The organism is Lentibacillus salicampi (genome assembly GCF_004565465.1).
GTDB classification, from domain to species: Bacteria; Bacillota; Bacilli; order Bacillales; family Amphibacillaceae; genus Lentibacillus; species Lentibacillus salicampi.
Window position 1 is genome coordinate 57,672 of the sequence record NZ_SRHY01000002.1, and the last position, 203,474, is coordinate 261,145.

185 protein-coding genes, 1 tRNA gene and 3 riboswitches (1 of these 189 only partly in view) are annotated in these 203,474 nt (G+C 45.2%); of the genes, 137 read left to right on the top strand and 49 right to left on the bottom strand.

Annotated elements, in window-relative coordinates:
- Positions 1–265, top strand: partial view of a transposase gene (locus E4U82_RS02580; protein ID WP_135108477.1) — the end only. 497 nt of this gene lie to the left of the window's left edge; 265 of the gene's 762 nt are visible here — the last part of the coding sequence; its start codon lies off the left edge, out of view; its stop codon occupies positions 263–265.
- 56 nt (positions 266–321) lie between these two features.
- On the opposite strand, the gene E4U82_RS02585 is transcribed toward E4U82_RS02580, so the two are convergent.
- From E4U82_RS02585 to nhaC, 3 genes are all read right to left on the bottom strand, one after another.
- The gene (locus E4U82_RS02585; RefSeq protein ID WP_135108478.1) at positions 322–2,244 is read right to left on the bottom strand and encodes a vWA domain-containing protein; all 1,923 of its coding nucleotides are present in this window, start codon (positions 2,242–2,244) and stop codon (positions 322–324) included.
- A 37-nt stretch (positions 2,245–2,281) separates the two neighbouring features.
- Complete coding sequence (locus E4U82_RS02590; RefSeq protein WP_135108479.1) at positions 2,282–3,163, bottom strand: ATP-binding protein; 882 nt, start codon at positions 3,161–3,163, stop codon at positions 2,282–2,284.
- Between the two features lie 281 nt (positions 3,164–3,444).
- Positions 3,445–4,863 carry a Na+/H+ antiporter NhaC gene (gene nhaC / locus E4U82_RS02595; protein WP_135108480.1) on the bottom strand — a complete coding sequence of 473 codons (1,419 nt, stop codon included), beginning with the start codon at positions 4,861–4,863 and terminating at the stop codon, positions 3,445–3,447.
- A 249-nt stretch (positions 4,864–5,112) separates the two neighbouring features.
- On the opposite strand from nhaC, the gene E4U82_RS19745 reads away from it, so the two are divergent.
- Both E4U82_RS19745 and E4U82_RS02600 read left to right on the top strand, forming a co-directional pair.
- A complete protein-coding gene (locus E4U82_RS19745) occupies positions 5,113–5,271 on the top strand; it encodes a hypothetical protein (RefSeq protein WP_167751301.1) in 159 nt (52 codons plus the stop codon).
- A gap of 294 nt (positions 5,272–5,565) precedes the next feature.
- A complete protein-coding gene (locus E4U82_RS02600) occupies positions 5,566–5,829 on the top strand; it encodes a hypothetical protein (protein WP_135108481.1) in 264 nt (87 codons plus the stop codon).
- A gap of 97 nt (positions 5,830–5,926) precedes the next feature.
- Here the strand turns inward: E4U82_RS02600 and E4U82_RS02605 are convergent, their stop codons facing one another.
- Complete coding sequence (locus E4U82_RS02605) at positions 5,927–6,442, bottom strand: GNAT family N-acetyltransferase (protein WP_135108482.1); 516 nt, start codon at positions 6,440–6,442, stop codon at positions 5,927–5,929.
- A gap of 228 nt (positions 6,443–6,670) precedes the next feature.
- Between E4U82_RS02605 and E4U82_RS02610 the strand changes: the two genes are divergently transcribed.
- Complete coding sequence (locus E4U82_RS02610; protein ID WP_135108483.1) at positions 6,671–7,684, top strand: proline dehydrogenase family protein; 1,014 nt, start codon at positions 6,671–6,673, stop codon at positions 7,682–7,684.
- Between the two features lie 141 nt (positions 7,685–7,825).
- On the opposite strand, the gene E4U82_RS02615 is transcribed toward E4U82_RS02610, so the two are convergent.
- Positions 7,826–8,935, bottom strand: a complete 1,110-nt coding sequence (locus E4U82_RS02615; protein WP_135108484.1) for an aminotransferase class I/II-fold pyridoxal phosphate-dependent enzyme — start codon at positions 8,933–8,935, stop codon at positions 7,826–7,828.
- A 90-nt stretch (positions 8,936–9,025) separates the two neighbouring features.
- Positions 9,026–9,128: riboswitch (SAM riboswitch) on the bottom strand.
- Between the two features lie 217 nt (positions 9,129–9,345).
- On the opposite strand from E4U82_RS02615, the gene E4U82_RS02620 reads away from it, so the two are divergent.
- The 5 genes from E4U82_RS02620 (at position 9,346) to E4U82_RS02640 (ending at position 13,488) form a co-directional block, all read left to right on the top strand.
- Positions 9,346–9,801 carry a hypothetical protein gene (locus tag E4U82_RS02620; RefSeq protein WP_135108485.1) on the top strand — a complete coding sequence of 152 codons (456 nt, stop codon included), beginning with the start codon at positions 9,346–9,348 and terminating at the stop codon, positions 9,799–9,801.
- A gap of 190 nt (positions 9,802–9,991) precedes the next feature.
- Entirely contained in the window at positions 9,992–10,309 is a 318-nt protein-coding gene (locus E4U82_RS02625; protein WP_135108486.1) for a DUF3870 domain-containing protein, read from the top strand.
- A gap of 162 nt (positions 10,310–10,471) precedes the next feature.
- Entirely contained in the window at positions 10,472–11,635 is a 1,164-nt protein-coding gene (locus tag E4U82_RS02630) for a DUF819 family protein (RefSeq protein ID WP_135108646.1), read from the top strand.
- 57 nt (positions 11,636–11,692) lie between these two features.
- Entirely contained in the window at positions 11,693–12,754 is a 1,062-nt protein-coding gene (locus E4U82_RS02635) for a dipeptide epimerase (protein WP_135108487.1), read from the top strand.
- Between the two features lie 80 nt (positions 12,755–12,834).
- Positions 12,835–13,488: a reverse transcriptase-like protein gene (locus tag E4U82_RS02640; RefSeq protein ID WP_135108488.1), complete on the top strand. Its 654-nt coding sequence runs from the start codon at positions 12,835–12,837 to the stop codon at positions 13,486–13,488.
- Positions 13,489–14,307: 819 nt separating this feature from the next.
- Here E4U82_RS02640 and E4U82_RS02645 read toward each other — a convergent pair.
- Positions 14,308–15,414 (bottom strand): branched-chain amino acid aminotransferase, encoded by a 1,107-nt coding sequence (locus tag E4U82_RS02645; RefSeq protein WP_135108489.1) that lies wholly within the window; start codon positions 15,412–15,414, stop codon positions 14,308–14,310.
- A 180-nt stretch (positions 15,415–15,594) separates the two neighbouring features.
- Here E4U82_RS02645 and E4U82_RS02650 point away from each other — a divergent pair, with 180 nt between their 5' ends.
- From E4U82_RS02650 to E4U82_RS02710, 13 genes are all read left to right on the top strand, one after another.
- The gene (locus tag E4U82_RS02650) at positions 15,595–16,557 is read left to right on the top strand and encodes a bile acid:sodium symporter family protein (RefSeq protein WP_135108490.1); all 963 of its coding nucleotides are present in this window, start codon (positions 15,595–15,597) and stop codon (positions 16,555–16,557) included.
- 18 nt (positions 16,558–16,575) lie between these two features.
- Positions 16,576–17,436: a hypothetical protein gene (locus tag E4U82_RS02655; protein ID WP_135108491.1), complete on the top strand. Its 861-nt coding sequence runs from the start codon at positions 16,576–16,578 to the stop codon at positions 17,434–17,436.
- A 63-nt stretch (positions 17,437–17,499) separates the two neighbouring features.
- On the top strand, positions 17,500–19,185 hold the full coding sequence (ilvD, locus tag E4U82_RS02660) for a dihydroxy-acid dehydratase (RefSeq protein WP_135108492.1): 1,686 nt from the start codon (positions 17,500–17,502) through the stop codon (positions 19,183–19,185).
- A gap of 715 nt (positions 19,186–19,900) precedes the next feature.
- Positions 19,901–21,628, top strand: a complete 1,728-nt coding sequence (gene ilvB, locus E4U82_RS02665; protein WP_135108493.1) for an acetolactate synthase large subunit — start codon at positions 19,901–19,903, stop codon at positions 21,626–21,628.
- Positions 21,625–22,143: an acetolactate synthase small subunit gene (ilvN, locus tag E4U82_RS02670; RefSeq protein WP_135108494.1), complete on the top strand. Its 519-nt coding sequence runs from the start codon at positions 21,625–21,627 to the stop codon at positions 22,141–22,143. Before ilvB ends, ilvN begins: the two co-directional genes overlap by 4 nt.
- A 62-nt stretch (positions 22,144–22,205) precedes the next feature.
- Positions 22,206–23,252, top strand: a complete 1,047-nt coding sequence (gene ilvC, locus E4U82_RS02675; protein WP_135108495.1) for a ketol-acid reductoisomerase — start codon at positions 22,206–22,208, stop codon at positions 23,250–23,252.
- Positions 23,239–24,786 (top strand): 2-isopropylmalate synthase, encoded by a 1,548-nt coding sequence (locus tag E4U82_RS02680; RefSeq protein ID WP_135108496.1) that lies wholly within the window; start codon positions 23,239–23,241, stop codon positions 24,784–24,786. Before ilvC ends, E4U82_RS02680 begins: the two co-directional genes overlap by 14 nt.
- Before the next feature lie 209 nt (positions 24,787–24,995).
- On the top strand, positions 24,996–26,102 hold the full coding sequence (leuB, locus tag E4U82_RS02685) for a 3-isopropylmalate dehydrogenase (RefSeq protein WP_135108497.1): 1,107 nt from the start codon (positions 24,996–24,998) through the stop codon (positions 26,100–26,102).
- A gap of 66 nt (positions 26,103–26,168) precedes the next feature.
- Complete coding sequence (leuC, locus tag E4U82_RS02690; RefSeq protein ID WP_135108498.1) at positions 26,169–27,569, top strand: 3-isopropylmalate dehydratase large subunit; 1,401 nt, start codon at positions 26,169–26,171, stop codon at positions 27,567–27,569.
- Between the two features lie 12 nt (positions 27,570–27,581).
- Entirely contained in the window at positions 27,582–28,166 is a 585-nt protein-coding gene (leuD, locus tag E4U82_RS02695) for a 3-isopropylmalate dehydratase small subunit (RefSeq protein WP_135108499.1), read from the top strand.
- Positions 28,167–28,254: 88 nt separating this feature from the next.
- A complete protein-coding gene (ilvA, locus tag E4U82_RS02700; protein WP_245183504.1) occupies positions 28,255–29,187 on the top strand; it encodes a threonine ammonia-lyase in 933 nt (310 codons plus the stop codon).
- Between the two features lie 220 nt (positions 29,188–29,407).
- A complete protein-coding gene (locus E4U82_RS02705) occupies positions 29,408–29,743 on the top strand; it encodes a nucleotidyltransferase substrate binding protein (protein ID WP_245183505.1) in 336 nt (111 codons plus the stop codon).
- A gap of 65 nt (positions 29,744–29,808) precedes the next feature.
- Positions 29,809–30,126: a nucleotidyltransferase family protein gene (locus tag E4U82_RS02710; RefSeq protein ID WP_135108501.1), complete on the top strand. Its 318-nt coding sequence runs from the start codon at positions 29,809–29,811 to the stop codon at positions 30,124–30,126.
- Between the two features lie 298 nt (positions 30,127–30,424).
- Here the strand turns inward: E4U82_RS02710 and E4U82_RS02715 are convergent.
- Positions 30,425–30,497 (bottom strand) — tRNA-Ala (locus tag E4U82_RS02715).
- Positions 30,498–30,776: 279 nt separating this feature from the next.
- Here E4U82_RS02715 and E4U82_RS02720 point away from each other — a divergent pair.
- Positions 30,777–31,532, top strand: a complete 756-nt coding sequence (locus tag E4U82_RS02720; RefSeq protein ID WP_135108502.1) for an alpha/beta hydrolase — start codon at positions 30,777–30,779, stop codon at positions 31,530–31,532.
- A 92-nt stretch (positions 31,533–31,624) separates the two neighbouring features.
- Complete coding sequence (locus E4U82_RS02725) at positions 31,625–32,563, top strand: MBL fold metallo-hydrolase (protein ID WP_135108503.1); 939 nt, start codon at positions 31,625–31,627, stop codon at positions 32,561–32,563.
- Positions 32,564–32,709: 146 nt separating this feature from the next.
- Here the strand turns inward: E4U82_RS02725 and E4U82_RS02730 are convergent, their stop codons facing one another.
- Positions 32,710–33,768 carry a DctP family TRAP transporter solute-binding subunit gene (locus tag E4U82_RS02730; protein WP_245183506.1) on the bottom strand — a complete coding sequence of 353 codons (1,059 nt, stop codon included), beginning with the start codon at positions 33,766–33,768 and terminating at the stop codon, positions 32,710–32,712.
- A 92-nt stretch (positions 33,769–33,860) separates the two neighbouring features.
- Between E4U82_RS02730 and E4U82_RS02735 the strand changes: the two genes are divergently transcribed.
- The 7 genes from E4U82_RS02735 (at position 33,861) to rbsK (ending at position 41,864) form a co-directional block, all read left to right on the top strand.
- Positions 33,861–35,477 (top strand): ATP-binding protein, encoded by a 1,617-nt coding sequence (locus E4U82_RS02735; RefSeq protein WP_135108504.1) that lies wholly within the window; start codon positions 33,861–33,863, stop codon positions 35,475–35,477.
- Positions 35,461–36,147 carry a response regulator gene (locus tag E4U82_RS02740; protein ID WP_135108505.1) on the top strand — a complete coding sequence of 229 codons (687 nt, stop codon included), beginning with the start codon at positions 35,461–35,463 and terminating at the stop codon, positions 36,145–36,147. Before E4U82_RS02735 ends, E4U82_RS02740 begins: the two co-directional genes overlap by 17 nt.
- Before the next feature lie 100 nt (positions 36,148–36,247).
- A complete protein-coding gene (locus tag E4U82_RS02745; protein ID WP_245183507.1) occupies positions 36,248–37,255 on the top strand; it encodes a TAXI family TRAP transporter solute-binding subunit in 1,008 nt (335 codons plus the stop codon).
- Between the two features lie 3 nt (positions 37,256–37,258).
- Complete coding sequence (locus E4U82_RS02750; RefSeq protein ID WP_135108507.1) at positions 37,259–37,750, top strand: DUF1850 domain-containing protein; 492 nt, start codon at positions 37,259–37,261, stop codon at positions 37,748–37,750.
- 4 nt (positions 37,751–37,754) lie between these two features.
- Entirely contained in the window at positions 37,755–39,908 is a 2,154-nt protein-coding gene (locus tag E4U82_RS02755; RefSeq protein WP_135108508.1) for a TRAP transporter permease, read from the top strand.
- 43 nt (positions 39,909–39,951) lie between these two features.
- On the top strand, positions 39,952–40,743 hold the full coding sequence (locus tag E4U82_RS02760; protein WP_135108509.1) for an SDR family oxidoreductase: 792 nt from the start codon (positions 39,952–39,954) through the stop codon (positions 40,741–40,743).
- Between the two features lie 224 nt (positions 40,744–40,967).
- Positions 40,968–41,864 carry a ribokinase gene (rbsK, locus tag E4U82_RS02765; protein ID WP_135108510.1) on the top strand — a complete coding sequence of 299 codons (897 nt, stop codon included), beginning with the start codon at positions 40,968–40,970 and terminating at the stop codon, positions 41,862–41,864.
- Between the two features lie 92 nt (positions 41,865–41,956).
- Here rbsK and E4U82_RS02770 read toward each other — a convergent pair whose 3' ends face one another.
- The 4 genes from E4U82_RS02770 to E4U82_RS02785 form a co-directional block, all read right to left on the bottom strand.
- A complete protein-coding gene (locus E4U82_RS02770; RefSeq protein WP_135108511.1) occupies positions 41,957–43,357 on the bottom strand; it encodes a GntP family permease in 1,401 nt (466 codons plus the stop codon).
- An 86-nt stretch (positions 43,358–43,443) separates the two neighbouring features.
- Entirely contained in the window at positions 43,444–44,460 is a 1,017-nt protein-coding gene (gene pdxA / locus E4U82_RS02775; protein ID WP_135108512.1) for a 4-hydroxythreonine-4-phosphate dehydrogenase PdxA, read from the bottom strand.
- Positions 44,457–45,764, bottom strand: coding sequence for a four-carbon acid sugar kinase family protein (locus tag E4U82_RS02780; RefSeq protein ID WP_135108513.1), 1,308 nt, complete (start codon positions 45,762–45,764; stop codon positions 44,457–44,459). Before E4U82_RS02780 ends, pdxA begins: the two co-directional genes overlap by 4 nt.
- A gap of 19 nt (positions 45,765–45,783) precedes the next feature.
- Positions 45,784–46,533, bottom strand: coding sequence for a DeoR/GlpR family DNA-binding transcription regulator (locus E4U82_RS02785; protein WP_135108514.1), 750 nt, complete (start codon positions 46,531–46,533; stop codon positions 45,784–45,786).
- Positions 46,534–46,843: 310 nt separating this feature from the next.
- Here E4U82_RS02785 and E4U82_RS19750 point away from each other — a divergent pair, with 310 nt between their 5' ends.
- A complete protein-coding gene (locus tag E4U82_RS19750; RefSeq protein ID WP_167751302.1) occupies positions 46,844–46,990 on the top strand; it encodes a hypothetical protein in 147 nt (48 codons plus the stop codon).
- Between the two features lie 53 nt (positions 46,991–47,043).
- On the top strand, positions 47,044–47,763 hold the full coding sequence (locus E4U82_RS02790; RefSeq protein WP_135108515.1) for an RpnC/YadD family protein: 720 nt from the start codon (positions 47,044–47,046) through the stop codon (positions 47,761–47,763).
- 542 nt (positions 47,764–48,305) lie between these two features.
- Here the strand turns inward: E4U82_RS02790 and E4U82_RS19755 are convergent.
- Positions 48,306–48,470, bottom strand: a complete 165-nt coding sequence (locus E4U82_RS19755) for a hypothetical protein (protein ID WP_167751303.1) — start codon at positions 48,468–48,470, stop codon at positions 48,306–48,308.
- A gap of 269 nt (positions 48,471–48,739) precedes the next feature.
- On the opposite strand from E4U82_RS19755, the gene E4U82_RS02795 reads away from it, so the two are divergent.
- From E4U82_RS02795 to E4U82_RS02805, 3 genes are all read left to right on the top strand, one after another.
- Positions 48,740–48,982 carry a hypothetical protein gene (locus E4U82_RS02795; protein WP_135108516.1) on the top strand — a complete coding sequence of 81 codons (243 nt, stop codon included), beginning with the start codon at positions 48,740–48,742 and terminating at the stop codon, positions 48,980–48,982.
- Positions 48,983–49,164: 182 nt separating this feature from the next.
- A complete protein-coding gene (gene pruA / locus E4U82_RS02800; protein WP_135108517.1) occupies positions 49,165–50,712 on the top strand; it encodes an L-glutamate gamma-semialdehyde dehydrogenase in 1,548 nt (515 codons plus the stop codon).
- 110 nt (positions 50,713–50,822) lie between these two features.
- Complete coding sequence (locus tag E4U82_RS02805; protein WP_135108518.1) at positions 50,823–51,131, top strand: DUF2442 domain-containing protein; 309 nt, start codon at positions 50,823–50,825, stop codon at positions 51,129–51,131.
- A 116-nt stretch (positions 51,132–51,247) separates the two neighbouring features.
- Here E4U82_RS02805 and E4U82_RS02810 read toward each other — a convergent pair whose 3' ends face one another.
- From E4U82_RS02810 to E4U82_RS02825, 4 genes are all read right to left on the bottom strand, one after another.
- A complete protein-coding gene (locus E4U82_RS02810) occupies positions 51,248–52,240 on the bottom strand; it encodes an aliphatic sulfonate ABC transporter substrate-binding protein (protein ID WP_245183508.1) in 993 nt (330 codons plus the stop codon).
- Between the two features lie 143 nt (positions 52,241–52,383).
- Complete coding sequence (locus E4U82_RS02815; RefSeq protein WP_135108519.1) at positions 52,384–53,145, bottom strand: ABC transporter permease; 762 nt, start codon at positions 53,143–53,145, stop codon at positions 52,384–52,386.
- Positions 53,129–53,911 carry an ABC transporter ATP-binding protein gene (locus tag E4U82_RS02820; RefSeq protein ID WP_135108520.1) on the bottom strand — a complete coding sequence of 261 codons (783 nt, stop codon included), beginning with the start codon at positions 53,909–53,911 and terminating at the stop codon, positions 53,129–53,131. Before E4U82_RS02820 ends, E4U82_RS02815 begins: the two co-directional genes overlap by 17 nt.
- 251 nt (positions 53,912–54,162) lie before the next feature.
- Positions 54,163–55,212 carry a dipeptidase gene (locus tag E4U82_RS02825; RefSeq protein ID WP_135108521.1) on the bottom strand — a complete coding sequence of 350 codons (1,050 nt, stop codon included), beginning with the start codon at positions 55,210–55,212 and terminating at the stop codon, positions 54,163–54,165.
- 304 nt (positions 55,213–55,516) lie between these two features.
- Between E4U82_RS02825 and E4U82_RS02830 the strand changes: the two genes are divergently transcribed.
- Together E4U82_RS02830 and E4U82_RS02835 are read left to right on the top strand one after the other, a co-directional pair.
- Complete coding sequence (locus E4U82_RS02830; RefSeq protein WP_135108522.1) at positions 55,517–56,500, top strand: sodium:calcium antiporter; 984 nt, start codon at positions 55,517–55,519, stop codon at positions 56,498–56,500.
- A 115-nt stretch (positions 56,501–56,615) separates the two neighbouring features.
- Positions 56,616–57,329, top strand: a complete 714-nt coding sequence (locus E4U82_RS02835; protein WP_135108523.1) for an FAD-dependent oxidoreductase — start codon at positions 56,616–56,618, stop codon at positions 57,327–57,329.
- Between the two features lie 167 nt (positions 57,330–57,496).
- Here the strand turns inward: E4U82_RS02835 and E4U82_RS02840 are convergent, their stop codons facing one another.
- Positions 57,497–57,946, bottom strand: a complete 450-nt coding sequence (locus E4U82_RS02840) for a flavodoxin domain-containing protein (protein ID WP_135108524.1) — start codon at positions 57,944–57,946, stop codon at positions 57,497–57,499.
- A gap of 107 nt (positions 57,947–58,053) precedes the next feature.
- Entirely contained in the window at positions 58,054–58,467 is a 414-nt protein-coding gene (locus tag E4U82_RS02845; protein WP_135108525.1) for a hypothetical protein, read from the bottom strand.
- Between the two features lie 243 nt (positions 58,468–58,710).
- Here E4U82_RS02845 and E4U82_RS02850 point away from each other — a divergent pair, with 243 nt between their 5' ends.
- The 3 genes from E4U82_RS02850 to E4U82_RS02855 all read left to right on the top strand — a co-directional run bounded on the left by E4U82_RS02850 (position 58,711) and on the right by E4U82_RS02855 (position 61,683).
- Entirely contained in the window at positions 58,711–60,117 is a 1,407-nt protein-coding gene (locus E4U82_RS02850) for an APC family permease (RefSeq protein WP_135108526.1), read from the top strand.
- Complete coding sequence (locus E4U82_RS19760; RefSeq protein ID WP_167751305.1) at positions 60,105–60,245, top strand: hypothetical protein; 141 nt, start codon at positions 60,105–60,107, stop codon at positions 60,243–60,245. Before E4U82_RS02850 ends, E4U82_RS19760 begins: the two co-directional genes overlap by 13 nt.
- A 250-nt stretch (positions 60,246–60,495) precedes the next feature.
- Positions 60,496–61,683 carry a M24 family metallopeptidase gene (locus tag E4U82_RS02855; RefSeq protein ID WP_135108527.1) on the top strand — a complete coding sequence of 396 codons (1,188 nt, stop codon included), beginning with the start codon at positions 60,496–60,498 and terminating at the stop codon, positions 61,681–61,683.
- Between the two features lie 59 nt (positions 61,684–61,742).
- On the opposite strand, the gene E4U82_RS02860 is transcribed toward E4U82_RS02855, so the two are convergent.
- On the bottom strand, positions 61,743–62,723 hold the full coding sequence (locus E4U82_RS02860; RefSeq protein WP_135108528.1) for a 2-hydroxyacid dehydrogenase: 981 nt from the start codon (positions 62,721–62,723) through the stop codon (positions 61,743–61,745).
- 534 nt (positions 62,724–63,257) lie between these two features.
- Between E4U82_RS02860 and E4U82_RS02865 the strand changes: the two genes are divergently transcribed.
- The 10 genes from E4U82_RS02865 to E4U82_RS02910 all read left to right on the top strand — a co-directional run bounded on the left by E4U82_RS02865 (position 63,258) and on the right by E4U82_RS02910 (position 74,832).
- Positions 63,258–63,947, top strand: a complete 690-nt coding sequence (locus E4U82_RS02865; protein ID WP_135108529.1) for a GntR family transcriptional regulator — start codon at positions 63,258–63,260, stop codon at positions 63,945–63,947.
- Positions 63,940–65,292, top strand: coding sequence for a 4-aminobutyrate--2-oxoglutarate transaminase (gene gabT, locus E4U82_RS02870; protein WP_135108530.1), 1,353 nt, complete (start codon positions 63,940–63,942; stop codon positions 65,290–65,292). Before E4U82_RS02865 ends, gabT begins: the two co-directional genes overlap by 8 nt.
- A gap of 114 nt (positions 65,293–65,406) precedes the next feature.
- A complete protein-coding gene (locus E4U82_RS02875) occupies positions 65,407–66,849 on the top strand; it encodes an NAD-dependent succinate-semialdehyde dehydrogenase (RefSeq protein WP_135108531.1) in 1,443 nt (480 codons plus the stop codon).
- 150 nt (positions 66,850–66,999) lie between these two features.
- Positions 67,000–68,172: a M20 metallopeptidase family protein gene (locus E4U82_RS02880; protein ID WP_135108649.1), complete on the top strand. Its 1,173-nt coding sequence runs from the start codon at positions 67,000–67,002 to the stop codon at positions 68,170–68,172.
- A gap of 298 nt (positions 68,173–68,470) precedes the next feature.
- Positions 68,471–69,460, top strand: a complete 990-nt coding sequence (locus E4U82_RS02885) for a pyridoxal-phosphate dependent enzyme (RefSeq protein WP_135108532.1) — start codon at positions 68,471–68,473, stop codon at positions 69,458–69,460.
- A gap of 20 nt (positions 69,461–69,480) precedes the next feature.
- The gene (gene dat, locus E4U82_RS02890) at positions 69,481–70,335 is read left to right on the top strand and encodes a D-amino-acid transaminase (protein WP_135108533.1); all 855 of its coding nucleotides are present in this window, start codon (positions 69,481–69,483) and stop codon (positions 70,333–70,335) included.
- 58 nt (positions 70,336–70,393) lie between these two features.
- Complete coding sequence (alr, locus tag E4U82_RS02895; protein ID WP_135108534.1) at positions 70,394–71,527, top strand: alanine racemase; 1,134 nt, start codon at positions 70,394–70,396, stop codon at positions 71,525–71,527.
- Positions 71,528–71,583: 56 nt separating this feature from the next.
- On the top strand, positions 71,584–73,131 hold the full coding sequence (locus E4U82_RS02900; protein ID WP_135108535.1) for a Na+/H+ antiporter NhaC family protein: 1,548 nt from the start codon (positions 71,584–71,586) through the stop codon (positions 73,129–73,131).
- A 38-nt stretch (positions 73,132–73,169) separates the two neighbouring features.
- Positions 73,170–74,243 (top strand): tartrate dehydrogenase, encoded by a 1,074-nt coding sequence (locus E4U82_RS02905; protein ID WP_135108536.1) that lies wholly within the window; start codon positions 73,170–73,172, stop codon positions 74,241–74,243.
- 175 nt (positions 74,244–74,418) lie between these two features.
- Positions 74,419–74,832 (top strand): hypothetical protein, encoded by a 414-nt coding sequence (locus tag E4U82_RS02910; protein ID WP_135108537.1) that lies wholly within the window; start codon positions 74,419–74,421, stop codon positions 74,830–74,832.
- 55 nt (positions 74,833–74,887) lie between these two features.
- On the opposite strand, the gene E4U82_RS02915 is transcribed toward E4U82_RS02910, so the two are convergent.
- Complete coding sequence (locus tag E4U82_RS02915; RefSeq protein ID WP_135108538.1) at positions 74,888–76,258, bottom strand: plasmid pRiA4b ORF-3 family protein; 1,371 nt, start codon at positions 76,256–76,258, stop codon at positions 74,888–74,890.
- A 159-nt stretch (positions 76,259–76,417) separates the two neighbouring features.
- Here E4U82_RS02915 and E4U82_RS02920 point away from each other — a divergent pair, with 159 nt between their 5' ends.
- Positions 76,418–77,251: an aldo/keto reductase gene (locus E4U82_RS02920; protein ID WP_135108539.1), complete on the top strand. Its 834-nt coding sequence runs from the start codon at positions 76,418–76,420 to the stop codon at positions 77,249–77,251.
- Between the two features lie 155 nt (positions 77,252–77,406).
- Here the strand turns inward: E4U82_RS02920 and E4U82_RS02925 are convergent, their stop codons facing one another.
- The 3 genes from E4U82_RS02925 to E4U82_RS02935 form a co-directional block, all read right to left on the bottom strand.
- Positions 77,407–78,240, bottom strand: coding sequence for a YitT family protein (locus E4U82_RS02925; RefSeq protein ID WP_135108540.1), 834 nt, complete (start codon positions 78,238–78,240; stop codon positions 77,407–77,409).
- A gap of 327 nt (positions 78,241–78,567) precedes the next feature.
- Entirely contained in the window at positions 78,568–79,392 is an 825-nt protein-coding gene (locus tag E4U82_RS02930) for a phosphosulfolactate synthase (RefSeq protein ID WP_135108541.1), read from the bottom strand.
- Positions 79,385–80,779, bottom strand: a complete 1,395-nt coding sequence (locus E4U82_RS02935; protein ID WP_135108542.1) for an MmgE/PrpD family protein — start codon at positions 80,777–80,779, stop codon at positions 79,385–79,387. Before E4U82_RS02935 ends, E4U82_RS02930 begins: the two co-directional genes overlap by 8 nt.
- 410 nt (positions 80,780–81,189) lie before the next feature.
- Here E4U82_RS02935 and E4U82_RS02940 point away from each other — a divergent pair, with 410 nt between their 5' ends.
- Positions 81,190–81,630, top strand: a complete 441-nt coding sequence (locus E4U82_RS02940) for a hypothetical protein (RefSeq protein ID WP_135108543.1) — start codon at positions 81,190–81,192, stop codon at positions 81,628–81,630.
- 126 nt (positions 81,631–81,756) lie between these two features.
- Here the strand turns inward: E4U82_RS02940 and E4U82_RS02945 are convergent, their stop codons facing one another.
- The 7 genes from E4U82_RS02945 to rfbA are packed head-to-tail and all read right to left on the bottom strand — an operon-like array spanning position 81,757 to position 88,435.
- Positions 81,757–83,436, bottom strand: coding sequence for a DUF6044 family protein (locus E4U82_RS02945; protein WP_135108544.1), 1,680 nt, complete (start codon positions 83,434–83,436; stop codon positions 81,757–81,759).
- On the bottom strand, positions 83,399–84,511 hold the full coding sequence (gene rffA / locus E4U82_RS02950) for a dTDP-4-amino-4,6-dideoxygalactose transaminase (RefSeq protein ID WP_135108545.1): 1,113 nt from the start codon (positions 84,509–84,511) through the stop codon (positions 83,399–83,401). The genes E4U82_RS02945 and rffA overlap by 38 nt, the downstream gene beginning before the upstream one ends.
- Positions 84,512–84,522: 11 nt before the next feature.
- Positions 84,523–84,888: an EamA family transporter gene (locus E4U82_RS02955; RefSeq protein WP_135108546.1), complete on the bottom strand. Its 366-nt coding sequence runs from the start codon at positions 84,886–84,888 to the stop codon at positions 84,523–84,525.
- Positions 84,888–85,562 (bottom strand): GNAT family N-acetyltransferase, encoded by a 675-nt coding sequence (locus tag E4U82_RS02960; protein ID WP_135108547.1) that lies wholly within the window; start codon positions 85,560–85,562, stop codon positions 84,888–84,890. The genes E4U82_RS02955 and E4U82_RS02960 overlap by 1 nt, the downstream gene beginning before the upstream one ends.
- 5 nt (positions 85,563–85,567) lie before the next feature.
- A complete protein-coding gene (locus E4U82_RS02965; protein ID WP_135108548.1) occupies positions 85,568–86,518 on the bottom strand; it encodes a glycosyltransferase family 2 protein in 951 nt (316 codons plus the stop codon).
- Positions 86,497–87,510 (bottom strand): dTDP-glucose 4,6-dehydratase, encoded by a 1,014-nt coding sequence (rfbB, locus tag E4U82_RS02970; RefSeq protein ID WP_135108549.1) that lies wholly within the window; start codon positions 87,508–87,510, stop codon positions 86,497–86,499. Before rfbB ends, E4U82_RS02965 begins: the two co-directional genes overlap by 22 nt.
- Positions 87,503–88,435 (bottom strand): glucose-1-phosphate thymidylyltransferase RfbA, encoded by a 933-nt coding sequence (gene rfbA / locus E4U82_RS02975; protein WP_135108550.1) that lies wholly within the window; start codon positions 88,433–88,435, stop codon positions 87,503–87,505. Before rfbA ends, rfbB begins: the two co-directional genes overlap by 8 nt.
- 553 nt (positions 88,436–88,988) lie before the next feature.
- On the opposite strand from rfbA, the gene rpiA reads away from it, so the two are divergent.
- From rpiA to E4U82_RS02990, 3 genes are all read left to right on the top strand, one after another.
- Complete coding sequence (rpiA, locus tag E4U82_RS02980; protein ID WP_135108551.1) at positions 88,989–89,669, top strand: ribose-5-phosphate isomerase RpiA; 681 nt, start codon at positions 88,989–88,991, stop codon at positions 89,667–89,669.
- A 486-nt stretch (positions 89,670–90,155) separates the two neighbouring features.
- Entirely contained in the window at positions 90,156–91,142 is a 987-nt protein-coding gene (locus tag E4U82_RS02985; protein ID WP_135108552.1) for a Gfo/Idh/MocA family protein, read from the top strand.
- A gap of 178 nt (positions 91,143–91,320) precedes the next feature.
- Positions 91,321–92,442 (top strand): glycerate kinase, encoded by a 1,122-nt coding sequence (locus E4U82_RS02990; protein WP_135108553.1) that lies wholly within the window; start codon positions 91,321–91,323, stop codon positions 92,440–92,442.
- A gap of 168 nt (positions 92,443–92,610) precedes the next feature.
- Here the strand turns inward: E4U82_RS02990 and E4U82_RS02995 are convergent, their stop codons facing one another.
- Positions 92,611–93,393 (bottom strand): HAD family hydrolase, encoded by a 783-nt coding sequence (locus E4U82_RS02995; RefSeq protein ID WP_135108554.1) that lies wholly within the window; start codon positions 93,391–93,393, stop codon positions 92,611–92,613.
- A gap of 156 nt (positions 93,394–93,549) precedes the next feature.
- Here E4U82_RS02995 and E4U82_RS03000 point away from each other — a divergent pair, with 156 nt between their 5' ends.
- From E4U82_RS03000 to E4U82_RS03010, 3 genes are all read left to right on the top strand, one after another.
- On the top strand, positions 93,550–94,314 hold the full coding sequence (locus E4U82_RS03000; RefSeq protein WP_135108555.1) for an SDR family NAD(P)-dependent oxidoreductase: 765 nt from the start codon (positions 93,550–93,552) through the stop codon (positions 94,312–94,314).
- A gap of 225 nt (positions 94,315–94,539) precedes the next feature.
- Complete coding sequence (locus E4U82_RS03005) at positions 94,540–94,737, top strand: alpha/beta-type small acid-soluble spore protein (protein ID WP_135108556.1); 198 nt, start codon at positions 94,540–94,542, stop codon at positions 94,735–94,737.
- 199 nt (positions 94,738–94,936) lie between these two features.
- Positions 94,937–96,493: a Na+/H+ antiporter NhaC family protein gene (locus E4U82_RS03010; RefSeq protein ID WP_135108557.1), complete on the top strand. Its 1,557-nt coding sequence runs from the start codon at positions 94,937–94,939 to the stop codon at positions 96,491–96,493.
- Between the two features lie 44 nt (positions 96,494–96,537).
- Here the strand turns inward: E4U82_RS03010 and E4U82_RS03015 are convergent, their stop codons facing one another.
- Positions 96,538–98,223, bottom strand: coding sequence for a M3 family oligoendopeptidase (locus E4U82_RS03015; RefSeq protein WP_135108558.1), 1,686 nt, complete (start codon positions 98,221–98,223; stop codon positions 96,538–96,540).
- A gap of 135 nt (positions 98,224–98,358) precedes the next feature.
- On the opposite strand from E4U82_RS03015, the gene E4U82_RS03020 reads away from it, so the two are divergent.
- The 3 genes from E4U82_RS03020 (at position 98,359) to E4U82_RS03030 (ending at position 100,247) form a co-directional block, all read left to right on the top strand.
- On the top strand, positions 98,359–98,637 hold the full coding sequence (locus E4U82_RS03020) for a hypothetical protein (RefSeq protein ID WP_135108559.1): 279 nt from the start codon (positions 98,359–98,361) through the stop codon (positions 98,635–98,637).
- A 5-nt stretch (positions 98,638–98,642) separates the two neighbouring features.
- Entirely contained in the window at positions 98,643–98,921 is a 279-nt protein-coding gene (locus E4U82_RS03025; protein ID WP_135108560.1) for a hypothetical protein, read from the top strand.
- A gap of 429 nt (positions 98,922–99,350) precedes the next feature.
- On the top strand, positions 99,351–100,247 hold the full coding sequence (locus E4U82_RS03030; protein WP_135108561.1) for an AEC family transporter: 897 nt from the start codon (positions 99,351–99,353) through the stop codon (positions 100,245–100,247).
- A 248-nt stretch (positions 100,248–100,495) separates the two neighbouring features.
- Here the strand turns inward: E4U82_RS03030 and ytaF are convergent, their stop codons facing one another.
- Positions 100,496–101,125, bottom strand: a complete 630-nt coding sequence (ytaF, locus tag E4U82_RS03035; RefSeq protein ID WP_245183510.1) for a sporulation membrane protein YtaF — start codon at positions 101,123–101,125, stop codon at positions 100,496–100,498.
- 355 nt (positions 101,126–101,480) lie between these two features.
- Between ytaF and E4U82_RS03040 the strand changes: the two genes are divergently transcribed.
- The 12 genes from E4U82_RS03040 (at position 101,481) to E4U82_RS03095 (ending at position 116,540) form a co-directional block, all read left to right on the top strand.
- Positions 101,481–103,640 (top strand): DNA topoisomerase III, encoded by a 2,160-nt coding sequence (locus E4U82_RS03040; RefSeq protein ID WP_135108562.1) that lies wholly within the window; start codon positions 101,481–101,483, stop codon positions 103,638–103,640.
- Positions 103,641–104,177: 537 nt separating this feature from the next.
- Entirely contained in the window at positions 104,178–105,701 is a 1,524-nt protein-coding gene (locus tag E4U82_RS03045) for an AbgT family transporter (RefSeq protein WP_135108651.1), read from the top strand.
- Between the two features lie 110 nt (positions 105,702–105,811).
- A complete protein-coding gene (locus E4U82_RS03050) occupies positions 105,812–107,281 on the top strand; it encodes a Na+/H+ antiporter NhaC family protein (RefSeq protein ID WP_135108563.1) in 1,470 nt (489 codons plus the stop codon).
- Positions 107,282–107,514: 233 nt separating this feature from the next.
- Complete coding sequence (locus E4U82_RS03055) at positions 107,515–108,303, top strand: MBL fold metallo-hydrolase (protein WP_135108564.1); 789 nt, start codon at positions 107,515–107,517, stop codon at positions 108,301–108,303.
- 136 nt (positions 108,304–108,439) lie between these two features.
- Complete coding sequence (locus E4U82_RS03060; RefSeq protein ID WP_135108565.1) at positions 108,440–108,775, top strand: SCP2 sterol-binding domain-containing protein; 336 nt, start codon at positions 108,440–108,442, stop codon at positions 108,773–108,775.
- Between the two features lie 39 nt (positions 108,776–108,814).
- On the top strand, positions 108,815–109,957 hold the full coding sequence (locus tag E4U82_RS03065; RefSeq protein ID WP_135108566.1) for an acyl-CoA dehydrogenase family protein: 1,143 nt from the start codon (positions 108,815–108,817) through the stop codon (positions 109,955–109,957).
- Entirely contained in the window at positions 109,954–111,165 is a 1,212-nt protein-coding gene (locus E4U82_RS03070; protein WP_135108567.1) for an acyl-CoA dehydrogenase family protein, read from the top strand. The genes E4U82_RS03065 and E4U82_RS03070 overlap by 4 nt, the downstream gene beginning before the upstream one ends.
- 48 nt (positions 111,166–111,213) lie before the next feature.
- On the top strand, positions 111,214–112,005 hold the full coding sequence (locus tag E4U82_RS03075) for an enoyl-CoA hydratase/isomerase family protein (RefSeq protein WP_135108568.1): 792 nt from the start codon (positions 111,214–111,216) through the stop codon (positions 112,003–112,005).
- 35 nt (positions 112,006–112,040) lie between these two features.
- Positions 112,041–112,883, top strand: a complete 843-nt coding sequence (locus tag E4U82_RS03080) for an SDR family NAD(P)-dependent oxidoreductase (RefSeq protein ID WP_135108569.1) — start codon at positions 112,041–112,043, stop codon at positions 112,881–112,883.
- Positions 112,884–112,902: 19 nt separating this feature from the next.
- A complete protein-coding gene (locus tag E4U82_RS03085) occupies positions 112,903–114,045 on the top strand; it encodes a thiolase family protein (RefSeq protein ID WP_135108570.1) in 1,143 nt (380 codons plus the stop codon).
- Between the two features lie 15 nt (positions 114,046–114,060).
- Positions 114,061–114,411 carry an SCP2 sterol-binding domain-containing protein gene (locus E4U82_RS03090; protein ID WP_135108571.1) on the top strand — a complete coding sequence of 117 codons (351 nt, stop codon included), beginning with the start codon at positions 114,061–114,063 and terminating at the stop codon, positions 114,409–114,411.
- A 281-nt stretch (positions 114,412–114,692) separates the two neighbouring features.
- Positions 114,693–116,540: an AMP-dependent synthetase/ligase gene (locus E4U82_RS03095; RefSeq protein ID WP_135108572.1), complete on the top strand. Its 1,848-nt coding sequence runs from the start codon at positions 114,693–114,695 to the stop codon at positions 116,538–116,540.
- Between the two features lie 85 nt (positions 116,541–116,625).
- Here the strand turns inward: E4U82_RS03095 and E4U82_RS03100 are convergent, their stop codons facing one another.
- Positions 116,626–118,128 (bottom strand): response regulator transcription factor, encoded by a 1,503-nt coding sequence (locus E4U82_RS03100; RefSeq protein WP_167751306.1) that lies wholly within the window; start codon positions 118,126–118,128, stop codon positions 116,626–116,628.
- 323 nt (positions 118,129–118,451) lie between these two features.
- Between E4U82_RS03100 and yhfZ the strand changes: the two genes are divergently transcribed.
- Entirely contained in the window at positions 118,452–119,366 is a 915-nt protein-coding gene (gene yhfZ, locus E4U82_RS03105; RefSeq protein ID WP_135108574.1) for a GntR family transcriptional regulator YhfZ, read from the top strand.
- A 26-nt stretch (positions 119,367–119,392) separates the two neighbouring features.
- Here the strand turns inward: yhfZ and E4U82_RS03110 are convergent, their stop codons facing one another.
- From E4U82_RS03110 to E4U82_RS03120, 3 genes are read right to left on the bottom strand one after another with little or no spacing between them, the layout of a single operon-like run.
- Positions 119,393–121,036 (bottom strand): glycerol-3-phosphate dehydrogenase/oxidase, encoded by a 1,644-nt coding sequence (locus E4U82_RS03110; protein WP_135108575.1) that lies wholly within the window; start codon positions 121,034–121,036, stop codon positions 119,393–119,395.
- A gap of 4 nt (positions 121,037–121,040) precedes the next feature.
- Positions 121,041–122,522: an FGGY family carbohydrate kinase gene (locus tag E4U82_RS03115; RefSeq protein ID WP_167751307.1), complete on the bottom strand. Its 1,482-nt coding sequence runs from the start codon at positions 122,520–122,522 to the stop codon at positions 121,041–121,043.
- Positions 122,494–123,945, bottom strand: coding sequence for an FAD-binding oxidoreductase (locus E4U82_RS03120; RefSeq protein WP_135108577.1), 1,452 nt, complete (start codon positions 123,943–123,945; stop codon positions 122,494–122,496). The genes E4U82_RS03115 and E4U82_RS03120 overlap by 29 nt, the downstream gene beginning before the upstream one ends.
- A gap of 132 nt (positions 123,946–124,077) precedes the next feature.
- On the opposite strand from E4U82_RS03120, the gene E4U82_RS03125 reads away from it, so the two are divergent.
- The 12 genes from E4U82_RS03125 (at position 124,078) to E4U82_RS03175 (ending at position 136,110) form a co-directional block, all read left to right on the top strand.
- Complete coding sequence (locus E4U82_RS03125; RefSeq protein ID WP_135108578.1) at positions 124,078–125,175, top strand: SDR family oxidoreductase; 1,098 nt, start codon at positions 124,078–124,080, stop codon at positions 125,173–125,175.
- Positions 125,176–125,620: 445 nt separating this feature from the next.
- The gene (locus E4U82_RS03130) at positions 125,621–127,573 is read left to right on the top strand and encodes an immunoglobulin-like domain-containing protein (RefSeq protein ID WP_135108579.1); all 1,953 of its coding nucleotides are present in this window, start codon (positions 125,621–125,623) and stop codon (positions 127,571–127,573) included.
- 1 nt (position 127,574) lies between these two features.
- On the top strand, positions 127,575–128,219 hold the full coding sequence (locus E4U82_RS03135) for a class D sortase (RefSeq protein WP_135108580.1): 645 nt from the start codon (positions 127,575–127,577) through the stop codon (positions 128,217–128,219).
- A 97-nt stretch (positions 128,220–128,316) separates the two neighbouring features.
- A complete protein-coding gene (locus E4U82_RS03140; RefSeq protein WP_135108581.1) occupies positions 128,317–130,005 on the top strand; it encodes a GDSL-type esterase/lipase family protein in 1,689 nt (562 codons plus the stop codon).
- Between the two features lie 144 nt (positions 130,006–130,149).
- On the top strand, positions 130,150–130,977 hold the full coding sequence (locus E4U82_RS03145) for a DUF6230 family protein (RefSeq protein ID WP_135108582.1): 828 nt from the start codon (positions 130,150–130,152) through the stop codon (positions 130,975–130,977).
- A gap of 4 nt (positions 130,978–130,981) precedes the next feature.
- On the top strand, positions 130,982–131,587 hold the full coding sequence (locus tag E4U82_RS03150; protein WP_245183511.1) for a DUF6230 family protein: 606 nt from the start codon (positions 130,982–130,984) through the stop codon (positions 131,585–131,587).
- 29 nt (positions 131,588–131,616) lie between these two features.
- Entirely contained in the window at positions 131,617–132,150 is a 534-nt protein-coding gene (locus tag E4U82_RS03155) for a DUF6114 domain-containing protein (protein WP_209300531.1), read from the top strand.
- A 38-nt stretch (positions 132,151–132,188) separates the two neighbouring features.
- On the top strand, positions 132,189–133,850 hold the full coding sequence (locus E4U82_RS03160; RefSeq protein ID WP_135108584.1) for a midas domain-containing protein: 1,662 nt from the start codon (positions 132,189–132,191) through the stop codon (positions 133,848–133,850).
- A gap of 78 nt (positions 133,851–133,928) precedes the next feature.
- Positions 133,929–135,059: an MBL fold metallo-hydrolase gene (locus E4U82_RS03165; RefSeq protein WP_135108585.1), complete on the top strand. Its 1,131-nt coding sequence runs from the start codon at positions 133,929–133,931 to the stop codon at positions 135,057–135,059.
- Complete coding sequence (locus E4U82_RS19765) at positions 135,056–135,202, top strand: hypothetical protein (protein ID WP_167751309.1); 147 nt, start codon at positions 135,056–135,058, stop codon at positions 135,200–135,202. Before E4U82_RS03165 ends, E4U82_RS19765 begins: the two co-directional genes overlap by 4 nt.
- Before the next feature lie 281 nt (positions 135,203–135,483).
- Positions 135,484–135,795 carry a CHY zinc finger protein gene (locus tag E4U82_RS03170; RefSeq protein WP_135108586.1) on the top strand — a complete coding sequence of 104 codons (312 nt, stop codon included), beginning with the start codon at positions 135,484–135,486 and terminating at the stop codon, positions 135,793–135,795.
- Positions 135,796–135,870: 75 nt separating this feature from the next.
- Positions 135,871–136,110 carry a ferredoxin family protein gene (locus E4U82_RS03175; protein WP_135108587.1) on the top strand — a complete coding sequence of 80 codons (240 nt, stop codon included), beginning with the start codon at positions 135,871–135,873 and terminating at the stop codon, positions 136,108–136,110.
- Positions 136,111–136,219: 109 nt separating this feature from the next.
- On the opposite strand, the gene E4U82_RS03180 is transcribed toward E4U82_RS03175, so the two are convergent.
- The 3 genes from E4U82_RS03180 to E4U82_RS03185 form a co-directional block, all read right to left on the bottom strand.
- Positions 136,220–136,573 carry a hypothetical protein gene (locus tag E4U82_RS03180; protein WP_135108588.1) on the bottom strand — a complete coding sequence of 118 codons (354 nt, stop codon included), beginning with the start codon at positions 136,571–136,573 and terminating at the stop codon, positions 136,220–136,222.
- A 59-nt stretch (positions 136,574–136,632) separates the two neighbouring features.
- Positions 136,633–136,770: a hypothetical protein gene (locus E4U82_RS19770; RefSeq protein WP_167751310.1), complete on the bottom strand. Its 138-nt coding sequence runs from the start codon at positions 136,768–136,770 to the stop codon at positions 136,633–136,635.
- Between the two features lie 144 nt (positions 136,771–136,914).
- The gene (locus E4U82_RS03185; RefSeq protein WP_135108589.1) at positions 136,915–138,960 is read right to left on the bottom strand and encodes a thioredoxin domain-containing protein; all 2,046 of its coding nucleotides are present in this window, start codon (positions 138,958–138,960) and stop codon (positions 136,915–136,917) included.
- A 255-nt stretch (positions 138,961–139,215) separates the two neighbouring features.
- Between E4U82_RS03185 and E4U82_RS03190 the strand changes: the two genes are divergently transcribed.
- On the top strand, positions 139,216–140,112 hold the full coding sequence (locus E4U82_RS03190; RefSeq protein ID WP_135108590.1) for a LysR family transcriptional regulator: 897 nt from the start codon (positions 139,216–139,218) through the stop codon (positions 140,110–140,112).
- 47 nt (positions 140,113–140,159) lie between these two features.
- Here E4U82_RS03190 and E4U82_RS03195 read toward each other — a convergent pair whose 3' ends face one another.
- Complete coding sequence (locus tag E4U82_RS03195; RefSeq protein WP_135108591.1) at positions 140,160–140,396, bottom strand: thioredoxin family protein; 237 nt, start codon at positions 140,394–140,396, stop codon at positions 140,160–140,162.
- Between the two features lie 152 nt (positions 140,397–140,548).
- Positions 140,549–141,127, bottom strand: a complete 579-nt coding sequence (locus E4U82_RS03200; protein ID WP_245183512.1) for a Uma2 family endonuclease — start codon at positions 141,125–141,127, stop codon at positions 140,549–140,551.
- A gap of 187 nt (positions 141,128–141,314) precedes the next feature.
- Between E4U82_RS03200 and E4U82_RS03205 the strand changes: the two genes are divergently transcribed.
- The 9 genes from E4U82_RS03205 to E4U82_RS19775 all read left to right on the top strand — a co-directional run bounded on the left by E4U82_RS03205 (position 141,315) and on the right by E4U82_RS19775 (position 151,446).
- The gene (locus E4U82_RS03205) at positions 141,315–142,886 is read left to right on the top strand and encodes a plasmid pRiA4b ORF-3 family protein (protein ID WP_167751311.1); all 1,572 of its coding nucleotides are present in this window, start codon (positions 141,315–141,317) and stop codon (positions 142,884–142,886) included.
- Between the two features lie 278 nt (positions 142,887–143,164).
- On the top strand, positions 143,165–144,130 hold the full coding sequence (locus E4U82_RS03210; protein WP_135108594.1) for a BadF/BadG/BcrA/BcrD ATPase family protein: 966 nt from the start codon (positions 143,165–143,167) through the stop codon (positions 144,128–144,130).
- Between the two features lie 17 nt (positions 144,131–144,147).
- Positions 144,148–145,002 (top strand): MurR/RpiR family transcriptional regulator, encoded by an 855-nt coding sequence (locus E4U82_RS03215; protein WP_209300532.1) that lies wholly within the window; start codon positions 144,148–144,150, stop codon positions 145,000–145,002.
- A 487-nt stretch (positions 145,003–145,489) separates the two neighbouring features.
- Entirely contained in the window at positions 145,490–146,401 is a 912-nt protein-coding gene (murQ, locus tag E4U82_RS03220; RefSeq protein ID WP_135108596.1) for an N-acetylmuramic acid 6-phosphate etherase, read from the top strand.
- A gap of 71 nt (positions 146,402–146,472) precedes the next feature.
- A complete protein-coding gene (locus E4U82_RS03225; RefSeq protein ID WP_245183513.1) occupies positions 146,473–147,831 on the top strand; it encodes an extracellular solute-binding protein in 1,359 nt (452 codons plus the stop codon).
- 173 nt (positions 147,832–148,004) lie between these two features.
- A complete protein-coding gene (locus tag E4U82_RS03230; RefSeq protein WP_135108597.1) occupies positions 148,005–148,898 on the top strand; it encodes a carbohydrate ABC transporter permease in 894 nt (297 codons plus the stop codon).
- A gap of 18 nt (positions 148,899–148,916) precedes the next feature.
- Positions 148,917–149,759: a carbohydrate ABC transporter permease gene (locus E4U82_RS03235; RefSeq protein WP_135108598.1), complete on the top strand. Its 843-nt coding sequence runs from the start codon at positions 148,917–148,919 to the stop codon at positions 149,757–149,759.
- 545 nt (positions 149,760–150,304) lie between these two features.
- Positions 150,305–151,222 (top strand): DMT family transporter, encoded by a 918-nt coding sequence (locus tag E4U82_RS03240; protein ID WP_135108599.1) that lies wholly within the window; start codon positions 150,305–150,307, stop codon positions 151,220–151,222.
- Between the two features lie 86 nt (positions 151,223–151,308).
- The gene (locus tag E4U82_RS19775) at positions 151,309–151,446 is read left to right on the top strand and encodes a hypothetical protein (protein WP_167751312.1); all 138 of its coding nucleotides are present in this window, start codon (positions 151,309–151,311) and stop codon (positions 151,444–151,446) included.
- Positions 151,447–151,450: 4 nt separating this feature from the next.
- Here E4U82_RS19775 and E4U82_RS03245 read toward each other — a convergent pair whose 3' ends face one another.
- The gene (locus tag E4U82_RS03245; RefSeq protein ID WP_135108600.1) at positions 151,451–152,785 is read right to left on the bottom strand and encodes a short-chain fatty acid transporter; all 1,335 of its coding nucleotides are present in this window, start codon (positions 152,783–152,785) and stop codon (positions 151,451–151,453) included.
- A gap of 313 nt (positions 152,786–153,098) precedes the next feature.
- Here E4U82_RS03245 and E4U82_RS03250 point away from each other — a divergent pair, with 313 nt between their 5' ends.
- From E4U82_RS03250 to E4U82_RS03320, 15 genes are all read left to right on the top strand, one after another.
- Positions 153,099–154,595: a TIGR02677 family protein gene (locus E4U82_RS03250; RefSeq protein WP_135108601.1), complete on the top strand. Its 1,497-nt coding sequence runs from the start codon at positions 153,099–153,101 to the stop codon at positions 154,593–154,595.
- Entirely contained in the window at positions 154,595–155,767 is a 1,173-nt protein-coding gene (locus tag E4U82_RS03255; RefSeq protein ID WP_135108602.1) for a TIGR02678 family protein, read from the top strand. The genes E4U82_RS03250 and E4U82_RS03255 overlap by 1 nt, the downstream gene beginning before the upstream one ends.
- Positions 155,751–159,890, top strand: coding sequence for a TIGR02680 family protein (locus E4U82_RS03260; protein WP_135108603.1), 4,140 nt, complete (start codon positions 155,751–155,753; stop codon positions 159,888–159,890). Before E4U82_RS03255 ends, E4U82_RS03260 begins: the two co-directional genes overlap by 17 nt.
- A gap of 12 nt (positions 159,891–159,902) precedes the next feature.
- Positions 159,903–161,168, top strand: coding sequence for a TIGR02679 family protein (locus E4U82_RS03265; RefSeq protein WP_135108604.1), 1,266 nt, complete (start codon positions 159,903–159,905; stop codon positions 161,166–161,168).
- 170 nt (positions 161,169–161,338) lie between these two features.
- Complete coding sequence (locus E4U82_RS03270; RefSeq protein ID WP_135108605.1) at positions 161,339–161,623, top strand: DUF2730 family protein; 285 nt, start codon at positions 161,339–161,341, stop codon at positions 161,621–161,623.
- Between the two features lie 244 nt (positions 161,624–161,867).
- Positions 161,868–162,989 carry a flagellin N-terminal helical domain-containing protein gene (locus E4U82_RS03275; RefSeq protein WP_135108606.1) on the top strand — a complete coding sequence of 374 codons (1,122 nt, stop codon included), beginning with the start codon at positions 161,868–161,870 and terminating at the stop codon, positions 162,987–162,989.
- 356 nt (positions 162,990–163,345) lie between these two features.
- Entirely contained in the window at positions 163,346–163,447 is a 102-nt protein-coding gene (locus tag E4U82_RS03280) for a flagellin (protein WP_280687475.1), read from the top strand.
- A gap of 424 nt (positions 163,448–163,871) precedes the next feature.
- A complete protein-coding gene (fliD, locus tag E4U82_RS03285; protein ID WP_135108607.1) occupies positions 163,872–165,896 on the top strand; it encodes a flagellar filament capping protein FliD in 2,025 nt (674 codons plus the stop codon).
- Between the two features lie 81 nt (positions 165,897–165,977).
- The gene (locus tag E4U82_RS03290) at positions 165,978–166,346 is read left to right on the top strand and encodes a DUF8042 domain-containing protein (RefSeq protein ID WP_135108608.1); all 369 of its coding nucleotides are present in this window, start codon (positions 165,978–165,980) and stop codon (positions 166,344–166,346) included.
- A 146-nt stretch (positions 166,347–166,492) separates the two neighbouring features.
- The gene (fabI, locus tag E4U82_RS03295; protein WP_135108609.1) at positions 166,493–167,272 is read left to right on the top strand and encodes an enoyl-ACP reductase FabI; all 780 of its coding nucleotides are present in this window, start codon (positions 166,493–166,495) and stop codon (positions 167,270–167,272) included.
- A gap of 425 nt (positions 167,273–167,697) precedes the next feature.
- Positions 167,698–168,093, top strand: coding sequence for a sigma factor (locus E4U82_RS03300; RefSeq protein ID WP_167751313.1), 396 nt, complete (start codon positions 167,698–167,700; stop codon positions 168,091–168,093).
- Positions 168,094–168,366: 273 nt separating this feature from the next.
- Positions 168,367–168,450: riboswitch (cyclic di-GMP riboswitch) on the top strand.
- A gap of 103 nt (positions 168,451–168,553) precedes the next feature.
- The gene (locus E4U82_RS03305) at positions 168,554–170,185 is read left to right on the top strand and encodes a chemotaxis protein CheA (RefSeq protein WP_135108611.1); all 1,632 of its coding nucleotides are present in this window, start codon (positions 168,554–168,556) and stop codon (positions 170,183–170,185) included.
- Positions 170,186–170,773: 588 nt separating this feature from the next.
- A complete protein-coding gene (locus E4U82_RS03310; protein ID WP_167751314.1) occupies positions 170,774–170,869 on the top strand; it encodes a putative holin-like toxin in 96 nt (31 codons plus the stop codon).
- A gap of 457 nt (positions 170,870–171,326) precedes the next feature.
- Positions 171,327–172,559, top strand: a complete 1,233-nt coding sequence (locus tag E4U82_RS03315; RefSeq protein WP_425339504.1) for a CynX/NimT family MFS transporter — start codon at positions 171,327–171,329, stop codon at positions 172,557–172,559.
- Between the two features lie 16 nt (positions 172,560–172,575).
- Positions 172,576–173,775 carry an MFS transporter gene (locus tag E4U82_RS03320; protein ID WP_135108613.1) on the top strand — a complete coding sequence of 400 codons (1,200 nt, stop codon included), beginning with the start codon at positions 172,576–172,578 and terminating at the stop codon, positions 173,773–173,775.
- A 588-nt stretch (positions 173,776–174,363) separates the two neighbouring features.
- On the opposite strand, the gene E4U82_RS03325 is transcribed toward E4U82_RS03320, so the two are convergent.
- Positions 174,364–176,019: an SLC13 family permease gene (locus E4U82_RS03325; RefSeq protein WP_135108614.1), complete on the bottom strand. Its 1,656-nt coding sequence runs from the start codon at positions 176,017–176,019 to the stop codon at positions 174,364–174,366.
- Positions 176,020–176,354: 335 nt separating this feature from the next.
- On the opposite strand from E4U82_RS03325, the gene pxpB reads away from it, so the two are divergent.
- Together pxpB and E4U82_RS03335 are read left to right on the top strand one after the other, a co-directional pair.
- Positions 176,355–177,089, top strand: coding sequence for a 5-oxoprolinase subunit PxpB (pxpB, locus tag E4U82_RS03330; RefSeq protein ID WP_167751315.1), 735 nt, complete (start codon positions 176,355–176,357; stop codon positions 177,087–177,089).
- The gene (locus E4U82_RS03335) at positions 177,073–177,843 is read left to right on the top strand and encodes a LamB/YcsF family protein (RefSeq protein WP_135108616.1); all 771 of its coding nucleotides are present in this window, start codon (positions 177,073–177,075) and stop codon (positions 177,841–177,843) included. Before pxpB ends, E4U82_RS03335 begins: the two co-directional genes overlap by 17 nt.
- Here the strand turns inward: E4U82_RS03335 and E4U82_RS19780 are convergent.
- Entirely contained in the window at positions 177,813–178,046 is a 234-nt protein-coding gene (locus E4U82_RS19780; RefSeq protein WP_167751316.1) for a hypothetical protein, read from the bottom strand. The genes E4U82_RS03335 and E4U82_RS19780 overlap by 31 nt on opposite strands.
- A gap of 101 nt (positions 178,047–178,147) precedes the next feature.
- Here E4U82_RS19780 and E4U82_RS03345 point away from each other — a divergent pair, with 101 nt between their 5' ends.
- The 12 genes from E4U82_RS03345 to E4U82_RS03400 all read left to right on the top strand — a co-directional run bounded on the left by E4U82_RS03345 (position 178,148) and on the right by E4U82_RS03400 (position 190,679).
- Positions 178,148–179,095 carry a 5-oxoprolinase subunit C family protein gene (locus E4U82_RS03345; protein WP_135108618.1) on the top strand — a complete coding sequence of 316 codons (948 nt, stop codon included), beginning with the start codon at positions 178,148–178,150 and terminating at the stop codon, positions 179,093–179,095.
- 50 nt (positions 179,096–179,145) lie between these two features.
- A complete protein-coding gene (locus E4U82_RS03350; RefSeq protein WP_135108619.1) occupies positions 179,146–179,646 on the top strand; it encodes a DUF1648 domain-containing protein in 501 nt (166 codons plus the stop codon).
- 80 nt (positions 179,647–179,726) lie between these two features.
- Positions 179,727–180,902, top strand: coding sequence for an MDR family MFS transporter (locus tag E4U82_RS03355; protein ID WP_135108620.1), 1,176 nt, complete (start codon positions 179,727–179,729; stop codon positions 180,900–180,902).
- Complete coding sequence (locus E4U82_RS03360; RefSeq protein ID WP_135108621.1) at positions 180,903–181,631, top strand: Cof-type HAD-IIB family hydrolase; 729 nt, start codon at positions 180,903–180,905, stop codon at positions 181,629–181,631.
- Between the two features lie 133 nt (positions 181,632–181,764).
- On the top strand, positions 181,765–181,950 hold the full coding sequence (locus tag E4U82_RS03365; RefSeq protein ID WP_135108622.1) for a cold-shock protein: 186 nt from the start codon (positions 181,765–181,767) through the stop codon (positions 181,948–181,950).
- A gap of 280 nt (positions 181,951–182,230) precedes the next feature.
- Positions 182,231–183,751 carry an acetaldehyde dehydrogenase ExaC gene (gene exaC / locus E4U82_RS03370; RefSeq protein WP_135108623.1) on the top strand — a complete coding sequence of 507 codons (1,521 nt, stop codon included), beginning with the start codon at positions 182,231–182,233 and terminating at the stop codon, positions 183,749–183,751.
- 65 nt (positions 183,752–183,816) lie between these two features.
- Entirely contained in the window at positions 183,817–184,170 is a 354-nt protein-coding gene (locus tag E4U82_RS03375; protein ID WP_135108624.1) for a DUF779 domain-containing protein, read from the top strand.
- Between the two features lie 302 nt (positions 184,171–184,472).
- Positions 184,473–185,426: an ABC transporter ATP-binding protein gene (locus tag E4U82_RS03380; protein WP_135108625.1), complete on the top strand. Its 954-nt coding sequence runs from the start codon at positions 184,473–184,475 to the stop codon at positions 185,424–185,426.
- Complete coding sequence (locus E4U82_RS03385) at positions 185,423–186,199, top strand: ABC transporter permease (protein WP_135108626.1); 777 nt, start codon at positions 185,423–185,425, stop codon at positions 186,197–186,199. Before E4U82_RS03380 ends, E4U82_RS03385 begins: the two co-directional genes overlap by 4 nt.
- Before the next feature lie 230 nt (positions 186,200–186,429).
- Entirely contained in the window at positions 186,430–187,212 is a 783-nt protein-coding gene (locus tag E4U82_RS03390) for a carbon-nitrogen family hydrolase (protein ID WP_135108627.1), read from the top strand.
- Between the two features lie 260 nt (positions 187,213–187,472).
- The gene (locus E4U82_RS03395) at positions 187,473–188,486 is read left to right on the top strand and encodes a hypothetical protein (RefSeq protein WP_135108628.1); all 1,014 of its coding nucleotides are present in this window, start codon (positions 187,473–187,475) and stop codon (positions 188,484–188,486) included.
- Between the two features lie 321 nt (positions 188,487–188,807).
- Positions 188,808–190,679, top strand: a complete 1,872-nt coding sequence (locus E4U82_RS03400; RefSeq protein WP_135108629.1) for an OPT family oligopeptide transporter — start codon at positions 188,808–188,810, stop codon at positions 190,677–190,679.
- A 414-nt stretch (positions 190,680–191,093) separates the two neighbouring features.
- On the opposite strand, the gene E4U82_RS03405 is transcribed toward E4U82_RS03400, so the two are convergent.
- Together E4U82_RS03405 and E4U82_RS03410 are read right to left on the bottom strand one after the other, a co-directional pair.
- Positions 191,094–193,136, bottom strand: a complete 2,043-nt coding sequence (locus tag E4U82_RS03405) for a penicillin-binding transpeptidase domain-containing protein (protein ID WP_135108630.1) — start codon at positions 193,134–193,136, stop codon at positions 191,094–191,096.
- A 626-nt stretch (positions 193,137–193,762) separates the two neighbouring features.
- The gene (locus E4U82_RS03410) at positions 193,763–194,368 is read right to left on the bottom strand and encodes a class D sortase (protein ID WP_135108631.1); all 606 of its coding nucleotides are present in this window, start codon (positions 194,366–194,368) and stop codon (positions 193,763–193,765) included.
- A gap of 199 nt (positions 194,369–194,567) precedes the next feature.
- Positions 194,568–194,652: riboswitch (cyclic di-GMP riboswitch) on the top strand.
- A 22-nt stretch (positions 194,653–194,674) separates the two neighbouring features.
- Here E4U82_RS03410 and sinI point away from each other — a divergent pair.
- From sinI to E4U82_RS03450, 9 genes are all read left to right on the top strand, one after another.
- Positions 194,675–194,809, top strand: coding sequence for a DNA-binding anti-repressor SinI (sinI, locus tag E4U82_RS19785; protein ID WP_245183514.1), 135 nt, complete (start codon positions 194,675–194,677; stop codon positions 194,807–194,809).
- 71 nt (positions 194,810–194,880) lie between these two features.
- Positions 194,881–195,213 (top strand): helix-turn-helix domain-containing protein, encoded by a 333-nt coding sequence (locus E4U82_RS03420; protein ID WP_135108655.1) that lies wholly within the window; start codon positions 194,881–194,883, stop codon positions 195,211–195,213.
- Between the two features lie 303 nt (positions 195,214–195,516).
- Entirely contained in the window at positions 195,517–196,047 is a 531-nt protein-coding gene (locus E4U82_RS03425) for an RNA polymerase sigma factor (RefSeq protein ID WP_135108632.1), read from the top strand.
- Positions 196,031–197,080 (top strand): anti sigma factor C-terminal domain-containing protein, encoded by a 1,050-nt coding sequence (locus tag E4U82_RS03430; RefSeq protein WP_135108633.1) that lies wholly within the window; start codon positions 196,031–196,033, stop codon positions 197,078–197,080. The genes E4U82_RS03425 and E4U82_RS03430 overlap by 17 nt, the downstream gene beginning before the upstream one ends.
- Before the next feature lie 3 nt (positions 197,081–197,083).
- Positions 197,084–197,578, top strand: a complete 495-nt coding sequence (locus tag E4U82_RS03435; protein ID WP_135108634.1) for a VanZ family protein — start codon at positions 197,084–197,086, stop codon at positions 197,576–197,578.
- A 155-nt stretch (positions 197,579–197,733) separates the two neighbouring features.
- On the top strand, positions 197,734–197,880 hold the full coding sequence (locus tag E4U82_RS19790) for a hypothetical protein (protein WP_167751317.1): 147 nt from the start codon (positions 197,734–197,736) through the stop codon (positions 197,878–197,880).
- Positions 197,881–198,004: 124 nt separating this feature from the next.
- Complete coding sequence (gene nagA / locus E4U82_RS03440) at positions 198,005–199,174, top strand: N-acetylglucosamine-6-phosphate deacetylase (RefSeq protein ID WP_135108635.1); 1,170 nt, start codon at positions 198,005–198,007, stop codon at positions 199,172–199,174.
- On the top strand, positions 199,175–199,900 hold the full coding sequence (gene nagB / locus E4U82_RS03445) for a glucosamine-6-phosphate deaminase (RefSeq protein ID WP_135108636.1): 726 nt from the start codon (positions 199,175–199,177) through the stop codon (positions 199,898–199,900).
- Positions 199,901–200,018: 118 nt separating this feature from the next.
- Positions 200,019–200,537 carry a hypothetical protein gene (locus E4U82_RS03450; protein ID WP_209300533.1) on the top strand — a complete coding sequence of 173 codons (519 nt, stop codon included), beginning with the start codon at positions 200,019–200,021 and terminating at the stop codon, positions 200,535–200,537.
- On the opposite strand, the gene E4U82_RS03455 is transcribed toward E4U82_RS03450, so the two are convergent.
- Complete coding sequence (locus tag E4U82_RS03455) at positions 200,516–201,148, bottom strand: YigZ family protein (RefSeq protein WP_135108638.1); 633 nt, start codon at positions 201,146–201,148, stop codon at positions 200,516–200,518. The two genes, E4U82_RS03450 and E4U82_RS03455, sit on opposite strands and share 22 nt — an antisense overlap.
- A gap of 149 nt (positions 201,149–201,297) precedes the next feature.
- On the opposite strand from E4U82_RS03455, the gene E4U82_RS03460 reads away from it, so the two are divergent.
- Positions 201,298–202,434 carry a sensor histidine kinase gene (locus E4U82_RS03460; protein ID WP_135108639.1) on the top strand — a complete coding sequence of 379 codons (1,137 nt, stop codon included), beginning with the start codon at positions 201,298–201,300 and terminating at the stop codon, positions 202,432–202,434.
- A gap of 128 nt (positions 202,435–202,562) precedes the next feature.
- The gene (locus E4U82_RS03465) at positions 202,563–203,258 is read left to right on the top strand and encodes a response regulator (RefSeq protein ID WP_135108640.1); all 696 of its coding nucleotides are present in this window, start codon (positions 202,563–202,565) and stop codon (positions 203,256–203,258) included.
- Positions 203,259–203,474 lie beyond the last annotated feature (216 nt).

A 203,474-nucleotide genomic window follows, 5' to 3' on the forward strand; every position in this document is an offset into this window, starting at 1 on the left:
AGCCCTCGAATTGTTTTTAGAATATATGCGGGCAGCAAACAATGATGAATTCCTGGAAGATACCCCTAAATTAAAAATACCAGACCAAAATGTCCTGAACCGTCTTGAAAAGCTGGGGATACCATCCAGAAGCAAGATACAGCAGATGGAGAAAGGGGAAAGGGATGCGCTTATACTTGAATTGAAGAAATTAAACGGCGTTACAATCAGACAACTTGCCAGAGTGACGGGAATTTCCAAAAGTGTTATAGGAAGGATACACTAGACTGGTGGGACAGAGGGTCTGACCCTCTGTCCCACCCCATGTGAGTCGGGAGTGCGTCACATTGCCTTCAACAGCAACCTTTTTAACAGCGGTGCAAAATGTTCGGGAAGGTCTGCCACGGTTGGAATCATGATGCGTTCACGGCCGTAAATGTTGCGCATCAGTTCATTGTCTTGTTCGCTGACATCGCCTTCTGCCAGAAACATGCCGACCACGTCAATGCCCCTTTTGCGGGTTTCAGAGACAGCGAGATTCGTGTCGATGATGCCATTCTCAGTGTAGTTGGATGCGGCCGGTTCGCCGTCCGAGAAGACAAGCAGGAAGCGGTTCTTTTCACTGCGGGCTTCCAGTTCTTCAGCGGCGACACGGATGCTATAGCCGTCGCGATTATCCTCTTGTGCTTCCAGCTGCATAATGTTGGCGCCGTGATTGTGATAAAGTGAATCACTGAACGAATGGATTTTATGAAAATAATTGGGCTGGTACTGATCTTTTACTGCTGTTGCTTCTTCCCAGAAACCGATAATGGCATGTGGGATGTTCAGGTCTTTCAGCACTTCATGGAACAGAACAATCCCTTTTTTAGTCTCTTTCATTTTGTTCAGCATCGAAGCAGAGCAATCAACCAAAAGTGTGAAAGCGGCATCCACTTCTTTTGATTCCTCATCTTTTTTGTGAAAAAGACGTGGGAATTCCTCGGTTGCAACAGCGGTCAATTTTTTCGACAAACGCCCGGTGGTCAAATCATGCCGGGGCGATTGCCGCTTGTGTTCCAGCATTTTTTCAATGGTTTTCGAAAGCCTGCGCTGGTATGGCGCGATTTCCTCAGTGTATTCCCGATACAATGCTTCATCCGCATCGGTTGGTGGTTCGGCATGTTTGACCTCTTTAACGGCATTCTGGTTTTCCCGGCCATAAGCACTACCGACAGATTTATTGTTCTGGCTGTCTTGCTGTTTGTCCATGGCTTTCATATCGGAATAATCATTTTGCTCGCTTTGCCCTGATGAACCCTGCATAGCGGCCATGGCCTGATCGCCTTCCTCGGTTTCGCGTGCCCCTTCACCCATCAGGCTTGAGCGCGTCCCTTGTTCTAATTCGAACTGCATAAAATTTTGCTTTCTGTCGGCATTTTCGTTTTCACCGTGCCAAGTGGAGAACTGCTCCTCGAATGCTTCGCTGTCTTCCTCACTGACATCTTCCTCAAGGCTTTCGTTGGCCAGCGGGTCAGTGCGTGTCAGTTCATCAAAGGCATTTTTCGCCGTATAGCTGGAAAGATTGGCGATCGGAAAAATAAAATAATCATGCATCATATCGGTATAGTCATTTTCCAGCCCCAGCCGAAAGACCGTTTGTTCAACAACTCGGGCTATATCTTTTGTTTGATCGGCCTCAAATAATTGGAAAAGAATCGGCTTCAGCGCGTTCAGTTGCTCCACTTGTCTGTCATGGGCTGCTGAAAAGGAAGGGTCGGGTGTATCGGCCTGGATTAGTAAATAAATCAGACAGTACAATTCATCGAGGTAGAGGCTCCGCGTCACGTTTGCTTCCAGCTGTTGCGTAAAATACTTTCTTAAATAATCCCGGCGAATAGAAAATAATCCCGTCGTTCCAGGTCGTTCCTGTTTAACGATTTCCTCCAGACGAATATTTTCAAACAATGTAAATAATTGCCCGGCAAACTTCGGGAGGCCTGATGCTGGCTGATCTTCCATAAATCGCTGCATTGTCTGGATATCGGAATAATGCAGTGTACCAATCGTCCGAAGCAGGATATCCGTCTTAAGCCCTGCTTCTCTTGCGTGGGCATTCCCAATTCCCCAATTAGCACTTGCGGTTATTTTAAAATGTTCGTTATCAATCGCTGATCCAAAAGTATAGTCAAATTTCAAGTCAGGGATACCTGACAGGACAGATGCCATGTCTTGCAGCTGTAGGTATAGACCAGTATCGATATTAGATTCACGAAATCGAAACATGGTAATTCTCCTATCCAAGTGATGTTAGCTATCGCGCTTAGGCAAACAGCGTCTCAGCCATGGTCATCACGAATTTCTTTTCACGATCCTCATCCATCTTATCCGCAATCGCCCGGCGAATAGCCCGCTTTGGCGGGATCATGGCGCTCAAGTCACAAGCGTCAATCAACGCACGGATTGAGGCGGCGTCTTCAGCTAGCTTCCCTTGGCTGACCGCCTGAATAAGATCAGCGGAAAGCTGTACGAATAGATCAATGGTGCGTTCATCATCCAGATGGCTGGTCTCCTGAATCAGCTGCTTCAATTGATCTCCCTGTAGATAAGGGATGTCAATTACGACAAAGCGGTTTTTCAGTGCTTCGTTCAGCGGAACCGTTCCGACATAGCCTTCATTGATCGCAGCAACCACACCAAAGCCATCTTTGGCGGTGATGATTTCTTCGGTGAACGGATTGGTGATGGTGCGCCGATAGTCCAGTACGCCATTAATGAGCGGCAGTGTTTCCGGTTTGGCCATATTAATTTCATCGATATATAGAAATGTTCCGTGCTTCATCGAATTGGTGACAGGGCCGGGCACAAAGTCGATAATCTGTTTATCACCCTCATAGTCGAGTGTTTTAAACCCCATCAGGCTTTCCGCGTCCAGATCGACTGAGCAGTTCACATTAAACATCGGTTGGTTAAACATATTGGACAGTGTTTCGGCAAACCGTGTTTTACCCGAACCGGTTGGGCCTTTCAGTAGTACATTTTTCCCCATACTTAAAGCTGTGACGGCATCAATCAGCAGATCTTCTTCAGGCGGGACATAACCGCCCTCCCGGATGAGATCGCTGAATTCATTATTGTGATGGTTATTTCGATTCTCATTGATTAAACGCCTGATTGACTCAGGCAGCAGGCTTAATTGTGTCATATTGTGCTCCTTTCACTAGCTATTGTAACCCCTGTAGTGTTGGGAAGAAAGCTGTAGGCATGGATGATAAAAGATGAATCCGGCAGTGTCTGTCCGCATAACAGAAGAAATTTTTTGCGACAGCGACACATGATTGCGCGTCTATGCCGATTTCATGGGACGCTACCCTGAAAACGCACGACACCCAACACTTGAATATATTTCACTAAAATGGATTGTCCAATCGCTAAAACAAAGGAAGGCGCCCTGCTTTACAATCGAATGAGGCACCTTCCTTTCGTCTATCTTATTTGTTCATTTTCTGGATTCCGTTCAGTATACCAAATAAATTTATTGGTGTATCCATAAATAATCACAAGAATGATCGCGGCGAAATTTAACCACATGTAAGGCAAATATTGCAATACAGGGACCCCGAACATAGCGGCCATGAATATGCCGTTGTCAGACCATGGCACCATCCCTGACGTTAACGTACCACCCACTTCGGTATTTCGTGAAAGAATCCGCCTGTCAACGTTTAATCGATCATAGCTTTTTTCCATGATCTTCGGTGTTAAGATTAACGAAACGTACATGGCACAACCAAAAACGTTGGACAGAAATCCTGTCAAAAGTGTCGAAACAGATAAACGGCCGGTATTTTTAATAAATTTTTTAAAGGAATCAACAAGGACCTGCAATGCGCCGATATAATTCAGCAAGCCGCCAAATCCAAGCCCGAGAATAATGACCATGACAGATCCAACCATGCTGGTAATGCCGCCGCGGTTTAGAAGTTCATCCATAAACTCATTACCGGATTGAAGGCTAAACCCTTCATAAGCGGTACCTAATGCTGAGATGAAGTCCATATTTTGAAAGATGAAAGCCCAAACGGCGCCAAGCAAAGCCCCAAAGGCAATCGTTGGTATGGCGGGTTTTTTCATGGCCAATAAAACGATGACCACAAGAGCAGGGATTAACATGATCCAGCTGATATGAAAGGTATTGCCGATGGCTGTCATGATGGATTCCACTCTGCTTAAGTCTGTATTATCTGCTGTGTAGGAAAAACCGACAATTGTAAAAGCGATTCCGCTGATGATTAAGGCAGGGATACTGACAAAAAGCAGCGACTTGATATGCTCAACAATGTTAACTTTAGTCATCGAAGCTGTCAGAACAGTGCTGTCAGATAACGGTGACAGCTTATCGCCAAAGTAGGCACCTGATAAAACGGCACCGACCACCATCGGCAACGGAATACCCAATCCTTCCCCGACACCGACCATTGCGATTCCAGCTGTCCCGGCTGTTCCCCAGGACGTACCTGTTGCGAGCGAGGTAATGGCACAGAGAATGACCGTCGCTAATAAAAATATGCTGGGATGAATAAACTCCAACCCGTAATAGATGATGCTTGGCACTATACCGCCTGCAATCCAGGTGCCGATCAGCGCACCGACAGCAATTAAAATTAAAACGGCTTCAAGGCCATTAAATATGCCATTTTTCAGCGCTTCCTGTAAATCATTGTATGTATATCCCAACCTCAGCCCCAGCATAATGACCAAAAATAATGCGATAAATAAAGCCAATTGAATGGATAAATCAAAAATACCGGTAAATGAAAAAGCAATCGCCAGGAATAACGCAAGTAATAGAAGAACCTCTAAAATAGTCGGATTTCGCCCATGACTTTCATGATTGTGATTCATTTCCACTCTCCTCTCCGGAATTTAAAATGGACAGACGGATCTCGTGGAGTCTTGTTTTAGTGTATGACAAAAGTGATATCAGCATGACGGTTTACAGCGTTTTGTTGGCGAAAGTTATGAAGCAGGTATTTTAAAAACGTCAATAAATCGGACAAATAAGGCCACTGACTTTTAACAAATTTTTTCATAATTTGAAGGACCACGGGGAAAATAAGCGCGAGAACCGACGAACATAAGGAGGAAAGCTATATGTCAGAGCAAAATAAGAACCGTAATAAGGATAAAAACACCCAAAACAATAAAAACAGATTCAACAAGCAAAAACCGGATCCCGATGTGGAATTTGCTGAAGACCGGGAATTTCTCAATTTGGATAATAAGCGGAACAAGCGGCATCGTCCGAAGTAGTTCGTTTGATGCCGAATGCTGCTGGTCCGGGCAACCGGCAGCTCTTTTCAATTTCCCGAAATCGTATTTGGCTTCGTTGGGGTCTGGTATTTCCTTGTTTTGTGTAGCGAAAAATGATCTTTTGCCAGATTGAAAGCCTCATAAAATGCCATTTCTTGCTTTTTACTTTCATATAAAAGTGGTTTATCATAATCGTGACCTGACTAGCTACTGGCAGTATTTGACTGGTGAAGAGCAGGTTGATCATTTATAATAGGAATAATAGAGTAGAAGAAACAGGAGGTGAAACAGATAATGGAAAAATCGGAACTGCAGCAAATTCTGGGTGCTCTGCAGGACTTTTCGGGAAAAATCAATGAACAATTGCAGCAGATGGAAGAGCGTATGAATGAGCGTTTTGAACAGGTTGATAAACGTTTCGACCAAATGGATGAGCGTTTCGAGCGCCTTGAAGCAAAGGTCGGCGGCATAAGGGCCGAAGTCAATGAAACGCAGGAAACGGTTGACTTTTTATCCACTAAAAGTGTACAGCATGAAAAGAAGCTTCGGCATGCTTGAAGTTCGCTACCGGATTATCGTAAAAAGAGGGTTCGGAAAATGCTGACTCCCTGAACCCCCGGACCTTTTATAGGCTCTGGTTTGCTTTTATCACCCGCTATTTCATTTTCCAATAATCCCGCTGAAAAAGATGCATCATAACACCATCATGATACTCTCCATTGATAAAGAAATGTTCCACCATATCACCTTCAGCCCGAAAGCCGACTTTTTCATAAACATGTCTGCCTTTTTTATTGGCTTTGGCGACAATTAAGTATAGTTTATGCAGATTCAGCACAGAAAACGCATAATCCGCCGCCAATTTAGTTGCCGTACCCGCATACCCGTTACCTTGATGCGCGGGATCAATTATGATGGCAAATTCCGCATTCCGATGCCGCTGTTCGATTTCATAAAGCGCCACAAAACCCAGAGGCTCATCATCATTGGTTAAAATGAATTCACGGTTTCTTGGATTATCCTTGTCTTTATCATAGCTTTCTTTCAATTGCTCCATGGACATGTAAGATTCACTGAACCAGTAATTCATAACATCCGGATTGTTGAATAATTTGTGCAAAAATATTAAATCATCCTTCTCCAGTGCGCGGAGCCGCAGTTCGTTTGCCATGTTGTCAGTTCTCCTTTAATTGTTCTTCAGCATCTGTCTATCCTACCAGAAATCATGCGGCCAGTCACCCGTGTTGATTCGGAAGCAAATTTGAATCGCTGTAATCTCCCATTTTATTTTTTAGTGTAGGTTGTAGTATAATAGAATTATCAACATGAAGTCTATTTGGGTAATTGTGTATGCACTTACAATACATTTAATGTAAATTAAGCCAAGGGAGTTTTCAGCATGGCAAAGGTGACACGGGATTTTTTCATTGGACTTTCCAATAATCGATTTTTAAATACCCAGGCGAAAAAATGGGGCTTTTCGCTTGGTGCCGATAAATTTGTGGCTGGAACAACTGTTGAAAGTGTTATGAAAGCGGTTAAACAATTGAACCGGCAAGGCATTAGCTGTACGCTTGACAATCTTGGTGAATTTGTTTCAGACAAAACGGAAGCGGGTCAGGCTAAGGATAAAATTATAACTCTGCTTGATACGATTCATAGGGAAAATGTGGATTGTCACATAACGGTGAAGTTAACCCAGCTTGGACTGGATATTGATCAGGATTATTGCATCGGAAATATGAAAGCGATTCTCAACACCGCACAACAATACGGCACGTTCGTCAACATTGATATGGAAGACTACTCACATTATGAACAGACACTCGAGGTGCTGCATGCTCTTCGTGACCATTATAATAACGTCGGAACCGTCATTCAGTCGTATCTTTATCGGGCGGAAGACGATTTGGCTGACTTGAAAGATGTGCGAATCAGACTTGTTAAAGGTGCGTATAAAGAAAGTGAAGATGTGGCCTATCCCGATAAGCAGGATATCGATCAAAACTTTCTGAAGCTTGCCAAACAAAGACTGCTTGGTGATACGTTCACGTCGATCGGAACGCATGATCATCATATTATTAATGAATTGAAAGCGTTTGTTCAAGAACATCATATTGATAACGATACATTCGAATTCCAGATGCTTTACGGCTTCCGGAACGATTTGCAGCACAAGTTGGCGGATGAAGGCTACCATTTCTGTACGTATATTCCGTTCGGGGATGACTGGTTCGGTTATTTCATGCGTCGTTTGGCTGAACGTCCGCAAAATATCAATCTGGTTGTGAAAGATATGTTTTACACTGAAGACAATAAACTAAAAAAAGGTCCGATTGTTGCCGGGGCAGCAGTGGCTTCCGCAATCGCTTTATGGCAAATTAGAGCAAACCGGGATAAGAAAGGTGATTGAATAACATGCAAAGTCATTCAAACGCCTAGCGAGCGAATAATTTAACTGGGCAGAACACTGGGTTTAGAACCGCTGTAAATTGAAAAAACACCCCGAATGCTATACACAATTGCCTTATGGGGTGTCTATCATGAAATTCAATTATTCCACTGCTGCAAACCCTTGCTTAAGATCTTCAATTAAATCATCGGCATGCTCAATCCCTACTGACAGTCGCAGCAGTTCGTTGGTTAGACCGTATGACTTGCGGACGTCTTCTGGAATTTCGGCGTGCGTCTGTGTTGCAGGATAGGTAATTAAGCTTTCCACGCCCCCAAGACTTTCAGCAAAAGTGAACAGACTTAATGCCTGAAGGAACGGGACGACCCGTGTTTCATCTTTTAGCAAAAAGCTTAGCATGCCACCTTTGCCCGGGTATAGAACGTTTTTCACGAGCGGCTGGGATTCCAGATATGTCTTAACCTGGCTGGCATTATCTTCGTGCTGGCGCATGCGTAGCGGCAGTGTTTTCATGCCTCGCATCAAGAGCCAGCAGTCGAATGGTGACAGTGTTGAACCGATTGAATTGTGGATATAGTCCAGTTCTTTACTTAACTTTTCCCCTTTAGAAACAACCACACCGGCCAGCACGTCATTATGTCCGGCAAGGTACTTGGTGGCGCTGTGGATCACGATGTCGGCCCCGTCAGCAATCGGTTTCTGAAGATAAGGCGTATAGACCGTGTTGTCGACGATGAAAAGCAGGTTATGCGCTTTGGCAACACGTGATACAGCGGTCATATCAATATTTGTCATGAGCGGATTCGTCGGTGTTTCGATAAAAATCGCTTTCGTTTCAGGCTTGATTTGCTCGGCCAGTTCGCGCTCATCGCTGCCGCTCCAATAAGTGAATTGAAAGCCCTGCTTTTGCTCGAGCATTTCAAAATAGCGATAGGACCCACCGTAGACATCACGGCATGTAATGATATGATCACCGCTTGCAAATAGGGAAAAGACAAGCTGAATGGCACTCATTCCAGAGGTGGTGGCAAAAGCCTTGTCGCCGCTTTCGAGTTTGGCCATCGCCTCTTCAAGCACATCCCGTGTCGGATTGCCGGTGCGGGTATAATCGTAGCCGTGACCATGCCCGATCTCGTTGTGTCTATAGGATGTTGATAAATAAATGGGTGTGCTGATCGCCTTTAATGATTCTTGTTTTTGGTTGCCGATTTGGGCAAAAACCGTTTCATTGTGATGTTGTTGACAGGACATGATATCTCTCCTCCGAATTAGATGTTTAATGGCGCACAACTAAAAACCCTCTTCCGGATAAGAAGAGGGTAACAAAAAATTACCATCATCTTCTTATCTTCTAAGCTTGGCGCTTACTGGAATTGGCACAGTACTATGACAGTCTGTTGCCGAGGTTTCACAGGGCCAGTCCCTCCACCTCTCTGGATAAGAAAAACAGTCGCTATGTAATTGAATAATAATTATTAATTTACAGGTGATTTTAACGGATGTCAACATGTTTTTCAGTTTTGTTTAATAAACTGTCATAGCGGGCAGTTACTGAAATTGAGACCTTAGACCCACAAATTGCCGTCTTAATTATGCTAAACTATTGAATTAGGTCTTTCGCCATGATTATGACAAAATAGAGTGAATAAAGGGGGATATACGTGGAAGAAGAAAGTATTTTAATTGGTTTATTGATTGGGCTGGGTGTCTTTTTGTTGATATTTGGTGTCATTGCAGTTATTTTCTATGTGCTACAAGCGATTGGCTTATTTAAAATAGCCAAACAAGAAGGATACGAAGATAAAGCCTGGATGGCCTGGGTACCCATTGTTAACTATTTTCTCTTAACATTATTGGTGGAGAATGATGTTCACGCATCCATGAGAGGAAAATTCACATTGATATATGGCATTACGATAGCGGCAACCATACTGCTTAACTGGTTCATTCCGCCAATAGGCATTTTACCGTTGATCGTCATCGTTTACGGATTTTATTTCCTGGCGGAGCGATACTCCACAAATGCGGTTGCACATGTTGTGATAGCGGCAATAACCTTAAGCGCAACCATACCGATACAAGTATTTCTGTTCCGCAATAGAGAACCGGTGAACTAGATTCATCGTGATGGGATCGGGATAAATACAGATCTCATTGCAGTGATGGCTCATTGGTTATTGAAAACGCTAACGTAATGTGCTAAGATAACATTACAATCTATGAAAGTAGTCCATTCTGCAATGGTCCTTATCTGACCGGATAACATCCCATGCAGAGTCTGACAGTCTTTCAAGGAGTTGCCGAAGTTTGTACCATGAGGATACCGTTTATGTTGTAGGCGAAGCAAAATCTCCGGAAAATAATCCGATCACGAAACAGTATGAGACGTTTTTTGTTGGCTTTGTCATTGATAAAACGAATGGAAGAATTGTCGATGCTGAGTGCACGGCTGTTATTGATATCACCAAGAAGTTTGTACAATCATTGTTTGTTGGTCAGACGATTTCAGATGACGACCAAGTAACGGCAGTGATTACAAACCGCTATTTAGGGTCTTCACAGAAAGCACTGCTTGTCGCTTACCGGCATGCACGGAAAAAGTTTGAAGAAGCTTTTAATTATTGATCATCATCTAAACTGCTTTATCTATCCAAAACGTGGATAAAACCCAGTTGATATGGATTTACATTCTGTCAGCTGGGTTTTTTCTGTATGATTTTCATGGGTCAAACGGAAAAGGCAAACGATCAGTTTCATCAGGAAGAACAGAAGAGAGGGGAATTTTTCATGATACAAGACGGTTTTTTATACTTAGGGCTCATGATTGGTGTGGCCGGGCTGATAGCTTATATTGAAAAAAGCTCTGATAGCAAGTTGTTTAAGTTTGTACCGGGTATTGTTCTTATATATATCGTTGGGGCTATTTTAAAAACAACGGGGGTGATCGGCGATACGGAATCGATTGACAATACGTATGGAACAGTTCGTGATGCCCTTTTGCCGGCACTCATTTTGCTCATGCTATTAAACTGTGACTTGAGAAAGCTTGTAAAACTTGGGCCAAAGATGCTGATTGGGTATTTTACGGCGGTGCTTAGTATTATTGTTGGTTTTACAGTGGTTTATTTATTATTCGAGTCCCTTTATGCCTCGGAAACATGGCAGGCGTTCGGTGCACTGGCGGGAAGCTGGACAGGTGGATCGGCCAATATGGTGATTGTTCAGGGGATTCTCGAGGTTCCGGAAAATATTTTCGGTTATGCGCTTGTGATGGATACGATCAATTATTCAACATGGGTCATGATCATGTTCTGGCTTGTGCCGTTTGCAGCGGTGTTTAATCGCTGGACGAAGGCGAACACCACACATCTTGATGAAGTTAGTAAGGAATTAATGGAAGAACAGACGGACAAAACAGAGAATACCTCTTTTGTTCACTTGATGGGTCTATTCGCAATCGGCATATTCGGTTCCGCAGTAGCAACGAAACTCGGCAGCCTGTTGCCCTCCTATGGTGATATTGTCAGCGGCCTAACGTGGACTATCTTTATTGTGTCCGTCGTTGGTGTGCTGCTCGCGATGACGCGTGTTTCCAAAGTTCCCGGCTCATTGGATGTGGCCAATGTTCTGTTGTATGTCGTGATTGCTTTGATTGCATCCCGTGCAGACTTCACGCAACTGTTCCAAGCACCGATTTACATTGTGTCCGGTTTTATCATTCTGCTCATCCATGCATTGTTCATGGGTCTGGCAGCTAAACTCTTCAAGCTTGATTTGTTCACGCTTGGTGTATCCAGTCTGGCCAATATCGGTGGCATGGCCTCAGCACCGCTGCTTGCTGGCGCTTATAACCGAGCGCTCATACCGATTGGTGTTGTGATGGCATTGGCTGGGTCATTTCTCGGGACCTATTTCGGGTTACTGACTGCGCAAATTTTATCCATGCTCTAACGGGCGGGGGACACAGGGTCTGACCCCGTGTCCCATTACGACAAGGGGGAAATCACGTTGAAAATTACTGAAATTCGGACCAATAAGACATCCAAACCGTTGGAAAAAGCTTTTAAAACGGCACTCCGGGAAGTTACGGAAATTGAAGTGATCGATGTCGTAATTAAATTGGAAAATGGAGCGGCCGGTATTGGATCAGCCGCCTCCACCTGGAAAATTACGGGCGAGTCACTTGCGAGTATTCAGGCTGCCATTGACGGGCCCATCAAACAAGCTGTTCTCAATCGTAATATTGAGGAATTGGAGGATATTTTAATAAAAGCCGAGGCAAGCTGTGTAGGCAATACGAGCGCTAAGGCAGCGGTCGACATTGCCCTGCATGATGCCTATTGCCAAATCTTCCACCTTCCGCTTCATCAGTATCTCGGTGGAGGTGCAGAGTTCCCGGTAACCGATATGACAATTGGCATTGACGCTCCAGAGATCATGCAGCAGGATGCCAGGGATCGCGTCGGGCAGGGGTATCATACGCTGAAAATAAAAGTTGGCAATGATGAGCAAATCGACATCAGCCGCATACAAAAAATTCGCGAGTCTGTTGGCGATGAAGTAGCATTGCGACTTGATGCCAATCAGGGGTGGAATCGGAAACAGGCTGTCAATGTAATTTGTTATTTAGAAGCGAATGCAAGCATTGAACTGGTTGAACAGCCGGTGCCGGCAAATGATTTCGAGGGGCTGAAATATGTGCGCGATCGTGTTGATACACCGATCATGGCGGACGAAAGTCTTTTTTCACCATTTGATGCATTTCGATTGATCAAAATGGAAGCTGTCGATTTATTGAATATTAAACTGATGAAAAGCGGCGGGATTCGCCGGGCAAAACAAATTGCCGATACGGCGCAAAGTGCAGGTATTGAATGTATGATTGGCAGTATGATGGAATCAAGCGTGTCAGTAACCGCCGCTGCCCATCTTGCTTATGCACACAGCAACATTACCCGCTTCGATCTTGATGCGGCATTATGGTTGAAAGACCAGTCTTCAGAAGGGGGCATCACGTGGCACGGCGCAACAGCTGAACTATCGCATAAACCGGGTCTTGGGTTTGGATGAATTTGGCCTGAAATATTTAAGGGAAACATAGGGTACACTGAAGGAAAAGAGAAAAAGCCATTCGTAAAGGTGATGCCGTCATGTATGTCAGGATTGAATTAGCATACACAACACCCAAAGGGACAGAAACATTCTTCAGTTCCGATGAGATGCCAGCAGCCAAAGCACTTCTGCTTGCTGAAGATCTGAAAAAAACCGGTCGTGCAACAGAGATTATGTTTGTGGATAAACACGATAGCAAATGGACGATGAAGAATCTAAAGAAACAAATGGAGGCCATTCAAACCGAACCCTACGAGGTGATAGTCTATTTTGACGGTGGCTTTGACCGGGTAACCAAAACATCCGGCCTGGGTTGTGTTATTTATTATGAACAAAATGGTAAGTCCTGGCGCCAGCGTAAAAATGCGTTGATCGAGGAGCTTGATACCAATAACGAGGCTGAATATGCAGCATTTCATTTAGCTGTAAGAGAACTGGAACTATTAGGTGTGCATCGTTTATTGGTTAATTTTGCCGGAGATTCACAGGTGGTGATCAATCAGCTAAAAGGTGAGTGGCCGTGTTATGAGGCAGCATTAAATCGGTGGGCTGACCGGATTGAACATGATCTGGACAGACTGGGAATTGATCCGGAATATCAGGTTGTTTCACGAAAATATAATCAGGAAGCGGACCGGTTGGCATCACAGGCTTTAAAGGGTGTTGAGGTAACGAGCGTGATCGAGCTATAGCGCTTGATTGATGACGGTTGGTAAATTACACGAGATGAAGTATAAGAGAATCGTCTGTGAAAAGTCTTCTCACGGTTAAAAAACCACGTAAAGACCCCTGAAACCATCGAGAGAAGGTGCCTCACGATGAAAAGAGGTCGTAAAAGCGCCTGAAACCATCAAGAGAAGTTGTCTCACGATGAAAAGAGGCCTTGAAAGCGCCTGAAACCATCGAGAGAAGTTGCCTCACGATGAAAAGAGGCCGAGAAAGCGCCTGAAAGCATCAAGAGAAGTTGTCTCACGATGAAAAGAGGCCGTGAAAGCGCCTGAAACCATCGAGAGAAGTTGCCTCACGATGAAAAGAGGCCGAGAAAGCGCCTGAAACCAACGATAACCCCCCACTTCAAGATTTTGAGGTGAGCCCGAAAAAGATAAGTAGGGGATCAACTGCCCGCAAAGGTCCGATTCTGTTCAGGCCTGCACGATGCAGGTCATAAAGGCGTTGCCATAGGATATGGCGGTTTTAGCCTTTGTTCAAAGATAAGAAAGTATAAAATTTTTGTCTATATTAAGCTCTTTGGCAGCAATAGTCATGTCCAGCGCCCACCCCCTCGAGGTCTTAAGCAATCATTTTACGTGGCAAAATCCGCCACTACAAATTCTTGCTTAAGCTTTTCGGGGGTGGACAAGGCACCCCGCGCTTTTCTTACTTCTCTTCAGTGGGGGTGGAAAGGAAACCCTCACTAAATGAAGTTTCACTTTATGTCACGCAAAAACCCCGGCACACATCACGTGCCAGGGTTTCATTGAGGAGAAGAGTCTTCCGATTTTTTGATTTCATTAACTCGAAGCTTTAAGTGTCTCCTGCTGAACATCTTCCACTTTTTCTATCCAGTCAAATGGATCCTGGATTTTTCCGTATTGGATACCAGTCAACGTGTCATACAGACGCTTGGCAATGGTTCCGGTTTTTCCCTGATTGATTTCAAGGTGTTTATCCCCGCGAACCAGCTGGCTGATTGGTGAGATAACGGCAGCTGTGCCGGCACCGAATGCTTCTTCCAGTTTGCCATCCTTATGTGCCGTAACCACTTCTTCAAGTGAAAGTCTTCGCTCTTCAACCGGAACATTCCAGTATTTCAACAGCTGAATAACGGAATTTCGGGTGACACCTTCCAGAATACTGCCATTCAAAGCAGGCGTGACAACTTTTCCGTCAATCTTGAAAAAGACATTCATGCTGCCGACTTCCTCGATATACTTCCGATCAACGCCATCAAGCCATAGTACCTGGGCTATCCCGTCTTCAGCAAGTTCCTGTGCTTTCAGACTTGCTGCATAGTTTCCGCCGGTTTTCGCTTCGCCGGTCCCGCCTTTTACAGTGCGGACATACTCGTGTTCCACTGCTATTTTGACCGGGTTGATGCCTTCTTTGTAGTACGCACCAACCGGTGATAAGATAATAATAAATTTATAATGACTCGATGGTGACACACCGAGATAAGGTTCGGTTGAAATGATAAACGGCCGGATATACAGAGATGTTCCTTCAGCTTCAGGAATCCAGTCTTTTTCCAGTCCGATGAGCTGCTTGAGTGCTTTCAGTGCAAACGCCTCATCAATCGGCGGGATACAAAGCCTGCTGTTGGAATGATTCATACGCTTGAAGTTGCGCTGCGGCCGGAATAATTGGGCATCCTCATCCGGTGTACGATAGGCCTTCATCCCTTCAAAAACGGATTGGCCGTAGTGAAAAACCATTGCCGATGGGTCGATCGACAGCGGCTCGTATGGCACAATGCGCGGATCATGCCATCCTTTATCATCTGTGAAGTCCATCAAAAACATATGGTCTGTAAAAATTCTTCCAAACTCCAGCTGGTCTGCTTGGGGTTTTTCTTTACCTGAAGAACAGAGATCCGTTCGAATTACTTGTTCCTCCTCCATGTCGCCATCCCCTTGTGTAAAAAGTTGTATTCAATCATAGAATATTTTCGGGGTAAAAGCAAGCCCAAAATTTGATTTCTTTCGTTTTGTTAAAATGTTATAAAAAATTAGCCTTTTTTCGCTTAGAAGTTTGTGCTACAATACTTGAATATTTAATCTAACAGCTTCTGGAGGGATAACATGAAAACATTAGAGAAGATCAGTAGCTTTGCGGGTAATACGTTTGCTGTCTGGGTCATTTTATTTGCTGGTCTAAGTTTAATTTTTCCGGGAGGCTTCGCGTGGATCGCGCCTCACGTGTCGCTGCTGCTGGGAATTATTATGTTCGGGATGGGGTTGACGCTGACGCTGGACGATTTTAAAGGCGTGCTCAAAGCGCCGGTAAGTGTTCTCATCGCTGTTGCGGCACAATATATCATCATGCCGCTGGTGGCATTTGGTCTGGCAGTGGTCTTTCAACTTCCACCGGAGATTGCCGCCGGGGTTATTTTGGTCGGCTGCTGCCCAGGCGGTACAGCCTCAAATGTGATGACATTTCTTGCCAAGGGGAACACAGCATTGTCTGTGTCGGTCACAGCTGTATCAACCATCCTGGCGCCGATTTTAACGCCAGCGCTAACATTGCTATTTGCCAGTCAGTGGTTGCCGGTCTCTGCTGCGGATATGTTTATGTCGATTGTGCAAATTGTGCTTATTCCGATCGTGTTAGGCATTGTTGTCCGCTTATTGTTCAGTAAACAAGTTGATAAAAGCATCAAAGCATTGCCGCTGATCTCCGTTATCGGGATTGTAGCTGTGGCGGCGGCCGTCGTTGCGGTTAACCGTGAAGATATTCTCACGACCGGTTTGCTGATCTTTACTGTTGTCATTTTGCATAACGTATTGGGTTTATTGATTGGCTACGTGCTTGGAAAATTACTTAAGTTCGACTTTGCGGACCAAAAGGCTGTCTCGATTGAGGTCGGCATGCAGAATTCAGGGCTTGGGTCGGCATTAGCGCTTGCACACTTTTCGCCAATAGCCGCGGTTCCGAGCGCCTTGTTTAGCGTCTGGCACAACATATCCGGTCCGATTTTGGCAACATGGTGGGGGAAACGGAGTGACGAATCTCCAACTGATGACGCCCATAACAAAGCAGGCTGATTAAACAACGGAAAAGACGTGAACATCGAAGGTAGGGGGGTGAATATCAACGGTGAAAGAGCGAGCATCAACGGTGGAGGAGCGAACATCGAGGGTAGAGGAGTGAACATCAACGGTGGATGCTCGAACATCGAGGCTGGAGGAGTGAACATCAACGGTGGATGCTCGAACATCGAGGGTAGAGGAGTGAATATCGACGGTGGATGCTCGACCATCGAGGGAGGAGGGGTGAATATCGACGGTGGATGCTCGGACATCGAGGCTGGAGGAGTGAACATCAACGGTGGATGCTCGACCATCGAGGCTGGAGGAGTGAACATCGACGGTGGATGCTCGGACATCGAGGGAGGAGGAGTGAACATCAACGGTGGATGCTCGACCATCGAGGGTAGAGGGGTGAATATCAACGGTGTATGCTCGGACATCGAGGGTAGAGGAGTGAATATCGACGGTGGATGCTCGACCATCGAGGGTGGAGGGGTGAATATCAACGGTGTATGCTCGGACATCGAGGGTAGAGGAGTGAATATCGACGGTGGATGCTCGACCATCGAGGGTGGAGGGGTGAATATCAACGGTGTATGCTCGAACATCGAGGGTGAAGGAGTGAATATCAACGGTGTATGCTCGGACCTCGAGGGTGAAAGAGCGAGCATCAACGGTGTATGCTCGGACATCGAGGGTGAAAGAGCGACCATCAACGGCAAAGCCCCGACCATCAACGGCAAAGACTCGACCATCAACGGCAAAGCCCCGACCATCAACGGCAAAGACTCGACCATCAACGGCAAAGCCCCAACCATCGATGTTATTGTGCACAACGCCAACCCCTCCGGGATACATGCGCATCTTAAGCACCCGCCGGCATACAAGCAATAAAAAAAGATTGAACGATTTGAAAATTAAGCCTATAATAATTTGAAAAGAAAGGTGGACTGCTTGATGGAAAAAGATTTACGGATCAAAAGCCAGGTATTCAGTGATGATACGATGCGAGCGCCGAACCGTGCCATGCTGCGGGCGGTTGGTGTAACCGATGAAGATTTTAAAAAGCCGATGGTCGGTATCGCTAGTACGTGGAGTGAGGTCACGCCATGTAATATTCATATCGATGATTTGGCTGTCAGCGCTAAGAAAGGGGCACGGGAAGCGGGGGCGACACCGCTTATTTTCAATACGATTACAGTGTCGGATGGCATTTCAATGGGGACGCAGGGAATGCGCTATTCGCTGCCGAGCCGCGATTTAATTGCTGACTCGATTGAGACGGTAGTTGGCGCAGAAAGCCTGGACGGATTTGTCGCCATCGGAGCTTGTGATAAAAATATTCCGGGCTGCATGATTGCGATTGCCAATGCTGACGTTCCTGCCATTTTCGTTTACGGTGGAACGATTGCACCGGGGTCGCACAATGGCAAGGACATCGATCTTGTTTCCGTATTCGAAGGTGTCGGCAAACATAACAACGGGGACATTGACGACCAGGAGCTCAAAAACATTGAGTGCAGAGCATGTCCTGGCGCCGGTGCGTGCGGCGGCATGTACACCGCCAATACGATGGCATCAGCGGTTGAAGCGATGGGGATGAGTCTGCCAGGCAGTGCGTCGAATCCCGCTGAATCTGAGGAAAAAGCAGCGGATTGTGCCGCTGCAGGAGAAGCGTTGTACAAGCTATTGGAAAAAGGTATTTATCCTAAAGATATTATGACGAAAAAAGCGTTTGAGAATGCGATGACTGTTGTCATGGCACTTGGCGGCTCAACCAATGCCATCCTGCACTTACTGGGAATGGCGCATGCTGTCGGGGTCGATCTCGAGATTGACGATTTTAACCGGATTCAGGAAAAAGTGCCACACTTAGCCGATTTGAAACCAAGTGGGCAGTATGTCATGCAAGATTTGCACCGTGCAGGCGGCGTACAAGCTGTCATGAAGCTGCTTTATGAAGCAGGTTACTTGCATGGCGACTGTTTGACGGTAACCGGCAGAACAGTTGCGGAAAACCTGGCGGAAGCACCATCTCTGGCAGAGGAGCAAAAAGTGATTGCACCGCTCGATAATCCAAAACGTACGGATGGTCCGCTGATTGTTTTGAAAGGCAACCTAGCGCCACGAGGGGCGGTTGCGAAAGTGTCCGGTGTCAAAGTAAAGCGCCATACCGGGCCTGCACGTGTCTTTAATACTGAACAGGAAGCGACCGATGCGGTTAGAAAAAATGAAATCAAAGAAGGAGATGTGCTGGTAATCCGCTATGTCGGACCAAAAGGTGGGCCAGGTATGCCTGAGATGTTATCCGTTTCCAGTTTGCTTGTCGGGAAGGGCATGGGTGAAAAAGTGGCCTTACTGACAGATGGCCGTTTTTCCGGTGGCACCCATGGACTTGTCGTCGGTCATATTGCACCGGAAGCACAAGTCGGCGGTCCAATCGCATTTTTGCAAGAAGGTGACAATGTGACGATCGACTCTGACAAAAAAGAAATTACAGCTGATGTATCTGAAGACGAATTTGAACGCCGCAAGCAGGGATGGACGGCACCGCCACTGTACAAAAAAGGTGTCTTGGGCAAATATGCGCACAATGTCTCCTGCTCTTCAAAAGGAGCTGTAACAGATTTTCAGGACGCATAAATCGGGACAGGGGGTCAGACCCCTTGTCCCGATTTTTCTTTGTGAAAATGGGACAAAGGGTCTGACCCCGCGTCCCATCAATGAAATTTAAGCCCTTTTTCCTTTGTAACAAAATTGAAATAGTTCAGTTCACTTAGCGGAGTGGCGTCATTGTAAGCGTATACAATTATTTGGACTTATCAAAAGCGTCAAAAAAATTTTAAAAAAGCTGTTGACCGTTTCGGAAAATCAGTATATGATTAACGGCAATATTAATTTTTGATTTTTCGAAGTTAGCGAAAAAGTGGTTCGCGTAACGAATCAATTTTAAACACAAAAACACGATGACGGGAAAAAAGGAACATGCCACATGCATTTGCAGAGATTCGGGGTTGCTGGAAGCCCGGAAGTGCATATTGTTCCGACATCTTCCCTGAGTGCCTTGTTGAACGGGGATCCGGGCCCCTATTAGGCTTGGCCGGGTGCAGGCTCATGCACCTGTTATCAAATCAGCTGACCAACTTCTCAGCTGGCAAGATAGTATTTGCGAAGATACTATGAAATCGGGTGGTACCGTGGAAAGATGACTCTTTTCTCCCCAATAATTCTGTAATTTGCAGTTTTGTGTGGGAGAAAAGGGTCTTTTTTTAATTCGCTGGATAAAAACTCTGAAGAACCCTTACAGCAGGGAAAAGGCCTTACGTTTTTACAAAAATACCAAAGGAGGCGAGCAGCAGTGAATGTTAAGGCTGAGCAGGAATTGAGAGAAGTACAAGAAAAGGTGACCGGTGCAGATTTACTGATTCAGACTTTGACAGCTGCCAATGTGGATACCATGTTCGGTTATCCGGGAGGAGCGGTACTGCCGATTTATGATGCGCTATACCGCAATGATGCACCGTTTAGGCATGTGCTGACCCGTCACGAACAGGGGGCAGTCCACGCAGCAGAAGGTTATGCACGGGTTACTGGAAAGCCAGGGGTAGTCCTGGCAACCTCGGGGCCCGGCGCGACGAATCTGATTACAGGCGTTACCGATGCGATGATGGATTCATTGCCGCTGGTTATATTTACCGGTCAAGTTGCGAGCAATGTCATCGGGACGGATGCCTTTCAGGAGTCAGACGTGATGGGGATTACGACACCTGTTACGAAATACAACTATCAGGTTCGGGATCTGAGAGAGCTGCCACGGGTCGTCAAAGAGGCTTTTCATATCGCATCAACTGGACGGCCGGGGCCGGTGGTTGTGGATATTCCAAAAGATATTTCATCAGGGGTATCAGAGGTCAGTATCGAGCAGGAGGGTGACTGCCATCTGCCTGGCTACCAGCCGAACAAAAAGCCGAATCCGTTGCAGATCATTAAACTGGCGGACGCGATCAGCCGGGCGAAAAAGCCGCTGATTCTTGCCGGTGCGGGCGTAGTTTCTGCTGAAGCATCGGAGGAACTAAAGGCATTTGCGGAAATGCATGAACTTCCGGTCGCCAATACGCTTCTTGGTCTGGGAGGCTTTCCAGGAACACACGAATTGTCGCTGGGCATGGGAGGCATGCATGGCTGTTATGCCGCTAACATGGGGATTTATGAGTGTGATTTGCTTATCAATATCGGGGCACGGTTTGATGACCGGCTGACAGGCAATTTGAAGCATTTTGCTCCCAATGCCAAGGTAGCCCATATCGATATTGACCCGGCGGAAATCGGTAAAAATATTGAAACGGAAATACCGGTTGTCGCTGATGCCAAAAAAGCGCTGGAAGCATTACTGGAAACCGACCTAACGGCTTGCGATCACGAGGAATGGATGGACGTATTACGCCAGAATCAAACGGATTATCCGTATTGGTACGACCGGTCGGAAGGATTTATCTCACCCCAATGGCTGACCAGCCAGATTTACCGGGTGTCGGAAGGTGAGGCGATTGTGACAACCGATGTCGGGCAGCATCAAATGTGGGCGGCGCAATATTATTCGTTTGCCAAACCCAACCGGTGGATCACATCAGGTGGGCTCGGAACAATGGGATTCGGCTTCCCCGCTGCAGTCGGCGCCCAACTGGCAGCACCGGATGAACTGGTTGTCGCACTAGTCGGTGATGGTGGCTTCCAGATGACATCACAGGAACTCTCCGTGATTAAAGAACGGCAGCTACCGGTCAAAGTGGTGATCATCAATAATCAGTCGCTCGGCATGGTTCGCCAATGGCAGGAAAGTTTTTACGACAAACGGTATTCCGAATCAATATTTTCGGAAAATCCCGACTTTGTCAAACTGGCTGAATGTTACGGGATTCGCGGTATGAAGGCGGAAAAAGAATCGGACGTAACAGAAGTGCTGGAAGAGGCGTTTGCCTATGACGGTCCGGTGGTGATTGATTGTCATGTCGTCCAGGAAGAATGCGTCTACCCGATGATCGCCCCTGGAAAAGGACTCCACGAAATGATAGGGGTGAGGCGATGAGACGGATTATCACAGCCGATGTGCAGGATCAGAGCGGTGTCCTGAACCGGATCACCGGGATGCTCCATAAACGGCAATTTAATATCGAAAGCATTTCAGTCGGAAAATCCGAACGCAATGGGATATCGAAAATGACATTCGTTGTAGAAGTCGGCGATGATCAGAAGCTGGAACAATTGACGAAGCAGTTAAACAAACAAATTGATGTCTTGAAAGTGAAAGATATAACGGATAAGGCGATTGTGGCACGGGAACTGGCGTTGATTAAAGTTGGCGGCAGCGGCCAGCAGCGTGCTGAAATCCAAGGGGCGATCAACCCATTCCGGGCATCTGTAATTGATGTGAGTAAGGATAGCCTGACAATCCAGGTGACGGGCAAACCGGATAAAGTTGAAGCGCTGATCGCGTTGTTAAGACCATATGGCATTAAAGAACTGGCACGCACAGGTATGACGGCATTTCTGAGAGGATATCAGCCTCAGGAAGTGACAGAAATCAATTCCCATTTGGTTTAAGAGATTGTTCACAAAGCCCGGTGAAAATGACACAATTATAAACTTTGAGGAGGACGAAAATCATGTCAAAAGTACTTTACGAAAAGGATATTCAAAAAGAGGTATTGCAGTCGAAAAAAATCGCGGTTGTTGGTTATGGCTCACAGGGTCATGCCCACGCTCTCAATCTCCGGGAAAGCGGCTATGACGTTGTGATTGGCCTGAGACCGGGTAAATCGCAGCAAAAGGCAGAAGATGACGGCTTTGCTGTGAAACCGGTCGCCGAAGCTGTCAGCGAATCAGACGTTGTGATGGTTTTGCTTCCTGATGAACGTCAGACAACAGTTTATGAAGAAAGTATTAAGCCAAACCTTAAGGCGGGCAATGCGATAGCATTCGCGCACGGGTTCAATATTCATTTTTCCCAAATTGTTCCACCGAGCGACGTCGATGTCTTTATGGTTGCCCCAAAAGCACCCGGCCATCTGGTACGGCGCACATATGAAGAAGGCGGTGGTGTTCCGTCACTATACGCTGTATTCCAGGATGTCACCGGGAATGCGAAAGAAATCGCACTCGCTTATTCCCAGGGCATCGGTTCAGCCAGGGCTGGCGTTCTGGAAACGAGCTTCCAGGAAGAAACGGAAACCGACTTGTTCGGTGAGCAGGCCGTATTATGCGGCGGGCTGACCAGTCTTGTGAAAGCGGGATTCGAAACATTGACTGATGCCGGATATCAGCCGGAAGTTGCTTACTTTGAATGCCTCCATGAAATGAAACTGATCGTTGATTTGATGTATGAAGGCGGCATCGAAAATGTACGCTATTCGATTTCCGATACGGCCCAATGGGGTGACTTTGTTTCCGGCAAGCGTGTCATCAATGACGAAACGAAGGAACGGATGAAAGAAATTCTGTCTGAGGTTCAATCAGGTGAATTTGCCAAAGGATGGATTCTGGAAAATCAGGCAAACCGGCCGCAATTCAATGCGATCAATACAAGGGAAAATAATCATCAGATCGAACACGTTGGAAGGGAGCTCCGTGAGTTAATGCCTTTTGTCAAACAGCCACTGCAGGCAAAACAAAAAAATGAACAAAAGGATGTGACGGCACATGCCACCAATTAAAATTTTTGATACGACACTAAGGGATGGTGAACAGTCACCAGGCGTCAATTTGAATAAACAGGAAAAACTGGAAATTGCCAAGCAACTGGAGCGCTGGGGTGTGGACCGGATGGAGGCAGGATTCCCTGCTTCCTCCAAAGGCGATTTCGAAGCAGTCAAGGAAATTGCCAAAACGATTAAAAGCACATCTGTCACCGGGTTAGCAAGGACCGTCAAATCAGATATCGATACGGCATGGGAAGCCCTTAAATATGCCGAAGAGCCGCGTCTGCACCTGTTTCTGGCAACATCGCCGATTCATATGACCTATAAATTGAAGCAGACACCGGAGCAGGTCATGGATAATGCCGTTAGCATGGTTAGCTATGCACGGGAGAAGTTTCCGCAAGTCGAATGGTCGGCAGAAGATGCATCCCGATCAGATTTGACCTTTCTGACTCAAATCATTGAAAAAGTGATTGATGCTGGTGCAACCGTCATCAATCTGCCGGATACAGTCGGCTACACAACACCTGCTGAGTATGGGGAGATGTTCCGTTACATCCGTGAAAATGTTTCAAATATTGATCAGGTTGAACTTTCCTGTCATTGCCATAATGATTTGGGATTGGCTGTTGCCAACTCCATCGCAGCAGTTGAAAATGGTGTCACACAGGTGGAAGGTACGATCAATGGCATTGGAGAGCGGGCAGGCAACGCATCACTTGAGGAGGTAGCAGTCGCATTGCGCGTCCGGTCCGATTATTACGAGTATAGTACTGGATTGAAGCTCGATGAGACGAAACGCACGAGCGATCTGATTGCCAAACTAACCGGTATGTATGTGCAGGCGAACAAAGCTATTGTCGGACGCAACGCCTTCCAGCATGAGGCAGGGATTCACCAGGATGGTGTCTTAAAAAATAAAGAAACCTATGAAATTATGACACCTGAAATGGTAGGTGTGAAAGTCAATACCTTGTTCCTTGGCAAACACTCTGGACGCCATGCTTTCAAAGACCGGGTGACTGAACTAGGCATTGAACTTTCCGAGGAAAAACTAAAAGAAGCCTTTGAAATGTTCAAACAGTTGACCGATCGCAAAAAAGAAGTAACCGATGATGATCTGTACACGATTTTAATGGAAATTCAAACCGATACCGCTGCAGTTAATAAATATAATCTTGAGATGTTCCAAGTGCAGTATGGGACAGCAAATATTCCGACTGCAACCGTTTCCCTGACAACACCGGATGGCAAGACCGTCCAGACCGCACAAACAGGCCAGGGAAGTGTCGAAGCCTTATATAAGACGCTGGACGCATTGATTGAGGAAGATCTGCAATTGACCGATTATCAACTCAATTCTGTCGGACGCGGCAAAGATGCGCTAGCTGAATCGCACGTCCAGCTGATCGTGGGCGGCGAAACGATGAATGGGAGAGGCACCGCACAGGATGTTCTGCAGGCTTCAGTCAATGCTTTTTTAAATGCCGTCAACCGCTATATGATTCAACAGTATACGTCGAAAGAGGAACAAGCGGTTAATAAATAGAATCGATTGCTTTATAAGGTCACCTTTTAATGCTTTTAAATGACTATGGTCAATTTAGCAGTTGTCATATACGAAGACTCCTGAGGGACAGTGTTCACTGAATGAAATGCGAGTGCCGTTCGTTGAAGCTTGTGGTGAGTCCACGGAAATATCGTGTATGTCAACTGCGCCAGCAAGTAAAGAGCCATTAAACAAAGGAGGGGAAGTCAATGAATAAACAGATCGTTCTGCTTCCGGGGGATGGGATTGGCAGTGAGATTATGGAATCGGCCGAAAAAGTCCTGGATGCAGTTGCCGGCGAATTCGGCCATAGTTTCACACTACAAGAGCACGCAATTGGCGGTGCGGCGATCGATCAATACGACACGCCTCTACCGGAAACGACCATTGAAGCGTGTCAAAAGGCCGATGCTATTTTACTCGGTGCTGTCGGCGGTCCAAAATGGGATGCCTTGCCCGCTGACAAACGGCCGGAAAAAGGCTTGTTAGGGATCCGCAAAGAACTGGGGCTGTTTGCGAATCTGCGCCCGGTCAAAGGATTTCCGTCATTGCTGCATGCTTCCCCGCTGAAAGAGCATATCATTGATGGCAGTGATATTTTAATCATCCGTGAATTGACGGGTGGGCTCTACTTTGGCAAACCAAGTGAACGGCAGAATAACGGGAATGCTGTTGTCGATACACTGCACTATCACCGGGATGAAATGGAGCGGATCATTGATAAGGCATTTCAAAGCGCCCGCCTAAGACATCACCATCTGACATCTGTTGACAAAGCCAATGTTTTGGAATCCAGCCGGATGTGGCGTGAAATTGTCGAGGAAAAAAGCAAGGCGTATCCTGATGTGGTTGTTGAACATTTATTGGTTGATGCCGCCGCAATGAAGCTGATCACACAGCCTGATCAATTTGATGTCATGGTGACGGAGAATATGTTCGGTGATATTTTAAGTGATGAGGCTTCAGTTCTGACAGGTTCCCTTGGGATGCTGCCATCCGCGAGCGTCCGTTCTGACGGTGTCGGCCTGTACGAACCAGTCCATGGATCGGCTCCTGACATTGCCGGGGAGGGAATCGCCAACCCATTGGGTACCATTCTTTCGGTAGCATTAATGTTGCGTCACTCGTTCCAGATGGAAGCAGAGGCTGCAGCTGTTGAACGGGCGGTCCGTGAATGTCTTGAACAAGGTTATTATACCTCGGATCTTCATATAACCGATGGCCAGCTCGTCAGTACGGCGCAAATGACGGAAGCTGTTTTGGAAAATATGACGGTTAAAAGTGTTTCAGACAGTATTTGCAGTATGTATGTCTAATAGAGGGCGTTCAAAAAGTTCGGTGTTATTGTTCTTTTTGAACATGCATAATATGGAGGTGACAGAATGGGGAAACCGGAAACGCTTGTTGAAAAGATTTGGAAACAGCATGTCGTGCATCATGAGCCTGAAAAGCCGGATTTAATGTATATCGATTTGCATTTGGTGCATGAAGTGACGTCCCCGCAAGCGTTTGAGGGACTCCGCTTGAATAATCGAAAGGTAAGAAGGCCGGATTTGACGTTTGCGACAATGGACCATAATGTTCCGACGAAAAACCGGGATGTCATTCAGGACCAAATTTCCAAAAAGCAAATGGATGCACTACGGAAAAACTGTAAAGACTTTGGCGTGACACTGGCCGATATGTATCATCCAGATCAGGGCATTGTTCATGTGATCGGCCCACAGCTCGGGCTGACACAACCAGGCAAAACAATTGTCTGCGGTGACAGTCACACATCTACCCACGGGGCATTTGGTGCTTTGGCATTCGGCATCGGCACAAGTGAAGTTGAGCACGTGCTGGCCACACAGACACTGTGGCAAAAACCGCCGAAAACGTTGAATGTCCATGTGGAAGGTGACCTCGGAACCGGGGTGACGGCAAAGGACTTAATTCTGGCGATCATTTCGAAATTTGGCGTGCGGTTCGGCACTGGCTATGTGATGGAATATACCGGCGAAGCGATCCGAAACTTATCAATGGAAGGCCGGATGACCGTTTGTAACATGTCGATTGAAGCCGGTGCCAGAGCCGGATTGATCAGTCCAGATGAAACAACAGTGGAATTTTTGCGCGGCAAACCGAACGTTCCACAGGGTGAAGCGTTTGATGAAAAAGCTCGCGAATGGCTGGCGCTGGCAACGGATGAAGGTGCCGAATACGATGAGACGGTTATGATCAAAGCTGAGGAAATCGAACCGCAAGTGTCATGGGGCACAAACCCCGGCATGTGTGTACCGGTCAGCGGCAGCACACCTGATGTTCATGAATCGGATGATGTGGCGCGTGCGCTGGAGTATATGGGACTTGATGAAAACCAGCCGATCCAGTCAATTAACATTGATCATGTGTTCATCGGTTCCTGCACAAACTCGCGCATTACCGATTTGCGCAAAGCGGCTAAGATTGTGGAAGGGCATCAGGTCAGTGATCACGTCAGGGCGATTGTGGTACCCGGATCATTCGGCACAAAGGAACAGGCGGAAAAAGAAGGATTAGATGCGATTTTTAAATCAGCTGGCTTTGAATGGCGTGAAGCCGGATGCAGCATGTGTCTGGCGATGAATGATGATGTGGTCCCGCCGGGCGGCCGTTGTGCATCGACATCGAACCGCAATTTTGAAGGCAGACAGGGAAATGGCGCCCGCACACATTTAGTCAGTCCGGAAATGGCAGCCGCCGCAGCTATTGAAGGCCATTTTGTCGATGTCCGGCAGTTTGCAGCAAACGTGTATAGTTAGGAGGTGCTGAACATGGAAGCGATTCGTGAGCATCAAGGAGTGGCTGTTCCGTTAGACCGAACAAATGTCGATACGGATCAGATTATCCCGAAGCAATTTTTGAAGCGGATTGAACGGACCGGATTTGGTCAGTTCCTGTTCTATCACTGGCGATTTGATGATGATGGGAATAAGCGTGAAGATTTTATTCTGAATCAGCCGGCCTATGAGGAGGGGTCGGTCCTCCTGGCAGGTGAAAATTTCGGCTGTGGTTCGTCAAGGGAGCATGCGCCATGGTCACTTCTGGACTATGGATTCCGTGTGATTATTGCGCCAAGTTTTGCGGATATTTTTTATAACAATGCATTAAAAAATGGTATTATCCCTGTTCAAATGGATGAGGAGCAGGTTCATCAATGGATGAAACAGGCAGAAAACGAAGAACTCGTTTTAACGGTCGACCTGGAAAATCAGATCGTGTGCGATGATAATCAGGATGTTCATTTTGATATTCCGGCATACCACCGGGAAAACCTACTAAATGGGCTGGATGATATCGGCCTCACTTTACAGCACGAAGATAAAATTACTGCGTTTGAGCATGCGGTTCGGGCATAGTAAATATCGATCATCATTTCATTAGAAGGAGCGTGAAGATGTTGGGAATTCGCTAACAGGTGACCTCATTGCTGAAGCACGGGATCGTTTGGCGACAGTGGTTCACCGGACACCCATTGTAAGATCAGCGACAACGGACGCACTGGTCGGAAAACATGTTTATTTTAAAATGGAAAATCAGCAGAAAACCGGTTCATTCAAGTTTCGAGGTGCCAGTTTTAAACTGATGCAGCTTTCAGATGAACAGTTGCAAAAAGGTGTAATTGCCGCATCTGCCGGCAACCATGCACAGGGGGTAGCAAATGCCGCAGCGAAATTGAACGCACGAGCAACGATTTTCATGCCGGAAAAAACGCCAGCGGCCAAAGTAGACGCTACACGTGCATATGGTGCGGAAGTAGTACTGACCGGAGAGTCGTTTCAGGAAGCTTATGATGCGTCGATGAAACGGCAAATGCAGACAGGAGCAGAGTATATCCACCCGTTTGACGATTATGATGTTATGGCCGGACAGGGCACGATAGCGCTCGAAATGCTGCAGCAGGAAGACCGGATTGATACGATTCTGGTCCCTGTTGGCGGCGGCGGGCTGATCAGTGGTATCGCCGCTGCTGTCAAACATATGAGCCGGCATATCAAGGTGATCGGGGTTCAGTCAGCCGGTGCGTCTGCCATGTATCAAAGCTACTATCATAATCGCATGAAACGGCTTGATCGGGTCTCGACCATTGCTGAAGGGATTGCCGTTAAGCAGCCGGGAGAACGGACATTGCCGCTTATCAACCAATATGTTGATGAGATGGTCACGGTCACCGATGAAGAGATTGCGTCGGCCATCGTTTATATGCTCGAACGCAACAAGACATTGCTGGAAGGTGCTGGAGCTGCCGCCCTGGCTGCACTGTTTGGACATCACATAGACTCAGAGCACTGTGGTACAATCGTCAGTGGTGGTAACATGGACATCAGCACATTGCCGACAATCCAGCGGCTGGCGAAAAAACTACATCAATCGGCGTGATCCTTGTGAGTTGTATCAATAGCCTGCACATTTGGTTGTGCGGGCTATTGTTTTTTTATAGAAATCACAGCAATATGTGCAGCGTGATATGATTATAGCATAAGTGTGTAGTATTTATGTGGTAAACGTCACACAAATCATTCCATTATTAGAAAATGAATTTGTCGTCATGTCAAACTTCACTTATAATGAAAGAAATATGATGAGAGGGGATATTGGGATGACATCCTCAAAAGATATTCGCTGGAGACAACGATTTGAAAACTTTGAGCGATCGTACAAACTTTTGGAAAAATATTCAAATGAATCGATTGAAAATGAACTGGAGCGGGCAGGGATTATTCAGTTTTTCGAAATGACGTTCGAGCTTTCATGGAAAGTTCTTAAAGACTATCTCGAAAATGAAGGGTTTATCGTAAAAAGCCCTCGTCAAACCATAAAACAGGCCTTTCAAAGTGGCCTGATAGACGATGGTCATACGTGGATGCAAGCTTTAGAAAAGCGAAATCAAATGGCTCATAATTATGATGAGGAAGCAGCTAAAATTTGTCGATGATATTACGGATGACTATCTGCCGGTAATACGCACATTGTATAATAAACTATCGGAGGAATACTAATATGTTTGGTTTACGGGAACAGGACATAGAAATGATAACCGAGGCCAGTAAAAGCTTTGAGGAGATCGATCAGGCTGTTGTTTTTGGGAGCCGGGCACTGGGCAATTATAAGAAAGGTTCGGACATAGATATTGCTATCAAAGGTTCGAACGTAACCAATCATACCGCTGGACAATTAAGTGAGCTATTGAATGAGGAATACCCTCTCCCCTATTTTTTTGATATCGTTCATTATGAAGGGATTAAAAATGAAGCACTGATTCGGCATATTAATGAGCATGGAATCAATATCTATGGGGAAAAGCACAATCGTGCATGAAGCTCCTGAATTATATGGGGGTGGTTCCGATAGACCGTTTTCAAAAAAAACTAGAACAATCGCTTTTAAAGTGTCAGGACGATTACGAGGGTATTGGGTAATTCATGGCTCTTTTATTTAACGACTGTCTAAAGGAAGCCCCCGGCAATCGCATCTGGAAGTATTTTTGCTTCCTCTTCAAACACAAGTTTCCAAACCTTATCACATTGATAGCGGACAACAAAACAAGCCATAGTATCATTATTTAAGACAAGTAAAAAAACGCTCTATCCATTGCAGGACAGGCGTTTAAAGAGTATGGAGCATATCGGGCTCGAACCGATGACCTCATCGCTGCCAGCGATGCGCTCTCCCAACTGAGCTAATGCCCCGTCTAAGTCCACAAATTATTATAGCACTTTTTATATGATTTTCAAGGGGTGTAGAACAAACGATTTTATTTTTTTACGAAACCAGCATTTGGGATGAGTATTCCCCGGGCAATATTTTGTCAAAAAAAGTTGAATGGTTCATTAATGCCGCGCATTATTCACTGGAACGAGCCACTCGACTACATTCCGTGCTTCCAAAAGCCTCTCAATTATAATTTTCAAACAAATATTTAAATGTGTGTTAAAATGACCTTATTATAAAGTTTGGAGGGTTCAACAATGACAAACGCTTATCCTGTTATGAAAGAAGCGGAGGAGTTTTATTATCCCGGGAATGAGACGGGTGTGCTTGTAATTCATGGGTTTACTGGAACAACCCAGAGTATGCATGATCTGGGCAAACAATTTGCGGAAGCGGGATTTACTGTATTCGGACCGCGACTGGCCGGACATGGAACGGCCCCGGAAGATATGGAAAACAGGTCATATGAGGAATGGATCGAAACTGTTGAAAATGGGCTGGAAAAGTTACAGGCAACATGTGATGATGTATTTGTGGCCGGATTGTCGATGGGTGGGACATTGACGCTTTATTTGGCAGAAGAACATCCTGAGATAAAAGGCATCATGCCAATTAATGCAGCAACGCACATGCCTGAAATGATGGGGAACTATGAATCGTTGAAAGGTACGGAAACTCGCTTTGTTGAAGGCATTGGGTCTGATATCAAGCAGGAAGGTGTCGAGGAACTGGCCTACAAACAGACACCGGTCAAATCGATGAAAGAGCTGATGGACTTATCAATAATGGTAAGAGAAAAACTTTCTGAGATAACGGCACCTGCAATGATTCTGTCATCTGCGGAAGATCATGTTGTTCCTCCTGAGAATTCACGGGAGATTTATGAATCCATTTCATCAGATGTCCGGGAATTTGTCATGCTGGAGAACAGCTATCATGTTGCAACACTGGACAATGATAAAGAACGGATTGCAGAAAAGTGTGTAAAATTCGTTAAAGACAGGTTAACATAATTTTTTTGGAATCATTCATATGAAAGCGTTCGATTTCAAGATGGAAATGGATGAAATGAGCTGAATTTAAGAAGTTAAGGGGTGATGGATAGATGCTGGAAGAATACGGTTTAAAACGTGTGACCCTTGACTTGCCATTCCGGCTTGATCACGTGAACTGTTTTTTGGCAGAAGGCCAACACGGCTGGACTGTCGTCGATACAGGTCTGCATAACGAACAGACCGTCAAACGATGGGAAGCGGAATTAAGCGGGAAAAATGTGACCGATATCATTATAACGCATTATCATCCGGATCATTTCGGGTATGCCGGCGGGCTTCAGGCGAAACACGAGGCACGCGTTTCCATGTCGGAAATTGATTTTGATGCTGCTTTAAATGCATGGAGCCCGGATTTTTTGGACGAGCTTTCACATAACTATTTGCTGGCAGGGATTCCTAGAGATCAAGCGAATAAAATGCTGGCGAATACAAAGGATTTTGTTCCGATTGTGACACCATACCCGAATGCGGATCATTTTTTGCGGGAGGGGGACATCATCCCAATCGGCAGGTATGACTATGAAGTGATTGCCACACCGGGTCATTCGGATGGTCTGGTCACATTTTATAATCAAGAGAAAAGCATGCTTCTCTCAACGGACCATGTTTTGCCGAAAATCACCCCGAATATTTCGTATTGGTTTCACGGCGATCCCAATCCGTTAGCACGGTATCTGGAATCATTGGACAAAATCAAAACTTATGATGCGGATTTTGTCGTCCCTTCCCATGGCGATCCGTTTTACGGGGCCAATGACCGTATTGAGGCGATTAAGTCACATCATGACGCCCGGCTGGAGCAGACGTTGGCGTCGATTGATCGCGGGGGCACTGTCTACCAGGTTTGTCAAAAATTATTTAAGAAGAAGCTCACCGTTCATGAGATGCGCTTTGCGGTTGGCGAAACGCTGGCACATCTTGAATATTTGCGGTACAGGGGAGAGTGTAAGAGAGAGCTCAATGACGGCAAATATTGGTATTATCTGTAAGTTCCCCTGGCATAACTGAATGATCCGCATAATGTTAATATCTGGCATAATCGAACGGGGGGCGTTCAACTCACGTACGATTACATCATTATAGGCGGCGGAATTGTCGTTTCATTGGTGATTGGCGAAACGCTAGCCGATTATGTTCAGTAGGCATGTTGGTATTTGATTTGGTTGAGTTCTTTCATTAAATCACTGCCGACAGTCTGCCTTGTTTTGTCATATAGGGGCTGAAGTGTCCGGAACCATTGCGCACGTTCTTCAGCTGACAGTGTATAGATATCCAGAGACTTGTTGGATCTAAGGGCACGGGCATGCTGGTCGTTAATTTCGATAGCATGTCTCCTTCCCCAATCGGTTGCCTCGCTAATAGAATCATTGATAGCTTTCTGAATGGATGGCGATAAACTATTCCAAAAGTCCCTGTTGATTAAAACGCCATAGCCGAGGTAACCGTGATTGCTGATGGTGAGATACTGCTGGTAGTCGTAAAATTTTTTTGTATTAATGTTTGATAGAGTATTCTCCTGTGCATCCACAAAATTCACTTCAAGATTCTGATAGGTTTTACTGAAGGGTAAGGTACTGCTGCTGGCGTTTAATTGGTTGAATTGCTCTTGGATTACCTCGCCAGGCATGGTACGGAAATGAAGTCGGCTGAAATCATCGGGTGTTTTAATCGAATAGTCCCGATTCGTGATTTGTTTGAATCCGTTGTACCACAAATCCAGCCCCTTCACGTTAGAGCGATCGAGCTCTTCAAGCAGTGTTTCACCAATCTCACCTTCATAAGCCGCTTCGACAGCCCTGTAATTGGGAAAAGCAAATGGTAAGTCAAGTATTTGCCATTCGGGGTAATGTTCGCTGATCTTTGCTGTTGCTGGTGCAATCATTTCGACATTGCCGTTTTGAACGGCCTTCCATTCATTTTTATCATTATATAATGTGGCATTCGGGAATAGATGTACGATTACTTGACCGTTTGTTTTATCTTCAACAAGTGTCGCAAATCTTGAAGCGGTTCTTCCTTTTGGCGTATTTTCTGCCGTAACGTAGCTTAAACGGATAATGATTTGCTCATCCAAGCCCTCCTGTTCGTCGTCATAGTAGGTATCGGAAGCCATTTCTTTTATATCAAATCCGATTATTACAGCAGCGATAATTCCTGCTACAATAAGTAATAGGATTATTAAAAAGTTACGCAAATCACTCACCACCTGTATAATGGTTAATACCGCTATACCATTCTATCACATGATTTCGATTGTTGTTGATTCTATCATAGGAGACGGTTTGGATGGGACTAAAGAAGCTGCCGATACGCCTGAAAATTATGATTCTATCGTTTGGAATTGTTTTATTTTCATTACTGATTGTCGGAATAACAGTTATCGGGAATATATATCAGGGTGAAGAAGAGCAGCTGGGAGAACGTGGTCTGATGACAGGTAGAATTGTCGCAAATTTGCCTGAAGTAGAGGAAGGCCTGGCGAAACCCGACGGATGGGAAGTTATTAATCCGGTTGTGGAGCGGATGGAAACCGTTAATCAAGTGGATTATATTGTTGTGCTGAATATGAATCGGATTCGGTATTCCCACCCGCTTGACGAGCAGCTTGGGACCGTTTCATCGGGGAAAGATGAAGGGGCAGCTTTTGCCGAGCACAGCTATGTCACGAAGGCAAAAGGTGACCAGGGGACGTTTGTACGTTCCTTCGTTCCGGTGATGGATGATCATCATGAACAAATCGGTGTGGTCATTGCAGGGAGTAAGCTACCCTCTTTTTTAGCCATTTTGTCGACCATACGTTTTGAGATCATCGCCATTGCTTTACTGACACTTGCCTTTGGGATTGTGGGTTCCTTTCTTTTGGCAAACCATGTCAAACAACAGACATTTTTTATGGAACCGCATGAAATGGCACGGGTACTCGAAGAACGGACGGCTGTTTTCCAGGCAATGCATGAAGGTGTGATTGCCGTTGACCGGGATGAAAGGCTGGTTGTTTTTAACGATAAAGCAAAGGAAATATTAGATATGAATGAGGAAGTGAACGGAAAATCTTTGGAAGCAATGCTTTCCGATAGCGAGATCGCCATGCATCTCAGAAAAAAATCAGGAAAATTAAATGAAACGGTCCGTATCGCAGACCGACTGATCATGTTGAACCGAATACCTATTAGAGTGGAAAAGCAGTTTGCCGGTACGATGGTCATATTTCAGGATAAAACGGACGTTACGAAAATGGCTGAAGAATTGACAGGTTTTAAAGCATTTGTTGATGCATTGCGGGTACAGAATCATGAGTATATGAACAAATTACACACGGTAGCCGGGCTTATTCAGCTGGATCAGAGCGAACAAGCACTGGAATATGTCTTTCAAATGACCGATCAACAAGCAAAACGCTCAAAATATATTTTGGATCGGATAAGACATTACAGCATTGCTGGTCTGCTTATCAGTAAAATTCGCAGGGGTGAGGAAATCGGAATTGAAGTAACGCTTAATGAAAATAGTAACCTGGAATTTTATCCACCTATGATAAATGACCATGACTTTGTCAAAATGCTGGGTAACCTGATTGAAAATGCATTTGAAGCGTTGGAAGGATGCATGAACCAGGATAAATATGTTGATGTGGCCATTAGGCAGGATGATGATACATGTATGATAGAAGTAGCTGATAATGGTAGTGGCATCACCGAAACAGATCAGCAGCACATATTTAAAAAGGGTTATACCACCAAAGGTAAAGATGGCTCTGGCCTGGGATTACATTTAATTCAACAGACAGTAACCAGAGCAGAAGGTACGGTGAATGTTCATTCGACGTTACATAAAGGGACGGAAATGGTCATAGAGATGCCAATGAAATTGGGAGGTCGAACTGTCAATGACACGATCAGATAACATCACGGTTTTGTTAATAGAAGATGATCCGATGGTCCAGGAAGTCAACCGGCAGATGATTGAGAAAGTGGGAGGTTTTCAGGTAATTGCTGCTGCGGGCGATGGAAAGAAGGGGATGGAAGTTGCACTTGAGCAAAAACCGAATCTCGTTGTCCTTGATATTTTTATGCCTGAACTTGATGGTATTCGAACATTACATAAACTCCGTAGTGAAGAGTTGGATATTGATGTCCTCGTTGTTTCAGCTGCTGATGACACTGAAACGATCAGAAAGGCGCTTCAATATGGTGCAATCGACTATATCATTAAACCATTTTCATTTGATCGATTGGTACAGGCATTAAATAAGTACAGGATTTTTTTGCGTCAGTTTTCCGGTACAACGAAAACAGAGCAGCAAAAAATTGATGCCTGGATATCCCGAAACACTGAAAAACAACAGGATACGGTGCTTCCGAAGGGGCTTAATCAGCAAACGTTAACCCAAGTCAGGAATTATTTGACCAATCGGACCTCACCGGTATCCGCTGATGAAACAGCCTCCTATATAGGAATTGCCCGTGTTACCGCAAGACGGTATCTGGATTATATGGTGAAAGCTGCACAAGCAGAGATTCATTTGCGGTATGGGGAAGTGGGACGCCCGATTAATCGCTACAAGCTGAAGTGATGGAACAAAAGATCAAAAAGACCAATATGTCCATTATGTTCTAAATATTCAAAAGTTACTTTGTAAGCGTTAACATGATAGAAATATGAAATTTGGGGGTATGATTGTGAAGAAAAAACTTGTATTTATAAGTCTATTTCTAATGCTTGTGTTGTTAGCAGCATGCGGTGACAGTGATTCTGCTGAAGGAACGGATGAATCTGGCGACGGAGACGGGGGTGGCGAATCGCTCGTTTTCGGAACCGGTGGGACTTCAGGGACATACTATCCCATCGGTGGTGCTTTGAAGCCAATTTTTGAAGAAAGTGATCAAGTTGGTAATGTGACGGTAGAGTCGACGGGCGCCTCTGTAGCCAATATTCAAAATATGCAGGATGGGTTGAACCAGATGACAATCATCATGAGTGATGTAGCTTATGATGCCCTTGAAGGGACAGGCCAATTTGAAGGCAGCCAGGCAGATGTTCAGGCATTGGCTGGTATGTACCAAAATGTCGTGCAGGTTGTGGCAATGGCAGACAGCGGCATCGAAACGATTAAGGATCTGGAAGGAAAACGGGTTGGTGTCGGAAAAGTGGGTTCCGGCGTCGAACAAAGCGCACAAAAGGTCTTGGAAGCTATTGATCTAACATATGATGATCTTTCCAAAGTCACACATACCGGGTATGCCGACAGTGTACAGGAGATGAAAAATGGAACACTGGATGCCGCATTTTTTACGTCAGGTGTTCCAAACAGCAGTATCACTGATCTGAAACAGCAAAATGAAATGGTGTTTGTTGAAATCAAAGATGACGTTGCGGCGACATTGATGGATACTTACCCATTCTATAAAGAATTCACCATTCCTGCCGGAGACGAGGCGATGTATAACTTGGATCAGGAAGTCAACACAGTTGGTATTCAAAATATGATTACTGTTTCCCCGGACTTAAGTGAAGATTTAGTTTATGATCTGACCAAACGCTATTATGACTATCTTGACAGTGATGAGGTATCAATCAGTGCACTGAATCAATTGCCTCGTGAAGATATTGCTAAGGATTTAGTCGCGCCATTGCATCCAGGCGCTAAGAAATTTTATGAAGAAAATGACATGCTGGAATAGTCAATGTTCCGCAAATGTCATGCAGTCCTTTCGCTGGGGCTGGTTCTTCTAATTATTATCAGTCTAATATGTTTTCCGGTTAAGGCTTTGACTGTCCTGAATGGTGACCAGCTGATCTATAGTTTTTATTTGAAAGATTATTCCTTTTCAATCCAATGGAAGCATTCGGTGGAGAAGGAAGCATGGGTAGAGCAATTTAAGGTTCATAACAACGGGTTATCTCTAGAAGCAACCAAATTCAAAACGTTCGGTGCGGGTGTTCCATCCAAATCGGAACACCCTGCCGTTTTAAAAGATGGCTGGGTTCATATGGATATTGAACGGCATATTGGTGATGAACTTGTTGTGCGTTCCAATCAAATGAATGACTATCAATTACAATTTGGTCATAATGCTTATGATTTAAAACCGAGTGATGAAGCGTATGTGATAACGGTGAATGAGAAGCCTTTGTATGACATTATATACACACATTTAAAGCGTATTGTGAGGTGAGACAATGGGAAATAAAGCAAATGCTGAAGACTATGATCGCGAAAGTAATCTCAGAACAAGTTACCCGAAAATCGTCGGAATTTTTATAACTGTTATCGGGGCAGGCCTTGGTTTGTTTCACTTATATACATCTTACGCAGGGGCGTTAGTGGATATAAAACAGCGAAGTATTCATTTATATGTGCTGATGCTTTTAGGGTTTCTATTATATCCGGTCTTTAAAAAAGGGAAAAAGAACCAGATACCATTTTACGATTATATAATCGCCGGATTGGCAGCAGGATTGGGTCTGTATATGTTGTTTACTGCTAACCGGATTATTGAATCGGGCGGTCAAATTAATCAGATAGATTTGTATGTTGGGGTGGCCGTTCTGATTTTATTGCTGGAGGTTACCCGCCGTGTCACCGGTTGGGGACTGACCCTGCTGGCGCTGGGATTCCTTATTTACGGCTTTTACGTTAAACTATCAGTATATCCCGAATTGACGGCACCGGTTATTCAAAGTGTAACGGAAGGGATCATTTCACATCTGGTTTTTATTACGGAAGGTATTTTAGGGACGGCGATTGGCGTGTCAGCCAGTTACATTATTCTATTTATTTTATTTGGTGCGTTTCTGAGCAAGTCCGGTATGGGGCAGATGTTTAATGACCTGGCGATGGCTGTAGCCGGACATACGAAAGGTGGCCCCGCCAAGGTTGCTGTCCTTTCCAGCGGCTTTTTGGGCTCGATAAACGGGTCTGCAATTGCCAATGTCGTAACGACGGGTGCCTTTACCATCCCGCTAATGAAAAAGATTGGTTATCATAAAAATTTTGCTGGTGCAGTTGAATCAGCCGCCAGTGTCGGTGGACAGATATTGCCGCCAATTATGGGAGCTGCGGCCTTCATTATGGCTGAAAATCTCGGGGTGCCATATACGACCATTATACTTGCCGGCATTATTCCGGCATTACTTTTTTATATTGGTATTTTGCTGCAGGTACACATCAGAGCCTCTAAACTTGGTCTGAAAGGACTTAAACGGAATGAATTGCCGTCTATTACAAACGTGTTAAAAAAACGTGGTCATTTATTAATCCCGATGGTCATTCTGTTATATCTATTATTCTCAGGCAAAACGCCCTTTTACGCAGCCTTCTGGTCCATTCTTTCGACCGTGGTTATAACAGGTACAGCCAGGATGCTTGCCCTCGGTACAGCCGTTTCCATGTTTTTGATTTTTGAGCCGCAAGTCCGGGCCATTTTATCTGGTACAAATATTCCGGGGTTGCGGGATAATTGGCTTGAGCTTGGATTAGTTGTGGTTGTCCCTTTAATTGTTAATCTGTTTCGCAAAAAGGCTGGAGTAAAGGCAGAAGAAATCAGTATCGGTTCGTTTGTCGGGGCATTGGAGGATGGTGTCCGAACGACAATTCCTGTTGCGATTGCCTGTGGTGCTGTCGGTATCATCGTAGGGATCGCTTCACTGACGGGGGTAGCACTGGAGATTGCCAGCACGATTGTGAGCCTGGGTGAGGTTATTAACAGCCCCCTTGTCCAATTGCTGATCACCCTTGTCCTGACAATGGTTGCGTCCATTATTTTGGGAATGGGGCTGCCAAGTATTCCGACCTATATTATCACCAGTACCATGGCGGCACCAATACTGCTGCAGCTTCCATATTTCAGGGAGCTGGCAGGGTCCGGTGAAACGGCGGTATTTGTGGCGCATATGTTTGTATTCTATTTTGGTATATTTGCCAATATCACACCACCCGTAGCACTCGCGGCATTTGCCGGTTCCGGAATCAGCGGCGGCGATCCGATGCGGACAGGATTCCAGGCTATGAAACTGGCCATTGCCGGATTTATTGTACCATTCATGTTTGTGTTTTCTCATGAAATGCTGATGATTGATGCAACAGTAGGGAATGTTCTATTAATTGCAACAACCTCACTGATGGGCGTCTTCCTCTTATCCGTTTCAGCAGAGGGGTACTTTAAGGTGCCGATGCGCTGGTATTTGAGAATAATAGCCATTGTAGGCGCGCTACTTTTAATATATCCGGGAATATGGACAGATATCATAGGTTTGATTGCATTTGTTATGATAATAGGAACCCGTTTTATACGAAAAAATATTAAACAAGAGCCGGCTTCAGTTGCAAAATAGTGGACGCATTTTATAACCTTGGCTCTTATTGGGAGGTATTCGAATGAACCTTGGTCTAAAAGGTAAATCTGTCCTCGTCCTCGCTTCCAGCAAAGGACTGGGGAAAGCAACAGCTCTTGAATTTGCTGCAGAGGGCGCAAATGTGTTTTTGGCCAGCCGGAATGAAGAAGCGCTGGGGCAAACGGTAAAAGAAATACAAGAGAAAACAGGCAATCCAAACGTCGCATACAGTGTGTGTGATATTACCCGCGCCGGCGCAATTAAGCAGCTTGTTGCAGATGCATCCGCCGAGCATGGGACCGTCGATGTTCTCATCAATAATGCTGGCGGTCCACCTGCCGGGACGTTTGATGATGTCAATGACGATGCCTGGCAGCATGCATTTGAGTTGAACCTGCTGAGTTTTGTCCGCGCAATCCGGGAAGTTTTACCCGGTATGCGGGAAAACGGAGGCGGACATATTCTTAATTTCGCCTCGTCATCCATCAAACAGCCGATCGATGGGCTGATTTTGTCCAATACATTCAGGGCAGGGATTACCGGCCTTTCGAAAAGTTTGTCGCAGGAACTGGCGGAGGATAATATTCTGATTAACACGATCGGCCCGGGGAGGATTGGCACTGATCGCGTTGATCATCTTGACTCGGTCCAGGCTGAAAAACGCGGCATACCGATTGACGAGGTCAAGGAAGAAGCAGAGAAGAAAATCCCGATCGGGCGGTATGGTGAGCCTGAGGAATTTGCCAGAATCGCAGTATTTCTATGCTCGGGAGCGAATACGTATGTGACCGGCCAGTCATTGCTGGTTGATGGTGGAATGGTGAAGGCGTTGTAGGGGTTAATCGAATATAAGTCATGCGGAAAAAGGTTTGGTGACAGTGTCAAGCCTTTTTCAATTGATTCATGTTGTTCTCGTCTTCACTTGACTGAATGGACGCAATAGCATTGACGATGTGGATTGAGCCCATATATTATATAGAAAAGGACACAGAGCCAGGTTAACTAAATCAGGGTAGATGACAAGCTTTTAGGTAATCGAAGCAGGAAAGAGGGAGACGAATGAACACTAAACCGAATGTGTGCATTGTGGGCAGTATAAATATGGACTTAACGGTGATCACGGATAAAATGCCGATGCAAGGGGAGACAGTTCTTGGCGACAAGTTTTTCACCAGTCCGGGAGGTAAAGGGGCGAACCAGGCTGTAGCCGCAGCACGTATGGGGGCTAATGTAAATTTCATCGGTGCTGTCGGAGACGATTCATTTGGACCGACTCTCCGCCAAAACCTGGCAAATGAAGGAGTTGAGACAAAAGGCATTGAAACCATGTCAGATGAAGCCACCGGTACGGCGACCATTATTTTATCGGAAAGTGATAACCGCATCATTGTTGCTCCGGGTGCCAATAATAGGGTAACACCTGAACTGGTTATGCAACATAGCGATTTAATCAAAAACAGTGATGTAGTACTGCTTCAGCTGGAAATACCGATGGAGACAATTATGGCCGTAACGGAATTGGCCGAGGCAAACAAAGTTCCGGTCATTTTGAATCCTGCTCCGTTCCAGCCGCTTCCTGAAGAAGTCCTAAAGAATACGGCCTACTTGACGCCAAATGAAATTGAGCTTGCATCCATGAAGGAAGATCCGTTATTTGAGTCCATTCAGGAAAAATTGATTGTGACCCGTGGTGATAAAGGCATATCGTTTGCTGAAAATGGCGCTGAACGGGAAATCAGCGGGCACAGTGTCCAAGTGACCGATACAACTGGTGCCGGTGATACATTTAACGGTGCACTGGCGGCAGAGCTTGCCGGCGGAGCGGAACTGTCAGATGCACTTGTCATGGCAAATGCTGCCGCTGCCCTGTCCGTGTCAAAAACAGGAGCACAGGGCGGTATGCCAACTAAACAAGACATCCAGGAATTTTTACGGAAAAGGAAGATGTCCGAATGATGAAGGAATAAATGATACTCAAAGTACCAATAAAAAATCACCCCTCAAGGGTATTTGGAGGGGTGATTCACATTTGGATTTACAGACTCCTCTTAAAATAACCTGACGATAGAATCGGCAATGAGCAGCATGACTAATGCTACGCCCCAACCTATCGTTGTTGGTACAGACCAGACCATAATTTGTTCTTTCACATTCTTGATTCCTAGCATTCGATTGACGACCCAGAATAAGCTGTCGTTGAAATAAGAGAATACCATTGCACCTAATGCGGAAGCTTGTGCAGCTAGTACAAGACTTACATCCAAGTTGCCAACAATTGGTGCTGAAATGGAAGCGGCCGTAATCATTGCAACCGTACCACTTCCCTGGATAAGCCGAACAATGGTTGCTATGAAAAATGGTACCAGAATTGCTGGCAGTGGCCATTCCGCAATCTGTCCGGCGATATAATCACCTGCACCGCTTGCACGAAGAACATTACCCAATGCGCCACCTGCACCGGTTACAAGCAAAATAATTCCTGCCGTTTTAATTCCTTCTTCCATACGATTCAGTGTTTCCACGCGGCCTACGTTGCTTGTAAGTGTGTAAATGGCTGCAATTAACCCAATTCCAACAGCAATAATAGGGTTACCGGAAAATTCGATATACGATAATAATGTATCATTCACAGCAAGTGCTCCAGATTCATCAAGTGCACCAACTGTTGTATTGAGGAAAATAAGAATAATTGGCAACAGGATTGGCATAATTGATTTTGTAAGAGAAGGCAGATCTTTTTCCCGTTCTTCAGAGGTTTCTAAAAACTCCTGATAAACTTTTTTATTATTCGGTCTTACGAAATCATCGCCATCTTCTTCGGGAAGTTGGTAGATTTTATTGCCAATCCATCTGGCATACCATACACCGGCAATAATAATCGGTAGCGAAAAAATAAGTCCGGTTAAAATCATCAGTCCGATGTCGGCCCCGAATATACCTGCTACCCCTAATGGGCCGGGAGTAGGTGGTACGGCGTGGTGGGTGGCAGCAAGGCCAATACCAAGAGCAACACCTAAAGCGATGACCGATTTACCTGTTTTTCTGGAAAGAGCTTTTACCAATGGATTTAAAATGACAAATGCTGAGTCTACAAAAATTGGAATAGAAACAATATAACCAGCTGCAGCCATCGCCCATTCCTCTTTCTTTTGGCCCAACTTCTTTATTAATGTATAAGCAAGTTTTTCAGCTGCACCTGACACTTCCAGCAATCTTCCCATCATGACACCGAATCCGATAACAATACCAATTGAACCGAGTGTACTGCCAAACCCGTTTGTTATTTCAGTCACAACGTTGGAAGGATTCATTCCGCCAATGATACCTGTAACTGAAGCTGCGATAATAAGTGCAATAAATGCGTGAATCTTTGTTTTTAGTACAAGTAAAATTAATAATGCTACTCCGACAACTAAACCTAAAATCATTTGTGAACCGGAAACGTCCATCGATTTTTCCCCCTTAAAAAGATGAAATGGCTTTCATTTACTTGAATTAGATACTGGAGAGATGGAATCCCCAGTATAAGTTTGATTTAATCTATTGTTTCTTGCGTGAATTTAGGTGCATATTGGGCAGCCAATTTAATGCATTCTTCCATACTGACGCTTGACGCAATATTTTGGCCTGCAATATCAAACGCTGTGCCATGATCGACCGATGTTCTTAAAAATGGAAGACCATTTGTAATGGAAATAGTTCTATGAAAGTCAGTCATTTTCGCCGCAATGTGTCCCTGGTCGTGGTAAAGTGACAACACAGCATCATACTTACCATTTAATGCTTGATGAAAGACGGAATCCGCGGGTACTGGTCCGACAGCGTCAATGCCGTCTGCTTGCGCTGCTTCAATACCAGGGGTGATTTCATCGACTTCCTCACGGCCAAACAATCCGCCTTCACCGCTGTGCGGATTTAATCCTGCAACTGCCAGTTTGCGATTTTCAATTCCGAGACGTTGTAATGCTTTGTCGCAACGGATCAGGTAGTCATGAACCCTTTCTTTTGTCATTTGGGCAATAGCATCCTTTAATGAAAGGTGGCGTGTCAGGAAAAAGATTCGCATGTCTCTGACTTCAAACATCGTCAGTGGATCTTGGGTGTTTGTCAGTTCCTCCAGCATCTCCGTATGTCCAATATATGGAACATTTGCAGTTTTTAAGGATTCTTTATTGATCGGTGTAGTTGCTAATGCCTTTACAGATCCGTTCTTTGCGAGGTCCGCGGATGTTTTAATATAATCAAAGGCAGCTTTTCCGCACTGTTCTTGCACTTCGCCATAACGCAGTTCATCCATATTAATATTGTCTAAATCGATTAAGTCAACCGTGCCAAACTTGTATTTCCCTTCTTCAGGTGACTGGATGACATTCACTGTTAGGTTTTTTTCTACAATTTGAATGGCTTTTTTAAATACCTCTGCATCGCCAACGACAATCGGTTTACACATAGTATATATTTCGTCATTTGCCAGTGATTTGGCAGTGATTTCCGGCCCAATACCGGCAGGGTCTCCCATTGGAATTGCAATAATCGATTTCTTGTTTGTCATAGCTTAGCGCTCCTTTTGGTGTGAGTTGATTTTAAGTGTTTGACACTGGAATAAATTGCTTTTTTATCGCCGACCAAGCCCCCCTTTGTTACAATAGGCTGATCTGGAAAGTGGCCTCCGATCATTTTTCCGTATGCAGCCAGAGGCAATACCTCGTTCTCCAGTTTGATACCAGTTGCCATGCATACGGCGCATAATGATGCTGTCACATCACCTCCACTGGTAAAACACCCCTGTATTGGATGTTCCGTTTTTTCCATTACCAATCTTGTGATTTTCGCCAGTCCATCTGTTATTCGTTTAGCCAAGGCATCCTGGGAAGTATTTTCTCGTTCAGCTTTCAAATTAAAGTCTATTAGTCTTGCATCCTTTTCATAGGTTGTGATGATTAATACATCATTTTTATAGATTCGTTCCAATGCCTCTGCAGTGGCTCGTTGGATCTCTTTTTCCCATGATGCTGATAATGTTGCAAGCTTTTCAGCAGAAACATAGACCGGATTGGAGTCGGTTTTATCGATAAGGTATCTTAGCTGCCGTCCTGTTAAGGTTGTAACACTGCCTACGGTGACAATAATCTTGCTAGATTCAGTGAACTGATGCAGAAATGCTCTGGAATAAGCAGCTGTTAATGGTCCAGGATCAACTGGGACGATTCGTACTGATTGAATTTCAGTAATTGTTTCAGCAATTGTATCGATCTCTTCATCTGTTACAGCATCCACGACAACAATTCTGGTGTTTTTCTTTATTTGATTTTCAATTGCTTCCTTTAGTTGGCTATTTCCGGCAAGCACTTTATCTAATCCGATGTGTCCTACGGTGTATTTGCTCTGTTTCTGAATAATTTCCGGGATAAATGATTTTGTTATCGGCATTACCGGATCTTTTGCAACATCGGTCTCCTGAACAGGTACACTATCTACTAGCAGATACCCTCCTGAAGAAATGCGTCCTGAGTCAGGGAATGAAGCGACGACAACAGCTAAACTATTTTCTCCAATTTCTTCAAGAATCGTATCGATTTCAAGACCGATATTTCCTCGGATAGTGCTGTCGATTCTTTTACAAATGACTTTCGCGTCCCATTCTTGAAAACTTTGCATGGCTTTTTTCATTCTGTTCACGACTGCTTGCTCGTTAGCATATCGGGTATCTGTATCTATACATACTGCATCTAATTCCTGGGAATCGGGAATTTTGTCACGGTACACAACAGTTGCTGAGGAGAACCCTTGTTTGCTCAGTTGTACACCAGTTGCATTTGCCCCGGTTAGATCGTCAGCAATAACTCCTATCTTCATCGTGAAGTTCACCTGCTTTCTATATTATTTTTATACGACTGGACAGCTGTTCTTTTTTATCATCTGAAATGTTTTCATCTGAAATAAAACCCGATAATAGGTTAAAATCACAGACTTTGGAAAAGGCTTTTTGCTCAAATTTGCTCGAGTCAGCAACAAGCCAGGTTGTTTCAGCTGCCTCTATCATTAGTTGCTTAATCAATGATTTCTCAAAAGTTGGTGATGTAATTCCAGCTTCCATATCAATTGCATGGGCACCGAGAAAAAACGTGTCAACATGAATGTTTTTTAAAAACTGGTGTGTTTGCGGTCCGTATAATGCACCGATATTATTCTGCAATTCGCCACCAGCAACCAATACTTTTAACTGGCTATCAATCAATTCAGCAGCGATTTTGATATCGTTCGTTATGACTGTGATGTCGTCACGTGTTGCTAACAATCTAGCCAATTCCAGGGTAGTTGTTCCGGAATCCAATATGATTGTTTGCCCTGCTTTTATCAAAGGCAGTGTTTTTTTGGCAATCAGCTTTTTTTGTTCTGTTTGCCTGCTTTGTTTTGTGGAAAACGGTGTTTCCGTTATAAGGGGTTTAGGTAAGACAGCACCCCCATGTGTACGAATCAGCTTACCGTCCTCCTCGAGCTGCACAAGGTCCCTTCGTATAGTCATCGGTGAAACATTTAATTCATCCGAAAGTTTATTGATTTCCACTTTTCCTTCTACTTGTACCGTTTTCATAACGAGGTCTCTGCGTTTGGTTGGATGCATGTTATCACCATCTGTTTGTCAGTTTATATCATAATTATGTTGATTTTTAACAAATTTGTCAAGAGGTTTTGTTAATTTTTATCAATGTTGAATCATTACTTATTTGAACGTCGGATAGGGAAGAATGTTTTTCAAAAATATCTTGCATAAAGGGACACTTGTTCTATAACTGGTTTAGAGGGAGAAGCTAAGCAATATAAACTGAATAGTGATGAAAAAATAACGAAGGATGTGGTAAAATGGTGTCAACCGGGATTGTTCTTGAAAAACCAACTGACTATGACGTGAAAACACCGGATTATGATGCGCTATGGAAAAACTAATCGAGAAATTATTTGAAGAGTTTGTTCTTTTCTTCGCCCCTGACTTGTATAAAGAGATTGACTTTTCCAGGCCGCATGACTTTCTCAAGCAGGAGTTATACAAGGAAGTCATCAAAGAAAAAAGGGAAAACTGATCGCTGATGAAATTGTAAAGGTATTCCTGAAGAGCGGTGAGGAAAAGTGGATTTTGATTCACATTGAGGTGCAGGGTGAAGCCGGTGAAGATTTCGGTAAACAGATGTTCCAGTATTTTTACCGGATATACGACAAATTCGACCGTGAAGTGTATGCACTCGCTCTCATAACAGATCATGAAGCGGAAAACGCGAATGGCTTCCATTATTCGTTTTATGACACCAAAGTCGATTACACATATCATGTATATCGGTTTCAGGATAAGAACATAACTAAATTGGAACAGTCAGCCAATCCCTTTGCACATGCTGTTATCGCAGGCATTTACGCCAGTAAGACCAAAAATGACTCTGACGCACGCTATGCTTTCAAGCGAAAACTCATGATTCAGGTTTTGCAAAAGTTCTCCACACAGCAGGAAGATACCCGCACCTATTTATCAACTTTATTTTACTTCATTGATTATTTACTTCAGGTTCCGAAAGACTTGTCCAAAAAATTGGCAGACGATGTTATCCCGTATATGGGAGAGGAGGTTATCCAAAAAATGGAGGCGGAAAAAACAAATCCATCGCAAACATTGGAAGAAATTTTTGCTGAGTTGAGGGAAGAAGGTAAGGTAGAAGGTAAAACAGAAGGCAGGAAAGATGCGTTGAAACATGTCGTTCAGGAGTTAGTACGCGAAGGCTATTCAAACGAGCGTATTGTGAAAATAACAAAATTAAATCTTGAAGAGGTTAAGGAATTGCGAAGAACCTTTGAAAGAAATTAGTACTATCTGTGAAACTGATCTGTTCTACTGATACGGGTCTTAAGTGCTGGTAAGATCAGTTTCGTTTTTATGATGCATCCGGATCTTGACTGTAAAATTTCATGGCCGGAAGAATAACCGAAAAAAAGAAAACCAGACCACTGATTGTCGCACAGTGGCCTGGTTTTCGCGTGCCCCATTACTCACATCATCTTCTTCAATCCGTTCTTCATTTCACGGTTGAAACCTTTCGTTAAATCCCTGTATATCTCATCCCAATCCGATTTAAAATAGTTCTATAATGCAGGGTAAGTTTCCCGTAACTTCAAAATACCGGTTGCGAAATATTCCTTCTCCTCTTCAAATTCGCTCACCGCATCACTCGTAAAATGCTCATCCATCTCCTGAATTAACGGGTGACTCTTATTGTCAAAAACCATTGAAACAATCAGCGGGAACATTGACTAATCATTAAGCAGCCGTTGAAACTCTTTGTCCATTCGTGCCAGCTTTTTAATTTCCTTTAGTTCATCATTGTATAATTTTGTTTGAATTCCCGGGTTTCATGCTTCTTGACGTATGGTCCAGTACAGAGATTCACATGGAAAATGACACCACATCCGTGACGATAAGATGATTGCTTCTGCTGCTGTTTGTTGTTTGATCTGATCGACATCTTGAGCAAGCGGATCAGGTTCTTTTTGTTTTTTCCAAAAAAGCCAGCCCAAGAATGTCATTTTCTCCTTTCATCATAATGTAGCATTCATATAAAATGTATGATGTTCTTATTCTATTAGATTTACCGTTTCTTTGTTAGAACTCCCCGGAAATTGCCGGATTTCGTCAAAAAATGTATAGGCTTTGTGAGTCGGGGGAACCTACGTGTGGCACTTGTTTAACCAAATAATTTTTCAGCGTGGTGATATAAATGAAAACTTCACTTTTAAGCGTTATTATCATATTCATGATGCTACCCTCAACAGGCGTAACTGAAATAATGGCTAAGCCGGTAGAGAATGAAACAGAGGAACAGCATAATTGGGTCGAATACAGCATCCACTACAAAACAGTCGAAGCCGGATCACATGAATATACATACTGGAAAAACTTTATCGAGCGGACCAGCACATGCCATATCTCCCATAGGCTTAAATCAGTGGTGTATTATTGTGACGTGCATGACCATACCGATTCCAAAATCTATTTAGAGGAAACCATTCACAGTAATGAACATGGTTGACGGGGGACAAGGGGTTTGACCTTTTGTCCATCTCACTTATGATCAGCGCCATGCTGATGGAGCGACTTGAGCGGCACTATCTGTCATGCTGTGATACCAGAATTCACCTGATTGCGTTTTCATCTGGTTTTATAGTAAACTAGAATATGGAATTAATCAGTTATCATTAGGAGGTTATCATTTTGGTATTACCGTATAAACATGAACCATTTACTGATTTTAGCGATAAACAAAATCGTGCTGATTATGAAGCCGCTCTCAAAAAAGTGGAAAGTGAATTGGGCCAGGATTATCCATTGGTCATTAGTGGTGAAAAAGTTTATACCGATGAAAAACTCACATCGGTAAACCCGGCGAATACAAAGCAAGTTATCGGAAACGCTTCAATGGCAACAAAGGAACATGTTGAGAAGGCCATGGAAGCAGCCAAAAAAGCGTTTAAAGAATGGAAAAAATGGACGGCAGAAGAGCGTGCTGAGGTACTGTTCAAAGCAGCGGCCATTGCGCGCCGCCGCAAGCATGAAATTTCCGCCTTGATGTCCTATGAAGCAAATAAGCCTTGGGGACAATCTGATGCCGACACAGCAGAGGGCATTGACTTCATGGAATATTATGGCCGTCAGATGATCCGTCTTGGACAAGGCCGTGAAATCAACGACCGTCCGGGCGAAAACAATACGTACTTCTATCAGCCGCTTGGACCTGGTGTTGTTATCCCACCATGGAACTTCGCATTTGCGATTGTGACCGGAACAACCGTTGGCCCTGTTGTAGCCGGCAACCCGGTATTAATGAAACCGTCGGAAAATACACCGGTGATCGCTTATAAATTAGTAGAAATTTTGGAAGAAGCCGGCCTGCCAAAAGGCGTTGTCAACTTCCTGCCAGGCGATCCAGCAGAAATTGGTGACTACCTGGTCGACCATAAAGACACACACTTTATAAACTTTACCGGTTCACGTGCGACAGGTACACGCATTTATAACCGGGCATCTGTCGTTCAGGAAGGGCAGACGCATTTGAAACGTGTTGTTGCTGAAATGGGTGGTAAAGACACAATCATCGTTGACAATGAAGCTGATCTGGATCTAGCTGCTAAATCGATTGTTGACTCGGCGTTTGGCTTCCAAGGACAGAAGTGTTCAGCATGTTCGCGAGCGATTGTCCATCAGGATGTTTACGATGAAGTATTGGAAAAAGCCCTTGGAAAAGCAAAACCCTATACAGTCGGCAACCCTGGTGAAGAAGATGTGCCCATGGGTGCTGTCGCTAACCGGAAGCAGTTTGATAAAATCAAAGACTATATTGAAATCGGCAAAAAAGAAGGCGAACTCGTTTATGGCGGGACAACCGATGATTCCAAAGGCTATCATGTTCATGCAACCATCTTTAAGGACATGGACCCAGAAGGGCGTATTATGCAGGAAGAAATCTTTGGCCCGGTTGTCGGATTTGCCAAAGCAAAAGACTTTGATGAGCTGCTGGATATCGCCAACAACACTGACTATGCACTGACTGGCGCGGTCATTTCCAAAAACCGTGCACACCTGAACCGTGCCCGTCATGAATTTGAAGTCGGCAACCTGTACTTCAATCGCGGCTGCACAGGCTCCATTGTTGGTTATCAGCCATTTGGCGGATTCAAGATGTCCGGTACAGACGCCAAAGCGGGTGGTCCGGATTATCTGTTGAATTTTCTGGCGCCGAAGACTGTGACGGAAGCTTGGTAGAGCTTAGCAATTAATTTAATAATGAGCGGTGGTTTTTATAGAACTACCGCTTATTTTTTGTGTTTCTGAAAACCTTTTAAAATGGATGACAGGATGGAAGAAGGATAATCATGCGTGAAATCGTTCAAGCAAAACCTGTTCCAACATTATCAGGGTGGTTATTATGTAAGTTTGATAAGGGTGAAAAGCGATTTGTTGATATGAGACTCTCAATGGAAGGCGTACTTAAGAAATTATCGGATCCTGAAGTCTTTGAACAGGTTTATGTTGATGAGGAGGCCGGTACAGTTGCCGCGCCCGATGAGTTACATGTTGATCCAGATACCCTCTACACACGAGGGATTAACATTAAGGAAATACAGAATCTTGCTGACGCAGCAAATTCGGATCAAAATGGCGATTGGCTGGAAAGAGCTTAGTTCAAGCTCAGCTTCAAGGTGATTTGTCCTAAACATATACGAATAAAATAACACGGTGCCCAATTTTCAGGAACACCGTGTTTTGGTATAACTTCTTCACAAAACTTCTCGCTAGCCTACTCCACAAACGACGTATTCACAAACCCTTCAAAATCCGGTTTTTCTTTCAGGAATTGCAGGTCATATGAAGAGTTGCCGAATTCCTGGATGACGTCTGCATCGACTTCATAGGTGAAATCTGTACGTTCCCATGCGTTTTCCATCACGCTTTTTTTCAGCTGCTGATCGGTAATGTCAGCGATGCCTTCGATCGTAATATCGATGGCTTCATCAGGATTTTCGTTAATATAAGCGACAGCTTCCTTATGCGCATCAACCAGTTTTTGGACTTGTTCGCTGTTGTTTTCAATCATGTCGTCTGATGTGACCATGACGGCTGCCGGCAATGTTTCACCGAACGAAATCTCACTTGTCGGTATGACCACATTGGCATCCACTTCTTCTTCCATGACGGATGCCCATGGTTCAGGTGCTGTGGCGACATCGACATCACCGTTTTCAAACATGGACTGATACCTCGCCGGTTCGCCGGTGACATGTACCATGGAGCCGCCGGTACGTTCGGATGTGACGCCATTTTCTTTCATGTACGTTTCGAACTGAACATCGTGTGTGCAGCCGACACGTGGTGAGATGAAGGTTGATCCTTCAACATCTTCCCAGGATTTAATACCGCTGCCGTCACGGGAGACGATCACCGTACCACCGGTTGATGATGCGCCGATGATTTGTACGTCGACACCGGAGATGAAGTTGTTCATGGCGGGACCTGGTCCGACGAGTCCGCCTTGAATTTCGCCTGTTGCTAATGCTTTCATAAACGTGGAACCATCCGGAAATGTTTGATATTCAACCTTGACATTTTCCCCCAAGTGGTCTTCATACATTTCTTTCTGTTTCGCGACCATGGCCGGTGCATGGTTCAGGTTCGGAAAATAGCCGATGGTCACTGTTTCGCTTTCTTTATCGCCTGAAGCTTCACCACTTCCCCCGCAGGCTGCGAGAACCAGGAGTGTGCTGATCATGAAAAACCCAAAAAACTTTCTCAACTTAAAAATCCCCTTTCTGATAGTCGTCGTGTTTCCTTTATTTGAAGATCGGCTAAACCCGCCGTGATGCGCGGCAACGCCGACCCACCTGTGATGCACAGGCGAATTCGTACGTCGCTATCCGGGCGCTTCCGCTTTTGCTGTTACGCCGCTTCTTCCATCCCCCAGCGTTTGAGCACTTTATGTTCAATCCGCTGGAATATCAGCTGGTCGACAATTGAACCAATGACGCCAATAATGATAATAATCCCGATAACAAGACTCATGTTGTTAAAATCAGATGCATAGCTAAGTGTGTAGCCAAGTCCTGGTCCTGTGCTCAGCATTTCACCGGCCATCAGTGCGCGCCAACTGAATGCCCATGCCAGACGGACGCCTGTGACAGCATGCGGAATGGATGCCGGGACAACAACCTTCATAAACAAATCCATTCCCTTTGAACCCATCGTCCGGGCGGCTTGCAAATAAATCGGTGCGACATTCTTGATGCCGATGCGCATATTCATTGTCATCACAAATGTCCCGCCGATAATGACGACGAAAATAATCGATGCTTCGGTAAATCCGAACCAAATAATGGCGAGCGGAACCCAGACAATACTTGGAACACTTTGCAGGGCTAAAATCATGGTGCCGAGTGTTTCATCAGCCGTCTTCACTTTGGCGAGCAGGACGCCAAGGAGTGTACCGATCACGAGTGAAACCGCAAGCCCTATGAGAAGATGCCTGAAGCTGGCTACAATATCGTAAACAAGTGTCATGTCTACAAAACCGGCGATAATGGTTTCGGCAACCGTCAATGGACCAGGAATCATTGACTCCGGCCAAATTCCAAGCAGAAAAATTCCTTGCCAGATTAATATAAGAGCAACGAAAAATAGAATGCGTTTAACGACTACCGGCATATTGCAGCTCCTCTTTCATGACATTTTCAATCTCGGTTTTCAGGATAGCCATGACATCCTCTTCCAGTGCGGCCATATCTTTTTGCTGACGCGGGCGGTTGAGATTTACCCTGAAGTCTGAGATGACAGTACCCGGACGTGCACTCATGATGATGACACGGTCCGATAGTTTAATAGCTTCCCGGATGCTGTGGGTGACAAATACGATCGTTTTTTTCGTATCCAGCCAGATCTTTTCCACTTCGTCCTGGAGCACTTGGCGTGTTTGTTCATCCAGTGCCCCGAATGGTTCATCCATGAGGAGCAGTCCGGAATCCATGGCCAGCGCCCGTGCGATAGCGACACGCTGCTGCATCCCGCCGGAAAGTTCATGCGGATAGTTTTCCGCAAATTGACTGAGATGCACCATTTTCAAGTATTCTGCTGCTTTCGCTTCCTGTTCTTTTTTGGAGAAGTTTTTGCGCAGCGGAAAAGTGACATTTTCTTTGACCGACATCCATGGAAATAAAGCTGGTTCCTGGAAGACCATGCTTTTATCGGGTCCAGGTTCAGTGATGATGTTATTTTCAAGACGGACCGAACCGGAAGTTGGCTTTGACAAGCCGGCCATAATAGACAGCAACGTTGATTTGCCGCAGCCGGATGGGCCAAGCAATGATATGAACTCGCCTTCGTTGATTTCGAGATTAATATTTTCTAACGCTTTCAGTTGCTGTTCATCCTGACGCTGGAATGATTTGGAGATGTTATCGATATTCAGGTACATAGGCTTTCACTCCTATTCACTTTAATACCAACTAAAATTATCGGAAATATGTGTTTTGAGCATTTTACCATGGATTGGCCTATTTTCCAATAGAAAATCCGGATAAAAATGAAAATGGGCGGGGAACAAGCTTCGGAGGGTTTGCCTGGATTGAGTGGGACGCAGGGACGGAGGCGTTGTCCCAATTTGAAGACGATCCAAGTAAAAAGCTGACACTAGTTTAAACGTGTCAGCTTCATTTAGTCTTAAATTCATTTCCACGTATCCCGCAAAACGCGTGCCCAGTTTCCGTGGGTGATTTTCTGTAATTCGTCATCAAGGAACCCGTGTATTTTCAGTCGATCGATCAATTTTGGGAGTCCTGTGACATCTTTCAATGAATCGGGTACGGTCGTGCCATCAAAGTCGGACCCCAGCGCCACATGTTCAACCCCGAATCTTTCGGCAATGTACGCTACATGACGGACAACTTCATCAAGCGAAATATCTGTCCCGAGTCCGCCGTCTTCCCGCAGCATGTTAACCGCATAGTTGATGCCGACAACACCGTTTGACTCAGCGATAGCCGCCAGCTGTTTATCGGTCAGATTGCGGGCGATTGGGCTGAGGGCATGCGCATTGGAATGGGTCGCCACAAGTGGTGCGTCAGTAATAGCCGCAACATCCCAGAAGCCTTTTTCGTTCAAATGAGTGTTGTCGACCATAATGCCCAGCTGGTTGCATTCTCGGACAAGCGCTTTTCCAGCACATGTAAGCCCGGCCCCTGTATCAGGGGATGATGGGTAGCGGAACGGCACTCCTTCTCCGTAAACATTCGGGCGGCTCCAGACAATCCCAAGCGACCTTAGACCGGCCTGGCGGAGAACATGGAGCGCATCAAAGTCGGTATCTATCGCTTCGGCCCCTTCAATATGAAAAATGGCTGCCATGATGTCCTGTTCCAGACAATAGTCAAGTTCATCAGCCGTCCGGACAACTTTTAACTGGTCGTTCGCTTCAGCTTCAAGTTTGAATAACTTAGCTGCGAGTGCGTTCGTAAACGTTAAGGCACGTTCCTGACTGATCGGTGGAGGCAGCGGAACATCATAGCCATTGTCACTCAGGTGGTCTTCCGGCTCGACTTCATAGTTTTCATTTGGCGTGTATACAGCAAAAAATCCGCCACCCAATCCGCCTTTCCTGGCACGGGGCAAGTCAATGTGCCCGGCCGAACTTTCTGTGAAAAATGATGGCGGATTATCGGACATATGTAGTCTGAGAAGTGTATCATTGTGTCCATCGAATACGGGAAACTTGGTCATGTTTGGTCGCTCCTTTTTCGCTTATTTGTTGTTTATCTTATCATAGAGGGACTGGCTTGGATATTCACACAGCTGAAAATATCTCTTTTCCCTATAATCGAAACCAACTTCGAAAAAGGGGCATGAGAAATAAAAAAAGATTTTCACCTGGCATGCCCCTTTTTCAGTAAAACAATCGATTATAATAGAGAGAAAGAACTGTTTTCTGTGACCATTTTCTGACTTCTTATCACGATTGATCTTTAAAATCCCTGTTTTGGGGTATATTATGACGTGGACATGTTTTTTGTAAGGAGTTGTTACGTTGGTATTTATATGGTTTTTATTAGCAGCTGCGGTCACTGTCTACACGGCCATGAAATTATCGGAATATGCGGATGTGATCAGTGAAAAGACAGCAATGGGCGGGATGGTTGTCGGGACGATTCTGTTGGCAGGTGCCACGTCATTGCCGGAACTGACAACGAGTTTCTCCGCCGTTTTGATTAATAATGTTGATATAGCCGTCGGGAACATGCTGGGATCCAATGTGTTCAATGTATTTATTCTTGCGGTGTTTGATTTGTATTATCGCAGGCACAGATTATTTCATCTGGCTAGCAGTCATCATCAATATACGGCATTTTTGGGCTTACTTCTGATGATTCTTGTGTCCACGGCGCTCCTTTTCCGTATTGATTATACAATAGTTGGGATCGGTGCGGATGCATTGGTGATCATGCTCGTCTATATAGCTGGGATAGCAGTGATCAGCAAGGTGCCGTCGCCAGCTGTCGGTGAAGAAGAAGCAAAACAGACTCCTGTTGAGAAGAAATCCGTCTCTGTTAAACATGCGGTTATTGGTTTTATCGTTGCGGCCATCGTTATTTTGGGAGCAGGGACGCTCCTCTCGGTTACCGGTGACAAAATTGCCCTTGTGACCGGGATGGGATCCAGTTTTATCGGCAGTTTTCTGATCGCCGCAACGACCTCACTGCCGGAAGGGGTGTCGGTTTTCTCGGCATTGCGGTTGAAAAATGTCAATCTGGCAGTCGGGACGATTCTTGGCAGCAATATGTTAAATATGTTCATATTGGCGGCGACGGACATTGTTTATCAGAAAGGGTCACTTTTGGCGGATGCGTCTGTATCGCATCTGATGTCAGCTATTGGCGGATCTTTGCTTGTTGCAGTGGTCATTTGGGCGTTTATGCAAAAACGGTCGGAATCCGTCGCGGGATACAGTATTCCTTCCATCATTACGGTCATTGGTTATTTTGTCGTACAATATTTAATTTTTAATAGCTGATGTGTGAAACCTGGCTGTGCAGATAACGGCAGCAGGTTTAAGCCGGTGTAATAAGGGAAAAAACAAATACAGGGTGATCAGTGCATCATTATTTTGTGAAAAGGAGCTGATATGAATGTCTGAAACAATTAAGCTGCTTCGAAAGGAAAAAGTAGCAAAGGATACAATGGCGTTTCATTGGGAGATGCCGGACGGATTCGAATTTAAAGCAGGGCAGTTCGGGGATTTCACATTAATTAATCCGGACGAGACAGATGAAGAAGGAAATACCCGCGCGTTTTCCTTTGTTTATGCGCCGTCGGAAAATGAACTGGTGACCGCAACACGTCTGCGGGATTCAGCGTTCAAGCGTGAACTGGAAAAATTGCCGGAGGGTTCTGAGGTGGAATTTGATGGTCCGAACGGCAATTTTAAACTGCAAAAGAATGAATCGACACCAGCCGTTTTCATTATTGGCGGTATTGGCATTACCCCCATCAGAAGCATGATTGCTAAAGCGACGAAACAGCAGACATCCCATGATATAACGCTGCTTTTTTCCAACAGCACACCAGAGGATGCGCCATTCCAGTCGGATTTTAAACAATTTGAGGAAGAAAACCCAAATTTTACGTTTGTGCCTGTCATGACACGGACAGACTCCGATGAATGGAGTGGGGAGAGCGGTCATATTGATGAAGACATGCTGAAACGGTATGTGTCTGATGTAAGTGAGCCCATTTATTATCTATCCGGCCCAGCCGGGATGGTGCAGGCGATGTATGATATGCTTGTCAAGGCCGGTGCAGATGAAGACAATATCCGTGCTGAGGAATTCTCCGGCTATTAATAGCGGTTTTCTATATGGAAGTAAAACGATCATGGCGGGTCGAGCTGTGATCGTTTTCCTGTTTTTAATGTCTATTTTGAGTCATCATCGCCGATGGGTCTATCTAATTTAAAAACACAACGCGAATTCCAGGCTGTTTCAGTGGAATTCGCGTTGTGATATGCATGTCAATCAACTTTTAGATTCAACACAGCGTCTGCAAATGCTTCGCCATGTTCAATATCTTTGTCGTCCGGCTCAAGTTCGAATTTAAACTTCTCCTCGTAAACGGTGGCCCCCCGTTCCTTTGCTTTGGTTGCAAGCGTGTCAATCGCCGGCCCATATATATCGTAATAGGCGTCACATGATCCGAAAACGCCGACCGTTTTGCCGGTAAGGTCAACCTCATCCAGGTCGAAATAGAAATCTTCCACTTCAAACGGGATATCGTCGTCCCATGAATAAGAGCCGAACAGAATGCTGTCAAACTCTTCCAGACGGTTCACCTCAATTGGGTCGAGGTCAAATGAATTATGTGACACTTCATGTCCATTTTTTTTCAAGTGTTCGGTCATTTCTTCTGCCATTATTTCTGTACTGCCTGTCAGGCTCGCGTACAGGACCAGAACTTTAGCCATTCGAAATCATCTCCTTCAACATACTGACCTGTTACCATTATACCGTCAACTGAAAATCGTTTTCAATAAAAACGTTACAATATGAAGAAACTTCCTGGATGCCGGTCCTATTCGATCGACTGAGAAAACTTTTTGAGAAATGTCATGTCAAACCTATCATCTCTCACTTCATAATAGTCATAGCTGATCAACACTTTATCTCCGAAGACAACCAGAAAATCTGTGTGCTCATTCCCGTGCAGATAAATCATGCTTGCGCTTGTTGGCAGCTCGGTTGGTTCATTACCTCTAATTCGAATATAGTCTTTACTGTTAAAATACTTCATAAACGTCTGTATTTTCCCGGGGCCAGTGGTTGTTCTATAGCTGTTCTCGCCTGGCATGGAGAGTTCCATCTTTGTTATGTTATCTGGGTTAGCTTCCAGTGCATCCGTGAATTTCTGCGCTCCCCAGTCAGCCTGCATGAGAAAAGAGAGCAATGCGGTCACGATGATAATCGTTAAAAAGGCGATTTTTTTCACTGTGCTCACATCCCGGATAAAATTTTACCACACTTTTAGTATAAGGCCCTTGAAGTTTATTTGCTGTGATATCGATCAATTATCGGGACTAACGTGATGCTTTCATCAATGATCATATAAATTTTTTGATAGACTATAAAGCTGAAATCAGTTATATAAGCAGGTGTGTTACGCATATACCTGTTTAATATAGCTGGGGTAAGCGGATACTTAAGTTTTAAAAAATAGACAGGAGGGAGACAAATGAGTGAACGGAAGCTGTTAAAGATTTTGGGGAATAAAGATGTCATTGCGCTTGCGTTTGGTGCCATGATTGGCTGGGGCTGGGTGGTCACAACCAGCTTATGGGTCACGGAAGCGGGAGCGCTAGGGGCTATTCTGGCGTTTTTAATCGGCGGTTTGCTTGTTGTCCTTGTTGGGCTGACATATGCGGAATTAGCTTCAGCCATGCCGCTTGCGGGTGGTGAGCATGTTTATACATTTAAAGCAATGGGGAGGAAGGCCTCGTTTATTGCAACGTGGTCGATTATTCTGGGGTATGTATCAGTTGTTGCCTTTGAAGCGGTGGCTCTTCCAACTGTGTTTGAATACTTGGTGCCGAATTACAGTCAGGGCTATTTATATACGATCGCGGGATGGGATGTTACAGTGACTTGGGCGGGGATTGGCATCCTCGGTTCTATCGTTATTGCCTGGGTCAATTACCGCGGGATTAAGCTGACATCTGCCATCACGGTTCTTCTGACAGTCATGATTCTTGCGGCGGGTGTCTTGTTGATTACCGGTGGGACGGCCAGTGGCAGTATTGAAAATATGGAGCCCTTGTTTACGCAAGGGATGGCAGGGATTATGTCCGTGGTGATTATGACACCTTTTATGTTTGTTGGCTTTGATGTGATTCCACAGGCGTCAGAGGAAATCGATCTGCCGAGGAAAAAAATTGGCCAGCTGCTGATCGCGGCAGTCGTGCTTGCTGTTCTCTGGTATGTGGCGGTTATTTTCGGTGTTTCCCGGGTGCTTGGACCTGCTGAACTGAATCAATCAAACCTGGTAACGGCGGATGCGATGGCCAAAGCGTTTGGCGGCAGTCAAGCGATGGGCAATTTGCTCGTTTTGGGTGGCATCGGCGGAATTTTAACAAGCTGGCTCGGATTTTATGTGGGTGGCAGCCGGGCGATTTATGCCCTTGCGCGAGCGGGGATGCTGCCGAAATCATTGGGTGAACTGCATCCAAAGTATAACACACCGCATAAAGCGATTCTCTTGATTGCGGTTTTGTCTACAGCTGCTCCATTGTTGGGTCGTCCGGCACTCGAATGGCTGGTGAATGCAGGGGGACTTGGACTTGTCGTGGCTTGGCTGATGGTAGCTATTTCATTCATCATTTTGCGGCAAAAGAATCCGGAAATGAACCGTCCATTCAAACTCGCTGGTGGTACGGCGATTGGCTGGATTGCCGTCGTCATGTCAGTCGGGATTGCGATCCTGTATATGCCGGGCATGCCGTCAGCACTTGTCTGGCCATATGAGTGGGCGATTATCGGCCTCTGGGGTATCCTGGGCGTTATCCTTTATAAAATATCCTTATCAAAATACGGCAAAGATTATGCAGATAAACATATGAAAGAGGAAATTAATTGGGTTGTTTAACCATTCAACATCATTATCATACATCGGAAACAGTGATCTTTGAGCAGGAGTTGGTGTTTCCGATTTTGTTTTTACGGGAAACAGATGTAAAAGGTGATCGTTTACGCTTCTATTCGACTGTACAATAAATATTTCAAATTGTTGAAATAATAATTGACACTAAAAATATTCGTGATTATAATATAGATAAGAAAACAAATTGTCGACAATCGACAAAGTTGTCCCATTCCTATGAACGATCAATCTGTGCATACGCAGTTTTTAAAAACCGATTGTGGTCAATTATTTTCATAAAAGCAAGCACAGCACTATTTTACGCTATAATTCGTAAGCGTTTTCATAAAAGTGATAAGGAAGTACGATGGGGAGGGATCATCTATGTTAACATTTCCGATTTCAGAGTTTCAGGAGCGGCTTAACAAAACAAAGCAGCGGATGGCTGATTCCGGGGTTGATCTGCTGATGGTAACAGACCCAGCTAACATGAATTATTTAACGGGATATGATGCGTGGTCATTTTATGTTCATCAAATGCTCATTGTTATAATTGATGAGGAACAGCCGGTTTGGATTGGCCGTGACCAGGATGCCAACGCAGCATTGCACACTACATGGTTGGATGAAGACTATATCATTTCGTATGGTGATCATTATGTTCAGTCGACGGAAAGACATCCCATGGACTTTATAGCAGATTTGCTGCGGGGAAAGAACTGTGATCATAAAACAATCGCCGTGGAAATGGATGCTTATTATTTTACGGCGAAAAGTTATATGCAATTAACGAAAGGGCTGCCGAATGCGACGTTTAAAGATGGTACGAATATGGTTAATTGGGTGCGCATTATTAAATCACCCAGGGAGATTTCCTATCTTAAACAAGCTGCCAGGATTTCCGAAAAAGCGATGCAAGTTGCGTTCGATACGATTAATGAAGGGGTCCGGGAATGTGATGTTGTTGCTGAAATTTCCCATGCACAAATAGCGGGAACAGAGGATTTCGGCGGTGACTATCCGTCGATCGTTCCATTGCTCCCGACGGGCGACAAGACGTCTGCATCACATCTGACATGGACTGATGAGCGATTTCAACAGGGTGATCCGGTAGTTATCGAATTGGCTGGCTGTTACCGGCGTTATCATTCTCCACTGGCACGGACAGCTGTCATCGGCCGGCCTTCAGAAAAAATGCAGTATGTGTCGGATGTTGTTCTGGAAGGAATCAATACGACATTGGATGCAGTCAAACCGGGCATCACCTGTGAAGAATTGGAGGGTGTCTGGCGGAGTGTAATTGAAAAAAGCGGCATCAAAAAAGAATCACGGATGGGATATTCAGTTGGACTTAACTATCCGCCCGACTGGGGTGAGCATACGGCGAGCCTGAGACCACAGGACCGGACCGTTTTGGAACCGAATATGACATTTCACTTGATACCCGGTATTTGGATGGAAGATATGGGCGTGGAAATTAGCGAATCGTTCCGCGTGACCGAAGCCGGCTGTGAAATCCTCGCCGAATTCCCACGCGAGCTGATGGTGAAGCCAAATATCCGGCTGGCCTAAATGAAAGGTGTATATAAAATGCCGTACCCGCAATGTGTCGTACGGCATTTTACTGTTTATCAAGTCTTATCGAAGGATTCCGGGTTAACTAAATTTGGCGGTCTTTCCCCGTTCAGACCGGCTTCCAGATTTTCCGCAGCAAGTTCTGACATGGCGAGTTCGGTCTCATGAGTAGACGAGCCAATATGTGGTGTGGTGACGACATTTTTCATGTTTAACAGCGGATTATCTGGATTGACCGGTTCGTTTTCGAACACATCCAGTCCGGCAGCAGCGATGTCGCCATTTTTGAGTGCTTGAATCAGCTCTTGTTCCACGATGGTTTTGCCGCGCGAGCCGTTGATGAAGATAGCTGATTGTTTCATCTTCTGAAATTCGCTTTTTCCGATCATGCCCTCGGTTTTCGGTGTCAGCGGGGTGATCATACAGACGAAATCGGATTCTGCCAATAATTGGTCAAGAGTCCGGTACTCAGCAGCAAATGTTTTTTCTGCGTCAGGTTTGCGGCTGCGGCTGTGATATAAGATGTCCATGTCAAAACCGAAATGGCCGCGTTGTGCGATGGCTTTTCCAATCCGGCCCATGCCAATGATGCCAAGAGTTTTATGATGGATGTTGATGCCGTAATGTTCTTTTTCAACTGCTTCTGTCTGCCATTCACCGTTTTTGACAAATTGATTCAATTCCGGGATGCGTCTCGCGGTAGCGGTCAGGATGCTAAAGACGGCATCTGCCACAGTGTCGGTCAGGATGCCGGGGGTGTTGGTTGCCATAATATTTCGCTCGGTCATTTCGTCTATATCGAGGTTATTGTAGCCGACAGAAACGTTGCTGACAACTTTCAGATTAGGTGCATGGGCGAGCAACTCGGCATCGACAGGTGTTTCAAGTCCGACGATGCCTTCAGATTCGCTTAAATGCTTCAGAAACGCTGTGTCATTTTTGGTGTCGATGTTTTCAAAAAAACGGACATCATATTTTTTTCGCAAATTGTCCAAAACCGGCTGCTCAACCCTGTTGTACGCAATAATTTTTTTCATTGATTAAATACCTCCATTTCACATCATTTTTTATTCAAAAACGATAAACTGCCTCTGCTCCCGCAGGAGTCTCCGTGTATTTCCTCCGCTGGTGTTATTGACTGGACTAAGAGTCGTGATAGAAATAACACCACTTCGTTAGTCTGGGTGAGCGGAGGGCGGTGACTCCTGCGGGACAGCACGTGTCCGAAGACCCCGCAGCGGCGGTTTTCCGCGAGGAGGCTGAGGCCGTTCCCTAAGGTGCGCATCAGCCCGTAGCGATCCCGGACGGTGGGCTAAAAAGACAATACTTATAGAAAACAAGCCAGCGCTTACGTCGCAGTTTATTTCAAGTGCGGGGCTTCTGGAATGTTAAATTTAATAAAAAGGGCCTTTCTTTTAAGATAGATACAAATCAGCATTAAGTCAATTAATTTAAAATTATCCAAATTTGGGTTGACAAGTGACTCTTGACTACCTTATGATAATGGCAAGATGTTTATTGTCGACAATCGACATACAGTGAAGGAAATTTTACAGAAAGGAGCTATTGGTTTGCAGCCCTCTGAAAGTAACGTTATTATACAAAAACCATTAAGTGAGCTGATTGCAGACCAGCTGAAACAGAAAATCTGGAAAGAGGACATTCAGCTTGGCGAGCGCCTGCTGGAGACTGAACTGGCAGAACATTATGATGTTAGCCGCAGTACCATTAGGGAAGCACTTCGAATTTTGGAAAGTGAGGAACTTGTCGTCAGTCAAGCCAGAAAAGGGACGTATGTGGCGGATTTCACGGACAGGGACGCCAACGAGATGATCGAATTGCGCACATTGCTTGAATCGCATGCTTTTGAACAGGCCATGCCGCGGCTTGAATCCGAGCACATAGCGAAATTGGAGGAAATTGTGGGGCAGATGAAAGCCAGAGCAGATGAGCAAGACTGGAATGGCTTGTTTGAACTTGATATGCGATTCCACAGTTACGTTGTCGGTCTATGTGGCAACTCAAGAATTATCAAAATTTACGATTCCCTACAGGTGCAAATCCGGACATTTCTCATGCATCTTGACAGGTACTACTCAAGCCCTCAGGCATTTTATGATGAACATGTGCAATTGCTTGAAGCATTAGTCTCAGGAGATGTGCATACAGTGAATAGGAGGGTCAGGGAGCACATTGAATATGTTGAGACAAAGCTGCTTGGGCAACAAGATAAATTGGAGGAGGTCTATTCAAATGAGTAAACAATTTGCGAATGTCAACACCGCGCTGCCGGGTCCAAAGGCGAAGGAACTGCTTGATCGCCGGCATAATGCTGTACCGGATGGTGTCAGTTACGGCACACCGACATTTGTGGAATCGGCTAAAGGGGCACTCCTTAAGGATATTGACGGGAACCAATTTATTGACTTTGCCGGTGCCATCGGGGTCAATAATGTGGGCCACAGCCATGACACGGTTGTAGGCGCTTTACAGGAGCAAGCCCCAAAATACATCCACACTGGGTTCAATGTCATGATGTATGATTCGTATATAGAACTCGCGGAAAAACTGGCCGACCTGTCGCCGGGACGTTTTGATAAAAAAGTGATGTTTTTGAACAGTGGTGCAGAGGCCAATGAAAATGCCGTCAAAATTGCCCGCAAATATACGGGACGCCAGGCCGTTGTATCTGTCTCTGGCGGTTTTCACGGGCGGACGTTGCTTGCGATGTCGATGACCGGGAAAGTCAAACCGTATAAATACGAGTATGGGCCGTTCGCTCCGGAAGTGTACCATGCACCATTTCCGTATAATTACCGCCGTCCTGAGGGGATGACGGAAGAAGCTTACACAGATGAGCTTCTCAGGCGCGTGAAGGATTTTTTCATCACAGAAGTTGATCCGAGTCAGGTGGCAGCCTTTATTATGGAACCGATTCAGGGTGAAAGCGGCTTTATTGTCCCGGATAAGAAATTCGTTCAAGGCGTATATGAGCTGTGCAAGCAGCATGGCATTTTGTTTATCGCTGACGAAATTCAGACCGGATTTGGCCGGACCGGTAAGTATTTCGCGATGGATCACTTCGGTGTGGAGCCGGACCTGGTCACCGTTTCCAAATCAATGGCTGCTGGTTTGCCGATTAGCGGCATCATCGGCCGCCAGGAAATCATGGATTTTGCTAATGCTGGCGAATTGGGCGGGACCTATTGCGGCACACCACTTGGTTGTCGTGCCGGATTGGCAGTTCTTGACGTCATGGAAAAAGAAAACCTGAACGCGCGGGCAGTTAAGATTGGTGAAAAGGTCATGGATAAATTCAGCACAATGTATGAAAAGTTTGATGTGATTGGAGATTACCGCGGAATCGGCGCCATGTGTGCACTTGAATTTGTCAAAGACCGTGACACGAAAGAACCGGATAAAGACATGACCGGCCGAGTGTTAAAAGAAGCACGCGAACGCGGTGTCATTGCCCTGAATGCCGGCATCTTTGATAATGTCGTCCGTTTGCTGATGCCGCTTGTGATTACCGATGAGCAGCTTGACGAAGGGCTCGATATTCTGGGGGAAGCGATCGAAGCGGCGACAGCGAGTGTCAACGTTTAAGAATTCCGGTTTCGGGTTAAAGGTTAGAAACGGCTGGTACGATTGAAAACAAAGACTATGAATCTATTGAACAATGTGCCAGCCTGCTGATTTTCAAGAAGGAGTGACGTTATCATGGCAGTCAAAACAGATAGCTACTTGATGAGCATTAACGGTGAGTGGGTTGGCAGCGAACTCGATACATTGGATGTTGTCAATCCGGCTAACGATGAAGTCGTCGGAACGGTCCCACACGGCGGTGAAAAGGAAGCTGAACAAGCAGTTGAAGCAGCTTACGAAGCGTTCCAGTCGTGGTCTAATCTGACAGCACACGACCGGGCCGGGTATTTGAAAAAACTGAATCAGCTAATGTTGGATAATCAGGAAGAACTCGCTCAGCTGATGACGATTGAGATGGGTAAACCGATTAACGAATCAAGAGGGGAAGTTAAATACGCCGCTTCCTTTATCGAATGGTTTGCAGAAGAAGGCAAGCGTGTTGATGGAGACGTTATCCCGACGCATGCTGCTGGGAAGCGTCTGCACGTGTGGAAAAAACCTGTTGGTGTTGTGGCGGCCATAACGCCATGGAATTTTCCGGCGGCCATGCTGACACGTAAAATGGGTCCGGCACTGGCATCAGGCTGCACCATCATTATGAAGCCATCCAGTGAAAGCCCGCTGACCGCAGTGAAACTGATGGAACTTTGTGAACAGGCTGGTTTTCCAAAAGGGGTTGTCAACCTTCTGACAGGGTCCTCCTCCAAAATCGCCAAAGTGGTGATGGAAAACAGTAAGGTCCGCAAAGTGACATTTACCGGGTCAACTGAAGTCGGTAAAACTCTGATCCGTCAGAGTGCCGACCAAGTGAAGAAGTTATCACTTGAACTTGGCGGTCATGCACCGCTCGTTGTGCTCGATGATGCCGACATAGATTTGGCGGTCAAAGGCACGGTCGCATCTAAGTTCCGGAATGCTGGCCAGACATGTATTTGTGCCAACCGTATTTATGTTCAGGAAGGCGTTTATGATGAATTTGTTGAGAAACTTACAAAAGCCGTTAAAGAATTAAAAGTCGGCAATGGCACCGATGAATCGGTCGACATTGGCCCGCTGATCAATCAGGACGGCTTGGATAAGGTCAAACGGCATGTGGACGATGCCAGTTCCAAAGGTGCAACGGTCATGACCGGTGGGGAGCCGATTACAGATAATGGCGGTGTATTTTATCAGCCAACGGTCGTTAAAGATGTCAATCAGTCCATGATCGTCATGCAGGAGGAAACATTCGGCCCTGTAACACCTGTTGAAAAAGTATCCTCAGACGATGAAGCGGTCCAAATGGCGAATGATACCCCGTATGGACTGGCTGCTTATGTGTTTACGGAAAATGTTAGCCGCGGCACGCAATTAATTGAAAAACTCGACTTTGGCATTGTCGGTTGGAATGATGGCGGACCATCCGCAGCACAGGTACCGTTCGGCGGCATGAAAGAAAGCGGACTTGGCAGAGAAGGCGGCCATGAAGGTATTGAGGAATTCGTGGAATCACAGTACGTATCTATCGGCTTGCATTAATGTTGGTGAAAGGAATTCAGGCTTGAACAATTCAGGTAAAAACATGGAATCGGCTGTTCCGCCGATTCCATCTGGTTTTTGATAGGTAAGGTGTCGGGAGGGATTCATTTGCCGGGAATATATAATGATATACAAACCAAAGCACAGGCAATGTTTGAACAGTTATCGGACTGGCGGCAGCATTTTCACCGGTTTCCGGAATTAAGTTTTCATGAGGAAGAAACATCGCGATTTATTGCTGAAACTCTGAAACAAATTCCCGGTATGCAGGTGGAGACGGGAAAAGGCTATTCAACCGCTGTTATGGGAACGTTTTCAACAGGAGCCGGTCCGACGATTGCGATTCGAGCGGATATGGATGCCCTGCCGATTCAAGAAGCAAATGAATGTGAATACAAATCGGTTCATGATGGGGTTATGCATGCATGCGGCCATGATGCTCATTCGTCGATCGGGTTAGGTGCTGCCAGTTTAATAGGTGATCTGTTTCAAAACGGAGAAGTGGAAGGAACGGTTAAATTTCTGTTTCAGCCCGCCGAGGAAATGGCAGATGCTTATGGGTCGACAGGAGCTCCTTATATGATTAACGCAGGTGCGTTAGACGGTGCTGACCGTGCTATTGCCCTTCACATGAGTCCCGAAGATCCTGTGGGCAGGGTTAAGGTTCATGACGGATACAGTATGGCAAATGTCGATGTGTTTGAAGCGAAAGTTTATGGAAGTGGCGGACATGGTGCATACTCGCATCTGGGAAAAGACCCGGTCTGGATGCTCGGCCCGGTATTGCAGGCTTTGCATGGGATTGTTGCGCGCCGGGTGTCACCGCTCGATTCAGCAGTTATCAGTGTTGGCAGCATTCAAAGCGGCTCAGTCAGCAATGTAATTCCTTCAGAAGTGCAGGTGAAAGGGACCATACGGAGCTATCATCCGGAAGTACGGAAATTGCTGCATCATGAATTGGATAAAGCTTTTTCCATCGTCAGACCGCTGGATGGTGATTATCAATTGTCAATTAAGCCTGAAGATCCTGCCCTGTATAATGATCCGGGTGTGAATCGACTGTTTAGAAGTACAATTAAAGAGCTTTATCCTGATTTTGAACTGCTCGATAAGCCTTTTGGATTGGGAGGCGAGGACTTTGCCCATATGACAGGGATGATACCCGGAGCCATGATTTTTCTGGGGTGTGCAGTAGGTGATGACAAGGTACGTGATCTGCATACACCGCATTTTGATATTGATGAAAAGGTTTTACCGATCGGCGTTTCCATTTTGGCCGAGAGCGCAAGGCAATTTTTGACTGGAAATAATTCCGCTGAATAAGCTTGTCGAGCGGATGACCCGCTAACTCGAGCGAGAAAGAGCGGAACTCGAACGGTAAGCGCGCCAACTCGAGCGAGAAAGAGCGGAACTCGAGCGGTAAGCACGCCAACTCGAGCGAGAAAGAGCGGAACTCGAGCGAGCAGCGCACCAACTCGAGCGAGGAAGAGCGGAACTCGAGCGAGCAGCGCACCAACTCGAGCGAAAAAGAGCGGAACTCGAGCAGGAAGACCACTAACGCACACGGCAAGTAAATCCATTCGATTTAAAACCATCGTCGCCAGAAGCAAGGGGGGATAGCGTGACAATACAACCCATTACCCAGCACGATGTTTGGAAGGCAAAACGGCGGATTTCAACAGTTGTATCAAAATCTCCGTTGATCTATTCTGAACATCTATCAGAATACACAGGGGCATCGATTCACTTAAAGCTCGAAAATTTTAATGTGAGCAACTCATTCAAAATCAGGGGAGCGGCCAATAAAATTCTTAGTTTATCACCAGAAGAGCGTGAACGCGGTGTGACAACTTTTTCGACAGGCAATTTCGGGATGAGTGTTGCCTGCATCGCCAAACAACTCGGTATGAAAGCTATTATTTGTATTTCGAAACGGGTTCCCAAAGCAAAAGTAGACGCATTAAAACGTTCCGGTGCGCAGATTGAAATTTATGGTGATTCTCAGGATGATGCCGAACAGCGTAGTTATCAACTGGAAAAAGAAAACGGTCTCACGGTCGTTCATCCATTTGATGATCTGCATATTATCGCTGGTCAAGGGACAATCGGTCTTGAATTACTGGACGATTTGCCGTCAGTTGAGACAGTCATCGGCGGTTTATCCGGCGGTGGTCTGCATTCAGGCTTGGGGATCGCATTGAAATCGGCTGATCCGGCCGTACAGATAATCGGCGTCTCAACAGCACGGGGCCCTGCGATGTATGAAAGCATTCAAAAAGGTGAGCCAGTTACGGTGGAAGAACAGGACACACTAGCTGACAGTCTGCTGGGCGGGATTGGCCTGAACAATCGCTACACATTTGATATGGTTCAGCAATATGTTGATAATATCCTGCTACTTGATGAAGATGAAATCGCACAAGGTATGGCCTTTATGCTGGATAAACACCGGATGATGGTGGAAGGCGCAGCTGCTTCCGGTATCGGGGCTATTTTAAATAACCGTATCAAGTTGGGGCGCCAGGTGATTGTTGTCATGACCGGATGCAGTGTCGACACGGCAACGGTATTGGATGTTATGAAAAAATATTCTGATGCAATCCCGAACTAGTTACGCAGAGGAGGTTTAATATGAGTAAGATGCTATATAATGACCGGATCATGGAGCGCGATAACCTGATTGATATTGAAGACCGCGGTTATCAATTCGGTGATGGTGTTTATGAAGTGATTGGTGTATATGACGGCCGGCCGATGATGATGGGTGAACACATGGAGCGATTGGAAAGAAGCGCCCGGGAACTGCGGCTGATGTTACCTGTATCAACCGCTGAAATAAAAAATAACCTGGAAAAACTGGTAGAAACGAATGGCCTTGAAGAAGGTATCATTTATTTGCAGGTATCGCGTGGTGTGGGGTCCCGTGAACACGCGTTTCCAAGTCCTGAGACACCAGCTGTAACCGTTGCTTATACACGCGAGGAAAAGCGGGAGTCTGACGTTGAGGATCAGGGAAGCACAGCCGTGTTAGCAGAAGATATCCGCTGGCTCCGCTGTGATATTAAAACGCTGAACCTGCTCCCCAACGTGATGGCGAAACAAAAAGCGGTCGAAAAAAATGCCGTTGAAGCGATTTTGCATCGCGGTGATATCATCACGGAAGCGAGTGCGTCGAATGTGTTTATGGTTAAAGGCGGTGAGCTCTACACACATCCGGCTAATAATTATATTTTAAATGGCATTACGAGACGAAAGATTATTCAATTATGTGATGAGTTGGACTTAGAGGTAAATGAACAAACATATACTGTCAAAGACCTGCTGAATGCGGATGAGGTGTTCGTATCAGCCACAAAACTGGACATCATTCCGATTTTACAGGTTGATGATCATGTGATTGGCGACGGGAAGCCAGGGGTGATTACCAAGCAGGTTTTACAGGCATTCCGGTCGCTTTATCAACATAATGTTAAATACAAGGCCTGATGGAGAGTGATTTTTACTCTCCATCACTTGACACATGGGATATGAAGGGGGTCTTTTTTTGCCACATCCAGCAACATTAACGTCTAATGGTCCGACCATTGCAGAGGTGGACCTCAATGCATTTCAAGAGAACGTCAGGACTTTAAAGGGCTTCATAGAAAATAGCAGATTCATGGCTGTTATCAAAACAAATGCCTATGGACACGGTGTGGTACCTGTCGGTCGTGCTGCCGTCCGGGCGGGGGCGGACTGTCTTGGTGTGACGATGGTTGAGGAAGGCGCACAGCTTAGGGCGAGCGGTATTGATGTCCCCATTCACATCTTAAGTTCCATTATGAGCTGGCAGGCTGCAGATGCTGTGGCATATGATCTGACTTCCTCAGTTTCATCGCTGGATTTGACAAACGCTCTGAGCAGAGAAGCGGTAAGGCAGGAAAAGAACCATCCGGTCCATTTGAAAATCGATACGGGCCTTCATCGGTTTGGCATTCAGCCGGAGGAGGCTATTGAATTTTGCCGGGACGTCTATGACTTGCCGGGCTTAGATTGGGAAGGAATTTACACCCATTTTTCAAGTGCTGATGAAGGGAAATGGGTAAGGACTGAAGAACAATTTGCCTTATTTATGGAAACAATTGCAAAGTTGAACGCACATGGTTATGATTTTCCGATTCGTCATGCCGGGGCCTCCACCATTACCATTGAACGAAAAGATATGCATTTGGATATGGTCAGACCCGGGGTTGCTTTATTCGGCTATCCGCCCGAACATCGCCAGGAAAACATGATTTCTTTGAAACCCGTTATGTCATTGAAATCCCGTCTGTTACATGTACATGAGCTACCTCCGAATACACCTGTCGGGTACGGCGGCAGCTATGTCACATCAGATAATGAAAAAATTGCCGTTGTGCCGATTGGTCATGGTGATGGCTACCATCGGGCCCTGTCCAACAATGGCGAGATGCTTGTCGGCGGCAGGCGTGCGCCAATTATCGGTGAGGTGTCACTGGACCAGACCCTGATTGATGTCACAGCGGTTCCTGATGTTAGGGCGGGGGATGAAGTTGTCTTAATGGGCAATCAGGAGGCAGATTCCATTTCAGCACGCGATGTGTCCGACTGGATGGGCAGCATTGTCGATGAAGTCTTGGCGGGACTGAAGGAGAGGGTTGAAAGAATATACAAATAGGGATATAATTATATAAAATATCTGAAAATTGGATTAAATAAAAGGGGGGGAAGACAATGGATCTTTTATCCGTTATACCGCCGATTGTTGCCGTCGTGCTGGCGATTGTTACCAAACGGGTATTGCTGTCACTGTTTATCAGCATTTGGGTCGGCGGGCTAATTGCAGCAGGTGGGGACCCGTTTTCGGCAATTAGTGTAACGTTTACATGGATGAAGGATGTGATGGTCGATCCATGGAATGCCCGGTTCCTGGTGATGACGTCATTGCTTGGTTGTGGTGCTGCATTTATGTTCAAAACAGGCGGATCACAAGGTTTGATCAATGTTTTGGAGAAAAAATTAACGACAAGAAAAAGAGTTCAGTTCTTATCGTATTTTTTAGGGATTATCGTCTTCTTCAATGATTACGTAAATTCGGTCATTGTTGGTAATGCTTCTAAAGACATTGCTGCTAAACATAGAATCTCGAGGGAAAAATTATCATATGTGCTCGATTCCACCGCTGCACCAATGGCGACAATCGGGCCTGTGTCTGACTGGATTGGATTCCAGGTTTCATTGATTGCCGGTGCGTTTGCCAGTCTCAGCGTTGTTGGTTTACAGCCATATGGTGCCTTCTTAGAATCGATTCCGTGGAATTTTTATGCGATCCTTTGTCTGCTGGCAGTTCCGATGATTATCGCAGGCAAGGACTTCGGACCAATGGCGAAAGCTGAAGAACGTGCACAGAAAACAGGCAAGCTGATACCGGATGGCTCGACACCGTTGTCATCTGTTGATCAGGACCTGGGCGAGCCCCACAAAAAAGATGGCAGTGTCTGGAACTTTATTCTGCCGCTCGTGGCACTGATTTCAGTAAGTATGTGGGGACTGTGGTATTCCGGCGGCGGACTTGAAGGAAAGTCTATTATGGCCGCACTGGAAGACACGGACGTTTCGGTTGCCCTGACATGGGGTGCTTTTGCCATGACACTCGCAGGAATCATGCAGGCACTTATTCAGCGCATGAGCCTGAAAGATGTGGAGGATACGCTGCTTGGCGGTATTAGAACCATGTTGCCTGCTTTGATCATCATCATTCTGGCCTGGTCGATCGGAACCGTCACATCAGAACTTGGTACAGCCGAATTTGTAGTATCTGCGACAGAAAGCTGGATGACGGCAGCTCTATTGCCATTCCTGATTTTTATCATTTCTATGTTTATCTCGTTTGCCACTGGAACGTCTTGGGGGACGATGTCGATTTTGACACCGATTGCGCTGCCACTCGCGTTTACCTTTGGCGGGGAGGAGCTTATTCCGATTGCTATCGGGGCTATTTTTGCCGGATCTATCTTTGGTGACCATGTCTCGCCAATATCGGATACAACGGTTATGGCCTCCATATTTGCGGAATCCGATCACATCGCCCACGTCAATACACAGGCACCATATGCACTCGTGCCAGCCGGGATTGCAGGTGTGTTATACTTAACCTATTCCATTGTCGGCAGCAGTATCATCCTATTAATAGCCGGCATTGTTGTTCAATTTTTCTTATTGCGTTATTTGGGCAACAGGTACGCAAAACGATATGCGGATCAAGAAAGCAGGATTGCATAACAGGTATACAGGCTTAGCCGGACTAGGAGGAAAAGACGATGAGACATTTCAATATTGCATTAATTCCAGGGGATGGCATCGGTCCGGAAGTAGTGGCTGAAGGCGTCAATGTACTTAAGGCAATTGAAGAATTGGATTCCGGTCTCACATTTTCGTTCACAGCTTTCCCGTGGGGATGTGAGTATTATCTGGAACATGGCAGGATGATGGAGGAAGACGGGATTGACAAGTTACGGAAATTTGATGCGATTTACCTGGGCGCTGTCGGCTATCCGGGAGTCCCGGATCATATATCACTGCGGGAACTTTTACTAAGGATCCGCAAAACATTTGATCAGTATGTCAATCTGCGTCCGATTTCACTGCTGGATCCGTCACTGACACCACTGAAGGACAAAACGGAAAAAGATATTGACATGCTGGTCATCCGGGAAAATAGTGAAGGTGAGTATGCCGGAGCGGGTGACCGACTGTTTAAAGGAAATCCCGAAGAAGTCGTGCTGCAGACGGGTGTTTTTTCCCGAAAAGGGACGGATCGGATTATTCGTTATGCCTATGAGGAAGCACGCCGGTCGAACAGAACCCTGACAAGCATCAGTAAAGGCAACGCCCTGAATTATTCGATGGTTTTCTGGGATGAGGTATTTGAGGAAATTGGAAAAGAATATCCGGATGTTACGACGTATTCCTATCTGGTTGATGCTGCCAGTTTATATTTCGTGACTGATCCGGAGCGATTTGAAGTTGTTGTCACCTCGAATCTGTTCGGTGATATCGTCACAGACATCGGTGCCGGTATTACCGGAGGACTTGGTCTGGCGACGGGCGCGAACATTCATCCGGAAAAGAAATACCCTTCCATGTTTGAGCCTGTGCATGGCTCAGCCCCGGATATTGCCGGAAAAGGCATGGCAAATCCGATTGCGGCCATCTGGTCGGTCAGCCAGATGCTGGACTTTTTTGGCGAGGAAAAGTGGGGCCAAGCTGTTTTGGATACGATTAAAGAAATGATCGGGGAAACGGAATATTTGACGCCTGACCTTGAGGGGAATGCCGCAACGAGTGAGGTTGGCGATCAGTTTGTCAAAAAATTAAGTAAAAAGCAAAAATGATTCGTTGCGGGTGATCATTTTTAGGAATGTTGATCAGATAATCGTTTTTTGGAAAATATTATACTGTAAAATTGAAGTTTTAACTGCACTTCAATCAATTTTACACTTTTGCGCCCATTCGTGAAATAGGGTAAAATATGATTAGGCTAAATAATTGAAAGGGAGGGGATTGCTTATGGAGGAGATGATTAAGAACCTTGACGAACGGATGGGGAACCTGGAAAAAATGATGGGTCGTCAGGAGCGCATGATGGAGCAGCTGATCGACATGGTCGGCAAAAATAATGAACAAATTCACGTGATGTCGGACAGGCTGGATAGAGTAGAACAACGACTCGATGGCGTTGACCAGAGGCTTGATGGCGTAGAACAACGACTCGATGGCGTTGACCGGAGGCTTGATGGCGTAGAGCAGCGGCTCGATGGTGTTGATCAGAGACTTGGTGGAATGGATCACCGGTTTGATGGAATGGATAAGAGATTCGACGGACTTGACGGTAAAGTGGATGAGTTGAGCTTTGGTCTAAAGGCTCTCAACAATCGGATATTCCAGATGGAAGGCGAAGTAGAGCGGTTTGCCAGTCAATAACACAATATGATTAAAAACCTGCACGCTTCGATAACGGGAGGTTTTTTACATATCATCAATAGTAAGGGTACTGGTCCGGGCCACTGCCGACAACATCCTGAATATACGGATTAACCGGCTCATCCGCTCCTTCGTGGATGTCATCCACTATAACGGTGAATTGCCACTCATCACCATAATCATACAGGTACAAAAAGCGCTGTTCCTTGTTCAGCCCGACGGATCCAATTGTTGTCACAGCGGCGTTGGCACCTCCCGAAATATCATCAGGTGAAGCAATACATACAGGGGACCATTTGATACCATCCATGAAAAAGGAATAGAGATGGTCGTCATCAAAAGCATAAGCCCTAATAATGATGTTGTGCAGATCATCCATTGTATGATTGGCGGACAGCACGACTTTACGCCATGTCCGGCCATTAAGAGCGACCGTGAACGTATAGGTGCCTTCCTTAAACTGTCCTTCCATTCGTGGCAGTGACTTGTACAAATCGCTTTTTGAAAATAACGGTACAAAAGCTTGATGAAAGGCTTTCGGCAGCTGTTTGGCCTGTTTTTTATCACTGTCATCCATTTCGGGCAGTGCAGATCCTGGAATAGGGTTAACCTCACCATATTCCTGCCTTAATGGGAGATTCCAGTAAAGCAGATTTCTGTCATTCATTAAAACAGGAAACATTTTTTTGCCGAAATCGGTTAATGTGATTGTTTTGGCGAAATAACTGTCCTTCTTTTGGTCATGGTCGATAGCTTCCTGATCTTTTTCGGTTATCCATAGACCGAACCATTCAACATACAAAAACAAGTCATTCCAATTATACATCAAGTTGGCAAGCAGCGTTTCATGACGTAAATCAAGGCATGATCCTGATGTTTTATCCAGTAATTTTTCCGCAACAACCGGAAAAATATCATATGTTCTATTATGCTTCATGTTTAGAAGTCTGGCCCAATTAATATCAACCCAGAACGTTTCCAGTAAAAAGAAATATTTTTCCGTATCTGTTAAATTCATAAATGCCTGCCATCTTTCCGTAACGGTTAAATGCAGCTTTTCAAATTTTCCAGTCGCCAGGATTAGCTTCCCGTTTAAGGCAATATGAAAGAAAAAATGTATATACGGATAGGATTGCTGCTGTGAATAATAGCTTGTCGCATTTGCTGCTTTTACCGACATCCGGTCATTAATGAGGGGCAGGTGTTTTCGGGAAATATACCCGTTTTTATTCGTCAGTTCAATTTTGTGTTGTGCGATATAATCCATAAACCGCTCGAAATCCGTTATAAAATGGATTGGAAACGTTTTTCGATTTGTTTTAGTGCTTATTTCATCAGTAATAGCCGTGTCCTGATTGCCGGATTCTTCCAATAAACTGTCAAATGACAATTGTTCCATCCGATTTGTATTGCCTGGGGTTTGCAAGTGAACACCTCCTTGGATCATCGCTTTGATTATATAATAGATATGGTATGAATGCTATTGATTGTGGATGACACATTGATTCTGTTGTCATGCAGCTGGTGAATATTATATAATAAAAATAATGGATTTTCAGCATGCAGATACAAAGGAGGGAGCTTTGTGATTACAAATCTCCAGGATACGGTAACGTTAAACAATGGAGTCAAAATGCCGGGTTTCGGTCTTGGTGTTTACAAAGTTGAAGATGGTGATGTCACCGTTGCGTCCGTGAAAGCAGCTCTGAAAAACGGTTACCGGAGCATTGATACCGCCTCTTTTTATGATAATGAAAGAGGTGTCGGACAGGGCATTAAAGAATCAGGCGTCCCAAGGGAAGAGATTTTTGTCACGTCCAAGGTTTGGAATGATCAGCAAGGCTATGACAATACACTTGAGGCGTTTGAAGTGAGTCTTGAAAAACTCGGGACGGATTACCTTGATTTGTACCTGATTCACTGGCCTGTCAAAGGCAAGTACAAAGACACATGGAAGGCGATGGAAAAGCTATATGAAGAAGGCAAAGTCCGGGCGATTGGCGTCAGTAATTTTCATGTGCATCACCTGGAGGATCTGATGGCAGACAGCAGCGTGAAACCTGTCGTTGATCAGGTAGAATATCATCCACACCTGACACAGGAAGAACTGAGAGCGTTTTGTGAAGCGCAGCATATCCAGCTTGAAGCCTGGTCACCGCTGAAAAAAGGCAGATTGATGGATGACCCGATCATTTCAGGACTTGCTGATAAATATCGTAAAACGCCCGCACAGGTGATATTGCGCTGGGATGTACAGAATAATGTCGTGACGATACCGAAGTCGACACATGAACATCGAATCAGGGAAAACGCTGATATTTTTGATTTTGAACTGACAGATGACGAAATGAAACAAATCAGCAATTTAAACCAGGATGACCGGACAGGCAAGAATCCGGACAGTCTGGATGAACAGTAAGGAAAGGGGGCATTCGTGCTTCCTTTTTTCGTTATGGCGGAAAAACAGCCCTGTCCCAGCAACTGGTAACCCTGGGGAAGGAAACTTCAACCGCAGGGTATAGACTTTAGTTGGAGCGCGGTATCTCCATTACATCTGGATTGCGCTTTCGTCCACTACCTCCCTTTATACCCTTTCCGGAAAATTTCCTGAACTGGGTGAACAGTAACATACGCATCAGGGTCTATGTCCGTGATAATTTTACGAAATGGAACAATTTCATACCGGCTGATGACCAGATAGAGGACCTCCCGCTGTGACCGGGTATAGCCACCTTGTCCTTCAAGCACCGTAATACCGCGTGCCATTTTATTTGTAACAGCGTCCAAGACCTCATCAGGGGAGCTGGAAATAATCATGACCGCTGTTCGTTCATTCGCACCTTCGACCACAACATCAATGATTTTTGCCCCAACATAAACGGAAATAAGCGTGTACATGGCCCGCTCCTGTCCGATAATAAATGTTGAACCAGCGATGACAGCTATATCAATGATGAGCATCCCCTTGCCGATTGTCCATCCAAACGCCTGATTGGCGAGCCTGGCTAGGATAGCGGAACCGCCTGATGTCCCGCCGGCACGGAAGATAAGACCCAGCCCCAATCCGACGCAAAGTCCCGCGAATAACGCTGCCAGCAGCATATCATCGTTGATTTCACGGCCCCAGTTAACGGTGAGATGCAGGAAAAGAGATGAAAATATGATGGCGATTATTGTATAGGTCGTGACGCGTTTTTCGAAAAACTTGTAACCGAACGCAACAAGTGACGTGTTCAATACAAAGTTGACGATGCCCGGAGACCAGTCGAACAGATAATAGGTAACAATGGTTATCCCGATCACGCCGCCTTCCGATAAACGGTTCGGGATCGCAAAATAATTGACGCCGATGGAAAATATGAACGAGCCGATGATAAGCAGAGCGACATCTCGTATGGTTTGATTCATGTACAGCCCTCCTCCGCGGATGAATAGTATCCGCAATCGAAATAATCTGCTGTCTATTATAACGAAACCTTCAGTGTTTGAAAAATGGAGAAGGTCTCGAACTCGTGCGGGAACAGTCTCAACTCATGCAGGAATGTCCCGAACTCGTGCGGGAACGTCCCGAACGCGTGCGAGAACAGTCTCAACTTGTGCAGTAACATCCCAAACTTGTGCGAGAATGTCACCAACTCGTGCAGGACGGGCACGCAATTGCACGTCACGCCGCCAACGTCACTATAAAAAAACAACCGGGCACGTTGCGTCCCGGTTGTATCAAAATTTTGTTCCTTACTCATGAAACGTGACGACACGTCCCCATAGATCTTTCGTTCCCCAGATGCCACGGCGCAGCACTTCCAGTTGGACGATTTGGCTATGGTCGACAAAGACGTTGACTTCAGGGCCATAGTTTTTAATATACCATTCGAAAACGTCCGGATCGGCTGCTTCGAACATGACGTTTTCCGTGCCGAGTTCACGGGCAAATTGGGTGGCGATACCGGTGCGCCATTCGTTGACGCTTTCAGTGATGCCTTCTGATTCAATCATCAGCATATAGGCGCCGGCGTCAAGGCAGCGTTTGCCGACTTCGATAGCCTGTGATGGGTCGGTAATGCCTTCTGCTTCATTCTGTTCAACCGTATTGGTTCCGCCGGCTCCGAATTGGACGCCGATTTCCGGTTTGGCGAGGAGGCCTTTTTTCTGCACCTTTTCAACCAGCCGGACAATGTCATTGGTTGGCATGGTGATAAACCCAGTTGAAATTTCGATAATGTCAAAGCCAAGGCGCTTGCATTCATCGAGATAATGGTCGACCGCTTCAGGTCCTTGCGTCAGAACGGTCTCCATAAAGCCGCCGGTTGATACGTGCACGTCATAATCATGAGCGAGATCAAGCAGTTCACGCAGTTTGTCTTCTGGATACAATGTGAACGATCCGCCGGAAAATTTCAGGATGTCCACGTAGTCACCCATTGTCTCCAGGATATCGCGCAAATAACGGGTACCCATGACGGCGTAGTAAGGGCCGCGAATTTCAGTGAGACCACGCGAACGCGGTTTTTCCTGACGATTGTTCATGCGTATTTTTTGAAAAGCTCTTTGATTACTCATACGATTCATCCTCCCCAAGTTTAATTTGGCCAAGCAATTCGGTTAATTCACGAATCTTCACATTCTCCAAATTCCTGATTGTACTCGCGATTTCACGGGCGAGCTGACTGTCAATACCTCTTGTCAGTCCATAATATTTTTCCATCAGGACGTCCCAACTGGCTGGCTGTGTTTTGAAGCCCTGATAATCGCGCTTTTCGACATCAAAAATCTGTCCGTCATTTGTTTCCAGTTCAATTCGGCAAGCCATTTCATCCGGGAAGCGGCTGCTGTAGCTGGCATCAGGTTTGACATCAACTTTCTGTAGTAGCTCCTGAATGTCGTCGCGGTTAATACGATTAGGTTGATATTGTTCCGGCATGACCTGGCCGTCCAGATAGGCTGCAGCCAGCATATATGGCAAAGAGTGGTCAGCTTCTTCTTTGTAGCGGATCCATTTCTTGCCGCCTTCTTCACCGCCGCCGATAATGTTGTAGGCAACATCAAACGTGGTGAGCCGGATCTGCTTAATGTTTTCTGGTTTAATATTTTCACGGTCCCGTATCTCAAGCAATCCTTCAATCGAGGATTGCGAATGAATTTCGGCATTAAAGCGCTTGATGATCGTATCGGTGACGCGTTCAAGATCTTCGTTTTTCCACTCGATGGAAAATTCGCCTGCAATTGCGTCCATCAATCCTTTATTGCCTTCAAACACCTCACGGGGTCCGCTGATGCCGTATTTGGCAAGTAGAGATGCGTGAACGGCTCCCATAGCGGTGTTCGGATAGGCAAGACCTTTCCAATTGGACAGTTCACCCGTCCGCGTTACTCTGAGTGAATGATACCCGGTTCCGGCAATTGCGACGGCATTGGCAATCTCATGGCTGTTAGCGCCCATGGCACGTGCTGCTCCGGCTGCTGCACCATATGCACCCTGAACGGTATGGTCAAACCCGTGTTTCCGGACAGGTGCGACATCTGACAAGCGGCACTGCACCTGATAGGCAATCGCTAAGGACAGTAAAAAGTCTTTTCCGTCAGCACCGGCATACTCGGCAGCTGCGAGTACCGGTGCGATGTTATCAGACGGGTGTCCCGTTTCCTCCTTGGCAAGGTAGGAGTCGTTGAAGTCAAGATAGCGAATAGCTGCTCCATTATAAAATGCTGCATTGTCAGGTGATGTTTTGCCGCCTCCGATGAGCGTCACAAGCTCTTGACCGCCAAGATCCTCTGTCATCCGGCGAATGTTTTTGACCGGCTCTCCGTTAAGAGCACCGATTGCCACACCGATTGAATCAAGCACACGTCCTTTTAATGCATCTTTTGCTTTATCGGACAGCTGAGCCCAATCGGCGTTGTGCGCCCAATCGGCAAGCTGTTCGACCATGGTTATTTCTTTTGACATGTGAGTCACCTCCAAAACGTGTTGGAAATCTCGCTTTAACGAGCAGTGTGAACACCCGTATTAAGCGGATTAAAAGGTTTAGAATGGCAAGGGTCCAACTGCTCGTAAAGATCCGGATCTGCTCAGGAACATTCGGTGGAAAAAAAGCGTTCCACTGAATGAAGTTTCACTTTTTGAAACCTCAGTGGCCACAAAGAGGAATCAGGGAGAACGTTGCTGACCTCCCTTCACTTATTATGATAGAGTATTATATGATAAAAATAAATTATTTAAAACTATAAAAGTGATATCAAATAATTATATATAGTGATAAGATGATGTTTTGGGAAGAAGAAGCAGATTGGGGATGCCAGTACTTATTTGATGTTGGCATTAATAAAATATTATTAGCGGTGTGCGGGAGGGATCCGATGCGACAAATAGTGTTGATTCTTGTTGTGGTGTTTGCTGGAGCGGCATTATTTTTACTTTTTCATAAATCAGCTGAAGATGAAGCGGCTGACGCGGTCGCGGCGTTTTATGCGTATGAGCAGGAGAGTGACTTTTCAGATTCGTGGGAGATGTTTCATCCGTTAATGAAGGAAAAGTTTGATAAAATTGACTATATCCAGGATCGTTCACACGTGTTTATGGATCATTTTGGTGTCACCACATTCACATATACCATCGGGGAAACAACAGAAATGAAGGAGTGGAGCATTGAAAACAATGCGGAGCCGATTGAGGTCGTTTATCAGGTGCCTGTCACACAGACGTTCAAAGGTGAATACGGGAATTTTAGTCTGATGCAAAATGTGTATGTGACAGAAATTGATGATGAGTGGAAGATTCTTTGGGACTATAAGAAATAAACAGCTATTTAAAAAATCCGGCATTGACCCTGTCTTTTTCGTCGTAGCTTTTTTTTAAGATCAACCTTCCTGACGTTAAAAAAGATGGCATCCATTAAAATGGATGCCACCTTTTCACTGGTTTTTTCAATTCACCTCAACACGATACAAATAAATTTTCCATGGCGACGTATTATTTTCAAAACTGCGTTCATACACCAACTCATTTTCCCGGAAATTCTCAATCGGGACAGCAGAAAAGATGTAATCGCCGCCCAATTTGGCCAGTGCTTCTGTGTTAATATTCAAATGATCGAGCACAACATCACTGTTTTTCGTCACGTCATCGTCTTTTCCCAGCTTGTCCGTATACATATACAAACGCCCGCCCCACGTGTCGAAATAATTTTGGATGGAATCATTTTTCGCCAGTTCTGGTGCAATTATTTCTCGGAATTTGTATTTATATTTAAGCGGATAGCTGTTGTTATATGTGTCGAGTGTGTAAAACCCGTTGTATTGGGCAATGGTCGGGTGGAGCCCGATGCTGACAACGCGGTAATCGGACTGGTCCTCTCCAATATAGGCTTCAATCGAATCAAACAGCTCTTCTGAATAAAACTCCGCAAAAGTCGGGGTGCCGATCCGCCCGTATTTTATTTCTTCATTAACGGAAAAAACATTCAGGAATTGCGCCATGATTAGGGCGGTGACAATGATTTTCCCGAAGTGCATATGTTTCCACAGCAGCCACAGCGCAAGGGCAAAGGCAATATACCAGATTACCGGGTCAAAAAAGTGAATCCGGCTGAAGTTGAACGTATTGGCAACCATGATATTGTCCTTTACAATACGCCAGCCTTCCCAGTACCAGAAAGCATACCATAACGACAGGGCTGCGTTGAACAGGACAAGGCCAACCAGCAATTTAGGCATCATGCGCCGGTAAGCTGCAACAATAAAGGCTAATCCGATAACCGGCAAAATGATAGATGTATGGACGGCCATGTCATGTGTGTGCCCAGTCAGAAAGTTCTCAAAGAACAGGTCAATAGTACTTGACAGGTTGTTATGCCCGAGGTCAAGGTCTTCACGGTGAGACGTAAACCCTTCATTGATAAACATCGAATAAATGATCATGTAATTTTTGACCAGATAGACACTTGTCATGCCAGCAATGGCCGTAAAAAACGCCCAGTTGCTTTGCTTGTTTCGAATCCAGTCAATAAGCCAGACAACCCCCATCAATCCAAGAAAAAACACGAATGTTAATATAAAATTTGAGAAAAAAGGGATCACCATGAGTGCCAGCCAATGATACCATCGCGCCTGCCAGCCGCGCTCGCGGATGGACAGGAATAAATGAAGCGCCAGCGGCAATCCCGCAATGGAAAGCCATCCAGATGGCCAAAAGGGCAGGAAGGCAAACGTCAGCGCGACACCGGTCACAATCCACTTTGAGTCAATAAATCGCCTTAGGAGCCAATACATCCCAAAAAATCCAGCAAGCCTTATGACAGTCTGCCCGATGGCATAAGCGGTCATCGGTTCGAACAGGACATAGAGCCACACCATGAAGTCAAACGGTGTAGCCAGTGTGCTGCGGGGAAGGCCATTGATGACGTTTGGCAGTTCGGACATGGAAAAAAACTGTCCGCTTTCAACCAGCAGTTTGTACCAGACAATATTGGAGTCCAGGTTATCGTGCAAACGGATATGTGCATTCTCACCCAAAATATAATAGGGGGACAGATAAACGGCCATCACGACACATGCGATCAGTATATGCTTATAGTTTGAAAAAACGTTTGATATGGCTGATGACATGATTCACATCCTTTTCTTCCATGCCAAAATAAAGCGGCAGACGAACAAGTTTTTCACTTTCGGCTGTTGTGTGCACGTCACTTCCGGCGAAGCGGCCAAATTTTTGACCCGCTTCAGATGAATGGAGCGGGACATAATGCGTGACAGCCATGATGCCTTGTTCTTTCAAATAATCAATTAACTCATCACGCCGGTCTGTTTTTAAATAAAACATATGGGCGTTATGGGTGCCATTTTCGGGAATATGCGGGATCGTAATGGCATCGATGTCCCGAAGCCCGTCGCGATATGTTTTCCATGTCTGCATTCTGTCTGCCATAATCTCTCCGGCATGCTTCAGTTGCACAGAAAGATATGCTGCGTTCAATTCGCTTAACAGATACGATGACCCGATATCACGCCACGAATATTTGTCAACCATCCCTCTCACAAACTGTTTCCGGTTCGTTCCTTTTTCTTGCATGATCTCGGCCCGTTCAACGGCATCCGGATGGTTGACGATTAACGCGCCCCCTTCACCGCATGTAATATTTTTGGTTTCATGAAAACTAAATGTGCTGAAATGGCCAAAAGTGCCGAGCTGCTGGCCATCATAGGTACTCGTCAGCGCCTGAGCGGCATCCTCAATCACCCACAGACCGTGACGTTCTGCGATATCCATGACCGCATCCATACGGCAGCCGACACCGGCATAGTGGACGACGACAATGGCCTTTGTATGGTCGGTAATGGCCGCTTCAATAGCTTCAGGCGATATGTTCATCGTTTCCGGCTCTACATCAACAAACCGGATGGCTGCTCCGCACAAGACGAATGCATTGGCCGTTGACACAAATGTATAGGAAGGCATAATAATTTCATCATCCGGTCCTGTCTCGGTCAAAAGAGCTGCCATTTCTAGTGCGGCAGTACAGGATGGAGTCAGAATCGCCCGCCGGCAGCCAAGATAATCTTCCAGCCAGTCGGTGCATTTTTTGCCAAAGGGGCCGTTTCCGGAAAGTTTTTGATTGGCAATCGCCTCCTGGATGGCAGCTTCTTCTTTTCCAATATGACATGGCTGATTAAAGGGTATCATTTCAAAACACCTCACAATGATTGACTTGTTACAAGGATGCCGGCGATGATCAGACCGAGTCCCACAACTTTATGTACGGTCACCGGATCGCCAAACAGGAAGATAGACAGCACGAACACGAGAACAAATGACAGGCTCATGAACGGATAGGCATAGCTGATATTAAATTTGGTCATCGCTGCCATCCAGCACAAAGCGGCCAGAAAAGCAGACAAGAACCCGGAGATAATCCACGGGTTCAGCAAGAGCTGCAGCAGGAAAAGGAATTTATCCCATAATCCTTCCGGGAGCGAGCCCGACTGATCGACTTGCCATTTTAAGACGATCTGACCATAGACAGTGAATAAAATCGTTCCGAAAATGTAAAAATAACCCATTACACGACCTCACCATTGAGCTTATGATAGACGTCAACTGTGCTGCGCAGCCGGAAGCCAAGGGCATAAAACAGGTTCAGTGACGCGACATTGGCGGCTGATATGGATGTACGTAATTCGCTATACCCGGACTGGAACTGTTCCTTGCACGCGAGGCTTGTAAATCCTTTAGCAAGCCCTTTGCTACGGTATTCCTCGCGTATTCCAAGGAGCAGTACTTTTTCGTCATCAAACCCATAAAACCCGGCTGTGCCCTGGCCATATTTAAGCGCAATAATTTTCCCGTCATTCATCAGGTCGCCCACCCAGTTCATATACCGTTTATCAGCCTGCCAATCCGGGATATTGAAGTCACGATGGAAACGCCCATTTGTAAAGACTTCCTGGGCGATTTCCAAAATCATATCACGGTCATAATCCTTAGAAAGGCTGATTCCCTCCTGTTCAAAGACAGTCAGGTTTTCTTTTTTGCAGACGGGTTCAATCAATGTATCAACGTAGTAAAAGCCATGCTCCAGAAATGGTCTGGGATTTTCAAATGGCTGTGTCTTTAAGGTGAAGTGCCCTTTGCTCCGATCCGTTTCCCTTAGTGTCGCTTCATCAGCACGCGTTAGTTCATATGTATTCATATTAAAATTTCGTTTATCCCATGGGGTTTCACGTAAATGGCTCATGTTCATCACTCCTCACTGTTATCATCTTCTGTCGTCTCACGGATCAGGTAAAGCGGTCTGCCTTTTGTTTCATTGAAAACCTTTCCGATATAAAGGCCGAGGATGCCGAAATTAAAAAAGATCAGGCCGCCGATAAAATAGATGGAAACCATAACACTTGTCCACCCTTCAACAGGCTGAGCCAGGAAGAAGTAGCGCACAAATAAGTAAAGGCCATACAAAAAGGAGCCAAGGGCTAATAAAAAACCAAATTGTATGGACAGCCTAAGCGGTTTATTGGACTGTGAAATGATCGTGTCGGTTGCCAATGTAATCAATTTTTTCAGATTATAGGATGTTTTCCCTTCTTTCCTCGCATTATGTTCAACTGGTACAGTAGCTGATTTGTAACCCATCCACTGTATGAAAAGTGGAAAGAAACGGTTCTGTTCACGCATTTGCCGGAATGCCCTGATGACCTTCTTTTGGCTAATGCTGAAATTGGCTACCGTGTGATCCGATGTTCTGCCGCTAAAATAGTCGTATACACGGTAAAACAACTGTGACGTTTTGCGTTTAAACCAATGATCCTGACGTGCCACGCGATTACCAAAAACAACTTCAAAGCCAACATGCGCTTTTTTATACAATGTCAAGATTTCCTCAGGGCGGTCTTGCAGATCACAGTCCATGACAACGACCCAGTCGCCTTCAGCATAATCGAGTCCGGCCGAGATGGCGTGGTGCTGTCCGAAATTGCGGGCAAAATCAATACCTTTAATTCGGTGGTCTACTTCATGCAATGCTTTAATCGTCTCCCATGCATCGTCAGGGCTTGCATCATTGACTAAAATGATTTCCAAATCGGCTGGAATCGATTCGATCGTGGTTATGATGCGGCTGCACAGTTCTTTCAGACACGTTTTGCAGCCATACACGGGAATAACGACAGAGATTAAGAGGTTACCTTTTCCCATTGATCCACATACCATTCGACTGTTTGGTTCAGCCCTGTTTTAAAAGATGTAAGAGGTTTCCAGCCCAGCGTATCTCTTATTTTACTGTCATCAACGGCATAACGCCGATCATGACCTTTTCGGTCTCCGATAAAGGTGATCAGCTCTTTATGACTGTGCTGTCCAGGTTTTAAGTGATCAAGAATATCACAAATCATCATCGCCAGTTCAATATTTGATTTCTCGTTGCCACCGCCGATATTGTACTTTTCCAGTGTTTGACCTTGATGAAAAATGAGATCGATGGCCCGGCAATGGTCCTCGACATACAGCCAGTCACGGACATTTTTTCCGTCTCCGTACAATGGGATCGGATTGCCTTGCAGTGCATTTGAAATGACCGTCGGGATCAGTTTCTCCTGATGCTGTCGCGGTCCATAATTGTTGGAACTGCTGGAGGTGACCACATTCATCCCGTACGTCCGCCCGAAACTTTTGACAAGCATGTCGGCCCCAGCCTTTGACGCACTGTAAGGGTTGCGCGGATCATAAGGTGTTTCCTCATTAAATTTTTCATCGCTTTCAAGCCCCAGTGCTCCGTACACTTCATCGGTGGATATTTGATGGAAACGCCCTGTTGCCAGCTCCCCCTTTTTATCCCACGAATCACGTGCAGTCTGCAGAAGAACGCTGGTCCCAAGCACATTTGATTCAATAAAGGCTTTGACGTCCTCGATAGAACGGTCAACGTGTGATTCGGCGGCAAAATGGATGACGCCGTCAATATCGTATTCGGAAAAAATGTGCTGGATCAGGGCTTCGTCAGCGATATCACCCTTGATAAAATGATAGTTTTCCAAAGCCGCAGCCTGCTGCACGTTGGCGCCTTTTCCGGCATAAGTCAATTGGTCAATGTTAATGATTTGATATTCAGGGTATCGCTTCATCATATAATGAATGAAATTCGAGGCGATGAACCCCGCACCGCCTGTCACGAGAAGGGATTTACTCATTTTGCACCAGCTCCAGTAATGGATTTTTGTCGATTGATTCCCAATATTGCTCGGTATGTTTCCGATTGGCAATTTCCATTAAGTATTGCCCATAATCGGTCTTTTTCATCCCTTCGCCTTTTTCATAAAGCGTATGTCTCGATATATAGCCCATATAATAAGCGATCTCTTCCAGACAGGCAATCTTGAATCCCTGGCGCTGCTGGGTTATTTTGACGAATTCGGCTGCTTCAAACAGGGATTCGTGCGTCCCGGCATCCATCCAGGCAAAACCCCGTCCCAGTAATTGCACGTCCAGCTGGTTGCCTTTTAAATATTCCTTGTTCAGGTCCGTGATCTCCGTTTCGCCGCGTTCGGAGTATGGCAGCTGTTTAGCAATTCGGGCGGCACGGTAATCATAAATGTACAAGCCGGCTGCAGCAAAATCAGATTTCGGGTCTTCTGGTTTTTCTTCAAGGGAGATAACTTTTTGGTTGTCATCAAACTCCACTACTCCAAACCGTTCCGGATCTTTCACCCGGCTTCCGAAAATCGTAGCGTTTTTATGGTTGCGGAGCGCATTTCTGAACAGCGTTGTGAACCCCTGACCATAAAAGATATTGTCGCCCAGAATTAACGTGACGTCATCATAGCCGATAAAGTCCTCAGCCATGATAAAGGCTTCAGGTATGCCATCGGGATGTTTCTGCTCCATATATTGAAGCCGGATGCCAAACGCGGAACCATCACCCAGCATTTCCTTGAAGCGTGGCATATCTTCCGGCGTACTGATAATCAGAATATCTTTGATACCACCAAGCATCAGGACTGATAACGGGTAATAAATCATCGGTTTATCATAGACATTAAGCAAATGTTTATTGACCCCGTTCGTGCTTGGTGCAAGTCTTGTGCCGCTTCCGCCTGCCAATACAATCCCTTTCATGCGAATCACTCCCAAAAAGGTTTAATCCAGGACATGGATTGCCGTCCATAGATGAAGATACTCCTTTAAATGTTGTTCAAAAAGTTCGGTGAAAATGACACATCGATAATCGATAGGGGATCTTCTGCAAAACCGCCCACGTCAATCGCCAACTGCAGAAGTCACCACATCCTGTGGAAGCCCGCTGCTCAAAACTGCGCCGCCTCGAACTTTGATGCGAATGACGTGCTAGTGCAGGCGTTGGCGATTGTCGTCGCGAACTTAGCCTGCCGGTCCTTTTCATCCTTCTTTTTGAACATTCACTTATAAATGCTTATTACCGTTTTGACAGAAAATAATCTTACAATTTGTTTGCATCTTGATTACAATTGTGTTTGGAATCGCCTGAATCTATGATAAATTCAATTTCCTTATAATGTAAAGAGTCCTTATACCCGATTTCCATTTAAATCGCGAAATAAAGAAAAAAGGAGCATATCACGTGACGTGGACAGATGAACGTGATGGAATGGAATTAATACTGACACCAAATCAATGAAGGAGTGGTTGCAGCATGAGTGAGCAGGATGATGCTAAAAAATTGGCAGGCGAAGCGTCAGTTGAACATATTGAAGATGGCATGACGATTGGATTGGGTTCGGGGTCGACCGTTTATTGGATGATCCGAAAAATCGGTGAATGTGTGCAGGATGGTCTTGAAGTGAAAGGTATCCCGTCGTCACGTCAGACCAAGGAATGGGCGAACAAGTTCGGGGTCCCGCTTACGGACTTTGCTCACGTGCAGAAGCTGGATATTGCAATTGATGGTGCTGATGAGGTTGATCCGCAGTGGAATCTGATTAAAGGCGGTGGCGGGGCACTAGTCCGGGAAAAGATTATTGCAGCGGCTGCCCGGAAGTTTGTCGTGATTGTCGATGAATCGAAGCTGGTTACCCGGCTGGGGGCTTTTAAGCTGCCGGTTGAGATTTTGCCGTTCGGGTGGGAAACGACTGCAGGAAGGATTGCCGAATTGGGTGGCGAGACAGTTTTGCGCCTTGTCGGTGATGATGTTTTCGTGTCAGACAATGGCAACTATATTGTAGATTGCCGATTCGGTGGCATAGACGATCCCGAAACACTCCACCAACAACTGAAACAGCTGACCGGTGTTGTGGAAACCGGTTTGTTCACGGAAATGGTCGATGAAGTGATTGCCGGTTATAAGGATCAGGCAAAACCGGTATCGAAGGACTGACATGGCGTTTTTAGTATAAACCTATGTGCCCGAACGGCGATCGAGAACGGTGGAAAGGTCAGAGAGAAGTCATCTCAGTGCCCGAACGGCAAGCGGAAACGAGCAAGAGGTCAGATAGAAGGTTTCTCAGTTCCCAAACGGTAAGCGAAAACGGGAGAATGGTCAGATAGAAGGGTTCTCAGTGCCCAAACGGTAAGCGAAAACGGGGGAAAAGTAAGAGAGAGGCTCCCAGTGCCCGAATGGATCCCGAATCCTATCGAAACGACATACGGGAGCAAGGCCCGGGTCCGGACGGTGCTGGCATTATTTTTACCGAATTCTGGCGATATTTCTGCTGGAATAAGAATTGACATTATGGTTCTATAAAAATGAAGTAACAGAAACGTCATGCTAATATGGCACTAATCGGGACACCTGTGAGCGTAACTTCTTTATACGAACGAATTGCCGTGTTAAGTAGCTTTTAATCAATAGGGGTGGATGACAATGAATTTCGGAACAATTGGTACGGGCTGGATTACAGATGCGTTCATTCAAGCAGCAAAGGAATCATCAGATTTGACCCATACAGCCGTTTACTCAAGAACATCGGATAAAGCTGAGGACTTTGCCGGGAAATATGAGATTGAAAATATTTATACCGACGTAGAAGAAATGGCGGCAAGTGATGCACTGGATGCGGTTTATATTGCTTCACCCAATTCGCTGCACCATGAACATGTGATGACTTTCCTGCGCCACGGGAAGCATGTTATTTGTGAAAAGCCCATTTTCTCAAACTTTAATGAATGGGAAGAAGCTTACCGGACAGCAGCCGATCAAGGCGTTTTCCTGTTTGAAGCGATGCGAAACTTGCATTCGCCCAATTTTATAAGCCTGCAGAAAGGCCTCGAAGAGATTGGAAAAGTCCGCAGTATGATTCTGCCGTTTGTCCAGTATTCATCAAGGTACGATAAATACCTGAAAGGTGAGGCGCCGAATATATTTACGACGCAATTTTCAGGAGGCGCACTGGTGGAGTTGGGTGTCTATCCTTTGTCGCTTGTAGTCGGACTGTTTGGCAAACCAGTGGACGCTTCATATTTTCCGGTAAAGCTCGATAGCGGTGTGGACGGCAGTGGCACGCTCGTTCTGACGTATCCGGGTTTTACCGGCACTGTTCTTTGTTCGAAAATAACCCAGTCTGCCAACACCTGTGAGATTCATGGCGAGAAAGGGTCGCTGGTGTTTGAGAATGCGGGGGATATGTACTGGCCGCGGGTAGTGATGAACGATACCGGGGAAGTGACGCCCCTTGAGGCGGACGATCACCCGAACAATATGGTTTATGAAGCCAGAGAATTTGCCCGTATTATCAAGTCCGGTGACAAGGATGAATATGAACGATTGAAAAAACTCAGTCATGATGTATTAGCTGTGACGGAAAAGGTCCGGCATGAAAGCGGGATCGTTTTTGACAGTGAGAATGGTTGAATAAGGGCTCCACGAGGGGGCCTTTTTTTATGCATATATGGGGAGCGACCCTCCCGTTCAGTTTAGAGTGTAGACTTAAACTGCCCACGGCGGCAACTTCTACTTTAACGCCTGCTCGAGTTGTAACAAGTCAACGACTGCATTATATTAGAGTTAAAGATATTGAAGGGAGAACATTATGAACATCGTGGTTGCACCGGATTCATTTAAAGGAAGCCTGACATCGAAACAAGCTTCGGGAATTATGGAACAAGCTATCATGTTGGTAGATGAAAAGGCTCAGGTTACCTTGAAGCCTATGGCGGATGGCGGGGAAGGTACATTGGAATCATTGCTTGCTGCAACGGAAGGAGAGCATGTGCCAATAACGTGTATAGGACCGCTGGGCAATACAGTTGACACATCGTATGCCATAGTTAATGGCGATACAGCAATTATTGAATGTGCCAGCATTGCCGGGCTGGTTCAGGTTCCTGAAAATAAACGGCATCCCGATGTTACGACAACGTATGGAATTGGAGAAGTCATGCTGGATGCAATGGATAACGGCTGCAATTCATTTGTGATCGGCCTTGGAGGAAGTGCCACGAACGATGGTGGACTGGGAATGCTTAAGGCACTGGGAATGAAAGCATGGGACCAGCATGGCAAAGAAATTGGTCCGTTTGGCAGAGATGTGCAGCATGTAACCGATGTCAGTTTTGCAGGCATTGATCCGCGACTTGCGGGAGCAACGATCAAAGTGGCCTGTGATGTGGATAATCCATTATGCGGGGAAAAGGGGGCAACGTATGTTTACGGACCGCAAAAAGGGCTGGCTGTGGGTGAAATCGAACTATATGATGCCGCCTTAAACCAGTTTGGGGATGCAGTCGAGTCAGTATTGAACAAACCGTTAAAAAATATTGCCGGTGCCGGAGCTGCTGGTGGGCTCGGTTTTGCCTTATTGGCTCTTGACGGTGATCTTGTTTCGGGAGCAGAACTGTTGGCAGATACCATAGATGCTGAAGAAGCAATCCGTCATGCTGACCTTGTTCTGACAGGGGAAGGACAAAGTGATGAACAGACGCTTTATGGAAAAGCGCCGGGTTACATCGCCTCGCTTGCCGAAAAACATCAGGTTCCGGCCATTTTGATTTCAGGCAGTCTGGATGACGATTTGGATGTTTTAAGAGAAAGATTTGCAGGCTGTTTCTCGATCGTTAATAAGCCGATGTCACTTAAAGAGTGTATGGAAAAGGCTGATGCGCTACTTTGTGAGCAGACAAAGCAAGTGATTCAACTGGCCAGTCAGTTCTAAAAAGGAATGTCCCTTTTTCATCTTTCATTTCAATTGTAGATATAGAAAATTGGATTTGAAGGAGATAAGGAGATGCTAAATGAAAATCACAGGGGATGAAGAAAACCCCTGATCGACGTTTCACTTTATGAATAAGGTCCGGAAAATTCACCCGGACCTTGACGAATGCTAAAGCAATCCAAGCTGTTTAAGGCCAGTGGAAATGCCATCATCCGCAACACTCGCTGTCTTATGTTTGGCATACTGAAATAGATCCTCATGGGAATTACCCATGGCAAAGCTTTCACCGACAGTACCCAGCATTTCTTTGTCGTTCATCCCGTCGCCAAATGCAATAGCCTGTTCCCGTTGAATATCAAGAAGTTCGAGAATTTGTTCAACCGAATAGCCTTTGTTGACATTTTTCCGCAGAATGTCATAGCTGTTTTCGGCTCCATTGACATGGACAGGGGAAAGGCGCAAGTTGGATTCAATTTCATACAAATGGACTTGCTCCGGCGGCACGTTGAGGACGGTCGCGCCCAAAGTCTTATCCGTAATCTCAGGTGTGAATACCGCATTGGCTTTAAGGTCGAAAGTATCAATAAACTGGCTGATGAATGGCCGGTCAAGATTTGTGAAATAGTTCTTTTCGCGTGTGTACATGATCAGCTCGTGGTCATTTTTGGACGCAATATCAATAAATTGCTTCATATTCTGCTCCGGGATTGGCTCGTTGACAATTGTCTTCCCCTGATGGATGGCAAAAGCGCCGTTGTACGCGATAAATGAATGAATATCCAGGTCTTCCGCCAATTCGCTGATTTCATGAAGCGGGCGGCCTGTTGCCAGAAAAATCTCAAGACCCTGCTTTTTGACAGTGGATATTGCTTGCTTGGTTTTGTCAGAGTACGTGTGATCCGGTTTTAAGATGGTTCCGTCGATGTCGAGAAATAGAAGCTTGTATGTCATGTTAATCTCCTTGGGCTTGTGTTAATATCTAAAAGTATTTTAGCATAGGGCGTTATTTTTTGCGAAGAAATGTTTTAAATCGTTAGTTTAGAGGAAGATATCTAAATGCATAGTTAATTTGAACTAAATACAACGACTTATTAGGATCGGATGACAATGGCGAAGTTTTCAGGAAAAGTTGTCGTTATTACTGGCAGTGCCGGTGTAATAGGAAAGACAACTGCCGAAATGTTTTTAAAAGAAGGTGCCAGTATCTCATTGGTTGATATGAATCAGGAGTCTCTTGATGAGGCCAAAAACAGCCTTGGACAATATGGCAATGTGATGACAGTCAAAGCAGATGTTACAAATGAAGATGAAGTAAAAAATTACGTCAAACAAACCGTTGATCAATTCGTTACTATCGATATCTTTTTCAATAATGCCGGAATTGAAGGGGAAGTTGCCCCAATCGTTGAGCAGACAGTGGAAAATTTCAGTAAGGTTCTGACTGTTAATGCTAAAGGAATCTTTTTAGGATTGAAGCATGTTCTACCCGCCATGAAAGAACATGGAAGTGTGATTAATACTTCTTCAGTAGCTGGATTAGATGGCTCACCCGGCGTTTCACCCTATATTGCTTCGAAACACGCCGTAGCAGGCATCACGAAAACAGCAGCACTTGAGGTAGCACAGGATAATATACGCGTCAACTCCATTCACCCTTCACCGGTTGATTCACGGATGATGCGCTCACTCGAAAAGGGAATGAATCCCGAAAATGCCGAAGAAGCAAAAACAGCACAGGAAAATGCCATTCCATTGGGACGGTATGCCGAATCCACGGATATTGCCAAATTGGTCCAGTTCCTTGCCTCGGAGGACAGCAGTTTTATGACAGGCGGACAGTACCGGATCGATGGTGGTATGGGAGCGATGTAATTTGTTAAAAGGGTATTTGCCGAAGTTACAGGTAAAATGCTGAGTTTTATAACATATTCGCTAAAGTTCACAATTTCCGACACAATGATCAGGGGGCGTCCAATATTGGACGCCCCCTGATATGCAATTTTTAACAGGGTTAAATAATGGGCCATGCCAAACACTAATGTTGAACAGATGAAAACAAATAATGTCTGTTCGAGTTCCCACGAGGAGTGATCAGTTGTGGCAGATAACAAAAATGATTTGTTGGTGCCTGGAGCAGAGGATGCAATGGAAAACATGAAAGAAGAAATTGCAAATGAATTTGGTGTCCAGCCCGGAGCGGATACAACTGCACGTGAAAACGGCTCTGTGGGGGGCGAAATGGTCAAACGCATGATCAAAATCGCCGAATCAGGCATGTCCAATAACCAAAAATAAGGTAAATGGACCTGCGCTGGCGAAAAAGCCGTTCCAGTTATCTGGAGCGGCTTTTTCATGGTTCGGGAGTTTTGACAAGCGGTTCATTGTAAGGTAGACTTTTTACCTTACATGATAACTTTTATAGTGGCAAATAATAAGAAAAGATAGAACTTGTATTTTTGATAAGCAGTCACTATGGAAGAAGGGAGAAATAGATATGGAATTTGGAGTACTAACATTACTTCCCCCTGTGGTGGCGATTATACTGGCTCTTATTAGCCGAAATGTTATCCCTGCTTTATTTGCCGGAGTCTGGTTGGGCGCGACGATGATGAATAACTGGAATCCGTTTATGGGACTTTATGCCAGTTTCAGTGACTTTATCATTCCGAGTGTAGGGGATCCATGGAGTGCTACAGTGCTGATTTATTGTGGTTTATTTGGTGTCCTGATTGTATTTTTGCAAAAAACAGGCGGCGCCCAAGCTATTGCGACTGCGATTTCCGGCAAAGTTAAAACCGTACGTGGCACACTGGGTTCAACAATGTTATTCGGTCTCATTGTTTTCTTTGATGATTATTTTAACGCGCTCACGGTTGGTAGCGTGATGCGCTCAGTGACGGATAAGATGCGTGTCGCCCGGGAAAAATTGGCATATGTTGTGGACTCAACATCTGCCCCGATTAGCCTTTTGGCTCCCGTATCCACCTGGGTTGTGTTTGTGATGGGGCTGATCGGAGCACAGTATGCAGAGTTGGGCATCTCGGAGTCGGAATATATGACTTATATTTTTACGATCCCCTTTAATTTTTATTCTATCCTAACACTTGTGCTTGTTGCGATCATGATTTTTTTAAAATGGGATTTTGGACCAATGGCACAGGCGGAATACCGTGCCCGGACGACTGGCAAACTGATGCGTGATGATGCAGAGCCACCATCTGATGACGAAATGACGGGTGTGGAAATGGCAGAGGGCTACACACCCAAAATGCGGAATATGATCATTCCGCTTGTTGTGCTTATCGGGATGATTCCGCCACTGTTCCTGTGGACGGGCGGTTATCCGGAAAAAGATTTTGTAACAGCATTTGGTGAAGCTGATGGTGCCACATCAATTTTAATCGCCGCTTTTGTGGCGGGGCTTGTCGCCATGGTGATGGGTATGCAGCAGAAGCTTTATTCTTTTAAAGAAGCGATGTCCCTTATTGTTAGCGGCTTTCGGAGTATGGTGCTCGTTTACATTATCCTGGCACTTGCCTGGTCAATTGGCAGTGTGACGACAGAACTTGGAACAGCTGATTATATTGTTGACCTTGCTGTTCAAAACACGTTGCCGGCATTCGTTCCGGTTCTCTTGTTCTTTATCGGTGCAATTGTTGCGTTCACGACGGGCACAGCGTATGGTACATTTGCCATATTGATCCCAATTGCAATGCCGCTTAGCGCTACGATGGATATTTCGATGTATCTGGCCATTGCTGCTGTCTTCAGCGGTGGTATTTTCGGTGATCATTGTTCGCCGATTTCTGATACAACTATATTATCTTCGGCAGGAGCATCCAGTGATCATATCGATCACGTGAATACCCAAATTCCCTATGCTATCACAGCGGGTGTCAGCGGGATTGTCGCCTTTTTTACAGCTGGCTTGACCAATTCAGCCGTTCTGTCACTTATCGTTGGCCTTGTGTCTCTGATCGTCCTGGTATTTATTTTGAACAAAATGTGGGGAAAACCGATCCCGAAAGAGTATGAGGCGAAAGTACAATAATTTTTAATAGAAAACGGACTGCACCGGCAGCCCGTTTTCTTAAATCATTTGTTATTTTCCAGCCACTCCTTGATGGGTGCAATGACTGAATCTACACAGCCTTCCGCAAATGGTGACGTCAGATTCGCTGCGTCCACCAATCCGAGGAATGATTGGGAACCGCCCAGTTTGCACAGGTTTAAATAGTCTTTCCAGGCAGCATCCGGTTCTTTTCGTGACCGTTTCCAGAACTGGAAGGCACAAACCTGCGCAAGTGTGTAGTCAATATAATAAAATGGGTCCTCATAAATATGGCCTTGCCGCTGCCAGAATCCACCAGCCTCCAGATACGAGTTGCCATCGTAATCCCGGTGCGGCAAGTATTTTTCCTCAAGTTGCTTCCAGGCATCCTTCCGTTGTTTTGGTGTCCACTCCGGATTTTCGTACACAAGGTGCTGGAATTCATCAACCGCAACACCATATGGCAGGAATTGCAGACCATCTTTCAAATGAGCATATTTATATTTGCTCGTCTCTTCTTTGAAAAACAGCTCCATCCATGGCCATGTAAAAAATTCCATACTCATCGAGTGAATTTCCGCCGCTTCACTTGTGGGAACAATGTATTCCGGAATGCCGATTTTGCGGCTGGAATAAAACTGGAAGGCATGTCCCGCTTCGTGTGTCAGCACGTCAATATCACCTGATGTTCCATTAAAGTTGGAAAAAATGAATGGTGACTCGTAATCCTCGATAAACGTACAATACCCGCCGGCTTCTTTGCCTTTCTTTGCTTCCAGGTCCATCAAGTTACGGTCAAGCATAAACTGGAAAAAATCCTTCGTTTCAGGTGACAGCTCCGCATACATCGTTTTACCGTTTTCGATGATCCATTCCGGCGATCCTTTTGGTGTGGCGTTGCCATCCGGGAATTCGAAATTTTCATCGTGGTATTTGAGCTTGTCCACGCTGATTTGTTCTGCCTGCTTTTCATAAAGCTTTGTAACAAGTGGTACAATGGATTCACGCACCTGTTTTCGGAAGCGTGCCACCATATCGGCATCATAGTCAATGCGCTGCATGCGGATATACCCAAGCGCTACAAAGTTTTCGTATCCCAGCGTGGTTGCGATTTCATGCCGTGTTTGAACAAGCTGATCGTAAATATCATCAAATTTTTCCGCGTTATCCGCGAAAAAACCAGCACTGGCGTCAACGGCTTGTTTGCGGATGTCACGGTCCTCATGTTCGGTAAAAGGTCTTAATTGTGCCAACGTGTATGTACCGCCGTTAAATGCCACTTGTGCAGAGGCAACAAGCTTGGAATATTCGGTTGATAATCTGTTTTCTTTTTGCAGGAGCGGCATGATTTCCGGTGAGAAAGCTTTTATTTCCGATTCTGCAATTTTAAACAGTTGCGTGCCCCATTTATCTTCCAAGTCCCGTCGGAAAGGAGACGTGAGCAGTTCTTTGTAAAATGTAGTAGTCATCTCCTGTATTTCCGGTGCGATCTCATCGAAAAAGTCACGCTCCCCCTGATAAAACGCATCATTCATATCAATTGAGGCACGGATATAGACCAGATTCTCAAGCGTTGCGAGCCGGTTGCGGAAATCATTGATGGCTGAAACTGCTTCGTGCTGCTGTTCAGCTGTGGAAGCATTGCTGAATTGCTGTAAAAGCGTACGAAATGTTTCCTTTTCCTGTTTCATGTCAGGCCGTTCATATTGGTAGTCTTCAAAAGTCTGCATCTGTTCATTCCTCCCTAACGCCAACAATTCGACATTTTTTTAAAAAATCCTGCTCAAGTCATGATTAAATTGACTTTGTTTAAGTGTATAGATAAACTGGTAGTTAGTAAAATAAAGTTTGATGAGGTGAGTGTTATGTTTAATTTGGCTCTGGTCATCGGCATTTCGATACTTGTTGTCATTATGCTGATCAATATCGTTATCACACTGGCAACTTCTGACGGAGGTTATGGCATTTATGTTCCTGCAGCCATCGTATTTGCTGCCGGTATTGTCATGGCGGTGATTGCTACATTTGGAAAAATTGAAATGTTTGGTTTAGGCTTTGGGGGATGGGGAGGAGCCAGCCTGTTTGCCGCTGCAATCGGTACTATTGTCACATCCATCGTTGAAACGTATCGCCATTCGGCATAAAATCATTGGAACAGATATCTGCCCGGCTGCAAGGGGCAGATATTTTTTTGATTTTTGAGCAGAAGCGCGCGGGAATCGGCAGAAGAACGGGAGAATCGGCAGAAGAGGGAAAGAATCAGCAGAAGAACGGGAAAATCGGCAGAAGAACGAAAGAATCGGCAGAAGAACGAAAGAATCAGCAGAAGAACGAAAGAATCGGCAGAAGAACGGGAGAATCGGGGTGTTCCCATCTTCATAGCGATGTATTGTTTCCATATGTATTGGAAAAGGGATACTCTACCTGAAAGAGTATCCCTTTGAATTATAAAGTTACACATAAGCTTTCATTTTTTAATATTATCCGAATATATCGGAGGGAAAATTGTAATCTTCCATTTACCGCGGTCTATGTTCCACTGGTGTTTTCTCAACTTAAGCAACGTCAGCCCAACCTGCTCTGACGTCCTTGCGACCCCGAAGCCGCGCCAGTGTGAATAAGCATCGCCAAAAACAAATAAGCAGAATGCCAGAAATGACAACTTACTTGCACTTTATGTATCAACTTACATTTATACTATAAAATTCGTTGCTTGTCAAGCACCGGATGTTGAAAATGTTGAAAAATGAATAAACGCAAAAGAGCAAGTCCCATCTGTCCAGGAAACTTAATGACTGGTAAGCACGCCAATCGAGTGCTAAACTGGTAAAAGATTTGCTGCATTGGGGATGTTTGGATGGCGTTATTTTTTCAAGTGGTATTACCGATTGTGGCGGTGTTTGCGGCTGGCTTCCTGCTGCAACGGATTCGCATTCTTGACGTGAAATCACTTGCAGCGGCATCGATTTTTATTTTTATGCCTGCTTTGGTTTTTACAACATTATATGAGGCCAGTTTTAATCAAGGCTACACGATGATCGCTATCTTCGCGTTCCTGCTCTTAGTTGCTATGATTCTATTTGTAAAAGTGTTTGCACGGGTTTTCAAGTGGCCAGAATCGGTGGAAAGCGGGGCCATTTTGTCGACTGCGTTCATGAATGGCGGTAATTATGGGGTACCGGTGATCCTGTTCAGCATAGGCGAAGCAGCGATGCCTTATGCAATTTTTTTGATGGTTTTGCAAACGATGATCATGAACGTGTTCGGGGTATATTACGCGTCACGCAGCACGAGCGGTTTTTGGCGGGCTTGCAAAACGGTCTTGAAAATGCCAGCCACATATGCAGCCATCATCGGAGTCGGGCTCCAGGCATTATCCATCAACATACCTGGATCGATTTATTCAACCTTGACAATGCTGAGTGATGCGGCAATCCCGCTGATGATGGTGATACTAGGGATGCAGCTGGCGTCCATCACATCATTATCCTTTAACTGGCAGGTTATTTTATCGGCAGCGGGGGCCCGGATGATTCTGTCGCCTCTACTCGCATTTTTATTTATTTGGCTGGTGCCGGTTGACCCGATGATCGGTGTGGTGCTTGTCGTTGTGGCGGCCATGCCGAGTGCTGCTACAACAACCATTTATGCGATCGAATTTGATTCCGAACCTGACCTGGTTTCCAGTATTACACTTGTGACGACATTGATCAGTATCGTAACGGTTACCATCCTGTTAAACGTCATCACGTAATCGTCATAGAAACGAAAACAACAGTATCTATCACGGTAACATGTTTTCCCGCTTTCAGATCAGGGTACGTTACATTTAAACAACAGTGTCTGAAAGGATGGTACAGATGGTTCGAACGATTTTAATGGTGATTGGTGCGATTGTCGTGATTGGCTGGATCATTTCAATGTTGTAGAGGTTTCGATGCCAAAAGCTGACGTTGTCGGAAAAACAGATCGCCGTCTGAAATTATGGCAGCGCAAAAGGCACTATATCATATTGAAAATACCAAGGATCATGAGTAAAAATGGAGGTAGTAATGTGAGTTGCTGCATCCATTTTTTTGCGGATAAAAAGATACCCATTCGCACACCGCCTAATACAAATAAGCCGCTCATCAACGCAATGGATACGGCTGTTATCGCAGGCGAATAGCCCAACATAGCGGCACCGAGCCCAGCACCGAATGCGTCGATTGCCAGAGCGAACCCTAGAAAAACCGCTTCTGTCAGTGAAATACTCCCGGATTGATCCAAATCAGCCTGCTGCGGTTTCCTCATGACGGTTTTGAAATTGCCCCAGGCTTCTTCGTCGGAAGGTGTTTTAGACGGCGCTTCTTGCTTGGAACGGACAACATTATATAAACAATACAAACCAATGACCAAGAGGATAATCCCGCCAATGTTATCTGTCAGACCAGGTGTGATAAATGACTTCAGCACATTGCCGAGTGTCATCGATAGATAGACGATCAAACCGGAACAGAACATGATGATTCCTAAAGCTGTAAACGGCACGTGAACACGCCGCAGTCCATACGACATACCGACGCCAAACCCATCAAGACTGACACCGATGATTAAAAAGACTAATCCGGTATAATAGAGCATCGATATCATTTTCCTTTCCTAGCAGAGGTTGTTCAAAAAGTCCGATAAAGACGACATATCGACAAGAGGTCTTGTGCTAAAACTGCCCACGTCAATCGCCAACTGCAGAAGTCACCACCTCTTGTGGAAGTCCGCCCTCCACAACTTCGCTGCCTGGAACTTCGACGCGATTGACATGCAATATCGGCGTTGCGACAGGACATCGCGAGCTTAGCCGATGACGATTCTTTTCATCCTCTTTCTTGAACACTTGCTGACTGTCTAAAATAGTGTATGGTAATCACCTGGTGGTGTGAAAGGCGCAAATATCGAAGCAAATGTGTTACAGTAAAAGAAGAAAATCTTTAAGAGAGGATTCCTGTTTATGAGCAAAACGGTTGTATTAGCAGAAAAACCCTCCGTCGGCCGGGATATTGCCCGTGTGCTGAACTGCACGAAAAAAGGCAACGGCTATATGGAAGGATCAAAATATATTGTCACGTGGGCGCTTGGACACCTGGTGACCCTGGCTGACCCCGAAATGTACGAGGATAGATGGAAAACATGGCGCTTGGATGATTTGCCGATGTTGCCCGACTGGTTAAAACTGGTGGTCATCAAAAAATCCAGCAAACAGTTTAGCGCTGTTAAGACACAGCTGAATCGGAAAGACGCCGGCGACATTGTTATAGCGACGGATGCCGGGAGAGAAGGGGAACTCGTTGCCCGCTGGATTATTGAAAAGGCTCGCGTCAACAAGCCTGTAAAGCGGCTCTGGATATCCTCGGTTACCGATAAAGCGATCCGTGAAGGCTTTAAACACTTAAAACCGGGAAAACAATACGAAAATCTGTACGCGTCAGCCGTGGCTCGCTCGGAAGCCGACTGGTATGTCGGACTGAATGCGACACGCGCCCTCACGACGAAATTCAATGCCCGGTTGTCGACAGGCCGCGTGCAGACACCGACACTTGCGATGGTTGCGGCAAGGGAAAAGGAGATCAACGAATTCAAGCCGCAGTCATTTTACGGGATTGAGGCCAAAACGAATACCGGCCTGACACTTACCTGGCAGGATAATAAAAATAACAGTCGGATTTTTTCCAAAGAAAAGGCGGAAAAGCTGCTTCATCAATTAAAAGGGAATCCAGCAAAAATCGTCAGCATTGACAAAGCCTATAAGAAAAAACATGCACCACAATTGTATGATCTGACGGAATTGCAGCGTGATGCCAACCGGATTTTCGGATATTCCGGAAAAGAGACACTATCCCTGATGCAGAAATTGTATGAACAGCACAAAGTTCTCACATACCCACGGACTGATTCACGTGTGCTGTCAACAGATATTGTCCCGACGCTGAAAGACCGTGTGAAAGCAGTTAATGTGGATCACTATGCACGTACGGCAGGCAAACTGATGAAAAAAGAGTGGAAACTTCCGAAATCGGTCGTTGATAATGCCAAAGTCTCCGATCACCACGCGATTATCCCAACGGAAGAATCGCCTGTGCTGGCCGACTTGAATGACAAAGAGCGGAAAATTTATGACCTTGTCGTAAAACGGTTTTTGGCTGTCTTGTCAGATCCGCATGAGTACGAGCAAGTGACAATTGAAGCCCAAATTGGCGGTGAGCATTTTACTGCTAAGGGGAAAAACATCAAAAAGCAAGGCTGGAAGGAAATTTATAACGACAATGACGCGAAGGATGAGGCGAAGCTGCCGGATGTGCAGGAGGGAGCCCAACTTTCTGGTATCAAAATTAAGCTGACGGACGGTGAAACCAAGCCGCCTGAACGTTTTACGGAAGGCGCATTACTGCAGGCGATGGAAAACCCGGTGCGTTATATGCGGCAGGATGAAAAGCATCTGGCTAAAACCATCAGCAAAACCGGGGGAATCGGAACGGTTGCCACACGGGCTGATATCATCGAAAAGCTGTTCAACAGCCAGCTTATGGAACTGCGCGGCAAACATATTTTCACCACATCAAAAGGCCGGCAGCTGCTCGGGCTCGTTCCTGAAGATTTAAGGTCACCAGCGCTGACTGCTGAATGGGAAAATAAACTCGGGCAGATCGCGGAAGGCAAACTGAATAAAAAGCACTTCATCAATGATATTAAAGGATATACCAAAGAGATCGTTCACCAGATTAAAACGAGCGACGAAAAGTTTAAACATGATAACCTGACCGGAAGCAAATGCCCGAACTGTGGCAAACTCATGATGGAAGTTGATAATAAGAATGGCAAGATGCTTGTCTGTCAGGATCGTTCCTGCGGTTACAAAAAGAATATTTTCAAACGTACCAATGCCAGATGTCCGAACTGCCACAAGCGGATGGTGATGCGTGGTGAGGGTGAAGGCAAAACATTCACCTGTCAGTGCGGATTTTCCGAAAAACTGTCAGCATTCAATAAGCGTAAAGAGCAGGAGAAAAACCAGAAAGTATCCAAAAAAGACGTCAACAAATACTTGAAAAAACAGGATGACGGGTTCAAAAACAACGCCTTGGCAGATGCGCTGTCCAAGTTAAAAGAATAATCCCTCCAGAGAAGGATCCTTGCCTCGGCAGGGACCCTTTTTTTCACTGTTATGATTGTCATTTGAGGCCTGCATGCGGTATCTGTTTAACCTTCTGAGTTCAAAAAAGTCGTCATCCCAGTAGAGGTTGTTCAAAAAGTCCAGTGAAAATGACGCATCGAATTTCTTCGTTAGCTTGCTTTTCCGCTACTCATGTATCTAAAGGCATAGAGGAAGTTCTGCTAAAACCGTCCACGTCAATCGCCAACTGCAGAACTCACCACAACACGTGAGAAGCCCGCGCTCAAAGCTGCGCTGCCTCGAACGTTGACGCGATTGACGTGCTAGTGCAGGCGTTGGCGATTGTCGTCGCGAACTTAGCCTGCCGGTCCTTTTCATCCTCCTTTTTGAACACGCACTAGTATGAAAAATGGAGCGGACGAAAGAAAATCCGATTTAAAATAGTATTCTTATCCGTCTACTTGTGTTATTTTAATGAAATAGTACTTTTCTATTGGTTATGCTATAAATAATTGATCATCTAAGGAGGTGACGATTATCGCAAATAAAGAAAAAGGTGAAAAGAATAGCCGTTTTTCCCGATTTTTAAATAGAATCGAACGTATCGGAAACAAACTGCCTGATCCATTCATGCTGTTTGTTACGCTTAGTATACTGGTCATATTACTATCCGGATTTATAGCATTATTTGATGTGACATTCACACAGCCCGGGAGCGCTGAACAGATAACGATAAAAAACCTGTTGTCTGCAGAAGGACTCCAATTCATGGTCACATCCGTCATCGAGAATTTCGTCGGGTTCACACCGCTTGGCATTGTGCTAACCATGATGCTTGGTGTCGGGCTTGCTGATAAAGTCGGTTTGTTGGAGACATTCATTAAAAATACGATTCTTCGTGCACCTAAAGCACTGATTACCTATGCAGTCATATTTACCGGTATCCTTGGCAACCTTGCTGCAGATGCTGCGTTTGTCATTGTTCCGCCACTTGCTGCGATGGTATTTTATAACGTCGGCAGACATCCACTGGCAGGTCTTGCCGCGGGCTTTGCCGGTGTCGGGGCCGGTTTTACTGCCAATATTATTGTCGCTAATACAGATGCAGTCTTGTCGGGAATATCAACCGAAGTCATGCAAACGATTGAAGGCGCGGCAACGGTCACTCCAGTTGATAATTGGTTCTTCATGATTGTATCGACCCTTGTGCTTACCGCTGCGGGCGGATTGGTCACGGAAAAAATTGTTGAACCAAGACTTGGTCAGTATAATGGCGGTTTGACGAAGACGTTTGAAGAGACGACAGCTTTGGAAAAGAAAGGGCTTCGTAATGCTGCTGTAGCGGCTGTCATCTACATTGCTTTACTGGTTCTGGCTTTAGCCTGGCCGGATTCATCACTTCGAAATGACGGGGGTGGCATGATCCCTTCACCATTCATTTCGGGGATTGTGCCGATCATCATGCTGTTTTTCATTATAATCGGTACAGCATATGGTATAACGGTGAAAAAGATTAAGAACTCCCGATCGATCGCCCAATATATGGGTGAAGCAATGAAAGATATGTCGAGCTTTATTGTGCTTATTTTTGCCGTGTCACAGTTTATTGCTTATTTTGAATGGACGAACATCGGGACATGGCTGGCAGTCACGGGTGCATCATTTCTGGAATCAGCTGACATGACAGGGATAATAGTCGTTATCCTGTTTATACTGCTGACTGCTTTACTGAATCTAGTCGTTTACAGCGGTGCGGCCCAGTGGGGGCTCGAAGCACCCGTGTTTCTGAAAATGTTTTACTTTTTGGATTACCATCCCGCGTTTATTCAGGCCGCTTATCGTGTTGCTGATTCCTCGACAAATATAGTTACACCGATGAACCCGTATTTTGTGATTGTCTTGGCCTTTATGAAAGAATACGATAAAAAGGCTGGGCTTGGAACCCTGATGGCCCTGATGCTTCCGTATAGCATGACATTTTTGATTGTCTGGACACTGCTGTTTTTGATGTTTGTATTGCTGGGCATTCCGTTTGGTCCAGGAATTGGTGTCCACGTATAAGTTGGAAATGGCTCCCGAATAGGGGGGTCATTTTTTTATTCTAAATTTTAAAAGCGTATGATAAACTGTATAAAAGATTAAATATTCTATAGATTGAAGGGGGAGTAGAAATGTCGAATAATGAAGAATTAGAACGGGCAACCGGTGATAAGACGATTCAAAAGCTTGATTTCCATCTCGGTCCATTCGGGGCAGCGGTTCCTTTACTGTTTTTTGTGGTATGGGCGATTACGATCAGTGTGATGGATCTGTCCTCGGAAGTTGCCCTTGTTCTGGGAGCCATCATTGGTCTGACACTTGGCTTGCTGTTATGTAAAAGTAAGTGGGAGGATTATGCTCAAGGTTTGTTTGACGGCCTCGCTCAGCCGGTTGGTGTCATTGCCATGGTGGCATGGTTTTATGCCGGCATGTTCGCACAGGTCCTGCAGGTCGGTGGACTTGTCGAAGGACTGGTATGGATTGGGTCTGTGACCGGTGTTGAAGGTGGCATGTTCGTAGCCTTAACCTTCGTGCTGGCGGCCATATTTTCAACAGCTGTCGGTACCGGCTATGGAACGACGGTTGCATTTTGTACGCTGATGTACCCTGCCGGTGTTGCGGTTGGGGCGGACCCGACCTTTATGTTTGCGGCTATTCTGGCGGGTGCGGTGTTTGGTGATAATCTGGCACCGGTCTCCGATACGACGATCGTGTCTGCAACGACTCAGGATGCTGACGTACCGGGGGTTGTACGTAGCCGTTTCAAATATTCGATTGTTGCTGCTGTACCGGCTGTAATTTTATTTGCTATCTTTGGCGGTGGCGGTTCACAGGCAGAACAGATTTCTCTTGGCTCTGTAATGGAGTCGGTTAATGCGAGCGGACTGATAATGCTGGTGCCTTTTGCCCTTGTCCTCATCCTTGCTTTATCCGGTCAGCATCTGCTTACATCGTTAACGTGGGGGCTCATCGCTGCGATCCCGATCATTTTGGTTCTGAACTTAGGGGCCTTTCGTGATATTTTGAGTTTCAATCCCGAGTCGGATACGGTTGTTGAAGGGGCCCTTGTTGAAGGTCTGACAGGCTACTTCAATATGGCGATTCTTATCCTGCTTATTGTAGGAGCTGCACATCTGCTCAAGTTGGGCGGTACGATGGCGGCCATCACGACGGTACTTGTCAAATGGATTAAGCATTCAGTACGAAAAGCGGAAGTTTCCATTTGGGCAATCGTTTCATTACTGAACAGTTCCATTACCATTAACACGGCAGCCGAAATTGCGGCAGCACCATTTGTTAAAGAAATTGGAACAAAATACAACATTCACCGCTACCGGATGGCGAATATGCTGGATGCTGTAACCTCAGCACTGGGTTATATTTTTCCGTGGGGTGCGCCGGTATTATTGGGCTGGTCAACTATCCAGACGATGCAGGGGCAGTATGACTGGCTGCCAATCGTGGAGCCGACTGCTGTTTTCCCATTTGTTTTCCAGGGCTGGTTCCTGTTCATCATCATGCTGATTGCAGCTTTAACCGGCTGGGGATTGCGTTATGAAGGGAAAAACGGTGAGGAACTGAAAGAAAAACCGCGTGATTAAATTTTTCGGGAGAAAAGGATGGAGTGGTCAGGTCAAATAACCGCTTCATCCTTTTTGTATGAATGTTTATTGATATTGTAAAAGGAAGGACGCTGAAACGTACCGGATTATCCTATGATATTTCCCCCTCTAACGTTTCCTTAGCTGACGACTATAATCGGGGTGGCGGTTTTCGTGGCATATATGGTTAAATAAGAAAAGAACCAATTCGTCATTGTTTGGGAGAGAACAAAATGAAGCAGTTACATTATGAAGATATTGACGTGATCAAAACGGCTGTCAATCCATTTTACCGCGTTATGAAGATCCATTTATATTTAATTGATGGCCTGCTCATTGATACAGGTCCGCGGATACGAAAGTTTCATCTCATTCCCGCTTTCAAGTCCGGGCATATTTTTCAGATTGCACTGACTCACAGTCATGACGATCATGCCGGAATGGTCCGGTGGGTCAGTGAACGCTTTTCGGTTGATATATTTTGCCATGAAAAGGCTTTAAGAGTCTTGAGCAAGCATGCACAGCCTTCCTGGTATCGTCGATTATTTTCAAGCCCACGGATCGATTTTCAGGCAAAAGTATATCCCAGTGTTATAAGAACGCCCGATCATGAGTTTATCCCGATTGCAGCACCTGGACACACGGCAGATCATGTCTGTCTTTTGGAACCGGATAGGGGATGGCTGTTTTCAGGCGATTTATATATCACACCATATCCGAAAGTATTTTTAAAACAGGAATCGATTCATGCTTATATCGCTTCACTGCAAAAACTAATGTCCTATAATATTGATACCATTTTTTGCGCCCATACAGGTATCATCCATGATGGAAAAGACATGCTGAAGCGAAAACTGGATTATTTGCTGACGCTCCGGCAGCACGTGACTGAACTGCATCAGGCAGGGCTTAAGGACAGAGAAATCAGGAAACAGCTGCTTCCCGATAAGGTTCGCCTTGAACTGATGTCGTTTGGCTTGTTTTCCCGCCTCAACCTGATCCGGTCGTGTTATCGGGAGTAGGTGCGCTCGAAATTTGTTTATACAAATGACGTATTTATATATGTGTTAATCGGATAAACCCGACATAATAGGGGATATATTTTTGCTTCCGGTGCAGATAAAATTGAAATATACCAATGATTGAAGGAGGATCAACATGGCAGATGTAAACCAGATATTTTCAGAGATTGAATCAGCAATTAAGGAAGATCCGAGCCGTACAAAAGGGGTAGAAGCAGTCTATCAGTTTAACCTGGACGATGGGGCGTACCAGATTATCTTTAACGGTGGTCAAAGTTACACGGCTGAAGGTGAACAGGAGACGCCGGATTGCACATTAACCATGAACTCGGATAATTTTAAAAAAATGGCCGATGGCGAGTTGAACGGCACACAGGCGTTTATGACAGGCAAACTTAAGGTGAAAGGCAATATGGGCCTTGCTCTGAAACTGCAGGATGTTTTGGCATCATATAACCAGACAGCCAAGTGATATACATTTAATTCAATCAGGCAGTAAAGGAGGAGGCACGTGATTTCTTTCCAGCCGACAGAGGAAGAAACGTCATTTATTAAAGTAGCCAAAGATTTTGCCAAAAATAGAATCCGCCCTGCAGCCCGCACATGTGAAAAACAGCGGGCTGTTGATCAGAAATTAGGTGATGAAGCTGCTGAACTGGGATTTTTATCACTTGAATTGCCTGAAGATTGGGAAGGACTGGAATTGCCATTGCTTACACAAGTCCAGCTGATGCAGGCGCTCAGTTATGGCGATCTTGATATCATTCAAGGTCTTCAGGGGGCCGGTGATGCAGCTTCTTTTTTCCGTCTTCTCCGGGACAACCCGGTTTTCAAGGACAAAATGGTAGATTTGACCAGTGGTGCTACCACGGTTTTGATTGACCTGGAAAACAACGACGAACTGTCTGAAAATCAGCTCAGCTTACGTCATGATCACGACGGTTATATCCTTCAGGGACTGTCACAGCCGGTGCGTATGGCGTCTTTTGCCGATTATGCATTGGTTGCCGGTAAAGATTCGCAAGGGAAAAATGTGATTATCTGGCTTGATGATTCCGCTGACTGGATGGTTCACCAGGGTGATTATCGTTTGGGTCTGGTCGCATCCGGCCTCGGCCGGTTTTCATTTGAAAATGTAAAAGTACCCCTCACTCATGTGCTTGTGGAAGGGACGGCAGCAGACGATATACTTCGTGAAGCGCGAAATCGAATTCGTCTATTACAGGCTGCAAAAGAAACCGGCCTGATGGAAGCAGCACTTGATTCTGCAACCGAATATACAGCAGAACGAAAAGCATTTGGCCGTGAGATTGCAGCATTTCAGGGTGTGTCGTTCCGTGTCGCATCGATGGCAATCGAAACGCGCATTGCAAACCACCTTGTACTGGAAGCCGCTGTTAAAGCGGATAACCGGGAGCCTTCAGCAGAACGTCTGTCACTCAGGGCATTGCATCGTGCTCATCGCTCACTGCGTTATGTGACGGATTCAGCTGTACAGCTGCTCGGAGGTCATGGTTTTGTCCGGGATTTTCCTGTTGAAAAGTGGATGCGGGATGCCCAGGCGCAAGTGATGCTTTATGGCAGGGAGAACGATTTATTGGTTCGCAGTGGTGAACAGCTGATTACCGGGGAAGAAGAGGTGAGTGTCACATGATCAGTTTTGAATTATCGGATCAGCAGCAGCAAATCAAAGAAATGACGCATTGGTTTGCTGAAAACGAAATCCGTCCGATTGCCATGGAAGCAGATAAGCAGGAAAAGGTCCCCGATGATTGGCTTGATAAGGTCAACAAAATGGGCATCCATTTGAATACGTCATCGTTCAGCGGAGGCGGGGACAAAGATTCATCCGGCAAAAAAGCCAAAAAGGAACGTGAAGGCAATCGTATGGGCGTTTTGGCGACTGAAGAAATGGCATGGGGCGACCCAGCCGTCACATTATCACTTCCAGGAGCGGGACTGGGCGGCCCACCCGTTGAGAGCAGCGGGACCCCCGAGCAAAAGGAACGGTTTTTGTCGATTTTCAAAAACGATGAGCCAAGGTGGGGCGCTTACGCGTTAACAGAGCCTGATGCCGGATCAGATGCTTCAGCTATTCGTACGACTGCCACAAAAGTTGATGGCGGCTACATATTGAACGGCCAAAAAATTTTCATCACGAATGGCGCCTGTGCCTCATGGGTTGTCGTCTTTGCAACGGTTGATGCCTCACTCGGCCGTTCTGGACAGCGCGCGTTTGTTGTGGAAAAAGGGGCAACCGGATTCAGTTGCAGCCGTCTTGCCGAAAAAATGGGGCTCCGGGCAAATGAAACAGCTGAGCTGGTATTTGAAGATTGTTTTGTACCACAGGAAAATTTGCTCGGCGGTGAAGCACTGTATGAAACGAGCGGATCGAAACCATCCGGCTTTCAGGTAGCCATGAAAACATTTGATAGCACACGGCCGATAGTGGCTGCCATGGCGATTGGCATCGCACGTGCTGCCTACGAATATACCCTTGATATCGTCAAGCACGACTATCCGAAACAGGGCGATTTTTTTCGAATGGCCTCCGAATTATTGGGAGAGTGCGAACAGGACATTGCGGCTGCCCGTTTATTGACGTGGGAGGCTGCATGGAAGGCTGACCTTGGTCTGGCAAACGCGAAAGAGGCTGCGATGTGCAAGGCCCATGCCGGGAAGACAGGGCTTGATATATGTGCCAAATGTCTTGAACTGCTTGGGCCAACTGGTTTGGATGGTCATCTTGTGGAAAAGCTTTACCGGGATGTCAAAGTGTTCGATATTTTTGAAGGAACGAATGAAATACAGCATCTGGTGATTGCACGCCGTCAGTATGCACCACATGGCATAAGAGTTTAAGAGGGGTTGTTCAAATTTGAACACATTTTAAAAGAGAGGATGAATTCCATGGCCTATCAAACCATTACAATCGATAAACGACATAAAGGTGTTGCCTGGATTACGGTTGATAATCCGCCGACCAACGCAATCGGGGAAGAACTGATGCAGGAATTGGAGGCTGCTGCGGATGAGCTGACAATGGATAATGCCGTCCGTGTGGTTGTCATTGCTTCCAATCATGAGAAAATATTCCTGGCTGGCGCTGACCTGAAAGGCATGATACAGAATACCGGCGAAGAGCAGGATGAAGATAATATCATTGCAGGAAAAAGCGCTCGCATGCAAGCATGCTTTCACCGGTTTGCCACCATGCCGAAGCCGGTGATTGCGGCGATCAATGGCCACGCACTGGGCGGCGGCTGTGAACTGGCAATGGCCTGTGATTTCCGTATTATGGGAAAAGGCCGGATCGGACTCTCTGAGCTGTCGTTGGGGCTTATCCCGGGGGCGGGTGGCACACAGCGGATGACACATCTTTTGGGCCAGGCCAAGGCGACTGAACTTATTATGACCGCTAAACAAATCGAAGCAGCGGAAGCGGAAAGGATCGGACTGGTTAATATGGCAGTTGATCCCGTGAATCTGGAAGCGGAAACAACGGCATTTGCCGAACAGCTGGCGGAAGGTGCTGTTCATGCGATGGGACTTGCCAAACGCGCTATAAATGCAGCGGATGGTCCGATTGAAGAAGGTCTCGAGGTTGAGGCAAACGCGTTCAGTGAAACGTTTATGACCGATGAGCCAAGTATTGGCCTTGCTGCATTTTTCCAAAAAGAAAAGCCGCAGTTCATCAAGTAAAGAAGGTTGAAATAACAGTGAAAGGTGGAATCCGTATGTCGTCATGGGAGAACATGCTTGAAGGGAAGGTGGCAGTCGTCACCGGTGCATCAAGGGGGCTTGGGCGTGCAGATGCGCTGGCCTTGGCTGAGGCAGGTGCCGATGTCGTGATAACCGATATATTGATAGAGTCGGATAAAAATAATGAAGCGGAAGCGGAGCGGTTTGGCCCGATTGCCCAGGTGATGCAGAGCACAAACGTCATGTACGCCGACAAAACATCCCAGGAAATTAAGAAGATGGGACGCCGTTCAGCGGCCATTAAAATGGATGTCACCAACCGGGAGAAAATTCAGGATGCTTTTGAAAAAATCAAGGATGAGTTCGGGAAAATTGACATTCTCGTCAATAATGCCGGCACGCTCGATCATGTCTCACAAATCGAGGATCAGAGTGACGAATTCTGGGAGCGTGATCTGAATGTCAATTTGACCGGAGCATATAATTGTACAAAAGCTGTCTGGCCATACATGAAAGAACAGGGATACGGCAAGATCATCAACATGTCCTCTGTTGCCGGCACACTAGGCGGGTTCGGTCAGGCAAGCTACTCAGCCACAAAAGGCGGGCTTCTCAGTTTTACCAAAAGCATGGCGCTGGAGGGAGCAAGACACGGGATTAATGTCAATGCGATTGTACCGGGCATTGTCGAAACAGAAGCATTTAAAATGGGCAATGCGAAAATGAATGATCGGATGATCAGTCGGACAGCGTTCAAGGAACCCGGAAAACCGGAAGACATCGCAAATGCGATCACGTTCCTTGTTTCCGACAAAGCGAACTATATTACCGGTGTCGGTTTAAACGTCTCCGGAGGCATTGAACTGTTCACATTTTGATTCGGAAGGAGGCTGCAACATGACAGAAGCCGTGATTGTTGATGCAGTAAGAACAGCCGTTGGACGGCGAAAGGGAAAAATGTCCAAGACACATCCGGTCGATATGCTGGTGCCCATCTTGAAAGCATTGACCAGCCGGAATGCAGTTGACTCGGCAGAAGTGGAGGATGTCGTAACCGGATGTGTAACCATGACTGATGAACAGGGTGGCAATATCGGGCGGATGGCAGTGCTTGCTGCCGGTTTTCCCGTTGAAGTACCGGCATTTTCACTGAACCGGATGTGCGGGTCAAGTCAGCAGGCGATCCATAATGCCGCCCAGACAATATTGGCGGGCGATGCGGACATTGCCATTGCCTGTGGGACCGAGAACATGACCCGTGTTCCAATGGGAAGTGATATGGGCAGCTCCAGCAATGATCTGGTCGACCGTTACAACATTGTTCCGCAAGGCTTTTCAGCTGAAATGATTGCCAGTCAATGGGGATTATCCCGTGAGGAGCTTGATGAATTGTCACTGGAAAGTCATCACCGGGCTGTGGCTGCGACTGATCAGGGACTTTTTGACCGCGAAATTTTGCCAATTGAAGTCGAAACCGAAAACGGGAACGAAACATTCCGGTATGATGAAGGGATTAGACGGAACACATCAATGGAAAAATTGGCGGGTCTGACACCATCTTTCCAGCCTGACGATGGCGTCGTGACAGCCGGTAATTCCAGCCAGGTAAGTGATGGTGCAGCTGGCTTGTTGCTTATGTCCAGTGAAAAAGCAGAGGCATTGGGCGTCAAGCCGCGTGCCAGAATCATCGCACGTGTGGTTGTCGGCGAGGACCCGGTCATGATGCTGACAGGTGTTATCCCGGCGACACGCAAAGTCCTTAAAAGAGCCGGATTGACACTTGATCAGATGGATGCCATTGAAATCAATGAAGCATTTGCCTCCGTTGTGAAGGCATGGGAAAAGGAACTCGAACCGGATATGTCTAAAGTGAACATCCGGGGCGGGGCGATTGCTCTCGGCCACCCGCTTGGTGCAAGTGGGGCAAAACTGGCAACAACCTTGCTGCATACATTGGAAGATCAGGATGGCAAATATGGTCTTCAAGTCATGTGCATTGGTTTTGGTATGGCGACAGCGACGATTATCGAACGACTGTAAAGGGAGGCATGTCTTATGGCAGAATGCGTAAAGCCAAGTACTGATGAGGTTTTTGCCATGATTGATGCAGCGATCAAATACGATCCGGCTGCAACAGACGGAAAAGAAGGGGTTTACCAGTTTATTATAACAGGTGACGATGATGGCTTGTATCAAATGATTATTGATGATGATGGTCCTCGTACTGTAGAAGGTGAAGAAAAAGATGCACAGGTAACACTGACAATTGATCAAGATGATTTTCGGGATATGGTGGGAGGGACGTTGAATCCCACCGCAGCGTTTATGGGCGGAAAACTGAAAATCAAGGGGAATATGGGGCTTGCCCTTAAACTGCAGACTGTTTTGAATTCGTTTTCATTTTAAGTGCGTGTTCAAAAAGGAGGATAAAAAGAGCTGGCCGGCTAAGTTCGCGACATCAATCGCCAACGCGCACTAGCACGTCAATCGCGTCAAAGTTCGCGGCGGAGTAGTTTTGAGCAACGGAATGTATGCATTTAGATACATGAGTAGCGGAAAAACAAGCTAACGAAGAAATTCGATGTGTCATTTTTGCCGGACTTTTTGAACAACCTCTTTAAGAGGCATGTAAAATGGTGTAAATGGAACCGGGAGATTGAACGGATTAAGATACTGGGGGTTTTCTCATGAAACCGAACAATTTGGTGGAGATGCTTGATCGTACAGTCAAGAAATTTCCGCAAAAATATGTGCTGATGTGGAAGGAAGATGGCGTCTACCAAAGCATCACGTATGAGACGTTTTGGAACAGGATTTACAATGCTGCATCAGGTCTGGCTCATTTGGGGATGGCGGAAAATGATAAGATCGCTATTCTATCAAACAGCAACCCCATGTGGGGGATTACCGATTTTGCGGCGGCGAGCATTGGGGCAGTCACTGTTCCGGTCTATCCGACATTACCGGCTGAACAAGTTGACTATATCCTTAAAAATGCCGACGTGCGTGCAGCTGTTGTTGAAAATGAGGAGCAGCGTCAAAAGATCCTGGCCGGGGATGCAGCGGTTGAATGTATCATTACAATGTATCCTGACAATGACTTCTCCCCGGGAAATAGTGAATTAACGTTTTCACAATTAGAAGCACAGGGTTCAAAAAACGAAATCCCGAATTGGGAAGAAAGGTGGCGGAAGATCGGCCGGGACCAAATTTCAACCATCATTCATACATCAGGCACAACCGGCAAACCGAATGGTGTCATGCTGTCCCACGGGAATTTCCTGTCAAATGTCGAGGCGGTTCAATTTTGGCTGATTGAACTTGTACCGGATGATCTTGCTCTTTCCTATTTGCCACTATCCCATGTCTTTGAACGCATGGCAGGTCACTATACACCACTCTCAGTCGGTGTGACAATTGCTTACGCGGAAAGTATCAATACCATTCAGGACAATTTAAAGGAAATACGGCCGACTGTCCTGACAAGTGTTCCACGATTATTTGAAAAAGTTTATGCCAAAGTGCAGGAACAAATTGATAATGGAACGAAAGTGAAGCAAAAAGTCTTTAACTGGGCTGTCGAGATCGGACTGGAACGTTATGAACGGTATCTTCAAAGTCCGATTAATGAGCTGATCCTTGGTGAAATCATGCCAAAGGAATTAAGGCGGAAGTGGAAAATAGCTGACCGTCTTGTTTATCAAAAAGTAAAATCAGAATTGGGCGGACGAATCCGCGGGATGGTCTCCGGCGGCGGCACACTGAATCCTGATATCGCAAAATTCTTCTGGGCGATTGACTTGCCAATACTGGAAGGTTATGGATTGACGGAGACGTCCCCGGTGATCACGACAAACCCAATGGTGCGTGCTAAAGCCGGAACAGTCGGAAAAGTTATGCCGAATCTGGATGTGCGTATAGCGGATGATGGTGAAGTACTTGTCAGGGGACCAAGTGTGATGCAAGGGTATTACAACAATGAAGAAGCAACAAACAATATTTTTGACGGAGACTGGCTGCATACCGGCGATATCGGTGAACTGGATGAGGACGACTATTTAAAAATCGTTGACCGCAAAAAGCGTATTCTCGTACTATCCACCGGCAAAAATGTCGCGCCGCAATTAATCGAGAATGCCATCAATGAAAGCAGTTATATCGAACAAACCCTCATCGTCGGTGATCACCGCAAATATATCATTTGTCTCGTCAACCCGGATTTTGAAAACTTATTACCATGGGCAAAACGGAATGGGATCGAATCGGGATCGCCGGAAGAAATCTGCCGTCATAAAATCGTAAAGGATTTAATTGAAGAAGAAGTTAAAAGCCATACGCAATCATTCGCCAATTTTGAAAAACCGAAGAAAGCAGTCATTATTGGCGAGGAATGGACAGTGGAAGGCGGGGAATTAACACCGAAATTATCGATGCGGGTTAAGGTGATTGAAAAGAAGTATAAAGAATTGATTGAGAACATTTATGCTGAGGATTCGTCTGCTGTGGAGGCGGTGGCATCAGTCGATAATGGATAATTGTGTTCAGCACCCGGTGTTAAACACGAAAGAATTCAGTCGGATAAAAAAGGAGCATCCTGGCTGAATGCTCCTTTCCCGATCTCTAAATCAGCCCTTGGCGAATCGCTCTTGCAACGGCTTCAGTACGATTACGCGCATCCATTTTTTGCATAATGGCTGATACATAGTCACGGACAGTGTATTCACTTAAGTTAAGGTCGCTCGCGGCTTCACTTGTTGATGCACCTTCAGCCATCAGTTTCATCACTTCAATTTCCCTTGGAGATAAATGCAATGTACCTGATTGATGATCATCTCTTGTGTGTTTATGATAATACTTTGCCAGGATTTCGCCCGCACTCTGACCGAATTTCAGCAATGCGGTAAAGGTATCCTGAGAGACTTTGAAATGTTTGCCCGCGCCCTGATCCAAAATGGCGGCCCCGAACAGTCTGTTATTTGACGAAACAAAAATGGGTGCAATCACGACAGATTTTAAGTCAAATTGTTTAACATAATGATCGGGAAATCCGATTGAGGCATCTTTAATATAAATCGGCTGTAAATAATTCATCGTTTTGCCGAATAATCGCACCAATTGCAGGTTATCCCGGATCAGCGGCAGCTGACTGATATCCTCTGAAATGTTCTGGATGGCTTTATTATCAAGACGATGCCCAAACAGGCCAACTCCCGTCTGTTCATTAGCGGAATAGGAAAAAAGAGCGCAACGTTCAAAAGGCAAATAATTGACAAAGCCCGCTGTTATATTTTCAATCGCTTCATTATAGTTATTGGATCGCATAATCGTTTCATTGAACATAATGACCGAATTTTTCCATTGCTGTTCCTGTTTCGTAATTTCAAATGAATCTTTTCCGTTTTGGAACATTTGCAGTGCGTAAGTGATAAAAGGCATGACATGGGACGTATCATCATGGTCAACGCAAATTAAAAGTGTTACATCATCATGCGGTATTGGCAGGACATTATATTTTTTTCTGTTTTGCCACGGCATTTGACTGAGCAGCAGTTCGGATAAAGCAAAGACTGTGTCCGCTTTCAACGTATCGTTTCCCAATAACAAGTCCTGGCTCAGGTTATTGAACCATTTTTCCAATACATAGGACTGATCCTTTTGGATGATGATCGCTGTCCATTCAATCGGCAGCTGATTGGAGGAAACGAGATTTTTCAAAAAGAAATCGATCGAGAAGTATTGCTGGTATGGCTGTGTAAATATATCCTGGCTGATTGTTGAAAAGAGATAACGTATTGCCTGGTGGTCCTGGTAAGAATGATTTTTTTGTAACTGTGTCACTTTGTGTACCGCGTTTTCCAGCAATGTCAATGTGGACTGACTGGGCTGAAATGCTTCTGGGCACCGGGGTTTCAAGTTCTCCGGCTGTTCATTATCCTGTGAAAAAAAGTATTCGGTAAAAAAGCTGATGGCTGTTTCCATATTGGATGCAGATTTTTTTCCGGTTCGCTGGAGGTGTGACAGAATGCTTTCCCATTCATTCATAATCGGATACGGATGTGATCGGACAATATCCAATCCATTTTGAAATAATGAATCCATCTGATGGTTGATTGTCAGGGACATATTCATTTTCCCCCTTCATTTATTGAAACATCTCACAATACCTTTATGCCATATGACCAAGTGCTACCTCTTGCTATACTTATCTTTATTGAATTATACCATTATTACAATAATTATTTAAATAAATAAGAACATTTAAAATAAATAGCGTCATTGTTAATTTAATGATTATTCTAAGAAAGCGGTTATTATGAAAAAGGACAAGCGACGCAGATTCCACATGACAACTGTTTAATCCCTTGCAATACCTGCTCCCTTTTGCTAAAGTAACGATAGAATCAAGGCATTCGTTCTACATACATTATGGAGGGGGAGAACTTAACTTGCACCACCGTTATGGTACTGTTGCCATTGATCTGGCAAGGCGCCTTCTTACATTAAGTGAAGGTGATCGAATGGATCCAATCGGCAAACTCGCTACCGAATTTGGCACAGGCCGGGGAACCATACAATCTGCATTCAAATTACTGGCTGATGACGGCGCTCTGCAACTGGAAAGTTTAGGGAAACGCGGATCATTCATCAAAAAGTTGGACAGATCCATACTGCTTGAGAAAGCAGAATTAACAGCCATCATTGGCGCCATGCCGGTAGCCTATTCCACTCATTTTCAAGGGCTTGCAACAGGCTTGAACCAAACCTTCCTGGAGTCTGATATTCCGCTTATTCTAGCGATGTTACGCGGATCAAAGAACCGAATACATTTTTTGAAATCCGGCCGTTGTGATTTTATTATCACTTCAAGGCTTACCTGGGAAGGGATCCAGCAAGACAAGGCCTTACGTCTACTTTTTACATTTGGGCCAGGTTCTAACATTGAGAATCAGGTTTTGATCATGGCTGAAAACAATGATGAAAAAGAAATTACCGACGGGATGAGGGTCGGTATCGATTCCTCTTCCAACGACCATATGCGATTGACACTTCAGGAATGTGAGGGGAAATCCGTACAACTCGTGGAAATGTCATACGGACAATCACTGCAAAAGCTTTTGGCGGGAGAAATTGATGCAACCGTCTGGGATGCCGGAGCCGGATTTCATCGCCCGCCGCCATCGTTAAAAGTGCTTCCGCTGACTCGCAGAAACGTGGAGTCGGATGCAAATACGGAAGCTGTTTTAATCGTTCGGTCGGATAGCGGTGCATTGCAGGATCTTATTTCCCAGCTTATCGATCCACAAGAAGTGATCGCTATGCAACGGAAGGTTATCGCACATGAAGTCCCTCCCATTTTTTAGTAAACCAGCATAAGAAACCGGCTTGTTTAAGAGATAGGTATGCGATGCCGTTCAACATGGTCTATATAGGCGTTTATTTGACGCTCCATTTCGGCTTCACCCCATTCCAGAAATTGACCCATTATTTCTGCTGCATTTTTTGCGGCATCGAGACTATGGTTATTGCCGAAAAGAAGAAGCGCTGCCCGCCGATCGATAAAATCAATCAAGGTTTGTGCCATTTCTTTTTCGACGGCAAGCCTGACTTCCCCTTTAATGGCGGGAACGTTTTCGCTCAAGCTTTCCAGCCAGACGGGATCTTCCTGCCCGTAACGCATTAGATCATGTATGGCTGAACCGTATAGCCATGTCAGTCTTTCTGCCGTTTCCTGCCTTATATGACAGGCAGCGAGGATGCGTTTCATTTCCCGTTTGAATGCGGAAAAGTCTCCGCCAATGTCACTGCCTGGGAGCACCACTTCCGCTGTTCGGTTGTCATCATCGAAAATCAGATTAAGGTTTTTCGCCACCTCTTGCATAACCCGTTTTCCCATGTTCCGATACGTCGTCAGCTTTCCTCCGGCGACTGTGAGCAATCCTTCCTTCGTTTTCCATACTTCATCATGTCTGGATGTATCTCTGGCTGTTTTGCCTTCTTCCAAAATTAAAGGACGTACGCCAGCCCAGGTTCCGATAATATCTGCTTTCACTAATTCAGAATCAGGAAAACAATTCTGGGTCATATCAAGTAAAAAATCGATTGCTTTCTTGTCAGCTGTCGGGGAATCGATTTCACCGTCATGCGGGACATCTGTTGTTCCCACATAGACATAATCCCAGCGTCTGATTGCATACCCTTCCTTGCCATCCGATGATTTCAGGGCAACGGCGCCAGTAACTGGTAGTTTCGCAGCTGGAAAGATAAGGTGGATCCCTTTGCTTAATAATAAGTTTTTCGTGGCTTTGAGATTATTTTTTTCCAGGGTTTGCTGTGCCCATGGGCCGGTGGCGTTGACCGTTATTTTTGCTTTTATATTGAATGTTTTACCCGTTAACGTATCCCGAATGGCTGCACCAATAACGCGATCATGTCCATCGAATTGGATGTCAATAGCTTCTGCATGATTGGCTATGCGTGCACCATGTTCGGCTGCCGACAAGGCGTTCATTAACGTAAAGCGGGCATCTTCGGTAATGTATTCACCGTAAACCAGTCCGCCTTTCAATGGATCTCTAAGATTCGGAACATATTCACGAACCTCATCAGACGTTAAAACTTTGTGGCTCTCCTTTTTTGAAGCACCTGCCAATTTGTCAAAAAGCACGAAGCCGGTCCTGAATTTTGTTTTACTGTCCCCTTTATATAACGGAAACACAAACGGCAGCGGATGGATCAAATGTGGTGCGATGGATTTTAATATCTTCCGTTCCCGTGCAGATTCCCTGACCATACGAACGTCGCCATTTGCCAAATATCGAACACCGCCATGTACTAGCTTGGCTGAGCGGCTTGAAGTTCCAAAGCCAAAGTCTTCTTTCTCGACAAGCGCCACTTTCAGCCCCCTTAGTGCAGCATCTCTGGCCAACCCGGCTCCTGTTATCCCGCCACCGATAATCAGCATGTCAAATTCCTGGGATGCCATATCTTTAAGTGCTTGTGAGCGGTATTGTGGGCTGAAGTTTTGTGTCATGTTGTCAGCTCCTTTTGTATTCGGTTGCAGTCAAAGCCCTTACAGTATCGACTGACTTTTCCCAATGCTTGTAACGTTCCTGCATGTCAGCGGCATTATCGCCTGGTGTAAAGATTTTACCCCTTACTTTTGATTGCTTGATTTCTTCTTCACTTGCCCAAAAACCGACTGCTAATCCCGCAAGATAGGCAATTCCAAGTGATGTGACCTGATTGGTGTTTGGCCGTTCAATGTTGATGTCAAGGATATCCGCCTGCATTTGCAGGAAAGCATCGTTCGCCGCCATGCCGCCATCGACCCGCAATGTTTCAAGTGCCGGGAATGGGGCGACCTCACGCAATGTTTCAACGACCTGACGGGTACGGAAGGCGATTCCTTCCAATACAGCTCTCGTTATATGCGCGCGGGTTGTTGATCGTGTCAGCCCAAACAAGGCTCCCCTGGCCTCCGGATCCATATAAGGCGTCCCAAGCCCTTGCAAAGCAGGGATAAAAAAGACACCGCCACTGTCGGGAACGCTTTCAGATAATGCCAGGCTTTCGTTCACCGTTTCAAGGATACGAAGGTCTTTTACAAGGCTGATCGATGCGCCTCCAGTGATGACCGTCCCTTCCAGGCAAAATTCATCCTGACCACCAAGGCGCCATAAGGCAAGGGAATTCAGTTTTTCCGAATAAATCCATTCCTCACCCGTATTGACATTGACCATGACAGAGGTACCATATGTTGCTTTTCCTGAGCCGGGTTCCCGGCATAAATGACCGAACATGGCCGCCTGCTGATCACCTGCTATAGCAGCAACGGGAATTTCCGCACCGAACGCTTCCGGATAGGTGGAACCATATACGTGACTGGACGGTACAATGGTTGCAAGTTTCTCGGCGGGCATTCCAATAATCTGCGCAACTTCCGGACTCCATTCTCCTAACGGTGGAAGCCACATCATTGTTGTGACAGCATTTGAAGGGTCTGTTACAAAAGCTTCTCCTCCTGTTAAATTCCAGACCAGCCAGCTATCCAATGTCCCAATCAGTACCTCACCTTTTTCAACATCCTCCCGGCAATTTGGAACATGATCAAGCAGCCATTCAAACTTTGTAAAGGCAGAAATGGTGCTGACTTCCATGCCGATCAGATCACTAAGCTCTTTACATCGCTTCCGTGTGCGCAAATCCTGCCAGACAAGCGCGTTATGCACTGGTTCGCCAGTTGTTTTATGCCATGCAACAACAGTAGAACGCTGGCCGGTGACACCGATGGCTGCTATGTTTTCAGGTGATGTACCGGCCTTTTTTAACGTTTGGGATATGAGATCCTTCGTTACATTCCAAATTTCCAGCGCATCATGCTCCAATAACCCCGGTTCCGGCGTTATTTGTGTAAATTCGCTGTAAGTGGCTGCAATTTCACTGCTGTGATAGTCATAAAGAATTGTCCGGATACCGGAAGTCCCCGCATCAATTGCCAGAATAAATTGATTCCGCATTTTCTTTCTCCCCTTCATTCACAGGTAAAAGTGTTCCAATGTTCATAATGCCTTGCGGGTCCATAATTCTTTTCAATTTTTTCAGCATAGGATAAGCACTGCCCAGTTCCTGAGGCATCCATGAGGCACGCAGTTTCCCAATACCATGATGGTGACAAATGGTTCCATTGTTTTCTAATGTGACTTCCATGACTTTTTGCCAAATAGATTGATAGACGCGTTCCACACCTTCTGGATCTTTTGGTGGATGGGCTGCAAGAATAAAATACATATTGGTTCCTTGTGGATAGCTGTGGGAAGAGTGTCCGGTCACAAGCAGCAGTTCTGGCACCTCTTTTCTCAGCCGTTCGGTTACCTTTTCATAAATCGTTGCAATATCGCTCCAGTTAGCAGCAATCTCAATTGTATCAATGATAATTCCCTGGCTCGTATATTCCTGTAATTCACCGGTATTGTTGCGATGCTCCAGCCATGACTCGACAGGATCTGGTCCAAGCGAACGCCCCCCTTGTTCAAGGATGATTTTATCGAGTGCCTTTCCTTCTGTTTGTGCGTATCCTTCAGGACCCTCTGACAGAATAAGTAAAATCGATTCTTCACCATTCACAATATCAGAATAACTTTTGGCAGCTTCCATTTGATCGTGAAGCCGTACAACAGCAGGATTCCACCCCTCCCTCATAAACGTCCGAATGATGTGTAATCCTTCACGCATGTTCTTGATTCCATAAGCGCACATCCAGCGGTCTGCCGGTTTGGGAAAAATTTTAAGGGTGATTTCCGTGATGATTCCCATCGTTCCTTCCGATCCAATAAGCAATTGACTCAGATCAGGCCCTGTCGAGCGGCGGGGGACATTTTTGATTCGGACAATTTCTCCCGTCGGCAACACTGCTTCAAGCCCGACAAGCAAATTTTCGATATTCCCGTATTTCGTGCTGAATTGTCCGGCACTCCTCGTTGCGACAAGCCCGCCGATTTGTGCCAAGTCTATAGATTGCGGGTAATGTCCGCTTATGTACCCGTGTTGATTGAGATAATCTTCCAGGTTGCGGTGAACAATGCCGGGTTGTGTTGTAACAGTTAAGTTTTCTTCATCAAGTTCCACGATATCGCACATATTGCCCATATCAATCATAACGCTTTCATTATTCGGCTGGGCACCTCCGTGGACCCCTGAACCACCCCCGTATGGAACAACGGCAATGTCTCTTTTATTCAAATGTTGAAGCAATGCCGCAGTCTCGTTTGTATTTTTTGGCTGAACGACACATAAAGGCCGATCCATTGCTGCGCCAACGGCTTTTTGCACCAGTTTTAACGGCCAGGTGTCTGTTGTGTAATCAGTCAGCAGCTCAGGGTCGTGGTGCACACGGTTATCATCGAGTAAATCCTTGAGTTCGCTTATAACATTATCTGTCATAACATTGTCTCCCTTTAGAAATGTATTAATATTCTTTAATACAGATTACTGTACATAATGTTGTTTGTCAATACACGTTTGTGATAGTATATTGTAAGATTAACACTTTTCTAAATGATTGGAGATGTAAAAATGGGGAGCACGTATTTTTTGACAGGGTATCCAGGTTTTCTTGCCGGCAACTTGGTAAAACAGCTTATCCATGATCACCATGAGACAATTGATCATATCTATTTGCTCGCTTTACCTGACCTGCTGGATCAAGCAACAGATGAAATTACAAATTACGCAAGAAAAGAAGGAGTGGAGACAAGTCTTTTCACAATTGTAAGCGGTAACATTACAAAGCCCGACTTGGCTATCAGTGCGGAAGTGAATCAGGTTTTGCGTGATACCGTTACACATGTATTTCACTTGGCTGCTATTTATGATCTGGCGGTTCCACAGGATATTGCCCGCAATGTCAATGTAAATGGTACACAACAAGTCAATCACTGGGTACAAACGTTAGGCAAACTTGAGCGCTATATATACTTTAGCACTGCCTATGTATCCGGAAAACGTGAAGGGCGCATTTATGAACATGAGCTTGCAGAAGGGCAGGATTTCCGAAATCACTATGAACAAACAAAATATGAGGCTGAGCTGCTTGTGGAAGATCAGAAAAAATCCGTCCCGACGACGATTATCCGTCCTGGTGTTGTAAAAGGTGATTCAAAAACCGGTGAAACAGTCAAGTTTGATGGTCTTTATTTCATGTTGAATTTTCTTGATAAGGCAGGTGGCCTGGGTGTCCCATATATTGGTGATGGTGAACCGGAAGGCAATTTCGTACCAAGTGATTATATTTTACAGGCTGCCAGTTTTCTGGCAATCGATCCGGTTGGTGTGGGGAAAACCTATCATTTGACCGACCCGAAACCATATACAATGAGGGAGTTACAGGAAATGCTGACGGAGCATTATTTAGGGAAAACGCCTAAAGGAAAAATTCCAGTGACCCTAATTAAAGCAATCATGGGACTGAAACCAATCCGCAAATGGTGGCATGTGGAAAAGGAGGCAATGGACTATTTTATCACATGCTCATCTTATGATTGCAGTCAAGCAGTTACAGATCTGCAAGGATCAGGCATCAGCTGCCCCGATTTAAAAGACACGCTTCCATCAATGATCAGCTTTTACAGAAAATATAAAGATGATCATAGAAAACAAATTGAAATAAGATGAACAAGATGCTGGAACTGGATACTTAAGAAATCCTTAAGGCTACAAATTATATACGTACTAAGATAAAAAGCGGTTTCCTGTTTATACAGGGCCGTTTTTTGGTTTGCTCAGTCGACGCTAAGTTGCTTGCAAATTATGCGATGCAAAGAAAAAATTCTCAATTAATTACTTTTGGGTTTTGCAAGAGCGTACGAATAAGCAGTTATCATACAAACGTCGGGATATTATGTAATAATATTGAAGATTCCTATTTTTTTAGGGATTGGTACAGGCTGGTAAGGACTTTATACTAAAGAAGAATCACATAAAGACTTTAGTCCTATCAATCTAACTATGAATGCGTTTTCAATTTACATAATACACCAGTCATCTGAACGAATTCACGGGCTATTGTTTGAGTGATTCAGAAGGTGTGATTAATTTTCGATGATCTGTTAAGGAGGTGATGGGAAAGTTTTGCATCATGATCAAAATAAAGGAGGCGTTTGCAATTAGAAAGATGTTTAGAAAAGTCGCGGCCGGGCTGCTGGCAGTTCCGATGTTGTTTATGTATGCAGGTGGGTTGAATACGGTTAATGCAGCCGAAACAACCTTAACATACAGCTGTACCAGTGTAACGAATTTTGATATGCCTGTGACAATCAGTGCAGAAGTACCGGATTCTGTTTCTCCGGGGGAAGAATTCACGATTACTGAATCCTCAACCCAGGTCACATTACCGGAAGATGTCGTTGGCACTATAGGTGGACTGTTAGGGGGTGAAGCTATTTCCGGTGAAGCAACAGTATTTAATCTTCATTCTGAAAATCAGGATGCCACCATTAATGTGGCTGATACTCCGATAGAAATCCCATATACTGAAGTACCTGACTCTGGACCACTCACTTTTAGTGTACCTGGTGAGGGTGGGGTTGATGCTGGGCCATTTGTAGCTGGTGAAGAGGGTGAAGTGGTTATAAAGGCCGGGAATATTGACACGAATTTAGTAGTTCATGGACCATTGGGAGAATCGCCAATACCGGCTTCATGTTCACCGGTTGGTGAGGATACCACTTTAAATGTCATCCCGATTGAAGAAGCAGAACAGGATACGGAAGCCCCGGTCATCGCTTTGAATGGCCCGGAAGAAATGGAGCTTGAAATAGGCGACACTTATGAAGAGCCAGGAGCAACAGCAGAAGATAATGTAGATGGTGACCTGACAGACGCTGTCGAAGTAAGCGGAAACGTGAATACGGACGAGCCGGGAACATATACAATCACTTACACCGTGGTGGATGAAGCCGGCAATGAAGCGACAGCAACACGGACTGTAACTGTTGTGGAACCGGAAAAACAGGATACGGAAGCTCCGGTCATTACTCTGAATGGCCCGGAAGAAATGGAGCTTGAAATAGGAGAAGCTTACGAAGAGCAAGGTGCAACAGCAGAAGATAATGTAGATGGTGACCTGACAGATGCTGTCAAAGTAAGCGGAAACGTGAATACGGACGAGCCGGGAACATATACAATCACTTACACCGTGGTGGATGAAGCCGGCAATGAAGCGACAGCAACGCGGACTGTAACTGTTGTGGAACCTGATGATGGCGGTGAAGATCCAGGTGATGGCAATGATGAAAGCGGCATGTGGTATGCCGATGAAGGTGATCCATCTGCAGATTTAGGTGCTGAAGGTGATCTTTATCTGGATACTGCTACTTTTGATGTGTACCAGAAAGAAGCTGATGGTTGGACACTAGTGGGTAACCTTAAAGGTGAAGACGGAGAAGACGGCCAAGATGGTGAAGATGGCCAGGACGGAGAAGACGGCCAAGATGGTGAAGACGGCCAGGACGGAGAAGATGGCCAAGACGGAGAAGACGGCCAGGACGGAGAAGATGGCCAAGACGGTGAAGATGGTCAGGACGGAGAAGATGGCCAGGATGGAGCCATGTGGCTTGTGGGCGAAGGCAAGCCAAACATGGAACAAGGCATTTTCGGCGACCTGTATCTTGATAAAGTTTCCGGCGACGTCTACATTAAGTCTGAAGAATCGGAAGGCTGGGAACTTGTAGCCAATATCAAGGGTCCTGAAGGCCCTCAAGGACCAAAAGGCGAACAGGGTGAACAAGGTCCTGAAGGCGACTGTGATTGTGATGATCAGAGTGCAGCCAGCGGAAACGATGACAGCAATGATGGCAGTGAAGGAAAAGCTGCGGGAAATGATGACAATGACAATGACAATGGCAGTAATGGGGAAGAAAATGGAGACGGAAACGGTACGGATAATTCAGGTGATAAAGGCGGAGATCTTCCTGATACCGCGACAAACAACCCTCTGTTTATGCTGATAGGTTCATTAATGGCAGTTGCGGGGGGCGCACTTGTATTTTTCCGTAAAAAGGTTTTAGGATAATATGAAAAAAACAGGGGTCGTATTGATTATTACAGGGATTATAATGGTTGGCTGGTTTGGCTGGCAATATTGGAGTGGCATGCAGTCGGTGGAGCGTATTGATGATAATGTTGTCAAAGCATCAGAAAATGAAGATCATAAAGAGACCTTATCTGTCGGTACAGAGCCTGATAACATTGAGAGGACAGGGAATAGCGGGGAATTGGTCAATACGGATTATGACGATGGTAAGGACATAGCAAAACTCATCATTCCGGAAATTGATCTAGCGTTTGATGTCTTTTGGGGCACCGGCGACGAGGCACTTGCTAAAGGAGTCGGGATGTACGACAGCAAATGGACTGCTCCGCCGGATCAAGGCCGGCATACGGTATTGTCCGGTCACAGGGATAGTGTATTCCGTCCGGTCGGCGATTTGGAAGATGGTGACGCGCTCTACGTGAACTACAATGGTGTAGACTATGAATACCAGATTAATAAAACTTGGATTACCGACGCAAATGATCGCAGTGTTATCGTCGGAAAGGATGAACCGACTTTAACATTATCAACTTGCTATCCATTTCATTTCGTTGGAAGCGCACCTGACCGTTATATCGTCGAGGCCGAATTGGTCAAAAAAGGCGATCTCCTAAACTTGGATTAACTGAATGGTGAGGTATAACGATATCTTGTTCAATTAAAATATGGAGGCATAACACCCCTATGGTTGTTGTGCCTCCATATTTATAGAGGGTGAAACGATGAAGCTTGTTAAGAATTCTTTTTTATTATCTCTGCTTATGATCTTTTTGCTATTTCCAGTTCATACTTTGGCTGATTCCGAACAGTATGATCAGGATTTTGACTATGTAGCATTGGGTGATTCACTAGCTGCCGGCTATTTAAATGAACCAGATGAAGACGGAAATAGGAGAATCGGCAATGGCTATCCTGTATATATTCAAGATGGAATTGAAAATCAATATGGTTATGACGTTAATTTAATAAATGCAGGTGTTGGGGGATTTACTACAGAAGATGTTTATATCCAGCTGTCAAACAATACGAATGGGATTATGGGAGCTATAGCGGATGCAGATCTCATCACAATAGGTGCTGGTGCCAATGATGTATTGCAAAAAGTTGATATCGAAAATGTGGGCCCGGAAGCTATTGAAGAAGCAACCTCAGCCATCAATCAAATTAATTCAAATATGGAAAAAATATTTGATGAAATAGCCAACATTAACCCGGATGCACCAATATTTGTGCTGGGTTATTATAACGCATTGCCTTATTTGGAAGAAAAGCAAAGTTTGATAGTTCCTATGATAGACGCAATGAACCAAACATTAAAAGAAGTCGCTCAAAGTAATGATGCCATTTTTATCCCAACATTTGAAGCATTTGAGGGGAAACATGAAACATACTTGCCTAATCCAAACGATATCCATCCGAATGAAGCGGGCTACGAGGTAATTGCTGACAAATTTCTTGAGGAAATCGTTCCAGCAATTGATGCGGTCAAACCTATTATCTCAATTAATGGCGATGAATCAATGAAACTGGCAGCAGGCGTAAAATATGAAGAGCTAGGTGCTTCAGCTGAAGATAACATTGATGGTGACTTATCAAAACAGATTAAAGTATCCGGTGAAGTCAACACAAATGAACCCGGCGAGTATCCTGTTACATATACAGTAACTGATACAGCAGGCAACACTGCAACAGTAACACGCCTTGTAACCGTCGTGAAGCCGGAACAGATAACGGTAACGCCCAGTGAGAAAACAGAAGTAAGTCCCGGTGTGACGGTTATGATTAAAGGGACCGAAACTACTCTGACAGTGCCTTCAGATATACCGTGGGGTACCACCCTGGAAGTATATGATGCAAGTGACAGTGAAAAGGTTACCGGTGCAGAAGGGTTGGCGCTTGCAGGAGACGTGTACAATTTTAAATTGACCTTCCCGTCTGAGGGAAAAGGCACTTCTGGATCATATGCACTCCAAATGGGATATGATGCAGATAAATTTGATGCTGATCAAGTGGCTATTTATCATTTTCAACCAGATTCCGGCGAATGGAAGAAACAGAATGGTACAGTGGATGAAAAATCAGAAACCATAACGCTTAAGTCTTCCCGCTTGTTAACATATGGTGTATTTGTCAAAGCAAGTGAAGACAACAATCAAAATGACAGTGTGGAGAATACCGGTCAGAAAGATGATGAAAGCGGTCAAAACAGGGATTGCAAGTGTGATGAAGAGGATACAGCCGTGACATATAATGATCGGGGTGAGACCAAAGAAAGCACTTATGACCCTCTTGTTAAAGGCGGCGAGCTGCCGGAAACCGTTACGAACAACCCTTTAATGATTTTGATAGGTTCGTTGACGGCTCTTATCGGTGGGATCCTTATCGCTTTCCGTGGCAAGCATGCCAGTTAGCGAGTATAGTCAGGTGTTATTCAAATTAAATTACCTATAATCGTCGGGTATTAATCATCATGTTTATATTTTACAATGGGATCAACATAAAGAGAATTTTCATTCAATTCAGTCCAATATCATGAAGGAAGGAGGGATTTAGGAATGAACGGAGAAGCTGCTGTTGGATCGACGGTTAAGAAAAAGTTCTTCACAGCGCTTTTGGCAGGCTTGTTTTTATTTGGCATGCTGATTGCAACTTTTGGGTTCACGGGTACGATTTTTGCCGTTCCGCTTGGAGGAATGGGTGATTTTTATGTAGCGTTTGATAAATTGGAAGGAGAGGGATTTACACTCAATCCCAATATTGGTGAGACAGGAAATCAGGATACGGCACCATTGGTGAGAAACAAAATGGATACGGCAACGATTGAAAACTTACACATCTATAAAGATCTCAAGCTACCCGGCGGGGGGTGGATCAGGGTAAATATAGCGGCAAGTCAGCCAGCTGCGATTGAGGGGCTCATACAGGATGCACGTTTCATAGATGCGAATCTTTCATTTAATGATATGGCAATTGAACAATCAAACACCTCTGAAATGTCAGCTGAAGATGCTTTTAAACAGAATTGGACGCAAAATGCCAATACCGTTACGATCACGGATGCGGTGATTGTGACAGACTATTTATTCCAAAACATGGTAACGCTGAATGGCGCCGAAATCTCTCTTGAAAATATCTCAGAGCCTGAACAGATTGATTATGAAATCGGTAACAAAAAATCGGATAGCGGTGTGGCAGCTGTGTCATCTAATGGCGGCAATGGCGATGGCGGCGGGAGTGTGCTGCCAGATACAGCCAGCAATATATTCCTGCCTGTCATAATCGGGGCCGTGCTTGTGATCAGCGGCGGAATTCTTCTTTTAATAAGGAAGATAAGAAGTAATGGTGGAACAGCGGAAAAGGAAAGCATGACCGAAAACATGTAAAGGGGTGTGTCGATTGAAAAACGAAGGTAAGATAACAGTAGGTAAAACACTGAAAAAGAAATTTTTAATAGCTTTGTTGAGTGGCTCTCTGGCACTTGGCGGCCTTTTGTCAGCCTTTGGTTTTAGTGGTACTGCATTTGCGATGCCGCTTGGTGGAATTGGGGACTTTTATGTAGAGTTCGATAAATTGGAAGGTAAGGGTTTTCAACTATTACCACATATAGGGGAAACTGGAAATTCAGATGCTGAGCCTATGGTACGGAATAAAATAGAAGACGTGACCATAACAAATTTGCACATTTATAAAGACTTACCATTACCAGGGGACGGCAACTGGGTCAGGGTTCATATTAGGGCGTCAGGTCCGACAACAATTACAGGGCTGAAACAGGATGCGCGTCTCATTGATGCTGATTTAAGTTTTGATCAATTGGAAATTAAAGAACAGAACACAGATGATTTCGCGAAAAATTGGTCGCAGAATGCTTCTACAATTACGATACAAGACGCTACCTTAGTGACTGATTATCTTTTTCAGGAAATGGTCAGCTTAGAAGGGGCCAAGATTTCTGTTGAGAAAATTGATGCGCCTAAAATGATAGAAGAATAATCCTCATGAGCGGAAAGGGGATACATGATATGGATAAGAAAGAAGCCAGGGCACTCAAAAAAGAAGAGAAAAGGGAAGCCAAAGCATTAAAACTAGAAAAAAAACTGCAAGAAAGATACACGAAAATTGCTGAAGCGGGTAAGTTCAAAAAATGGCGAAATCGCCGACCGTTTTGGGGTGCAACTTTAACGCTGTTTGCAGCACTGCTGATTTTATATATCCCGTTGCATTTATACGCGATTGCCTTTATTCCCGGGAGCCTTGTGTTTGTCGGCTTCATTTTCGGTGGGCTGATGTTGATCATCGGTATTTTCTCGTATATTTATCCGCAGTTTTCGACCGTGTTTGGTGTAGTTGCGATCTTCTTATCTGTTCTATCAGTTATGGGAGCGCTGGGCGGATTTGTCATAGGCACCTTATTCGGTATTATCGGTGGTTCACTGCTGATTGCCTGGGAGAAAAATGAGGTAACCGTTGATAATAAGCGGAACAAAAAACGCGGTAAACATGATAAAAAATCGGAGAAGCGGGTTGAAGAAGACGTCGAAACAGCTCAAGTGTAAAGCTACGAAGGTGAACCTGTTAACAAGGAGAGTTGCATATGAAAAACAATCCAAAATGTTATAAACCTGTTTTTCTTCACGCGGTGTTCATACTTGTGTGTATGCTGATTTTTTCGCTTATTGGTGCTTCTTCTGTTTTAGCGGAAGATGATGATGGGAGTGAAGAAGACGGTGGGGACAGTGGTGGATTTACCATTGAATCCGACAGAGTTGAAGGTGCTATGGATGTCGCCGGTGCCCTTGGAGGTAAGATTGACATAAAAGAGGGAATCATTGAGGGATTGACGATAACCAAAACGCTTGACCGGGGTGAAGAAGAGGGGCTGGTAATTAAAATAACATCTCCAGGTCCGATAGATGTCAAGAACCTGAAGGCACATACGATTGATGGCGGCCCGCCTCACTTCGATGGGCTTTGTGTGTCAGAGAAGTTGGGATGGGCCTGTTTAGAGGGTGTGGAAATGACAGTTCCCCAGCAGTCAGCAGATAATATTTCACTCCCTGATGCCAAAGTCGAAACGTGTTTTGAAAGTGAATGCGGGGGTGCTTCTCCGGAAACATCAATGAGTGAACAGGAAATGGCAAACACCCTGAAAAAGATGGATGAACAGGACATGACTCTAAAGGAAATGACAGAAGGACTGGAAGATGATAAAGAAAAACTGCAAACAATCGAAGAACTGATTAAACAAGCGGAGAAGCATTTTGAGAAAATACAGGATAATGAATACACGAACCATTTGCAGCAGTTGACTGATGTTAGTAATAAGCATCTGACAGCTGACATGACTGAAGAAGAATTGATTCAGTTTATGGAAGAAAATTTGGATTTAAACAGTAACACGTCTGAAGGTGAAGAGGCTAATACGGATAGTGATTCTGATGATTCCGTAAGTCCTTTAGTTCCACTTACACACGAAATTGAGAAAACGTATAAGTCATATGATGATGTAACCGCTGAGTTTTTTAGTGCAGCACAGGAGGCAGCCGGATTAGTCAAAGAATTGGAAGAAAGTATCCAAATGAAAGAAAAGTCTCTGGCAGCACTTGAGGCCGAAAAAGATAAACTGGATCCGGAAAAACAAAAACAGGCAGAAAACTATAATGAACTGAAGGACAAAGCTGAGACTGGTGAGGCCGGAAACGATAAAGAAACCAATCATGATGAACAGGCTGACTCCGATTCTAAAAAGAATTCAGATGAAAAGAATGAAGACCTGACAATCGATGCATTCAAAAAAGAATTTAAAACATTTAAAGAAAACATGGATAGTGTCATGAAGCGGCATGATGAATTGCAAGAAAATGTAAAGTCAATCACTGAGAAAAAAGAAGCCATCACCGATAACATAAAGGATTTAAAAGCTGTCATTATGGAATTTGAAGATGATTATTCTGATGACATCTATCAAAATTTAATGGAAACCCTGTCATTTGTTGAGGTTGAAAAGGGGCAAAAGCCTGAGGGAAAAGGCGAAAATGATGACACAGGGAACAAAAAATCATCCGAAGAAAAAAAGCGTAATGAGGATCAAAACACCGACGAGGATTCCGATTCTTCTGATGAACAAAATGGTGACGCAGCGTCTGCCAGCCAGGACGGAAAACAGGAGAGCAAGAAAAATAATGATGGCAGTGAACAGACAAATGGTAATAACGGTAATGATGGATCAAAGCAGGAAAGTGAAGCTGATCCCTGACAAATCTTAATATAAGCATACATGATTGAAGCAATTGTAATTTGAACGACTTTCATACCCACATGAGTACGGATAATTGTGAGGTGTATTATAATTAACGCGGTGGAAAATTTAGAATCACAGGATCTTTTTCAGCAAATACCGCATTTTGAGGAAGCCCATCAGGATTATAACCCGGGAAGACAATTGCAACAAATAAGAGATGCTGTTCCCGGATTCAAGAAATGGTTTAAAGAAACCGGTAAGGCATCAGCATTTCATTCGTTTGATTTGATTAAAATTCCTTACCCTAAAAAATATGGGTTGTGGCGCGCGGGAAGAAGTCCGGTACCATTTATTTGGTTTACCAACAGGATGTTTATTGTCCAATGGGAGGCACAGGGCCGTACTTGGACATTATTGAACGAACCATCCGAAACGGAATTAGATGAAGGGACGCCTTTCTATTCTGCATTGATTGAAAAATATGGTAAATTTAGTCAAAAATTATTACCCAAAACGTACGGAACAGTAGAAGATTATTTGGAAGATGCAGGTTTGAAGCCGGAAGATGTGGATTACATCACGTATGATCATTTGCACACCCAGGATGTCCGTCGTTGGTTGGGCACTATCAAACCGCAAGCAGACTTAAGCCCAAATGAACCTTTAGAGCCCTATTTCCCAAATGCGAAGCTTATTGTCCAGCAAAAGGAATGGGATATTTTGCCGCGCCTGCATCCATTGCAGGAAATATGGCAGCCGGAAACATATGAGGATATCCCTTTGGATAGCCTATTATTTACAAACGGGGATTTGTTGTTAGGGCCTGGTGTGGCACTCATGTATACCCCGGGACATACACAAGGCAATCATTCACTTGTTGTCAACACAGACACAGGCATATGGGTGAGCAGCGAAAATGCCATTGCAGCCGAATGTCTTGTACCTGAAGAAAGTGGTATCCCCGGTTTGAAACAATATGCGAAACATACCCGTTTTGATGTCGTTATTAATGGGAACACGCTTGAGAATACATCAAGGCAATATAATTCCGTCGTACAGGAAAAGCTGATGGCTGATCTAAGCCGGAAAAACCCGAAGTTTCCGCAGTTCTTTCCGAGCTCTGAACTGACTCCAAGTATCTTTGCGATTGGAACCAAGCCTTCTTTTATGCACAAAAAGGTAGCATTCGGTACGATTCAAAGACCCAAAAGTGATCAAACATGAAAGCGGTTGTTTATGATTTTTCCATATCAAAATATGTGGCAGCAAAGTCACTCGGCAAACAATTTCCCGTGTTTTATTATGGGAAACCGTCTGCCCTATCGTTGAGTGATGTGGAAGAGCCCAATCTCCCAAATGAAAAATGAAAAGTGAAACCGTGAGCGTTATAAGTCAGTCAAAACACTTTTTCGGATTTAGATTACCCAGATCTCTTTTCCTGAAATAAAATATTACTTCATATCGTATACCAGGGTTACATACCTGACAGTTAGAAATAAGAATAGTAACAAGAACGCTTAAGAACTTCTTAGCGTTCTTTTTATTTTTATAAATGATCAAACTCACTAAAGAAAAGGCTTAAATATCTGCGGTATGCTGAAATAGCATCGTTATGCTAAAGTGAAATGTAAAGGAGTGTATGATTTCCATGCAAATAAAAGGGGCTATCGACCGCGAAACGCGCTGTGAACACTATCATAACGAAAACGATAGAATCGCTGTCAAATTTCACTGCTGTAACGAGTATTTTCCGTGCTATCTTTGCCATAAACAATATGGATGCGGGGGTTCCGACGTATGGCCAAAAGAAAAATTTGATCATAAAGCTATTCTTTGCGGGAATTGCAAAACGGAGCTGACAATAACGGAATACCTTGCAAGTAGTTACCACTGCCCTTCCTGTGATGCAGCTTTTAATCCAGGCTGTGCACTGCATGGCCATCTTTATTTCGAAAAGTGAGGTGGACAAGCAGTTTACTTGCAACTGCGCTATCATCTGTCATTAAAAGATAGGTGTGGAAGGAGGGTACGTTAGATGGCATTCGCGATATTGGATCCATGCCGCGGTGAGAAGTCAGGCGAATGTGTGACGGTTTGCCCGGTTGATTGTATAGAAGAAGGACCGGAACAATTTTACATAGATCCGGATGTATGTATTGATTGTGGTACTTGCGTATCCGTGTGTCCGGTCGATGCAATCGTTGAGGAGTATGACATGACGCCCGATCAGGAAAAATACCTGGATGAGGCAGAAGCATTTTTTGCAGAAAGGTGACCGTTCATGATAGATGAAAAAACCCTTGTAGATGTTGAAGTGGACATGGTACGAGGGTTTTCAGTTTCAGGGAATTCAAGTTGTTATTCGTGAGGCATAAACTGGGGTATTAACTTGTTAACTGATGCTTCACTTGGTTGATGTCTCTTTCATTTTGCACCGTTTTCTTCCAGATATGATCCTGATCCGCTCTGAGGATTTTGAATTCATCCATAATTTCCCGGTGACGTTTGTCGCTTTCTGTCTTCATTGCCGTTTGTTCTTCCCTCATAGCAGCTTGCTCCTCTTTCATGGTTGTCTGTTCTTTCTTCAATTCCGACAGATCTTCCTTCATCGTGTTTTGTTCCTGTTTCATAGCAGTCTGCTCTTTCTTCATTTCAGTCTGCTCCGTCCGCATGCCGCCAACCATTGTGATTAACTGTGAAAGCATATTTTCCATCCGTTCCAGACGCTGTTCACTCATTTGTTTCACCTCCTTTAATTCCAGTATACCTTTTCTTTTATTAGAATGCTATAGAGTATTCATTTTTCTTCAGCTTTTTCTGCTAGTTTGCTTGCAATCCAGCGATCGGCGGTTGTTTCTTCCACTTCATAAACTTTGCCTGCACGGAGCAGTTCACCATGATACATTGTCTGGACATTCATTTTGACTTTCTTCATAAGGATGCTCCTCTATAAATATGATTGTTCTAACAGTTTAACATAGTATGGTTTCACAGAAGTGTCGGAGTTTACATTTATTCTCCCTGAACTTCACACATAGAGTGCTCAAAGTTCACAATTGGGCCGCTGACATTTAATTTGTCAGCGGTCTTTCTGAATGTATTCCCAGGCCTTTTCTGTGTCGGTCGTCGGCTGGTGGCATGCAAAGTTTTCGCAGACGTAAATCGTGACCTGGTCATCCAACTGTTTATATCCGGATGTAAACGGAGCGGCTTCAGCCAGTTGTGCCGCATGATGACTGGCCAGGAGGGTGACATCGGGCAAAAATGCTTGTTGAAGCTCCGTTTTAAATGGATTTGCGTCTCCAAGCATAACAACTTCTTTTGTCGGATTTTCCGTGAGAAGCAGGCTTTGAATAAAATGGATGCCAGCTGCAGGAACATGGCTGATATCGTCGTAAAAGGTATGGAACATGTCCTCAAGTTTGTCCAGATAGGCCGTGTCGCCGGTTAAATACCCCATTTTAGCAAGCATAACGGCTGCAACGCTATTTCCGGACGGAAGCGCACCGTCATAGATTTCTTTTTCTCGTGACAGCAGTTTTTCGCTGTCATCACCAATGAAGAAAAATCCGCCCTGTTTATTATCCCAGAACAAGTCAATCATGTCGTTGGTCAGGGCGCGTGCCTGTTTCAGATAGGCTAATGAAAAAGTTGCCTCATACAGTTCAGCATAAGCCCACAGCAAAAAGGCATAATCGTCCAGGTAGCCGTTATAGTTGACTTCCCCGTCACGATAGCGCGCCATCACGCGGTTATTCATGATAAGGTTCGTTTCGAGAAATGTCATGCTGTTTTCAGCGACCCTGGTATATTCGGGCTGATTAAAAACTTTCCCCGCTTTAGCCAGTGCGGCAATCATCATGGCATTCCATGATGTCAGGATTTTATCATCAACATGCGGGTAAGCGCGTTTCTCACGTGCCGACAGCAATTGTTTCCGGGCATCGTCCAGTTGCTGATGGAGCTCATTTACGGTCATGTCATTGTCCTCAGCGATTGATTCCAGGTCACTATCCAGCAGATTTGGAATGTTTTTTCCTTCAAAATTGCCCTCGGGAGTGATGCCGTATACAGAAGTATATAAGTCACCGCCCTCTTTGCCGAGAATGTTAAAAATCTCGTCATAATCCCACACATAATATTTCCCTTCAACACCTTCTGAGTCGGCATCAATCGCCGAATAGAATCCGCCTTCCGAGTTGTGCATTTCTCTTAGAACAAATGTGATCAACTGTTCGCTGATCGTTTTGTACAATGGATTTCCGGTAATTTGGTAACATTCGGTATACGCCATCAGCAGCAATGCATTGTCATAGAGCATTTTTTCAAAGTGTGGGACAAGCCATTGTTCATCAGTCGAATAGCGGGCAAATCCGAATCCGACATGGTCATAAATCCCCCCGCGATTCATGGCCTGTAACGTGCTTTCCACCATTTTCAGTGCAGCGGTTTTGCCGGTGAAATGATAATATCTCAAAAGATACAGTAAATTTTGCGGCGCGGGGAACTTTGGCGCTGATCCAAACCCGCCATACTTCGAATCAAACCGCTTCCCAAGCTGCTTAAAACCTTTATCGGTGATCGCTTTACTCAGCCGATGCTCACTTTTAGTGGTGACCGTTTTGTCGAGCGCATCGGTCACACTTTTCGTTACCTCGGCAATATGACCCGGCTTCTGATGGTATTTCTGATGAAGCTGTGTGATGACATCGATGAAGCCGGGCATGCCGTATTTACTGTTACGGGGAAAATAGGTCCCGGCATAAAATGGCACTTTATCCGGTGTCATAAAAATGGATAACGGCCAGCCGCCTTGCCCGGTCATCATCTGGCAGACTTTCATATAAACCGAATCAATGTCCGGCCGCTCTTCCCGGTCAACTTTGATGGCAACGTAATAGTCATTTAAGTAAGAGGCAATTTCCGCATCTTCAAATGACTCATGCGCGAATACATGACACCAATGGCACGTGGAATAGCCGATGGAAAGGAAGATCGGCTTGTCCTCCTGCTTTGCTTTTTCAAATGCCTCATCACCCCACGGATACCAGTTAACCGGGTTATAGGCATGCTGCTGGAGGTACGGGGATTTTTCGTGAATTAAATGATTCGCTTTATCTGTCATACGTTGAACCCCTTTCTTTTGTAAATGCTTATAAACATATGATTCCCGTGTAAAAGAAAAAGACACTCTAATGAGTACCTTTTATTATAGTGATTTATTACTTGTGCTTGGCCTCTATTCAATTAATTCCAGTCTCTTACTATTTTCTATATTATAACACTCTCTAGCGATATCAGGTAATTCTCAAAGCTAAATGATTGTACAATCGAATACTTCTAGTCATAATAATAGTCAGAAACTATCATTTGAAAGGATATCGATGACATGGAGCTGCGCCAGCTTGAATACTTTATAGCAGTCAGCAAAGAACTGCATTTTTCAAGGGCTGCTGAGAGATTGAATATCGCCCAGCCAACATTGAGCCAGCAAATTAAAATTTTAGAAGATGAGGTTGGTATTCCGTTATTTGATCGCATCGGCAAAAAAACAGCATTGACAGAAGCGGGAAAAATACTGCTGCGACATAGCGAGCGTGTGTTTTATGAAATTGAACAAGCCGAAGCTGCCTTAAGGGATTTGAATGGTCTACAGCTAGGAAAACTTACGATCGGCTCCTTGCTGACGTGTGTCAGTTATCTGTTGCCGCCTGCCATAGCCAGGTTTAAGCATCTGTATCCAAACGTTGATTTATCGGTACAGGGACTTCGGAATGGCGATATTAAAAAGGGCGTGCTTGAAAATGGCTTGGACATGGGGATTTCATTCCTTCCGATAGAAAATGCAGACATCGCGTCAATTCCATTATTTAGGGAAGAACTGTCCCTGGCCGTTCCAGCGAATCATCCCCTAGCCAACGAAGAAGTGGTTGAAATGGCAGCACTTGAGCATGTTCCGACCGTTTTGTTACCTGGCAATTATTTCTTGAGACAGTTGATTGATTCGTACTGTGCCGAGCTTGGTATTACGCTGCAGCCAACATTGGAAATGACAACCCTGGAATCATTAACCCAAATGGTTTCGGAGGGGATTGGTATGACTATCCTGCCGGCACCGTATCTTAGCTTTTTAAATAATCCCCGGATCGTAAACGTCAGGCTCGTGAACCCGACCATAGAAAGAACAATTGGATTCATTTACCGAAAAGATAAATATATGTGTACGACGACAAAAACATTCATGGATCAGGTGATGGAAACAAGTAAAGTATTTTAATGAGTGAAAATGAGAGGCTATCATTACGATGCCTCTCATTTTATAAATCAGCCGTTCTTAACTTCTTCCATGCTTGCGCCATAATTGATGTGATAGGGTTGGCCATTCAAAACGAGTGCGGGGACTGATTTCACCCCGGCAGATTCCGCTTCACTGATACGTGATGAATCATCGTTAAAGTCAACAACCTCCACATCTACTTTCGGATCCAAAAATCCCAGCATATTTTTCTCCGCATCCTGACATACCGGGCATCCGGCATGATAAAAAGTTGCTTTACTCAACTGTATGCCCTCCTTAATTAATGACTTAATGATAGTGTAGACCGTCAGAAATAGATTATCAATTAGGGATTTTCTATGATTATGATAGGCTGTGGCTATTGGACTTGGATATGGATGTTTGGAATAGGCTCGTGGTGGAAAGGTATAAAGGGTCAGAGTTTCAGCCCGTCTTTTACTGTAAATGATACACATGGAAGGCGGTCTGAGGTAACGGTATCGTCTGCTTCAAAAACATCAGCCAGGTCATACTGCCGGCCGTCATTTTCCAGCACGTACTGTTCGATCGCTTCGTTTTTGAAGTCCACGATCCAATACTCAGGTACCCCAAACCAGGCATAGCTTTCTTTTTTCATGATCCGGTCCCGATTGGCGCTGTTGGGTGACAGGATTTCTACCATTAAATCAGGCAGACCAACAATGGCATGTTCCGCAATAATATGTTCCCGGCTGCGGTGAATCATCAGAATATCCGGCTGACGTGTTTCAATGTCGGACAGAATGACATCAATTGGTGAATGGATGGTGATATAATCGTTGTCACATGAATCGGTCAGTATTCGTTCCAGACGATGGCTGATACGCTGGTGTGTTGTGGTTGGCGATGGTTTCAATTCAAGTATACTATTAACAATTTCATATTGGTTGCCATCTTCCGGCAGCTGGTAGTAATCATCGACAGACCAGCCTGGCTCGTTAATGACAGGCTTTTTACGACGTTTTTTTTCATACACAAGAATTCACTCCTCTCTCGATTATTATCGCATTTTTTGAAAAAGTATGCTATCAAGAAGTGGTGTGTCCCTTGCCCGCTCAGATTTCTAAGGATCATGTGGCGCTGGTAAGATTTTGGAAAAATAACCGTCGCGATGCGGTATTCGACCAAGTATGCTACACTGTACAAAAAAGCGGGGTGACATGATGATTTATGAATTTAAAATAACGCTAAAGCATGTTGGTGTTCCCGTCTGGCGGAAGATTCAGATTGACGGCAACACAACGTTCTATGACTTCCACCGGGTATTGCAGGTTGCATTTGATTGGGATAATTATCATTTACATAGTTTTTTTGCCCAAAAGACAAATGGTGAACGTGCTGGCGGACAGGAAATCACAGGTGAATACCATGATGATTTCGGTGATGTTTTGGGCGGGAACCCTTCATACAATGAAAAACATGAAGTGATATCGGATTGGTTCAGCATACCCAAAGATATGGTAACGTACGTGTATGACTTCGGTGATGACTGGAATCACGAAATTGTTTTTGCCAGAAAACTGCAGCCGGAAAAAGATGTAGTTTACCCGCGCTGTACAGGTGCGAAAAATATTGCCCCAGAAGAAGATACCAGAGGGGAAGTTTTGATGGGGGAGGTTGATCTTGCGCTTCCCGATGGAAAACAATTGGCTAAAGATGTGAACGAGGAGTTGCGTTTTCAATTAAACGAACTGTTGATGTCATACGACCAGACTTCTGCCGGGGATGATAAGTGGTATGATGTACTGTCAAAAGCAAAGGAATTTCAGAAACTGAAACCCTGGGACACCTTGTTTGATGAACATATTTTTGCCGTTATGGACCCCGTGACACAGGAGCGGCTGTATTGTTCAGTCCTTGGCGGTGCCGGTGAAGTGTTCGGCCTGGCTGTATACATTGGAGATACGGGATACCGTTCGCTGATGAATACATTGACGACGGAAGAACCCGATTTTCAATCCGTTATCAATCAGCGCAGTATACTGCTGAGTTATGAGGACAGAGAGGATTTGGAAAAGGAAGATTATGCGCTTATTAAATCCTATGATATTCCATTTCGCGGGCGGAAGAGCTGGCCGTCGTTCAGAAGTAATAAACCTGGCCTTTATCCATGGTTTATGGATGACGATGAAGCAAGGCTGATGCTTCTCGGGCTGGAGCGTTCGATTGAGGTATATCATGAGGTCATGAATGGACTGGAATTGCCGGATATGCTGTTTGATGAAGAGATGCTCGTAAAAGTTCCCCGTGAGCAAAATAGCGGCGTTGTGTTCGATAATCAAATCGTTGAATTGGAAGACAGGGAACAAGAACTGCCGAATGTGACGCTTGCTGTTTCGGAGCTTGATTTGAAACGTATGCAGAAGCCAAAAGAGACATTGCCGGCAACGATCGAATTTTCATTGGAATATATGGAAATGCCGGTTCAAAATGAAGAAAATGAACGTCCATTTTTTCCTTTATTGGTGCTGGCTGTTGAACAAACCCAGGGATTGGCCATTTACCATAACATGTTGACAGCCGCTTCAAATCCGGCATCGCTCATTCAGAGTGAATTGTTGAAAGTGTTTGAGTCGATGAACGGCATCCCGGGAAATATCATGGTCAATCATAAAACAGCACATTTTCTGGCACCGCTTATTGATAAACTGAATTTGAATGTGGAAGTGGAAGAAGACTTACCCGTAATCCGTCAAGTGATGGACATGATGCATGATGACATGCTGCCTTTTTAGCAGAAAGGTCAGCTGGGGAAGATTCGGTATTTTAGAAGAGCCTTTAAAAATAAAAGCCTGCCGCCAAATCATGACGGTAGGCTTTCATTTATTCTTATATTCTTATAGAGGGGGGTATTGAAAAGTGTTACATTACAGTATATTCCCTTGTCTATGATTCTTAAACCTGTTTTATTTAAAAATGAAATTTAATTTTAAAATAATACTTGTTTATTAACATAAAATTCTATATTGTAAATAATAGAGAGGGAACTTGTTGGCTTGGAGGTGAACGAAATATGGATTATGTTATGGGGATCGACGGGGGCGGAACGAAGACGAAAGCTGTCATTGCGGATATGAGCGGGAGTATAATCGCGACATCTGCAGCAGGGCCGACGAATCCGAATACCGTTTCAAAAGACCAGCTTAAACAGACCTTGGAATCGTTATTTCTGTCTCTGGAAGTAACTTCTGACGTATCTTTAAAACATGTGAAGAGCCTGTTTGCAGGAATATCAGGTGCCGGGAATGAAACGAATAGAAACGATCTAAAAGAATTAATGGAGCCCTTCATGCCTGGAAATACATCAATTCAAATCGAAGCCGACCCGGTTAATGCATTATATTCCGGTACATACGGCTCCCCCGGCGTTGTGCAAATTTCCGGTACAGGCTCAATCACATATGGCATTAACCGCCATTTAAAACATGACCGTATTGGTGGGTGGGGTTATTTATTCGGTGATGAAGGAAGCGGATATGATATTGGCAGACAGGCCATAATCAGTGCCCTTAAGTCAGTGGACGGGCGCGGTCCTGAAACCATGATGCTTTCAATGATCTATACCCATTTTGCCGTTTCCGATGCCCAGTCCCTGATACGAAAGATTTATGCAGCCTCAATTCCAAAGAATGCTATTTCGCCAATTGCTGAAATTGTATTTGAAGCGTATCAACAGCAGGACAACCAAGCAAATGCTATTTTACAACAGGCAGCCAAAGAGATGGCAGTAAGCATTGAATCATTGTATGAAAAGCTTTTTGAACCAGGAGAACAGATTAATGTCGTTTTGTGTGGCGGTGTTTTTAGTGAAAAAGACGTTTTACCGGCATTCATCAGACAGGAATTGACTCATTATCCTGCCCTGAACGTTACGGTACCCGAGCTCTCTCCTGTGGGCGGTTCAATTATTGGAGCTTATTTAATAGAAAATAAAGCTGTTGATAACAGTGTAATCAACAATATCATCAAAACAATTTGATGGGAGAGGTGACGCATGTGGCACACACAAAAGGCGGACTCGTTATTTTGAAAGAAATGGTGAATCGATTGCCACCTTCAGAGCGAAAAATTGCTGAATACATCTTGAACAATCCGGAAGAGTCAATTCTTTTAACCGCTTTGAGTCTTGGAGAAAAGAGTCAAACAAGCAGTGCTGCGGTGATCCGTTTATGCAAATCGTTGGGATTGAGTGGCTTTCAGGAATTAAAAATCAGAGTTGCCGGCGATCTTCAGGAAGAATCCCGCAATGAATACCGTGATATTGAACCGAATGAACCTTACCGAAACATTATTAATAAAGTGACATCAAACACGATTCAAACGCTAAAAGAAACAATCGATATTATGAGTGAACAGCAGCTGGAGGAGGCGGTATCCGCTTTATCAAATGCCAAATCGATTATCTTTATCGGAGTTGGGGCGTCATATATTGCTGCCAGTGATGCCGAGCAAAAATTCACCAGGATCAATAAACATGCTTTCTCATTTTCAGATGCCCATATGGCTGCCACGTCAATTGCGAATAAGGGGCCAGGTGATGTTGTCGTTGGCATATCGTTTTCAGGTAACACGAAAGAAACAAGCAAGTTACTGGAGATTGCCAAGCAAAAGGAAGTGACGACAATCAGTATTACAAAGTATGGAAATTCCCAGCTGAGTCAGTATTCCGACATTCAATTGCATACATCAGCGGCAAAGGAGGCAACTTTTCGAAGCGGTGCCACCTCGTCACGGATTGCACAGCTGCATGTCATTGATGTTTTGTTCATGAGCCTGGCATCAGTAGAATATGACGAGACGATTCAATACCTGGATGAGACCAGGAAAGCTATTTCACTTTTAAATGATTAGAGGATAATATTTGCTGTGAGTGAAATTATATTACATAATTAAAAAAATATATTGACAAATTAGTTCAAAAAGCCTATACTGAATCTTGAATATAGTCGAATATTAAAGAAAATTTTTTGTATACTCGATGGTTAAGTTGAGTGAAGTTTATAAATACAGGTGACGGGTTCCCGTGTACTATAATAAATCAGGGGTAGTAACATATACGGTCATCGAAGCTGAGGTAGCTTAAAAAATACGGAAGAGACTATTTCGTGGAAAAGATGATGATTCAGTCGGTCTGAAAATTATAATGTGTGCCATAGAACTATTATTCTAATTAGATTCCATTTTAATGAATAAATTAAAATTCTATTACATAAATTCATATAAAACATTGACAAAATAATTCAGTCTATCTATACTTAAAACAAACAATTAATTTGGTAATATTCCGTTTATTGAAAGCGTTTTATAATAACCTTTTGGCAGGGAGATTCATAGACATATGAAATTGGATAAATTAACGACAGAACAGCGTAATGAAGCAAGCATGGAATTGGATCAAATGTCTTCGATGGAACTTTTAAATGTCATCAACCAGGAAGACAAGAAAGTTGCAGGAGCTGTTGAAACCATATTGCCTAAGGTTCGTGACGCCGTTGAACATATTTATAGTGCATTGAAAAACGGCGGCCGGCTGTTTTACGTCGGCGCAGGAACAAGCGGCAGACTTGGCGTGGTGGATGCATCTGAATGCCCGCCGACATTTATGACGTCAAACGATATGATTCAGACGGTTATGGCAGGGGGAACAGGAGCTTTTTTTAATGCGGTTGAGGGGTCGGAAGATGAGGAAGCACAGGGCGTGCGGGATATCAAAGCGAAAAAACTGACGAATCGGGATGTTGTAGTCGGAATCACAGCAAGCGGTAGAACACCATATCCCATCGGAGCATTAAAATATGCACGCGAATCAGATGCTTACACTGTTTCGCTGTCCTGTAATGAAAGCGCATTGATCAGCGGGCTTGCTGATACTGCAATCGAAGTAGTGGTCGGACCAGAAGTTCTGACGGGATCAACCCGGATGAAAGCTGCCACAGCCCATAAGATGATTTTGAATATGATCAGCACAGCGACAATGGTAAAACTTGGAAAAGTATATGAAAATCTTATGGTGGATGTACATGCTAGTAATTATAAGTTAAAACAGCGAGCCAGAAGAATTATTATGGAAATCACTGGTGTTGACTACCACGAAGCTGATCGAACTCTTGTTTTAACGAATAATCAGGTAAAACCTGCCATTGTCATGATTAAAGGAGGTGTTACATACCAGAAAGCAGAAGAAGCGATCAGGCTTAGTGACGGTTATGTCCGTGACGCGATAGCAGAGGTAACTAACTCGAGTGTCTGAGACATCATTAATAGTAAACATGAACTATTAATGAGTTTCATATATTTTAATTAAAAAGGGGGAAGATCATTTTGAAGCGATTATTAAAAAATCCGTTTGTACTTTTTCTGATGATTGCTTTACTGATGATTGCGGTCGCCTGTTCAGACGACAGCTCATCAGAAGGGTCATCTGACGATAGCGGGGACGCTTCAGGTGAAGATGGATCAAGTGACAGCGAGGGGTTAAGCGGAACACTTGAAATTCAGTACTTTGTCGGGGGGTATGGTGACTCATGGTGGAAAGAAGTGATTGGTGATTTCCAGGAGGAGCATCCTGACCTGGAAATTAAAGAACATGCCGGACCGAATATTAATGAAGAAATGCGGTCGCGCTGGGTTTCCGGGGATCCGCCCGATGTTGTTTATATCGATGGTGCCGGATCGAGTGAGACGCAAATGGTTGAAGATGGTCAGCTGATGGATCTGACTGACTGGGCTCAGGATCTCGAAGTTGATGGAACACCGCTCATGGATAGTTTCATTGTGCAGCCGTCAGATTTTGATGGCAGCGTTTACAGCTTACCACTTGTATTTGATACGTGGGGCACATGGTATGACATCCCTTGGTTTGAGGAAAACGGCTGGGAAGTTCCAAGTGATTTTGACAGTTTCATGGATTCAATGGGTCAAATTCAGGAAGATGCCGATATTGCACCATTTGTCACCACAGGCCAGCATCCATATTACTTCCTGCGTGGCATGCTATATCCAGCATTCGGAGCAGCTGGTGGTGATGAATTATTGAATGATGTTATTACAGGTGCTGAAGGAGCATGGACAAGTGACACGGTGCTCGAGGTTATGAAAAAAGTAGAGAAAATGCAGCAGGAAGGCTATATTGATGAAGGATTTGCCGCGATTAACCATACACAGTCACAAATGAATTTCCTGCTTCATGATAATGCCTATATTCCGGTTGGATTCTGGCTGCCAAATGAAATGGAAAGCGACAAACCGGAAGATCTTGAATATGGTTTTGTCCCATCACCAATGAACGATGCAGGTGAACCAATGGCGGTTGTACCGGATATGCGTCCGCTGGCTATTGCCGAGGAAGCAGAAAATCCTGAGGCAGCCAAAGCATTCGTCGAGTTTGTATTTACAAAAGAGTACGCAAGCCTTTTCTCAGAGCATACGGGAGCGATTATGAATCTGCAGGGGGTTGATCTGGAATCAAATGAAAACGTGCCGCAATACTTGATTGATGCCAACAAAATGATCAATGATCCTGAGCAGGCACAAATCTATCAAAAGCCACATCCGATGAGTGCCGATTTGGAAACACCGATCAGTGATTCACTCGTTTCGCTTATGCTTGGTAACATTACGGCGGAAGAGTTTGTTGAGGAAGCTGAACAAGCGGCCAAAGAATACCGCAATAGTCAGTAAGTATTCAAGCGATCGGGTCGTGTTTCAATTCGATCGGGCCAGGCACAAAAAGCGATTGAGCGCGTCATGAATTCGATCGAACACCAGATAAACAAGTCAATATGTATGGGATGTGAAGGCTGTTTATGCGTTTTCACATTCCATACCCTTATTTCACCGGAAAGAGTGATTGGATGGTACAGTCTAAGAAACAAAAATATTTATTTTTGGCCTTTTGCCTCATTCCGACATTCATTATGTTCAGCATTTTTACGCTTTATCCCTTATTCAGCGGGTTGTATTATTCCTTTTTCGATATGTCGGGATCGTCACAGGCAAAGGAGTTTGTCGGGTTTGATAACTACATAAAGTTGTTTTCGGATGAAATTATTCCGGCAACGATTTGGCACGATTATTTTCTTGTTATTACAAAAGTGATCGGTATTATGATTATGGCGGTGTTTATCGCAGTTGCCCTAACACAGCTCAAAATTAAGGAAGCGCCATTTTACCGGATTATCTTTTTCTTTCCAAATATCATGTCGGTCGTCGTTATTGGCATTCTGTGGGCATTCATTTACAATCCGGATTTAGGTCTGATTAATTCCGGTCTTGAATTTCTTGGGCTTGAGAATTGGACAAGAGCATGGTTGGGGAATGAGAATTGGGCGCTGACAAGTCTTGTTTTGCCGTCCATCTGGGCTGGGATCGGCCTGTTCATGCTACTGTTAATGGGTGGGATCGCGAACATTTCCAAAAGCTACTATGAAGCGGCGCGTATTGACGGGGCAAATGAATGGCAGCAATTTTGGAAGGTAACGTTGCCGCTTGTCTGGCCTCAGATTAAAATCTCCATCTTGTACATCGTGATTACAACATTAAACGGTTCATTCATTATTGTACAGGTTATGACCGGGGGCGGACCGAATAACACAACACACGTGATGGGATCGTATCTTTATCAGCAGGCATTTCAGCAGTATAATTTTGGGTACGGTGCCACAATTGGTGTTATGATCCTGGTGATTTCATTGCTGACAGTATTGATTCTGCAATTTATTTTACGCAGAGACAAGGTGGAGTACTGATGGAGAGGGTGAATAAGCATGAAACGCAGCGTAGGTAACATGATATCGAGAACTGGCATAAGAATTCCGTTAATACTATGGTCGATTGCTGTGCTGTATCCGATTATTTGGATGTTTATCGGTTCATTTAAATCGAATGCGGAGATCTATGCGAATCCGTGGGGTTTTCCGGAAACATGGAATATCCAAAATTTCGCGACAGCGTGGACGGAATATAGTATCGATACAAGTGTGTTTAATAGTTTGATTGTCACAGCAGTGGGAGCTATTTTAACACTGGTGTTGGCAATACCGACCGCTTATGCACTTGAGCGGATCCGTTTTAAAGGAAGCCATTTTTTATTTACATTATATATTTCAGCGATGATGATCCCGATGGTACTGGGCTGGATTCCGCTATTTTTCCTGCTGGGGCAGTTTAATTTGCTGGATAATATCTTTGGACTCGCGATTGTGTATGCGATCAGTCAGCTACCGTTTTCGATTTTTGTCCTGACAAGTTTTATGAGTACAATTCCGAAATCGTTGGAAGAATCAGCTGCGATGGATGGCATGTCACCATATGGGGTGCTGTGGAAAATTATTACACCGCTGTCCATGTCGGGAATCATTACGGTGACGATCATGAACGCGATTCAGTTTTGGAATGAGTATTTTATGGCGCTAATCTTTTTGCAGTCGGAAGAAAATTACACACTGGCGCTGGCGATTGATTTTATCAGCAGTGAAGCACAGTATACCAATGCATGGGGAACATTATTTGCAAGTCTCGTCATTGCGATTGTTCCGGTCATTATTTTGTATTCGATTTTCCAGCAGCGGATTGCAAAAGGGATGACAGAAGGTGCGATTAAAGGTTAATTTTAAAAAAAGGATGTCCCGGTGGTGAAACGGTGCATCCTTTTTTTATGCATTTGGCTAAAATAAAAGGAGGGTGCCCCGGCTAACCGGAGCACCCAAAGTTATAAATAAAGGGGGAATCTTTCAACTTATATTCATCATAACCCCATAATGTGTGAGCGTCCATCCAACTTCATGATTAAAAAAATTGGGCAAGTGTGTCTGACAATGTCGAAGGGCCCAGTCGAAAAGTATGATCTATCACATAAGTTGCTATGGTGAACGGAAATTACTATACTAATAGTACGTGTTTAAAAAGGGAGGACAAAAAGGATCGGCAAGCTAAGTGCGCGACGTCAATCGCCAATGAGCACTAGCACGTCCTGTGCGTGGAAAGTTCACAGCGGAGAAACAAATCAACGAGCTTCCACAGGATGCGGCAACTTCTGCAGTTGGGGATTGACGTGTGTGGTTTTAGCAGAAGGTCCTCTATCGACGTGTCTTTTTTACCGGACTTTTTGAACAACTTTTCATAGTATTATGTCAGAAAAAGAGGTTTTTCGATAATGGGAAATGGGATATTAAAACATAGAGGGGTCGTTTGGGGACTGATTCTGCTCATTACAATCATTTGGGGCTATGCATGGGTGTTCATGAAAGCCTCGTTAAATTTCATGGGGCCGTTTACGTTTTCGGCATTTCGGTTTGGAACAGGGGCCGCAACACTGCTGCTTGCTCTGTGGATTCTGAAATCCGGTAGGCCACCAAGACGCATGTGGAAACATTTAGTAATCGTCGGGATTTTGCAGACGACCATCGTGTTTACATTTGTCATGTACGGGATGCAGTTTGTCGATGCTGGAAAATCGTCTGTGCTGTTGTACTCGATGCCGCTTTGGAGCAGTATTTTTGCCGTGAAAATTTTAGGTGAAAAAATCACGAATGGTAAGGTACTCGGTCTTATCCTTGGCATGATTGGGCTGGTGACAATACTTGGCTGGGATATCTTTTTTGTACAGGATTCGTCGGTTATTTTTGGCGAAGTGCTGATTATTGTCGCGGCGGTTTCGTGGGCCGCATCAAACGTGTATTACAGGGTGAAACTGGAGGGGATGACCCAGCTCCAGGTTTCCGCCTATCAGATGCTGTTCGGAACGATTGGGATCCTTATCGCCACATTGTTTGCTGAATGGGGCGAACCTGTCGTATTGACGGGTGAAAGTATTTTTTACATATTATTCACTGGTGTGCTGGCCTCTGCGCTGTGTTTTACCGTCTGGTTTGTGCTTCTGAGTCTTATTGATATGGTGACGGCAACCCTGTCGACACTACTCGTTCCAGTATTTGGCCTGTTTTTTGGCTGGTGGGTTTTAGGAGAGGAACTAACGAATAGCATTCTGCTCGGATCAGGCATGATTATTGTCGGAATCGCAGTTGCGCAGGTTTTTGGAAAAGAGAAAACAAGGCGTGCTGCTGAGGAGTGAAGGGGAGGCTGGAAGGCGAAAACGCCAGATTTCAGTTCAAAAATGCCAGATTAAGATAATAGTCGGGAGTCAGACAGTCTACCATAATGGCCAGACGCCAATCTGGCCGAAAAACGCCAAAATTCCTGTTGAAAACGCCAAACGAGTGGTTCAAAACCGACGTTATTATTGTCAGAGATCAGACAAACGACCCGGCATCTGACGTGACACCGGGACATTTTTAGAAGATTAAAAGAATAATAGTCCGATTGCAATCGGGAAAAAGCTGTACAAAAGAATCATGACACAAAAGCCCATGATGTCACGGACTTTTAAACCTGCAATCGCAAGGAGCGGCAAGGCCCAGAACGGCTGGATCATGTTCGTCCATGCATCACCCCATGCAACGCCCATCGCGGTTTTCGCCGTATCTGCGCCAATCTCAAGCGCTGCCGGAACCATGATGGGGCCCTGCACCGCCCACTGACCACCACCAGAAGGGACAAAGAAATTCACGATTCCGGCGCTGATAAAGGAGAACAGCGGCAAGGTTACATCATTTGAGATGCTCACAAACCACATGGACATTTCCTGTGACAGTCCAGATTCCACCATCATGCCCATGATCCCGGCATAAAAGGGGAACTGGATGATGATTCCACCGACGTTTTTGACCGCATTTGAGATGCTATTTAGAAAGCGTCGTGGCGTCCGATGAAAGATAACCCCCAGAAATAGCATCATAAAGTTGACGATGTTAATATTCAAATCAAAGCCATTTTGTGCAAAATGATAGATGATGAATCCAATCCCCATGACACCTATAACAAGCGAGACAATAGGGCTGTTCTCAAGCCGCTCGGCCGGTGTGCTATTTTCAGTATTGACAGCCTCTTCTCCCTCGGCATCATCATATTCATTCGTACTCCAGGATGATGCATCCGTATTGTTCAGCGGATCGCGAGTTTTCATCAGATACCAGTTTAATAGCGGCAATGTGACGAGCAGAAACACCACAATGAACAGATTATAGCTGCTGAAAAGCGTTTCTGTAACGGGAATAGAGCCAATCGCGTCTGTCAGGAAGTGGTCATCGGTTGCGATCAATAACGGAATCGAACCGGAAAAACCGCCATGCCACAGTAAAAAACCGCTGTACGCACTTGCCACCAGTAAGCGGTAATCAACCGATGTGACGCGCTTTGCCACGTGAATAGCCAGAAGCGCTCCCACAACAAGCCCGAAACCATAGTTGATCAGACAAGCGAGCGAGGCAACAAACGTCACCAGTAAAATCGCCTGACCCGGCGTTTTGGCCAGAGTGCTGATTTTCTCCAAAATTTTTCGGACAAACGGTGTGCTGGCCAGAATGTATCCTGTCACAACGATCAGGGACATCTGCATGGCAAACGCCAGAAGATCCCAGAAGCCGGTACCCCAGTACGAAACCATATCAACAGGTGAACTGCCCGTAATGCCCATGCCGAGAAGGAACACAATGATTGTCAGGATGATGGCAAAGAGAAAAGCGTCCGGTAAATACCGCTGCACCATCCGGTCAAAAAATGACGTCAAAATTTTCAAGCTGAATCTCCCCTTTGTTTTGTAAGCGGTTTAAACACTCTATAAAACTAGCAGAAAAATCGACATACCGTCAAGCGAGCTTTTTTATCCATATGATTCGATAGGTAAAATGATGCACAGGCTGACTGGGATCTGCGCTCAAGCAGCCTGATTTGAGAGGATGTAGGTCCAACTCGAGCGAGCAGAGGTCCAACTCGAGCGAGACCCCCCCTACCCATTCAAAAGTTCACATGAATTTCCACACTTTCTTCGATAGACATATCCCCGCCGCAGACGTACAATAGAAGAAAGTCGAAAATTGCGAGTGATCAATATGCAGGGACAAGCTTTCAAAAAAGTGCAGGAAGCCTCCTATTTGACAGCGGATAAAGCGTGGAGCTACCGCGCGATTCTCCGTTATTTTTACGTGCAGCATGAGCGAATGCGGGAATTTCTTTTTCCGGAAGAAATCTTTACGCATTTGAAGGATCTTGACGGGTTCCAGGACTTTACGGAAGATCAGCTGCATCAGGATCTTGACCAGCTTGTGAAGTGGAACAATCTAGTTGCGCGGCAGGAAATGAGCCGTGCCAGCACCATCGAGGAGTTTAAGAAAAAACGATACCGCTATCAGTCCACACCATATACAATCGAATTTGAACGGATGCTTCAGCAGATGGAACAAGGTGGGGAGGCATTCGGTGGGTCACTTGAGCGGAAAGAGTTTGAACGGCTTTACCAGGAATTGATAAAAGTAGAGACAATAGTCAACGGCCAGGATCTGCCACCTGCTGATGAATGCGCTCAGCTGTGGAATGATATTTTCGCATACTTCCGGTCGATTAATCAAAATACGTCCGACTATATGGCACATATCAACAGTGAAGCGGCTGAGGAGCGGATGCAGACCGAAGCATTTCTCGCCTATAAGGATCAATTCACCACGTATTTGCGCGATTTCATTATCGGCCTTCAGCAAACAGCCCTGAAAATCCAGCAGCTTCTCGGGACCATCAGCATCAAACAATTGGAGCCGTTGATCAATCAGGTCATCATCCATCAGCAACAGGTCCCCCGTTTTGAGGATGTTGGATTGGATGAACAAGCACTAATCACGGATCAGGCGGAAAAATGGCGCAGTTTATGTGACTGGTTCCTCGGCAGTAAACATGGGGAAAGCAATCTGGATATGCTGCAGACAAGGACGAATGAACAGATCCGCCGCATCACACGAATTGTGCAGCGTCTGGGTGAGCGCCATCATTATTTCCGAAGTCGTAAAAAGGATTATCTGCATTTGGCTGAGTGGTTTGATTCGATGGACGATGTAAAAGAAGCTCATGAATTGTCCTCGGTTGCTTTCGGGGTTTTCCACACAAGACACTTGTTCAGTGATCACGTCCCGACCGATGATATTTACACGGATATTTGGGACGAGGACCCGATGGAACACGAAACAAAGCCTCGCATCCGGAATTACCGGGAAAAAACACGGCCCGGTGCCATCCTCAGCCAGCAGCAGCAAAAAGAACAAGCCCGTCTTGAGCATTTGCGGAACAAGCAGCTTGAACAGGAAACGCTGGAAAAATATATGACGGGCAACGAAATTCGGCTGGAAGAACTGCCAACGGTTGAGCCGTATGTACGGAAAATGCTGCTCGGTTGGGTTGGCAAAGCAATGGCCCGGAAAGACCGGTCGTTTAAAACCGAATTTGGCCGCCAAGTAAAAGTCATAATGAAGCAGGGCGAGCGGGTTATTTTGCATGCGGAAGATGGTAGTATTGAGATGCCAAACGTGACATTTCAATTTTTTGATGAGGTGAACGCCTGATGGAAGTTAATCAATTTGATGACAAAGCAGAGCGGGCACTGGCACTGCTTCTGGAAAAATTCTGGATCTTGCGCCTTGAAGAGCCTGAAACGTACCAGCTGATCCGCGAGCGGGAAAAAGTCCTGAAACGTTACGTTGATGATAAATTAGGATTTGACCTGATTGTCCACCAGCATTTCATCAAGCTGGAAAAAATACCGGTTGAACCGAAGAGCTGGATGGGCATTCAGGACTTTCAGGAACCGCGGGATTATGCGATGTTCTGCTGTGCGCTGGCATTCACAGAAAATCGCTCGGTCGATGAGCAATTTTTATTATCCGATATTTGTGAGGAAATCAAAGACCTGTATCCGGGGGAATTTCCGCTTGACTGGACGAACTACAACCACCGCCGTTCGCTTGTCCGGGTGATCAAGATGCTGGAGAAGGTAACGATCCTTAAGTCAGTTGAAGGTGAAATCGACCGGTTTGCCATGGATGCAGAACAGGAAGTGCTGTATGAAACGACCGTTTACGCGCGGTATTTCATGCGCTCGTATCCGAGGGACTTATTCGAATACGAAACAACAGAGGAGATTCTGGCAAGTGAATGGGAGCGACATGAAGCGGATGAACGACGGAAACGCGTCTACCGTAAATTATTCATTTCACCGGTCGTACATCGGGAAGGTGAGGATGACCCTGATTTTGCCTACATTCGTAATTTCCGTAATCGGCTGCGCGAAGATATAGAGGAACACACCCAGTTCAGGCTGGAGGTGTTCAAAAATGCTGCCTTGCTTGTAGCAGACGAACGAAAACAGGAATTGTCTCTGTTCCCGGATCAAAAAGCAATTATGGATGTTGCGCTGCATATGGCAAGCTATTTGCGGAGCCAGGATACCTATCAGCCGGATGAACTTGGAACGATACGCATTTCCCGCATCGCCCTAGAGGAGGTCGTCACCGAGGTCCGGGGAATTTATGGAACAGGCTGGAGCAAACACTATCGGGAATCAACCATCGCCAGCATGACCAACGAATTGGTCGATTGGCTGTGGGATTGGGAGATGCTAGACGTGGAGCCTGTGACCGAAGCATATATCATCAAACCACTGTTCGGACGGGCGACAGGGCATTATCCGAAAGACTTTTTAGCACGGGAGGGTGAGACACATGAGCAAGAATCATAAATGGAAAATGAATCGGGCCGGACTGTTGAACTTCTGGTATTATGACGATGAAATATTTGATTTTGCGGACGGAAAGCTCTTACTCCGGGGCTCGAATGGATCCGGTAAATCTGTGACGATGCAAAGTATATTGCCGGTTTTGCTTGACGGGAAAAAGTCACCCGACCGGCTCGATCCATTTGGGTCACGGGCACGCAAAATGGAAGACTATCTGCTTGGAGAAAAAGACGTGGTTGACCGTGATGAGCGGACAGGCTATTTGTTCCTCGAGTACAAACGTGAGGACACGAATCAATTTATCACAACCGGTATCGGATTGCAGGCGCGCCGCCATAAAAATATGAATTTCTGGGGGTTTGTCATCACCGATAACCGTCGTATAGGACAAGATTTCACCCTGTACGAATTGGAAAATAACGGCGGTGAAAAGCAACGAATCCCGTTGTCACGCGTCCAGCTGGAAAACCGGATTGGAAGCGGTGGCCAAGTTGTACGGACACAGGGCGAATACATGAAACTGGTGAATAAGCATATTTTCGGCTTTGCCGATATGGATGCATATGATGATCTGATCAAATTGCTGATTCAACTGCGCAGTCCGAAACTGTCAAAGGAATTTCGCCCGACTGCCATTTATGAAATCCTGGAGGCATCCCTGCCGCCACTGACGGATGACGATTTGCGCCATTTGTCCGATACGATTGAGCATATGGACCAGACGAAACAGCAGATCGAGCAGCTGGAAAGGGAAGCGACAGCGCTGGAAAAATTGTTGAAACGGTATGATACCTATAATCAATATAAATTGGCGGACAAGGCCAATCAGTATGTTGAAGCTAAGAAGCGCTACAATAAGGAAGAAAAAACGTTTTCCGAAAAACAGAACCAGAAACAGAAACTGGAAGCATCAATTGCTGAATTTGAGGAACGGAAACGTGAACTGGACCAGACGTCAGCTGTCCTGGAGCAGAAACGTAACCGTCTGCAAAGCCATAAAGTGTGGAATTTGGAAACGGAAAAACAGAACGAAGAGAAAGGATTAAGGGAACTCAAGGCTGATCACGACAAAAGAGACAAGGCCCTCACAGAGAAAAAACAACAGGAACTTCGCACGAAAGAAAGACAGGAGCAGCTGGAAGCGGACCTGGATGATATGGGCCGTGAGCTGGGTGACATGATTGATGACCTGGACCAGGATGCAGAAGATGCTTCGTTTTTACAGCACAGTCTTAACAAGGATGACTTCGAGCGCCACCAGGATACGGATCACGATTTTTCGGTGTGGAAAAAAGAAGCCGAACAGCATTATCAGGCGCTGGAGTCGATTACAGACCAGCTTCGGGAGTATGAGCAAAAGAAAACGGCCATTGCCGATCTTGACGGGGACATGGCTTCAGCCAAAATGGACCAGGATAAACTGAAGCAGGAAGAGCAGGACTGGCTCGGTATTTTTGAAAAAGATAAGCAGGATAAATTATCGGAAATTCACACATGGGCTGAGCGCTATGACTTTTTGCCGATCAGTGACGAGGTGCTGCAGCAGACATCGCGGGACATGTATCGTTTGTATGAGCCGGTGAAGTATGAAAATATCAGGACGGCGTTTGTCCAGGCTGGAACCGATTATGAGCTGGAAATCAACAAGCAGATTGCCCGGAAAGATAGTCGGATCACCCGGATTGAAGAGGATATCCGCAGTAAGCAACTTGACCTGGATGAATTAAAAAAGAAACGTGATCCCGAACCGCCGAATCAGCAGGAGCAGACACGCGATGCCCGCCGCAAATTAGCTGAATCGGGGTACCATTTTGTGCCGTTCTATGAAGCGGTCGAATTTCAGGAAGACACGCCGGAAGATGTACGACAAAACATTGAAGCGGCATTGATCGATGCGGGGCTTTTGGATGCCCTGATTACCGATGAGGCATTTCCGATCGAGCATGACCGGATTTTGGAAGCAACTCCGAATATGATGGCGCACACGCTTGCTGATTATTTGCAGCCGGATTTGGATGATAAGGCTACTGTGAGCGAAGTAAGGGTTGATGAAGTTCTGCGCAGTATTTTGGTCGACGACGACACTGCTGACAGTGTGGTGATTAACGGTGATGGCACATATCAGATCGGCCTGATGCGCGGCCACGCCGTACGGGTTGAGCAAGTACGGTTCATCGGCCGGAATGCTCGAAAACGCTACAGACAGCAGCAAATTGAACAACTGACGGCCGAAATCGAAGCGTTGGAAACGGAAAAACAAACGGTTGAGCAGGATATCGACGCATTACGGGTCAATATCCAGGAAGCGAAAGATGCGATCGCTGCTTTCCCGGTGGATGAGGATTTGGCGGAGAGCTTTTCCCATATTAAAGAGAAACGTTTTGACATCAGCCAATACGAGAAAAAATTGCATGAGATGGACGAGCAAATGAGCCAGTTGAATCAGGCCTATCGGGAAATCAAAAGCAAACTGGACGTAGAAACCCGTGATTTCAATCTTGAATTTTCGTATGAAGCCTATCAGCAAGCACAACGAATCATGCGGCAGTATGAAAAAGATTTGCATAGTCTGATCAATAAGCATACGACATACCGCTATACGGCACAGCAATTGCAGCAGACTCAAGAACGGCTGGACGAACTCGTTTCAGAAGTTGATGAACTGCAGGGCGAGTTAAATGTACTTGCTGATCGGCAGTCGCAGAAGGAACAAAACATCGCCGAAATTGAAAAGCAGCTGGAATCGGCAGGCGTTGCCGATATCCGCCGGCAAATCCAGGAAGTTCAGGAAGACATCAGTGCGACGACTCATGAGCTTGATCAGATCAAAACGGATTTGCCGAAAAAAGTAGCGGACAGGGATGTGCTCGTGGGTGAAATGCAGACCGCCGAGCAGAAACTCGGGTTTTGGAAAAACATGATCGGAGCCTGGCAGGAAGCCTTTAACGATGAGGTCACTCTGGGATTTGTTGACGTACCTGATCAGGAGATGGACGCATTAGCAGCGGCGATTGCCAAACAATATAAGGACTTTTTGAAAGAAAAAGACCCATCAACGATTGAAAGCCAGCTGACGAGTGCTTATTTCGAACAGCAATCCAATCTGATGGAATACCGCATGACGGATACGGAAATGCCGGCAACGGAGCTTGATTGGATGCGCGATGATTGGAACGAAGAACAGCGCATCCAAATGGATAACTGGCGGCAGAAAACGAGCCGTCGTCTGATTGAGCTAGATTTTCAAGGGAAGCGGGTCAGCCCGTACTACATTAAGGAAAAAGTCGAAACAGACCGCGCACAGCAACAGTCTATGCTTGATGATCAGGACCGCCAGCTGTATGAAGAAATCCTGTTTGATTCGGTCGGTAAAAAGCTCCGGAGCCGGATCAACCGGGCACAGGACTGGACGGAAAAGATGAACAAACTGATGACGAACAGTGATTCATCATCTGGCTTGTCATTCTCAATCAAGTGGAAACCACGCACCGCCGAAACCGAAGCTGAAATGGACACGAAAGAACTCGTTGATCTGCTGCGGCGTGATGCCCGCTTGCTGAAAGAAGAAGACATTAACCAGGTGATTGAGCATTTCCGCTCCAAAATCGAACGCGCCAAAGAACTCGTTGAAGTGAAAGGTGAGGGCAACACGTTGCTGCAGGTGCTCAAGGATGTGCTGGATTACCGGAACTGGTTCTCGTTTGTTTTATCATATCAGCGCGAAGGCGAACCAAAACGTGAACTAACCAACCATGCCTTTTACAAATTCTCAGGCGGCGAAAAGGCAATGGCCATGTATATTCCTCTGTTCACGGCATGCTATTCACGATACTTGGAAGCAGATAAAACCGCGCCGTATATTATTTCGCTGGATGAAGCATTTGCCGGCGTCGACGAAAACAACATTCGGGAAATGTTCGAAATCGTTGAGGAGCTTGAGTTTGATTATATTATGAACTCCCAGGTGCTCTGGGGTGACTATGACACGATTTCATCATTGGCCATCGCGGAACTCGTACGGCCCAAAAATGAAAGCTTTGTGAGCGTCATCCGCTATCACTGGGACGGCAACACCCGGCATCTGGTCGTAAGCGGGGAAGATGAAGTTGCGGCAACCGATTCGTAAAGGACGTTTGTTATGGATAAAGCAATGCAGGCAGCTGTGAGATTTTTCAAAAGCGAACAAGCCTATCAAAAATTATTCGCTCAGTTTAAAAAGAAATACGAGTCACTCGGTAGAATCGGTGGGACTGTACCAGTTCGGTTGTTTACGGAGAAGGAACTGGAGGTAATCGGCGGCTTTTTCGGCATGCCGGGGTCAAGGTTGGCGGAAAAAGGCTCGATTTCGGTTGTAGCGTTTGAGCGACAGTTAGCTGACACCCGATTTGGTGACGTTGAATTGAAGGCATTGCTGGATGCGTATTTTGGTGAAGTGATCATTTCCAAAAAGCAATGGAAACAGGAGAAGACAGACAGTTTGCGCCGTTTTATTGAAGAATTGCGGGCAGAACATGCTGCTTTGGGATTCTGGTTTGACCACTTGCTGGAAAATAGCGCCGATGTTCGCTGGATATGGACGCTGATTGATAAGGAACCGGATTGTTTTGCGGTGATGGCTGCCCGGGTTGATGGCGCTTATCGTCATTTGCCGGTTTCACCGGAGCGGCTGCCGATGTTCAGTCAGCGCATTACCGGTGACCCGCATGCGTTTGATTTGCAGACGGACTTAGGAAAATTATGGCTGCATCTGTTGGCTGTGGCGGCTGATATTGCTCATCCCTTCAGCACTGAAGCAATCAATGAATTGCTGCAGGACTTTAACATTTACCGCGATGATTTGCTGAACTATGTTACGTGTGCCGGGCTGTATGCGGAAACGGCTGATGGCATGCACCCTGTTTGGAAAGCTGCTGTCGGGCAAAACACGGTGCAGATTGTCCCGATTCGCGAGCTGGTTCCGCTGACAAAGATTTATCCATCTTACGGTTCAGATGTCTGGATCGTGGAAAATTCCGGTGTCTGTGCAACACTGCTGGATTACAAACCGGATGCATCGATTGTCTGTACGAACGGTCAGTTTACGCTCGCTGCATTAATGCTGCTGGATCGACTGACCGAATCGGAGTGCACCCTGCATTATGCCGGCGACTTTGACCCGGAAGGCTTGGGAATGGCACAACGGCTGTTGGATAGGTATCCGGGAGGCCGCGTTCAGTTGTGGCATATGGATGGTATGGCCTATGCTGAGAGCAACCCGGTAAAGGAATTGTCGGAGGAACGGTTGGAGAAGTTGAATCGGATTGAACATCCACGGTTGGTGGAGGTAGCCGATCTGATGAAGGCGAAAGGTAAAGCGGGGTATCAGGAAGCACTGGTGGAGCGGATGGTGAAAGATATTCTATAAAAAGTCTGGTTTTGAAAAATGGCTGTTACAGCAGAAACAAAAATTCATATTTCCTATGCTGAAAAATTAAATTTTCAGGCTGTTATCCTGTCGAATTTCACATTATGTTCGCTTGTTGGACAGGTGCTGGAATGCTATGATAAGTCTATCAATTATTGGGGGCAAACCGGATGAGCAAAATAACCATGGATGATCTGTTTGTGGCGATTCAGGAACTGTCCAAAGATGTTGGGGAGGTACAGGAAAGTGTCAACAGGTTAGACGGCCGTGTCGAAAATTTGGAAAATCGAGTAGGAAATCTAGAAACCAGAGCAGAGAACATAGAGACAGAAATGAAAAAGATGCGTGGTGATGTACGCAAAATCGATCATAAACTAAATAAATTCAACAATGATCTTGCCGAGTCCAATGCTCGTATTTCAATCCTCGAACAAGAAGTGGGCATTGACTACTGAAAGCTTGCAGCACGCAGGCTTATTTTTTTGCCCTTTTAATATCCTTCAAAAGTCCTGTAAATTTTTCCGAAAAAGATTTAAACATTCTCGAAACCTGCCGATATAAGACATACATCATCATGATGCATGAATGTTATGGCCATAACATTAGAAAGGAGATAACAACTTTGAATAAGGGTTGTTATCACGAGGGACACAAGGATGTGACCCGCAAAAAAACTACATTTACATGGAGGTATGGAAAATGAGAATTAATCACAACATTGCAGCGCTTAACACGTATCGTCAGTTAGGCCAAGCAAACAACGCACAACAAAGTTCTATGGAAAAGCTATCATCGGGGCTTCGTATTAACAATGCTTCTGATGATGCTGCAGGTTTAGCAATTTCCGAAAAAATGCGTGGTCAGATTCGTGGTTTGGAGCAAGCACAGACCAACGCGCAGGATGGGATATCGATGATACAGACTGCAGAAGGAGCTTTAAATGAAACACACAGCATCCTGCAACGTATGCGTGAGCTTGCAACTCAGGCCTCAAACGATACGAACACAGATACGGACCGTGGAGAAATTCAAAAGGAGATTAACCAATTAACGTCTGAGATTAACCGTGTTGGGAATACGACGGAATTTAATACGCAAGAGTTGTTAAATGGTGGTTCTACAGGTGAACTGGGGAATTTTTCAGTGGAAACCAATAGTAACGATAGTACCTCAACTCCTGGTGTTTATAATATTGAACTTACCAGTAATGTTTCTGCTGGACAAAAAGTAACTTTTGGAGATGTTTCATTGACAGAGGGAACGGACTTTGATGCTGGAAATGATGCAGCAGCAACGGCAACAGCGATTGCAACAGCAATAAGTAGTGAGGGAACATACTCGGCAAATGCGTCTTCTGGCGTGTTAACCCTTACAGAAGATACAGCTTCAGGAACAGATCTATCAGCTAGTGATTTTTCTGTAACTGGAGGAACTGGAGGGGACGGCTTCCAAGCCAGTTTCCAAGTTGGTGCGAATGAAGGTCAGAGCATGTCAATTGAAATTAGTGATATGAGAGCTAATGCCCTTGGACTAACTGGTACAGCTGGAACGGAAGGCTTTACAGGTGAAGACTCTGTTACAGATGGCACAAACAATGAAACCGTTGAAGCAGCCCTTGATGTTTCAACACATGAGGCTGCTGCTGAAGCTATTACTGTAATTAACGATGCGATTGAAGAAGTATCTTCACAACGTTCTAACCTTGGTGCTTATCAAAACCGTTTAGACCATACTATTAATAACTTGGGCACATCAACTGAAAACTTAACTGCTGCGGAATCTCGTATCCGCGACGTAGATTATGCTTTAACTGCTGCATAAGCAGTAATAAGCACGGTCGTCCTAGCTGGTAACGGTTAGCGAGTATTATCGGGTGAATTGCTGGAAATCCCTTAGAGCTTTTCTTACCACAACGTAATTGGAAACGATAGGCGTGATGGTTAAAAAAAGAAAAGATTGGGCAATCAGCAGCCAAGCTCCTGTGCGGAAACACTGGAGAAGGTTCAACGACTAGGATAAACCATCTAAGGCAAATGCTATGATGATGAAATCCATAGGTGAAGCAATGGCGGTTCAACATTGTGAATCCGAAGTGCCCGACCCCTATCAGAACATTGGAGGGTGAAGATATAGTCTAGTCATTTATGAAAGTAAATGTTCGCACGATGGCGAAAGAAATGATGAACCAAACGAAGAGTTCAATCCTCGCACAAGCATCACAGAGCATGTTGGCTCAAGCAAACCAAATGCCTCAAGGGGTATTGCAGTTGCTTCGTTAATTTAAGATTATTTGTAAGGGACTCTAGAATTTTTCTAGAGTCTTTTTCATTTTTTTGAGAAAGTATATGTAATCTTAAGTATTTTGATAACTATTCAGGTCCAAGTATATAACATACACACCATTTTGGACTGGGAAGAAACTTGATTTAAAAAACCCTCCATTGCAAGTTTACATCCAAGGATTTATTAGAATTAAAACCAAATGACTTAGAAGTTGTGGTTGGTCCACTTTCAGATCGGGATAAAGTTGGTTTACTTTAAAAATACATCTCGGTTTTGAAGCATTTTCAATAAGAATGAATCTCATCAATATATTAAGTCTTCCCCCTAAACATTCCCGACCCATCACCCGATATAATATAAAAGAACCCTAAACCAAATGACTTAAATAATAGATAACCACAAACTCCAGAGGTGAACATTATGCGAATTGGCGGTCTGGCATCAGGCATGGATATTGATAAGATGGTTAATGACCTGATGAAGGCGGAACGTATGCCGCTTCAGAATATGGAACAGGATCGCACGTGGTTGACGTGGCAGCGTGATGCGTACCGCGATGTGAATAAGAATTTTATGGAATTTCGCTCCCAGCTGACAGATATGAAGATGTCGACTGCATTCCGGGAAAGGACGACCTCCTCTACAAACAGCGATCTGGTTACGGCAAGTGCCTCAAGTGCAGCGAGTCAGTCATCCTATAATATTTCCGAGGTCTCGCAGCTGGCGAGCGCTGCGACGAAGGTGAATGCCAGCAGTATTTTCGATGATCCGGAATCCGTTGATACGAGAAAGAGTCTTAAAGAAATGGAAGCAGCATTCTCTAACCCGATTACCTGGAAGCAGGGCAGTGTCAAATCAGAATCGATCTCTGTCAAATCGGATAATAATGAGTTTTCCCTTAACCTTCAGGCAGGCACGACGCTAACAAATTTAGAGGATATGTCGATCCAGGTGGGCAATGACTATTATACCGCAGTTACCGGTAAACCAGCAGAGGAATTGGCTGATCATGAGGTTAATGTGGATACTGATACAGGCGATTTAACGTTTAAAAATGACCTTGGCAAAGGTTCGAAAATAGATGCCAAATACGTTACTGATTTTCAAGTGGATACGATGACAACGGCTGCTGAAGGGACGACAATTAAGCTTTCCAATCAGCAGGTGAGTGCAGATGGTTTAACATTAACGATTGGTGAATCAGAATATACGGCCGCTGGGACAGATATCGTGGACAGTGGAAATAATGTTGTGGGCTCGATTGACAGTCAAGAAGGAATTATTACCATGGATGATGGTCATATTGAAGCCGACTCGGACGTTCAAGTTAAATACAATTATGACTATATGAATTTCGGGGTTGGTTCCCACACTGAAGAAGGCTTCAAAAATGAAATGTTTAATATCAAGGGAAGCCAGTCATTTGATTCAATGGTCAATGAGGTTAACGGGGCTGATAATGGTGTCAGTATGTTTTATGACGACATGACGGGGCAAATGTCGCTGACGAGAACAGAGACCGGTCATTTTAACGAGGGTGGCGACGGGGACGAAATTATAACTTCCGGTTCCTTTACAACAGACCAATTGCATTTCACCGATAACACACAGGAAAACGGGGGCCAAAACGCCAAATTCACCTTGAACGGCTTAACAACGGAAAGAACGTCCAACTCATTTGAAGTATCCGGCGTGACTTTTAATCTGAAGCACGAGTTTTCCGGTGAGAACGTACGAGTCAATATCGCCAACGATACGGATGCTGTTTTTGAGAATATCAAGGGGTTTGTGGAAAAATATAATGAACTGATCGGAAATGTTCAAGATAAGCTCCAGGAAGAGCGCCACCGGGATTATCGTCCGTTGACAGAGAAACAGCGCGAGGATATGTCAGAACATCAGCAGGAATTGTGGGAAGAAAAATCGAAAAGCGGTATGTTGAGAAGAGATCCAATGCTGTCCGGTGCGCTGAATGATATGCGGCGTGACTTTTATACACAGGTAGAAAATAGTGGCATTCCGTCCGGGTACGACCAATTGGCGAGCATTGGCATCAACACAACACCTAATTACCTTGAAGGCGGTAAACTGGAAATTAACGAGGCTGAATTAAAATCGGCTATCCAGAACAATCCCGAAGCTGTTGAAGAGTTATTTACAAGCCAAGGGTCTTCTTATAATGAAAATGGTATTCTGCAGCGGATGACGGATTCGGTTAATCAGGCGATGGATCAGATAACTGAAAAAGCGGGTAATTCATTTACAACCGAAAGCCAGTATACCATGGGCGAACGATTGGATGATATGAACGACCGCATCACCGCGTTTGAAGACCGTTTAGTCCAGGTGGAGGATCGTTACTGGCGTCAATTCACCCAAATGGAAAAAGCGATTCAACAAATGAATTCACAGTCCAATTACCTCATGCAGCAATTTGGCGGCTGATTTTAGCTCAGCATCAGCGCATCGTTCATTTTAGTGAATGGGGCCTGATGGCTTTCAATACATACAAAGCGAGGATTCTATATGGAAAAATATAGTGATGTCATGAAACAGTCTTCAGCATTACTGGAGACAGTCGATGAAGGGCTGCAGCATATGCAAACGTTACTGAAACATGGAAAATATGAAGCGACCATTTCCTTATTCGAGGATATTGTCCAGGCATTTTCTACGATTGAAAAATCTGTGCTTAATTTGCCGGAAGAACTGCTGACCGATGATATCCAATCATTGACAGGGAAAGTCAGAAACGCGTTGGATAGCGTGGTGGATGCATATGAAGCAAACCGTTATGGCAGCGTTCGAGAATTATTACAGTTTACATTATTGCCGGTGTATCGGAAATGGGCGAAGGAACTGAACCGAACGTTTACGCTGTATGTTGTTTCATGAGAGATATCACTTTTTCGTGCATACGTAATAATTGTACAGAATGATATTTTGCCCGCTACGTAACTACTCAAACTTCAAGTATTTAACACCTGGTCCTAAGTATGCTACATTATAACTATGAAACGTTCAATCGGAGGTACATATATATGAATGCACTATTAAAAGATAAAAATATCGTTGTGATGGGGGTTGCGAATAACCGCAGCATTGCTTGGGGGATCACCAAATCGCTCCACGATGCCGGGGCTAATCTTATTTTCACGTATCGTCAGGAGCGGTCAAAGCAAAAATTGGAAAAGCTGCTGGATAAAAATCAAATCGATGCCAAATTGGTTGTGGCATGTGACGTTGAGGATGATGACAGTATTAAGCAAGCCTTTCAGGAAATAGGCGATGATGCCGGAACCATTCACGGGCTTGTCCATTCTGTTGCGTTTGCCAACACGGATGAACTGAAAGGTGATTATGCAGATACATCCCGTGACGGCTACCTGCTGGCCCAGAACATTAGCTCTTATTCGCTTGTTGCCGTGACACGGGAAGCCAGAAAATATATGAGTGAGGGAGGCGGCATCGTAACTCAGACATACCTTGGCTCGGAACGTGTTGTCCCGAATTATAATGTGATGGGTGTGGCCAAAGCTGCGCTGGAAGCAAGCGTGCGTTACCTTGCAGAAGATGTTGGTAAAGACGGAATTCGGGTAAACGCTGTGTCGGCAGGTCCAATTCGCACGTTATCAGCCAAAGGTGTTTCCGGCTTCAACGAAAAGATGTCCGTTATTGAAGAAAAAGCACCGCTCCGCCGGCAGGTTGATCAGGATCAGGTCGGGGATGCGACATTGTTTTTACTGAGTGATTTGGCACGCGGTGTTACCGGAGAAGTACTGCACGTTGATTCCGGCTTCCATATTGTTGCCGGATCCTAGCAAGGCAAGTCATTCCTCATCATTCATACAGTTTTTCAGACGAGCATTCGAACTCAGTGTGCTCGTTTTTTGAAAGATAAAATCGAAATCATTTTAGCCCCTGCCACGGTGCGATCCACTGTGGTATTTTTATTTTCTGTACCATACTTTCTATATAGATACAATATTTTTCGTGTATATCACAATTCATTTCTTAAAAATATTCACAAAAAGTTCATAAATTTAAAATGGTATAAACTCCTTTGAAAAATGGGATGTTTTACCTGAAAATACGACAACAATATACAGCAATCGACATTTTTTCCATCAAAACCCGATTGAAATATTCCCATTCGACAAAACCTGGCAAAAGCTTACGATGTTTGACGGATGTGTATAATAGAAGTGTGAAAAAATTGTAAATATAAAGAGAGAAGGTGAAACGCTTGAAACAATCTTTTTTGGATCACGTCAAACAGTATGATGGATGTATTTATTTTTTTGCTCGCAGACTAGGTCTTTATGACTACTGCGGAACCTATTTTCAGGAGGGACTGTTCGGGTTGTGGGAAGCTTACAGAACGTTTGATGCAGCTAACGGGGAGTTTTCTGCCCACGCAGGTGCAAAGATTAAATCCAGGTTGTTAGACTATTGGCGTCAAAATCATAACCGATATTGGATAGGGCAGCAAATAAACAGCACATTAAAATGGGAGTTGCACGAAAATTTACGGCAAGTGCATCGGGAAGATGATCCCTATCTATTGAACGGTATTCGGTCAAAATTAACCATTAATCAATGGAAGTGGCTTTATGTGAATGTTATTTTGCCGTCTCGGTGATGATTCCCCAAAAGACGTATGCAGTAGAAGTAGAAAGTTGCGGAGCGATAAGAAGCGAAGCCGATTGGCACAGGTTGAGGACTGAAAAAGATTTCAAGGAAATAGGCATGTGATTATAAGCTGACCAAGGGACAATCAGTGATAACTTTCAGGTCAGCTTTTATGATGCTGCTGAAGCTAATTCGTTTAAGTTATGAAAATAAGTTGCTTTTTGTGAAAGGACCGTTTTATAATAAATATAGGAAAATATTACTAGTACTTTGTAACCTTGTCGGTTGAAAAAGGCAAACTATTCGAAAGGGTAGGACGCAAAGCTTAGGGTCTAACGTGATGCACTATGATCGCCTGGCTGCCAATGTAGACGGTTTAATTCTTTGGCTATTCAACTTTCCCTTGAGTAGCTCTTTATTATGTGAAAGGGTGACTGTTTTATTCGATCGTAAATGTTAGGAGGGTTTGGGTGGATACAAATGATTATATCAGCTTATTCCTTGATGATAGTAACGAACATATACAGGCCATGAATGATCATCTGTTGAAACTGGAAAAACAGCCTGGCAATATTGATATTGTCCATGCTATTTTTCGCTCGGCTCACACTCTAAAAGGGATGGCCGGATCAATGGCATTTGATGACATTGCTTCGTTAACCCATAAAATGGAAAATATTTTTGATAAAATCAGGAATAATGAGCTGGCCGTTAATGAAGAGGTTATGGAGATTCTTTTCGAAGCACTTGAGGATTTAGAGGAAATGACCCATGAGATTGGTGAAGGAGACGGTGGCAAACGAGATGTGAGAGGCCTTGTTTACCGCCTGGAACAGCTTGAAAAGGGCACTTCAGATCTGGTACATGGACAGATTGCTGCGGCAATAAATCCAGCTGCCCATGTGGAATTGGATCAATATCAGAGGACGGTACTGAAGCAAGCAAAAGAACAAGACTTCAGCACGTTGCAGATCACGATCAAATTATCCGAGGACTGTTTGTTAAAAGCAGCACGTGTCTACATGGTATTTGAAGTATTGGAGAAGCTTGGGGATATGATCAAATCGACACCTGCTGTTGAGGAATTGGAAGCGGAGAATTTCAATCAGGAATTCACGGTAATTTTATTATCAACCGCATGCTCCGGCGAAATTAAAGAACGCATACATAACATTTCCGAGGTTCAAGATGTAGTGATAGCGAATTATGACATTCGTGAAAGTGAACGTTCAGCAGATAATAGAGAAGATAGGATCGTGAATGAAATTCCAGTCGAACGATATACCAGACAGGATAAATTTAAACATACGGAAAACAAACGTGCTTCAACTAAAACGATTCGGGTAAGCAGTGAACGAATTGAACACTTAATGAATCTGTTTGAAGAGTTAGCTTTGGAGCACGGACGTCTGGAGGATATTGCAACCCAGCTGAACAATCAAGAGCTGATCGATACAACCGAACAGATATCCAAAATTTCCCGGGATATGGAGAGCTTCATGTTAACGATAAGGATGGCACCTGTCGGACAAATTTTTAATCGATTCCCGCTTATCGTCAGAGGCCTCGCAAAAGATTTAAACAAGAAAATTGATCTTAACATCATTGGAGCGGAAACAGAGCTGGATCGGGCAGTCATCGATGAGATTAGGGACCCATTGATCCATTTAATTCGCAATTCCGCTGACCATGGCATTGAACCTCCTGACAAACGAAAGGAAAAGGGCAAGCCGGAAGCAGGGAATCTGTTATTACGAGCATTTCCGTGTGGCAATCATGTTTTCATTGAGGTAGAAGATGATGGGGGCGGTATCAACCGTGAAAAAGTCATGAAGAAAGCAATTGAAAATGGACTGCTGACCGCTGAGGGTTCCGAAAACATAAAAGATGAAGCCATCCATCAATTTATTTTTGCTACCGGGTTCAGTACCGCGAAGAATGTGTCCAGCATTTCAGGCCGGGGTGTCGGGCTGGATGCAGTCCGGATGAAGATTGAATCGCTCGGCGGCGACATTTCAGTGGAATCCGAACCTGGTCTGGGGACTAAGTTTTCCATTCAATTGCCATGGAGAATGTCCAATGCTGGTAACATGACTGGTTAAAGTTCAAAGCGGAGTTTATGTCAGCTTGGGTGCCACGTCACACGGATTATTGCCCCGAATGCATTGAACAAGTAAACGGAGCTCCGGCACAGGGCACCTTTTGATTGTAATGAATGTTCAGATTAGGAAACATAAGATTGGATGCAATATGAAATGGATAGCGAAAAGCCCCGCATTTGATTGAAAGAAGTTGCGGGGCTTTTCGTCAACGGTTAAGCTCGTTTCACCTGCACACGCAATTTCGCTCAATGCTTAACCCCCCGACATGTTGCTCACCTTGTCATACGGGCATTTGCGCCTTTGAATGCTTTATCCCCTAAATGAATTACAAGCCACTAAGCCACCCCGCATATATTATACTATACAAGCATCCATCCCTCTTCTTTGTTTATCCTCATTAGACGAAGCTGTGAAAGCATTATAAATTGAAAATGATTCTAGAGGCTCAACAAGAATATGTACTAAAAAGCAATACACAAACATTTGTTCGCATATCTAGTATAATTTGTGCTATACTACTAACCAAGAGCTGTTCTTTCACGTGGGTAAACGGTTGACACGTCTTTGCCGTCAAAGGGGGTGAGGCTGTTGAGTGTTTTTGAAGTATTCATGGTACTGATTGGCTTCGGTACCCTGTTGATCGGATTGCTGGCGTTAATCATGGATATCACGAACAAAAAATAGACCTCTCATAACATGCCTAACGGAAGAAAAGAGAGGTCTATTCATGAAAAGCCGAACCACTGAAGGAACAGCTTACCCGACCACAGTGCCAGCTGTGGTCTTATTAATATATGCATATCTCTTACTACATTATACCCAGAAGTGTTGATTATGAAAAGAGAAATGATTCAAGCTTGCAGCAAGTGACATTTTTAAAAAGAAATGCCTTGAAAATGTTCACAAATCACAATGAAGTGGGTAACCCGATGAGCACCATAAATCCGGGATTCGCAAGGGTTAACCTATTTCCCGGGAAATAGGACATGCACAAGTTGCCACGCTTCATTGTTAAAACAGAAGGCCGTTGCGCTTTTAGTGCTTTTGTCATGAATGCGAGTTTTTGATGCAGACAGACGCTCCTTTTTTCTTCTATTGACCTGATGTGCTATATTAGACTATAGACTTTCAGGAAGTGGCTATGATATTCACGGTTTTAGAAGGGATCTTCAGCATGGAAAATGGTTATTCGGAAAAACTGTATCGTATTTTACTTGTAGCAGGAATTGTCATTGTCGCGTTTAATTTACGTCCTGCTATTACCTCAGTGGGACCGCTGATTGGTATCATCCGTGATGATGTCGGCTTATCCAATTGGAGTGCGGGCCTGCTCACAAGTCTGCCGTTGATTGCTTTTGCCGTCATGTCGCCGGCTGCACCGAAACTGGGGAACCGGTATTCCAATGAGCGCACATTATTACTAGGGCTTATTTTGCTCTTTGTCGGTATTTCTGCGCGCTCTATTTCGGTAATCGTCCTGCTGTTTATCGGAACATTATTTGTCGGGATGGGAATCGCAATTTGTAATGTGCTTCTACCGAGCGTTATTAAAGAAAAATTCCCGGAAAAAGTGGGGCTGATGACCAGTGTCTACACGACGGCAATGGGGGTTTTTGCTGCGTCAGCTTCAGGTTTAAGCATCCCGTTTGCGCAAGATTTACAGCTGGGCTGGCAACTGGCATTACTTGTTTGGGCGACTCCGGCAGTACTGGGAATCGTCGTTTGGAGTTATCTCTCCAGAAAAGAAAAAGCGCGTGATGATGCTGATAGGCACTATGTCGGCAGCGTGGGCGATAGCCAGATGTGGAAATCACCGCTTGCCTGGCAGGTTGCCTGTTTTATGGGCTTGCAGTCATTTTTATTTTATGTAACGATATCATGGCTCCCGGAGATTCTACATGATAACGGGTTATCTGTAACGGCTTCAGGGTGGATGCTGTCGTTCGCCCAGTTTGTCGGATTACCTGCCAGCTTTATTGTTCCGGTTGTTGCCGGCCGTCTAAGATCGCAACGGAGCATTGTGTTTGTGATGGGATTGTGTGCACTCGGCGGGTATGGTGGACTGTTGCTTGGTGAGTCGTTTACCACCATGGTGATCAGTACGATTTTGGTTGGGATTACATTAAGCGGTATGTTTGCACTTGCCCTGGCCTTTTTGGGAATGCGTGCACGCAACGCTCGGCAAGCTGCGGTATTATCCGGGATGGCGCAGTCGCTTGGTTACACGCTGGCGGCAGTAGGACCGATGTTTATAGGATACTTGTATGACGTCACGCATGCATGGTCGATACCACTTATCACGTTGATTGGAGTGGCCATTTTAGTTGTGACGTTTGGAATGGCCGCGGGACGCAACCGGTATGTGTTGGAATAATATTGGGGTGACCTGAATGGAACAGCGTGCTTATACGATTAAAGATTCATATTTTTGGCGGATTACACTCAGCCTGGCATTGGCATCATTCTTTGTTTTCGCCGGAATGTATGCCGTCCAGCCGCTCTTCCCTGTTTTTGTAAAAGAATTCGGGGTACCGGTATCGGCTTCGGGTCTGGCGTTGTCCATGACGATTGTTGGGCTGATCGTTGGCTTGATTGTACTTGGATTCTGGTCTGATCGCAGCGGACGCACGGTTTTTATCAAACTGTCACTGGCTGGAGCATCGATTCCGTTTCTGCTCATTCCGCTTTCAGATTCGTTTTTGCTGCTGATTGTTCTCAGGCTTCTGCAGGGATTTGCGCTGGCGGGACTTCCAGCGGCTGCACTGGCTTACTTGAGTGAGGAGATAGATAGACGCAGTGTCCATGTAGCGACAGCGCTGTACATATCCAGTAATGCACTTGGCGGTATGGTTGGACGTGTCATGACCGGGTATTTAACCGATCACTTTTCATGGGAAATGGCCTTTTATGTACTTGCAGTGTTGGGGTTAGTTATTTTGGTTGCGGTGATGTTCATGCTGCCAACATCACGCTTTTTTGCTCCGAGTCAATTGCCGTTTTCCAATGACTTGAAGGCGTTTATCTTTCATTTGAAAAATCCGTCTTTGCTGCTCGTCTTTGGCCTTGGGATTGTGTTGCAGTTTTCCTTCACCGGCATTTGGACGTATTTGCCGTTTTATCTGGAAGCACCACCGTTTTCGTTACCCCTTGAAGCGATTTCGTATATGTTCTTTGCATATGGACTGGGTGTCATCGGTTCACCTGCTGCCGGCTGGGTTGCAGGGCGTTTCAGTTTGCGGACTGTCCGATTTGTTGGCGTTATTGTTATGGCGGTGGGCTTTTTGATTACCCTAGGGTCTGCTTTATGGATGATTGTCGTGGGGCTTTGTGTAGCATGTCTGGGGTTTTTCACGGCCCATTCGTTAACGGCTTCATCCGTTGCAGAGGAAGTAACTCACCATAAGGGGAGTGCCTCCAGCTTGTATCTGGTATCTTATTATATCGGCGTTGCCCTCGGAAGTTCCGTGCTTGGACCATTATGGAGCAGCTGGGGTTGGTCGGGACTCATCATTCTGCTTGCCTGTATTCCAGCTGTTTATGTCGTAATGATCCGATTGTTTCAAAGCAAACACCAAAAACCCGCTTCTTAGCATAAAACTGTTCGCTGTTTTTGACGCAAAATCCATAAACTGCGACATATTTACTGGAATGTCGACTTCTCGCGCACCGTCCGGGATCGCTACGGGCGGATGCTTTCCGCGGGCAACGCTTCAGCTTCCTCGGAAGCAAAAACCGCTTCCTGCGGGATCTTCAGCTGTTGCTTTTCCCGCAGGAGTCACCGCCCTCCGCTCACCCGGACTAATGAAGTGGTTTTAAACGTATTTCTATCACGACTCCTAGACCAGTCAATAAAACCAGCGGAGGAAATACACGGAGACTCCTGTGGGAGCAGAGGCCTGGATGAGACCCCTTAGTGCTTAGCTCGAGGAGGCTCATCAGCCGCCCACGGAAAGCGACGAGCAAAACATCCGCCGAGTTAGCTGCGAGTTGCGAGGAGTGCTGCTTCCCGCAATCACTTGCAACACGACGAGCACCAAGTGTATTTCCGCAGCGGCAGTTTAACACTCATGCAACGTTACGTCGCCGTTTATCTTAACAACGTAAAACAAAATTTATAAAAAAACCTAATATAAAAAAGCAGGTAATTGCTATGACGGCAATTACCTGCTTTTTAACAGTTATTTTTTCATCATTTCCGGTATCTCGGTCAGATCGATGTCCCATGCGATAGGGAGCCAGAAATAAATGGCAACTGTGGCGAGCAGGACCCCGAATAGGTTCAGGGCAATCCCTGCTTTGGCCATGTCCGGGATCCGCAAATAGCCCGAACCGAACACAACCGCGTTTGGCGGTGTTGCAACAGGCAGCATGAAAGCACTGGAAGCAGCGACACCTGCAGCCACCATCACCGTGAACGGATGAACACCGAGGGCAACGGCAAGTGATGCCATAATCGGATACATCATGTTGGCTGTTGCCGTATTCGATGTGATTTCGGTCAGGAAAATAACCATCGCGGTAACAACGAGCAATACGATGAATAAATGAACACCTTCAAGCACAGTGAGCTGGTTACCGATCCATTCGGACAGTCCTGATTCTGTGAATCCGCTGGCGATTGCCAGACCACCACCAAACAGAAGGAGAATTCCCCACGGGAGTTTGACAGCTGAATCCCAGTCAAGCAAGTGATCGCCTTTCCTGTTTTTGGCTGGAATGATAAACAGAATAATCGCCGCTATCATGGCAATAATCGCATCACTAATATTTTCATTGACAAATTCAGTCAGCACAAATGAACGTGTGATCCATGCCAGGGCAGCAAACGTGAATACGGTCAACACTGCTTTTTCTTCAAAGGATGCCTGGCCAAGCTCATCCTTTTGTTCCTGGATAATTTCTCGCCCCCCAGGAAGCTGATTCATTTTTTGCGGGTAGGCGATTTTTACCAGATAAAACCAAACAACAAAAATAAACAGCCAAGCAACAGGCACACCAAACAGCATCCATCCAGCAAAGGAAATTTCAATGCCGTACATGTTGCTGACAACACCTGCAAGCGCGGTGTTCGGCGGTGTACCAATCAAGGTTGAGATTCCCCCGACGGACGCGGAGTAGGCAATGGCCAGCATCAGGGCTTTTCCGAATCCGAAATTCTCTTTGGACGTATCAACCGAATCGTTGTCCTTTAGCTGCTCGGATACCTGATAGATAATCGCCAGTCCGATGGGTACCATCATCATCGCAGTTGCCGTATTGGAAATCCACATCGACAGAAACCCAGTCGCGACCATAAAGCCGAGTATGATGCGTTCTGTATTAGTTCCGATAATCGAAATGATGGTCAAAGCGATCCGCCTGTGCAAATTCCATTTTTCCATGGCTAACGCGATCATAAAGCCGCCCATGAACAAAAAAATGGTATCGTCCCCATACGATGATGTGGTTGGGCCGATATCAAGGCCTCCTGTCAGTGGGAAAAGGATGATCGGCAAGAGCGATGCAGCCGGAATTGGAATCGCCTCGGTCATCCACCAGATGGCAACCCACAGCGTGCTGGCAAGTACGGCCTGTCCGGCATCTGACAGTCCCTCAGGCTGGAAAAATAATAATGTTAATATAAACAAAATAGGACCTGAAAATAATCCGATCAATTGTGCGGGTGTGTACGAACGTTTCGTATTCCCGCCATCTCCACCACTGGATTCTTTAGTGCTGTTTGGATTCGTGCTGTCAGACCCCACTCTCGATTCATTCGGTCGTACGAAAAAACGAAGCAGATCTTTTGCCTGATCATGTTTGTCCCAGAGCCAGTCCCATGCAGCAGTCATCATAGAATTCCTCCTTTTTTAAAGCATCAGAAAGTATAAGGTGTGGGCGGCCTTATATGAAAAACGACTCATTCACGAAAGTACGCGTGAATGTGAGCTTTTCTAAAAGTTAAATAATCGAATGAGAAAAGAAACCGTTAACAACGGTCGGAATTATTAATAGTATACTTGATAGATTCTGCTGCAGGCAAACAATTTTGACTCTATTTCAATCAGAGCGTCTACAACGCTATTCGTAAGTATGCTATGATGATGCTAAGAATATTTGTCAGACAATATAGAGTTGTTCAAACATGGCCCATCGAACAATTCATTTTTTACGTAATGGAGCGGTATATATGTCATTTTCTATACAGGCTGTTGGTGATTCAGCTGTTAAAATTCAGTTTTTAGGCAATGTGACGCCTGACTTAAACAAAGAGATTCAGTTTTTTTCAAGGAAGTTGCACCGTACTCAAATACCGGGCGTAGTGGAGTGGGTGCCGGCGTATGATTCGGTAACTGTCTATTATCAGCCACATCAGATCAGCTATCGGGAACTTTGCACGCAAATCGATCACGTATGGCAACTGGAAATAGAGCCGGATGGAATCGAGCCGCGGTGTCTAACCATTCCGGTTATCTATGGCGGAGGATATGGTCCTGATTTGGAACGAGTTGCTGCTGTTAATGGCTTTTCAACTAAGGAGGTTGTGTCACAGCATATTCAGGGAGAATACCTCGTCTATATGCTCGGATTTTTACCCGGGTTTCCGTACCTTGGCGGTTTGGACGAACGAATTGCCACACCCAGACTGGAAGTACCTCGCAGGGAAACGCCAGCCGGTGCAGTCGGCATCGCTTCTAAGCAGACCGGTATTTATCCAATTACATCACCGGGCGGGTGGAATATTATTGGGAAAACCCCGGTTCAATTGTTTGATATCGGCGCAGAGGAGGCATTTTTGTTTCGGCCTGGTGACAAGGTGCAATTTTATGAAATTGAGGAAAAGGAATATAAGGATATCAGAGAGTGTATTTCTGAAGGCAGTTTTGAGATCGGGAGGCTGATCCAAGATGACAAAGCGGATTGATTTAAATTGCGATATGGGTGAAAGTTTCGGCATGTATACGATAGGCGCAGATGAGCGGCTGCTACCTTATATCACCTCGGCGAATATTGCATGCGGTGCACATGCCGGTGATCCGGCCGTCATGGAACGGACGGTCCAATTGGCAAAACAACATGGCGTGGCTGTTGGTGCACATCCTGGTTTTCCGGATATTGCCGGTTTCGGGAGGCGAATGATTGACTATTTACCGGATGAAGTCTACCAAATGGTTGTACAGCAAATCGGCAGTCTGCAGGCATTTTGCACGGTCCATAATGTCAAGATGCAGCATGTAAAGCCACATGGAGCACTTTATAATGCAGCTGCGAAAAGTCGTTCTACGGCAGATGCTATTGCCCGCGCAGTGCGGGATGTTAATGGTGAGTTACTGTTGTTTGGCTTAGCCGGAAGTGAGCTGCTGACTGCCGGGCGTGAAGCGGGATTGCATGTCGCCTCAGAAGTTTTCGCTGACCGGACATATCAGGCAGATGGCAGTTTGACTCCGCGCTATGAAGCTGACGCGTTGGTAACGGATGTGGATGAAGCGGTATTGCAGGTTGAAGGGATGCTACAAACCGGGACTGTTCGTGCGGTTGGCGGTGAGCAGGTGGTAATTGAATCAGATACGATTTGTGTGCATGGGGATGGATCACATGCCGTTACGTTTGCGGAAAAATTGCGTACAGCTTTGGAACGAGACGGTGTTCATGTGAAAGCAATCGGCTGTAATGATTGAAAGACACGTGCCGCCAACTCGAGCGAGAGCGGCTGAAACTCGAGCAGGAAGACCGTCAACTCGAGCGAGAGCGGCTGAAACTCGAGCAGGAGGGCCGCCAACTCGAGCGAGAACGGCTGAAACTCGAGCAGGAGGGACGTCAACTCGAGCGGAAACGCCGCCGACTCGTGCGACGGCGCAAACATTTCGCGCAATAACGACACCGTTTGAGCCTTTCCAAACCGGTACAATCTCTCACAAGGCTGATTTTTGGCACGTGCCAAAAGTCTTCCGATTCCGAATCGAAAATTAAAGTGGTGATCATATGCAACAGCAAACAATCTTCCATGTTCATAAGCCAGGCGTCATGACAACCTTCCAGGACCTTGGCCGAACTGGTTACCAGCAATATGGTGTGCCGGTCTCCGGGGCAATGGATCAATTTTCCCTGCAAATGGCAAATATCCTTGTGGGCAATCCCCGCAATACCGTGGGTCTTGAAGTAACTTTAATAGGTCCTGAGCTTGAGGCAGTTTCCACCATCCCCATTACCGCTGCGATCACAGGTGCAGCGCTGGAACCAAAGGTGAACGGTACACCCGCTCCGATGTGGCAATCATTCCAGCTGAAGCAGGGTGACCGGCTGACTTTCGGCAAACATGAGGCGGGTGTTCGTGCGTATATAGCTGTGGCGGGCGGCTTTGACGCCCCAACATTTTTCGGGAGTCAGTCGACCGACATCAAAAGCGGATTTGGGGGTCCGTTGGAAAAACACCAGACCATTCAGGGCGTTCCGCTGCAAACAAAACCTGGGAGGGGGTTGTTACAGACTGAAAGACCCGTTTATCCAAGTGTCCTTAACGTATCCATTGTAGAGGGTCCACATATGGATTATTTCAACAGACAAGAACTAGACCGATTTTATAGCCAAAGCCACGTGGTTGATACCAGTTCCAATCGAATGGGCTATCGTCTGAAGTCGAAGTCAATCAGGCATCAACACACCGCCGATATCTGGTCAGATGCGGTCCCCTTTGGTGGCATACAGATACCAGGCAACGGGCAGCCCATTATACTGATGGCTGACAGACAAACGACGGGCGGTTATCCACGGATTGGTACGATTATATCGGCCGACTTGCCTAAACTTGCCCAATTGGTGCCCAAAGGAAAAATTCGCTTCCACCCGGTTTCGGTCGAAGCGGCCCAGCAGCGGGCGGTTCAATTGGAAATATTTCTATATAAAATGGCGACATTCACCAAGCATTCGTAACTGTGGAGGTTGTTTCGGGTTATTATAATACATTTCAGGAGGTGAAGAGCATGGACCTGACTCAGCCAAAAATTCATGTCCCCGCTTCTGTGGCGGAAAAAGTGATTCATACCATTACGCTGCTTCTAATCATCGCGGCATTCGTTTACACGATGATGGTATATCCCGGCCTGCCTGAACCCATTCCAATCCATTTCAATGCACAGGGTGATGTGAATAATTGGGGAAGCAAGGCAATCATTTTCTTGCTCCCGGCTATTTCACTCGTGCTGTTTATCGGGCTGTATTTTCTAAATAAAGTGCCGCATATTTATAATTTGCCGGTAAAGGTGACAGAGGAAAATGCATCCCGTATTTATTCGCTCGCCCGTACAATGATGGCGATTTTCAACTTTGAAATGGCGGCCATCTTCACCTATGTAACGTTTGAGATAATCCAAGTGGCACAGGGTGGCTCCGGCACATTGGGCGTATGGTTTATAGTGGCAGTGTTTCTTGTTCCGCTTGGCACGATTGGGCTTTTCATTCAGCCAATGCGGCACCGGCAATAGTATAGATCGATCCATTGCTTAGTTTCACGAAATATATTACAATAACTTGGATTGATGGTAAAAGAAGCGGGTTGATCGATGTGCCGAAATTTGTCTGGCTGTTGGTGATTGGAACAGCTATTAATGTCACAGGGGCCTCGTTTTTGTGGCCACTGAATACCATTTATATGCATAATGAACTCGGCAGGACGCTTGCTTTTGCCGGGTTCATTTTGGCGTTAAATCAGGGCGCCTCAATAGTTGGAAACCTTGTGGGCGGCCTGCTGTTTGATAAATTCAGTGCGTACAAAACAGTATTGATTGGCACGGGAACGGCTTTTGCGGCAGCAGCCACCCTGGCACTTAATCACAGTATTGTGTCGTATTCGATTTTACTCGTGGTGATCGGTTTTAGCGCTGGTATGACCTGGCCGGTGATGTTCGCTATGGCTGGTTCCGCCTGGCCTGAAGGGGGGAGACGCGCCTTTAATGCCGTTTATGTTGCCCGGAATGTAGGTGTTGCGCTCGGTGCTGCCCTGGCAGGCTATATAGCTGATTTATCGTTTGACTATGTATTCATTGCGAATGCCTCACTGTTTGGTCTGTTTTTTATTTTTGCCCTGACAATGTATCACCAAATGGATGCAGAACGGAATAACCGCATGCATACATCGGTCATTGAACAGAGCGAGAAAATCAAGGATAAAACAGCTTTTATGGCCTTAATGATTTTGTGCAGCGGCCTGATGATTACGTGGATTGGCTATAGTCAGTGGCAGTCAACCATTGCTTCCCATACACAGGATATCGGGATTCCACTTGACCAGTACAGCTTGCTGTGGGCGATGAATGGTTTTCTGATTGTCATTGGGCAGCCACTGATTAAATGGACCACCAGCCGAATTACATCGGAAAAGAAACAAATATACCTGGGGACGACCATCTTCCTCGTCTCTTTTCTCGTCGCGATGTTTGCGCAGGAATTTACATTTTTCGCTATAGCCATGATTATTTTAACGTTAGGCGAGATGCTCGTCTGGCCGGCTGTTCCAACATTGGCGCATAAACTGGCGCCAAAAGGACACGCGGGATTTTATCAGGGAATCGTTAACAGTGTTGGCTCTGCCGGTCGGATGGTTGGCCCGTTTCTCGGCGGTTTGACTGTTGATCTTTACAATATTGAGGTATTATTCTTTGTATTATTAGGTTTGCTGCTAATCCCGTATGTCACCACACGCATGTATGATACAGGAGTAACCCAAAAGAGGAGCGTCTAAATGGATATTAAATTGATCGCATTGGATATGGATGGGACATTGTTGAACAGTGAGGGAGCTATTTCTAATTTTAATCGGGAAAAAATTGCACAAGCACTGGCCAAGGATGTCCATGTTGTGTTAAGTACCGGCCGTTGGTTTAATACGTGCTACCCGTATGCTGAATCGCTGAAACTGCCTTCCTTTCTAATTACGTGCAACGGCGGTGAAATCTGGACTGTTGAACAAGAATTGAAAGAACGCCACCTGCTTGATCCTGAACGCGTTAAGTTAATGTGGGAATTGGCAAAAAGCATGGAACTGAACACCTGGATGATTTCAACTGACAAGGTCTGGTACAGTTCAGGTCCGGACGATTTTTCCGCCCACGAATGGCTCAAGTTCGGCTGTGATTCTGACGATAAAGAAAAATTGGACACCATTGTCAAGGAACTTTCGCATTATGATGATCTTGAACTGACGAATTCACTTCCAACGAACATCGAGGTGAACCCACAAGGCGTCAGTAAAGCAAGCGCGCTTAACACAGTTTGTAAGGAAATTGGTATTGGGATGGAAAATGTGATGGCAGTCGGGGACAGTCTGAATGATATCAAAATGATTCAAGACGCCGGTATCGGTGTGGCAATGGGCAATGCCCAGGAAGCAATTAAACAGGCAGCCGATTCTGTGACGGATACCAACAATCACCACGGTGTCGGCAAAGCTATTGAAAAATTTGTGCTGTAAAATTGGACCATTGTCCTTCTATTTGAACGTTTTTGCACATATACTGTCATAGCAACGATCTCAGATTACGATATTTTACTATTATATGACAAAAGCGTATAATAAGTATAATACCATGAAAGGGGATGCTGTTATGTCATTTTCCCGTGGACCAAAACAACCCGTTCCGGAAGTGGAAACAAATGTATGGTCATGTACAAATGAAGACTGTGCAGGCTGGATGAGGGAATCATTTAGTTTTAATGAAGAACCGGAATGTCCGCTCTGTCACGCTTCAATGGAAAAAGAAGTACGTGTACTTCCTGAACTGGAACATTGAAGATGACATGAAAGCTGCAATGAAACATCAGAATAACGCTCTAATCAAGGTGTCTGTGACTGGCATCTTTTTATAATGGGCCAAAAACTGATACCGGAAACCTGCTTTCATACGATTAGAAAGCCGCCTTACTTGTACTATAAGTAAGGTGGCTTTTAGTTTTTATCCAGATAAACTGGTGGAATAATTCAGAATATAATGGTATAGTGTAAAGTAGATGAGTCATCCAGAACCTTCATCATAATTGTAACCGCTTACAATAAAAAGGAGGAATAGCAGGATGCAGTACGCGAATCCGAATACGGAAGGCGCAAAGGTCAACTTTCAAAAACGGTATGACAATTACATTGGCGGGGAATACCGTCCACCAGCAAATGGGAAGTACTTTGAAAATGTAAGTCCGGTAACGGGGAAGGTTTTCTGTGAGTTGGCCAGGTCGACGAAAGAAGACGTGGAAGCTGCTGTTGACGCGGGTTATGCAGCCAAAGATGCGTGGGCAAAGACGTCTGTGACGGAACGCGCAAATATTTTAAATAAAATTGCTGACCGGATGGAAGAAAATATGGAGAAACTGGCGGTCGCTGAAACATGGGATAACGGTAAAGCGGTCAGGGAAGAACTGGCAGCCGACATACCGCTCGCGATTGATCACTTCCGTTATTTTGCGGGGGCTATCCGGGCTCAGGAAGGCGGCATCAGTCAGATCGATAACGACACGGTCGCCTATCATTTTCATGAGCCACTCGGCGTTGTCGGGCAAATTATCCCGTGGAACTTCCCGATTTTAATGGCGACTTGGAAGTTGGCGCCGGCCCTCGCTGCAGGTAATTGTGTCGTACTGAAACCGGCTGAGCAGACACCGGCATCGATTCATGTTTTGCTTGATTTGATTAAGGATTTGCTGCCTGCGGGTGTTCTCAACTTGGTCAACGGGTTTGGTGTGGAAGCCGGTAAGCCGCTAGCTTCCAACAGCCGGATTTCCAAGATTGCCTTTACGGGTGAGACAACGACAGGCCGACTGATTATGCAATACGCTTCGGAAAATATTATTCCAGTAACCCTTGAGCTGGGCGGAAAATCACCGAATATTTTCTTCTCGGATGTGATGGATAAGGATGACGCATTTTTGGATAAAGCCATCGAAGGCCTTGTCATGTTTGCCCTGAACCAGGGAGAAGTCTGTACGTGTCCGTCGAGAGCGCTTGTTCATGAATCGATTTATGATGAATTTATGGAACGAGCGGTTAAGCGGGTTAACGAAATCAAAATTGGTCACCCGCTTGATACAGAAACGATGATGGGGGCTCAAGCATCACAAGAGCAGATGGAGAAAATCAAGTCATATCTGGACATCGGCAAACAGGAAGGTGCAGAAGTGTTGACTGGTGGCGAGGTCAATCAATTGGACGGTGATATGGCAGAGGGCTATTATATTCAGCCGACGATTTTTAAAGGCGATAATAAAATGCGCGTTTTCCAAGAAGAAATTTTTGGACCGGTGCTTGCCGTCACGACGTTCAAAGACGATGACGAGGCCATGGAAATTGCCAATGATACGCTTTATGGACTTGGCGCCGGCGTCTGGACGCGGAATATCAATACAGCCTATCGTTTCGGACGCGGTATTGAAGCAGGTCGTGTCTGGACGAACTGCTATCACAAGTACCCGGCACATGCTGCATTCGGTGGCTACAAAAAATCCGGTATCGGCCGTGAAAACCATTTGATGATGCTTGATCACTATCAGCAGACAAAAAATCTATTAATCAGCTACAGTGAAGATCCGGATGGGTTGTTTTAAGCTGTATCGCTGTTGGTGGAGGTAATTAGTTTTTCCGCATAAACTATACAGAAGGGGTGTGACAAATGGTAGAACGTGTAACGGCGACTGATGAAGCATTGAAGCTGATCGACACCTTGGCTGAAATCCACGGACCGCTCATGTTCCATCAATCAGGCGGCTGTTGTGATGGCAGTTCGCCAATGTGTTTTCCGCGGGGCGAATTCCGGGTCGGTGAATCAGACATGTTGCTTGGGGAAATCGGCGAAACACCTTTCTACATGTCAAAGGACCAATATGACTATTGGAAACATACCCAGCTGATCATCGATGCCGTCGACGGCCGCGGTGGGATGTTTTCGTTGGAAGGCCCAGAAGGCAAGCGATTCCTGACGCGGTCCAGAGTGTTCAATGAAGAAGAACGCGAGGCACTAAAATAAGATGAAATCCATGCAGTTTAGGGGGGCTGCATGGATTTTTTAAGTGGGACAAAGGGTCAGACCCTTTGTCCCATTCAGCCTGAAATCGGAAACTTCGGCCCGAGAAAGAAAACTCCGTTCCGACAGTCCAATCTTCACCCCAAAATAACCCATCTCCATCTGACTCAGCACCAACGGACTAAACTTGTCGAAAGCTGATGCCACATCAGACTCAAGACTGACAGCAAAAACCCCAAATGACTGATGTATAATTTACAAAAATCAGTATACTAAAGATATCAACGATTCAGGGAGGCAGGGAAATGGAATCAATCATTTCGGTAAAGGGCATTTATAAATCGTACAAAAAGCGAAAGTCCAGCGAAATATTCACCGCCGTCAACGATCTATCCTTTGACGTCGGAAAGGGTGAAATTGTCGGCTTGCTCGGTCCGAATGGTGCCGGAAAAACGACGACCATCAAAACGATCTGCGGGCTGCTTGTTCCAGATCAGGGCTCTGTGACGATCAATGGTTTCGACAGTCTTAAAGACCGCGATAAAGCGCTCCGCCACATCAGCGCCGTTCTGGAAGGGAATCGTAACATATACTGGCGCCTTACAGTCTATGAAAATCTCGTCTATTTTGCCGGCAATCGCGGCGTGCCGAAAAAAGATATCCGCCGGAAAGTTGACGAATTGCTCAGCTTATTTCAGCTTCAAGACAAAAAAGATGAACTCGTTAATAATCTATCACGCGGCATGCAGCAAAAACTCGCTGTTTCCGTAGCGATGCTGGCAGACACAGATGTTGTGTTACTCGATGAACCAACATTGGGACTCGATGTCGAAACAGGCTATGAAGTACGGGATTTATTACGGAAAATTGCCCGCGACCAGGGGAAAACCATCATTATCAGTACCCACGATATGCCGGTTGTACAGGATTTATGCGAGCGAACGATCATCATCAATGCCGGCAAAGTGGTGGCAGATGAGCGCGTTGAAGAGCTTTTAAAATTGTTCGAGACGAGTGCTTACCAAATTGAATTACAGGAACCACTCACCGACGAACAGCAAACCATGTTGTTGGCCCAATTTCCAATTCACCAATGGGAAGCCCTCACATTAAAGGTTAATCTTGATCAGGAACAGGATATTTTCAAGCTGATGGATATTTTGAAACAAAATGAAACACCAATTGAAACCATCAACCGGACTGAAATTAATTTTGAGCAGGTCTTCCGCAAACTTGTGAATGAAGGGGTGGCATCATGACAGCATTTTGGAATGTATTAAGGGTCAACACGATGATGGAGTTTCTTGAACTGAGACGATACAAAGCCAACACGATCAGTCTGCTTTTGACATTTTATATTATTTTTGTCGGGATGATGTTTGGCATTCAGGTGGTCGGTGACCCAGCACAGGCCAGCACGAACACACAATATGTGATTGTCAACTATATTTTCTGGTACTTTGGCATGATGACCCTGCAATCAATTGGCTGGACGATATCGGATGAAGCCATGAAAGGTACACTTGAGCAACTGTACATGTCACCGGTCAAACCGTGGAAAATCCTTCTTTCCCGATTGCTTGGCACCATTTTTAATCATTTTGTCCTGGTGGTAGTGCTCTTGTTTTTATCAATGGCGACAGCTGGTGAGTGGCTGAACGTAAACCCAGTAACCATTTTTCCGATTTTGGTGTTGACATTGGCTGGCATGATCGGCACGAGTTTTATCGTCGCCGGGATGGCCCTTGTTTTCAAGCAAATCAACGCATTTCTGCAAATCCTTCAATTTATCGTCGCCGGTCTGACATTCGTCCCACTGTCGGTTGCCCCATTTATGGTGGGAGCGCCATTTGTCAAAGGGGTCGATATGACGCGGCAGATAATGATTCATGGCTATACGCTGGCTGACTTTTCAATGGGTGACTATGCCTGGCTAATTGGCAATACGGTGGTCTATGGCATCATTGGTTTTGTCTTTTATAATGCCTGTGAAAAGCATGCGATGCAAAAAGGGCTGCTCGGCCATTATTAAGGCACTGAAACGTAAAAATCGTTGTTCCTATGCGGGATGACGATTTTTTTGCCCGCTGATTTGGATAGATGGTTCTATGCCTCTGTTTATACTACAATCGAATTAGAAATTGATTTAAGGGTACCATTTCAAAAAATATCATAAAAATTATTTGGCATGCCCCTTTTTCCGGTTTGGTTTCGATTATAATGAAGGAAGAGTCTGATTTTTACAAGGAGGTATCGGTTGATATGAAGAAAAAGATTGCGCTGATTCAAATGGATGTGACGTATGGTGACCCGAAAGTGAATTTTGCCCGTGTCTCGAAACGGGTGATGGACGCTGTGCAGACTGGCGCTGATATTGTTGTGCTGCCGGAGCTGTGGGATACAGGCTATGACTTGGAACGTCTTGACGTGCTGGCAGACAAAGATGCCAAAGCAACGATCGAATTCCTGAGTGATCTGGCAAAAGAATTGAACGTTGTCATTGTCGGTGGCTCTGTTGCCGAGCAGGCTGATGACGGCAAGCGCAATACAATGCTTGTCGTCGATCAAAACGGTCAGCTCATCCACAAATATAGCAAACTGCATCTGTTCCAACTGATGGATGAGCACTTACACCTTGTTGAAGGACAGGATGAAGCTGATTTTGAATTGAATGGTGTCCCGTCAGCCGGTTTTATCTGTTACGACATCCGCTTTCCGGAATGGTTGCGCAAATCGGCGGTGAATGGAGCGAAAGTCATGTATGTCGTAGCAGAATGGCCTAAGCCTCGTATTGATCATTGGCGTACACTGCTTCAGGCTCGCGCAATTGAAAACCAATGTTTCGTTGTGGCCTGCAACCGGGCGGGGTCAGATCCGAACAATGAATTCGGCGGTATGTCGCTTGTCGTGGACCCATGGGGTGAGATCGTTAAAGAAGGTGGCAGCGAGGAGAAAATTATCCTGGCTGAAATCGATTTGGATAAGGTGGATGAAGTGCGACGGAGAATACCGGTATTTCGGGATCGGCGGGAAGAGTGGTATTAAGGTTTAGTTTTTGGTGGGGTGTGCATTTTTTTGTATGGATACCGTGCTCAATTAATGTTTGGTTCGCTTCCAAAAAGGTCACGCGTTCACTTTTAAACAATATATATAACGTTTTTATTTAAAAGAGACCGTTTTTGGGAGCTAACTATATTTAGTTAGATAGTAAACATTAAGTACTCAACAATAAAGAGGCGTTTATCACAAACACGCTTGATTAACATAAGTTAATAAAGAAATATTTTCAAAAAGGAGTGTTCCCTTTGCCAAACCTCCATTATTACGTGACCGGCAACACAGCGGAAGGTCTGGTCAACCAGCTTGATACAAATCTTCATAATATCAGCCGGATTATTGCGTTACAACATCCGTCCGCAGCATTAAAAACGACCATTATCAACCAACTTGCAGAACAATACAGAAATAACCATCTCGAGATCCTCGAAAGCGCCCTTGGAAATGACTATCTTGACGGAATTATCATTCGTGAAAAGTCCCTGGCTGTCATCGACGAAAAGGTGGCAACAACAAGCACTGAAACAATCGACTTAACAGCGGCCTTTCCAGCAGAGGAACAAGACCAAACGAAGATTAACCGCCACACGCAACAAGCATACGACAGTTTCGTGGAAGGTCTGAAAATCCATGATGACCTTGAAGCCATATACATCGATCAAATGGATTTCGAGCACGCGGATGCGTTTGCGGAACAATTTATCCATGATTTGCTTCAAAACATACCGAGTAAGAGCCGTCGACCGCACACGTACACACGTCTATTCGGCACCAACACGGCTGATGGTGTAGTGAATGTTGTGCCCCATCTCATCAAAGACTTAAAAAATGTCCACTTTATTAAGGGACGTGCTGGAACCGGGAAGTCGGTATTCATGAAAAAAATTGCTGATGCATGTGCAGACCATGGCTTTGACGTGGAATTGTATTACTGCAGTTTTGATCCGAATAGTGTTGACATGGTGCTGGTGCGTGAATTGGATTTTTGTATTTTTGACAGCACTGATCCACATGAATTTTTCCCTGAAAAAGATGGTGACGTGACAGTTGATTTGTATAAGGAATTTGTTGTGCCAGGAACGGATGAGAAATATGCAGCAGAGATCCATGATGCGCACACACGTTATAAGTCCTGTATGAAAAAAGGTGTTCAGTGGTTGAAAGAGGCTGGCAATCTGCGTCAGGAAATTGAGAATTACTATATGGAGAGTATTTCTAAAGAGGCTGTTTCGCAATATGTGAAATCTATTCCAACAGTATGAAAACGTGCCGCTGAGTCTTAGGATGAGAGGCTTCTTTATTGATACCTGATTGATAATGACTCATTGAAAAAATCTGTAGAGACTATGAATTGGGACGATTTTTTCTTCCAAAACATAAAAATATATGTTATGATTCATCAATAACGCAATGATTGGCCGACCTGTGCCAATTAATAAAAATGAATGTCGTGTTCCCTGCTATGATAACCATAGCAGGGAATCTCTATTTTCGGGAATTTTACTCTCTATTAATAATTATCTTAATTTTTAACGAAAATAGTCTTCATTTTATACTAGAATTTCGAGGATGGTGTTCAAGAGATGTCAAAACAGGATAATAAAGACGGGTTCAAGCCGTTTATTCCGGCTTCCAAAAATCCGCCTGAATTTACATGGGTTGCCATGGTAATTGGTGCTGTGCTGGCGATTGTATTTGGTGCAGCAAATGCTTATTTAGGCTTGATAGTCGGGATGACGGTGTCTGCATCGATTCCGGCGGCAGTTATTTCAATGGCCGTGCTTCGGATTATTATGAAGCGGACGTCTATTCTGGAAAATAACATTGTGCAGACGATTACCTCAACCGGGGAATCGCTGGCTGCGGGGGTTATTTTCACGTTGCCAGCCCTGTTCATCTGGCAGTTGCAACCAAGCTTAACGACGATTTTCATTATTGCGCTCGCGGGCGGTATTTTGGGTGTTGTCTTGATGGTTCCACTCCGCCGTGCGTTAATTGTCAATGAACATGATACATTGCCATACCCGGAAGGTACCGCGTGTGCTGAGGTACTTCATGCCGGTGAAGAAGGCGGGAAAGGTGCCAAGCTGGTGTTAGGTGGTCTTGGGATCGGCGCCGTCTTTAAGCTGCTGACGGATGCGGTTAAAGCATTCCCGTCTTCAGTGGAATGGGAAATTTATAAATTTAAAAATGCAGCAATCGGTATGGATACGCTGCCCGCAATGCTTGGTGTCGGTTATATCATTGGACCGCGCATTGCAGGCATCATGTTTGCGGGTGGTGTTCTGGGCTGGCTTGGCATTATTCCTTTAATCAGTTTTATTGGTGATGTCGCGTCAGCGCCGATTTATCCGGGTGAAGTGCCAATATCGGAAATGGGCTTTCATGATATCTGGGATAATTATTTGCGCTATATTGGTGCGGGTGCTGTGGCATTCGGCGGTATTATGGGACTAATCAAAACACTGCCGACGATTGCATCTTCATTTGTTGGTTCGGTTAAAGGTTTTTCTTCGTCTGGTGAAACGACTGATTTACGTACGGACAGAGATATACCCATGACATTGATTGTTGTTCTAACCGTTCTATTTGTGGGTATTTTAATGTTTTACCCAAGTATTAACGTGGGAATTATTGGTGCTTTGTTGCTGTTTATTTTTGGCTTTTTCTTCGTGACCGTGTCATCCCGGATTGTTGGTGTTGTCGGAAGTTCCTCCAACCCTGTTTCCGGCATGACGATTGGGGCGCTGATTTTTATTTCATTAATACTTGCCGCTGTTGGTCAAACTGGACAGGCTGGAGCAGCAACCGCCATTATTATCGGTTCGGTTGTTTGTATTGCGGCCGCAATTGCCGGCGATACTTCTCAGGATTTGAAAACTGGTTATATCGTCGGTTCTACGCCAAAATGGCAGCAATTTGCCCAATTGTACGGGGTTTTAATTTCCAGTATTATCATCGGGTTTATCCTTATTTTACTGGATAATGCGTATGGATTTGGTTCCGAAGAGCTGCCAGCACCGCAGGCCGTATTGATGTCGATGATTGTTGATGGCATCATGAGTGGTGATCTGCCTTGGAACTTAATCTTTATCGGTGCTGCCGCGGCGGCAACGGTTGAATTGTTCGGAATCGGATCACTGCCGTTTGCTGTCGGGTTGTATCTGCCGATTCATACGACAGCGCCGATTATGGTTGGTGGTCTGATTAGCGGTATTATTAAACGCCGGACGAAAAATAAAGAAGAACTGGAAGAGAAAAATGAACGCGGCATTCTGCTGGCATCCGGTTATATTGCTGGTGAAGCATTGATGGGTGTTATTGTCGCATTAGCTGTCACGGCTGGGGTTGCATTCCCTGAGGAAACCATCTTTGGCCCTTGGGTATCCTTGATTGCAATTGGCGCTGTCGCATGGTACTTATTCCATACGGCTAATAAGAAACAAGCTAAATAAAGATACAAGTTCTTTTTAGAGTGATCTCTTTTTAAGGGATCGCTCTTTTTTGAAAGATAAGAAGGTCTGAAATTTTTGGCTATATGAAGCTCTTTGTCAGCAATGGCCATGCCCAGCTTCGACGTACAGGACGTACTAGTGCCGGCGTTGGCACAGGACGTGCCGAACTTAGCCGGCCAGTGCCTGCCCCCTCGAGGTCCTAAGCAATCATTTTACGTGGCAAAACCCGCCACTACAAATGCTTGCTTTAGCTTTTCGGGGGTGAACAAGGCGTCCCGTGCTTTACTTATATGCATTGAGAAAGTGGCTTATACAGATTTTTATTCTGGAAAACAAGATGAAAGTCGGGTAGCAGCACACGTTATAAACGGAAACAAAAAGGTCTGTCCGATGAGACGGGCAGACCTTTCACAGCTATTTAATTTCTTTGAAAATATTGGTCACTTTTTCAACAGTGTACGCACTGCCGCCTTTATCTTCGGTTCCTTCAACCATCATGGCAATTAAAACATCTTGATCTTCTGATGGGTAGCCGACGAACCAGGTATTTTCTTCGCCATCTTTGTCGTCGGCAGTCAGCTTCAGTTCCGCTGTTCCCGTTTTGCCGGAAATCGGGAAGTCTGCATCCTGAGCTCCTTTTGCAGTTCCGTTCGGTGCTGCGACGACATCACGTAGTCCTTCCCGGATCAGTTCTGCATGGTCACTGTTTATTAGGTCTTCTTTCCATACCTGCCCTTGTTTGGCATTTGCCAGAAGGGTTGGCTTGAGCATATTGCCGTCATTTAAAAATGGCGTGTATGTCAAGGCTAGGTGCAGGGAGCTGGTCTCGATCTCTCCTTGACCATAACTGGTGTTGGCAAGCATGACCTCCTCATCAATGGTTCCGCTCGATGAAACCTGAGATGATGTCATCGGATATTCAAACGGTAAATCTTCACCATAGCCAAATTGCTGCAGGCCTTTCACAAGTTTTTCACTGCCCATTTTAACGCCTTGTTTGGCAAAATAGATATTATCGGAACGAATGAGCGCATCGGTTACATCCACTGGACCATCCGATTCACTGACACGCCGGACTTCATAGTCGCCCCAAGCTTCACCGTTGCTCCATGTCAGTCCATTTATATCGATGCCTTCACCGGGGACAATGCTTCCATTGTTCAGTCCGATTGTTGCTGTTACCGGTTTAATGGCGGAACCGGGGGCAAAAGTCGCCGAAAAGCGGTTCAATGTCGGCTTCTTCGGGTCATTTTGCAGTTCATCATATTCTAATTGGGATATACCATACAAAAATTTATCTGGAACAAACCCTGGACTGCTCACCAGTGCTAGTGTTTCGCCGGTTTTTGGGTTAATGGCTGCTGCTGTTCCGGTGTCACCATCGTAGGATTCGTATATGGTTTCCTGGACATCAGCGTTGATCGTGGTCACGACGTTTTCGCCATTTTCGACTTCTTTTTCTGCGATGACCGTTTTGTCGTCATTTTCGCTGACGGCGGTTATTTTAGCACCTTCTTCACCTCTAAGTCTGTCTTCAAATAATGCTTCCAGTCCGCGCTGACCTATCATATCGTCTGCATCGTACTCATCAGAGTCCAGTTCTTTGAGATCTTCTGCGGTTACCTGGCTGATATAGCCGGTAAGATGTGATGCGGATTTACCAAGCGGATAGACCCGGCCGGTGACATCACTAATGGAAACACCATCAACTTCCAGTAATTGATCAATCGTATCCTGCTCTGTTGTCGGTAACTTTTGAAGCGGCACATGCATATTCGGTTCGACCCAGTCCTGATTCAGACTGCTGTCGATGGATTCAACTGAAATGCCCAGCAAGTCAGCAATTTTTTCTTTTCCCTGCTCTGGATTATCACCCAATTTTTCCGGGACAATACCAACTTCGTGTACAGTGTCATTGATGGCCAGTGGCATCCGATTGCGGTCAAGTATCTCGCCGCGCTTCGGTTCGGTTGTTTCCAAACTGATATCAGCACCATCTTTGATTTCCGGGAAAATAAATCCGGGATCCCATTTGACGAACCAATTTTCTTCTGTTTCCCCATCCTCACCGCTGTCTGCTTCTTCTTTGATAAGTGTTGCTTCATAGTCAAATGTGATTGGACCAGCGATTGATGCCATCTCAACTGTAAACGGGAATTGTGCTGTCCCTTTGTCCATAGCGGTTTCCATTTGCTCTTCGGATAATTTTTCAAATGATACGTTAAGATCGGATATGTTTAAATCACCATAAATGTTTTGATAGCGGTCAACAAACTCTTCTGTTGGATATGTCTCTGCTGCGTTCGCGGTTAACATCTTGTACATGTCGGAAAATTCCTGGTTATTCCAATGACTGACATATTGATCAAAACGTTCCTGTGGTGTCGGTTCGTCGTTTGAGCATGCTGTTATTACAAACAGCAGAAAAAAAGAAAATAATAATGCAATTTTTTTCATACAATCCCCTCTATCCCATTTAAAGGTCGTTCAAAAAGACCGGTAACAATGACATGCCGATAAAGGGTCTTCTGCTTTAAGAGCGACCACGTTCTGGGCGTAACGCAGAAATCACCGTAACACGTGAGAATCCAGCACTCGGGAGTTCAAGCCGCCTCGAACCTTGACGCAGTTGACGCGTACGTATTGGCGTTGGCCGGCCGGGAATTTAGCCTCCTGGTTCTTTTTACCTGTCTTTTTGAACACTTACTTTTAGAATGCTTTTACTATTATATCATGTCATTTGGACAAAAACATTCATTGAATCGCACATATTATTCTATGTTTTTTCTGTTGGGCGGGTCCAATTTACTTTAATATGAAAATAAGGCAAAAGTCGTTGGGGTTGACTTTTACCTTGTTTTCATATGGTTTTTCAGTTTGGTTATGATGCGATTTAACTCCTCATTCGGTACAATATGACCATACGTCATCAATTTTTTGGCCGTTTCCGCTTAGTTGACTCTGATGTAAAATCGAACGGAGACACCGAGCATCTGGCTGACCGTATCGATTGCGGCGTTTTTAGGCTTGCTTTTTTTCGGCTCAGGTCTTCAAATGAGTTCATCTTAGTTCAGCGGTGCGCTTCAGTTATCTTCAACAGGAAGTGCGGTAATGATGTAGCGATCAGGTGCATTGCCGACATACGAAAACGGATAACATGTTGTTACGGTCAATACTTCCTTAGAGCCTTTTTGGTTTGTCGGGTTGATGACAGAACGATCATCAGTGTCAACCACTTTTGTGTCCACAATTTCATATGAAAAATCTCCATACGGCAATTGGACAGATAAAGTATCCCCCAGCTCTAATTCTCCCATTCGCCGGAAAACTGTATCACGGTGGCCGGATAACACAACTTGATCATTTTGCTGCGGGTAGGCCGTGCCGTTATAGTGCCCAACACCTTTTTCCAATTCATCTTCATCGGTTCCCTCAACAATGGGGAGATCTGCTTCAAGACGTGGAATGTTTAATATGCCAACTGTTTCTCCATGTCCGGGATTAAAATTGTCTACATGATTGGACGAAAGAGGCGACCCGAGCGTTTCATCTTTTTGTTCAGCAAGCAATGTCCGTGCCTGCTGCAGGCTGTCTTTCTGGGCGTGATTTGTTTTAAACAGCTGGTACCCCCCGGCTACTATGAAAAACCCTCCGATCGCCAAAAGCACGATTGCCACCTTTTTCACCATGACACCCCCAGGTTGAAGTTTCACTTTATCCTGACTATATGTTATCTCGAAAAACATTGCAAGTGCTGAAAAAGGCTATAGGTGCTGATTTGCGAAAATATTGTGAAAAAGTAACAAAACTAGTTTGTTTTTGACAAAACAAGACACCCAATAGACATTGTATATGCAGTATAATAGTCTTAGGAAAAATGGAGGCTTCCGCAGAGAAAAGCATACCTATTGAAAAGTAGGAACGCAAAGTTACAGGTCTAAAGTATGTTAACTATGACGGCTGGGCTGCCTGGGAACGTGAATGGGGGGACGTTTGTGTTACGCGATGATGAATATGTGGAGATGGATCAGGAATGGGTCGAATTGATGGTGGAAGCCAAACTGATTGGTCTGACCCTTGAGGAAGTCCGCATGATTTTGAACGGTGACCGGACATTATGTAAATCTTAATAAAGAAGTGTGCTCAATATAGAACCATACACCTTTTTATGGTATAATTCACCATGAAAGAAGGTGTATCGATGATTGGTGAGAAAATAAAACAACTGCGTAAAGAAAAGAAACTGTCCATTTCCGAACTGGCAGAAAAAGCTGGGGTTGCAAAATCCTATTTAAGCTCCATTGAACGAAACCTTCAGACAAATCCATCCATACAGTTCGTTGAAAAAATAAGTTTCGTACTGGGAGTGCCTGCGAATCATCTAATCCGCGAAGATAAGACACACGAGAACTCAGAACCATTGGACCATGAATGGTTGCAGATTGTTCAGGAAGCCATGCATTCCGGGATGACAAAAGAACAGTTCAAAGAATATCTTGAATTTTATAAATGGCGGAATCAGCAAAATAATTGATATCAGAACCGCGGCGCTGGAGCTTGCGGTTTTTTTATTGTCTGGGAAATTATATTTTCAAAAACGCTGTGGATAACTGGTAACCTAGTCAGTCACGTATAGCTCCAGCGCCTAATACCTCGAGATCTTAAGCAATCATGTTACGTGGCAAAACCCGCCACTACAAATTCTTACTTAAGCTTTTCGGGGGATAAACAAGGCGCCCTGTGCTTTTCTAATTGTGGAATTTGCGATTTGAACCGAATTTAATGTAACAAATTTGCTATGTTTTCGTTTGTATAAATGAAGGGGGTGGGAGCTGATTTGAAAAAATACATATTCACGGAGTTGTTTGAACAGTATCAGCTCCCGCTTTACCGTTATCTGCTGCAAATGAGCCGAAACAGGCAGGTGGCAGAAGAACTGTTGCAGGAAACGTTTTACCGGGCCATGATCTCGTTGAAAGTGAAAAACATGGTTCAGGCCAAGGCGTGGCTTTTTAAGGTGGCGCGAAATCTTTATATCGATTGGACCCGGAAATCTAAATCGGAGCAGCGGATGGTAGAGCGGATCCAGCAGGAACGTTCACACGCCAGAGGGTTAGGTGATCCTGATCGGCATTTGGAAAACGTATCAAAACGGGAGCACATCGAAAACGTTTTTGGCCATCTGCCGGAGCGGATGCGGACAATTCTATATTTGCGGGAGATACAGGAATTTACATATAAGGAAGTGGCTGCTGCGATGAATTTAACGGAAAGCCAGGTCAAAACAACACTGCACCGTGCCAGGAAAAAATTCCGGCATTATGATCAGCTGCTGAAAGGGGGATATTCCGATGAAGGAAGATGGTGATAACATGCTTGATGAGTTAAAAGAAAGTGACCAAAGCAAATTTGATAAAAGAAGTGCGCGGAAGATGGTGTGGCGTACACGGTTATCGATCGGTTTTACGGTCGTTCGGATACTTTTGCTTATCTTATTTCTTTATGCGCTTTATATGATCCCTGTAACGATGTATTACGATATGACTGGCAAACAAGCAGGATTTGACCGGCTTGTAACGACTCTTGTTGAAACAAGGTATCCCGGGGTGGAGGTTGATGAAACGCTTGGGCATAAAGCCGAAATCAACCCTTTCCTGACACAATCGACTACAATAAAGTTATACCGGAATGTCGGCGAGTGGGACGTCGTAGTTGGAGAAGTGAAGGGTAAAAAACGCTTGTTCGGTGATGTGAATCTTACTATGAATTTTGATGAAAAATATTTGAATGGAAACCATACCTATAACTTTGCGGTGCCACCTGAGCTGTTGGGAAAGGAAAGCTCAGATGGTAAATCCGGCCCCGCTGAAGATCTGAAAAATCAGCTTGCGAAAATAGATGACGGTCATGTGGCACAGGTTCAGTTTTCTACTAAGAATGCGATGAAGCCGAATGCATTGCTGGAAAAATTGGATGCTTATGATGTAAGCACTTTTCGGATGCCAGTTTATGGCGGGGAGCTGACGGATTTCGATATTCCGCACCATGGAAGTGGTCAGTTTACGTTTACCCGGTCTTTATTACTAAGACCGCAAATTGTCTATGACGAAAACAATAGGCTTTCACGTTCGGTTTTCGCATTTACGGATGTAACACTGGAGGATTCGATCGACCAATTCTACAAAGATATCGAATGGCTGGTGGAGAACGGCCATTATAATGGCCGGCGTATTGATGAGGAGCGGCTCGACTACATCCGTAAAAACGGAGTCCAGGTATATGGGGCTGTTGTGACAGGGCCGATCCGTGAGATTGAGAGGCTGATGGAGGAAGAACAGTTCCATCAATTTCATTTAGGTGGGATTGAAGTGTGGAACTGGGATGAAAAGCAGGGTGAATGAACGATGAAAAAATATATTTACTGGCTGCTGCCGATTGGCTGGATGAGCGTGATCTTTTATTCGTCGGCACAGCCATATGAAAAACAGGATGTAAAACCGCTGCTGGATGGCACGTTTAATTTAGACTTTCTGACACCTTACCTGGATTGGGTTTCATTTACCTATCACCATTCTGAAGTATCGGTTGCCGCTTTGGGTGTCGAAGGGTTTATCGAATTTTTTATGCGAAAGGGTGCGCATGTCGGTGTGTTCTTTATTCTGATGTGTTTGATGTTTGTGGCGTTAAGCAGGTCAACCCGGCTGACATTTCGGGTAACGTTAGCCGTGTCGCTTTTGCTGACAGGGGCATATGCTGTCTTAGATGAATTTCATCAAGGTTTCACAGCAAACCGCACACCTTATTTTGGTGACGTTCTCATAGACGGCGCCGGAGCCCTGATGGCGGCTGTTCCAGTTTTATTTTTACAACGTTATCGGACAAAAAATAATAGCTACTGACGAATTTATTTGACGAATCTTCTAAAGAAAATACTGGATAGCACAAATTTCGACAACATGTTTCCGTAAATTGTGGTATGATTCTCGTAGATTAATCAAAAGAATGTCAAAAATTCGCGGAATGTTTTTTGACGTATTTAAAAGGCGGTATTTAAATGGTGGAGCAAGAGCGATACAAACACTTAATGAAAAAATTGATTAAAGAAACAGAGAGCGCCAGGATTCAAACGGCAGAAGAGCTGGTTAAAAAGCTCGTCAGCGAATTATCAGGTGAATCGTCGTATTCCCCCAATCATCGATAAGCCCGTTACATGGCGGGCCGCGGAAGCTGCATTTCCAGATGGATGCAGCTTTTCGTATTTGGATGGACAGGTTTATGAAAGGTATGCTACGTTAAGTATAGAAAAGTTTAAAGGGATGAGCTGATTGGAAAACACTGTCTATATTAAAAATGCTGCCATTTTCACCGAAGAAGATGGCGTTATTCATGGGTCTGTATTAATCGAAGGAACGAAAATAAAAGCACTCTATAGGGGTGAGCAAACACCACCGGATGGTGCGGCCGTGATCGATGGTGAGGGGCTGAATCTGATTCCGGGATTTATTGATGGCCATATACATGGAGCGGCTGGTGCGGATGTCATGGATGCAACGGAAGAAGCGCTGGATACGATGGCTGAGGCACTGCCGGCAGAAGGGACCACAAGCTTTTTGGCAACGACGATTACACAGGCACCGGAAAACATCACGAGGGCACTTGAAAATGTAGCAGATTACGCATCTAAGCGCGGAATGGCCGAGGTGATGGGAGCCCATCTGGAAGGGCCGTTTATTGAAGCAAGCAAAAAAGGTGCACAACCGCTCGAACACATTATGGAGCCAGATATTGAACAATTTAAGAAATGGCAGCAGCTGTCAGGCAATTCAATCAGGACGATTACGATGGCCCCTGAACACGATGAGACCGGGGAGTTTATCCAATATTTGCATGCATCCGGTGTGAATGTGTCGGCAGGCCATACGGATGCCGGATTTGAAGCCATTAAAAAAGCAATCCCACATGGGCTGCGGCAGTTAACGCATCTATGCAACGCGATGAATGGCATTCATCATCGTGACATTGGTGCGGTTGGCGCAGCGTTTCAGCTGGAAGACATACGCGCGGAGCTGATTGCCGATGGGATTCACGTGTCCCCGGAAATGCTCCAGCTGATTTTTTCCAACGTCGGGAGCGAACGGTTGATTCTAATAACCGACGCCATGCGGGCAAAATGTCTGCAAGCGGGTGATTATGAACTTGGCGGACAGCCTGTAACGGTCACCGACGATCGTGCTGTCCTGGAAGACAATACCTTGGCCGGCAGTATTTTAAAAATGGTCGATGGCGCGCGACAGATGCTGCGGTTAAAGCATGCATCACTTCAAAGTGTTATGCAGATGACATCCGAAAATCCAGCGAAGCAGCTTGGCATTTTTGATCGAAAGGGAAGTATAAAAGTAGGCAAAGATGCGGATTTGCTGCTGGTTGATGATCAGCTGAATTTGAAATATACGATATGCCGAGGCGCACTTGCATATCAGGGGGAGATGTACTAAATGGAAATGATTAGCGTGAAAAATTACGATGAACTGAGCAAGAAGGCCTGTGAACTGCTTGTCAACCAAGTGAAAAATTCAGATAGTTCAGTGCTGGGACTTGCGACAGGCTCTACTCCAGAAGGGCTGTATCAGCAGCTGATCAACGAATACAGGAATGGCCATGTTTCGTTTGGCCATGTCACCACATTCAATCTTGATGAATATGCCGGAGTGGCGGCTGATGATCCGAACAGTTACCGGTATTACATGAACGAAAAATTCTTCAATCACATTGACTTACCGGACGAACAAGCCTATCTGCCGCCTGGTGATGCCGTGGATTTAGAAAAAGAATGCCATGACTATGAAACCCTTATCGCGGACTCAGGCTATGTTGATCTGCAGGTGCTGGGGCTGGGTTTGAACGGACACATTGGGTTTAATGAACCGGGGACACCGTTTGACAGCCGAACCCATGTTGTTGAACTGGATGAATCCACCCGCGAAGCCAATGCACGCTTTTTCCCGTCGATCGATGATGTGCCGAAAAAAGCTCTGACAATGGGAATTGGCACGATTATGGAAAGTAGGCAGGTCGTGTTGCTGGTTTCCGGAAGCAAAAAAGCCGACGCTGTTAAACAACTCGTGCATGGCAAGGTGACCGAAGACTTTCCGGCGTCAATCCTGCAAAAGCACCAAAACGTCACACTAATCACAGACGAAGCGGCACTGTCGAAACTTTAAGACAGTGCCTTTTTTCAACATCAACGGTGGAGCGCTTAGCATCAATGGTGGAAGGCCCGGCATCAACGGTAGGGCGCTGAACATCGACGGTGGGATGCTGAACATCAACGGTAGGGCGGTGAACATCGACGGTGGAGCACCGAACATCGACGGTAGAACACCGAACATCGACGGTGGAGCACCGAACATCAACGGTAGAACACCGAACATCGACGGTGGAGCACCCAACATCAACGGTGGAGCGGTGAACATCGACGGTGGAGCACCCAACATCGACGGTAGAACACCGAACATCGACGGTGGAGCACCGAACATCAACGGTAGAACACCGAACATCAACGGTGGAGCGGTGAACATCAACGGTGGAGCGGTGAACATCAACGGTGGAGCACCCAACATCGACGGTAGAACACCGAACATCGACGGTGGAGCGGTGAACATCAACGGTGGAGCACCCAACATCGACGGTAGAACACCGAACATCGACGGTGGAGCACCCAACATCAACGGTAGAACACCGAACATCAACGGTGGAGCACCCAACATCAACGATAGAACACTCAATATCAACGGTAACAGCAAAACGTCATCGGAAACCGCACCCGCACCCCCAAGTCACACGTCCACTTCCACATAGGCAGTTCCCTTATTCGCGAAGACCACCTGATCACTGGTGAGATTAACCATCCAGGTGCGGAAGTCCTCGTCATTACCGTCAGGAACATATACAATAAATTCCACCTTTTCAAGATAATTGGTCGAATCAAGGATATAGTCCGAATGGCGCAATTCATTTTCCAGTTTCCCTATCAGCGAATAGTCCACTGTGACCGAAATGCCTTGCATCAGTCTACGCTGTACCACACCGGCAGTTTGAATAGCAAGTGACGTTGTACTGCTGTAGGCACGGATCAAACCGCCTGCACCGAGCTTAATGCCACCGAAGTATCGTGTCACCACAACAGCGGTATCTTTTAGATCCTGTTTTTTCAGCACTTCCAAAATAGGTACACCGGCTGTTCCGCTTGGCTCCCCATCGTCATTGGCTTTCTGGATTTGGTTGTGTTCGCCGGCCATGTAAGCAGAACAATTATGGGTGGCGTCATGATGCTTCTTTTTAATTTCCTGAACGAAAGCCTGTGCTTCGGCTTCTGTTTCCACACGTTTAACATATCCAATGAATCGGGACTTATGAATGATTTTTTCGTCAAAATCTTCTCTTTTTACGGTATAATAGTTAGATAGCATGTTTCTTTGCCTCCTGGAAGGTATTATACTAGATTATAGGATAAGAAGGTACTTGAACATTCAGGGAAAAGTTTCCTTAATCTATGAAAAAAGCCCCTATAAATGACAAATTGCTTTCGAATAATTATAACATAGGCTGGTGGGAATATATGGCACAGAAACTGGAACAAAAGGCACTTGACCATGTGATTGATGACATGATCGATATGGTGCAAAACAGCAAGGACGAGATTTTTAACATCGGCGAAGAAGCGCGGACAGAGTTTGAGCAGCTTGAAAAGGAACTTCAGGAAACGCGGGAGCAAGTCATCAGCCATATTACGGATGGCGATGAATTAGAGCAGAAAGTACAATATTCCCGCCAACGTCTGTCCGAAGTCAGTATGGAATTTGACCGCCATTCTGAACGTGAAATCCGTGAAGTCTATGAAAACACACATGCCATGCAGACAAAGCTCGCCATTTCAAGACAGGAAGAAAAAGCACTAAGGGATAAGCGTGATGATCTCGACCGACGTCTGCGTTTGCTGGATGAGACCATTAAACGCGCAGAAGGCCTGGCAAGCAAAATATCTGTCATTCTCACTTACCTGAACGATGATTTCAGACAAGTTAATGAAATGATTGAAGAGGCTAAGGAAAAGCAGGAATTTGGTTTGAAAATTATTGAAGCACAGGAGGACGAACGTAGGAAAATATCCCGGGAAATACATGATGGGCCAGCCCAGATGCTTGCGAATATCCTGCTTCGTTCAGAGCTGGTTGATCGAACATTCCGGGAGGGAACCGTCAATGAAGCGCTTACTGAAATCAAAAGCGTTCGGAAAATGATTCGCTCGTCCTTATATGAAGTACGCCGGATTATCTATGATCTTCGGCCGATGGCATTAGATGATCTAGGTCTTATTCCAACCATTCGAAAATACGCCACAACGGTTGCTGATTACAATGATATTGAAATTGAATTCACGCCGATTGGTCAGGAAAAACGGCTGTATCAAAAGTATGAAATTGCCTTTTTCCGTTTAATGCAGGAGGCCTTGCAAAATGCCGTTAAACATGCTGAAGCATCGCTGATCAAGGTGAAACTCGAGGTTAATTCAACGATGATTGCCATGGTAGTAAAGGATAATGGAAAAGGATTTGACCCCGCGCTGAAACAGGAAAAATCGTTCGGGCTGATCGGCATGCGGGAACGAGTTGAAATGCTGGAAGGATCTCTATCAATCAATTCAACGATCGGCGAAGGAACAACGATTATGATAAAAGTCCCATATGCGGGCTGATTGGCATATTGTGTTTTGTAAAATTTGAAGTATACTGAAATTACACCGATATAAAAACGAATGTTCAATTGGACATGTAATAGGGTATACGTATATTTAACAGACTCATAACCCGGGAGGAACAATTGATGAGCAAAAAACGAACAAAAATTGTATTAATAGACGATCATAAGTTATTCCGTGAGGGTGTGAAACGCATTCTTGAATTTGAGCCTTCGTTTGAAATAATCGCTGAAGGTGATGATGGCAATGTTGCCTCCAAGCTGGTTCGGCAGCATAAACCGGATGTTGTTTTGATGGATATTAACATGCCAAAAGTTAATGGCGTACAGGCTACTACTGATCTCGTAAGAAAATATCCGAATACTTATGTCATCATCCTCTCGATCCACGATGATGAAAGTTATGTCACACATGCATTAAAAACGGGCGCACAGGGCTACCTGTTAAAAGAAATGGATTCAGACTCCTTGATAGAGGCGATTAAGGTCGTTCGTGAAGGCGGCTCGTACCTCCACCCGAAAGTAACGCACAACCTGGTTCAGGAATATCGCCGTCTGGCACAGGAAAACATGACCACCACTTTGACAGAAGCAGGCATCGAATATCATAAACCGCTCCATTTGCTGACCCGCCGTGAGTGTGAAGTCCTGCAGCTGCTGGCGGAAGGAAAAAGCAATCGGGGTGTCGCGGAAAGATTATACATCAGTGAAAAAACCGTTAAAAACCACGTCAGCAATATTTTGCAAAAAATGAATGTCAATGATCGCACCCAGGCGGTCGTTTCAGCTATCCGCAAAGGCTGGGTTGAGGTACAAAGCTAGCTTCTCAAAAAACGCTGCACTTTTTGGCTGCAGCGTTTTTTCTTGTCTGGAACTTTATATTTTCAAAAGCGTTGTGGGTAACTGGTAACCTAGGAGCCTTAGACAGAAGTATAACGGGTTTTATGTAAAAATATGTAAATTAGCGAGTGGAACATCAGATTTTCAATGAAACGGCTTGATCTCCCGCCAAGACAGGAGTAATTAGGTTTTAGACAT

Excerpts from the sequence above, each read along its gene's own strand:
- E4U82_RS02585 (WP_135108478.1), bottom strand. The coding sequence starts at position 2,244 with ATGTTTCGATTTCGTGAATCTAATATCGATACTGGTCTATACCTACAG.
- E4U82_RS02590 (WP_135108479.1), bottom strand. The coding sequence starts at position 3,163 with ATGACACAATTAAGCCTGCTGCCTGAGTCAATCAGGCGTTTAATCAAT.
- nhaC (WP_135108480.1), bottom strand. The coding sequence starts at position 4,863 with ATGAATCACAATCATGAAAGTCATGGGCGAAATCCGACTATTTTAGAG.
- E4U82_RS19745 (WP_167751301.1), top strand. The coding sequence starts at position 5,113 with ATGTCAGAGCAAAATAAGAACCGTAATAAGGATAAAAACACCCAAAAC.
- E4U82_RS02600 (WP_135108481.1), top strand. The coding sequence starts at position 5,566 with ATGGAAAAATCGGAACTGCAGCAAATTCTGGGTGCTCTGCAGGACTTT.
- E4U82_RS02605 (WP_135108482.1), bottom strand. The coding sequence starts at position 6,442 with ATGGCAAACGAACTGCGGCTCCGCGCACTGGAGAAGGATGATTTAATA.
- E4U82_RS02610 (WP_135108483.1), top strand. The coding sequence starts at position 6,671 with ATGGCAAAGGTGACACGGGATTTTTTCATTGGACTTTCCAATAATCGA.
- E4U82_RS02615 (WP_135108484.1), bottom strand. The coding sequence starts at position 8,935 with ATGTCCTGTCAACAACATCACAATGAAACGGTTTTTGCCCAAATCGGC.
- E4U82_RS02630 (WP_135108646.1), top strand. The coding sequence starts at position 10,472 with ATGATACAAGACGGTTTTTTATACTTAGGGCTCATGATTGGTGTGGCC.
- E4U82_RS02640 (WP_135108488.1), top strand. The coding sequence starts at position 12,835 with ATGTATGTCAGGATTGAATTAGCATACACAACACCCAAAGGGACAGAA.
- E4U82_RS02645 (WP_135108489.1), bottom strand. The coding sequence starts at position 15,414 with ATGGAGGAGGAACAAGTAATTCGAACGGATCTCTGTTCTTCAGGTAAA.
- E4U82_RS02650 (WP_135108490.1), top strand. The coding sequence starts at position 15,595 with ATGAAAACATTAGAGAAGATCAGTAGCTTTGCGGGTAATACGTTTGCT.
- ilvD (WP_135108492.1), top strand. The coding sequence starts at position 17,500 with ATGGAAAAAGATTTACGGATCAAAAGCCAGGTATTCAGTGATGATACG.
- ilvN (WP_135108494.1), top strand. The coding sequence starts at position 21,625 with ATGAGACGGATTATCACAGCCGATGTGCAGGATCAGAGCGGTGTCCTG.
- ilvC (WP_135108495.1), top strand. The coding sequence starts at position 22,206 with ATGTCAAAAGTACTTTACGAAAAGGATATTCAAAAAGAGGTATTGCAG.
- E4U82_RS02680 (WP_135108496.1), top strand. The coding sequence starts at position 23,239 with ATGCCACCAATTAAAATTTTTGATACGACACTAAGGGATGGTGAACAG.
- leuB (WP_135108497.1), top strand. The coding sequence starts at position 24,996 with ATGAATAAACAGATCGTTCTGCTTCCGGGGGATGGGATTGGCAGTGAG.
- leuC (WP_135108498.1), top strand. The coding sequence starts at position 26,169 with ATGGGGAAACCGGAAACGCTTGTTGAAAAGATTTGGAAACAGCATGTC.
- leuD (WP_135108499.1), top strand. The coding sequence starts at position 27,582 with ATGGAAGCGATTCGTGAGCATCAAGGAGTGGCTGTTCCGTTAGACCGA.
- E4U82_RS02705 (WP_245183505.1), top strand. The coding sequence starts at position 29,408 with ATGACATCCTCAAAAGATATTCGCTGGAGACAACGATTTGAAAACTTT.
- E4U82_RS02710 (WP_135108501.1), top strand. The coding sequence starts at position 29,809 with ATGTTTGGTTTACGGGAACAGGACATAGAAATGATAACCGAGGCCAGT.
- E4U82_RS02720 (WP_135108502.1), top strand. The coding sequence starts at position 30,777 with ATGACAAACGCTTATCCTGTTATGAAAGAAGCGGAGGAGTTTTATTAT.
- E4U82_RS02725 (WP_135108503.1), top strand. The coding sequence starts at position 31,625 with ATGCTGGAAGAATACGGTTTAAAACGTGTGACCCTTGACTTGCCATTC.
- E4U82_RS02735 (WP_135108504.1), top strand. The coding sequence starts at position 33,861 with ATGGGACTAAAGAAGCTGCCGATACGCCTGAAAATTATGATTCTATCG.
- E4U82_RS02740 (WP_135108505.1), top strand. The coding sequence starts at position 35,461 with ATGACACGATCAGATAACATCACGGTTTTGTTAATAGAAGATGATCCG.
- E4U82_RS02745 (WP_245183507.1), top strand. The coding sequence starts at position 36,248 with ATGATTGTGAAGAAAAAACTTGTATTTATAAGTCTATTTCTAATGCTT.
- E4U82_RS02750 (WP_135108507.1), top strand. The coding sequence starts at position 37,259 with ATGTTCCGCAAATGTCATGCAGTCCTTTCGCTGGGGCTGGTTCTTCTA.
- E4U82_RS02755 (WP_135108508.1), top strand. The coding sequence starts at position 37,755 with ATGGGAAATAAAGCAAATGCTGAAGACTATGATCGCGAAAGTAATCTC.
- E4U82_RS02760 (WP_135108509.1), top strand. The coding sequence starts at position 39,952 with ATGAACCTTGGTCTAAAAGGTAAATCTGTCCTCGTCCTCGCTTCCAGC.
- rbsK (WP_135108510.1), top strand. The coding sequence starts at position 40,968 with ATGAACACTAAACCGAATGTGTGCATTGTGGGCAGTATAAATATGGAC.
- E4U82_RS02770 (WP_135108511.1), bottom strand. The coding sequence starts at position 43,357 with ATGGACGTTTCCGGTTCACAAATGATTTTAGGTTTAGTTGTCGGAGTA.
- pdxA (WP_135108512.1), bottom strand. The coding sequence starts at position 44,460 with ATGACAAACAAGAAATCGATTATTGCAATTCCAATGGGAGACCCTGCC.
- E4U82_RS02780 (WP_135108513.1), bottom strand. The coding sequence starts at position 45,764 with ATGAAGATAGGAGTTATTGCTGACGATCTAACCGGGGCAAATGCAACT.
- E4U82_RS02785 (WP_135108514.1), bottom strand. The coding sequence starts at position 46,533 with ATGCATCCAACCAAACGCAGAGACCTCGTTATGAAAACGGTACAAGTA.
- E4U82_RS19750 (WP_167751302.1), top strand. The coding sequence starts at position 46,844 with ATGGAAAAACTAATCGAGAAATTATTTGAAGAGTTTGTTCTTTTCTTC.
- E4U82_RS02795 (WP_135108516.1), top strand. The coding sequence starts at position 48,740 with ATGGCTAAGCCGGTAGAGAATGAAACAGAGGAACAGCATAATTGGGTC.
- E4U82_RS02805 (WP_135108518.1), top strand. The coding sequence starts at position 50,823 with ATGCGTGAAATCGTTCAAGCAAAACCTGTTCCAACATTATCAGGGTGG.
- E4U82_RS02815 (WP_135108519.1), bottom strand. The coding sequence starts at position 53,145 with ATGCCGGTAGTCGTTAAACGCATTCTATTTTTCGTTGCTCTTATATTA.
- E4U82_RS02820 (WP_135108520.1), bottom strand. The coding sequence starts at position 53,911 with ATGTACCTGAATATCGATAACATCTCCAAATCATTCCAGCGTCAGGAT.
- E4U82_RS02825 (WP_135108521.1), bottom strand. The coding sequence starts at position 55,212 with ATGACCAAGTTTCCCGTATTCGATGGACACAATGATACACTTCTCAGA.
- E4U82_RS02835 (WP_135108523.1), top strand. The coding sequence starts at position 56,616 with ATGTCTGAAACAATTAAGCTGCTTCGAAAGGAAAAAGTAGCAAAGGAT.
- E4U82_RS02840 (WP_135108524.1), bottom strand. The coding sequence starts at position 57,946 with ATGGCTAAAGTTCTGGTCCTGTACGCGAGCCTGACAGGCAGTACAGAA.
- E4U82_RS02850 (WP_135108526.1), top strand. The coding sequence starts at position 58,711 with ATGAGTGAACGGAAGCTGTTAAAGATTTTGGGGAATAAAGATGTCATT.
- E4U82_RS02855 (WP_135108527.1), top strand. The coding sequence starts at position 60,496 with ATGTTAACATTTCCGATTTCAGAGTTTCAGGAGCGGCTTAACAAAACA.
- E4U82_RS02860 (WP_135108528.1), bottom strand. The coding sequence starts at position 62,723 with ATGAAAAAAATTATTGCGTACAACAGGGTTGAGCAGCCGGTTTTGGAC.
- gabT (WP_135108530.1), top strand. The coding sequence starts at position 63,940 with ATGAGTAAACAATTTGCGAATGTCAACACCGCGCTGCCGGGTCCAAAG.
- E4U82_RS02875 (WP_135108531.1), top strand. The coding sequence starts at position 65,407 with ATGGCAGTCAAAACAGATAGCTACTTGATGAGCATTAACGGTGAGTGG.
- E4U82_RS02880 (WP_135108649.1), top strand. The coding sequence starts at position 67,000 with ATGTTTGAACAGTTATCGGACTGGCGGCAGCATTTTCACCGGTTTCCG.
- dat (WP_135108533.1), top strand. The coding sequence starts at position 69,481 with ATGAGTAAGATGCTATATAATGACCGGATCATGGAGCGCGATAACCTG.
- E4U82_RS02900 (WP_135108535.1), top strand. The coding sequence starts at position 71,584 with ATGGATCTTTTATCCGTTATACCGCCGATTGTTGCCGTCGTGCTGGCG.
- E4U82_RS02905 (WP_135108536.1), top strand. The coding sequence starts at position 73,170 with ATGAGACATTTCAATATTGCATTAATTCCAGGGGATGGCATCGGTCCG.
- E4U82_RS02910 (WP_135108537.1), top strand. The coding sequence starts at position 74,419 with ATGGAGGAGATGATTAAGAACCTTGACGAACGGATGGGGAACCTGGAA.
- E4U82_RS02925 (WP_135108540.1), bottom strand. The coding sequence starts at position 78,240 with ATGAATCAAACCATACGAGATGTCGCTCTGCTTATCATCGGCTCGTTC.
- E4U82_RS02930 (WP_135108541.1), bottom strand. The coding sequence starts at position 79,392 with ATGAGTAATCAAAGAGCTTTTCAAAAAATACGCATGAACAATCGTCAG.
- E4U82_RS02935 (WP_135108542.1), bottom strand. The coding sequence starts at position 80,779 with ATGTCAAAAGAAATAACCATGGTCGAACAGCTTGCCGATTGGGCGCAC.
- E4U82_RS02940 (WP_135108543.1), top strand. The coding sequence starts at position 81,190 with ATGCGACAAATAGTGTTGATTCTTGTTGTGGTGTTTGCTGGAGCGGCA.
- E4U82_RS02945 (WP_135108544.1), bottom strand. The coding sequence starts at position 83,436 with ATGTCATCAGCCATATCAAACGTTTTTTCAAACTATAAGCATATACTG.
- rffA (WP_135108545.1), bottom strand. The coding sequence starts at position 84,511 with ATGATACCCTTTAATCAGCCATGTCATATTGGAAAAGAAGAAGCTGCC.
- E4U82_RS02955 (WP_135108546.1), bottom strand. The coding sequence starts at position 84,888 with ATGGGTTATTTTTACATTTTCGGAACGATTTTATTCACTGTCTATGGT.
- E4U82_RS02960 (WP_135108547.1), bottom strand. The coding sequence starts at position 85,562 with ATGAGCCATTTACGTGAAACCCCATGGGATAAACGAAATTTTAATATG.
- E4U82_RS02965 (WP_135108548.1), bottom strand. The coding sequence starts at position 86,518 with ATGGGAAAAGGTAACCTCTTAATCTCTGTCGTTATTCCCGTGTATGGC.
- rfbB (WP_135108549.1), bottom strand. The coding sequence starts at position 87,510 with ATGAGTAAATCCCTTCTCGTGACAGGCGGTGCGGGGTTCATCGCCTCG.
- rfbA (WP_135108550.1), bottom strand. The coding sequence starts at position 88,435 with ATGAAAGGGATTGTATTGGCAGGCGGAAGCGGCACAAGACTTGCACCA.
- rpiA (WP_135108551.1), top strand. The coding sequence starts at position 88,989 with ATGAGTGAGCAGGATGATGCTAAAAAATTGGCAGGCGAAGCGTCAGTT.
- E4U82_RS02985 (WP_135108552.1), top strand. The coding sequence starts at position 90,156 with ATGAATTTCGGAACAATTGGTACGGGCTGGATTACAGATGCGTTCATT.
- E4U82_RS02990 (WP_135108553.1), top strand. The coding sequence starts at position 91,321 with ATGAACATCGTGGTTGCACCGGATTCATTTAAAGGAAGCCTGACATCG.
- E4U82_RS02995 (WP_135108554.1), bottom strand. The coding sequence starts at position 93,393 with ATGACATACAAGCTTCTATTTCTCGACATCGACGGAACCATCTTAAAA.
- E4U82_RS03000 (WP_135108555.1), top strand. The coding sequence starts at position 93,550 with ATGGCGAAGTTTTCAGGAAAAGTTGTCGTTATTACTGGCAGTGCCGGT.
- E4U82_RS03010 (WP_135108557.1), top strand. The coding sequence starts at position 94,937 with ATGGAATTTGGAGTACTAACATTACTTCCCCCTGTGGTGGCGATTATA.
- E4U82_RS03015 (WP_135108558.1), bottom strand. The coding sequence starts at position 98,223 with ATGCAGACTTTTGAAGACTACCAATATGAACGGCCTGACATGAAACAG.
- E4U82_RS03020 (WP_135108559.1), top strand. The coding sequence starts at position 98,359 with ATGTTTAATTTGGCTCTGGTCATCGGCATTTCGATACTTGTTGTCATT.
- E4U82_RS03030 (WP_135108561.1), top strand. The coding sequence starts at position 99,351 with ATGGCGTTATTTTTTCAAGTGGTATTACCGATTGTGGCGGTGTTTGCG.
- ytaF (WP_245183510.1), bottom strand. The coding sequence starts at position 101,125 with ATGATATCGATGCTCTATTATACCGGATTAGTCTTTTTAATCATCGGT.
- E4U82_RS03040 (WP_135108562.1), top strand. The coding sequence starts at position 101,481 with ATGAGCAAAACGGTTGTATTAGCAGAAAAACCCTCCGTCGGCCGGGAT.
- E4U82_RS03050 (WP_135108563.1), top strand. The coding sequence starts at position 105,812 with ATGTCGAATAATGAAGAATTAGAACGGGCAACCGGTGATAAGACGATT.
- E4U82_RS03055 (WP_135108564.1), top strand. The coding sequence starts at position 107,515 with ATGAAGCAGTTACATTATGAAGATATTGACGTGATCAAAACGGCTGTC.
- E4U82_RS03060 (WP_135108565.1), top strand. The coding sequence starts at position 108,440 with ATGGCAGATGTAAACCAGATATTTTCAGAGATTGAATCAGCAATTAAG.
- E4U82_RS03070 (WP_135108567.1), top strand. The coding sequence starts at position 109,954 with ATGATCAGTTTTGAATTATCGGATCAGCAGCAGCAAATCAAAGAAATG.
- E4U82_RS03075 (WP_135108568.1), top strand. The coding sequence starts at position 111,214 with ATGGCCTATCAAACCATTACAATCGATAAACGACATAAAGGTGTTGCC.
- E4U82_RS03080 (WP_135108569.1), top strand. The coding sequence starts at position 112,041 with ATGTCGTCATGGGAGAACATGCTTGAAGGGAAGGTGGCAGTCGTCACC.
- E4U82_RS03085 (WP_135108570.1), top strand. The coding sequence starts at position 112,903 with ATGACAGAAGCCGTGATTGTTGATGCAGTAAGAACAGCCGTTGGACGG.
- E4U82_RS03090 (WP_135108571.1), top strand. The coding sequence starts at position 114,061 with ATGGCAGAATGCGTAAAGCCAAGTACTGATGAGGTTTTTGCCATGATT.
- E4U82_RS03095 (WP_135108572.1), top strand. The coding sequence starts at position 114,693 with ATGAAACCGAACAATTTGGTGGAGATGCTTGATCGTACAGTCAAGAAA.
- E4U82_RS03100 (WP_167751306.1), bottom strand. The coding sequence starts at position 118,128 with ATGTCCCTGACAATCAACCATCAGATGGATTCATTATTTCAAAATGGA.
- E4U82_RS03110 (WP_135108575.1), bottom strand. The coding sequence starts at position 121,036 with ATGACACAAAACTTCAGCCCACAATACCGCTCACAAGCACTTAAAGAT.
- E4U82_RS03115 (WP_167751307.1), bottom strand. The coding sequence starts at position 122,522 with ATGCGGAATCAATTTATTCTGGCAATTGATGCGGGGACTTCCGGTATC.
- E4U82_RS03120 (WP_135108577.1), bottom strand. The coding sequence starts at position 123,945 with ATGACAGATAATGTTATAAGCGAACTCAAGGATTTACTCGATGATAAC.
- E4U82_RS03125 (WP_135108578.1), top strand. The coding sequence starts at position 124,078 with ATGGGGAGCACGTATTTTTTGACAGGGTATCCAGGTTTTCTTGCCGGC.
- E4U82_RS03130 (WP_135108579.1), top strand. The coding sequence starts at position 125,621 with ATGGGAAAGTTTTGCATCATGATCAAAATAAAGGAGGCGTTTGCAATT.
- E4U82_RS03135 (WP_135108580.1), top strand. The coding sequence starts at position 127,575 with ATGAAAAAAACAGGGGTCGTATTGATTATTACAGGGATTATAATGGTT.
- E4U82_RS03140 (WP_135108581.1), top strand. The coding sequence starts at position 128,317 with ATGAAGCTTGTTAAGAATTCTTTTTTATTATCTCTGCTTATGATCTTT.
- E4U82_RS03145 (WP_135108582.1), top strand. The coding sequence starts at position 130,150 with ATGAACGGAGAAGCTGCTGTTGGATCGACGGTTAAGAAAAAGTTCTTC.
- E4U82_RS03155 (WP_209300531.1), top strand. The coding sequence starts at position 131,617 with ATGGATAAGAAAGAAGCCAGGGCACTCAAAAAAGAAGAGAAAAGGGAA.
- E4U82_RS03160 (WP_135108584.1), top strand. The coding sequence starts at position 132,189 with ATGAAAAACAATCCAAAATGTTATAAACCTGTTTTTCTTCACGCGGTG.
- E4U82_RS19765 (WP_167751309.1), top strand. The coding sequence starts at position 135,056 with ATGAAAGCGGTTGTTTATGATTTTTCCATATCAAAATATGTGGCAGCA.
- E4U82_RS03170 (WP_135108586.1), top strand. The coding sequence starts at position 135,484 with ATGCAAATAAAAGGGGCTATCGACCGCGAAACGCGCTGTGAACACTAT.
- E4U82_RS03175 (WP_135108587.1), top strand. The coding sequence starts at position 135,871 with ATGGCATTCGCGATATTGGATCCATGCCGCGGTGAGAAGTCAGGCGAA.
- E4U82_RS03180 (WP_135108588.1), bottom strand. The coding sequence starts at position 136,573 with ATGAGTGAACAGCGTCTGGAACGGATGGAAAATATGCTTTCACAGTTA.
- E4U82_RS19770 (WP_167751310.1), bottom strand. The coding sequence starts at position 136,770 with ATGAAGAAAGTCAAAATGAATGTCCAGACAATGTATCATGGTGAACTG.
- E4U82_RS03185 (WP_135108589.1), bottom strand. The coding sequence starts at position 138,960 with ATGACAGATAAAGCGAATCATTTAATTCACGAAAAATCCCCGTACCTC.
- E4U82_RS03205 (WP_167751311.1), top strand. The coding sequence starts at position 141,315 with ATGATTTATGAATTTAAAATAACGCTAAAGCATGTTGGTGTTCCCGTC.
- E4U82_RS03210 (WP_135108594.1), top strand. The coding sequence starts at position 143,165 with ATGGATTATGTTATGGGGATCGACGGGGGCGGAACGAAGACGAAAGCT.
- murQ (WP_135108596.1), top strand. The coding sequence starts at position 145,490 with ATGAAATTGGATAAATTAACGACAGAACAGCGTAATGAAGCAAGCATG.
- E4U82_RS03230 (WP_135108597.1), top strand. The coding sequence starts at position 148,005 with ATGGTACAGTCTAAGAAACAAAAATATTTATTTTTGGCCTTTTGCCTC.
- E4U82_RS03235 (WP_135108598.1), top strand. The coding sequence starts at position 148,917 with ATGAAACGCAGCGTAGGTAACATGATATCGAGAACTGGCATAAGAATT.
- E4U82_RS03240 (WP_135108599.1), top strand. The coding sequence starts at position 150,305 with ATGGGAAATGGGATATTAAAACATAGAGGGGTCGTTTGGGGACTGATT.
- E4U82_RS19775 (WP_167751312.1), top strand. The coding sequence starts at position 151,309 with ATGGCCAGACGCCAATCTGGCCGAAAAACGCCAAAATTCCTGTTGAAA.
- E4U82_RS03250 (WP_135108601.1), top strand. The coding sequence starts at position 153,099 with ATGCAGGGACAAGCTTTCAAAAAAGTGCAGGAAGCCTCCTATTTGACA.
- E4U82_RS03255 (WP_135108602.1), top strand. The coding sequence starts at position 154,595 with ATGGAAGTTAATCAATTTGATGACAAAGCAGAGCGGGCACTGGCACTG.
- E4U82_RS03260 (WP_135108603.1), top strand. The coding sequence starts at position 155,751 with ATGAGCAAGAATCATAAATGGAAAATGAATCGGGCCGGACTGTTGAAC.
- E4U82_RS03265 (WP_135108604.1), top strand. The coding sequence starts at position 159,903 with ATGGATAAAGCAATGCAGGCAGCTGTGAGATTTTTCAAAAGCGAACAA.
- E4U82_RS03270 (WP_135108605.1), top strand. The coding sequence starts at position 161,339 with ATGAGCAAAATAACCATGGATGATCTGTTTGTGGCGATTCAGGAACTG.
- E4U82_RS03275 (WP_135108606.1), top strand. The coding sequence starts at position 161,868 with ATGAGAATTAATCACAACATTGCAGCGCTTAACACGTATCGTCAGTTA.
- E4U82_RS03280 (WP_280687475.1), top strand. The coding sequence starts at position 163,346 with ATGATGAACCAAACGAAGAGTTCAATCCTCGCACAAGCATCACAGAGC.
- fliD (WP_135108607.1), top strand. The coding sequence starts at position 163,872 with ATGCGAATTGGCGGTCTGGCATCAGGCATGGATATTGATAAGATGGTT.
- E4U82_RS03290 (WP_135108608.1), top strand. The coding sequence starts at position 165,978 with ATGGAAAAATATAGTGATGTCATGAAACAGTCTTCAGCATTACTGGAG.
- fabI (WP_135108609.1), top strand. The coding sequence starts at position 166,493 with ATGAATGCACTATTAAAAGATAAAAATATCGTTGTGATGGGGGTTGCG.
- E4U82_RS03315 (WP_425339504.1), top strand. The coding sequence starts at position 171,327 with ATGATATTCACGGTTTTAGAAGGGATCTTCAGCATGGAAAATGGTTAT.
- E4U82_RS03320 (WP_135108613.1), top strand. The coding sequence starts at position 172,576 with ATGGAACAGCGTGCTTATACGATTAAAGATTCATATTTTTGGCGGATT.
- E4U82_RS03325 (WP_135108614.1), bottom strand. The coding sequence starts at position 176,019 with ATGATGACTGCTGCATGGGACTGGCTCTGGGACAAACATGATCAGGCA.
- pxpB (WP_167751315.1), top strand. The coding sequence starts at position 176,355 with ATGTCATTTTCTATACAGGCTGTTGGTGATTCAGCTGTTAAAATTCAG.
- E4U82_RS03335 (WP_135108616.1), top strand. The coding sequence starts at position 177,073 with ATGACAAAGCGGATTGATTTAAATTGCGATATGGGTGAAAGTTTCGGC.
- E4U82_RS03345 (WP_135108618.1), top strand. The coding sequence starts at position 178,148 with ATGCAACAGCAAACAATCTTCCATGTTCATAAGCCAGGCGTCATGACA.
- E4U82_RS03350 (WP_135108619.1), top strand. The coding sequence starts at position 179,146 with ATGGACCTGACTCAGCCAAAAATTCATGTCCCCGCTTCTGTGGCGGAA.
- E4U82_RS03360 (WP_135108621.1), top strand. The coding sequence starts at position 180,903 with ATGGATATTAAATTGATCGCATTGGATATGGATGGGACATTGTTGAAC.
- E4U82_RS03365 (WP_135108622.1), top strand. The coding sequence starts at position 181,765 with ATGTCATTTTCCCGTGGACCAAAACAACCCGTTCCGGAAGTGGAAACA.
- exaC (WP_135108623.1), top strand. The coding sequence starts at position 182,231 with ATGCAGTACGCGAATCCGAATACGGAAGGCGCAAAGGTCAACTTTCAA.
- E4U82_RS03375 (WP_135108624.1), top strand. The coding sequence starts at position 183,817 with ATGGTAGAACGTGTAACGGCGACTGATGAAGCATTGAAGCTGATCGAC.
- E4U82_RS03380 (WP_135108625.1), top strand. The coding sequence starts at position 184,473 with ATGGAATCAATCATTTCGGTAAAGGGCATTTATAAATCGTACAAAAAG.
- E4U82_RS03385 (WP_135108626.1), top strand. The coding sequence starts at position 185,423 with ATGACAGCATTTTGGAATGTATTAAGGGTCAACACGATGATGGAGTTT.
- E4U82_RS03390 (WP_135108627.1), top strand. The coding sequence starts at position 186,430 with ATGAAGAAAAAGATTGCGCTGATTCAAATGGATGTGACGTATGGTGAC.
- E4U82_RS03400 (WP_135108629.1), top strand. The coding sequence starts at position 188,808 with ATGTCAAAACAGGATAATAAAGACGGGTTCAAGCCGTTTATTCCGGCT.
- E4U82_RS03405 (WP_135108630.1), bottom strand. The coding sequence starts at position 193,136 with ATGAAAAAAATTGCATTATTATTTTCTTTTTTTCTGCTGTTTGTAATA.
- E4U82_RS03410 (WP_135108631.1), bottom strand. The coding sequence starts at position 194,368 with ATGGTGAAAAAGGTGGCAATCGTGCTTTTGGCGATCGGAGGGTTTTTC.
- E4U82_RS03420 (WP_135108655.1), top strand. The coding sequence starts at position 194,881 with ATGATTGGTGAGAAAATAAAACAACTGCGTAAAGAAAAGAAACTGTCC.
- E4U82_RS03430 (WP_135108633.1), top strand. The coding sequence starts at position 196,031 with ATGAAGGAAGATGGTGATAACATGCTTGATGAGTTAAAAGAAAGTGAC.
- E4U82_RS03435 (WP_135108634.1), top strand. The coding sequence starts at position 197,084 with ATGAAAAAATATATTTACTGGCTGCTGCCGATTGGCTGGATGAGCGTG.
- E4U82_RS19790 (WP_167751317.1), top strand. The coding sequence starts at position 197,734 with ATGGTGGAGCAAGAGCGATACAAACACTTAATGAAAAAATTGATTAAA.
- nagB (WP_135108636.1), top strand. The coding sequence starts at position 199,175 with ATGGAAATGATTAGCGTGAAAAATTACGATGAACTGAGCAAGAAGGCC.
- E4U82_RS03455 (WP_135108638.1), bottom strand. The coding sequence starts at position 201,148 with ATGCTATCTAACTATTATACCGTAAAAAGAGAAGATTTTGACGAAAAA.
- E4U82_RS03460 (WP_135108639.1), top strand. The coding sequence starts at position 201,298 with ATGGCACAGAAACTGGAACAAAAGGCACTTGACCATGTGATTGATGAC.
- E4U82_RS03465 (WP_135108640.1), top strand. The coding sequence starts at position 202,563 with ATGAGCAAAAAACGAACAAAAATTGTATTAATAGACGATCATAAGTTA.